Raw genomic sequence first — 208384 nt, 5'->3', positions numbered from 1 at the left:
GATGTTCGGGGCAAATGCGCGGATCTGGGCTGCGTCGTAGCCCGACACGTCAGAGGTCATTGCAGAAGCAGCACCGGTCAGGGCGATCAGGGCGGCGGCGGATGCAGTTACGATTCCGTGCATATTGTTAACTCCTAAGTCAGGTTTGTGTGGCGCGATGGGGAGGAGGGTGCCTTTGGGAAGGGGCGAGGCCGTTGTGGCCTCTCAGCCCCCAAGAGATTTATTTTGTCAGAACGTGGCGAACGCTGTTCTGGATCTGGGCGAAGGACGCGTCGTCGTCTCCCAGGTTCTCGATGACCGAAGCGGCCTTCTTGACGGCGTCGGCGTCAACCAGGCTCAGGTCGATGTTCGGTGCGAACTGGCGGATCTGTGCGGCGTCGTAGCCCGATACGTCAGAGGTCATTGCGGAAGCAGCACCGGTCAGGGCGATCAGGGCGGCGGCGGATGCGGTTACGATACGGTTCATGTTTTTAACTCCTAAGTCAGTTTGCGGGGTCGATCGGGGAGGTGATCGTTGGTGTGTGTCAGTGTGTTGGACTGTGTGTTTGTCCGTCTGACACCAAACAAACTGGGGGCGGATCAGGGGGATTAAAACCCAACGAAATCGTCACGGAAAATCACGCCGATGTGTGTTGAAAAGAGGCCCGTGCACAACGGTCCCTGCGCAGCCTTGCACAGGGTCTGTGCGGGTCATGTTTTGCAGGGCTTTGCCCGGACCCGACAGGTTACACCCCACGCCACAGCGCGTGAGGAAAAGGGCTGATTTGGGCGAAAGTACATTTGTCACATAAACGTGTTGAGCAACTTTTTATCGCTTTGTTTCAACACCCTCACAGACCCGCGCGTGATCCTCTCAGGCAGGTGTGCGGAATGGGGGAGGTTGTAACAAATTGCGCTAACCCCACAGGTGCAAGAAGAACATTAGGCCATCGAAATTGGATACGGCACAAACAAAAACCACGCCTGCGACCAGACACAGTCCCCAACTGCGCAGCAAGGCGCCGTGTTGCGGCAGCCTGCCCCTTCCCTCAGCGGGGGAGTTGCGCCATACTCTGACAAAATCAGGCCGACAGATGTGGGGCACAGACCTACATAAAAGAATGCGGCCCAAAAATCAGGCCGACCATCAGGCCACGAGCATGAGGCGAACATATGAAACCTATTCTCAGCGCCGCGCTGCTGGCGGCTATGACGTTTACCGTCGCGGGGCCTGCTCCAGCCAGCCCGATTGAGCGCGCCTGTCTTAGTTCACCACGCGACGGGGCAAGCCGCCGCTTGTGCAGCTGTATCGGTCGGGTGGCTGAACAAACACTCAGCAGCTCGGATCAGCGCAAGGCTGCCAAATTTTTCAAAGATCCTCACAGCGCCCAGGTAGTGCGCCAGTCGGATCGCCGCTCGGACGAACGGTTCTGGGAACGCTATGTTGATTTTGGCGCCACCGCTGCCGCCGTTTGCAGCTAGAACGTAGAAACCGCAGCACGCTTGCCAGCCATGCGAAGCTGCGCCATGATCCTGAGCGCGACGGGATGCGGATCTGCGAGAGGTGAAAAATGCGTAAGTTTCTGGTGATTTTGGATGACAGCCGCGAATGCCTGAACGCTATGCGCTTTGCCGCGATGCGCGCTGCCAAAACGGGTGGCGGGGTGGAGATCCTGTCGGTCATTGAGCCGGAAGAGTTCAATCATTGGATCGGCGTGGGTGACATTATGCGCGAAGAAGCGCGCGAGCGGATCGAAGTACATTATGAGGTCTTTGCAAAATGGATGCGCGACCGTCAGGGCATTGATCCTGAGCTGGTGATCCGTGAGGGGGAACCGGTGACTGAGATTCTGGCGCAAATCAATGACGACCCCGAAATTGGCGTGCTGGTTCTGGGCGCGGGCACGGACAAGAAGGGGCCGGGCCCCTTGGTCACACAGCTCAGCAGGTCGGCAGGAACATTGTCGGTCCCCATCACCATCGTTCCGGGCGATCTGTCCAAGGAACGGCTGGAATCAATCACCTGATCTGCGTCAAGGCTGCGGCTGAGCATACATCTTACGCTACGAAGGGTTCACATCCCCTTTGGACAGCATCCTATGCCCGCCGCAACTTGCAAATCAGACCTGCTGACAACGACCCAAGCTGAATTTGCGGCGCTCGCGTCCCTTCTGGACACGATTGATACGACGATGCAAACCGCGCAAGATCCTGATGCGGATAGCTGTACCCCCAAAGACATCGTCGCACATCGCGCCCATTGGATCGGGTTATTTCTGGGCTGGTATGCCGATGGTCAAGCTGGCAAACAGCCAGCCATCCCCGCGCCGGGGTATAAGTGGAACATGCTTAAACAGTATAACGCAGATCTGCGGATCAAACAGCATAGTATGACATGGAACCAAGCCCGCCGTCTGTTATCGGAAAATCATGTACGCTTGGTTGCCTTGATTGAGGACTTAAACGACAGCCAGCTTTACGATGCGCCAATGGACGGCGGCAACAGCAAGTGGACCACCGGACGCTGGGCCGAAGCTGCCGGTGCGACACACTATAGATCTGCCCGAAAATACCTACGGCGACGTCTAAATCAGTTGAAAGCACACTAAATCACTCACTTTAGAATAATTCTAAACCTTGACTCTGAGAAGCGCGGGGCGCATATCTCTGCCAAGCCATAAGGATTGTACGACATGTTCATTCAGACCGAATCCACCCCGAACCCCGCCACTCTGAAATTCCTGCCCGGTCAGGCTGTACTGGGCACCGGCACTGCCGATTTTCCTAGTGCCGATGCTGCAGACGCCTCGCCGCTGGCGAAACGCATTTTTGCGGTCTCCGGGATCACTGGTGTTTTCTTCGGCGCGGATTTTGTCACCGTGACCAAAGCAGACGGCGTAGAGTGGGATCACATCAAACCCGGCATTCTGGGCGCGATCATGGAACACTTCCAATCCGGCGATCCTGTTCTGGCTGGTGAAGCGACCGCCGCCTCTGGGCATGCCGAACACACTGGCGAAGACGGTGAGATCGTGGATCAGATCAAAGAGCTGCTGGACACCCGCGTGCGCCCCGCTGTGGCACAAGATGGTGGCGACATCACGTTCCACGGTTTTGACCGTGGTGTGGTTTACCTGCACATGCAAGGCGCCTGCGCGGGCTGCCCCTCTTCGACCCTGACGTTGAAAATGGGGATCGAGAACCTGCTGCGCCACTACATCCCCGAAGTGACAGAGGTACGTCCCGTTGCCGTCTGACGCAGTGATACTGGGATTTGACACATCGGCCGCGCATTGCGCGGCCGCTTTGCTGTCGGGGGATCACGTGTTGGCCACCGCCCACGTAGAGATGTCACGCGGGCAGGCAGAACATCTGATGCCGCTGCTCGAACAGGTGCTGGCAGAGGCCGGCAAGACATGGGCTGACCTCAATGCCATTGCTGTGGGCGTTGGTCCGGGCAATTTCACCGGCATTCGCATTTCCGTCTCTGCCGCGCGTGGTCTGGCATTGGGGCTGGGCATTCCGGCGATTGGCGTGAACAGCTTTGAGGCGCTGACGCAGGATCCGGCGCCGGGCATCAACGCTGTGCCCGGCCCACGCGGGCAGGCGTATCTATCGCCCGAAGGTGGCGCGCCCTATTTGGCCTCTGCCGATGAAATGCTGGAGATCATGCAGGACGCCCCGCTGAAGACACCGCAAGCGGCCACAATCGCCCTACAGATTGCTCAGGCTGCCGCGCAGAAGTTGCGCGATAATCCCGACGCACAGTTTGATGCCCCTGCCCCCCTCTACATCAAAGCCGCAGATGCTGCGCCGCCCCGTGATCCGGCACCCACAATCCTACCTGATGATCCGGCCTGATGAATGCTGATGCCCACCCTGACGCGCTGGCACAGACACACGCACGCGCTTTCACTGATCAGCGCCCTTGGTCGCCGACAGAATTTGCCGACCTATTGACGTCGCCACATGTATTTCTGGTCGGAGATGCCACCAGTTTTGCCCTTGGCCGTGTGATTGCTGGCGAAGCGGAACTGCTGACACTCGCCACAGATCCAGATGCTCAAGGACGCGGGTTAGGGCGGGCCGCACTCGCCGCGTACCATACCGCGGCGCAGGCGCATGACGCCGACACCTCCTTTCTAGAGGTGGCCGAAACAAATACCACAGCGATTCGACTATATGAAACCGCTGGTTATGCGCGAACCGCACAGCGACCGGATTACTACCGGATGCGCGATGGGCAAAGGGTTGCCGCGATCATCATGAACCGCGCTCTTTGAGGGCGAATCCCGTTGCACACCCCCCTTTTGACCGAGTAGTCAAAGGAGAGTTCTCAGTTTCCTGTTGACCCCCACGTCAGGCTACGGCCTAAATCTGGGTTGGACAGACCTGATCTGCTCATTTGCCGGAGGGCACCCAAAAGCCCCCGCATTCAACATTATGGGAGAGTATTATGACTCTGATGCAGAAGTTCCTCGGCGCTGCCGCCACCGTTGCCCTGACTGCCGGTGCTGTGGCCGCTGAGCCCGCCCTGATTTTCGATCTGGGCGGCAAGTTCGACAAATCCTTCAACGAAGCGGCCTTCAACGGCGCATCCCGTTGGGCCGAAGAAACCGGCGGCAAGTTCTTTGAGATCGAACTGCAGTCCGAAGCACAGCGTGAACAGGCCCTGCGTCGTTTCGCCGAAGCGGGTGCAAACCCGGTGATCACCACTGGTTTCGCATTTGCCACCCCGGTTGAAGCTGTGGCTGGCGACTACCCCGACACCAAATTCGTCAACATCGACGGTTGGCTGCCCGAGGTTCCCTCGAACGTGCAGCTGGTAGGTTTCCAAGAGCACGAAGGTTCGTATCTGGTCGGCATGATGGCCGCGATGGCGTCGAAATCCGGCACCGTTGGTTTCATCGGCGGCATGGACATTCCGCTGATCCGTCACTTCGGCTGCGGCTACGCACAGGGCGCGAAGGCTGTGAACCCCGATATCACCGTGATCACCAATATGACCGGCACCACCCCCGCCGCATGGAACGATCCGGTAAAAGGGTCCGAGCTGACCAAAGCACAGATCAGCCAAGGTGCTGACGTTGTTTATGCAGCGGCAGGCGGCACCGGCGTTGGTGTTCTGCAGACCGCAGCGGATGAAAACATCCTGTCGATCGGCGTGGACAGCAACCAGAACCACCTGCACTCGGGCAAGGTTTTGACCTCGATGATGAAACGTGTAGACGTTGCCGTTTATAACGCGATGAAAGACGGCGAAGCGCTGGAAACCGGTGGCTTCACCATTCTGGGCCTGGCCGAAGAGGGCGTAGGCGTTGCAATGGATGAACATAACGCCGCACTGATCACCGACGAAATGAAAGCCGCCGTGGAAGAAGCACGCGCCAAAATCATTTCCGGCGATCTGACGGTCGAAGCCTACTACACCAACGACAGCTGCCCGGTTCACAAGTTCTAATTGAACCTGTTGCAGTAGATCATTGGGGGCCGCGCCAGACCGGCGCGGCCCTCTTTTATAGGGAATTCAGATGCCACATCCCCTAGATCAGTTTTTTGCCGCTTGGGGTCGCGACGATGCCGATGCGCAGGGTGCCGCCCAACGGGCCGCCCTGTCCGCCGTCCTGTCCCCCAGCTGCACCTATGTCGATCCCAACACCCCTGCCCCGCTGGCGGGTGCAGAGGCGGTGATTGACTATGTTTCGATGTTTTCCACCCAGATGCCCGGCGCGGCGGCCCGTGTTGTCACAATTGACGAACATCATGGATTTGCCCGTGCCACGGTGGAATTCATCAATAATGGGGCCGTGATGATGCGCGGTCAGTATTTTGCCGAACTGGAGGGGGGGACAGTATCCCGACTGGTCGGTTTTACCGGAATGGGGGACAATCTGTGACGTCAGCACCGGCTATTGAACTCAAAGGCATTTCCAAGGCCTTTGGCCCTGTCCAGGCGAACAAGGACATCTCAATCTCGGTCCAACCGGGAACGATCCACGGCATTATCGGGGAAAACGGCGCGGGGAAATCGACCCTGATGTCGATCCTCTACGGCTTCTACAAGGCCGATGCGGGTGAGATTTACATTAAGGGTCAAAAGGCCCATATCACCGACAGTCAGGCGGCGATTGCGGCGGGCATCGGCATGGTGTTCCAGCACTTCAAGCTGGTGGAAAACTTCACCGTCTTGGAAAACATCGTACTGGGTGCCGAAGACGGCGCGCTGCTGCGTCCCTCGCTGCGCAAAGCCCGTAAAGAGCTGCGCCATCTGGCGGATGAATATGAGCTGAACGTTGATCCCGACACGCTGATCGAAAACCTGTCGGTCGGGCACCAGCAGCGGGTGGAGATCCTGAAAGCGCTCTACCGCAAGGCGGATATCCTGATCCTGGATGAGCCCACCGGCGTTCTGACCCCGGCAGAAGCAGACCAGCTGTTCCGCATCCTCGACCGCCTGCGCGAGGAAGGTAAGACGATCATCCTGATCACCCACAAACTGCGCGAAATTATGGACACCACCGACACCGTCAGCGTGATGCGTCGGGGTCAGATGACCGCCACGGTGAAAACTGCTGAAACAGACCCTGAGCAGCTGGCTGAACTGATGGTCGGCCGCAAGGTTCTGTTGCAGGTGGAAAAGGCACCGGCCCAGCCCGCGCAAACCATTCTAGAGGTCGAAAACCTCTCCGTCACCGATGACAAGGGCGTTGAGCGTCTGAAAAACGTATCGCTCAACATTCGTGCTGGTGAAATCCTTGGCATTGCAGGTGTTGCGGGTAATGGTCAGTCAGAACTGATGGAGGTTCTGGGCGGCATGATTTCCGGTCAGGGCACCGTGCGCCTCAACGGTGATGCGCTGGATCTGACAGGCAAGCATTCAGATGGCCGTTCGCGCCGTGCCCGTGGCATTGCCCACGTGCCCGAGGATCGTCAGAGCGAAGGCCTGATCATGGATTTCCACGCGTGGGAAAACGTCGCCTTTGGCTATCACCACGATGCGAAATATCAGAAAAACGCCCTGTTCATGGACAACGCAGCCCTGCGTGCCGACACGCAGGCCAAGATGGACAAGTTCGACGTACGCCCGCCGCTGCCTTGGCTGGCGGCCAAGAACTTCTCGGGTGGCAACCAGCAGAAAATCGTTGTTGCGCGTGAGATTGAGCGTAACCCCGATCTCTTGCTGATTGGTCAGCCGACCCGTGGCGTCGATATTGGCGCGATCGAGTTCATCCACAAACAGATCATCGAGTTGCGCGATCAGGGCAAGGCGATCCTGCTGGTATCGGTCGAACTGGATGAGATTATGTCGCTGTCCGACCGCATTGCGGTGATGTTTGACGGCGAGATTATGGGCGAACGCCTGCCCCAAGACACCAACGCACAAGAACTGGGCCTGCTGATGGCTGGCGTGACCGCAAGTGAAGGAGCGGCCTGATGGAAAAGATGCCTAAATGGGCCGATGTGGTCCTGATCCCGCTGATCTCTCTTATTCTGGCGGCGGCCATTTCGGCGCTGGTGATCCTCGGCATTGGTGAGGATCCGATTGAAGCGGTGAAACTGATGGTGCAGGGCGCGCTGGGGTCCAGCAACGGCTGGGGCTACACGCTCTATTACGCCACCAACTTCATGTTCACCGGCCTTGCCGTGGCCGTGGCCTTCCATGCCAGCCTATTCAACATCGGCGGCGAAGGTCAGGCGATGCTGGGTGGCCTTGGCGTGGCGCTGGTCTGTCTGTTCATCCCATGGCCGCATTGGTCCATTGCCCTCATCGCAGCCTCCGGTGCGGCAGCACTGTTTGGGGCCGCATGGGCACTGATCCCTGCCTACCTACAGGTGCGGCGCGGCAGCCATGTGGTGATCACCACCATCATGTTCAACTTCATCGCCTTTTCGCTGCTGAACTATGTACTGGTGAACCAGCTGCGCCCCCCGCGCGCGATGGATCCGGCATCCGCCAAATTCCCAGAGGCGACGCATCTGCCCAGCCTGCATGACATTCTGGGCACCGTCGGGATCGAATTTTCCAAACACGCCCCCGCCAACATCAGCCTGCTGATCGCCATTGCCGCCTGTGTCGGCGTCTGGGCCCTGATCTGGCGCACCCGTTTCGGGTTTGAACTGCGCGCCTTCGGCAAATCCGAAAGCGGTGCCCGCTACGCAGGCATTTCGCCGTTCAAAATCACCATTGTAACCATGCTGATTTCCGGCGGTCTGGCAGGGATGATGGCGATCAACAACGTGATGGGCGAAAGCGAACGACTGGTGCTGAACGCGGTCGAAGGCGCGGGTTTCATCGGCATCGCCGTGTCCCTGATGGGCCGAAATCACCCGTTCGGGGTGTTTCTGGCGGCGATCCTCTTTGGCTTCCTCTATCAGGGTGGTGCAGAACTGGCACTGTGGACCAACATCCCGCGTGAACTGATCGTCGTCATTCAGGCGCTAGTCATCCTGTTCACCGGCGCGCTGGACAATATGGTGCGGATGCCGCTGGAACGCATCTTCCTTGCCCTCAACACCAAGAAGGAGGGCTAAGAGCATGGCATTCCTTGATCTGATCCAACTCTTCGACACCACCATCCGTCTGGCCACGCCGCTGCTTCTGGCTTGTCTGGCAGGTCTTTACTCTGAACGTGCGGGCATTTTCGACATCGGGCTAGAGGGCAAGATGCTGGCCGCCGCCTTCTTCTCGGCAGCGATTGCCTACAGCATGGGGTCTGTCTGGATGGGGCTTCTGGCAGGGATCGGCATTTCGCTGGCGCTGTCGGCGATCCACGGCCTTGCCTCGATCACCTTCCGTGGCAATCAGCTGATCTCTGGCCTGGCGATCACTATGCTGGCGGGCGGTATGACGGTTCTGGTGGCCCAAAGCTGGTTTGCCCAAGGTGGGCGCACGCCGTCCCTGACTGACGACAGCCGCTTCACCGGGATTGAACTGCCCTTCGCCATCGGCCCGAGTGAGGCAGAGGCAGCAGGTCGCCCCCTGTCGCAGCTGATCGCAGAGGCAGGGCCACTGCAGCAGATCTATTCTGAACTGATCTCTGGCCACTCGATCCTTGTCTATATCGCCTTTGCGCTGGTGCCACTGACATGGTGGGTTCTTTACGCCACCCGTTTCGGCCTGCGTCTGCGCGCCGTTGGCGAAAACCCCGCGTCTGTTGATACAGCTGGTGTTTCGGTCGTTGGCCTGCGCTATGCGGCGGTGATGATCTGCGGCGTCCTCTGCGGGATCGCTGGCGCCTATCTGGCCACCGCACTACAGGCCGGCTTCGTCAAGGATATGACCGCAGGGCGGGGCTATATCGCACTGGCGGCGCTGATCTTTGCCAAATGGCGGCCTTGGTACGCGCTGTCCGCGACCCTGCTGTTCGGCCTGTTCCAAGCGCTGGAACTGCGCCCGGACATGATCGAAAACGTCACCGGCGTAGCGGTACAGGCACAGTTGCTGGGCGCCCTGCCCTATATCCTGACCGTGGTGATCCTGGCCGGTTTCGTCGGCAAGGCGATCCCACCCCGCGCCGGTGGGCAACCCTATGTGAAGGAACGCTAAGCCGTCGCTTCCCAAAACATCAGCCCGGACGGTTCCCACCGCCCGGGCTTTTCTTTTCCCGTTGATCGCTGACACCGATCAAGCAACAGGCACCGCTGCACAAGGCCACAGCGCCCCAGCAGCAACAGCTGCGTCAAATTTCCACAGCTTTCCCTTGCGAGACCCATCGCCATCACGCTAGGAAAACATATGCAGTTCTACCTCCCCATCGCCGAGGTTTCGGTAAACATTTTCCTGTTATTCGGACTTGGTGGGCTTGTGGGGGTCTTATCCGGCATTTTCGGCGTTGGTGGCGGATTTCTGATCACGCCTTTGCTGTTCTTTGTCGGCATCCCGCCTGCGGTCGCGGTGGCAACATCGGCCAATCAGATCGTTGCCTCCTCCGTCTCTGGCCTCTTTGCGCACCTAAAACGCAAGACGGTCGATCTGAAAATGGGCAGCTACCTACTGGCAGGTGGCCTTGTGGGATCCGGTTTCGGTATCTTGCTGTTCAACTACCTGAAATCACTGGGCCAAGTCGATCTGCTGGTGCAGCTGTGCTATGTTGTCTTCCTCGGCATCATTGGCGGGCTGATGTTTATCGAAAGCCTGCGCGCTATCCGCCGCGCGCGCAAGGCAGGCGGCGCGCGCCGTAAACGCAGCCAGCACAACTGGGTGCATGGCCTGCCGTTCAAGATCCGCTTTCGCGCCTCTGGTCTCTATATCTCGGTGATCCCTGTGCTGCTGGTCGGCGCAGCGGTTGGGGTATTGTCGGCGGTGATGGGTGTTGGCGGTGGGTTCATCATGGTGCCTGCGATGATCTATATCCTTGGCATGCCGACCAAGGTGGTTGTCGGAACCTCGCTGTTTCAGATCATCTTTGTCGCTGGTTTCAACACGCTGCTGCACGCAATTACCAACAAAACCGTGGACCTGCCGCTGGCGCTGTTCCTGCTAATCGGTGGCGTCATTGGCGCACAGTTTGGCAGTTCCATCGGCGTGAAGCTGAAGGCCGAGACGTTGCGCATTCTGCTCGCCATTCTTGTCCTGTCGGTCTGCGGCAAGATCGCGCTGGATCTGCTGCTGGAACCGCGCGAGCTCTATTCAATCAGCCGCGTTGCGGCAGGGGGGCAATGATGCGCTGGCTCCTCTCCCTCCTCACCCTGCTGACCCTCACCTTTGCCGCACAGGCGGAGGAAGAGATTGTTCTGGGCCTTAGCCAGGATCAGGTGGCGATCACCGCGCAGTTTGATGGATCCGATATCCTGATCTTCGGCGCGGTGAAGCGTGAAATTGCGATCCCTGACAGTGATCTAAACGTCATCATCGCCATCGAAGGCCCCACCGGCCCCGTCGAAGTGCGCCGCAAGGAACGCCGGTTTGGCATCTGGATGAACGGCGCCACACTGGAGGTGGAGCGCGCGCCGGCCTTCTACGCGGTTGCCGCCTCTGCCCCCCTCGATGACATTCTGCGCCGGATTGAGAATGAGCGTTATTCCATCACCGTGGACAAGGCGATCCAGTCGGTCAGCGCCACCGTCGCCTTTGGCAACACGCAGGCCTTCACCGATGCATTGATGCGTATTCAAGCAGCAAACGGATCCTATCAGCTGCTAGAAGACGCAGTGAAGGTGGATCAACAAACACTGTTCCGCGCCTCTATCGCGCTACCGTCCAACCTGACCGAAGGCGATTATAGCGCGCGGATTTTCCTGCTGCGCGACGGCAACGTGGTTGCGGACATGGCAACCACCATTGACGTGCGCAAAGTTGGGTTGGAACGGTTTCTGTTCAATCTGGCACAGGATCAGGCGCCAGTTTACGGCGTCTTGTCGATCCTGATCGCGGCGCTGTTTGGCTGGGCGGCATCGGCCCTGTTCAGATTGATCAAGGACGGCTAAGCCCTTCAGAACCAGCCCTTAGCCACGCCCGATATAGGGCATGGTGGTCGCCATCAGTGTCATGAATTGCACGTTCGCCTCTGCTGGCAGACCCGCCATATGCAGCACCGCATCGCTGACATGGCGAACATCCATCGTCGGCGGCGCGTTGTCAGGATCGCGATCAATAATGCCCTGCAACAACTCTGTCCGTGCATTGCCAATATCAATCTGACTACAGGCAATGCCAAAGGGCCGCCCGTCCAGCGACAGAGATTTGGTCATGCCGGTGATCGCGTGTTTCGTCGTCGTGTAACAGATCGATCCCTCACGCGGGGTATGCGCCGAAATAGAGCCGTTGTTAATAATCCGCCCGCCCTGCGGATCCTGCCGACGCATCTGGGCAAAGGCCGCCTGCGCGCAGTAGATCATGCCGTCTAGGTTCACCGCCCGAACACGATCCCAATCCTCGGGCGTGATCTCATCCGCCGTGCCTGCGGTGCCGAACATGCCCGCGTTGTTGAACAACACATCAAGCCGCCCTGCCTGCGCCACAAACGTATCAAACGCCGCGCGAACCGCTGACGCATCAGTCACGTCGCAGGGCAGGATCACCGCGTTGTCATGCCCCTCTGCCACCTCTGCCAGTGCATCGGCACGGCGCGCCAGCAGGCCCACATGCCAACCGGCCTCTAGGAACGCACGCGCACAGGCCGCGCCGATGCCAGCGCTGGCGCCGGTGATCAGGATGGTTTTCATGATGCGCTCTCCTCTTGGGTCAGGGTCAGGGTCGGGGTCGCCTTGGCCTTCAGGTCATCAATGCGCAGCGGCTCTGACGGTTTGGACAGACGCGGGCGCACCACCCAATACAGGCGCTCTTCGGCCCGGGTGATCGCCACATAAGCCAGTCGTTTCCACAGAGGCTGGCCCGCCTCCACCCGTCCCATACGCGCGGCTGCATAGAGGTCAGGGGCAAAGACCTGAACATTCTGCCATTGCGACCCCTGCGCCTTGTGGATCGTCACCGCGGCGCCGTGCAGGAACACCGCGCCCATACGGGCGGCAAAGGGGATGAACGGCTCTTCCTCATCAGGTTTTTCGATTTTCACGATCGACGCGGCAGACACCTGCGGATCCTCCGCCCCCATCACATGCAGACGGGAAAAACCGGGCTTGCGCCCCTTGCCCAGAAACACCACCTGCGCGCCCTTGATCAGCCCGCGCGCCTCAAGGTCCAGACGTTTCTTGCGGTGCTTCAACGGCAGTTCGATTCCGTCACAAATCAGCGGTTCACCGGACAACAGCTCATCCTCCGGCGCGCCGTAGACAGAGCGGAAAGCGTTGATCAGCCGGATTCGCGTTGCATTGCGCCAAACCAGAACCGGCGAACGCGCCATTAGGTCAACCTCAACCCGTTGGCCCCAGACCACGCGGTCGTCACGTTTGGCGCTGTCCTCAACCATACGTTCAAAATCCTCAAACCCGATCTGCGGATCGGCCAAGGCATGGGCCAGATCAAGGATCGGGTTGTCCGCCTGCTGCCGGTGAATACGGCTGAGGTTCATCACCGCCTGCGGCGGCATAGTGTCAAACACCATCTGCCCCGATTGCCCCACCGGCGCCAGCTGCGCGGGGTCACCAAACAGCACAAGCGTGGGAAAGATCTCTTTCAGATCCTCGACCTGTTTGTCGTCCAACATCGAACTTTCATCGATGAAGCCGATGTCCAACGGCTCGTCCCGCCGTTTCCAGCCGGTGATGAAATCCGATCCGCGCAGCCCCGCGGCAGCCAAGGCACCGGGGATGGATTTGTGCAGTTCATAGAAGGCTTTGGCGCGTTCCAGCGCCTCATCCGTCAGCTCTTCGATATCGGGTTTATCACCGTTACCGGCCAGCCATTCCGCGATCTTTTCATATTCGGGATCATAAACTGGGGTGTAGAGGATGCGGTGAATGGTCGTCGCAGGCACGCCGCGCATACGCAGCACGCTGGCCGCCTTGTTCGTGGGCGCAAGGATGGCCAAGGTCCGGCGTTCTTTACGCTTCTTGCCCTCATAATCGCCGGAAACAACCTCAACCCCTGCCGCTTCCAGCGCTTTGTAGAGTTGTGAGAGCAAGAGCGTTTTACCCGATCCCGCCTTGCCGGTGACCGCAACAACGCGGCGGCGACCATCCTCAGGCGGGCGCAAAAGGTCACCGTCTTCCTCCTGCAAATCCACACCCGCAGCGCGCAGGATGTCGGAAATACGGTCGTAGGCAGCGGCCTGATCATCGGAAAATTGCAGCGCGGGAACAGTCATGGCGCGACCCTACATGGGGGGCGGTGGAAGGGCCAGAGGCATTGCGCTGCCGTAGCGGCGGGCACTCCAGCCATCGCCGGATTTGCAGCGGGGAGCAGCGCGAAACGCGGACCAATGCAGGCACGCCCAGCGCCTGTAGCTGGCGGATTTTGGGCGCGGGTCCATGCGCGGATAATAGATGCGCCGCCAGCGCCAATGCCGCAGCCGCCTGTGGATCACAGACGGGGCCAAGGTGCAGATCGCCGTCGATCTGCCATGTGCCACGCTGTCGATAAAGCGTTAACCACCCCTGCGCATGCAGCGCCGCATCCTCCCAGATCAGGCATAGCCCAACCCCATGATATATCTCCCATCGCAGCATGGGACACAGGTTTAGAGCCGCACGATCACCAAACCGAAAACGCAGCGCACGCAGGTCGGCAAACAAAAAAACCGCACCCCTTTGCAGGGATGCGGTCGAGGGAAATGAAGGGGAAAGGCGCTTAGGCCTTGCCTGCCTCCAGCACATCTTCCAGCGTGCGCAGGCCGGTTTTCGGGGCCTGAACCAGCACCGACATGTTGCCGGGCTTGTGCTCGTTTTTGTACATCTTCATGTGCGCATCAGGGATTTCGGCCCATGGGAACACTTCCGACATGTAAGGATCGATGCGACGCTCGATCATCAGTTTGTTCGCCGCTGCCGCCTGTTTCAGGTGGGCAAAGTGCGAACCCTGCAGACGCTTCTGGTGCATCCAGGTGTAACGAACGTCGAAGGTACAGTTGAAACCGGTGGTGCCGGCGCAGATCACAACCATGCCGCCTTTTTTACAAACCAAGTTCGAGACCGGGAAGGTCGATTCACCGGGGTGTTCGAACACGATGTCTACGTTGTTGCCCTTGCCGGTGATGTCCCAGATCGCCTTGCCGAAGCGACGCGCTTCTTTGAACCATGCGTCATATTCGGGGGTGTTCACGGTCGGCAGCTGGCCCCAGCAATCGAAATCCTTGCGATTGATCACGCCCTTGGCGCCCAGACCCATGACAAACTCACGCTTGTCTTCGCCCGAAATCACGCCGATTGCGTTTGCACCAGCAGCGTTCGCCAGCTGGATCGCGTAGGAACCCAGACCGCCCGACGCGCCCCAAACCAGAACGTTCTGGCCCGGCTTCAGTTCGTGCGGGTGGTGACCGAACAGCATGCGGTATGCGGTTGCCAGTGTAAGGGTGTAGCAGGCGCTCTCTTCCCAGGTCAGGTGCTTGGGACGGGGCAGCAGCTGTTGTGCCTGAACGCGGGTGAACTGCGCGAACGATCCATCGGGGGTTTCATAGCCCCAGATACGCTGGCTGGGCGAATACATCGGGTCGCCGCCGTTACACTCTTCGTCGTCGCCGTCGTCCTGGTTACAGTGGATGACAACCTCATCGCCCACTTTCCAGTTCTTTACCTTGTCACCAACGGCCCACACGATGCCCGAGGCGTCGGAACCTGCGATGTGGTAAGGCTGCTTGTGCACGTCGAACATGCTGATCGGAACACCCAGGCCCGCCCAGATGCCGTTGTAGTTCACACCTGCGGCCATAACCAGAACCAGCACTTCGTGGCTGTCCAGCTTGGGGGTGTCTACGACTTCGACCTGCATGGCCTGATTGGGTTCACCCTGACGCTCGCGGCGGATCGCCCATGCGTACATCTTTTCGGGAACATAGCCCATCGGGGGCATTTCACCGATTTCGTAGAGATCTTTTTCTGGCGCATCGTAGGATGCGGTGCCGGTGTTGGTATCCAGAGCCATCTGAGCCTCCATGTAGTCCGTTTATGCCGCGATGCAGAATCGCGTCTCTGACTTGAGAGATAAAGATGGCCACGCAACAAAGCAATGCCGATTATGCGTGTTTTGAAATTTTATAACCCAGCAGTCGCAGCATTTACCTATAACTCCGCGCTGCACTCGCGAAATAGATGGTCGATCGAGTTCGCATAAAACACCAAAATATTACGCTTTTCCTCAACGATTTGGACTTTTTCGTCCTGCACAATGACGACGCCGCGGCCCTCGAGCAGCGCGATAGATTGTTGCACGGCCAAGCTGGTGCGACGTCGCGGCAAGTAAATGTTACGCTCTGGCAAATTCGCCATGGCACGATCCAAACGCGCCTCTAACGTCGGCAAATCAACACCATCCCCTTGGGTTTGCAGCAGGTAAGCGATCAGTGGCACCGGCAGCACAGGCATATCCCTAGATATTTGCCCCATTAGCCCATCCGCCAAGGCCTGCACATCGCCACCGAAGTCATTCAGCGAAATCGGGTCACCAAACCGCACGGCCGCATTGCCATAGCGACTGCGCCGTTCGCGGCGCCCAACCCACCAAACTTTTAGTGCCCCCCAGAAGACCCGCCGGAACTTAACACGGAAACTCCCTCGCCCGGCCGTTTGCGCAGCGATCAGCACCTCATCTTCCAACAAGCGATCATAGTTCATCGCCACCGGCACAAAGATCACGTCACGGTCGCCATCAACGTGGGCATCATAGATATATTTCAGAATCCCCAGCCGTGCCTTGGCCAGACGGGCATCCAATGTCAGACGGCCTTCGGGGAATACGGCCTGCGTCACCCCAGCATGGGTGGCCTGCTCCACGTATTTTTCCAGCACCTGCCGATAGAGATCATTACCATCGCGACGACGAATAAAATAAGCACCCATCGCACGCACGAGCGGTCCCAGCGGCCAGCCCCGCGCCCATTCCCCGACCGCGTAGGACAATGCCCCGTTGCGCGATGCTAGGAACGTGAGCAGCACATAATCCATGTTGGACCTGTGGTTTGACACCAGCACAACGGTGGCATTCGGATCCAGCTCATCAATCTTTTGCAGATCACGGTTCAGCACCCGCACGCGATAGAAACTGCGACTAACCAGTTCCGCAATGCGCGACCCCAAACGGAAATAAGTCCATGCGCTGAAGGCGGGCACGATCTCACGCGCGTAGCTACGCGCCTTTTCAAAGGCCACGGCCTCTGGCACCCCGTTCTTTTTGGCATAGGTCGATACAGCCTGCGACACCTCAGGGTCATAGATCAGACGTTCGATCATGTCATAGCGTCGCGCCAGCTTGAACGGTTGGATCGGTCGGCTCAGGCGCGTGTTTAACTGCGCAACCAAACGCTCCATCCGCTTGCGGAAAAACCAGCGAACCGAGGGAAACAGAAAGTGGGAGGCAAAAGTCACCGCCGCAAATCCAAGGAGCAAAACCAGCGCCCAGAGCGGCATTTCAACGCTACGTGTCATGGCGGCACAATGCCGCGAAACCTCGTCGGGGTAAATGGCCGTCATGCAGGCTTGGCAATTGCAGCGCAGCAATTTGTGACGCTGCGATGCGGCGAATTGACAAGGTTGTATTATTCCACGTATCTATTTCACGACGAAATATTATTGCCGATGTGATTCATCCCATCCAGCGAGTGAGGAGAGGCCCATGACCGAGACCACCCAAGAGCGCCAGAAAGACCGCCCCTGGCTGATCCGTACCTACGCAGGTCACTCCACCGCCAAGGCATCAAACGCGCTTTATCGCTCCAACCTGCAAAAGGGTCAGACCGGCCTGTCCGTCGCCTTCGACCTGCCGACGCAGACCGGTTATGACAGCGACCACGTTCTGTCGCGCGGTGAGGTGGGCAAGGTGGGCGTGCCCGTATGTCACTTGGGCGACATGCGCACCCTGTTTGACCAGATCCCGCTGGAACAGATGAACACCTCGATGACGATCAACGCGACCGCGCCTTGGCTGTTGTCGCTATATATCGCAGTGGCCGAGGAACAGGGCGCCGATGTCTCGAAACTGCAGGGCACCGTTCAAAACGACCTGATCAAGGAATACCTGAGCCGCGGCACTTATATTTGCCCGCCCAAACCCTCGCTCAAGATGATCGCGGATGTGGCCGAATACTGCTACACCAACGTGCCCAAATGGAACCCGATGAACGTCTGTTCCTACCACCTGCAAGAGGCGGGTGCGACACCGGAACAGGAACTGTCCTTTGCACTGGCGACCGCGATTGCGGTTCTGGACGCGCTGAAACCGCGCGTCGCGCCTGAGGATTTCCCTGCGCTTTGCGGCCGTATCTCCTTCTTTGTGAACGCGGGCATCCGGTTTGTGACCGAGATGTGTAAAATGCGCGCGTTTGTTGATCTGTGGGACGAAATTCTGGTGGAACGCTATGGCGTGACCGACGCGAAATCCCGCCGCTTCCGCTATGGGGTTCAGGTGAACTCCCTCGGGCTGACGGAACAGCAGCCAGAAAACAACGTTTACCGTATCCTGATCGAAATGCTGGCCGTGACCCTGTCGAAAAAGGCCCGCGCCCGCGCCGTCCAGCTGCCCGCATGGAACGAAGCACTGGGTCTGCCGCGTCCCTGGGATCAGCAGTGGTCGATGCGGATGCAGCAAATCATGGCCTATGAAACCGACCTGTTGGAATATGATGACCTGTTCGACAACAACCCTGCCGTTGACCGCAAGGTTGAAGAGCTGAAAGCAGGCGCGCGTGCTGAACTGGCCAACCTTGATTCCATGGGCGGCGCGATTAGTGCGATCGACTACATGAAAGGCCGTCTGGTGGAATCCAACGCCGACCGTCTGAACCGGATTGAGGCAGGCGAAACCGTCGTTGTAGGTGTGAACAAATGGACCCAAGGCGAGCCCTCGCCGTTGATGACCGGCGATGGCGGCATCATGGTTGTGGATCCAGCGGTTGAGGCGGAACAGATCGAACGTCTCACCGAATGGAAAGAGGAGCGTGATCAGGACGCGGTAGAACAAGCGCTGAAAGCGCTGCGCGCAGCCGCCGAAGCGGGCGACAACATCATGCCTGCGTCGATCGCTGCGGCCAAGGTTGGTGTAACCACCGGCGAATGGGCCGCCCAGATGCGCAAGGTGCATGGCGAATACCGTGGCCCGACCGGCGTGTCGAAGTCGGTCAGCAACAAAACCGCAGGCCTCGACGATATCCGCGAAGCGGTGGACTTGGTCAGCGACAAGCTGGGTCGCCGTCTGAAATTCCTGGTGGGCAAACCCGGCCTCGACGGGCATTCCAACGGTGCCGAACAAATCGCCTTCCGTGCCCGCGACTGCGGCATGGATATCGACTATGAAGGCATCCGCCTGACGCCCGAAGAACTGGTCACCGCCGCACAAGAGAAGCAGGCGCACGTCGTGGGCCTGTCCATCCTGTCCGGGTCCCACATGCCGCTGGTCGAGGATCTGCTGGAGCGCATGAAAGCCGCAGGCCTTGGCCATATTCCGGTGATTGTCGGCGGCATCATCCCCGACGCAGATGCCGAACGCCTGCTGGCGCAGGGTGTTGCACGGGTCTACACGCCCAAGGACTTTGAACTGAACGCCATCATGCGCGATGTAGTCGCGCTGGTTGATCCAACCGCAGTTGCGGCTGAGTAAGCCCCTTCAAACCCACAGTATCAAAACGCCCCCACGGGGGCGTTTTTTATGGCGGAACGGTCTGCAAACAGCGCGCGCGTCTTGACCAACCCGCCGCATTCTCGGCAGGCTGCGCAGCAATCAACACTGTGAAAGCTGCGCCATGACACTGACCATTCGCCCCCTCACCGCTGCCGATCAGGCCGACTGGCGCCGCCTATGGACCGCCTATCTGGATTTTTACGAAAGCACCGTGCCCGAAGAGGTCTATGAAACCACCTTCTCCCGCCTGATTGATCCCGAACGTACACAGCAACACGGATTGATCGCGCTGCTGGATGGCACGCCTGTAGGGCTGGTTCATTACATCTATCACGCGCACAATTGGCAGATCGAAGACAGCTGTTACCTACAGGACCTCTACGCTGATCCAAGCGTGCGGGGTCAGGGCATTGGCCGCGCGCTGATCGAAGCGGTCTATAAAGCAGCGGATGACAACGGCACGCCAAAGGTCTACTGGATGACGCAGGAGTTTAACCAAACAGCGCGTCAGCTCTATGACCGTATCGCGCAGCTGACGCCCTTTATAAAATACAGCCGATAGGAGCTGAGAGAGACATGACAGTACATATTGGTGCAAAACCTGGCGAGATTGCAGAAACCGTTCTGATGCCGGGCGACCCCTACCGTGCCCGCTGGGCGGCAGAGACGTTTCTGGACGACGCCGTTTTGGTGAACGAAGTGCGCGGCATGCTGGGCTTCACCGGCACCTACAAGGGCAACCGCGTCACCATCCAAGGGTCGGGCATGGGCATGCCATCCTTTTCGATCTACGCCAATGAGCTGATCCGCAACTACGGCGCCAAGACGCTGATCCGCATCGGGTCCTGCGGCGGCATGCAGGACAAGGTGAAAGTGCGCGACGTGATCATCGCGATGACCGCCAGCACACTCAACAGCCCCTCGAGCGGCATGTTCAAAGAGCTGAACTTCGCCCCCTGCGCCGACTGGTCGCTGCTGAAGGCAGCCGTTGAAGCGGCAGAGGCGAAAGAGGTCGGCACCCACGTCGGCGGCATCTATTCGTCCGATGTGTTCTATTCCGAACGCCCTGATCTGGACAAGGAAATGACCCGCCACGGCATTCTGGGCGTCGAGATGGAAGCGGCTGAACTTTACAACCTCGCCGCCCGCTACGGCGTGCGCGGTCTGGCGGTTCTGACCGTATCGGACCACCTACTGACCGGCGAAGCCCTGCCGTCTGAGGATCGCGAAAAGACCTTCGGCGATATGGTCGAGATCGCGCTGGAAGCGGCGTTTGCCTAAGATAAGCGCTAGGACAAAATAGCGGAACGCCAGCCGCAGGGCTGGCGTTTTGCGTTGAGGGTCGGTCACGAACCGGCTCAATTCGTGAACCGGAAAGATTGGCGGTTACCGCCCGTGGCTACGATCATACCCGTTGACCGGCGGGCTGGCCCAATCACCAAGCGCGCCCTCAGCGGGGGCAAACACCTCAACCAGTAGCGGGTAACACGCCGCCTGATCCGACGAATGCACTGTGGAACAATCCCCGCCCGGACAGGCCGACAAAACGCCCAGCACATCAATTTCGGCAAACATCTCCAGATAATCACCGGGGCGTACGGGGCTGGCCTTCATAAAATACTGGCCGGTGTCGCGGGTGAAGCCAGTACACATGAACACGTTCAGCACATCATGCACCGCCCGCTCCGCCTCATCCAGTGACAGGTCTGCATGATCCGCCAAAGCACGGGTCAAGTTCGAGTGACAGCAATAATGATACTGCCCGCCACTCAGCAGATTGTTGGTGTAGGGATCACAGCGCGTGCCGATCACATCATGAACGGAACCACCAAACTCATCCATGCCGTACCAGCCCAGCGTATCCTCGATAATCGTTGCCATAGGGCGCAGATACGGGTGGCAGGACCACATGCGATCACCCGTGGTGATATGGGTGCGATGTAGGGCGCGTGTCTTGCCGGAATAGAACCGCTCTGTCAGATCATTGGCGTTAAACAGGTTCAGATCCCCCACCTGCGGCCCCTCAATCGACGAGATGCGGAAAAACTGCCCCGCCTTCGCAGTAAAACTGGCCGCATCGCGGGGCTGCACCACCACCTCATCCACCTTCACAGCCGTAGCGCGGGCCGCGCGGTAGAGCGACAAGTCCGGCGCAGGCAGGGTTTCCACCGGATAGCAAATCACCGGCTGCACGGCGCGGCGCGCCTCTGCATCATTGGGGGGAGTGGTCATGAAACACCTCTTTGTTGGCAGTGCTCACAGACTGGGCGGCGGCACCTTCTTTGCGCAGAGTTTTGGCGGCTTCCCATCATTTGTAAAGCGGATCTCGCCACAGACAGCACAGCGATAAAACCGTTGCCCGTTCTGATCCCGTGCGCGATCCATCCGCCACTTGCACTGACGCGTCTGGCGGTTGCCAAACAGCAGCATCAAAACAAAGGCGAGGATGAGGCCAACGATGATAATCATAGGCCATGATCTGCCAGAGCAGCCGCCGTCGCGAAAGCCCTAAACCGCGCGTCCTGCTGCCCGGCCCGAAAAGATGCAGCCGCCAAGGAATGTCCCCTCCAGCGCGTTATAGCCGTGATAGCCACCACCACCAAAACCGGCCACCTCACCTGCTGCGAACAATCCGTCAAACACGCTGCCATCCGGGCGCAACACGCGGGATTGCAAATCGGTGTGCAATCCGCCCAGCGACTTGCGCGTCAGAATGTTCAGCCGCACCGCGATCAACGGGCCCGCGGCGGGGTCAAGAATGCGGTGTGGTTTCGCAGTACGCACCAGCCGGTCGCCGCGATACTGACGCGCCTGCCGGATGGCATTGATCTGCGCATCCTTGGCAAAGGGATTGTCGATCTGCGCGTCCCGCGCGGTAATCTGATCCCGCAAACCCGCCAGATCCAGCGGCGCCTCTGGCGTGATCCGGTTCATGCCTGCGACCAGCTCTTCCAGCGTGTCAGCAACAACGAAGTCCTCGCCATGAGATTTGAACGCCTCCACCTCCGGCGTGGCCTTTTTGTTCAGCACCCGCGCTTTGATCACCTCGGCCCATTTGCCAGAGGTGAAATCATGGTTTTGCTCACTGCCCGACAGGGCGAACTCTTTCTTGATGATCTTCTGCGTCAGGATGAACCAGCTGTGTTCATGCCCTGTGGACAGGATCCGTTTCAACGTCGATAGCGTGTCGAACCCTGGCAGCGCGGGCGCCTGCATCCGTTGGCCCAACGCATCAAACCATAGTGAGGATGGGCCTGGCAGCACGCGAATGCCATGATTGGGCCAGATCGGATCCCAGTTGGCCAGACCTTCGGTATAATGCCACATGCGATCCTCATTGATCGCGGCTGCACCGGCGGCCTTGGCGATCTGCTGCATCTGGCCGTCCACATAATCAGGCACACCGGCCACCATGCGTTTGGGCGCAGGCCCCAATCTGTCCACCGGCCAGTTCTGGCGCACCTGATCATGATTGCCGCCAATCCCGCCAGAGGTCACGATAACCGCCCCCGCGCGCTGTTCAAATTGGCGGATCACCTCACAATTGGTCGACCGACCACGATCGGCGCGATCCTCTGCCAGCACATCCCCGTGCACACCAACACAAGCGCCGTTTTCAACGATCAAGCCGCTGACGCGGTGGCGAAAGCCCAAGGTAATCCGCCCCTCTGCCACCGCTTGCTGCACCAGTCGGACAAAGGGCGCCAAAACACCCGGCCCCGTGCCCCATGTGATGTGGAAACGCGGCACCGAATTGCCATGCCCCGATGCCAGCGCCCCACCGCGTTCAGCCCAGCCCACAACAGGAAACCAGCACATCCCGAGGGAGGTGAGCCAAGGCCGCATCTCACCTGCAGCAAACTCCAGATAGGCTTTGGCGACCTGACGGGGATTGTCATCCTCTGGCCGGTCAAACTGCGCACTGCCCATCCAATCGCTCAGCGCCAGATCGGCACTGTCACGAATACCCATGCGCCGTTGTTCGGGGGTATCGACCATGAACAGGCCGCCCAGCGACCAAAAGGCCTGTCCGCCTAGGCTTTGCTCGCCTTCCTGATCCAACAGCAAGACCTGCCGCCCACGCGCTGCCGCTTCGCTGGCCGCGACCAATCCTGCCAAACCGGCGCCTACAACGATGACATCAACCATCCGCTTTCCTCCCTTTTCTGAGGCTAAGCGGCGAGGGCGCCAGCCCCCAAGGGCGACCTTACGTAAGCCACAAATGCAAAAAGCGCCCCAAAGGGGACGCTTTCAGCAGGAACCATATCGTCGGATAGGTTTATGCAGCTGCGGCGTATTCGTAATATTCGACCGGCTCGTCCTCGGCTTTCACCAGAACGGGGGTGGGTGTGTAATATTCGAACGCCTGATCCAGCGCCTCAAGCGCCAATTCGGCTGCGGTCTTTTCAGTGCTTACTGCAATGCGTGCATCGGTCATCGGAGGCCCAATCATCTTATCGTTTCTGCGTCGCAGCATAGCTGAGTCGCAGTCCCAAGACGCCCCCCAATGCCCGAATGCCGCCATGCAGAAATTGCATATTTACCACGCGGCAAGAGAGCCCATCGCGATCACTTACCTTCCTCATAATGCGCTAGGAACATCGCAATACAGTCATCCAACACATCCTTTGGCGTTGGGTTTTGACCCAGAAAAAACTCCGGCCAGAAAAAGAAGTTTTTTACCAAAGCCAGCAACTGCCCTGTCGCCAGATCAGCATCACCTTGCCGCAGGACACCGGCAGTCATTGCTTCGCGGATCAGTTGGGTCACGGGGTAGTCATGTGCCGCGATTTCTGTAAAAAACTGCCGCGACCGGTCCAGATCACGGATCAATTCGGACATCACCATACGGTTCAGTCCAATTGTGGTCTCTTCGGTGATCACCTCAACGTAGCGCCAAAGCGCGTCTTTCAACTGTTCGGGAAACGCGCGCGTGGGATCGTAGGATACCGGTTCCATTCTGCCGTTTCGCTCGATCATGATTTCAGAAATTGCGGCAAACAATGCGTCTTTGCTGTCGAAATGATTGTAAAGCGTGCGACTCGAAACGTTGGCACGTTTGGCAATAGCCGTCGTTTTCGCCCCCAGAAATCCCTGTTCGCGGAACTCTTCGATCGCTGCGTCGATAATATCTTTTCTTTTCTTTTCAGTGCGTTTCACGACTAGCCCCGTCAAAAGTAAAATTTATTGTTTACATCAGGACGCCACCCGACATAAGTAAACCATACACTTTACTTTTCCTGAGTAAAACTCCTCCCGCCCCGAAAGGACCAAAAAGATGACATTCCAAACCCTGACCGCAGGAAAAAACTCGGTAACCTTCAAATCCTTTGGTGTTGATTTGGCCGCCGACCTCTATCTGCCCGAAGGTTTCGACCCGACACAAACCTACAAGGCCATCGTCGGCGCCAGCCCGTTCCCCCAGGTCAAAGATCAGATCCCAGCAACCTATGGCCCCGAAATGGCGGCACGTGGGTTCATCTACCTGGGCTTTGACTATCTCGGCATGGGCGACTCCCCTGCCCTGCCCGGTGAATTCAAGCAGTCCCGCTACATGTTCCGCCTGATCGAAAACACCTGGGATGCCGTGTCCTACCTTGGCACACTGCCGTTCGTTTCTGACATCTACGGCCTAGGCGTCTGTCAGGGGGGATCGATCATCGCGTCAGCCGCAGTGACCGATCACCGGATCAAGAAGATTGCGATGGTCTCTGGCATGATGGCGGCAGATGCGTTCCAATGGACGGACCGTGACATTGCCAATCAGGTGATTGCAGCCGCGAACGCCTCCATGCAGAAGCAATATGAGACCGGCGCCCCCGACTATGTCGCCCCCTTTGGCCTGAACGACGAAATGTCCCGCGAAGAGTTTGTTGGCGCGGCGGCTTATCCAGAAATGGCAGGCGAAACCTACGACTACTACGGTCGCGATGGCGCAAAAGGGCCGGTTGCTGTTGAAAACTTCACCAATATGCATATCGGCGACCAACCGATGCAGTCGCTCATTTCCATTGGTGAGGCATACGCGGACAAGATCACCCAGCCATCCCTGACCATCTATGGCACGAACGCATCGACCGCGCCTTGTTCGACCCAGTTTGTCGCCAAGCTGACCAACGAACACGAAGAACTGACTTTCGATGATTTCAGCCACGTCGATTTCTACTACAAGCCAGAGGCTGTCAAAGCATCAACCGATGCAGTTGCCGCGTTCTTTGCAGCCTAAGGTCAAAATGCTTACCGCAAACAAAAAGGCCCGCCAAACGGCGGGCCTTTCGTTTAATGCGTAGCGCAATTACACGGCGCGGTTCAGCTGCATCCGCTTGATTTCCGCAATTGCCTGTGCCGGGTTCAGACCCTTCGGGCAGGTTTTGGCACAGTTCATGATGGTGTGACAGCGGTACAGTTTGAACGGATCTTCAAGGTGATCCAGACGTTCGCCAGTGGCTTCGTCGCGGCTGTCAATGATCCAGCGGTAGGCGTGCAAGAGCGCTGCCGGGCCGAGATATTTGTCGCCGTTCCACCAGTAGCTGGGGCACGAGGTGGAGCAGCTTGCGCACATCACACACTCGTAGAGGCCGTCCAGTTTCTTGCGGTCCTCAATGGACTGCTTCCACTCTTTCGCAGGGCGGTTGGTTTTGGTTTCCAGCCACGGCATGATCGAGGCATGCTGCGCGTAGAAATGGGTCAGATCGGGGATCAGGTCCTTGACCACCGGCATGTGCGGCAGCGGGTAGATCTTGACCACGTCGGATTTCACCTCATCCATACCGTAGATACAGGCAAGGGTGTTGATGCCGTCGATGTTCATTGCGCAGGACCCACAGATCCCTTCACGACAAGAACGGCGGAAGGTCAGGGTGGGATCAATCTCGTTCTTGATCTTGATCAGCGCGTCCAAAATCATCGGACCGCACTTGTCCATATCGAGGAAGTAAGTGTCGACCCGGGGGTTTTCACCATCATCGGGGTTCCAGCGGTAGATCTGGAACTTGCGGATGTTGCTGGCACCGGTCGGCTTCGGCCAGGTTTTACCAACCTTAACCTTAGAGTTCTTGGGGAGCGTCAGCTGGACCATATTCGCTTCTCCTACTTAGTTGGTGCGGGGCACGCCCTGCACGGTTCTCATGTGTCGGGCGCATCGCCCTTGTTCAAATTGGCCCCGCCGCGCACGGGCGGAACCGAAATCTTTGCCACTACTTCAAGCAGTAAGCGGAACCGCCCTGCATGACCGAAGAGTTAACTGAGCAACCTGCCTGTGGCCGATACCCCCGGTTTTCCACCTTCGCGCTTTCGGGCGTGGTGTAAGCCGGTTCAACCGTAACCGCAGTCGCGTCACCGCCAACACGCGCCAGACAGGCCCGCAATTGCGACTCTCTGATGCCCCGGCTCAGGGCACGGGATGCGCTGGCGTATTGTTGACCTGCGGTCGTAACACGGCTCAGCTGGGCGGCTTTGCGTTCCTCGTAATGACATTCCTCAGGTGTTTGGGCCTGTGTCCAGGGATCTGCCATATCGGCACACCCCATCAGGCCAACACCTGCAACGCCAAGGATCGCAAAGCCAAACCGCATCAGAAGGTACGGGCCTTCGGCGCGATGGTCTTCAGGCTGATACCGCCTTCTGCCTCGGTGGTCAGCGGATCGGTGATCACCGGACGGAAGCTGAGGTCAACCTTGTCACCCTCAACATGTGCCACGGTGTGCACGCGCCAGTTTTCATCGTCACGCTCTGCGTAATCCTCATGAGCATGAGCACCGCGGCTTTCCTTACGCGCCTCTGCGCCAACGATCGTCGCCAGAGCGTTGGGCATCAGGTTGTCCAGTTCCAGCGTTTCCATCAGATCCGAGTTCCATACCAGCGAACGATCGGTGACCTTCAGGTCGCCCATCTTGCCGGCAATAGCGGTCATCTTCTCAACGCCCTCTTTCAAGGTTTTGTCGGTACGGAACACGGCTGCATCAGCCTGCATGGTGCGCTGCATTTCCAGACGCAGTTCAGCAGTCGGGATGCCACCTTTGGCGTTGCGCAGGTTGTCGAAGCGTTCAAATGCCTTGTCTACCGACGCCTGGTTCAGGGTCGGGTTCGGGGCATCTTTGTCAACAACCTGACCGGCACGGATCGACGCCGCGCGGCCAAAGACCACGAGGTCGATCAGCGAGTTGGAGCCCAAACGGTTTGCACCGTGAACCGAAGCACACCCCGCTTCACCCGCGGCCATCAGGCCAGGAACGATCGCAGTTGGGTCGTCCTTGGTTGGGTTCAGCACCTCACCCCAGTAGTTGGTGGGGATGCCGCCCATGTTGTAGTGAACCGTCGGCAGAACCGGGATCGGTTCTTTGGTCACATCAACACCAGCGAAGATCTTGGCCGATTCTGAGATACCCGGCAGACGCTCGGCCAGTGCCTCAGGCGGCAGGTGGCTGAGGTTCAGGTGGATGTGGTCGCCATGTTCGCCCACACCGCGACCTTCGCGGATTTCCATGGTCATCGAACGCGATACGTAGTCGCGCGGCGCCAGGTCTTTATAGTTAGGTGCGTAACGCTCCATGAAGCGTTCGCCTTCGGAGTTGGTCAGATAACCACCTTCACCACGGGCACCTTCGGTGATCAGACAGCCCGAACCATAGATGCCGGTCGGGTGGAACTGAACGAATTCCATATCCTGAAGAGCCAGACCCGCGCGGGCCACCATACCGCCACCGTCACCGGTGCAGGTGTGCGCCGAAGTGGCGGAGAAATAGGCACGGCCATAACCACCCGTCGCCAGCACAACCATTTTGGCGTTGAAGACGTGCATGGTGCCGTCGTCCAGCTTCCAGCAGACAACGCCCTGACACTGGCCGTCTTCGGACATGATCAGATCGATGGCGAAATATTCGATGTAGAACTCTGCGTTGTTCTTCAGCGACTGACCGTAAAGGGTGTGCAGGATCGCGTGACCGGTACGGTCTGCCGCGGCACAGGTCCGCTGTACGGGCGGGCCTTCACCAAATTCGGTGGTGTGGCCACCGAACGGACGCTGGTAGATCTTGCCTTCTTCAGTACGCGAAAAGGGCACGCCGTAGTGTTCCAGCTCATAAACCGCTTTGGGCGCTTCACGGGCGAGGTATTCCATCGCGTCGGTATCGCCCAACCAGTCAGACCCTTTGACGGTGTCATACATGTGCCACTGCCAGCTGTCCGGGCCCATGTTGCCCAGCGATGCGGCGATGCCGCCCTGTGCTGCAACAGTGTGGCTACGGGTCGGGAAAACCTTGGTCACACATGCGGTGCGCAGGCCCTGTTCGGCCATGCCCAGCGTCGCACGCAGACCGGCGCCACCGGCGCCAACGACCACGACGTCATATTCGTGGGTTTCGTATTCGTATGCTGCCATTGTTTTTTTCCTTACAGCGCGATCTTGGCCAGCGCGAACAGACCAAATGCGGTCAGCGCGTAGGACAGGCCGATTGCGAACATGATTGCGACCTTACGGGCGGTACCCTGCAGGTAGTCCTCGATCATCATCTGCGCACCTTTGGCAAAGTGACGCAGGCCGACCAGCAGGACCAAAGCGGTCAGAACTGCCGGAACCGGACGCGAGAATGTTGCAATCACTTCTTCATGCGTGCTGCCCAGTGCAGAGCCAAAGATCAGCATGAAAATGGGCATCATAACAGCCAGGCCAACAGCGCTGACGGTCATGTACCAATGATGTTCGGTCCCAGTGTGGGAGGCGCCTTTGCCTTCGGCGCGCTTACGGGCGGTTAGGTAACGCATCGTTTTGCTCCGTTAGACAAGGATGATGGTGATGATAGTCAGGACAACAGACCCGATCAGACAGGCCCAGCCCAGCTTCTCGGCGGTCGGAATATCCAGACCTTTACCCGCATCGAAATACAGGTGACGCAGACCGGCCAGGTAGTGATACCACATGCCCAGCGCCGACAGGCTGAACACCAGATCGCCAAACCAGGAGGTCAGAACAGCGTTTGCGGTTGCGTAATACTCTTCGCCCGTTGCCGCCGCCAGCAGCCACCAGACAACCAAGAAAGCGGTGATCACCAGCGCGTTGCCGGTGATGCGTGTCAGGATGGACGTGATGGAGGTCAGCTGGGGACGATAGATTTGAATGTGCGGGGAAAGAGGGCGTTCAACCCGTTTCACATCAGCCATATCAGATCCTTTCAGGGTTCCCTTGCTTGGCTACTTTCATAGCGGATTTTACATATATGTCACGACGTAGGGACGTCGCAGCCGTGCGAATAGTTTAACAAATTTGCGATTTTCTGCATTTTGTGATCACACACCCGCAAAGAGTGATCACAAAGTCTTTCCTAATAATTTCTGTCGGGATTTTTGTTTGATTCTGCGCGCCACAACGCAACCTGCAGCCGTTATCGCAATCATTTTGCTCCGAAAAAATGCAAACGCCCCGCTCGAAAACGGGGCGCTTGCGACCATTCATCGATCATTTCCGATCTGCCTGTTTGCGTGATCACAACAAACAGGGTGACAGTCATCACTGCGGGATCAGCGCCCAGTAGTCCAGATCCAGCAGAACCTCAGGCTTGTACTTGCCGTCTTCGCCTTTCAGATCAAAGGGTTCGCCGCCTTTGGTTGCCACCAGACGTAAACGGATCGCACCAACACCGGGTGCAGGCGTATCCGCCTTATCCAAAACCTCGGTCCAGGCTTTCACTGTGTCGCCCGAGAAGCAGGGGTTCGCGTGCGCGCCGCCGTTCAGGCCGACGATCATCTGCGCGTTGGCCAGACCGTTGAAGGACAGGGTGCGCGCCATCGAGATGATGTGACCACCGTAGATCAGACGCTGACCATTGGGGCGGAAGGTGGCGTCGAAGTGTACCTTGGCGGTGTTCTGCCACAGGCGGGTGGCCATCATATGCTCCGCCTCTTCAATGGTGACGCCATCAACGTGGTCGATCTTCTCGCCCACCTCATAGTCGCCCCAGCGATGCGGTTCACCGGCCTGATCGAAATCGTAGTTGCTGAAATCCAGACCTTCGGGAACCACCAGATCTTCGGCAGGGATGACCTGTTTTAGATCGGGGATCACAGTTTCGGGTGCGGGCAGATCCTGATCCTTTTTGCGCACCATAACCCAGCGCACATATTCCATGACCACTTCGCCCATCTGGTTGAAGCCGCGGGTTTTCACCCACACCACACCGGATTTCCCGTTGGAGTTCTGCTTAAGGCCGATCACCTCGGACACCGATCGCAGGGTATCACCGGGAAACACCGGCTTCAGCCAGCGCCCTTCGGCATAGCCGAGGTTCGCAACAGCGTTCAGCGATACATCCGGCACGGTTTTGCCAAAGACCACGTGGAAGGCCGCCAGATCGTCCAGCGGACTGCCTTCCAACCCGCAGTCACGCGCAAATTCATCCGAGGAGTAGAGCGCATGCCGCGCCGGATAAAGCGCGTGATACAGCGCGCGCTCCCCCTCTGCGACGGTGCGCGGCACCGCGTGGACGAGGATATCGCCCAGTTTGTAATCCTCAAAAAAGCGGCCTGCGTTGGTCTTTGCCATTGTGCTTACTGAGCTCCCAGTTTGATGTCAGGTGTGTAGGTGCCGTCGACCTCTTTCACCACGGCCTGCCCGCACCGCATCACCCCGTTTGCCGCGTCAAAGGCATAGGTGGGGGAACCGTGTAGTTCCCAGCCTTTGTTCAGCGCGTCGGTGACTTTGTGGCAGAAGGCCGATGTGTCGTCTTCGGTCAGCATCCGATAAAGTTTCATGTGTCTTTCCTCATCCAAACCAGCTTAGCCAAACGGGTTATAGCCCAGCAGAATATGCACAGTCGCCATAACACCAAACACGATCACGGTGCCAACCAGCGCGCGGATCTCTTTGGCGACAGGGTAGCTATCCTCCGGCGCGGGACGCGGTTCGGCGCGGTTGATCACGATCACCTCAACCACCGCCCAGGCCAGCAGACCGCCGAACAGGATGAACGAGGGCGTATCGCCATTCACAATCAGGTGCCCCAGCGCCCAGACCTTCACTGCGGTCAGCTGCGGGTGGCGGATCACCTTGGTGATGCGGGTTTTCAGACCCGACGCGGCGAACAGATAAACCGCAAACAGCACCAGCAGGTTGTTGATGCCCGCCAGCATCGGGCTACGGCCCCAGAAAAACGCGCCATCCGCCGCGCGATAACCGATGACCATCAAAACGATGGATAGGATGAGCAATAGAGCGATCGGACCTTTGCCCTTTTCGCCCAGTTTTGCACGCGCCTCAGGCGCCAGCCGTTTGAAGAGGTGTGTACCGCTCCAGAGGAGCACGCCCAGAATAAGCCAAATCATAAGTTGCCTCCGTATATACGTGGGTCTTGGGTGTCATTCTGGGCGCAGCTAACGCCGATTAGGTGCGCTCTGCAATAGCGGCCGCTTTGGCCAACAGTTTTGTCGCAGTTTCAACGTGCAGATTTTCAACAATTTTTCCGTCGACAACGGCCACGCCTTCGCCAGCAGCCTCGCATTCCTCGAACGCAGCAATCTGACGCTTGGCCAGTTCAATCTCTGCCTCAGAGGGTGCGAAAGCCACGTTGGTCACATCGACCTGCGCAGGGTGGATCAGGGTTTTGCCGTCAAAGCCCAGATCGCGGCCCTGATCGCATTCGGCCTTCAGGCCTTCGTCGTCTTTGAACTGGTTGTAAACGCCGTCAACAACGACAACGCCGTGGGCGCGTGCGGCCAGCAGCATGGTCTGCAGCGCCATCTGCATCGGCAGACGATCGGCGCGGAAACGGCAGTTCAATTCCTTCGCCAGATCGTTGGTGCCGGCCACGAAACCCTGCAACTGCGGGTGCGCAGCAATTTCCAGCGCGTTCAGCACGCCCAGCGGCGTTTCGATCATCGCCCAGATCGGGGTGTCATTGCCCAACCGATCGGCCAGCGCCTGCACATCAGCGGCAGAGTTCACCTTGGGCAGCAGGAAGGCATCGGCGTCCGCATCGCGCAGCGCTTCAACGTCGCCTCGGCCCCATTCGGTGTCCAGACCGTTGATACGGATGATCTTGGCACGGTTGCCATAGCCACCTTCTGCCAGCGCGGCCTTCAGGGTGTCGCGGGCACCGACTTTGGCGTCGGGCGCCACCGCATCTTCAAGGTCGAAGATGATCGCATCAACGGCCAGACCACGGGCCTTTTCCAGCGCACGGTCCTTGGACCCGGGAATATAAAGTACAGAGCGGTAAGGGCGGGCGGCCATATCCATTTCAGATCTCCTCGCAAGAATGTTGCGCAGTAAAGACCAAAATCGCCAAAAAAGTTCAAGGCAAATCTCGCCGCATCGCAGAAAACGCGGCGTCCGGCCGATCCGGACACGCGATCGAAGGGCCGCTCGGCCCGTTAACCGGATCTTCAGCCCGAAGCGTCAGCCTGTCCCCACCTCTTCGTTTCCCGAAAGGACATCTGATATGCCACGCCCCCTCGTCCAACCCGCAGCGCTATGCTGCGTCGCCCTCCTTCTTAGTGCGCAATCCGCACAGGCCACCGCGCCCAACATCTGCGCCCCGCGCGACAAAGTGGTCGATAAACTGGCCACAGATTACGGTGAAAGCCGACAATCCATCGGCCTTGGTCGTGACAATGCAGTGGTTGAGGTGTTTGCCTCCACCTCTTCTGGCACCTGGACAATCACCGTCACGCGCGCCGACGGGATGACCTGCCTTGTTGCCAGCGGTCAGGCCTTTGAAACTCTGGCGGAGGCCGCGCCAGCCGGTGGATCGGCTCTTTAGCGCAGTCCGATGCACACCATTCCAACCCACACCCTGACCGCGAATCTGCACACTGCATTATTCGCATGAAGGGGCACGGCCAACGCAGACAGAGCAAAAACGCAGTCTGATCACAAAAATGCGACAAACAGCCCGTTAGCGCCACCAGCCAATAGATACAGGGTTTTTCGGTATAAAAACCCAACGAAACCCCGCCCGCTGCATCGCAGCACCCTTGCGCGAAAGGCCGGAAACGACTACCCCATCCCCGATTTCAAAACGGACCGGAGAGAATTTCCATGGCCAGACCCAAGATTGCCCTCATCGGCGCAGGCAACATCGGTGGCACCCTTGCCCACCTCGCAGCTCTGAAAGAACTGGGCGACGTTGTCCTGTTCGACATCGCAGAAGGCCTGCCCGAAGGCAAAGCCCTCGACATCGCGGAATCGGGCCCCTCGGAAGGCTTCGACGCAGCAATGTCCGGCACCCAGTCCTACGAGGACATCGCTGGCGCCGACGTCTGCATCGTGACCGCAGGTGTGGCACGTAAACCGGGCATGTCGCGTGACGACCTGCTGGGCATCAACCTGAAAGTGATGAAGTCGGTTGGCGAAGGCATCGCAGCCCACGCGCCCGACGCATTCGTGATCTGCATCACCAACCCGCTGGACGCGATGGTTTGGGCGCTGCAGAAATTCTCGGGCCTGCCCGCGAACAAAGTATGCGGCATGGCTGGCGTTCTGGACTCCGCGCGCTTCCGTCACTTCCTGGCCGAAGAGTTCAACGTGTCCATGCGTGACGTCACCGCCTTCGTTCTGGGCGGCCACGGCGACACTATGGTTCCTTCGGTTCGCTACTCGACCGTTGCCGGTATCCCGCTGCCCGACCTGATCGAAATGGGTTGGACCACTCAGGAAAAACTGGACGCCATGGTTCAGCGCACCCGTGACGGTGGCGCCGAAATCGTTGGCCTGCTGAAAACCGGTTCCGCCTACTACGCACCGGCCACCAGCGCCATCGAAATGGCCGAAGCCTACCTGAAAGACCAAAAGCGCGTTCTGCCTTGCGCCGCCTACTGCGACGGTGAGATCGGCGTGAAAGACATGTACGTGGGTGTGCCCACCGTGATCGGCGCCGGCGGCATCGAGAAGGTTGTCGACATCAAGCTGAACAAAGAAGAGCAAGTGATGTTCGACAAATCCGTTGACGCCGTAAAAGGTCTGGTCGACGCATGTAAAGAGATCGACCCTTCGCTGGCATAAGCCATCGACGCCACTAGATCAGAGGGCTCGCCAACTGGCGGGCCCTTTTCAATTTGGGCAGCGGCCCCACCTCGGGACTACTCAGTGATTAGTACAAAGCATCTGTCAATATGGTCGTTTGTTAGCGCCCGACAGTCGCTTCGCGCACCTCATAGGCAATGAGTCGCAGACGCCACAACCAACCCGAGAACACGCTGCAACACCGTTACCTCAGTGTTACTTAGGTCCATATTTTGTGATCACACCCTCAAAAAGCGTGATCACAAAAATCGGAAAAACGGCGCAAAACCGCCCCTACGCACAAAAATTACTTAAAGAACCGTCTTCCCTGTGCGTATATCTGCGTAATCGTAGCAAGACGGGACAGTTTCATGAACATTCATGAGTATCAGGCGAAGGCTCTGCTTCGCGAATACGGCGCACCGGTTTCTGATGGACGTGTCGTCCTGAAGGCCGAAGATGCAAAAACCGCAGCTGGTGAGCTGGACGGCCCTCTGTGGGTTGTCAAAGCTCAGATCCACGCAGGTGGTCGCGGCAAAGGCTCCTTCAAGGAAGCAGACGCAGGCGAAAAAGGCGGTGTCCGCCTGGCCAAGTCGGTAGAAGAAGCCGCCGAAGAAGCCAAGAAAATGCTGGGTCGCACCCTGGTCACGCACCAGACCGGTCCGGTTGGCAAGCAGGTTAACCGCATCTACATCGAAGCAGGTTCGGACATCGAGCGTGAGCTGTATCTGGCTCTGCTGGTAGACCGCCAGACCTCGCGCATCTCCTTCGTGTGCTCCACCGAAGGCGGCATGGACATCGAAGAGGTTGCCGAAAGCACCCCTGAGAAAATCCTGTCCTTCTCCGTTGATCCGGCCACCGGCTACCAAGCGTACCACGGCCGTCGCATCGCGTTCGCCCTGGGCCTGGAAGGCACCGCGGTCAAGCAGTGCGTGAAACTGATGGGTCAGCTCTACAAAGCCTTCGTTGAGAAGGACATGGAGATGCTGGAAATCAACCCGCTGATCGTCATGCCCGGCAACGAGCTGAAGGTTCTGGACGCGAAACTGGGTTTCGACGGCAACGCGGTTTACCGCCACGCCGACGTTGCAGCCCTGCGCGACGAAACCGAAGAAGATCCCAAAGAGCTGGAAGCGTCGAAATACGACCTGAACTACATCGCTCTGGACGGTGAAATCGGCTGCATGGTGAACGGTGCTGGTCTGGCAATGGCCACCATGGACATCATCAAACTGTACGGCGCAGAGCCTGCAAACTTCCTCGACGTTGGCGGCGGCGCCACCAAAGAGAAAGTGACCGAAGCGTTCAAGATCATTACCTCGGACGAAAACGTCAAAGGCATCCTGGTCAACATCTTCGGCGGCATCATGCGTTGTGACGTGATTGCAGAAGGCGTTGTTGCGGCTGTGAAAGAAGTGGGCCTTGAGGTTCCGCTGGTCGTACGTCTGGAAGGCACCAATGTCGAGCAGGGTAAAGAGATCATCAACACCTCTGGCCTGAACGTCATCGCAGCCGACAACCTGTCGGACGGCGCCGAAAAGATCGTTAAAGCGGTTAAAGGCTAAGCCACAGAGATGAACACTGCGGTCACTCATAAAACTGCTGCCAAGCACGGAGACGTGCTGGTGTCGGTCGTTAGCCTAGAGCGCGCGACCGATCGGCGGTCCCTCGTGGCGGAGCAATTCGCCCATGCAGGGATCGACGCGCAGTTTTTTGATGCGACAGACGGCGTTAAAACACCCGAACTCTTGTCCGCATTTCACGATTTCGGCCCTTGGGGCGAAATGGAAATGCACGCGAAGGCATGCACGCACAGCCATATCGAGGCCTTGCGTGCATTCCTAAACTCCGACCAACGCTACTGCCTGATGCTGGAAGACGATGTGTTTCTGTCTCGGGATCTTGGTGCTTGGCTGGCGGACATGTCGTGGTGGCCAGAAGACGCTGATGTGGTCAAAATTGAACGCTGGCTGGACGACCGGATGGTTGTTTTGCTGGACCAGTCGGGAAAAACCCATCTGGGTCGGGACATCAAACGTCTGCGCTCGCGGCACTCTGGGACGGCAGGTTATCTGGTATCCCGTGCGGGTGCGCAGAAAATTGTCGCTCATGACAATCGTAACGTCCCAATCGACCACAACCTGTTCAACCGTGCGGTATCGCCGTTGGCACGCAAGCTGACGACATACCAAGTCAACCCGGCACTGTCGGTACAGGGCAACCTGCCCCCGCAGACAGAAACACTGAGCCAGCCTGATGGCGCAGCCAAGGCCAAGAACCCAGACCTGAAGTGGGCCAAACAGCGCAAAGCGTTGTTGCACGGCTGGCACGAAATCAAAGTGCTGCCGAAATACCTGCTTCTTTGGGCCCTAGGTAAGGTGAAACCGGTCAAGATCGCATGGCAAGACGTAGCAGACATCTCTTTTCGAAACACAACGCAAGATGCTGGGGCCGCACTTAACGCCTCCGCTTCTTCAAACTGAATTCAGAAAACAGGAGAACGCCAAATGGCAATCCTCGTAGACGAAAACACCAAAGTCATCTGTCAGGGCTTCACTGGCTCGCAGGGTACCTTCCACTCGGAGCAGGCGATTGCTTACGGCACCAAAATGGTTGGTGGTGTAACCCCCGGCAAAGGTGGCAACGAACATCTGGGCCTGCCCGTGTTCAACTCGGTTCACGAAGCCAAAGCCAAAACCGAAGCAAACGCATCGGTGATCTATGTTCCTCCGCCCTTCGCGGCTGACTCGATCCTCGAAGCGATCGACGCGGAAATGGAACTGATCGTCTGCATCACCGAAGGCATTCCGGTGCTGGACATGATGCGCGTGAAGCGTGCGCTGGAAGATAGCACCAGCCGTCTGATCGGCCCGAACTGCCCCGGCCTGATCACCCCCGGCGCCTGTAAAATCGGCATCATGCCCGGCCACATCCACAACCGTGGTTCGGTTGGCGTTGTGTCCCGTTCCGGCACCCTGACCTATGAAGCTGTGAAACAGACTTCGGACATCGGTCTGGGTCAGTCGACCGCCGTTGGTATCGGTGGCGACCCGATCAAAGGCACCGAGCACATCGACGTGCTGGACATGTTCCTGGACGATGATGAAACCACCTCGATCATCATGATCGGTGAAATCGGTGGTTCTGCCGAAGAAGAAGCAGCCGAGTTCCTGAAGGAACAGAAGAAAAAAGGCCGCTGGAAACCGACCGCAGGCTTCATCGCTGGCCGCACGGCGCCTCCGGGCCGCCGCATGGGCCACGCAGGCGCAATCGTCGCCGGCGGCAAAGGTGGTGCTGAGGACAAGATCGAAGCCATGAAATCGGCTGGCATCGTTGTTGCAGATAGCCCTGCAACCCTGGGTGAAGCCGTGCAGAAAGCAATCGAGCTCGGCTGATAAAAAGTTGAATTGGGGCGGGGTTGTTAACACCCCGCCCTTATTGCCACTTTACGATAACCGCCTGCGAAGCATCGCGGCAGGGACCGGAAACCGTATCACTCGGGTCTCTCTCCTGTTGCTTCAGGTCGGACACAAGGAACGCAAAAATGAACGATCAAAGCCCGAACGACCTCTTCCATGCTTCCAGCTTCATGCAGGGGCATAATGCTGAGTATCTGGAACAAATGTACGCCCGTTACGCCGCGGACCCCAATGCGGTGGACGAGGTCTGGCAGGAGTTCTTCCGCCAGCTGGGCGATGCAGAAATGGACGTCAAGGCGGAGGCCGCTGGCCCCTCCTGGGCGCGCAATGACTGGCCCCCGGTGCCCAACGATGATCTGACCGCCGCACTGGATGGTCAATGGCCTGCCCCCGCGCCCGAAGAGGCGAAAGGCGCAGGCAAGAAGATCAAAGAAAAGGCCGCCGAAAAAGGTGTTGAGGTTACGGACGAGGCGATCAAACGCGCCGTGCTGGATTCGATCCGCGCGCTGATGATCATCCGCGCCTATCGTATCCGCGGTCACTTGATCGCCGACATCGATCCGCTGAAAATGCGCGACCAGACCCCGCATCCGGAACTGGATTACAAATCCTATGGTTTCACCGATGCCGATCTGGACCGCCCGATCTTCATCGACAACGTGCTGGGCCTGCAGATTGCATCCCTGCGTCAGATCATGGAAATCGTGAAGCGCACCTACTGCGGCACCTTCGCGCTGCAGTATATGCACATCTCGAACCCCGAAGAGGCGTCCTGGCTGAAAGAGCGCATCGAGGGTTACAACAAAGAGATCACCTTTACCCGTGAGGGCCGCAAAGCGATCCTGAACAAACTGGTTGAGGCCGAGGGCTTTGAGAAGTTCCTGCATGTGAAATACATGGGCACCAAGCGTTTTGGTCTGGACGGCGGCGAAGCGCTGATCCCCGCGATGGAACAGATCATCAAGCGTGGCGGCAACCTGGGCGTCAAAGAGGTTGTGATCGGCATGCCGCACCGCGGCCGTCTGAACATCCTTGCCAACGTGATGAGCAAACCCTACCGCGCCATCTTCAACGAATTCCAGGGCGGCAGCTTCAAGCCCGAGGATGTTGATGGCTCCGGTGACGTGAAATACCACCTCGGTGCATCCTCGGACCGTGAATTTGACGGCAACAGCGTTCACTTGTCGCTGACCGCGAACCCCTCTCACCTTGAGGCGGTGAACCCCGTTGTTCTGGGCAAGGCACGCGCTAAGACCGATCAGATGAACGATGCGGAACGCACCTCGGTTATTCCGATCCTGCTGCACGGCGACGCGGCCTTTGCAGGTCAGGGTGTTGTGGCGGAATGTTTTGCCCTGTCGGGCCTGCGCGGTCACAAAACCGGCGGCACCATCCACATCGTGGTGAACAACCAGATCGGTTTCACCACTGCACCGCACTTCTCGCGTTCTTCGCCCTACCCCACCGACAACGCACTGGTGGTTGAGGCGCCGATCTTCCACGTGAACGGCGACGATCCCGAGGCCGTGGTCCACGCCGCCAAGGTTGCAACGGAATTCCGTCAGAAGTTCCGCAAAGACGTGGTTATCGACATCTTCTGCTACCGCCGGTTTGGTCACAACGAAGGCGATGAGCCGATGTTCACCAACCCGTTGATGTACAAAACCATCAAGAAGCATAAGACCACGCTGCAGCTTTACACCGATCGTCTGGTCAAGGACGGCCTGATCCCCGAGGGTGAGATCGAGGACATGAAGGCTTCGTTCCAGGCGCACCTGAACGAAGAGTTCGAGATCGGCAAAGAGTATAAGCCCAACAAAGCCGACTGGCTGGATGGCCGCTGGTCCCATCTGGACAAAAAGGATGCCGATTACGACCGTGGTCAGACCGCGATCAAACCGGAAACCCTGAAAGAAGTGGGCACTGCACTGAGCCGTCTGCCCGAAGGCTTCCCGTCGCACAAAACCGTTGCCCGTATTCTGGATGCCAAATCCAAAATGGTCGAAACCGGCAAAGGTTTCGACTGGGCGACTGCAGAAGCACTGGCGTTCGGCTCGCTCTTGACCGAAGGCTACCCTGTCCGTCTGGCCGGTCAGGACGCGACTCGCGGCACCTTCTCGCAGCGCCATTCCGGCATTGTGAACCAGGACACCGAAGAACGCTTCTACCCGCTGAACCACATCCGTGACGGTCAGGCGCGCTACGAAGTAATCGACTCGGCCCTGTCCGAATACGCGGTTTTGGGTTTTGAATACGGCTACTCGCTGGCAGAACCCAACGCGCTGACCATGTGGGAAGCACAGTTCGGTGACTTCGCCAACGGTGCGCAGATCATGTTCGACCAGTTCATCTCTTCGGGTGAATCGAAATGGCTGCGTATGTCGGGCCTCGTCTGCATGTTGCCGCACGGGTTTGAGGGTCAAGGCCCTGAACACTCGTCCGGTCGTCTGGAACGCTTCCTGCAGATGTGCGGTGGCGACAACTGGATCGTGGCAAACTGTACAACGCCTGCGAACTACTTCCACATTCTGCGCCGTCAGCTGCACCGGACCTTCCGTAAGCCTCTGATCCTGATGACACCCAAGTCGCTCTTGCGTCACAAACTGTGCATCTCGGAAGCCGAGGATTTCACCACCGGTTCCTCTTTCCACCGCGTGCTGTGGGATGATGCACAAAAAGGCAACTCCGACACCAATCTGGTCGCGGATGACAAGATCAAGCGCGTCGTGATGTGTTCGGGCAAGGTCTACTTCGACCTGCTGGAAGAGCGTGACGCCCGTGGCATCGACGATGTCTACCTGCTGCGTGTGGAACAGTATTACCCGTTCCCTGCCATGTCGCTGACCAAGGAGCTGGAACGCTTCAAGGACGCGGAAATGGTCTGGTGTCAGGAAGAGCCCAAGAACCAGGGCGCATGGTCGTTCATTGAACCCAACATCGAATGGTGTCTGACCCGCATCAAAGCAAAACACACCCGCCCGACCTACGCCGGTCGCGCCGCTTCGGCGTCGCCCGCAACCGGTCTGGCCAGCCAGCACAAAGCACAACAAGCCGCGCTTATTAACGAAGCGCTGACCATCGAAGGGAAATAACCCATGACGACTGAAGTTCGCGTCCCCACCCTGGGCGAATCCGTGACCGAAGCCACCGTCGCCACCTGGTTCAAACAGCCGGGTGATGCCGTGGCTGCCGACGAAATGCTCTGCGAGCTGGAAACCGACAAAGTCACCGTTGAGGTGCCCAGCCCCGCCGCTGGCACCCTGGCTGAAATTGTCGCCGCCGAAGGCGAAACCGTAGGTGTTGACGCCCTGTTGGCCAACATCACCGAAGGTGGCGCTGCTGCCGCTCCGGCCCCTGCCGCAGCAGCCGCACCTGCCGCCGCGCCCGCAGGCGATGCCCAATCCATCGACGTGATGGTGCCGTCCTTGGGTGAATCGGTGTCCGAGGCGACCGTGTCCACTTGGTTCAAACAGGTTGGTGACACTGTTGCAGCGGATGAAATGCTGTGTGAACTGGAAACCGACAAAGTGTCGGTTGAGGTGCCCGCACCTGCCGCTGGCGTTCTGGCCGAAATCGTTGCGCCCGAAGGCACCACTGTGGACGCCACCGCCAAACTGGCCGTGATCTCCTCCGGTGCTGGCGCCGCTGTTGCTGCAGCCCCCGCTGCTGCCCCCGCCCCCGCCGCAGCCCCCGCTGCCGGTGGTAAGGACATCAAAGATGGCCCCGCCGCTGAAAAAGCAATGGCAGAGGCAGGCATTGCCCGTGACGCCGTGACCGGCACCGGCCGTGACGGTCGCGCCACCAAGGCAGACGTGGCCCGCGCCGCAGCGGCCGCCGCAGCAGCCCCTGCCGCATCGCCCGCACCAGCCGCCATGCCGCGCGGTCCGGTCAGCGCCGACGACGCATCGCGTGAAGAGCGCGTGAAAATGACCAAGATGCGTCAGACCATCGCCCGCCGTCTCAAAGACAGCCAGAACACCGCCGCCATGCTGACCACCTACAACGAGGTGGACATGACCGAGGTGATGGCGCTGCGCAATCAGTACAAAGGCGACTTCGAGAAGAAGCACGGCGTGCGTCTGGGCTTCATGTCCTTCTTCACCAAAGCCTGTGTGCATGCGCTGAAAGAAGTGCCTGAGGTGAACGCAGAAATCGACGGCACCGACATCGTTTACAAAAACTACGTCCACATGGGCGTGGCTGCCGGCACCCCGCAGGGTCTGGTTGTTCCGGTGATCCGTGACGCCGACGCGATGTCCTTTGCAGAGATTGAGAAAGCAATCTCGGAAAAAGGCCGCCGCGCCCGTGACGGCAAACTGTCGATGGCAGAGATGCAGGGCGGCACCTTCACCATCTCCAACGGTGGTGTTTACGGCTCGCTGATGTCCTCGCCGATCCTGAACCCCCCGCAGTCCGGTATTCTGGGCATGCACAAAATCCAGGACCGTCCGATGGCAATCAACGGTCAGGTTGTGATCCGTCCGATGATGTATCTGGCCCTGTCCTACGACCACCGTATCGTTGACGGCAAAGGCGCCGTGACCTTCCTGGTACGCGTCAAAGAAGCGCTGGAAGATCCCCGCCGCCTGCTGATGGATCTGTAATACTAGCATCACAAAGGCGTGCCGGGACTATCTCGGCGCGCCTTTTTACTTTGGAGATGGCGATGTTGGGCGAAAACTCAGAGATTTCACGTCTTGAGCAAGCAAATACGCTAGGCCTCGCTTATCTACGCACCATGGTGACCTTGAACGGCGGGGCTATACTAGCCCTACTCACGTTCATAGGAAACGCTCAAGCACAAACAGCATTTTTCGTACCACTGCACACACTACGGCTTTCTCTGGCTTGTTTTCTTGTAGCGCTGGTCAGTCTTCTCGTTGCGTTGGTCGTTTCTTACTCCTTCACGGCAACTGCACCCGAAAGTCGATATTCGATTTTTTGGAACCGATGGATCGTAGCACTTAACTCAATCTTGGCCTTGATGTCGTTGGTGACATTTGCCCTTGGTGTGTTGTTTCTTCTGCTGGGGACTTCTTCCAAGTGAATAAAACGACGGCCATAACCTCCTGCATGCGCAATGAGGGGCTCTTTGTGCTGGAATGGATCGCGTACCATCAAACCCTTGGGTTTGATGAGGTGGTGATCGTGACCAATGATTGCACCGATGGATCCGACACCCTGCTGGACCTGCTCGCCGACCACGGCGTTGTGACCCACATCCGCCAGACGCTTACTGACGGCGACAATCCGCAGGATCGCGGCATGGACCTCGCCCTCGCCCATCTGCGCGAAACCAACACCACATGGTGCCTGCACATCGACAGCGATGAGTTTCTGCTGATCGAGGCGGGCGATGGCCACCTGCCCGACCTGATGCAGAACGTTTCAGACGCCGACTGCGTGCCGATCATCTGGCGCAACTTCGGCGACAGCGGCCTGACCAACTGGGCCGCGGGTGACAGCGTCCTCAACACCTTCACCCAAGCCGAAGCAACACCAGAGCCGGGCCAAAGCAAATCCAAATGCCTGTTCCGCACCGCCAGCTTCAATGCTGCCACGGACCACAACCCGCTGGCCCCCACCGTGGAGCAGCCCAAAGTGGTGAACGCCGACGGCGTAGAACTGTCCAACACGACGCTGACACAACGCAAATCCTCGCGCTTTCGCCCCCATGACATCGCCTGCGCGGCCAAAACCGCCCGCCTCAATCATTACGCGGTCAAATCGCAGGACCTGTTCCTGATGAAAAACGACCGTGGCGATGGGCAGGGCAAACGCGGCGACAGAAAATACCACCTCGGCTCTCGCTGGCACCGCCGCGCCAACCGCAATGACGTCACTGACCGCGCCATCCTGCGCCATTGGCCCGCGACCGCAGCGCGCCTAGCCGACCTGCGCGCCCTGCCCGGCGTCGCAGCCGCCGAACAGCACTGCCAGAACTGGTTCACCACCCGCCGCGCCGCCATCCTCACCGATGCACAACGCCAAAACTGGACCAAGGGAGCCATGACCGCATGACTTCACTGTTCCAAAAATATCCTCGGGGGACGGCCCGCATGGACCGGGGGGCAGACAGCCCCCGCCCCGCCCGCCAAACGAACATACATCTAGAACAAGAGACCTGACGGAGACACCTCATGGCACAATATGACGTCATCGTAATCGGCGCCGGCCCCGGCGGCTATGTAGCAGCAATCCGCTGCGCCCAGCTGGGCCTGAAAACCGCCTGTGTAGAAGGCCGCGACACTTTGGGCGGCACCTGCCTGAACGTGGGCTGCATCCCCTCGAAGGCGCTGCTGCACGCCAGCCACAACCTGCATGAAGCAGAGCACAACTTTGCCAAAATGGGCCTGAAAGGCGCGGCGCCGAAGGTCGATTGGGACCAGATGAAGTCCTACAAAAGCGAAGTTGTCGAAGGCAACACCAAGGGCATCGAGTTTCTGTTCAAAAAGAACAAGATCGACTGGCTGAAAGGCTGGGGCTCGATCCCCGAAGCGGGCAAAGTGAAGGTTGGCGATGAGGTCCATGAGGCCAAGAACATCATCGTTGCCTCTGGCTCGGAACCCTCCTCGATCCCGGGTGTTGAGATTGACGAAAACCTCGTCGTGTCCTCCACCGGTGCGCTGGATCTGCCGAAGATCCCGAAAAAGATGGTTGTCATCGGCGCCGGTGTGATCGGTCTGGAACTGGGGTCTGTTTATCAGCGTCTGGGCACTGAGGTGACGGTTGTTGAATTCCTCGACAAAATCACCCCCGGCATGGACGGCGACATCCAGAAGAACTTCCAGAAGATGCTGAAAAAGCAGGGTCTGAACTTCATCATGGGTGCGGCTGTGCAGAAGGTGGAAACCACCAAGTCCAAAGCCAAGGTCACCTATCAGCTGCGCAAGGATCAGTCCGAGGCAACGCTGGACGCCGATGTGGTTCTGGTGGCAACGGGCCGCAAACCCTACACCGACGGTCTGGGTCTGGAAGCACTGGGCGTTGAAATGTCGCCGCGCGGTCAGATCAAAACCAACAGCCATTGGGAAACCAACGTCAAAGGCATCTACGCCATCGGTGACGCCATCGACGGGCCGATGCTGGCGCACAAAGCCGAAGACGAAGGCATGGCCGCCGCTGAATGCATCGCTGGCAAACATGGCCACGTGAACTATGACGTGATCCCCGGAGTGATCTACACCACGCCCGAAGTGGCCAGCGTCGGCAAAACCGAAGAGCAGCTGAAAGAAGAGGGCCGCGCCTACAAGGTTGGCAAGTTTCCCTTCATGGGCAACGCCCGCGCCAAGGCCGTGCATCAGGGTGACGGCTTCGTCAAACTGCTGGTCGATGCGGAATCCGACCGCATTCTGGGCTGCCACATCATTGGCCCGGCTGCAGGTGACCTGATCCACGAGATCTGCGTTGGCATGGAATTCGGCGCCTCTGCCGAAGACATCGCCCTGACCTGCCATGCACACCCCACCTTCTCCGAGGCGGTTCGTGAGGCAGCACTGGCCTGCGGCGACGGCGCGATCCACGCTTAACTCCCCCTTCCCCTCCCGATCACAAGAGTCGGGAGGGGATCATTTACCAATGACGTTTTCCCCAAAAATCCTTATCCGCTTTGCCGCCGTGATCTGCATCGGATTGGCAACCGGCTACCTATTGAGGGGCCAGTTCGGCCCTTCTGCGTTGGACCGTCACGCCCACCGCGTCTTCGATCGTTTCGCATCCATCTGCCTATCCGCCATAGAAACGTCCCCACCCGCTGCCTTTCTAACCGGTGACGATTTGGGCCTGACAGCGGTTGCCACCGGCGCGGATACAGTCAGTTGGATTGACACCGACAGCAACGGCATCCTGTCCGTCACCAACCGCCGCTGCGGGTTGGAGTTCTATCAAGACACCGCCAGCCACTTGATTGACGCAGCCGATATCCTGCAATCCCGCACGGCAGACTTTCTGGCCGACCATGTGCCACACCTCACAATCGATCCAAAGGCAAAACTGAACCCCAACGACCGCTTTGTCGCTTGGACCAATTGGGCCGACACGCGGACTGGTGACGAGCGCCGCTGGGGGCTCACGTTACTGGCAGGGCGGCACACAGTTGGCGAACCCTATGTTTCGTTGTCCGTTACTTTGCCATGGGATCAATAGCCGCAAGAAAATGCTGCGACCTCGAGTTGTTTTGGCTACACATTGGGATAACCGTTGGCGATCCGTCATCAGCACCCAGACAATGGCAGCATAACACCAGGCATCTTGAACAAATGCGATGACAGCGAAACAGCTTTTTTATCGACACAAACTCCGCCAGCGCATTTTGGCCAAGCTGCGTCCTCTGGGACGCCTGCCGAAATTGCGCATCGCCCTCAGCACGGATCAACTGGGGAGCCATGACCTGCGCATCATCCGCCAAGGTGAGGCACTGCGTCTGGAGGTTCATCCCTTCGCCTTCAAAAGACCAGCGCGCGCGCCCATGCAACGCTATGCGGCTACATGGGTTCATTGGTTTTTGCAGGCCCCCTCCAGCGTGAACAGCATTGTCGGCGAGGTTTCGGATGGACAATTTCCCACCTGCGCAGACTTCAGCTTTTCCAGTTTCACCGACGGGATCGCACTGGTGCCTGACGCCCATTTCTTTGAAGAGCGCGGATATGAGGCCACACGGCAGTTCATGGCGTCCCAGAATACCGCATGGCACGACCGCAGCGACGATCTGGTATGGCGCGGGCGGTTGAACAACACAGGCGTTGCCTCCGATGATCCGTCTGCATTGAACGCGCCATGGGCACAGCAACGGCTGCGCATGGTGCTAGCGTGTCAGGATCTGGATGTTGATTTTAAGTTTGTCGCTGGCAACCCCACAGAATACGAGCCGTGGCTCCACGCGCGCGGTTACATTGCCGATCCGATCGCGCAGAACAGCTGGGCGCAACGCAAATTCGCCATCGTGATTGATGGCTTTTCAAATGCCTGGAGTGCCTATTTCAAAGCGATGCTGATGGGCTGCTGCGTGCTGCGCGTCGACAGTCCGCATGGGTACAAACAATGGTACTACGACCAACTGCGTCCTTACGAACACTACGTCCCCATCCGTGCGGACCTTTCGGATCTGGACACACAAATTAACTGGATCCGTCAAAACGATGATCAAGCCCGCGCAATTGCTGCAGCGGGGCAAAGGGTCGTAAACGCGATGACATGGGACAGCGAATGTAAACGGGTTGGCCATATCATCGCTGCCAAGGCAGGTGCTGCATGAATGACTTAGCAAACAAACGTGTTCTGGTTGCTGGCGGGGCGGGGTTCATCGGATCGCATCTGGTGGATGCGTTGACCGCAGCCGGGGCTGTGCCTGTTGTGATAGACAATTTCCACACCGGCGATGCGACCTTGGTGGACCATCTCGATGACCTCGAGGTGCTGGAACATGACATCATCCGCCCTATCCCCGATAGCCTGGGGGCTGTGGACCTGATCTACAACCTCGCCTGCCCAGCCGCGCCGTTGCATTATCAGGCGGACCCGCTGCGTACATGGCGCACTTCGGTCTACGGGACTGACAATCTGGTCGAATATGCCCGCAAACACGGTGCGCGATTTGTGCAATCCTCGACCAGCGAGGTCTACGGCGATCCCCTGATTTCGCCACAACGCGAAGATTACACCGGCAACGTCTCCATGCATGGCATTCGCGCCTGTTATGACGAGGGCAAGCGCGCTGCAGAAACCCTGCTGATGGACATGATCCGCACCTATGATCTGGATATTCGCATCGCGCGCCTGTTTAACACCTATGGCCCGCGGATGGCCCTGAATGACGGGCGAGTGGTGCCGAACTTTGTGCGTCAGGCGCTGGCTGGTGAGCCACTGACCGTATACGGCCACGGCCAGCAAACCCGCTGTTTCTGCTACGTCGCTGATACGGTCGAGGCGCTGATGCGCCTAGGCGGGCGCGATGGGCTACAGGGGTTGGTGGTCAACATCGGCAGCGACGTGGAACAAACGGTCTATAGCCTGGCCGAGGCGGTGGCAGAATTGTTGGAGGTTCCACTTCGGACCGAGGAATGCCCGATGCCGCAGGATGATCCGCAACTGCGCCGGCCAGATCTGACCCGCGCCCGTGAAAGGCTGGATTGGCGGGCGACCACACCACTGCGCACCGGACTTGCGCGGGTTGTGGAACATTTCCGCGGCAACGCCGCAATCCAAACGCGTCAACCAGCATGACAAAACGGGGCACTCAGGAGCGCCCCGTTTCTTTGGGCTGCTGCGGGATCACCCCTGAAACCAGCCAAGGCGTTGGAACAACAAACGGTCAAGGATCAGCGCGACAATCAGGCTGGCGCCCATCAGCGGCAGCAGGACCGACAGCACCGTAATCAGCGCGATCATCCCCCAGCCCATAGAGGCGTCAGGCGCCGCAGGCACGCCGAGGCCCCCCGCAGGGCGGCGTTTCCACCACGCCACAAAGCCGCTCAGCGCCAGCGCAAAGGCCAGCAGTGCCGCCAATGTGTTCTGGGCAAGGTTCAACCAACCGTACATCTCGCCCTGATGGAACGAGATACCCCAGCTGACCGCGCGCGCCACCACCGGGTTGTCACCAAAGTCATGCCGTTTCAGCACTGCACCGCTGTATTGATCGATGATCAGCTCTGTCTGTTCGCTGCGATCTATATGGGCGGATCGGATCCAGAAGGCGGCGCTGTCATTTTTCGGCGGGCGCATTTCATAGGGCGCAGCCAGCCCCTCTGCAGCGGCGATGGCGAAAACCTGATCATAGGGCAGCGTCACGCCCTCGCTAGCGGTGGATTTCGGCACCGAACGGCTGAAGCGAAGGCTACCGCTTTTCTGACCTGTCTGTTCCTGCACATACTTCAGGCTTCCGCCCCAAACATCCGTCCACGGCAGGCCGGTCACGAGGATCGGCACCACCAATATGGTCGCCAGAAAACCGGTGAACAGGTGCGTTTCACGCCACCAGCTGCGACCTCGTTTGGGGCTGCCCTTCGGCGGGCTGACAGCGCGGCGCAGGCTGCGTGATCCGCGCGGCCACCACAGGTAGATACCAGTGATGAACATCACGATGGCCCAATGCGCGGATAGTTCGACAAACTTGGTGCCGGTCTTGCCCAGCAGCAGCTCGCCGTGGAACTTCTTCAGCATCCGCATCGGGGTGTCATCACGCGCCACATGGCCCAGCAGCTCGCCCGTATAGGGGTTGATCCACGCATAAGATCGCACGTTGGCGGCGGTGTTAAACTCCACCAAAGTGGAGCGCGTGGGATCGTCATACTGCGTGATACCGCGCAGGCGTTTCACCCCCGGCGCGTCGGGGGTATTAGCGGTGAGGGAGGCAAGCTGATCCTCCACACTCAACCGCGCCTCACCTTCGGTGACGAACATCTGATCGGCGTACAGCCACGCCTCAATCTGCGGTTTATAGAGATAGACGCCACCCGTGAGGGCCAGCATTGCCATGAAGGGCAAAACATAAAGCGATGCGAGGAAGTGCCATTTCCACACAAGGCGATAGAGCACGCCGCCCGATGCAACATCGGGGCGTGCCGACAGGGTCATGTCGGTCATTTTGGATAGTCCTGTTAGATCTGAATTTCGATTGAATTGGGGGAAATCAGATCAAAACAGGGGGCGCGCGACTGGGCTCCTGCAGGCGCAGGCGGTCCACCTGATCGGCAGGGTTCGGGCAGGCGATGAAGGGGCAGCGGTAGCTGCGGGCCAGTGCCACCCATTTGGGCGCGTGGGTCAGATCATGTGTGGTCACATCGCCCATGACGCAGTGTTCGACCGCTGGCTCCACCTCTTCGACAGGTTCACCTTCGGCGTCGAGGGTCATGGTGATCATTTCCGATCCGGTACAGATGGTCACGACCATCACACCGGGCACAAGGGTAGCGATCACTGCCGACATCTTCGGCAGCAGCAGGCCCACAACTGTGACCAAGATCAGAAGTGTTTGAAAACACGCGCGGATCATGGCGGCGTAGAAATCACATCACGGGGATGTGAGGCAAGGGCAAATCGCGCCCTTGCTGCCGTCGTCTTACCACATCGACTGCACCGCGCGGTCGGGCCAGTCGCGGTCATAGGCGTCGCCGTCAATGTCGCCTTGGGTCATTTCGGTCAGGATGGTGCCGATTGTGGGCACCTCACCGCTTTCGTCACCAGCGGTCCATAGGCGCGACCGCATGACGGCACGAGCGCATTGCACATAGACCTCTTCGATCCGGATCACGGTGACGGAACGGGGCAGCTTGCCGTTCTTTTCAAACCGCGCGCGCAGGCCGTCATCAAAGGTCACACGGGCCTGCCCGTTGACTCGCACCACATTGGCCGACCCCGGCACCATGAACATCAGCGCAATACGCGGGTCACGTACAATGTTGCGCAGGGTGTCGATGCGGTTGTTGCCGTGCCAGTCGGGCAGCGCCAGCGTGCGCTCATCCAGTTCCAGCACCACCGGCCCCTCATCCCCACGCGGGCTGCCATCGGCGCCTTCGGGGCCAACGGTGGACACCACGCAGAACCGCGATGCCATGATCCAGCGGCGATATTCCGGCGTCAGCCGCTTGGCGACCTTGGTGATCGGCGCGCCTTTGGCGGTGCCATAGACCGCCTCTAGCTCTGCAACGTCGGTGACCCATTCCATTGGTCTATCCCCTATGTGGTAGATGTCAGTCGACGGGTATCACACCTCATAGCCCGCTTCACGCATAAGAGCATTGGACCGTGTTTCTACCACATCTTCGAGCTGCGCCATGAAATCGGATTTCTCCAGCTCTGGCGACAGGCGCGGCAGAAATTCCACGACGGCCAGGCCGGGTTTGCGCACCACACCGCGTTTCGGCCACAGCACACCGATGTTGGTGGCCACGGGCACCACATCCTGCCCCGTTTCGCGGGCCAAAACATAGGTGCCGACCTTGTAGGGCAGATTTTCCCCCGGTGCGACGCGTGTGCCTTGGGAATAGATCACCAACTGCCCCGGTTCCTGTGCACCGCTGGCGACATCTTCGACCATCTTCTTGATCGCCGCACCACGTTTGCCACGGGCTACGGGAACGCAGCCGATACGCGCACCGTATTGACCGATAATCGGCATAAAGAGGATTTCACGTTTCATAATGAACTTGCCCGCCGGAATGGCGCTAAAGATCAGCAAGACGTCAAAGAACGACATATGCTTGGCCGCGATGATCACCTCATCCGTGGGCGGCTCGCCACGAACCTCACTTTTCAGGCCCAGCATCCAGCCTGCGGTCCAGATGATCCAGTTTGCGTAGAACGTGCAGCCAGCAAATGCACCGCGACGGCTGATCAGCGCCCATGGAAAGAACACGATCCCGACAATGACCATCATCACATACATGTGGATGTTGAACAAAAGGCTGCGCAGCCAGCGCCAAGCATAGGCCATTACGGCATCTCCCTCAGTTTACGGTGCGCCGCAGCGCGGGTGGCGGCCAAAGCAACCGCGCCGCCCAGAACAGGAATGCACAGTGGCCACAGCCAATGCGTCCCCTGAAAGCCAAGACCCGTTAAAAACCCACTGCTGGTTTCCGCCTCTGGCAGCAGCCAGATCGCTGCGGTGCCTGCCAGCGCACCAATGGCCGCACCGACGAAGCCCCGATAGGTAAAGCGGCGTACAAAGGCCCCCGCGATATAGCTGTCTTGCGCGCCAACCAGCCGCAGCACCTTGATCACCTGTGTGTTGGCCGACAACGCCGCCGAGGCCGCCAGCGTGATCATCGCCGCCATCGCGCCCCCGATCAGCAAAAACGCAGTCCACCCCAACAACCGGATACGGCTGGCAGCCGCCACCAACGGTTTGCGCCAGCGGGTATGATCATCCAGCACTGCGCCGGGCACCTCTGCCGCCAGTCGCAGCCGCAGGCCCGTGCTGTCATATCCAGTGGAGGTTTCGTTTACTTCAATCAGCTGCGGGATCGGCAAATCCTCGACCGGCAGGTCGGGACCAAAGAACGGCTCTAGCAGCGCCTTTTGTTCCTCAGCCGTCAGCGCGCGGGCACTGGCGACACCGGGGGTGGTTTCCAGCACCTTCAGCGCGGCGGCGATTTGAACCTGCATCTGGTCCTCTGGCGCTGAAATGCGCAGGGTGGAGGAGCGCGCCAGTTCATTCGACCAGCGATCTGCCAAACGCCCCGACGCCAGCGTCAGCGCCATTGCAAAGACCGCCAAAAACGCCATCGCAGCGGCGCTAAATGTGGTCAGTGTGGCGGTAAATCCGGTGGGTGGCACCACGCGGTCGGCTTGCGCGTCGGGAATGAACAACGCCGTGAGGGTTTTCAACAGCTTCATAGATCTGCCCCCGCCAGTTGCACACGACGGTTGGCGATCCGCAGCACGCGGGCCTGAATCTGTCCCTTGGCAGCGCGGATCAGGTTCATATCGTGGGTGGCCACCATCACGGTTTTGCCCATGCGGTTCAATTCCACCAACAGGCGCAGCAGGCGTTGGGACATTTCCCAGTCAATGTTGCCGGTGGGTTCATCCGCAAGGATCACATCGGGCGACATGATCACCGCGCGGGCCAGCGCGGCCCGTTGGCGTTCCCCGCCTGACAGCTCAGGCGGCAGAGCATCCGCGCGGGATTTCAACCCGACCCAAGCCATCAACTCCTTGAGGTTGGCCAGTTCATCAATGTTGTCACGGCCTGATACATTCAGCGGCAACGCAATATTTTCTGAAATCGGCAGGTGGTCCAGAAACTGGCAATCCTGATGCACCACACCGATCCGGCGCCGCATCATCGCCATTTCGTCGCGGTCCAGCGACCGCACATCGCGATCAAACAGCCGCGCCTGACCTGCGGTGGGCTGCAGCGCCCCGTAGCACAGCTTCATAAAGGTGGTTTTTCCGGCACCCGATGGCCCCGTTAGGAAGTGAAACGAACCCGGCGACAGTTGCAGGCTGATTTCACTCAGCAATTCACCCCCGCCATAGCTGTAGGCCACATTGTCTAGCTCAATCACGGGGGGTCCTCGTTCTGCCTACGCATTGCTTTTATTCTTGGTGTCTTTTTCTGCACGAGCAGCCGCCCAGATGCAATGCGCCAAAATAAGTGGCAGCTGCACGCGGGGCGCGCATCAGCCGGTTTTTGCCCCGCTTTGCCCGTGACAGCGGCGCCACGGCCCTGAAAAGGCATTGGCTTTGGCCTTTTCCAAATCGGCTTTCCCTCATATAGTCGTCGGCAAGATACTGCGTTAACGATTGTTAACAGCACCACAAGAATACAGCCGAGCAGCGGTAAGAGGCACAGGGAATGCGGTTAATCTGCCCCAATTGCGGCGCACAATACGAAGTGCCCGATGATGTGATCCCGGATGAGGGACGCGATGTGCAGTGTTCGAACTGCGGCGACACTTGGTTTCAGCACCATCCAGACAACGACCCAGACCTGCGCGATGAATTGATCGCCAGCGGCTATGTCGAACAGACTGCGGCCGAAGAGGTCGCGGATCCTGACATGCCCGCTGACGACCTGTCATCACAGGCGACCGAGGCGTCAGATGGGGCTGACACCGACGAACACCCCAAGCGTCGCAGTCTTGACCCTTCAATCGCCGAAGTGCTGCGCGAAGAAGCAGAGCGAGAGGCGCGCGCCCGCGCCGCTGAAGCCGCCCCGCTAGAGAGCCAGCCGGACCTGGGCCTGACAGAACCCGAGGACGAAGAGGCACGCCGCGCCCGTCAGGTGCGCGAACGCATGGCGCGTATGAAGGGCGTGTCCAAAGAAGAGTTAGAAGCACAATCGCGCCCCACGCCTACGCCGATCGCCGAAGATGAGGACCTGATCGAAGACACCCCAACCTCGCGCCGCGATCTGCTGCCCGATATTGACGAAGTGAACTCTTCGCTGCGTCCAGCATCCGACCGGCGACCGGCAGAGGCGGCTGATCATGAACTGGCCGGCGACGGCGACCGCGATCTGTTGCAGTCCCGCTCCGGCAGCGGGTTCCGCCGTGGTTTTGCACTGGCCTTGATGCTGGCAGCGGTTCTATGGGCGATCTACAGTTTTGCGCCACGGATCAACGCCGCCGTTCCGGCACTCGCCCCCGCGATCACGCAGTACACAAACGCGGTAGACAATGCGCGCGCGGCGCTTGACGAGCAGGTGCGCCAACTGCTGCTCGATGCGCAGGCGCAGAACGGCAGCTAAGCCACCAGGATAAAGGGATCAGAGCGCGTTAAACAACGCGCTCAACCGCTGCGCCTCATCCTCGGTGCCAAACGGCGTGTTCACGATGAACATGCCCGATCCCACCATCCGATGCCCTTTGCGCGCGGGGCCAAAGCTGACCTCATGGCGCAGCACCTTGGGCAGATCCAGTGCCTCCAACGCCTTCACCATCCCCAGATGCGCGCCGGTGGTCAGCACCGGATACCAGATGGCAATAACGCCGACGTTCCATTTACGGTGCAGCTTGGACACAAAGGCAGGGATCGCATCGTATTCTGATTTCACCTCATAGGCGGGGTCAATCAACAGGATGCCACGACGCGGCTCTGGCGGGGTACGTTCCATCACCATCTGATAGCCGTCCTGTTTCACGCAGTTTGCAGCGCGACGTGGGAACAGATCATCCAGCGCGGCAAATTCCTGCGGGTGCAGCTCGGCCAGTGACATGCGGTCCTGATCGCGCAACAGCTGACGCGCCAACAGGGGCGATCCGGGGTAGCTGCGCGCGCCGTGCTGTTCCCGCACCGCATTCAGCGCCTGCATGTAAGGATGATCCGCATCGAACCATCTACGTGCCTCTACCGCGTCGATACCTGCCGCCGCCTCGCCTGTTTTCACCGCCTCTGCCGCGTCTAGACCATAGAGGCCACGGCCCGAATGCGTTTCAAAATAGCTAAGCGGTTTGTCCTTCACCGTCAGATAGGCCAACATCTGACACAGCAACGCGTGTTTTTGCACATCCGCCAGATTTCCGGCGTGGTAGATATGTTGGTAGGACAGCATAATGGCACCTCTTGGCGGCAATGATCCTGCGCTGATACGGGGTTAGGTGGGGCGCTGGCAATGGCTGTTTTTGACGATAGGCCGCCGCCGATCGCCCCGAGGCACCATAACCGCTGCCGTGAATTTGACCAGCCTTGGCAAAAAGGCGCTGATCGCCCCCCCTTGTCCCCTTTCCCAACTGGACACAGCCGCCTATAAGCGATGTTGCGCCGACGCCTGTTGGCGATTTGTGCAAGACTATTCACCACGGGGCACCATCCACTATGGGTATTATCGACAATCTGGCTGGCCTGTTTTCGTCCGATATGGCGATCGACCTGGGCACGGCAAACACGCTGGTTTACGTCAAAGGCAAAGGCGTCATTCTGAGCGAACCGTCGGTTGTTGCCTACCACGTCAAAGACGGCGTGAAGAAAGTGCTGGCCGTGGGTGAAGACGCCAAGCTGATGCTGGGCCGGACCCCCGGTTCGATCGAAGCGATCCGCCCGATGCGCGATGGTGTCATTGCCGATTTCGACGTGGCCGAAGAGATGATCAAACACTTCATCCGCAAGGTTCACAAACGCTCCACCTTTTCCAAGCCGAAGATCATCGTCTGTGTACCCCACGGTGCCACGCCGGTGGAAAAACGTGCCATTCGTCAATCCGTTCTCTCTGCCGGTGCCCGTCGCGCTGGTCTGATCGCAGAACCGATTGCTGCGGCCATTGGTGCTGGCATGCCGATCACCGATCCCACCGGCAACATGGTGGTTGATATCGGTGGTGGTACGACCGAGGTGGCAGTACTGTCGCTGGGTGACATCGTCTACGCCCGTTCCGTGCGCGTCGGTGGTGACCGCATGGACGAGGCGATCATCAACTACCTGCGCCGCAACCAGAACCTCTTGGTCGGTGAAAGCACCGCAGAGCGTATCAAAACCACCATCGGCACCGCGCGGATGCCCGACGATGGCCGTGGTGCCTCGATGCAGATCCGTGGTCGTGACCTGCTGAACGGTGTGCCGAAGGAAACCGAAGTCAGCCAAGCCCAAGTGGCCGAGGCACTGGCCGAACCCGTCCAGCAGATCTGCGAAGCGGTGATGACCGCGCTGGAAGTGACCCCGCCTGATCTGGCCGCAGACATCGTGGATCGCGGTGTGATGCTGACCGGTGGCGGCGCGCTGCTGGGTGATCTGGATCTGGCGCTGCGCGAACAGACTGGCCTGTCCGTTTCCATCGCGGATGAGAGCCTGAACTGCGTTGCCATGGGCACCGGCAAGGCGCTGGAATACGAAAAACAGCTGCGTCACGCGATTGACTACGACAGCTGATCTCCCCACCTTTGGGTAAAGGGGGCATCGTGGCCAAAGACCGTTCACAGAGCGAAGATTATCTGGGACCGCTGAAGCGTTTGCTGACAGCGGTTCTGGTGCTGTTGCTGATCGCCATCTTCATCGTCTGGCGGATCGACAATCCGCGTGTTGAACGCCTGCGCGCGCAGGTGGTGGATCGGGTTGTGCCCTCGTTCGACTGGGCGATGGCGCCGGTCACGGGCGCGGTGAATCTGGTGCGCGATTTCCAAAGCTACAGCCGCATCGTGGAACAAAACCAAGAACTGCGCCGTGAATTGCAGCAGATGAAAGCGTGGAAAGAGGCAGCCCAACAGCTGCGCGATGAAAACGCCCGCCTGCTGGACCTGAACAACGTGCGCCTTGATCCGCGCCTAACCTATGTGACCGGCGTGGTACTGGCCGATAGCGGATCGCCCTTCCGCCAGTCGGTGCTGCTGAATGTTGGCGCGCGCGACGGCATTCTGGATGGCTGGGCCACGATGGACGGGATCGGTCTGGTGGGCCGCATTTCCGGCGTTGGCGAACGCACGGCGCGAGTGATCCTTTTGACCGACACCTCCAGTCAGTTGCCCATCACCATTCAACCCGCAGGTCAACAGGCGATCCTTAGCGGGGATAACACAGCCGCGCCGCTGGTGACCTTCCTTGAAAATCCCGATCTGGTTCGAGCGGGCGACCGCGTCGTGACCTCTGGCGACGGTGGGGTGTTCCCCGCAGGCGTGCTGGTTGGACATCTGGCACAGGATCCATCGGGACGTCTGCGAGTGCGTCTGTCCGCCGATTACGAACGACTGAAGTTCCTGCGCGTATTGCGCAACCAAGGAACCGAAATCATCAAGGACCCCGGCGCCTTGGTCGCCCCCGAAGGCATCGAAACCGCCCCTTTGGCAGAGGTGCGCGATGAGTGATACCGCACCTGCGCAGCCTTGGGTCAAACAACTGGTGTTTGCGGGCCTGTGCCTGGCGGTGATCTTCTTTCAGCTGTTGCCGCTGGAAACCACCCCGCGGCGCTGGACCGGCCCCGATCTGGTGCTGTTGATCTGCCTGACTTGGTCAATGCGGCGACCGGATTTTGCGCCTGTCTATCTGATCGCGCTGGTCGCGCTGATGGCAGATCTAATGCTGCAGCGTCCGCCGGGACTACTAGCGGCCCTGACAGTGGTGGCCAGCCAAACCCTCACAAAGCGGGCGCGCCAGATGCGCGATCAGGGGTTTGCCGTGGAATGGCTGACCATCGCGGGTGCGCTTCTGGTCGTGATGTTGGGTAACCGTCTGGTGCTGTCGCTGGCCGCCGTGCCGCAGGCGCCGCTGGGCCTGACGATCATCCAGTTGATGATGTCCGTTCTGTGCTATCCTGCCGTCGTCGCGGCTGCGCATTTCCTGTTCGGGGTGCGCAAGGTGGCACCGGGTGAAGTGGACGCATGGGGGCAGAAACTATGAAACGATCCGCCCGCGAAGATGCGGCCAGCACACGCCGTCTGACCCGCCGCGCCCTGTTGATTGGCGGCGCGCAGGTCGCCTTTGGCGGCATGCTGGCGCTGCGTATGCGCTATATGCAGGTCGATCAGGCGGATGAGTTCCGCCTGCTGGCCGAGGAAAACCGCGTTAAGGTCCGGTTGTTCCCGCCCGCCCGTGGCGCGCTGTTTGACCGCAACGGCGCGGTGATTGCCAAGAACGAGCCAAGCTACCGCATCATCATCACCCCCGAAGATGCGGGTGATGTGGAAATGGTCATCCGCCGACTGTCCCATCTGATCGACCTTGACCCCGAAGACTTGGCCAAAGCGCGCAAGGAAATCGCCCAGAACGCGCCCTTCCGCCCTGTGACCCTGGCCGACCGTGTCAGCTGGGAGGCGATCAGCCGCGTCGCCGTAAACGCCCCCGCCCTACCCGGCATCACGCCAGAGGTGGGCCTGTCGCGCCAGTATCCCCTTGGGCCCGATCTGGCCCATGTGGCGGGCTATGTGGGACCTGTGTCGGACTACGATCTGTCCAAAATCGATGCGCCGGACCAGCTGCTGCTGATCCCGCGGTTCCAGATCGGCAAGGTTGGCGTTGAGGCCAAGCTGGAAGACGATCTGCGGGGCAAGGCTGGTAACAAACAGGTTGAAGTGAACTCCGCCGGGCGCGAAATGCGCGAGTTGAACCGCCGCGAAGGCCAACCCGGTGCCAACCTGCAACTGACCATTGACCACCGCCTGCAAAACTACGTGCAGGCCCGTCTGGGTCGTGAAAGCGCGGCGGCGGTCATCATCGACTGCGACAGCGGCGATATCCTCTGCGCGGCCTCGGCCCCCAGTTTTGATCCGAACCTCTTTGTGCGCGGCATTTCGGTGCGCGATTATCGCGAGCTGACGGAAAACAAATACCGCCCGCTGGCAAACAAGGCGGTGCAGGGTCTCTACCCGCCGGGATCGACCTTCAAGATGGTAACCGTTCTAGCCGCCCTTGAGGCGGGAGAGGTCACGCCAGAGGAAACCGTCTATTGCCCCGGCCATATGGAGGTGGCGAACCGCCGCTTCCACTGCTGGAAGCGGGCGGGTCATGGTCAGGTAGACCTGATGGCCTCACTGCGGGAAAGCTGTGACGTCTACTACTACGAGCTGGCGCTGCGCGTCGGCATCGAGAAGATTTCAGCCATGGCGGAAAAGCTGGGGCTGGGTCAACGCTATGACCTGCCGATGTCCGCGATTGCCCGTGGTCGCGCGCCGACGAAAGACTGGAAAAAACAAAACTTCGATCAGGATTGGGTCGTCGGTGACACGGTCAACGCCTCTATCGGGCAGGGATTTGTGCTGGCCTCGCCGCTACAGTTGGCAGTGATGACCGCCCGCATGGCCAGTGGCAATCATGTGGCCCCGCGTCTGATCAAATCAGTCGACGGTGTCGAACAGCCGATTGAGGCCGCAACGCCGTTGGACATCAATCCCAACCATCTGCGCATGGTGCGTCGCGCGATGTATTCGGTGACCAACCATCGCAAAGGCACCGCCTATAAATCCCGCATCATCGCTGATGCCATGCATATGGCGGGCAAGACCGGCACCAGTCAGGTCCGCAACATCACCGCCGAGGAACGCCGCCGTGGCGTGACCCGCAACGAGGATCTGCCCTGGGAACGTCGCGACCACGCGCTGTTTGTGAACTTCGCCCCCTATAACAACCCGAAATATGCGGTGGCTGTGGTGGTGGAACATGGTGGCGGCGGATCAACCGCAGCGGCCCCGATTGCGCGCGACATCACCCTTCAGGCGCTCTATGATGGGGAGCCCCCGCTGGAGGCCTACCCGAAAGCCGCGCGGTCCAAGGTTAAGGCCCAGCAAGAACGCCTGCGCCGCGAACGACGCGATTTCCTCAACCGCGAAAGTGATCGCGCATGAGCTATCTTGAGTATGCCGTCAAAACCGTCCCTTCGGGTCTGCGCAAGGTTCTGTATCTGAACTGGCCGCTGGTGTTGTTGCTGACGGCGGTGTGTTCGGTTGGCTTCATGATGCTTTACTCAGTAGCGGGCGGTTCCTTCGACCCCTGGGCCGAGGCACAGATGAAACGCTTCGGTCTTGGTATGGTGGTGATGTTCGTTGTTGCCATGGTGCCGATCTGGTTCTGGCGCAATCTGGCGGGGGTGGCCTATCTGGCGTCACTGGCGCTGCTGCTGTTTGTGGAATTTTTCGGCGCCGTCGGCATGGGGGCGCAGCGCTGGATTGATCTGGGCTTCATGCGGTTGCAACCCTCCGAGATGGCGAAAATCACGGTCGTTATGCTGCTGGCGGCCTATTACGACTGGCTGCCAACCAAGAAGGTGTCGAACCCGATCTGGGTCGCGATCCCTGTGTTCCTGATCCTGTTGCCCACCGCACTGGTGCTGAAACAGCCTGACCTTGGCACCTCGCTCCTCTTGGTGTTCGGCGGGGCGGCGATCATGTTCTTTGCCGGTGTGCATTGGGGCTATTTCGCCGCCGTTATCGGCATTGGCGTGGGCTTGATCACGGCGGTGTTTCAATCCCGCGAGACCCCTTGGCAATTGCTGAAGGACTATCAGTACCGGCGGATCGATACCTTTCTGGATCCCGCCAGTGATCCCCTTGGTGCCGGATATCATATCACCCAGTCCAAGATCGCATTGGGGTCCGGCGGCTGGACCGGACGTGGGTTCATGCAGGGCACGCAGTCGCGGCTGAACTTCTTGCCGGAAAAACACACCGACTTCATCTTTACCACTTTGGCAGAGGAGTTCGGCTTTGTTGGCGGATTTTCTCTGCTGTCTCTGTATTTGCTGATTATCCTATTTTGTGTGGCGTCTGCCATCGCCAACCGTGACCGGTTTGCGTCCCTGCTGACGCTGGGGATTGCGGTCACGTTCTTCCTGTTCTTTGCGGTGAACATGTCGATGGTGATGGGGCTGGCCCCTGTGGTGGGCGTGCCGCTGCCACTGGTCAGCTATGGTGGGTCGTCGATGCTGGTACTGCTTGGCGCCTTTGGTCTGGTGCAGAGCGCCCATGTTCATAGACCTAGATAGCGGGCCAATTTAGCGGACTAGACGCCTAACACCTGTCGCAGCATCCGCTGCACCGGACGCCGCGCATCCCTGTGCCATGTCAACAGGCCCAACTGCCGTTGCTCTGCCCCCAGCGGCGTAAAACGCACCGCTTCGTGGCGACGCAGCAGCCCATGCCACTGCGGCAGCACCGCCTGCCCCACCCCGTCCTCAACCAATTGGGCGATGGTTTCCAGCGCGTCCATCTCACACAGGATACGTGGACGGCCAAAGTGCTGTTCCAACACGCGGTAGCACGCCGCCCCGCCCCAAGCAGATCGCGCATAGATCAGAAACGGCAGATCGCGCGCCGCTTTCTTGGGCGTCAGCAATCCGATCGGCTGCACGGTCAAAACATCAAAGCGCATGGTTTTCGGCAGCGTAAAGGGCGGCGCCACAATCAGCGCCGCGTCCAGTCGGCCCTGCACGAAGGCCTCATACAATTCTGCCGATGCGCCGGGTGTCAGCGTCAGTTCCACCTCTGGCGCGGCGTGTTTCAATCCCTGCACCAGATCCGCCGCATGATCCGCCAGCGCGGTTGAGATCGCCCCAAGGCGCAACGGCCCCTTCAGCTGATCGCGTACCAACACCTGCGGTAACCCCGCATGAATCGCCACCATACGCTGCAAATCTGGCAACAGCGCCTCACATTCCGGCGTCGCCGCCATGCCGCGACCAGATCGGACTAACAGCGGCACCTGCAATTGTGCCTCCAACACCTCAACCCGCTGCGACACTGCCGCTGGCGTCACCCCCAGCCGCCGCGCGGCCCCGGCAAGTGAGGCCTCTTCGACCGCTGCGATCAATGTTTCGACAAAACGCAAATCCATAGTATTTCTTATCTTTGAAAATACAAAAATAAGCTACCCTTTCGGTCCGTATCCTCGCTATGCCTAAGGCAACCAAGACCTGACGGAGCCCTCACATGACCCAACCCATCAGCTATTTCCACCTTGCCTACCATGTGGATGACCTAGACCAAGCGCGCGCCTTTTACGGCGGCCTGCTGGGCTGCGAAGAGGGACGCAGCACCGATACATGGGTTGATTTCAACTTCTTCGGCCACCAGATCAGCCTGCACCTTGGCCCCGTGTTTGCCACGGCCAACACAGGCAAGGTGGGCGATCACATGGTGCCGATGCCCCATCTTGGGGTGATCCTACAGGCGGATGTGTGGCACGCGCTGGCAGAGAAGCTGACCGCCGCAGATGTTGAGTTCACCATCGCCCCCACCACACGGTTCAAGGGTGAGCCGGGCGAGCAGCACACGATGTTCTTCCACGATCCTGCGGGCAACCCGATCGAGATCAAGGGCTTTGCCGATATGGCAGGAGTATTTGCCACATGATCAACGTCCTCTTTGCCGCCCGCGACGACCGTTGGCCCACATACGCACCCGAATTGATACGCGCCTTCGACGCCGCAGGGCTGAAGGTCAACATGCAGCAAGATTTGGCACCAGAAGTGGTGGATTATATCATCTATGCACCAAACTCTGACCTACAGGACTTCACCCCCTATACGCGCTGCAAGGCGGTGCTGAACCTCTGGGCTGGGGTCGAGGCGATTGTCACCAATCCGACACTGACGCAACCATTGGCCCGTATGGTAGATTTCGGTCTGACACAGGGCATGGTGGAATGGGTCACAGCCCATGTGATGCGCTATCACATCGGGATTGATCACAATCTTGAGCACCAGCAAGGCAAATGGGTGCGCGCACTACCGCCACTGTCGCGGGATCGGCCCGTCACCATCCTTGGCATGGGTGAGCTGGGCAGTGCCTGTGCAACGATGCTGACACAACTTGGATTTCCAGTCACCGGCTGGAGTAGATCCCCCAAGGAAATCCCCGGTGTCACATGCCTATCTGGCGACGCAGGACTTAAACAAGCCTTGGAAAGCGCGCAGATCCTCGTCACCCTGTTGCCATTGACCGCTGGCACTGAAAACCTGATGAACGCCGAACGACTGTCGTGGTTGCCCAAGGGCGCATTTCTGATCAATCCCGGTCGCGGGCCGCTGATTGATGATGACGCGCTGCTGGCGGCACTGAACAGCGGTCAGATTGCACGCGCCACGCTAGATGTCTTCCGGGTCGAACCACTGCCCGAAGCGCATCCTTATTGGTCCCATCCGCAGGTGACCGTTACCCCGCATATCGCCGCTGACACCCGTGCGGAAACAGCCGCCGAAGTCATCGCCGACAACGTCGCCAGATCGCAACGCGGCGAAGAACTACGATATTTGGTAGATCGCACACTGGGGTATTGATCGCATCCGCTGGGACTATTTGAAAAGGGGGCAGAAATCTGCCCCCTTTCTGTTTGATCGTGTGTCTGTGCGGGATCAGCCCAGAACAGAATGACCTTTGTTCTGCAGGCAACGCAGCATGACGGCACGACGATCTTCGTTGATCTCTGCCTCACCTTCAGCGCGACCGATCAGGCCACCGATGGCGGCACCGGCAATGGCACTGCCCAGATCTTCTTCTTCGATGGCGCCTGCAACTGCGCCGACACCTGCCCCAACCAGCATTCCCTGACGGGCACGTTCGTCGGTGTAGTTTTGGGCCACCATGCGGCATTGTTCCTGATCAGCGGCAAAATTTGCACCTGCTGGCCCAGCCAGCTGAACCTGACGATCCAAAGGATCGGCACATGCGGCAACAGTCACCAGAGCGGATAGGGCAAGGATGTGGTGATGGAATTTCAGTTTCATGATGTATCGCTTTCGTTTTGAACCAAGTGCCCTTTCGACGCCTGTGTCGCGGGCTATGGCGAAGGGATACAGCGACTGTGTTCCATACAAAATTTACGAGTTTGCATCTGGCTTATGCAAAAATGTTGCGCGCAAAAGAAAGCCCCGCTGCCGCAACTGTGAACGGCAACGGGGCTGAATCTGATGCGGTTAGGTTGGATCAGATCGTCTGATCGTATTCACCCACCAGCTCTTCGGTTTTGATAACGGCATCAATCTCGGCAAAGATGGCGCGCATCTCTTCCTCGCTCTCGCTGCTTTCGCACACGACGACGAGGTTCGGGGTGTTCGACGACGCACGCACCAGACCCCAGGACCCGTTTTCAAGGATCACGCGGGCGCCGTTCACGGTCACCACCTCTTTGATCGCTTTACCGGCGAAGGTGTCGCCTGCATCGGCCTTGGCCACCAGTTTTTCGACCAGTCGATCCAACACGGCGTATTTCTCGGTGTCGGCGCAATAGGGCGACATGGTGGGGGTGGACCATGTTTTCGGCAGCGCCTTGCGCAGGTCCGACATCTTCATATCAGGGTTGCGGTCCATCAGTTTGCAGATCTCAACCGCGACGCGCATGCCGTCGTCATAACCACGGCCAATATCACCGGCGAGGAAGTAGTGACCGGATTTCTCAAAGCCCGCCAGTGCGCCAATAGCATGCACGCGGCGTTTCATGTGGCTGTGGCCGGTTTTCCAGTAATCCGCCTTGATGTCGTATTTCTGCAGCTCTGGGTCAGCGGCAAACAGACCCGTAGATTTCACATCCGCCACGAAGGTCGAACCGGGGTAGAGCTTCGCCAAATCACGGGCCATGATAACGCCCACCTTGTCGGCAAAGATCTCTTCGCCTTCATCATCTACCACGCCGCAGCGGTCGCCGTCGCCATCAAAGCCAAGGGCGAAATCTGCGCCCGATGCCTTCACGCTGTCTGACATGTCGTGCAGCATTTCCATCGCTTCGGGGTTGGGGTTGTAGTTGGGGAAGGTGTAGTCCAGCTGATTGTGGCTATCGACCATTTCCACGCCCAGACGTTCAAACAGCGCAGGACCGAATGCCGCCGCCGTGCCGTTGCCAGAGGCGCAGACAACCTTCAGCTTGCGGGTCATTTTGAAATCGCCCACGAGGTCGTCCATATAGGCATCCCAAACGCCATCAACGAATTCATAAGCACCACCCGCGTGCGGCTGGCCCTTGCCGTTCAGAACGATGTCTTTCAGTTCGGCCATTTCATCAGGGCCGTGGGTCAGCGGACGCTGGAAGCCCATTTTCACGCCGGTCCAGCCGTTCGGGTTGTGCGATGCTGTGACCATCGCCACCGCTGGTGCGTTCAGATGGAACTGGCTGAAATAGGCCATCGGGGTGATGCAGGGGCCGATATCTTTCACCGTAATGCCAGCCTGCATCAGGCCGACGATCAGAGCGTTTTTGATCGACAGCGAATAGTCGCGATAGTCGTTGCCGACCGCGATCACCGGCTCCAGCCCGTGCAGGCGCATCTGGGTGCCGATACCAAGGCCAAGGGCAGTCATGCCAGGCAGGTTAATCTCATCCGGGAATTTCCAACGCGCGTCATATTCACGGAAACCCGTGGGCTTGATCATCGGCAGTTTCAGGAAATCCCAGGTGTTGGGGGTGACGTCGGCAATCGGTTTCGTCATGAAATCGCTCTCTTCGCGTAAGATAGAATAAGGATATTCTATGCCCAGCTGACTGTATCAATTCAACTAAACATAAGAAGTTTTTGGCCCACCCAGACGCATAGGCGAAAAGGTGGGCAACTGGTCACCACAGTATCAGGTCGACACCTGTTCCCGCAGGATGGACGCGGTCAACGAAATCATCAGATAGGCGCCCGACAGCACGAGGAAGGCGAGGATCGAGTTTTCGAACACACGCGGATAGCTGGGCGCATCTGGTGCGATGGGACTGACCGCTGTGGTCAGATAGCGAACCTGCCGCGCTGCCGCCTGCGCGGTCTGTTTTTCGTTCTGCAATGCAGATTGCAAGAACAGGTCGGCCGTCGCCAAATCCGCCTGTGCCATTTGGATTTGTACTGCCTTGGCTGCCAGCGAACTGTCACCATTGCCAGCTTCGTTCAGACGGGACTGCTGTCGACCCAACTCTTCGCGGAGAAGGCGGATTTCCGTTTCCAGTGCCTGCACCTTGGGGCGGTTTGGACGCGGGTTGTTCAACTGCGCGCTTAGCTGCAATTCCTTATCCTGCAGCTGCACTTCAACGTTGTTGATCAACGCACGGATACTGGCGATTTCGCCCTGCGGATCCAAAAGTGTGCCTTCTTGCAGTTCAACCAGCTGGCGCTGCGCATTCTCGCGTTCTTGTTTGGCTTCAGCCAAAGTTGCCCGTGCTTCGCGCATCTGGTCATCGCGCTTGCGCAGGGACAATTCGTCAACCTTTTCTTCTGCATAGGAAATCAAAGCATTAGAAAACTCGACCGAGATCTGCGGGTCGGCAGCGATCACCTCCATGTGGATCACACCTTCGGTCGGATCATAGCCAATTTTCACATATCGTTTGTAAAGCTTGTATGCGTCTTCGTTGGTCGCATCTTCCGGCAGGCGTTTGATCGGATCCAGCGCCTCTTGGCTAAAGTGTGCTTTAAAACCGTGATCTTCATCCAGCCGGATCATCGCAGGCCGCGAGATCAAGAATTTCTGCACAGCGATAGCGTCCTGGTTGGTGGCAAACTGGGTGCCTGCCAACAAACCGCCAATGCCACCAGATCCACCGCCTGCAGCATCAGCCTGCAGTACAAGGAATTCCGATTTTGTCGCATACAAAGGCGATGCCAGAACCGCAAAATACCATGCTACCAACAGCGTCGGCAGAAACACAAAGAAGCCAAGGCGCGTGCCCAACAACACCATCTTGCGACGGCGGCGGCGGGCGATATCACGTTGAATCTCTCCGATTTCCTGCATTCGGCGATCCGCAGGCGCCATTTCGGTCGATGGCAGGTTACTGCCTTCGGGCGCAACGGTTTGGGGCAGCTGCACGTCATCCTCGCGCGGATTTTTCACGATCGACGGCACGGCCAGTTCCAAAGGGCTGGTCCGCTTGAAAGGCTCAATCCCACTCGCGCGCAACAAACGCACCGCATCAAAATCAGAGGTCGGCGCCAGCCCGTGTTTTTGCGCCACGCGGCGCGCCATGCGCAACTGGCGACCTGTCAGACCTTCGCGACGGATGGCATCAATTTCCTGATCGGCTGTAACCTCTTGTGCGGATGACACCATGCCTTCTTGGGCAGGTGCCTCACGGGGGGGCGTTGCTTGTGCCGCTGCTGGGTTCTGTGGTGCACCTGCTTCAGCCGCCGGTTGGCGGCGCGGACGCTGCCCGGCAGGTTGCTGGGGCTGTGGCGGTTGGGCAGGCTGCTGACGCATCTGTTGTGCGTATTCGCGTGCGCCCTGTTCTGGACGCGCCGGACGGGCCTGTTGAGGTTGAACAGGCTGAGGCGCGGCAGCACCAGTCTGCGCCGCAGCTTGTGGGCGTGGTTTGGTCTGGCGCGGTGCGACCTGTGGGGCCGCTTGGCGTGCAGCAGGATTAACTGCCTGCTGCGGCTGTTCCGGTGACGGTTTTGCGCGCAATACATTCTGAACCGGTTCCGCCGGAGCTACAGGGCGTTTTGCCTGCGGGGTCGGCTGCGCCGCGGGCTGTGGCGCCTCACCGGATTGAACGGGGCTGTCTGCGGTTCCGCCACGGCGGATGCGGAACTTCTTAGCCTTGGGTTTCGTAGTCATAGAGCTGTTTCGCTTCTTCCAAGGTGTCAAACATATGCAATTTGCCATTCATAAGAACGGCTGCGGAACGGGCAAACTGTTCCAGAGTTTTTGGCTGGTGCGACACGATAATCACCGTGGTTCGTTCCAGCCGCTCGCGCAGCAGGTCACCTGCCTTGCGGTTAAATTCCACATCAGTGGACCCCGGCATACCTTCGTCGATCAGGTAAATGTCGAAATCCAGCGCCAGCAAAAGCGCAAAAGAAAAGCGCGCGCGCATCCCCGAACTGTAGGTGCCCAGTGGTTGATCGAAATATTCCCCCAGACCACAAAGCCAGCGACAGAAGGCTTCGACATAGTCGGGATCAAGACCGTAAAGGCGCGCAATATAACGGCTGTTTTCCACCGCAGTGTGTTTTGACACGACACCGCCCATGAACCCCAGTGGGAACGACACCCGCGACGTCCGGCGAATGATGCCTTCGTCCGGTTTTTCGAGACCGGCCATCATGTTGATCAGGGTGGTTTTGCCAGTACCGTTTGGTGCCAGAATACCAAGCGACTGCCCCAAATCCACGCGGAACGATCCTTTTTCAAGGATCACCTTGCGCTGGGTGCCGGTCCAAAAGGACTTGCTGACATTTTCGAATTCAAGCATGGGCGGCCTGTAAATTCCTGCTCTTTCAAGGCGGAAAAACGGGTCTGATTAAAACAGACGGTTCTTTGACTAACGGCTAATCCGCGATTTTGATTAGATTATGGCACGGTCAAAGGGGCAAAATTAAGGCCTAATGTTGAAAAACCGACACCAAAGGCATCGGTTTTCCGTGATTGTTTCGCGATTAGCACGATTTAGAGTTCGTGTTTTTCGACTCTTAGCACCTTGCCAGCCACCCAAGACATGATCGCCGCAGCAAAGCTGAACAATGCACCCATCTTGGCTGCATCCTGCACCTCACCAGGGGGGAACGCGACCGCCGCAATAAAGAGCGATACGGTAAAGCCGATGGCGGAAATGCAGCCGATGACAAACAGATCAGGCGTACGCATTCCCTGTGGCAATCCCAATTTCAGCACGTGTGCGCCGATGGCACCAAACAGCAAAACCCCGATGGGTTTACCCACCATAAGGCCCGCCAATACTAGCCAAGTTGGTTCGCCAATGGCTGAAAACTCAACCCCTGCATTCAGCAGACCAAAGAAGAACAAAACCACCTCGACGGGATGTTTCAGCGCATGTTCGATCTGGTTCAACAAGTCGGTCAGGTAGCTTTCGGCCTCGCTAAAGATACCAAAGGCGCGTTCTGCATGGGGGATTGTCGGGACAATCGGCAACAGGCCCAGCGCGGGGTGAATGCCCGCCTTCATGAAGCCATACCAGCTGGCGCAGGCTGCGATCAGATACGGCCAGAAGCCCAGATTTTTACGCATCCAAGTGGAGTTTGGGCGATCCTGATTACCACGGTCCATGCGACGCGGCAGCCAGTTGGCCAACACATAGACCGCAACCGCAGCGCCGACCGACAACAACAGCCACTGCGGCAACAGCTCACCCGACGGGTAGAACACCGCCAGAATAATCAGCCCCGCTGCATCATCGGCAATCGCCAGCAGCAGGAGGAAACGTACCGCGGGATGGCCGCCACCAAAGACCATGCGGCCTACCAGGTAGGAAAACGCGATGTCGGTTGCCGTGGGAATCGCCCAGCCGTTCTTCACCGCCTCATAGGTGTCAGAGCCAAAGATCAGCGCCAGACCCAGATAAACCGAAATCGGACCGACCATGCCGCCAACGGTGGCAAACAGCGGCGTCGCGGCCTTCTTTCCGCGCAGCGATCCGTTTTTTAGCGCCACAGCCTCCCAGACTTCTTTGGCGGCGATGGCAAAGAAGAACGCCATCAGCATATCATTAACCAAATAATGCAGCGTCAGCGTTCGATAACCATGGTGATAGTGCCCTATGGGGGCGTGATCCCAGATCTTGAATTCAACAAAGGCGTGATAGCTGTGTGGGTCGATATTGGCCCAGATCAGGGCAATCACCGCCCCAAAAATCAACAACAGGGAATAGTTGGTGATGAAATTCCAAACGCGGTACATGGTGTCTCCTGCCCTTCGTGCCCGTCAGGCAATACTTTTGTCCTAACGAGATGACAAAGGAGTAGGCCATTCGAATATGCTGAGCAAGTTTTCCCAGATCACCAGATGGTGAATGCAGCGTTTCTCAGGCTAAACCTGTGCGACGGCATTGTGGTCAATTTTGGGCTGCAGAACCTTCGCCACCTGTGCCCGCAACTGAGGGAGCAACTCTTCCTCAAACCACGGATTTTTGCGTATCCAGCCAGTATTACGCCAACTTGGATGCGGCAGAACAAAGACACTCGGCGCATGATCGCGCCAGTTGCGCACCGTCTCTGTCACGCCTGCACGTAGCCCCAGATGCCCCTTGTGCGCATAGCCGCCCACCAGCACAGTCAGCTGCACAGATTGCAATTCCCCCATCACCCTGTCCTGCCAAGTTTGCGCGCAAATCTTGGGGGGCGGCAGATCTGATCCCTTGGCGTCATAACCTGGAAAACAGAATGCCGCCGGAACACAGGCCACCTGTGCCTGATCATAAAATAAATCCCGTCCGATACCCAACCAATCGCGCAGGCGATCACCGGATCGGTCGTCAAAGGGGCGCCCGCTTTCGTGTACGCGCATCCCGGGCGCCTGTCCTGCAATCAGCAGCCGGGCCGTCGGGCGAAACCACGGCACGGGACGGGGGCGATGGGCGGTTTTGGTCAGCGCAAACCGTTCACCGCATAGGCGGCACGCACTGATTTCTTGTTGCAGCGTCTGGGACATTTCCTGCCATCCTCTCTTGCCCTAAGCTGGCGCTCGGGCTACCGCAGAGCAAATCACATTTGCCGGAAGTTCCCAATGACCGACCTGACTGCACTGGATCAAGCCCACGCCGCCATGACTGCCAACGACAGCGATGACGCTGCTCGACTGCGGTTTTATGAGCGCCTAGCCGATAGTGAAATGTTTCTGCTGCTGGCAGCAGAGGCAGAAGGTGATCAGGTCACGCCCGAATTGTTCAACGTGGCCGACAATCAGTTCGTCCTGATTTTTGACCGAGAAGACCGGCTGGCGCAGTTTGTCGGCGGCGAAGCGCCCTACGCGGCACTCTCAGGGCGGATGATTGCCAGTCTGCTAGCAGGGCAAGGTATCGGATTGGGCGTTAATCTGGATGTGGCCCCATCCTCCATCCTGATCCCCGCAGAGGCCGTTGACTGGCTGCACGCCACCTTGGGACAATCGCCTGAGGAGGCAGAGGCACGCATCGAAGAAGTGGGCCGCCCTCTCGGCCTGCCAGAGGCGCTGCTAACTGCGCTGGATGCAAAACTGGCAACAGCCACCGGGTTGGCGCATTCCGCCTATCTGGCCGGCGCGACCTATGAAGGTGGCGCGCGCAATCACCTCTTGGCCTTCATCGACGCGGTGCCGGGATCCGAAGATGCGCTGGCGCAGGCCGTGTCCGAGGCACTGACCTTTTCCGGGATCGAGGCGGGGGCGCTGGACGTCAGCTTCCTACGTGCCTCTGACCCGCTGGCGGCGAAGCTGGCGCAATGGGGTCTGCGCTTTGACCTGCCCCAACCCGAAGAGGTGCAGGAGGTTGGCCTGACTGCCCCCGGCATGGATCCCGAAAAACCGCCGCGTCTGCGGTAACACCGGCAAAACGAAACAGGGCGCCACTGGGGCGCCCTTTTCTTTGGCCATGCTCAGGCGACGATCACACCAGCCCGCGCCCTTTCAACAAGGCCTCAACACCGGGCAGGCGACCGCGGAAGGCAACGTAGAGATCTTCTGCCTCCTGCGAGCCACCGGTGGACAGGATATGCTCCTCCAGCGCCTTGGCACGGTCTGGATCAAAGGCACCGCCAGCCTCTTCAAAGGCGGCGAAGGCATCGGCATCCATCACCTCGGACCACATGTAGCTATAGTAGGCCGAGGAATAGCCGTCACCGGCAAAGACATGGGCAAAATGCGGTGTCGCGTGGCGCATGGCGATCTGTTTCGGCATGCCCAAATCGGCCAGAACCTCTGCCTGCTTGGCCATCGGATCCGCCGCAGCCGCGCCACGGTGGAACGCCAGATCGACAAGGGCAGAGGCGACGTATTCCACCGTCTGGAACCCCTGATCAAAGTTGGCTGCGCCCAGTACCTTTTCCAGCATCGCGGCTGGCATCGCCTCGCCCGTTTCAGCATGGGTGGCAAATTCGGCCAATACCTCAGGCACCTCCAGCCAGTGTTCATAAAGTTGGCTGGGCAGTTCGACGAAATCGCGCGCCACGGATGTGCCGGAAATGCTCTCATAGGTCACGTTGGACAACATCTGATGCAGGGCATGACCGAACTCATGGAACAGCGTGCGCGCGTCGTCATAAGACAGTAGCGCCGGATCACCTTTGGCAAAGTTGCACACGTTGATCACCACCGGTGCCTGCACCTTGGGGAACCGCGCCTGCGCCCGCATTGCCGAACACCACGCGCCGGATCGTTTCGATCCACGGGCGAAGTAATCGCCAATGAAAACCGCCACATGTTCACCGTCACGGGTCACTTCCCACGCGCGGCAATCCTCATGATAGAGCGGCACGTCAAGCGGGGTAAACTCCAACCCGAACAAGCGGGTGGCACAGGCAAATGCCCCCTCGATCATCCGATCCAGTTGCAGATAGGGCTTCAGCTCTGCCTCATCCAGATCATGGTCTGCCTTGCGGCGTTTGGCGGCGTAATAGTGCCAATCCCATGCCTCCAGATCGCCGTTCAGACCGTCGGCGTGCAGCATGTCCTGCAGTACCTTAGCGTCCTCTTCCGCACGCGCTTTGGCAGGGGTCCAGACCGCCTGCAACAGCTCCTCCACCCGCTCCGGGGTTTTGGCCATTTCGGTTTCCAGTTTGTAGCTGGCAAAATCCGCATAACCCAACAGCTGCGCACGCTCCTCACGCAGTTTCAGGATCTCTGCCGCGATGGCGCGGTTGTCGTTGTCATTGCCGTTTGCACCGCGCGAGGTAAAGGCTTGATAAGCCTTTTGGCGCAGATCGCGGCGGGTGGAGAATTGCAAAAACGGCGTGATGATTGACCGGCCGGTGGTGACGACGGGACCGCTTGCGCCCTTCTCCACGCCAGCCGCGCGCATGGCGTTGATGGCGAAATCGGGCAGGCCGTCCAGATCATCCTCGGTCAGTTCCATGAACCAATCGCGTTCATCCGCCAGTAGGTTCTGGGTAAACTGCGTGCCCAACACGGCCAGCCGCGCCTTGATCTCACCCATGCGGGTATCCTCAGTGCCGGTCAGCGCGGCGCCTGCACGCACGAAGCCACGGTGGGTCAGCATCAACACCCGCGCCTGTTCGGGCGTCAGGCCCAGCGTATCACGACGGTCCCAAAGATCGGCAAGGCGGTTAAACAACGCCTTGTTCGACGAGATGGCGGCAAAATGTGCGGCCATTTTGGGGGAGAAGTCACGCTGCAGCGCCTCACGCTCTGGGTTGCTGTCGGCACCTGCGACGGTGAAGAAGACGGACAACACCTTGTCCAGCACCCCGCCCGCGGCCTCCAGCGCCTCAACCGTGTTGGCGAATGTGGGCGCATCAGTGTTGTCAGCAATCGCCTGCACCTCGGCGCTGTGTTCATCAAGCGCCTGCTCAAACGCGGGCGCAAAATCGGCGTCTTTGATGGCGGCGAAAGGGGCGATTTCAAACGGGGTGTCCCAGGTGGACAGCAACGGGTTGGTCATAGAGATCTCCTTTGGCGATCAAGCTATGCCTGCGGTTTGTGATCGTCCAGAGGAGGCGGGGTAAAAAGGATGGGATCGGGGGAAAACCGGACCGCTACGCGATCCGGTCGGGGTAACTCAACCGACGTCTTTACGCCGCAAATGCCGTTCAATGCGGCGCAGGATCAGGGACAGGCCGATGGTCATAGTCAGGTAGATCAGCGCCACAACGTTATAGGTCTCAAAATAGCGGAAATTGCTCGCCGCCGTGACCTTGCCCAGCTGTGTCACATCCAAAACACCCAGCACCGACACCAGCGATGAATCCTTCACCAATGCCACAAAATCATTGCCCAATGGCGGCAGGATCGTGCGGATCGCCTGCGGGAACACCACCAGCCGGAACCGCTGCCAGCGATTGAGCCCCAGCGCCTTCGCCGCCTCGATCTGACCGGTATCAACCGATTGCAGCCCCGCGCGAAACACCTCTGAGATGAAGGCGCTATAGGCGATCATCAGCGCAATAATCGCCCGCCACAGCAGCGGAAAATGCCGCGTGCGGATCCGGTCCAACCCGATGAAATCACCAAGGTAATTGTAAAGTTCCACCAGCGCAGGGGCGAGGGCGAAGGCCACATAAAGGAGCAGCACAATGATTGGAACCCCGCGCACCACCTCCACATAAAACCGGCAGAGCTGGCGGATCACCAACCACTTGGACCCCGCGCCCACAGCCAGCAACAACCCAAGGCCAGAGGCCAGCACAAAGCTGACCAGCGTCACAAACACCGTCAGCTTCACCCCTTTGCTAAGCGTGCCGAGGATCTGCACATAGAGGTCATCACTGACCACCTGCCAGCCGAGGTACGCCCCGATGGCAACAACAGCGACCAGCCACCAGGGGAAGTCTTCTTTGGTCTCGCGGATGGGGCCCATTGCCACCTCACTCAGCAAAAATCCCCGGCGCTGTAACGCACCGGGGATCTGATGTCATGTTACGTCTGGGATTATTGGCCCAGTTTGTATTCGAGGAACCATTTGGTGTTCAGCCCCTCCAGCGTGCCGTCCGCCTCCATCGACGCGATGGCGGCGTTGATCGGCGCCACAAGGTCGGATCCCTTGGGGAAGATGAAGCCAAAATCCTCGGTGCCCAGCGGTTCGCCCACGATCTTCAGCTTGCCTTCCGATGCGGCGACATAGCCATTGGCGGCGGTGCTGTCCGACAGGGCCAGATCCACGTCACCAACGCGCAGCGCCTGAATGGCCGCGCCGAAGGTTTCAAACAGCTTGATACGCGGGTTGGCCTCATCCCCATCCAGAATGTCATAGACGGTGACATAAAACGGCGTGGTGCCCGGCTGCGCGCCTGCCAGCAGATCCGCATCGGCAGCAAAGCCCGCCGCATTGTCAAAGCGATCCTCATCCCCTGCCACAATCATACGCATCTGCGAGGTCAGGTATTTGTCGGAGAAGTCCACCTTTTCCTTGCGATCTTCGCGGATGGTGATGCCGGTCATGCCCAGATCATACTGACCCTCGGAAACCGCAGGGATCATCGCGTCCCAGCTGGTGTTTTCGTAGACAACGGTGATGTTGATGCGCTTGGCGATCTCGGCCATGGCGTCATATTCCCAACCGATCGCCTCGCCGGTTTTGGGGTCGACAAATTGCAGCGGCGGATAGGCGTTTTCGGTCACGACCACCACTTCCTTGCCGCCCAGATCGGGCAGATCGGCGGCCGTCGCGGCGGTGCCGAGGCTAATGGCGGCCATCATCGACAGAGCAAATTTCATGTTACATATCCTTCCTGTTGGGCACCCTACGGCCCATTGATTTGCCAATGGTTCTACCCGACAAATCAGCAGCCTCAAGCACCGGAGTTGCCGCAAACGGGGCAATCGTCGCGTTGCTTCAGCGTAAACTTGCGGGTTTCGCCCCAAAGTGCGTCATAAATCATCATTTCCCCACGCAGCACAGCGCCTGCGCCAGTGATCAGTTTCATCGCCTCAACCGCCATCATGGTGCCGATCACACCCGGCAACGGGGAAATCACCCCCGCCTCGGCGCAGCTGGGCGCCAGACCTTCTGCAGGTGCTTCGGGGAAGATGCACTGATAACACGGACCGCCCTTTTTGGGGTGGAAGACGCTGATCTGCCCCTCCCACTGTGACAGCGCGCCAGAGATCAGCGGTTTACCCTGTTCAACACAAATCCGGTTCGCCAAATAGCGGGTGTCGAAGTTATCGGTGCCATCCAGAACGATGTCATAATCCGCGATCAGATCCGCCGCTGTGTCAGCGTCCAGTCGCCGTTGATAAGGGCGTACAGTCACGAACGGGTTCTGCGCCAGCATGGCGCGTTCGGCGGAAAACACCTTGGGCGTGCCGATGTCAGCGTCGCGGTGGATCACCTGCCGCTGCAGGTTGGAATTGTCGACCACATCATCGTCAATCACCCCTATGGTGCCCACACCTGCCGCCGCCAGATACATCAGCGCGGGCGATCCTAGACCGCCTGCGCCGATCACCAGAACCTTGGCGTTTTTCAGGCGCTTCTGGCCGATGCCGCCGACCTCGCGCATAACGATGTGGCGGGCGTAGCGGTTCAGCTCTGTTTCGGAAAACGTCGGTTTGGGTTTGGCCTCTGCCTCCGGCTCCACCCGCACACGGGCGCGCAGCCAGTTGAGGCCAAGGCGGTACAGCACAATCAGCGCCACGCCGCCCGCCACCAGCAACCACAGCGCCGCCGACCCGCCGGTGGCGATCCGTAGCGGATGGCCCATAGGCAAGGTCAGGTTCAACAGCACAACAGCGGCCCACAACAGGATCGTCAGCATCCAGCGCATCGCCTTTGGCGCGCCCATCAGATGCCCGATCCCCCAGATCACCGCCACCAGTGCCAGAACCAACAACATCGCGTTTACCCCTTACCGGTAGATCCGAACCCGCCCGCGCCGCGCGCGGTGTCGTCCAGATCCTCAACCACGGTGAAATTCGCCATCAGCACAGGGGCCACAATCATCTGCGCAATACGGTCGCCGTGGGCAATGTGGAACGGTTCAGACCCCGCGTTCATCACGATCACGCCCAAGGGGCCGCGATAATCGCTATCAATCGTGCCGGGGCTGTTGGGAAGGGTGATCCCGTGTTTCAGCGCCAAACCGGAGCGGGGACGCAGCTGCACCTCATAACCCGCCGGAATTGCCATGCGCAGCCCCGTCGGCACCAAAGCACGCGCACCGGGCGCAATCTCAATCCCCGCGTTACGCACATCCGGCGCAAGGTTCGCGCGCAGATCCGCACCTGCTGCACCTGCGGTGGCGTAAACCGGCAGGCCCAGATCCTGATCCGCCTCTGGCAGCCAGCTAAATTCGATGGTCACCATAGCGGCCACTCCTTTCAATGTTCTTGAAATACTCAATCAGCCGCGCAATTCATCCGCGATCCGGTCGGCCAGTTGCGCAGCGACCTCATCCTTACCCATGCGCGGCCAATCCTCAGCCCCCGCGTCGGAAATCAGCGTCACCGCGTTTTCGCTGCCGCCCATGATGCCGGTTTCGGGGCTGACGTCATTGGCGACGATCCAATCACAGCCCTTGCGCGCGCGTTTGGCGGTGGCGTGGGCGATCACATCATCGGTTTCAGCGGCAAAGCCGACAACCAACCCCGGACGCCCCTGCCCCATCTGGCTGATGGTTGCCAGAATGTCGGGGTTTTCGGCAAATTCCAGCACCGGCAGCGCGCCGTCCGCCTGTTTCTTAATCTTCGACCCAGACGCGGAGGCAACACGCCAATCCGCCACGGCAGCGGCAAAGACTGCCGCATCCACCGGCAGGGCCGATGCAACGGCGGCCAGCATATCCTTGGCACTCTCAACCTTATGCAGTTCAACACCTTTCGGTGGGTCCACATCCGCCGGACCAGTGACAAAAATCACATCCGCCCCCAGTGCGACCAACGCCTGCGCGATGGCTGTGCCCTGCGCGCCAGAGGATCGGTTGGCGATGTAGCGCACCGGATCAATCGGTTCATGCGTTGGACCAGAGGTGACAAGGATGCGTTTGCCGCTGAGCGGGCCATCCTTCAGGGCGACACCAATCGCCTCCAGAATGTCGGCAGGTTCCACCATGCGACCGGGGCCATATTCACCGCAGGCCATGTCACCCTCATCCGGCCCCAGTACGGTGATACCGTCCTGCTGCAACAGCGCCAGATTGCGTTGCGTCGCGGGGTGTTCCCACATCCGCACATTCATCGCGGGCGCAATCATCACCGGCGTATCGGTCGCCAGCAGCAAGGTCGAGGCCAGATCGTTTGCCATGCCCTGCGCCATCTTCGCCATCAGGTCCGCCGTTGCCGGTGCAACCACCACCAGATCCGCGACGCGGGACAGTTGGATATGGCCCATCTCTGCCTCATCGGTCAGATCAAAGAGGTCAGTGTAAACCTTTTCTCCCGCCAGCGAACCGATGGTCAGCGGGGTCACGAACTGTTCTGCCGCTTTGGTCAGAACGGGCGTCACGCTGGCGCCCTGTTCGCGCAGACGGCGGATCAGCTCCGGAATTTTGAAGGCCGCGATGCCGCCACCGATGATCAAGAGAATACGTTTACCCTGCAGCATCCAAGCCCCCGCAAAAATCTGGCCCAGATCGCGGCCAAAACTGTGGCGGACAGTAAGCCGCCCCGCCTGCGAGGACAAGGGCGGCGGCTGTCAGGCCAGCAGTTACCGAAAGACGTCACAAGGATCGCCCCGTTCCACGCCCGCACTGTCTAGGATCAGATCAAAGACGCCGTCCGGCGCCCGCCCATCCTCTGACTGGCCCAGCGCCAGCACAGTGACCGCAGGGTCCGCCGCGCGGATCAGTGCGGTTGCGCCCCAATCCGCACGCGCGTGCCCGTTGCCGGTGATCACGGCAACCGGCCCGCCAGTGTCCACCAGCGCCTGCAACGCAGCGCGCGCCAGATGGGCATCGCGCAGCCGCTGTATCGCCACCATCGGTGCCAACTGATCACGCGGCACCGCCTGACAATGGGCTGCGAACTGCAGATCAAGACGCGCCTGCATCTGATCTTCTGGCACGTCACGGTCCAGACCATAGGCTGGTGCCAGCGGGCCAAAACTATCGGCAATTCCATTTGCAAAAGCGGCCCGCGCCACATCGCGCGACACACCTGCACCGTAAAGCACCGCATCGGGCGCGGCGGCAAAGATCGGTGCATAGATCGCAAAATCCGGCCAGCCGCTATTGGCCCAATCCAGCGCCGCCGCCAATGTCTGCGCATTACGGGCCTCCACACCCTCTGCCGCCGTAACCTGCTCTGGTGTCAGCATCTCAAACACCAGCGCAGCAGGCTCCATCGCGGCAACCACGCGGGCCTGTTGCAGATGGTGGGCGGGGTTATCATGCACCTCTCCCAGCACGGCAATATCGGTATCGTTAAAAATGGAAATCGCCGCGCCCTCGGCAGAGAGGGGCGGCGCGATGAACAAGCTGGCGGCTAGGCTGGCAAACAGGGGGCGCAGCGCCCCCCAAGGTCGGGTTGTGATGAGCTTCTTCATACCAGAAGCTCATGCACCTCTTGGCTTTCTGCTTCAAGCTGGCGACGCATTTTTTTCAGCGCCGCCGCTTCCAACTGACGCACGCGCTCTTTGGATAGGCCCAGTTCGGTCCCCAGAGATTCCAGCGTACGCGCGGGTTCGCGGAGTTTGCGTTCGCGGATGATGAACTGTTCACGATCATTCAAACGCGACACCGCATCGGTCAACCAAGCCCGCAGTGCCTTGCGGTCATGATCTTCCTCAACCAGCTCAGCCGCCTGCGTGCTGTCATCTTCCAGCGTGTCGATCCATTCGCGCCCCTCATCCTCCACGCTTTGCGTCGCGTTGAGGGAGAAGTCGCTGCCCGACAGACGGCCTTCCATCATTTCCACATCATGCAGCGGGACGCCGATTTCCATCGAAATCGCCTGACGCATCTGGTGACGGTCCAGCTCTTCGCCGCGCGACAATGCCTCCCGCTCCAGCCGTGCCTGAACGCGGCGCATATTGAAGAACAAGGATTTTTGCGACGAGGTGGAGCCGGTGCGCACCATCGACCAGTTGCGCATCACGTAGTCCTGAATGGACGCTTTGATCCACCAGACCGCATAGGTCGAAAAGCGCACCCCACGGTCGGGGTCAAATTTATCCGCGGCCTTCATCAGGCCCAGACCCGCCTCTTGGATCAGGTCATTCATCGGCGCGCCGTAGCGTTTGAATTTCGAAGCCATGGAAATGGCCAGCCGCATGTAGGCATTGATCAGACGATGCAGCGCCTCTTCGTCACGTTCGTCACGCCATGCGTAGGCCAATTGGCGTTCTGTTTCGGCGTCCAGCAGTTCGGCTTTCATAGCCCTGCGCGACAGTGACATGTCTTTGGGTGAGTCTAGTGCCATAGCATTACCCCCAAGGTTTGCTGCGCACATCAATTGCCGTGCGCCTTGTTATGTTAGCTTCAAGAATGCTACGCAGCGCAAACCACGTTGGATCACAAAGAGGTGTCGGTAAATGAGTGCAGGGGTAACTTTGGTTCTAGGCGGCGCCGCATCCGGAAAATCGGTTTTTGCGGAAAACCTCGTAATCTCAAGTGGATATGATCGCATCTATCTGGCCACCTCGCAGGCCTGGGATGATGAGATGAAAGCGAAAATCAAAAAACACATCGCCCAGCGCGGCAAGGGCTGGACCACGGTTGAGGCCCCGCTGGATCTGGCCCCGGTGCTGGAAAACGTGAAGAAAAAACAGATTGTGCTGTTGGATTGCGCCACCATGTGGCTGACCAATCACCTGCTGGCCGATCACGATCTGGCAGAGCAGAGCGCGCAGTTGATCAAAGCAATCAAGGCCTGCAAAGGCAAGGTGGTCATCGTCAGCAATGAGGTGGGCCTGTCCGTGGTACCGGAAAACGCATTGGCACGCCGGTTTCGAGAGGCGCAGGGCACCTTGAACCAGCAGATCGCGGCAGAGGCGGACACTGTTGTGGCCGTCATGGCCGGTCTGCCGATGGTGCTGAAGGGATCGCTGGAGGAGGCGAAGGCATGAGCCGTTTTTTCTGGGTACGTCACGGGCCAACGCATGCGAAATCGATGGTTGGCTGGTCAGATCTGCCCGCGGACCTTTCGGACAGCGCGCTGGTTGGGCGGGTGGCGGATCATCTGCCAGAGGGTGCGCTGGTCATCTCCTCCGACCTGGTCCGTGCGCGCGATACGGCGACGGCGGTTCAGGGCGGACGCACGCGGCTCGACCACGATCAGGGCCTGCGCGAAATACACTTTGGCGACTGGGAATTGCAGCGCTTTGATGAGGTGGCGGATCAGGGCCATATCCGACAATTCTGGGAACAGCCCGGCGATATCGCCCCCCCCAATGGCGAAAGCTGGAACCAGCTGACCGCACGGGTGAACGGAGTGGTGGATCGCCTGATCGCCGAACATCCGGGACGCGATATCGTGGCCGTGGCCCATTTCGGCGCGATCCTTACACAGGTACAACGCGCCCTGCAGGTCGATGCCTACACCGCCTTTGGGCATAAGATCGACAATTTATCCGTGACCGAATTGCACTGGGACGGGGCGCGCTGGCATGCGGCGGGTATCAACCAACTGCCCTGAGCGCCCCTACAGGAGTCAGTTTGTCGGCGCAGCAGCCACAAAGGTGCTGCCTGCCCCCAACGCCACCTGCAAAGCCACGTAGTTCAAGGCACGCTGGCGACGATTTTGCGCCAGGTTCGCCTCGGCGTCCAGTTTGTTACGTTGCAAACGCACGAAATCCAGAACCGACAGTTCCTGCACCCGCAGCAAATCACGCGATAATGTGACTGCCTCGCTGTTCAGCTTGACCGCCTGAGACGCGGACCCGACCGCATTTTGCAGCTTTCGCTGCGCAACCAACAACGTTTCAACCTCTTCCATTGCAACCAGCACCCGCGATTTCCATTCAAGGAATGCCGCCTCAACACGCTTGTGTCGCGCTGCCACGCGCGCTTTGTTTGCGCCTTGATTAAAAATTGGCAGGGTCAGCCCCAGAATAGAGATCCCGCTGCTATTCGGGCTGACACCGCGACGCCCAAGGATCGTGCCGGTCAGATCCAGCGATGGGTAACGATCCGCTTCTGCGACATTCAGTTCTGCCACAGCCAAACGATAGCCGCTTTGGGCACTCCGGACGTCCGGGCGATTGATCAACAGATCTGCCGGAACACCGGATGCGGCACGAAAACGCGGATAAGGTTGACCGCGATAGTTCAGGTTCACCTCGTCGACACCCGCCACCTTGCCCAACAAGGTGGCAATGCGGTTTTTCTGGCGTTCCACCTCAACCAAAAGGACAGAGATTTCAGCACGGGTTTCTGAAATTTCAGCACTGGGCTGAAGGGTTTCAAGCCGCGTGACCGCGCCTTCGCGCTCTAATCGTTCCAGATCGGTCGCGGTTTGCTGCCAGGATTTCAGTTCCTGATATTTGAGATTCAGGCGCTTTTGCACAAACCGCAGATCGATATAGGCCGAAGTGAGATTGGACAGCAGCAACAGCTGCGCCGCATTGCGTTCGTCCTGCGCAATTTGCGCCCGCGCGCGCGCCGCCTCTGTGCGATAGCGTTGCGATCCGATCAAAGTTGCGCGCCCCGTCAATGTTCCGGTGCGACGATCCCCACCCAGCGCACTGTCAGCAACCTGCGTTTCCAGACGCCCAGTGATGTCTATCGCTGGTCCCGCAGTCAGGATCAGTTCATCTGCTTCTTCAACCCGCAGACGCGCCTGCGCCAATTGTAAATTGTCCCGCAACGCCATCGTCACCAGCCGATCCAGCGTCGGGTCGCGGAAATTGCGCCACCAGCTGGTCTGCGTCGAGACCTTTTTAACGGCCTTCTTCGCCTCCGGCGCAGAAAACGTCTCAGGTAGGGGCGTTTTAGGTTCGCTGTATTGCGTTACCTCTCCGCACCCCGTCAAAGCCAATCCAAACACGGCACTTAGCCAAAAATTGCGGTCATAGATGATCCCCATTTTAAATCTCCTTCCCTCACCAGATGCTTGTGTGTTGTCTGACCCCACGACCAAGCCGTACCCGAAGGCACCGCAATAGCGCGGGGCGGGCACAACTGCGCCCGATCTATCGTTGCTGGATTCAGTCGGTTGAGTGTGCGTCAGGCCATGCGGCCTGCATCACACGGGGAAATCGTGTCGACGCACGAGATCCCAAATGTCGATATTCAATTGCTGCAATCGTGCGATGCTTTCATCAATGTTCGCCGCCTGCCCTTCGGTGAGGGGTTCTGTTTTGCCCACCCGGATGTCTTTGCGGCGATCTTGAATGCGCATCATAATCGTTTGCAGCCGCCCTTCTTCGGGATCAAACGAATAAATGCAGTGGTTATATTTGTTGCGCAGCGCCCCCTCGCGGGTCAGCCGCCCCGTCAATGCCAGGATATCGTCGCGCACATCTTCGGCGGTACCTGCCATCTTGGCCAGACGCTGCACCAGATCCACACGGGCGCGGGTTGTGCTGAGGGTCAAGAAAATCACCACAGCCACATCTTTTTCAACCCGGGCAAGCCCCGCGATCAAGTGGATCAGCAGACTTTCTGTATTGGTCCACGTGTAGTTCAACCGCCCAACACGCTGCAGGACATCATCCAACACATCCTGTTGTGCCATTGCAGCGGTATCAGGCGACGCGGCGTTCATCCCCTCAGGCCTTGCCGGGAGGATGGGTTTCAACGAACTTCATCGCCGCTGCGGTGCGGTTACTAACCTTTAACTTGGTGATGATGTGATGAATGTGCAGTTTGACCGTGTGTTCAGACACCTTCAACTTGGCGGCGATCTGTTTGTTTTGCAGCCCATTCACCACCTCGTGCATCACCGCGATTTCGCGCGATGTCAGTAGCTCTTTGCAGTCTTCTTCCCCGACAGGGGTAGGTTCCACAGCCGCATCAGTCGCTGTGTCAACGACAGTCGCCTGCACCGCACGGGGGTAATGTGTTCCCCCACTTAGAAACAAGCGCAACACCGCCAGCCAAATATCGATGCTTTGGTTCATTGGCAAAAAACCCTGAACCTCGGGCACGTCTTTGATCTGTGCTGCGACGGCCTGAGCTTCGGCTGCACTCCAATACGCGATCACCAGACTGGGGGCCTGTTGGCCTGGGAATTCGGCAGCGTCTATAGCCGCCAGGCGCCGCACCTCATCAGGCATGGCTTCGCACACCCCGGCGTCCAAAACGACGACACGCACCGGCATGTTCATCTGCCCCAAGGCGTTTAAAAAATCCCCTATGCTGTTGTGTCGCAAGGGCAGCGTGCCCTCGATTTCGTCTTCAAGAATGCGCAAAACGGTTTGGGTAAAACTTTTTTGCGGTCCGATAAAAATGGCAAAGTCGCTAGCCGTTTCGGATGCCTGAAATTTACTGGCATCCAAAGCCAACGGTGCCACAGCTTCAATGCTAGGCATTCGTCCCTCCACTTTGGATGTAGCGCCAAGTTTCTTCCCACTCCCATTACGAAAGAAAACGCTACGCCGCTCTTTGTCAGAGCGATCCCTAAACCCCTCAGTGCTCGAAATACAAAAGACGCCTCGCGGCCAATAAAACGATGACCGTTTATTTTTAAATAACCGTCAAATGGTATTGCGCGTGTTGTTCAAGCGTCAATAAACCGAACGGTTAGGATTTTATCCACAGATTATCCCCTTCGCGTCATAGTATTATGTCAATTAAATTAGATTCTGACAATATGACTAATGCAGACTTGCCGCCTTTGACACATGCGAGAGGCGCACAAAATCAATTAATTCGTTGTTTATAAAATATATTTTTTGCCTAAATTTTAGCCAAAAAGATTAACACCCAATGTTCAGCTTACCCGAGCGCCACAAATTACGCAGGCTTTTGAGGGTCTGACGCAGCAGACACTGCACGGGCATTGACGTTGTCTCTCGAGGGAATTCAGCCGCCATCGAACGCACAACAGCCCCCTGCTGCATCAGATCAGACCGCCACACGAAACGGAGGAGTTGGCGCGGTCTGCACCCCCTGGTCACGTGTCGCTTTTTTGGATTCAGTCATGCGACGGCGGGTCAGGATTTTTCATCACAACAGCGGTTCGGCAATGGTCACTTTGGAATGAATGGTGATCGACCGTACCTATTAAAGGGAGAAATATTATGCCTGGTAATCGTCATCACCATCTGTTCGGCCTTCAGGGCCAGCTGCAAGGTCAGGGCCAAATGCAAGGTCAGGGTCAACACCAGGGTCAAGGCCAGCATCAAGGTCAGGGCCAAGGTCAACATCAGGGCCAGCACAGCGAAAACCTGAACCTGAACGGCAATGGCAACATGAACGGCAACGGGAACCTGAATGGTAACGGAAACCATAACGGGAACGAAAACGGAAACGGCAACGAAAACCACAACACCAACCACAACACCACCAGTTCCGACGCAATCAGTGCCGGTCTGGGTATGGGCGTTGGTGCGGGGCTGGGCCACGCTCATGCCGGTGCCAACTCTGACTCTGGCTCCCACTCCGGTTCCGAGGCGTCATCATCCGCATCCACCAGCAACCACACCGACGTCGGTGTCAGCGTTGCGGTTGACCTGACCGACTGGGAACCCACCGACGACGACTTTGCCGACTTTGATCTGCACAACTCGGCCGTGGGCGACATCACAATGGCCGACGGGGACATGAACACCGACATCGGTGGCAACATGTCGCTGGACGGCGCCCTGAACAACGCGCTGGACGGCGCAGGTAACGACACTGGCGTTATCAACGCAATGTCCAACTCGCTGCAGGATAACGACAACCTGGAAGGTGCGTCGGTCAGCAATGGCGGGTCGTACACAGCCACGATGACCGCACATGGCGGATCCGCTGATTCCGAAGAAGGGATCGACAACGAAGCCGACGGCGGATCGGCCGGCAGCGCCTATTCCGATGGCGGCAAAGGCTCCACCGGAAACGCAAACGGCGGCCATTCCATCGCGCTGGGTGGCAAACACTACGGCAATGATGGCGGCAAGTCCGAAGGCGACGACGGCGGCGACAGCGGCAACGCAGGCGCTATTGCAGTTGGCCTTGGCGGTCTGGGCCTTGGCCTTGGCGGATCGGCTGACGGCGGCACAACGGGTGCTGGTGGCGCAGGCGGTGCCGGTGGCACAGGCGGCGCTGGTGGCAGCGGCGGAAACGGCGGAAATGCTGGTAGCGCAGGCGGCATCGGTGCAGCGCAAGGTGGCGACTCTGGCGCCCTTGGTGCTGGTGCCGGTGGAGACGCAGGTGCGATTGGTGCAGGCGCTGGCGGTGACGCAGGCGCAGTAGGCGCCGGCCTCGGCGGCGGTCTGGGTCTCCTCCCGATTGGTACTGGTATGGGCGTTGGTGATGCAGATGCCGGCAACGGCAATGGCACCGCTGGCGCAACCGCAGGTGCTGGTACAGGCACCGCAGGTGCCAACGCCGGTAACGCTGGCGGCTACGGTCTGGGCAACAGCCAGTCCGGTGGCAATGACGCCGACGGTGCAGCCGGTGGCGCAGGTGCCGCAGGTGGTGCGGGTGCCGGATCTGGCACCGCAGACGGAGGTATGGCCGGCGGCATGGGCATGGGTATGGGCATGGGCGGTGGTACCGCTGGTGCAGCAACCGGTGCCGGTGGCGCAGGTGGTGCTGGCGGTGACGCAGGCGCCTCGGGCGGCGTTGCAGGCGGTGCAGTTGGCTACGGCGGACATGCAACCATCTGGGGCGGCAACGGCGGCGCAAGCGGCGGCTCTTCGGCCGACGGCGGTGCTGGTGGCCAAACCGGTGGATCGTGGGGTTCGTATAACGGCGACGATGGCTTCGTGAACGGCTATTCGACCTCGTCTGCGGATGCCGCGCTGGATAACGCAGCCTTCAACCAGAACATCGTGCAAGGCGCGAATGTGCTGGGCAACACGGTCGACATGACCGTTGTGGGCGGCGGCTACTCTTCCACCCTGATTGGCGACGACGACCTATCGTAACCCTTGCGATAAACCTGATCTGCCCGGCCCCATAGGTCGGGCAGATCCAACAAGAAACGAACCCGAGCAGCCTGACGCACTGAACACAGGTATCCGAGGGTCATTCTCATGCTAGACGACAAGACAGACATTATCGCCCATTTCATTGGCATTTTTGAACTGAACACCGAAGTAGCCCGCCTGAAGATCCAATATCAGGAAGTGGCAGCCCGCATTGCGGCGGAAACAGATCTGGGTCAGCTCCTCAATGTTACGGTCAACATGACCAGCAACTACGGCCTGAACGGATTTCTGGCCGATCTAAAATGGCCGCTGTCCCTTATTTCTGTGCCGGTCAGCAACTTTTCCATTCTTGTGCCCAGCGCTGTGGGATTTGCCAATTTTGCGGCGCCCGGTTTTTTCACCAATGACTATTTCGCCAGCCCGCTGAACAATCCGGGGTCACCACTCACGCAGACAACTTTCATCATTCCAACACCGTCTCAACTGGCCAGTGTCACCGTTCAACACAACACGCTAGAAGACATGGATATCCTCTCGACCTTCGAGGGCGAGGCCCAGTTCGTGGATGCACTGACCTACAATGGGGGGCTCGGCTATCTGCAAACCGTTGCAGGTGCGCTGCAACCACTAACCGCCCCCGCACCTGCCACATCAGAAGAGGCGATGATCGACGACGCGCAGGCCCTATCAACAGGCGTGCGTGCCCTACACGAAGGTGGTGAAACGACTGCCCCTACTGGGGCCACCCTGCATGTTGCGTTCAGCGCAGACACCGATGGCATCACCCTAAACGGCAACACTGCGGACGAGATGCCGGAGATTTCCGCCCTGAGCCACCGTTTTGCGGCTGAGGACGAAGATACCGCAGACGTCCCCCCGCCCACTGATGAAGAGAACAACGCCGCCAAAACGGCAGAGGGCGACAGTATTGATGAAACGACGCTAGATCCTGATATTCATGAGGTCGCAACTGGCGGCAATGTGTTGCTAAACGAAGGCTACATCGGCACCGATATGCTGGACGCGCCTGTCATCGTTGCCATGGGCCAGGCCATTGATCTGGACATCATCAGCCAGGTGAACGTCTGGAGTGACGCTGACATGATCAATGGCGCCGCCGCTGCAAATGCCGCAACGGGGACGCAGGCGTTTAACGCCGCCCATTTTGACGCTGTCGCCAATCCGGCCTTTGACCCACTTGCAGAAGGTGAAGAGCCCGGCGACGGCCCGCAGAACGTGGCGATTGTCACGCTCGAAGGGAATTTCGTAAACTACAACTACGTTCAACAGTTCAACTTTGCCAATGACGGTGACGTTCTGAGCGTCGGCTTTTCTGCGCAGGGCAGCGTCATTCAGACCGGCGACAACACCCTAGTCAATTCCACCTCAATTCTGGGTTTAGGCTTTCACTACGACCTGATCATCGCCGATGGAGACATAGTCGACGTATCGTTCCTATCGCAAACCAATGTTTTGCTGGACAGCGACACGGTCCATTATGGCGCGGGTTACCAAGGTGGGATCAGCACCGCTGACAATTTGATGCTGAACTGGGCGACAATTCGCGATGTCGGCATTGACCAACATCACGATATGCACGCCGGATATGGCGCCATCGGACAATCATTCGCGAATGGTGACACCGAATTGGCGGCAGCGCTAGAGGATCCGGTTTTTGGCGACGTGGGCCTGCTACGGGTGCTGCATATTCAGGGCAGCCTGATCAACATGCAGGTTCTGCAGCAAACCAATGTTCTAGGCGACGGGGATCAAGTGGAGTTCGCCACCCAAACATTGCAATCCGCCACAGGTGCCAATGTGTCTGTGACCACCGGACAGAACGAATTGCTTAATATGGCTGTCATCACCGATGCCGGCCTTGATTCAACCATTTACACCAGCGAAGGCGCCTACACCGACGCCTTCCTGCATCAAGCGGAATTTGTCACCGACGAAGATCCGCTTGCTCTGGCAGCGACGGACACGCTGACCGGAGAAGCCTTCCTGTTTCTGGCAGATGGTCTGCTGGATCAGGACACAGGTGAGGACGCAGGCATTCCTGCCCCAGCCCCGTCAGAGGTTGCTGTGGACGTGATGGAGACCGTTCTCGCCTGATCATTTTAGGGGGGAAGTACTTTGAAGGATTATTCTACAAACTCAACTGGCGCGCCTGAGGGCGCATCACAATCCAACACGCGATCTGGCGGCACCGGCAAACGCCCACGCAAGACGCAGCCCACACTGGATGCCGAAACGATTGAATCACGGCCCTTTCAGCGTGAGGTAAACAAACGGCTAGGCAATGGCGGCAAAGGGGGATCTGCCACGCCGATGAAACCTGCGCGCGGCAATGGCGGCGGCGGCAATAGTGGCTTTCACACCCGCCTTGGTCCCAATGATTTCTCACAAGGGTTGGATCGCGGACTGAAAGCAATCCGCAAGAACCTGTTGCTGGTGATCACCTTTACCTGCGCCACCAACCTCTTGATCCTCGCTATTCCGGTCTATCTGTTCCAGATTTCGGACCGCGTGCTGACCAGCCGGTCGCTGGACACGCTGATCATGCTGACAGCTGTGATCATTGGTGCCGTGCTGTTACAGGCGGTGCTGGACGCGATCCGGCGTTTCGTTTTGATGCGCACGGCGGTCGAGGTGGCGGCGCAACTGGGCAACCCGATCCTTAGCGCGGCAGCGCGGGCATCGCTCAACAGCAACGGACGGGAATATCAAACGCTGGGTGACTTGCAGCAGTTACGCTCGTTCCTTGTATCCGGCACATTGCTGTCGTTTCTGGATGTGCCCTTCACCCCGTTTTTCCTGCTGGCGATCTATCTGGTGCACCCGCAACTGGGGATGATCGTGATCATCACCGCGCTACTCTTGTTTGTCATCGCGATGATCAACCAGCGTCTGACCTCGCGCAGTTTCGCCGAGGCAAACCAGCACCAATCCCGCGCCAACCTACATCTGGATTCCATGTCCCGTAACAGCCAGATCATCAACGCGCTGGCCATGATCCCCGAGGCCGTGAACATCTGGGGCCAAGACACCGCGCGGTCGCTGAAATCACAAGTGAAGGCGCAGGACCGCAACATCATCACCGCCGCCTGTTCCCGCGCCGTGCGCCTGCTGACGCAGATCGCCATTCTGGGCTGGGGCGCGTCGCTGGCCATCAATGGCGAAATTACTGGCGGTATGGTCATTGCGGCGTCGATCATCGCGGGCCGTGCTTTGGCCCCGGTGGAAGGCGCGATTGAGGGCTGGAATCACTTCCTGCTATCGCGCGCGGCCTATGGTCGGATCGCCACGCTGCTGCGCAGCTCGCCCTTGAACAAAGACCGGCTGATCCTGCCTAATCCTGAGGGCCGGCTGGACGTCGAACGTCTGCTTTACGTGCCGCAGGGCACCAAACGGGTGGTACTGAACGGGCTAAACTTCACCCTCGCCCCCGGTGAATCCCTTGCGGTGATCGGCAATTCCGGCGCGGGCAAGACCACGCTGGGCAAGATGCTGGTAGGGTCGATCCTGCCGACATCTGGCGCGGTGCGGTTGGACCTGATGGACCTGCGTAATTGGGATCAGCGTCAGCTGGGCACCAATGTCGGCTATCTGCCACAGGACGTGCAACTGTTCCCCGGCACCATCAAACAGAACATCGCCCGCATGCGTGCCGATGCCACCGACGATCAGATCCACACCGCCGCCGTTCTGGCCAATGTGCATGAAATGATTGCCAGTTTCCCACAGGGCTATGAAACCATGGTCGCCGCAGATGGTGCGCCGCTGTCGGGCGGTCAAAAACAACGCATCGCGCTGGCGCGTGCCTTCTTTGGGGAACCGCGGTTGGTGGTTCTGGATGAACCGAACTCCAACCTCGACACCGCAGGGGACGCGGCCTTGGCCCGCGCGCTGGCCCATGCCAAGGCCCATGACATGACCATCGTGGTGATCACCCAGAAACCATCGCTTCTGGGATCGGTGGACAAGATCATGCTGATGGCCGAGGGCAACATCGCCCTCTTCGGCACCCGCGATCGGGTGATGGCACAGCTGGAACAGCGCCGTCGTAGCGCCCAGCAACAACACCCGCAGGCACCTGCCCCGCAGCAGAACCCCAACCTCAACGGCCCAGCGCCAGCATAAGGAGCGGTAGATCATGACACTTATCCATCCCCCGATTGACGAACCGCAGGCACAGGAATGGTATTCAGAATTGCCCCGTCAGGTCTGGCGCATTGGACTGGTTGACCTGTTGCTGATGTTTGGTTGTCTGGGCGGTTTTGGCTACTGGGCCTTTACCGCGCCACTGGCCGCCGCTGTCGTGTCGCAGGGCAGCTTTGTCGCCACCGGCCGCAACAAGATCGTGCAGCATTTTGAAGGCGGCATCATCGACGAAATCATCGTAACCGAGGGTGATCGTGTGAACGCGGGCGACCGCCTGATCACGCTGGACACCACCGCATCAGAAACCAAGCTGAAAGAGCTGGAACTGCGCGCCGCGCGCCTGCAGGCCATGGTCGCACGGTTTCATGCAGAATATTCCGGCGCCGAAGAGCTGCAGTTTTCACCAGTCCTACTGACGAAGGCTGTGCAAAACACAGATCTGTCGCAGATCTTGGACAGCCAATGGCAGAGCTTTGCCCTGTCGCGCGACAAGGTGCGTAACGAATTGAGCCTGCTAGAGGCCAATATCACCGCCCAAGAGCTGCGCCAGCTTGGCTATTCGGAGCAAAGGAACTCGGTCCAGTCACAGATCGCCCTGCTGGAAGAGGATTTTGAGGCCAAGACGCGCCTGTTTGAAAACGGGCTGACCCGCAAAACCGAAATCAACTCCCTGCGCCGGTCGATTGTCGACGCCACCGGCCAGATCGCCCGCCTATCGGCCGAAATCGGTGAAAGCGATGCCATGATGGAGAAGTACCGCCGTCAGGTGGTGCAGACCGAACACGCCTATAAAGAGGCCGCATTGGATGAGTTGAACGCCGCTCAGGCTGAACTGGACAGTATCAACGAACAGATCCTACAGGCCCAAGACGTGCTGCGGCGGACAGAAATTGTGGCGCCGGTTTCTGGCACCGTGGTGCGGATGCATTACCACACGCCGGGCGGCGTCATCAAAGGCGGCAAAGAGATTGCCGAAATTATTCCGCAGGACGCACCGCTGATTATCGAAACCCTGATCCCGCGCAATGACATCGACAGTGTTCAGCTGGGCCAACACGCATTCATCCGCCTTTCGGCCCTAAACCAACGCACGACGCCAGTGCTGGATGGGGAGGTGATCTATGTCTCGGCCGATTCAATCCACAACACAAGCGATGCCAACAACCCCGAGGTTTACATCGCCCGCGTTAACCTAACCACCGACAGCCTGACTCAGTTTCCCGGCTTTGCCCCGACACCAGGCATGCCTGCAGAGATCCTGATCGCAACGCAAGAAAGGACGTTCTTTCAATATCTGACCAAACCGATTGTAGATTCCATGTCGCGCGCCTTCCGCGAGGACTGATCGATCAGTGCGTCCCCCCGCACCGATCAGCCGCATCAATCAGCCGCTGTGATCTCTCCCGATCACAAATGATCATTTCACATGCTGCCCCGTCGGCCTTAGCCTGTCTCCAAGACGACAACAGGGAACGCATATGACCTATAACCTGATCATTGGGGACCGTAGCTTTTCCAGCTGGTCCCTGCGCGGCTGGCTGATGCTGGAAAAATTCGGCCTCGATTTCCGCACCACCGACCTCAGCCTTTATGATGGCAGCTACCGCGCGGTTTTGGCACCGATGGCGCCTGCGAAACTGCTGCCCGTTCTGGTTTGCCCAGATGGCACCGTTATGGGCGAAACCATGGCCATCGCCGAAGAGTTGAACAGCCGTCACCCTGAGGCAGGCATGTGGCCCAGCGATCCGCAGGCCCGCGCCTTTGCACGTTGGATTTCGGCCGAGATGTGCGCAGGTTTCATGGGGCTACGCAGTGCCTGCCCGATGCAGCTATTGCATCAATACGTGGATTTCCCCGTCAGCGACGACTTCAAGGATGATCTGGACCGCGTGCAGGATCTGTGGACCCGCGCGCGCAAGCGGTTCGGCGCGGATGGCCCGTGGCTGTTTGGGCAGTACAGTCTGGCAGATGCGTTTTTCGCCCCTGTCGCCGCACGGATTGCAGGTCATGGTCTGCCAGTGGGTGAAGTTGCTACAGACTATGTAGCAACCGTACTGGCAGACCCCAGTTTCCGCCGCTGGCGCGCACTAGGGCTGACCAAATCCTACGATCCCGTGCCCTATGCGATGGATCACCCGACACGGGCATGGCCCGGCCCGAAACCGCTGGCGGCACAGGCGGTAGAAGGCACTGATGCGGTGAACAAAGCCTGCCCCTATTCTGGTGACGCAATCACCCATTGCCTGACACTGAACGGCGTCACCTATGGGTTCTGCAATGAGACCTGCCGCGACAAAACTGTTGCCGACCCAGAAGCTTGGCCCGCCTTTATGGCGTTGGTGGCAAAGCACAGTTAACGCCGTTACCGAGGCGTTAACGCCTCGGTAACCCCTTCTGCGCTATCCTGCGGCAAAGCAAACCGCAGAAGGGGTCGCCATGGTCGCGCGCGCCTATACTGTGGCCTTTGAGGGGGTCACTGCCAGACAGGTCGAGGTGCAATGCGCCCTGTCACCGGGCCTACCGGGGTTTTCCATCGTTGGTCTGCCAGACAAGGCTGTATCAGAGGCACGCGATCGCCTGCGGGCCGCCTTTTCGGCGCTAGCCATCGCGCTGCCGTCCAAGAAAATCACCATCAACCTATCGCCTGCAGATCTGCCCAAAGAGGGCAGTCATTTCGACCTGCCAATCGCAGTCGCCTTGCTGGCAGCACTGGACATCATTCCACCTGATGCGGCGGAAGCGGTGACCGCCTTGGGCGAATTGTCACTTGATGGCAAATTGATGCCTGTCATCGGCGCCCTGCCCGCTGCCATGGGCGCCGCCGAAGAAGACCGCGCCCTACTTTGCCCCGCCGCATCAGGGGCGGAGGCCGCTTGGGTTGGCGCTTGTCAGGTGATCGCCGCACCAACGCTGGCAGATGTCGTGCGCCACTTCACCGGCCAGTCGCCGCTGCCGCCTGCCACACCGGGGGAGGTGACAGCGCCCGCGCATCACCGATGTCTACGCGATGTGAAGGGACAAGAACGCGCCAAACGCGCGCTGGAAATCGCCGCAGCGGGCCGTCATCATCTGCTGATGACAGGTCCGCCCGGATCGGGAAAGTCTATGTTGGCCGCCCGCCTACCCGGCATCCTCCCCCCCTTGGAACCGGCAGAGGCGCTACAAACCTCGATGATACATTCCCTTTCTGGGCTACTAAGCGAGGGCGGCATTTCCCGTGAACGCCCGTTCCGTGAACCGCATCACACCGCTTCAATGGCCGCCATCGTCGGCGGCGGTCGCAACGCCAAACCCGGTGAGATCTCGCTGGCCCACAACGGGGTGTTGTTTCTGGACGAACTGCCCGAGTTCAACCGTTCGGTGCTGGAAACCCTGCGCCAACCGATTGAAACAGGCGAAGTGATGATCAGCCGCGCCAACGCACATGTCAGCTATCCCTGCCGTTTCATGCTGGTGGCAGCAGCCAACCCCTGCCGCTGCGGGCATTTGACCGACCCTGCCCGTGCCTGCAATCGTGCCCCCGCCTGTGGCGCCGACTATATGGGCCGGATCAGTGGTCCACTGCTGGACCGTTTCGATCTGCGCCTTGAGGTGCCGCCTGTGGCCTACACCGATCTGGATCTGCCCGCCTCCGGCGATCCCTCAGCCGCGGTGCGGGGGCGCGTCATCGATGCCCGCGCCCGGCAGGCAGAACGCTTTTCAAACCTAACTGGCATCGAGACACCACGCCAGAACGCCGATTTGTCAGGGGACCTGTTGGAAAACGTCACCCGTCCTGACGATGCAGGCAGGCAGTTGTTGGCTCAGGTAGCGGATAAATTCGGCCTGACCGCGCGCGGTTATCATCGCCTGTTGCGGGTTGCCCGCACGATTGCCGATCTGGAGGGCAGCGATCACCTGCTGCGCGACCATGTGGCCGAGGCAATAAGCTATCGCCTGATCACCCCAGTCATGGCCTAGCGTTGTCTAACGATGAACTCTGCCACGTGTCGCAGGGCCTGTCGCGCCTCCGGCAGCCAGCCATCAAAAATCTGCCAGACATGCGGCGCCTCTGGCCATTCCTGCACGGTCACATCGGCACCCGCTGCGCGCAGCGCCTGTGCCATACGGCGGCTATCATCGCGCAATATCTCACTTTCGCTGACCTGCAGCAGAACCGGCGGACATTGAGGAAAATCACCAAACAGTGGCGAGATACGCGGATCCAACGGTGACAACGCCCCTAGCACCAATTTAGCCAGAAACGGGCCGCGATCGCCGGGGAACAAATGGTCCCGCTGAGCATTGTCCTGCACAGACGCACCGCTAAAAGTCAGATCACAAAAAGGGGCCAGCGCAAACGCAGCTTGGGGCCGCAATCCCGCCTGACATAGCTGCGCCAGCAGAGCCAGCGCTAATCCCCCCCCCGCGCTGTCCCCGCCGATTATAATCTGATCCGCGCGATACCCCTTGGCGAGCAAGTGCTCAAACGCTGCCCGCGCATCCTGCAATGCTGCAGGCGCAGGATGTTCAGGCGCCAGACGATAGCTGGGCACAAAGGCCCGCATGCCTGCCATCCGTGCCAGTCGCGCCACCATTTTCATATGAGTTTGTGGGCTACCAGCGATATAGCCGCCCCCGTGCAGGTAAAAAATCACCCGATCTTCATGCACCGCACCGGCCCCAACCCAGAGTGCCTGACGTTCTCCCTCCGAGCTCTCAAACCTGGTGCGCAAGACGTGCATGTGGGGTACACTGCGAAAGTTGAATCGCGCCGCCAGCTCCAGATGGCGGCGCAACGGACGTGGATCTGTCGCATGTTTCAGTCGGGCCCGCACCGTGCGACGCAGCAGTGCGCCCAACAGGCGCAACTGCCAGCTTACCCTAGGCCGTGAACCAGAACCCGCCGCCATGCAATCAGGCGCGTTTATCGGCGCGCTTTGCTTCGATTGCGTCCCAGATCTTGGCAGCAGTGTTGGTGCCATCAAAACGCTCCAACTCCTGAATACCGGTGGGGGAGGTCACGTTGATTTCCGTCAGGTAGTCACCAATCACGTCGATCCCGACAAAGATTTGGCCTTTTTCACGCAACAGCGGCCCGATGCGCTCACAAATTTCACGATCCCGCGCCGTCAGGCCCACCTTTTCGGGGCGGCCACCAGCGTGCATGTTGGACCGGGTTTCCCCCGCCAGCGGTACACGGTTGATCGCCCCCACGGGTTCACCGTTCACCAGAATGACACGTTTGTCACCATTAGACACATCCGGCAGGAATTTCTGCACAATCAACGGTTCGCGGCTGACGCTGGTAAACAGTTCATGCAACGAGGTGAGGTTGCGATCCTCTGCGGTCAAACGGAATACGCCCGCCCCGCCGTTGCCATAAAGCGGCTTTAGGATGATATCGCCATGTTTTTCCTTGAACGCACGGATGGTTTCCAGATCGCGTGCAATCGCGGTGGGCGGCGTTAGATCAGGGAAGTCCAGAACCAAAAGTTTTTCGGGATAGTTGCGCACCCAGAACGGATCGTTCACCACCAGCGTGTCTGGGTGGATGCGATCCAGAAGGTGCGTGGTGGTGATGTAGAACATATCAAACGGCGGATCCTGGCGCAGCCAAACCACGTCAAATGTGGACAGGTCCACCTCTTGTTCATCGCCCAGCGCGTAATGATCGCCCTCAACCCGTTGCACGATCAGCGGCCAGCCCCGCGCCATGACCCGACCTTCTTGGTAAGAGAGCTGCTCAGGCGTGTAATAGAACAGTTCATGCCCCCGCGCCTGCGCCTCTAGCGCGATGCGAAAGGTGCTGTCTGCGTTGATATCAATGGGACCAATAGGGTCCATCTGAAAGGCGATTTTCATCGTTGCCACCTGTGCTGGTCTACCATCTGATCAGGGCCACAAAATCCGCGACCCGAAAAAGCCGCGTCAAAAATCGGCCCTTCCCCGATACATGACCCAAGCGTTGCGCAGTGGCAAACCCGAAATCACATCGCCCACGCACAGGTGATCTGCACCCACACGATCCAACGAGCACATTCAGGCGTCAAAAAACACACCTTCAAGGATAGAGATGTCGCCAATCCCATCGACCAATGCCACGTCAAACCGCATATCGGCCAGCTGCCCCGCACTGCAGGCGCCCAGATATTCCTGCGCCGCATGCAACAAACGGCGTTGTTGACGATGCCCTAAATGCTGCAGTGCCCGATCGAAGGTTTTGGACTGCTTCACTTCAACGAAAACAAACCCCGACAGTGAAGGATGACGCAATATCAGGTCAATTTCGCCCGCCCTGCCACGCCAGCGCGCCTCGCAGGTTTCATAACCACGCTGTCGATAGTGTGTGACAACCTGATCCTCTGCCGCCAAGCCCGCCAAATAGGCCATTTGCCCACGGTGCTGACGCGGTGTGGGCACGACCGCAGCTTCTGCCTGAAAATCGAAACATAACTGCGTCATGATCCACCTATCTGATTGCGTTCAAGAATCCTGCGACAGCGCCAAGGCCATCTGATAAATTTTGCGGCGTTTGACGCCGGTGCGTTCTGCCAGCATGTCCGACGCGTCACGCACAGACATATCATCCAACAGCGTTTTCAGCTCTGCTTCTAAATCAACTTCGTTAATATTGGGTGAACGCGCCCGATCAATCACCACAACAATTTCGCCTTTAAGCGTCCGTTCCGCGCAGGTTGTCGCCAGATCCGCCAACGTCCCCCGCAGCACCTCTTCGAACTTCTTGGTCAATTCGCGGCACACAGCCGCATCGCGGTCTGCGCCCATCACTTCGACCGCGTCAGCCAACATCGCCGCGATCCGCTTCGGGCTTTCGTAGAAGGCCAGCGTCGCAGGAACATCGCGCAGTTCCTCTAACATTTTACGGCGTGCACCTTTGGCATTGGGCAAAAAACCCGCAAACATAAAACGGTCTGTCGGCAATCCGGCAAGTGTCAATGCAGTGACCACCGCAGAGGGCCCCGGCGCCGAGACGACCTCATGTCCGGCATCACGCGCGGCGCGGGCCAGATCAAACCCCGGATCCGCCACCATCGGTGTCCCTGCCTCCGAGGCGTAGGCCAACGACTTTCCCTCTGCCAAGAACCCAAGCAAACGAGGGCGCATCTGCGCGCCGTTGTGGTCATGATACGACAGCAGCGGACGTTCGCCGAGCGCGATGCCGTGAATGTCCATCAACTTGCGCAGACTACGGGTGTCCTCAGCCACGAGTACATCGGCGCTGGCCAGAATGTCCAATGCACGCAAGGTGATATCCCGTGCCGTGCCAATCGGTGTGGCCAGAAGGTAGACACCGGGGGATAGTTTCTTGGCTTGCAGATTCAGCACTAGACCCGCCTTTTCCTGTGATTATTATTGCGCGCAAAGACCTTTTGCGCATTTCGCCGGTCCCGAAGGAGCCGTATTCCCAATGTTCGCTGTTTTCCGTAACGCCCGCAAGACCGCCCGCCGTACCTTGCCACCACTTTTCGCAGCTCTGTCGCTGTCCGCTCTTGCCGCTTGTGTCCCCGGCCCATCCGGCGGCCCATCGATCAACACCAGCCGTCCGGTTCCCGTGGCTCTTCTGGTGCCCGGTGGCGGCGAAAACGCAGGCGACATCATTCTGGCCCAAAGCCTACAGAATGCTGCACGACTGGCCATTGCTGATCTGGAAGGCGTGAACATCGAACTGCGCGTTTACAACACAGCCGGTGACGCGACTCAAGCAGCCAACCAAGCTGTCGAAGCCGTGAACGATGGTGCCAAAATCATTCTGGGTCCGGTCTATTCTGCCTCGGCCAATGCGGCAGCGGTTGCTGTTGCACCGCGTGGGGTCAATGTCCTGTCCTTCTCCAACAATACTCAGGTCGCTGGCGGCAACCTGTTCATTCTGGGCACCACCTTCCAGAACACTGCCGAGCGCCTTATTGGTCACGCCGCTGCGCAGGGCAAAGGCGACGTCGTGATTGCTCATGACACCTCGGTCGCGGGCAATCTGGCGCGTGATGCAATCCAGAACGCCATCCTGCGCACACCAGGCGCCAACCTAACAGCGGCTGTTCCTTATGAACGTTCCCAGCAGGGCGTCATTCAGGCCATTCCGCAGGTACGTTCCGCCGTCGCTGGCGGTGCGTCCTCGGTCTTTATGACTGCCAACACCGAAGGGGCGTTGCCACTGCTGACACAGCTGCTGGACGAAGCTGGGGTTGAGCCAACAGAAACCCAATACATCGGTCTGACCCGTTGGGACGTCCCGCCACAAACGCTGGAACTGCCCAGCGTGCAAGGTGGATGGTTTGCCAAACCGGATCCTGCCCTGACACAAGCTTTCAGCAGCCGTTACAGCGCCGCCTATGGTGCCACACCGCACCCAATTGGCGGGCTGGCCTATGATGGTATCGCGGCAATTGGTGCCTTGGTGCAGGCTGGAAATTCTGACGCACTGACCGCAGGTGCACTGACCCAAGGCGCAGGGTTCCAAGGGGTCACCGGAATTTTCCGACTGCGCGCTGATGGCACCAACGAACGTGGCCTTGCCGTCGCCCAGATCCAGGATAAGCAAGTGGTCATCGTGGACCCTGCCCCGCGCAGCTTTGCTGGCAACGGATTTTAAGACATAACGGGGGCCAACGCGCCCCCGTTTCACTTTTGCCTGACCGCAACAAACCAAGCGCCAGACCAAAACAAAGGCCCCCTCCTCATGCTGAACCTGCCCCAAGCGCCGCAGAAACTGATCTGCCCGGCTGACACGATCTTTGATGGCACAACTGTCGGCACCGCAATCAAATCCGCTGCCGCCGAGGCAGCCGATGCCAACGCCCTGCGCAGCGCTGTTGTGCCCGTCCTGATCGACGCCCGCAAAGCAGGAATGGAGGCTATTGCCAAGGCCTTTACCGCCTCGCCATTTGAGGCGCGTGCAACCACCCGAGCATACACATATCTGACGGACTGTTTGGTTGTGACAGCCAAACATGTTGCCACGCAACATATGGTGCCGAACCCGAACCCAACCGAAGAGGATCGCCTAAGCCTGTTGGCCGTCGGCGGCTACGGGCGCGGGGAAATGGCGCCGCAATCAGATGTGGATCTGCTGTTCCTGACACCGAAACAGATCACCCCCTGGGCTGAACAGGTGATTGAGGCGATGCTGTATATCCTGTGGGATCTGCGGCTCAAGGTTGGCCATGCCTCCCGCACCGTGCGGGACTGCCTGAAGCTGGGGCGCGAAGATTACACCATCCGCACCGCCCTGCTGGAACATCGCTTTCTCACCGGGGACGCGGACTTGGCCGCGGAACTGGCCCAGCGGCTGGAAAGCGAGTTGTTCAAAGGATCGGCAGCTGAGTTTATTGAGGCCAAGCTGGCCGAACGCGACAGCCGCCATGAACGTCAGGGCGGCCAGCGCTATGTGGTCGAACCCAACGTGAAAGAAGGCAAAGGCTGCCTACGCGATCTGCAATCGCTGTTCTGGATCGCCAAATACATCCACAATGTGCGCAACGTGAAAGAACTGGTGGCGCTGGATGTTTTCACCGACGAAGAATTCCAGACCTTTAAACAGGCCGAAGATTTCCTGTGGGCTGTGCGCTGCCATCTGCATCTGATCACCAAGCGCCCTGCCGATCAGCTAACCTTTGACCTGCAGGTCGAGGTTGCCGACCGCATGGGCTACGCCGACGGAAACGGGCGGCGCGCGGTGGAACACTTCATGCAGGACTATTTCCGCCACGCCACATCCACCGGCGATCTGACTCGCATCTTCCTGACCAAACTGGAAGCGATGCACATGAAGAATGAGCCGCTGTTGCAGCGCATCTTCCGCCGTTCGCGCAAGGTCAAGAAGGGCTACAAGGTCATTCACAACCGTCTGGCCGTAGACAACGAAGAGGCGTTTCTAAGCGACAAGCTGAACCTCCTGCGCCTGTTCGAAGAGGGGCTGCGCACCGGCATGCTGATCCACCCCGATGCGATGCGTCTGGTGGTGGCCAATCTGGACCTCATCGACGACGGCATGCGCAATGACAAAGAGGCCCAGCGCCTGTTTCTGGGGCTGATGCTGAAACACGGCAACCCCGAACGCGCCCTACGGCGGATGAATGAGCTGGGGGTTCTGTCGGCCTTTATTCCTGAGTTTGAGCCGATTGTCGCGATGATGCAGTTCAACATGTATCACCACTACACCGTGGACGAACACACTATTCAGTGCATCCGCAACCTCAGTGAAATTGAACATGGCGATCAGGTGGAAAACCTGCCGCTGGTGTCCGGCATCCTGAAAGAAGGCATCAACCGCAAAGTGATCTATGTCGCGCTATTGCTGCATGACATCGGCAAGGGTCGGGACGAGGACCACTCGGTCCTCGGGGCAAAAATCGCCCGCAAGGTGGCGCCGCGTCTGGGCCTGTCGAAATCGGATGTGGAAACGGTGGAATGGCTGGTCCGTTATCACCTGCTGATGTCGGACATGGCGCAGAAACGCGATATTTCCGATCCCCGCACCATCCGCGCCTTTGCCAAGGCGGTGAAAAACCGCAAACGGCTGGATCTGCTGACGGTGCTGACCGTCTGTGACATTCGCGGCGTTGGCCCTGACACATGGAACAACTGGAAGGCCGTGCTAATCCGCCAACTGCACCGTGACACTGCGATTGCACTGGAACATGGGCTGGAAGAGGTAAACCGCGAAAACCGTGGCGCTGAGGCGCGCAAGCGTCTGCGCGCGCAGCTGTCGGATTGGGGCAGCACCGCGCTGCGCACCGAAACCGGTCGTCATTATCCGCCCTATTGGCAGGGTCTGGACAGTAAAACCCATGTGGTTTTTGCCCAGATGCTGCGCGACATTCCTGATGATGAGGTGCGCATCGACCTGCACCCGGATGAGGACCGCGATGCCACCCGCGCCTGTTTTGCGCTGGTCGATCACCCCGGCATCTTCTCCCGCCTCAGCGGTGCCTTGGCACTGGTTGGTGCCAACGTGGTGGACGCGCGCACCTATACCTCCAAGGACGGCTATGCCACCGCCGTGTTCTGGGTGCAGGACGCTGATGGTCACCCCTATGAAGAAGAACGCCTGCCGCGTCTGCGCCAGATGATCCACAAAATCCTGCTGGGTGAGGTGAAGGCCAGCGAAGCGATGAAATCGCGCGACAAGATCAAGAAACGCGAACGCGCCTTCCGCGTGCCGACCTCGATCACCTTCGATAACGAAGGATCAGATATCTACACCATCATCGAGGTGGACACCCGCGACCGCCCCGGCCTGCTGTTTGACCTGACCCGCACATTGGCGAACAACAACGTCTATATCGCCTCTGCGGTGATCGCGACCTATGGCGAGCAGGTGGTCGATAGTTTCTATGTCAAAGACATGTTCGGACTGAAGTTCCACTCCGACCCGCGCCAAAAGGCGCTTGAGGCGAAACTGCGCGAAGCGATCACCAAAGGCGCGGAAAGGGCCAATTCATGAAACCAATCCGCCTGATGGGCGGCTTCCTGACGGTCGGCGCCTGGACCATGATGAGCCGTGTGCTGGGATTTGTGCGCGATGCGATGATCCTGGCCTACCTTGGCACGGGTCCCGCCTATGAGGCCTTTGTCGTGGCCTTTCGCCTGCCCAATATGTTCCGCCGCTTCTTTGCCGAAGGGGCGTTCAACATGGCCTTCATCCCGCAATATTCCAAGCGGCTGGAGGGGGACGAGGATGCAGATGGCTTTGCGTCGCAGGCGTTTAGCGGATTAGCCACGGTGCTGATCCTGCTGACGCTGCTGGCGCAATTGGTGATGCCGTGGCTGATCTATGGCCTTGCCTCTGGCTTTGCCGGTCAGGATCAGTTCGACCTGTCGGTTTTCTTTGGCCGTATTGCCTTTCCCTATATCCTGTTCATCTCTCTCGCCGCGCTGCTGTCAGGAGTGCTGAACGCCAACGGACGCTTTGCCGCTGCTGCGGCGGCGCCTGTGTTGCTGAACGTGCTGTTGGTCAGTGCGATGGTTCTGGCCGTGGTGATGGGCTGGGACGTGGCAGCTGCGCTGGTCTGGATGATCCCTGTCGCCGGTGTGGCGCAAATGGTGCTGGTATGGATCGCCGCCAAACGTGCGGGCGTGCGGATCCGCATCCAACGCCCCCGCTTCACGCCAGAGATGAAGCAATTGGTCATCGTCGCCGTCCCTGCCGCGTTGGCGGGTGGTGTGGTGCAGATCAACCTGTTGGTCGGCCAACAGGTCGCCAGCTACTTTGACCGCGCGGTAGGTTGGCTCTATGCCGCAGATCGCCTGTACCAACTGCCGCTGGGTGTGGTGGGTATTGCCATTGGTGTGGTGCTGCTGCCCGATCTATCCCGTCGGCTGAAGGCTGGGGATGAGGCCGGATCGCGTAACGCGCTCAGCCGTGCCGCCGAAATCTCACTCGCCCTGACCATCCCTGCCGCTGTGGCGCTGGTGGTAATCCCGCTGCCGCTGGTGTCGGTGCTGTTTGAACGCGGCGCGATGACGGCGGATGACAGTGCGTCTATCGCGGTGGCCGTGGCGATCTACGGCCTCGGCCTGCCGGCGTTTGTGCTGCAAAAAATCCTGCAACCGCTGTTTTTCGCCCGCGAGGACACCAAAACCCCCTTCCACTACGCGATCTGGGCAATGGTGGTGAATGCGGTGCTGGCGGTAGGCTTGGCACCGGTGATTGGCTGGACCGCCAGCGCGATCGCCACCACAGTGGCCGCTTGGGCCATGGTCGCGCAGCTGTCACGCGGCGCGCGCACGTTTGGCGATATGGCGCGGTTTGATCAGCGGTTCAAAACCCGCATCTGGCGCATCACCGCTGCGGCGCTGGCGATGGGCGGTATCCTGTGGTGGACACACGTTGCGCTGACGCCCTTCCTTGGCATGGCGGGGGTGCGGTATGGCGCATTGGCTGTTCTGGTGAGCGTGGGGATCATCAGCTACTTTGCCATCGGCCAGCTGATCGGTGCGTTCAGATTGGCCGAATTCAAAGGTGCAATGCGGCGGGGGGGCTAACCCCCGTCCCAATAACCGCTGGCCCGCTTACCGCTGGCGCAGCCGCGCCAGCAAACGGCCAAGACTGCCAGGAATCAAGAACACCGCCAGAACCAACCCGGTGACAAAGCCCCCCACATCCGCCAGCCAATCAGGTGTGCTGCCAAACAGCAGGCCGAACAACAACTGAATCCCCAATAGGAACCCGATCAGGGAAAACGCCCGCACCTGTTGTTCACCCAGCATGCCCAGCCGCAACCACATCAGATAAGTGTAGGCGCCGATCATCGCGTAAGCGCCGGGATACGCCCCGACAAGCGGCGTCTGACTATCCAGCACCAGCGCATAGACCAGCGCACCGTTGGCGGTACCCAGCACAAAGAATAGCAACAGAGCAAACTGGTTATAAACCTCGCCCGCCATCTTGCCCAAGGCCAGAAAGATCACACAGCCAAACAGCGCCTGCGTGAAGCTAAGGTGGACGAACCCATAGGTGACAAAGCGCATCACATGTTCAAAAGGCCACTGGCCACTGCTGCGCATCCATTCGAATATCTCATCCGAAAACGCATATTTCTGCAGCGCTGCCAGACGCCAGCCCACCGCCTCTGGCCCGCCGATGATGCCGCGCGCGCCAAGGTTAAACACAACCTCGATGCCAAGGATGAACAGGAACAGAGCCACAATCACCGGCGGCAGCGGGTTCACCGGATTGTTGTCTTCCTGCATGTTTTGATCGCTCATGTCCTGCTCCTTAGCCCTCATTGACGGGGCCTGCCTTGACGGGGGTATGGGGCATGGGTAAGCCACCAGAGCATAGAAATCCAGACGGAGAACCACCATGTCGGATGCGGTCCAAACGCAATCCACCCAGAACGCCGGTTTTACCCCCCGCGTGTTCTCGGGCATCCAGCCCTCTGGCGGGCTGACCCTTGGCAACTATCTTGGCGCGATCAAACGCTTTGTGGAAAAACAGGCAGACGGGATCGAAACGATCTTCTGCGTTGTGGACCTGCACGCCATCACCGTCTGGCAAGACCCCGAAGCGCTGCGCAAACAGACCCGCGAGTTGACCGCAGGCTATCTGGCCGCGGGCATTGATCCGGCGAAATCCATCCTGTTCAACCAAAGTCAGGTGAAAGAGCACGCCGAACTGGGCTGGTTGTTCAACTGCGTGGCGCGTATGGGCTGGATGCAGCGCATGACCCAGTGGAAGGACAAGGCGGGTAAGAATTCGCAGAACGCGTCGCTTGGCCTGTTTGCCTACCCGTCGCTGATGGCGGCGGACATTCTGCTGTATCACGCAACAGAGGTGCCGGTAGGTGAAGACCAGAAACAACACGTCGAACTGACCCGCGACATCGCGGCCAAGTTCAACCATGACTACGGTGTTGATTTCTTCCCCATGCCGGAACCCAAGATCGAAGGCGCGGCCACCCGTGTCATGTCCCTGCGCGACGGGTCGAAAAAGATGTCAAAGTCTGATCCCTCAGACGCCAGCCGCATCAATATGACCGATGACGCTGACACCATCGCCAAAAAGATCCGCAAGGCCAAGACCGACCCCGAGGCGCTGCCGTCCGAGGCCAAAGGCCTGGAAGACCGCCCCGAGGCGCGCAATCTGGTGAACATCTACGCCGCCCTGTCGGAAATGAGTGTGGATCAGGTGCTGGCAGATGTGGGCGGCAAACAGTTTTCCGAATTTAAGCCGATGCTGTCGGAACTGGCGGTGGCAAAACTGGCGCCGATTTCGACCGAAATGTCCCGCCTGATGCAGGACCCGGCCGAAATTGACCGGATGCTGGGCCAAGGATCTGACCGCGCCCGCGACATCGCCGCGCCGATCCTCAGCCGCACCAAAGAGATCATTGGCATGGTGGGCTAAGCCCGCAGCCATATCGCATAGAAAAGGCCCCTGCGTGGGGCCTTTTTCATGTCTGCGTTGCAGATGTTCACACCACCCGAATGTAGCCTGACAGCCCGCTTTTTTGGTGTTCGATCACATGGCAGTGAAACGCCCAGTCGCCGGGGTTATCGGCTAGCAGGGCGACCTCGACCACCTCATCCTTCAACAGTAAAATCGTGTCGGTGTAATTCGCAGGTAGGGTGCGCAGGTTAGATCGCAGCGGTTTGAACACCAGCCCGTGCAGGTGGATCGGGTGCAGGTTCGGTGACTCGTTCCGCATGCGCAGGATATAGCTGCGGCCCTGTTTCAACTCTGCCACCGGGGCAATGCCAGACACCACATCACCGGGCCATGGGCTGCGGTTGATGGACCAGAAGGTATAATCGAAGGTCCCGCAAAGGCCGTTGTTGGACCCTTCGCCCTCTGGCGACCAGCCAAAGACGATATCGCGCACCTCGGCCTCTTTGACGTTGGGATGGGCGAAGGGGTTGCGTGGCAATGGCTTCACATCGGCAATGTCACGCTTCAGATCGGCACCGACACTGCGCAGGCGCAGCACGTTGAAGGGGGAATTGCGCCCCTTGAGGCTGCGGAAGGTCAGCTCTTCGCCCTCAACCGCAGGCGCCTTGATCACCACGTCCACCCGTTGCCCCGGTGCCAACCACAACGGTGCCTCGGCGGTGGGCCATGGAATGTCCTCATCCACGGGCTGGCCATCCCACGCGATGATCCGCCCCGCCACATCAGGGAAAATCATGCGATGCACCCGTGTGATATCCGTCACCGCAAAGCGCAGGCGGATCAGCCCTCCCGCTGGCACGTCCATCACCGGATCCTGCTGCCAATTGGTGGTGCGCACATTGCCATGCGTGCCTGCCCGCGCCGCGCCACGAGCGGTGAAATAGGGCAACATCTGACCATCACTGCCGATGCGAAAATCCTTAAGGGTCAGAGGAATATCCGCGTCAAAGCCCTGATCCCCGCGCTCCTCAACAATCAGCATCCCCGTCAGCCCATGCGCCATCTGTGACATGGTGCGGCAATGCGGATGATACCAGTAGGTGCCCGCATCGGGCGGGGTGAATTCGTAGCGGTAGGTTTCATCCTGCCCGATCGGCATCTGGGTCAGGTAGGGCACACCATCCATCGCATTGGGCAGTCGGATGCCGTGCCAGTGCATGGATGTGTAATCCTCCAGCCCGTTGGTGTAATCGAAAACCGCACGCTCCCCCTGCCGGACCCGCAACACCGGCGACGGGGCATTGTCTGTCAGGCTGATCAAGCCCTTGGTCACATGATCGCCAAACTGAAACGAGGTCTGCCGTGATCTGAGGGCGAAATGCTGCGCTGCACCGGCCTGCGCATCCCAACCGCCAAGGCCAGCCATCGCCCCCCCAGCCACTGCCGTGCCCGCACCTGCGGCCATAATAAACTGCCTACGGGACATGTTTTGCATCTGGTGATCTCCACTTTCGTGATCGTGCGCGTCCTCTTGGCTTTGTGCCATGCACAGCGACGACAGGACATCCCTCAGACGCAGGGCCAATTGTCGCCCCTGCTGCGCAGGACAGATATTAAAGCGTTGCCAGCAATCCGTCAGACGCCGCCTCGATCAGCTCTAACACCGCATCGAATTCGCCCGTGTAATAGGGATCAGGCACATCGCCCACATCACGCCCCGCGAAGGGCGCGAAGCGTTTGACCGGTGTCAGGTTGCCCGGTGGGCGCTGTGCCTCGACATCTGCCAGATTGCGGCCATCCATCACCAAGATCATATCAAACCGGTTGAAATCCACCGGATGAAAGGGCCGCGCCACCTGTTCGGTGATGTTATAGCCACGCCTGAGCGCCGCGTGTTGCATCGGGACATAGGGCGGCTCCCCCGCGTGCCAGTCGGAGGTACCTGCCGAATCGATCTGCAAATGCGGCGCTTTGTGGCGCAGTACGCCTTCGGCCGCCGGTGAACGGCAGATATTTCCAAGGCAAACAAACAGGATACGGCTGGTCATCGGGCTCTCCTTCAGCGCAGAGTGTAGTGGGTTCATGCCCAGCGGCAAGACCCTAACAGCAGCCAAACGAGCGGAGGCCAAGACAATGAGCGCAGACAATATCGTGATCCTGACCGGTGCGGGCATCTCCGCCGAAAGCGGGCTTGGCACCTTTCGAGATGAGGGCGGGTTGTGGGCACAGCACCGGATCGAGGATGTGGCGACACCCGAAGGCTTCGCCGCCAATCCGCAGCTGGTGCATGATTTCTACAACGCCCGCCGCGCCCAATCGCTGGAGGCCACGCCAAACGCGGCGCATGTTGCGCTGGCACGGCTGGAGGCAGAGCATAAAGGCCGCGTGTCGATCGTGACGCAGAACGTGGATGGGTTGCATGAGGCGGCGGGATCGAAGGCGGTGATGCATATGCACGGGGCACTCGACGGGGCGCTGTGTGCTGCATGCGATCACCGTTGGTCTGCGCCGCTGGTGATGCAGCCCGCTGATCTATGCCCCAACTGCGGCCAGCCCACGACACGGCCTGATATCGTGTGGTTTGGTGAAATGCCCTATCAGATGGACCAGATCTGGCAGCACCTGCGCGATGCGGATCTGTTTGTGGCGATCGGTACCTCCGGCAATGTCTACCCAGCGGCTGCCTTTGTGCAGGATGCGGATCGCTATGGGGCGCATACAGTGGAGCTGAACCTAGAAGCATCCGCCACCATCAGCGATTTCGCTGAAGCGCGGTTTGGCAAGGCGAGTGAGATTGTGCCTGCGTGGGTGGATGAGGTTTTGGGTGGATAAACGCAACCCATGGCGCGGGCGTCAGCCCGGGCCGCGCCCGCCCCTCCCCACGGGAGGGCGCATTTGCCGCCTCGTCGCAGGTTATGAGCGCGTCGCCTGCTGCAAGCTAATGCCATTTTCAAATGTCATGATGCGCCCACCCAGGGTCAGGCGCGTCCCTAACGCAAAAAGGCGGCACCTCTGCGCCGCCTTTCATTCTTTGGTAACGGTCGCCCTTAGTTCGACTTCTTCATCATCTTATCATGATCGCCGTGCTTGTGGCCGTGATCGCCGTGACCATGCCCATGACCGCCCTTACGGTTCAGATCCACGGGGATCTCCACAACCACCTCACCAGCTTTTTCAAACACCAGCGTCACAGGCACCATCTTGTCCTGCGTAAACGGTTCGGTCAGGCCCATGAACATCACGTGATGGCCACCACGCTCCAGCGACAGCATTTCACCGTCAGCAATGGCAAAGCCTTCTTTGACGTGCAGCATCTGCATCACGCCTTCGCCGTTGTCTTTGTGGGTGTGCAGCTCAACCCGTTTGGCCACATCGGCGCGGGCATCAATCAAGCGATCGTCAGAACCGCTGTGGTTCATGATCATCATAAATGCCGCGCCGGTTTTCGCCATTGGCGTCGCGGAGCGCGCATAAGCGTCTTTGACCGTGATACCATCGGCAAAGGCAGGCAGGGCAACAAAGGCGGTGACAACCGCCGCAAGAAGGGTAGATTTGAACGACATAATTCTAGTTCCTGTAGTCTGTCTGAAGAATAGACCGGCGCAGCAATGCCACCGGCCAGTGGGTATCAGGACAAAACAGGGGGAGAGCGCGCGCTGGCTGGAATGATCCGCGTGACTGTGACGCCCTTGCCGCGCTCAACGCGCAGCGCCACACCTTTCCCCAAGGGACGCAAGTTTGGGGCAAAGCCGGGCTGCACCAGCGCAACGATAGAGGCGCTACAGTCAGGACAATAATGTGGCGGATCAACGGGCTGGCCGTCTTCGTCGTAATATACCGTGATCGCTTCGGATCCGATACACAGCACCATTTCACCAACCGGCATCGCGGCATGGCGTGCATTGCCCATGGTCTGTGTGGTCAGAACCATGACAAGCGCCAGCATCACTGCCAGATATGTACGAACAAGTGCCATATCGCCGATATAATCCCTTCGCGCAGGAAGGGAAAGCGACAAAAGGAAACAGCCCCATTCCGGCGGAATGAGGCTGCGAAATCCTTGAAGGATCCGGAAGAGATTAGGCGGAGGCTTGTGCCTTCGCGATCTGCTTCTTGATCTTCAGCGCGTTGGCGGACAGCTCAACGTCTTTGGCTTTTGCCAGGAACGCGTCCAGACCACCACGGTGGTCAACCGAACGCAGTGCAGCAGCCGAAATGCGCAGTTTGAAGCCGCGGCCCAGGGCCTCGGACTGCAGGGTGACGTCGTTCAGGTTCGGCAGGAAACGACGTTTGGTTTTGTTGTTGGCGTGGCTGACATTGTTGCCAGACATCGGGCCTTTTCCGGTCAGTTCGCAACGGCGCGACATGGGTGTATCCTCGTCTCTTCGCGGGGCGCTAGAGACCCCTTCAACATAACAGGCGCCCGCCAGAGGCAGCGCCCAGAATTCCGTTCGGCGTCATTAGGCGGAATCAGGGGGGAGGTCAAGAGCCTGATCCGCAATGATCAGGGATTCCGCTGTTTACACAGCATCCTCCCCCAGAAAACCACCCGATTGCCGCGCCCAAAGCCCCGCATAGACACCGCCGCGCGCCAATAGGGCCTCATGTGTACCCTCTTCGATCACGCGACCTTGATCCATAACCACAATCCGGTCCATCTGCGCAATGGTGGACAGGCGGTGGGCGATGGCAATCACCGTCTTACCCTGCATCAGACCAAACAACGTGTCCTGAATCGCGGCCTCCACCTCGCTATCCAGCGCCGATGTCGCCTCATCCAACACCAAAATTGGCGCATCCTTCAGAATCACCCGCGCAATCGCGATCCGCTGCCGCTGACCGCCGGACAGTTTCACCCCACGTTCGCCCACATGGGCGTTGTAACCTGTGCGGCCTTTGGGATCCTGCAACGTGGTGATAAAGTCATGCGCCTCTGCCCGTTCTGCCGCCGCCATCATCTCTTGCTCACTGGCCGACTGACGCCCAAACAGGATGTTGGCGCGGATCGACCGGTGCAGCAGGGAATTGTCCTGCGACACCATCCCGATCTGTTGACGCAGTGAGGTTTGATTGACCGTCGCAACATCCTGCCCGTCGATCAGGATCTGCCCCGCCTCTGCATCGCGGAACCGTAGCAGCAGATTGACAAGCGACGATTTACCAGCACCCGACCGACCCACCAGACCAACCTTCTCCCCCGGTTTGATCGACAGATTCACATGATCCAGACCACCACGCCCTTTACCGTAGTGATGGCTGACATCGCGAAACTCAATCCCAGCCTGCGCGACCTGCAAGGCCGGCGCATCAGGCACATCGGTCACATCATGAGGTTTCGCAATAGACTCCAGCCCCTCACGGATCACACCCGCATGCTCAAACAGCCGCACCGTCACCCACATGATCCAGCCCGACATGCCGTTGAGCCGGATGGTAAGCGCCGAAGCCGCCGCCACCTCACCCACAGAAATCACCCCGCGCGACCACAGCCAGATCGCCGGGCTAAGCATGCCGAGGATCAGAACACTATTAATGACGTTCAGACCAAAGCTCAGCTCCGTCATCAACCGCAGAAACCGTTGAAAGCGCAGGCGCAGACGGCGCATGGCGGATAGGACATAGCGTTCCTCCGTTCCCTCATCGGCAAACAGTTTGATCGTTTCGATATTGGAATAGGCATCGACCACCCGCGCCGTGACCATCGACCGCGCGCCGGACCACTTTTCCGACGCGACCGCCACACGGCGCGCAATATAGCGCACATAGACCACATAGATCGCCACCCAAATGACCAGCGGCACCGCCAACAACGGATGCACGCCTGACAGGATCAGCGCGGCAGAGATGACGTAGGTCAGCGCATACCAGATCCCCTCAAACGCCATATACGTGGCATCCTCAACCGCGCCGCCCATCTGCATCACGCGGTTGGATAAACGCCCGGCGAAGTCATTCTGAAAGAAGCTGGTCGATTGCCCCAACAAATGCCGATGCGCCCGCCAGCGCACCTGTTCCTGCATATTCCCCGCCAAGAGCTGTTCCAAAAACAGGTGATTCAGCCCGATGAACAGCGGACGGATCGTCAGGATAAACAGCGCCGCCAGCATCAATTCGGTGCCATGATTATCAAACAGCTGCGCAGGCGTGTTGGCGCCCAGCAGATCAATCAACCGGCCCGAATAAAAGATCAGCCCAGTTTCCACCATGGCAACAAGCACCCCGGTGATCGCCATAAAGACCATCCATTTGCGAAACGGTCCCAGCTGGGTTTTCAGATAGGCCCACAGCGTCGCGGGCGGGGTTGTGGCCTCAAAACGGGCGAAGGGATCAACAAGGTTTTCAAAAAAGCGAAACATGGCTGGACCTCAAAGCGCGGAAAGCATGCGCGAAATATTCGATTATGAAGAAGGGTCAGTCTGGAAACTGGGGGGCAACTGCGGCAGTGATGTGCGGCGGTGGGCTATCTATAGGCCAGCCGAACAGGGGCGATGACCTTAGATAAAGGTGGATCGAATTCCCTGATACATCTACGTGCCTCCGTCAGTTACAGGCACTTGATAGCGCAATCATATCGCGCTGTCATTTGTTTTATATCTGTTACAGTCGAACTGGGCGCGCGCAATCTGGCGTCAGATTGCGCCTGCGTTACCCTTTGGTCAGCGTATCCAGCATCTGCTGCGCGGCAGCCGTCGGGCTGGTCGCGCCCTGAGCCACCTCTTGGCCCAGCTGGTCCATCGCAGCACGCGCGCTTGGCGCTTGCAACTGTGCCAGCAGCGCCTGCTTTACCTCTTCCTCAAACCAGAACCGAGCCTGCGCGGCGCGGCGACCGGCGAAATGCCCAGCCTCACGGCGCCAAGTGGTCAGCGCCTGCATCTCTTCCCACGCTTTGGCCAGCCCATCCTCTTCCAGCGCCGAAACGGTCATCGCTTTGGGGAAGCCTTCGGGGTCTTGCGGGCGTTTGCGCAGCAGGCGCAGGGCACCGGAATAATCGGCGCAGGTACGGGTGGCTGTCGCCTTCAGGTCGCCATCCGCTTTGTTGACCAGAATGATATCGGCCATTTCCATGATACCGCGTTTCACGCCCTGCAACTCATCCCCACCCGCTGGCGCCAGCAGCAGGATGAACAGATCCGACATCTCTGCCACCACGGTTTCTGACTGACCGACGCCCACGGTTTCAATCAGGATCACGTCAAACCCCGCGCCTTCACACAGCGCCACCGCCTCACGGGTGCGCCGCGCCACACCGCCCAGATGCGACTGACTGGGGGAGGGGCGGATAAAGGCGTTGGGATTGCGGCTGAGCCGTTCCATCCGTGTCTTGTCGCCCAAAATCGATCCGCCAGAACGGGCCGAACTGGGATCAACCGCCAGAACCGCCACCCGCAGACCCTGTTCGGTCAAAAAGGTGCCGAAGCTTTCGATGAAAGTGGATTTCCCCACCCCCGGCGTGCCGGACAGGCCGATGCGCAGCGCCTGATGGGGGGATTTGCGGCGGATATCCTCGATCAGGGCGGCGGCGGTTTCGCGGTGATCGGCGCGGCTGCTTTCGACCAGGGTGATCGCCCGCGCCAATGCGCGCCGATCCTGCGCCACAACCTTTTCACTCAACACCTGCGTATCCATGCCCTGCCCCTCTCTTTCACTTGACCGCGTTTCTGCCAATCTGTCGCCCGCCTGTCTACAGTAACGTGCCGCGCCGCCGGGTTTCACGGCAACCACCGCTTTACCCATCCCGATGGTTGCGGGATAAGCGTGCCATGACCACACAAATGCCCCAGCTGCCCATCCATGACGCCCTGCCCGACCTAATCACCGCGCTGTCGGATCAGGGCCGCGCCGTGCTGCAGGCGCCCCCCGGCGCCGGTAAGACCACCGTTGTGCCGTTGGCGATGATGGAGGCGGGCCTGACAGAAGGCCGCATTCTGATGCTGGAACCCCGCCGTCTGGCAGCGCGTGCGGCGGCAGAACGGATGGCGGATACGCTGGGGGAACCACTGGGCCAAACCGTCGGTTACCGCATTCGCGGCGAAAGCAAACGATCCAGCGCAACCCGTATCGAGGTGGTGACTGAGGGCGTCCTGACCCGGATGATCCAATCCGACCCCGAGTTAAGCGGCATTGGCGCAGTGATCTTTGATGAATTTCACGAACGCTCCCTCACCGCGGATCTTGGCCTTGCGCTGTGTCTGGAAATATCTGAGGCGCTGCGCGACGACCTGATCCTCTTGGCCATGTCGGCCACGCTGGATGCGGCGCCTGTGGCGGCATTGATGGGCGATGTGCCGGTGATCACATCCGAGGGGCGCGCCTATCCCGTGGACCTGAAATGGCTGGACCGCCCATTGCCGCCGAAACACCGCCTGCCAGAAGAATGCGCAAAACTGGTCGCGCAGGCCGTCGCTGAAACCGAGGGCGGCGTTCTGGTCTTCCTCCCCGGTGAGGGAGAAATCCGCCGGACCGAAGCCCTCTTGCGCGACCGCCTACCTGCGGAATGCTCGCTACATATGTTGTTTGGCGCGATGGAGTTTGCCAAACAACGCGCGGCGATCGAACCAGCAAAACAGGGTCGCAAGGTGGTGCTGGCGACCTCCATCGCGGAAACATCGCTGACCATTCAGGATGTGCGTGTCGTCGTAGATGCAGGCCGCGCCAGACGCGCCCGTTTTGACCCCGGATCAGGCATGTCGCGATTGGTAACTGAAAAGGTAACGAAGGCCGAGGCCACCCAGCGTGCAGGCCGTGCGGGCCGTGTGGCGGAAGGCACCTGTTATCGCCTGTGGACCAAGGGCGAAGAGGGTGGATTGCAGCCCTTCCCCCCTGCCGAGATCGACACCGCCGACCTATCCGGTCTGGCGCTGGAACTGGCACTTTGGGGTGCGGGACCAGACGATCTGTCATTCCTCACCCCACCCAATGCGGGCACGTTTGCCGAAGCGCAGGCGTTGCTGCGAATGCTAGGGGCACTGGATGCGCAGGGGCGGATCACTGATCACGGCCGCCAGATCGCCGCCCTGCCGCTGCACCCACGTCTGGCCCATATGCTAACCATCGCTGGCCCAGACGCCGCACCTATCGCTGCCCTGCTGGCCGATCGTGATCCGCTGGCCCGTTCTGCGCCGGTCGATCTGTCCCTGCGCATCGCCGCGATCCGCGATTTCCGCGCCTATAGTGACCGCCACCCGCACACCGCCAATCGCGGTGCGGTGGAACGGATCAAACAAGAGGCCAAACGGCTGGCGCGCCAGGCTGGCAAAACCACTGCACAATATACAGATGCCGAAATGGCCGCCCTTGCCTACCCCGACCGCATCGGGTTGCGGCGCAAGGGCGATGCGGCACGCTTTGTCCTCTCTGGCGGCAAGGGCGCGGTGATGGAGGATCACGATCCGCTGGCTGGCAGCCGCTTGATCGTCGCCACCGACCTTGACGGCAACCCGCGTGAGGCGAAGGTGCGTCAAGCGATCCAAGTGTCCGAGGCAGAGCTACGCAATCTCTTCGCGGATCAAATATCGTGGGTCGATACCTGTGAGTGGTCCAAACGCGAACGCCGTGTGATTGCACGACGGCAGGAACGGCTCGGCACCGTCGCGCTGGATGACCGCATCTGGAAAGACGCACCAGCGGACGCGGTGGCCTTGGCCATGCTGGACGGTGTGCGCGATCTGGGACTGCGGCCCTCAGATGCGGCCAAACGGTTCATCGCACGGGTGATGCTGGTGCGCGACACCCTGCCCGATCTGCCGGACATGTCCGAAGATGCTCTGATCACCACCATCGACGACTGGCTGCTGCCACATCTGGGCGGCGTCAAAACCGCTGATCAGTGGAAAAAGTTTGATATCCTCAACGCCTTGCGCGCCATGCTGGATTGGAACCAGATGCAGGCGCTAGACCGCGCCGCGCCTGCGCATTTCACCACCCCGCTGGGGCGCCAGATCCCGATAGATTATTCCGGCGACGTGCCCGAAATTAGCCTGCGCCTGCAGGAAATGTTCGGCCAGAAGGCCCACCCGATGGTGGGCCGCACCCCCTTGCGCGTGACCCTTCTCTCCCCCGCGCTGCGTCCCGTTCAAACCACGATGGACATCCCCGGTTTCTGGGCCAGTTCTTATGCAGACGTGCGCAAAGACATGCGCGGACGCTATCCCAAACACCCCTGGCCCGAAGATCCAACCGAAGCAGACCCAACACTGCGCGCAAAACGTCGCAGCTGACAAAATTCTTCCCGCCAAAGGCGATTTTTTGGCCTACCTTTTACTAACTGTCATAAAACCTATATATCCAAGCATCACACACGCGAGCAGACCACCAAACGCCGAGAAAATGCAAAAAACAGTGCGCAAAGCCTGGAACGAATACGTCCAACCCCTTCTTTACCGTCCCCCGCAAGTGCAGGTGGCGGCTCTTCCCGTGCGCGGAAAAGGCAAGGACAAAGAGGTTTTACTCATCACGTCACGCGGGACCGGACGCTGGATCATTCCCAAAGGCTGGCCTATGGCGGGCAAATCCGATGCAGAAGCCGCAGCGCAAGAAGCATGGGAAGAGGCAGGTATCAAGCCGCAGAAAGTTTCGCCGAAACCGATTGGCAGCTACCGCTATGCCAAAACCGGATCGCAGGGCATTGTCACCCCGATTGAAGCCCATGTCTTCCTGCTGAAGGTCGACAGCCTGGCCAAAACCTACCCCGAACTAGGCCAGCGCAAACGCAAGTGGTTCCCCCCCGAAGAAGCCGCCGAACGGGTGGACGAAATGGGGCTGAAAGATCTGCTGCGACGTTTGTAACGTTTTTTTGTAACTTTTGTGACGAATCCCTTGCTTAAAAGGGCCGTGGCCACTAGGCCGCTGGCAACTTTTGCAAGGTGACTGTCATGAGCGACCAACCAACCGGAAAAAACTGGCCCACCCTCGACAAAGATCTGGGCCGCATTTCGCAATTTGAACGGGCTGCGGGCTATATTGCGCGCCCCTATATCGCCCCGGGGATCGCACTGATCTTCATCCTGCTGGCCGGTCTGGCCGCCAGCCTCTTCTTTGGTGGCGCGTCTGGCTCGATCATCGTTGTGGTCGCTGCAGCCTTCGGTGCCTACATGGCACTGAACATCGGCGCCAACGACGTAGCCAACAACATGGGCCCTGCGGTGGGCGCCAACGCACTGACCATGGGTGGTGCAATCATCATCGCCGCCATCTTTGAAAGCGCCGGTGCGCTGCTGGCCGGTGGTGACGTGGTATCCACTATTTCCAAGGGCATTATTGACCCCGCAGGCATTCAGGACAGCGACGTCTTTGTCTGGGCGATGATGGCAGCGCTGGTGTCCTCCGCATTGTGGGTGAACCTTGCCACTTGGGTTGGCGCACCTGTTTCCACCACCCACTCCGTCGTGGGCGGCGTGATGGGTGCAGGCATCGCGGCGGCTGGCATGGCGGCTGTGAACTGGCCCACAATGGGCAAAATCGCCGCCAGCTGGGTGATCTCGCCCGTACTGGGTGGTGTGATTGCCGCGGCTTTCCTTGCCTTCATCAAGGCCCGCATCGTTTATCAAGAAGACAAGATCGCCGCCGCCCGTCGCTGGGTGCCCGTACTGATCGCGATCATGGCCGCCGCCTTTGCCGCCTACCTGTCGCTGAAGGGTCTGAAAAAGATCATCAAGATCGACATCACCACCGCCCTGCTGATTGGCCTGGGCATCGGTGTGCTGAGCTACGTGGTCTCCAAACCGCTGATCCGTCGTCAGTCCGAAGGTCTGGAAAACCGCAACAAGTCGCTGAAGGTGGTCTTTGCCATGCCGCTGGTCTTCTCTGCGGCGATGCTGTCCTTTGCCCATGGTGCGAACGATGTGGCAAACGCGGTTGGCCCGCTGGCCGCGATTGTGCACGCGATTGAATTTGGTGATTTTGCAGCCAAAGTATCGATCCCCAGCTGGGTGATGATCATCGGTGCCTTCGGTATTTCGTTTGGTCTGTTCCTGTTTGGCCCGAAACTGATCCGCATGGTCGGCAACCAGATCACCAAACTGAACCCGATGCGCGCCTACTGTGTGGCGCTGTCGGCGGCGATCACCGTGATTGTCGCCAGCTGGCTGGGCCTGCCCGTATCCTCGACCCACATTGCAGTGGGCGGTGTGTTTGGCGTTGGTTTTTACCGCGAATGGCATATGGAACGTCGTCGTCGCCAGAACCTCGCCGCGAAGGCAGTGAAGCCCGTGACCGCTGAGGAACGCCGCCGCCGCAAGCTGGTGCGCCGCTCGCACTTCATGACCATTGTGGCCGCATGGGTGATCACCGTGCCTGCCGCTGCGGCTATGTCGGCCGTGATCTTTACCCTGCTGTATTCCATCGCAGGCTAAGACAGCGTTACTTAAATGCGAAAGGGCGGCCGTTTGTGCCGCCCTTTTTTATGCGCACCTGCGCCTTTCAATGTTCTGAAAATACTCAAACCCAAGACGCAAAAACGCCCCACACCATCGGGTGCAGGGCGCCAAATTCTCAATCTTGGTGGCAGCTATCAGCGGCGGCGATCGCGGCGCGAGGACATCGGCTGGAACGCCACGCCAACATGCGCTTCGCAGTAAGGCTTACCTGCCTGAACAGGCAGACCGCAGAACCAGAAATCTTCGGTCGCGGGATCCCCTACGGGCCATTTACAGGTCCGCTCGGTCAGCTCCAGCAGGCCCAGCTTCTTCGATTTCTTCTCAACCTCATTCACCTTGGCCAAGGCTTCGGGGCTGATTTCGTTGGCCGAAGGCTGCGGTGGCAGCGGCTGACCGGCAGGAATGATCGCCTTGCGCGCAGAGCTGACCGCCGGACGCGGGGCCGGTGCAGGCGCGGCTGCGGCGGGTTCAGGCGCGGGCGCTGCGGCCTCTTTCGGCTTGGGCTTCGGCGCGGCCTCTTTCTTGGGCGCAGCTTTTGCCTTGGCCTCGGTCTTGCTGGCGTCAGCGGCACTGGCGCTGGTGGCACGGTTCGACAGGCCAAGGCGATGCACCTTGCCGATCACCGCGTTACGGGTCACGCCGCCCAGTTCTTTGGCGATCTGACTTGCCGATTGGCCTTCGCCCCACATTTTCTTAAGCAGTTCGACGCGTTCGTCGGTCCAGGACATGCCGGTTCCCTTCGGTAAAAGACGGCCCGTAGGAATCGAGCCGCCCTGAAATTTTGATCAGCCCCTATTCTAGCCAACAGGGCCTGAGTTACAAGGCGTCGAATCAGACCACGCGGCGGCGTGGCCATGACAGCACAAAGGACATCGCCTGATGCAAAGCCCAGACACACCTGATCACGCCCCAGATCACACCAATGACAGTGCTTTTGCCAGCCAAATGGGCGACCGTCGTTTTGGGCGTTTCAACTGGCTAGGCCTGATCACGCTGGGGCAGCGCGAGATCATGCGGTTTCTGGCCATCTGGACGCAGACATTGATCGCGCCCCTCACCACTGCGGCATTGTTTTTGATGATCTTCTCGGTCGCTATCGGCCCTGGTCGGGGCGAGGTGATGGGCCTGCCGTTTACCCATTTCATCGCGCCCGGCATTCTGATGATGACTGTGATCCAGAACGCCTTTGCCAATACGTCCTCCTCCATCGTGGTGGCCAAGGTGCAGGGCAATATCGTGGATACCCTGATGCCACCGCTGTCGCCGTTTGAGCTGGTCGTGGGGCATCTGATCGGCGCCGTGGCGCGTGGTGTGATTGTCGCGCTGCTGCTGTGTTTGGGCTTGATGCTGTTTCTGGGGATCATCCCCGCGCATCCCGCAATGGCGTTGACCTTTGTCGTGCTGGGGGCGGCGTTAATGGGTGCTGTCGGGATGGTTGCAGGGATCTATGCGAACAAATTTGACCAGATGGCCGCAATCACCAATTTCATCGTAACGCCTTTGGCCTTCCTGTCCGGCACGTTCTATTCGGTCGAAGCGCTGCCGCCCGTGATCGCGAAATTGACCCATTTCAACCCCATCTTCTACCTGATCGACGGGGTGCGTTACGGTGTTGTCGGCGTGTCTGACAGCGCACCGATTCTGGCGCTGACGGTGGCGGCAGGCAGCACATTGGTGGTTTCTGCGTTAGCATGGCTGCTCTTCCGCACCGGATACCGTTTGAAAAGCTGATAGGGCGCGTCTTAGGTCCGGCCCTTGGCCAGTGCTTCGCGCCAAGCCAAGAGCGCCGCACCCGAAATGATGATCCCTGCACCAATGTAGGAAATCATGTCCGGCACCTGTGCAAAAACCGCCCAGTCATAGAGGCTGGCAAACACCAGCGTCGCATAGGTGAAGGGCACGACAAAGCTGGCTTCGGCCCGTGCGACCGCATTGATGAAACAGGCCTGCGCTGTTGCCATGCACAGACCTAGTGCTGCCAAAACCGCCCATTGCGCACCTGTGGGAACCTGCCAGACCGCCACAACCGCAACGGTCGCGATACACACCCCCAGCCCGTTGTTGATCAACAGGATCTGAAAGGGACGTTCGCGGCCAGCCAGTTTCTTGATGAAGATGACCTCCATCCCCATCAAAACCGCCGCCCCCAGTGCTAAGAGGGCGGCGGGCTGGAAACTATCGGGCGTGGGGCGCAACAGCACCAAGGCGCCAATCAGCGCAATCGCCGCCGCTGCCCAACGCCACGGGCCCACCCGTTCGCCCAGCAGCGGGATGGCCAGCATCATCGCAAACACCGGATTAAGGAAACTGATCGCAGTCGCGTCGCTGAGCGGGATAAAAGCCGCCGCCGCAAACATGCAGCTGACCCCACCCCACCCAAACAGTGTGCGCCCCAAATGCAGGCCCCAGGCAGGCCTTGCGACCTGCAACCGCATGATCCCTGCCGCAGAGGCATAGAACATAAACGCAAAGATAAACCGTCCGTGGCTGATCTGTAACGGATGCAGCGGATCGCCCAGTGTTTCGGTGCCCAGCGCCTTGGCCATCAAGGTGGTCGCCGCAATAAACGCCGTCGCCGACAGCATCAACATCATGGCAAGGCGGGGATTCGCCGCCGTATTGGTGGCGGGATTAGGGGCGGTGCGCGTCATGCCCCATGCTATCTGCGCAATCGCCATGTCAAACAAGTCAAAAAGTTATGCCAAATTGACCAACTATTGCATCAATATGATCAAAATGAGCAGAAATCAAAAACAGCCTTTGCATTATGGCAATTTCGCCGTATGCAGGCGCCATGTTCAAACGACGCCATATCCTGACCGACCGACGCCGACGCATTCGCGCCTGACGTCTGCCGCCGCGTGACTGCCCGTAAATCTACCGCAGGCCCGCTGTTTGAACCGCCGAATCCCGGCTTTCCAACCTGAAATTGTTGACACCTACGCCCCTGTAATGCTTGTTCGGGGCTTCTGACAGAATAAGGATGCTCCGATCATGATCGCTTCCGTCTTGCCGACCTATTCCCGTGCCCCTTTGACCTTCGTTAAAGGCGAAGGCAGCTGGCTGATCGAGGCAGACGGGCGACGTTTTCTGGATCTGGGCGCGGGCATCGCGGTGAACGCATTGGGCCATGCCCATCCGGCACTGGTTGAGGTCTTGAGCACACAGGCGCAAAACCTCTGGCATGTGTCGAACCTCTACCAAATTCCGCAACAGCAGACGCTGGCCGATCAACTGGTCGATAACAGCTTTGCCGATACAGTGTTTTTCACCAACTCCGGTACTGAGAGCTGCGAGCTGGCCGTCAAAATGGCGCGCAAATACTGGTATGAGAAGGGGCATCCCGAAAAGGTTGAGATCCTGACATTCGAGGGATCGTTTCACGGCCGCTCCTCCGCAGGTATCGCGGCAGCAGGGTCAGAGAAGATGACCAAAGGCTTCGGCCCGCTGCTGGGCGGTTTCAAATCCCTGCCTTGGGGGGATCTAGAGGCGGTGAAAGCCGCGATCAGCGATGAAACCTGCGCCATCCTTGTTGAGCCTGTGCAGGGCGAAGGCGGCATTCGCCCGATGGCGGATGCAGACCTGCAAGCGCTGCGGGCCATCGCGGATGAACACAACCTGCTCTTGATCCTCGATGAGGTGCAGTGCGGCGTTGGCCGGACCGGCAAACTGTTCGCCCATGAATGGGCCGGTATCACACCGGACATCATGATGGTCGCCAAGGGCATCGGGGGCGGCTTCCCGCTGGGCGCGGTTCTGGCCACCGAAGAGGCCGCCAGCGGCATGACCGCAGGCACCCACGGGTCCACCTACGGCGGCAACCCGCTGGCCTGCGCAGTGGGCGGCAAGGTGATGGAGATCGTTGCGGCCCCCGCATTCCTCGACAGTGTGCGTGCCAAGGCAGGCCTGCTGCGCCAGCGCCTCGAAGGGCTGGTGGCCGATAACCCCGAGGTGTTCGAAGAAGTGCGCGGCACCGGCCTGATGCTGGGCCTGAAGTGCAAGGCCGTGAACATCGACGTGGTGAACGCCGGTTACGCCAATGAGGTGATCACCGTCCCCGCCGCCGACAATGTGATCCGCCTGCTGCCGCCGCTGACCCTCAGCGAAGATGAAATTGGCGAGGCGATCACCCGCCTTGACGCGGCGGCCAAGAGCCTCGGTTAAGCCAAGAGATTGATAGATATGCGGGGGCCGAGAGATCGCGCCCCGCCTCAAGAAAGACGATGATATGAACCACTTCCTTGATATTCACAAAACCGATCCCGCCGACCTACGGACCATGATCGACAACGCGCGTTCTGCCAAAGAGGCGCGCAAGGGTCTGCCCAAGGGCACACCGGACGCGGACCAGCCGCTAAAGGATCACATGGTTGCGCTGATCTTTGAGAAACCTTCGACCCGTACACGCGTTAGCTTTGATGTGGGCGTGCGACAGATGGGTGGTCAGACCATGGTTCTGTCCGGCACCGATATGCAGCTGGGCCACGGTGAAACCATCGCGGATACCGCGCGCGTTCTTAGCCGCTATGTAGATCTGATCATGATCCGCACGTTTGAGGAGCAGACGCTGCTGGAAATGGCCGAATACGCCACCGTGCCGGTGATCAACGGCCTAACCGACCGCACCCACCCCTGCCAGATCATGGCCGACATCCTGACCTACGAGGAACACCGCGGCCCGATCAAAGGCAAGAAGGTCGTCTGGTGCGGCGACGGCAACAACGTCTTTGCCTCTTTCGCCCATGCCGCGGGCCAATTCGGGTTTGACCTGACTTTTGCCGGCCCTCAAACGCTGGATCCTGAAATGGTCTTCGTCGAAGAGGCGCGCGCCAAAGGGTCAAAGGTCGAAATCGTGCGCGATCCCATCGCCGCCGTCGAAGGTGCTGATCTGGTGGTCACCGACACCTGGGTCAGCATGCACGATCCGCAATCCGCCAAGGAACGCCGCCACAACCAGCTGCGCCCCTATCAGGTGAATGAGGCGCTGATGTCTCATGCCAAACCGGATGCGCTGTTCATGCACTGTCTGCCTGCCCACCGCGATGATGAGGCAACCAGCGCCGTGATGGACGGCCCGCATTCGGTGATCTTTGACGAGGCCGAAAACCGCCTGCACGCACAGAAGGCTGTTATGCGCTGGTGCCTCGGTAAATAAGGCGACCAGCCACCTAGCAGACAGACGAACGACGCCCTCGGCAATTTATGGCCGGGGGCGTTTTACGTTCTGGGATGGGCAGGGCTGTAGGATTAGGATCACGAATATTGGAGGTGCCCGTTTATGCGTTATTCCCGCCGTTTTCTGATTTTTTCTGCACTCGCCTTGGCCGCCTGTGGCCGCGCCACGCCGGAACCTGACCGCCAGGAACCGCCGCTTTACCCCAATGAGACGCCCGAAATTCGCGCGTTGATCAACCGCTACGCAGATGAATACGAGGTGCCACGCACGCTGGTGCATCGTGTGGTGCAACGCGAAAGCATGTATCGCCCCGCCGCGCGCAATGGCCCCTATTGGGGCATGATGCAGATCCTACCGGAAACGGCCCGCACTATGGGGTTTCGCGGTCAACCCAGTGACCTGCTGGATGCAGAAACCAACCTGAAATACGCGGTCAAATATCTGCGCGGGGCTTGGCTGGTATCCGACGGAGATGAGGCCACGGCCGTCATGTGGTACGCCCGTGGATACTATTACGAGGCCAAGCGTCGCGGCCTGCTTTACGAAACCGGACTACGGTCCTGACTACAGGCTTGGCGGGTTATTTGAACAACCCGCCCAGCCCTTTCAGAATTTCATCCTCCAGCTTTTGCTTGGCCGCATCCTCTAGGCTCTGCCCCTCTTCCTGGGTGATACCTAGCTCTTTCTTGACCTTATCTTCCAGCTTGGCCTTGGCTTTGGCTTCGGCCTTTTTCTTTTCTTCCTGCAGGTTCAGATCCACCGCACGTTCCAGATCGGGCCAAACCTTGGGGCTGGACCACGGGCCTTTGATGCGCACCGGAATGGCAAGGCCGCCCTGATCTTCTAGGCTGCCCAACTGCGGTGTGAACAGATAGTCGATATCCCGTTTGCCCAAACCGACACGCCCTTCACCGCGCGCGGTGATCAGCGGCAGTTCCAGCAGCAGATCAGGGTTATTGAGGTCCCCGTCCTTCATTGTGAAACTGGCGCTGAGGCGGTCAAACACAGTGGTTCCCCCCGTCGCCAGCCCCTGACGCATCAGACTGTCCAGATCGACACCTTCGATGGTGCCGCGCCCCATATTGATTGCCCCCTCGCCAGAGAGGGAGTTCATGATCTGATGTACGCTCTGCCCGACGCCAAGGTAGGACAAACGCGCATCAGCCGCCCCCGTAAACCGGGTGACGCCAACCAAATCGCCCAGCAGAGACTGCATTTCGACACCAGATACTGACAGGTCACCGCCAACACTCAGACCGTTGCGGTTGTTCGCAACAACCTGACCAGCAAAATTGCCCCCGTATCCCTGCAGCGCATTCAACGTAACCACCGCACGGGACCGATCAATTCCCGCCCTCAGGTCCAAGGCCTGAAACGACAGGTTCGGCAGGGCGATCGACGGCGCCTTTAACGTCAAATCTGCATTCACCAGCCCTAGGGCTGAGGCATCAATCGCAGCTTTGGACCATCCGTCGCTCGACGCAGCGCTCTTGTCGTCACCTGATCCGGTGCCGTCGGCCAGTCCAGTCAGGTCCAGCGGCCCGCCTTGCAGACGCGCGGTCACAAATGGGCGTGTCTGCGCCAGATCTACATCCAGCGCACCATTGATGCGGTTCTGATCCAGCTGCAGCACCATATCGCGCAGGCTAAGCTGCATCGCCTGTGTCAGCGTCACATTCCCCGCCAAGGTAACCTGACGCCCTACCCCACGGGGCAGAACCACACCGTTCACCCCAAGCGCCGCCAATGTTGCGGATGTGTCTTCCGTTTTCAGAGCAATGCTACCCTGCGCCTGCGCGGGCACCCCAAGAACACCATCAAAAGCGGCCGTTGCCCCAGACAGCTCGGCGGTGGCATTCAGATTTGTAACGCCTCCCTCAATCAGGGCAGCGAGATCAGCAATATCACCACTGACACTAATGACCTGCATGCCTGCAGGGCGCGCGGTCAGCGCAAAACCCGCCGCACCACGATACACTGGCCAACTCAGATCCAACGACAGATCACTAATGGTCAAATCGCTGCCCGTGGCGTGGTCGAGATAGCGCAGCTGACCATCATTAACCAAGGCACGGTCCAACGACAAAGCCAGTGCATTGTCACTGGTCTGCGCCGGTGTCCCCTGCCCTGAGGCGCTGACCCCATCCACCCCGATTTCCCAATTCGCGCGGCCATCGGCGTGGCGTTCCATCAATACAGTTGGCGACAGCACCTCTAGGCCCGTGATCTTGATATCGCCTGCAATCAATGCGGCAAGATCAACGCCGATTTTCAATGCCTCAGCCCGCAGCAAAGGGCCATTGTCGGACCAGTCGGCATTGGCGATTTCCACAGCTCCGGTGCGGGCACCAAGGATCGGGTAATAGCTGAGTTGCACTTCGCCACTCAACGTGACCTTGCGCCCTGTCTGCACCTCGATCTGATCAAGGGCGACACGCGCGATCCTTTCGCCTGGCAACAACAGCAGGCTGGCCAAAGCGACCACCACCAGCAGCGCCAACACCACAACAACCCGAACCAACCAACGCATCTGTCATTCCCCAATGCCGCCTCACTTGCCCCAAAACCTAAGGCAGCCGTCCGGCAAGAACAATAAACCAAGGGCGTAACCCGCCGTTTTCCGCGCAAAAGCCTTTGCCAGCGCGCCCTCCCTCCACTATATGCCCGCCATGACCAGCAATCCGCCAGACCTCCGCCCCGACCTCGCCCCGCGCGCGCAGTTTTCCGACAAACCCCGTGCGGGCCAGCCGACCATCGGCATGGTGTCCCTCGGCTGCCCGAAGGCATTGGTGGACAGTGAACGCATCCTGACCCGCCTGCGCGCCGAAGGCTACGGCATCTCGCCGCAATACGCGGGCGCCGACGCGGTGATCGTGAACACCTGCGGATTTCTGGATAGCGCCAAAGCCGAAAGCCTTGAGGCAATCGGTGAGGCGCTGCACGAAAACGGCAAGGTGATCGTGACCGGCTGTCTGGGCGCGGATCCCGAATATATCACTGGCGTCCACCCCAAGGTGCTGGCCGTCACAGGCCCGCATCAATACGAACAGGTGCTGGATGCCGTGCATGGCGCTGTGCCGCCCAGCCCCGATCCCTTTGTTGATCTGCTGCCAGCCTCAGGCGTCAGCCTGACACCGCGCCATTACAGCTACCTGAAAATCTCCGAAGGGTGTAACCACGCCTGCAAATTCTGCATCATCCCCGATATGCGCGGCAAGCTGGCGTCGCGCCCCGCCTTCGCGGTGATGCGCGAGGCCGAGAAGCTGGTCGAAAACGGCGTGAAGGAACTGCTGGTCATTTCGCAGGACACCTCTGCCTATGGTCTGGACCGCAAGCATGAGACGGAGCGCGGACACCGCAGCCACATCACTGATCTGGCGCGTGATCTGGGATCACTCGGCGCTTGGGTAAGGCTGCATTACATCTACCCCTACCCCCATGTGCGTGAGCTGATCCCGCTAATGGCCGATGGTCTGGTGCTGCCCTATATGGACATCCCCTTCCAGCACGCCCACCCCGACACGCTGAAACGCATGGCGCGTCCGGCAGCCGCCGAACGCACGCTGGACCGCATCGCCGAATGGCGCGGCATCTGCCCGGATATCACCCTGCGCTCCACCTTCATCGTCGGCTATCCGGGTGAGACGGAAGAGGAATTCCAAACCCTGCTGGATTGGATGGATGAGGCGCAACTGGATCGCGTTGGCTGTTTTCAGTACGAAAACGTCGAAGGCGCACGCTCTGCCGCGCTGCCCAACCATGTGCCGGATGAGGTGAAGCAAGAGCGCTGGGAACGTTTCATGGAAAAGGCGCAAGCCATTTCCGAAGCCAAGCTGGCCGCGAAGGTCGGCCAGGTGATGGACGTGATCGTTGATGAGATCGACGAAGACGGCATCGCCACCTGCCGCACCAAAGCCGACGCGCCTGAAATTGATGGCAACCTATTTATCGATGAAGGCACCGAAGGGCTGTCTGTCGGCGATATCGTGAGTGTTGAGGTGGATGAGGCTGGGGAGTATGATTTGTGGGGCCAGCTGAAACGCTAAAGTCATTCCCCGGGGCGCCAGCCCCGGTCGCGCCCGACCCCGCCTATGCAATTACGAAAGTGGTTCTTGGTCCAAGTCCGTCTCCTCCTCCCTGATGCGCGGGGCTGGACGGCGCCAAGCTGTAAGGTTTTGGCCTATGTCGCGATAGAAGCTTGGCACGTATTTCTCTAAATCAACAATGAAATTGACCTGCTGAGTGAAGCGCGCGCCAAGCCTCTTGGCCGAAAAGATGCGGAAACTCACCACCTGCAACCCCGCCTTTCCCTCCTCACAAAGGGCCGGGTCATTCCTGAGGTCTTGCAAGCTGTGTTGCGTCGTTTCACTACGCCCTGGCCAGCGACATTGAACAAAAACGTCAGCCACATCTTCGGCCTTAATCTGGCGCAGCAACCAATTCATCCGCGCCTTGGAAGATTTCTTGTCCTCTGGTGCCCGCAGTGTCATCCCAATTTCAAGCGTGCGACGGTTTAAGTCCGCTTTAACTTCCAGTGGTGCCGCAGCATCGATAATGTCGAACAGCGCAGCAAGACAATGTGTTTCCCTAAGATCGAAAAGTTCTTCTTTTACGCGAAGGGCCGGATCCGACATGAGTTTGCGGCTCAGCTTCTGATGAACGCTCGTTTCTGTTTGACGTGAAAGAATAAGTGACAGATCCCGTGTTTCTTGATGCCATGCCTCAATTGACGCAATGGCCTCAGCAGATTTAGCAGGGATGCGGCCACCGGCTGAGACAAGCTTATTCAGATCTGCCCATTCAGCCGGCATACGCTCAAAACCTTTAATGCCTGCGCTTTCATGTGTCAGAAAACGGCATAGCTCTTCCAGCAGAATTTCTTGATCCTTATCTTCAACCTCATCATTGCTCAGCAACAAATCAGCGGCGGTGAAAATCGACATCCAAGACCAATGAAATACGGGTATTTTGGAACGGCTCTTGCGTATCTCTTCCAATGGATGATGCTGAGCAGATGTTGCGAACTGGTTAGAAATCGTAATCACACAATCAACACCATTCTCTTTAGCGATTTTACGATAGCTTTCGACCTGATCAACTGACAGAGCAGCACTTCCAACTTTGGCTTCTACCAAAGCTCTCCACTCTTTTGGTCCCGAACGCAAAACGATCAATCCGTCTGGCCGCTCCTTCAACGCCGCATCATTCGCAAATACAACTTCGGTAAAGCAAGATACTTTTGATCGCACACCAACCCGCTGCCCAACAGTCGCAAGCAACGCCCTGCCCAACTCGTCAACTTTACTAAGACACGCCAAAACAATTGAAGTGGTGCGCCCCTCCTTCGAGGTATTGGAAAGCACAGGAAAAAGCCGCGCACATTCGCCTTGGGTAAGATAATCAGGTCGATCCATGAAATACTCCTCAATCCAATTGAGAAGAGGCTGGCGTAAGATCGAGGCAGATGTCAACTTAGGATTGATTTTATATCACTACATGCCCCCCACCAGCGCCTGACCCTGGGTGGGTGCGAAGCGCGCTCCCGTGGGGAGGGTCGGGCGCTACCAAATCTTTGATTTGGTATTAGAGCCTCAGCCCCAGAGCACCACAACCCAAGCAACACCCGTCGCAATCGCCACCACGGCAACAGCGGCGGAGCCTGCGTCTTTGGCTTGTTTCGCCAGCTCATGCTGATCCAACGAAATGTAGTCCACCACCCGTTCGATGGCGGAATTCATCAGCTCCATCGCCAACACCAAAATGCCCAGCGACAGGATCAGCGCCCGCTCGCCCGCGCTGAGCGGCAGGGTAAAGGCCAGCGCGGCAGAGGCCAGATTGGCCCAGACCCAGCTGCGGAAAGAATGTTCCGTGCGCCAGCTGTCCAGCCAGCCGGCCCAGCTCCAGATGCAGCGGTGTTTCAAACGGGAAAGAAAGTCAGTCATGATGCCTCCGCCCCGATGTATGCTGTCGCGGGGCAGAGTGGGTCAAGATGGAAAGCATTGCGCGCTAGTCCTGCGGTTCCGCTGTGGTTTTCGCAGCCTCTGCCCGCGTTTCATCACGCAGTCGCAGCAAAAGCGCATGGTTGGCACAATAGTCCGGCGGTGCGTCGGCTGTGTGCACTTGTTCAATCCAACGCCGACAGGCGCCGTCATTTGAACACTGTGCACAACGCATCAAGGCGTCGCGATATTCTGCGGCACCATAAGGGTCACGATCAATTCGGTTTTGCCAGTTGATGCCAAGGCGTTGCGCAAGGCGCGGCATTAGGTCCACGGTTCGGACCAGTCGGTCAAAGAAGCTCATCTTGGGGGTCCTGAGTATCTGTGAGTTTCTGAGAGAGAGCGAAAAGCTGGGGGCGGTATGTTTGGAGATCAGTGTTTCAGGCGCGCCATCTCCTTAGCGTTCAAACAATGTTCAGGCGGTGCCTCTTGGCTGGACGCCTGCGACAGCCAGTGCTGGCATTGGGTAACCTGCGTACACTGACGGCAACGTGTGACCATTTCTGCATATCCTTGAGCGGTCAGTTCGCCATCGGCCATTGCTTCGCTCAGGTTCACACCCATCGCACGGGCGACGGACCGGTTCAGCCAGAAATGCAATTCCGGGCAACCTAGTGCTATACGGTGTCCCATTGTCGGCGTTCCGTTCAATCTTGACCACACAAGGTGGTGGTTTCTGGTTTCAGCGACTGCAGCCGCGCGCGGTTCTCACAATAAGACGGCTGGGATTCGGCCCCGCCGCTAAGTTCCGATTTATCCAACCAGTTTGAGCAAGCCTCCGGTGCGGTGCAGCTGCGACATCGGGCAACCATGCCTGCCCAGTCTTTTTGCGACAAAGCACCGTCTGCGCGGGCTTGTTCCAGATCAACACCAGTGGTCTTGGCCATTCTCTTGGCCAGCCAAAAATGACGCTTCAAACTTCCTAGTGGCTTCATCAGAAATCCTCCTTGGTTGCCCCATGGTAAAGACACAAATCAGGTGCGTCTTTGACTCGGATCAATCAGGAGATGTCTGAACTTTCGCCACTCACTCTTGAGGGAGGTGGCTCATCACCCGTTGAATTTGCAACATCTCAGAGTTGCGACAATAGCTGGGTGTTGAAGCTTCCAAACCGGGACGGGCGTGGTCCAGCCAGGCACGACACGCACCCGGGCCGGCGCATTGTTTACAACGCTCGATAGAGGTCGTCAGATCCCCCAATTTCATTCGGCCGGAAAGGATTTCTTTTTCCAGATCAACGCCTAACGCTTCTGCCATATGATGGAACAATTCCATATGACGCCGATTGGGTGTGTCGTTCTGCATGGGCTGCCTCGTGGTCAGTGAGAGGCCTAGCCGTTAGCGCGATCAGCAAATCGCGCACTTTGACACAGATCAACTAAAACGAGATTACATACTTATGGGAGTGCATCGATATAGGCATTCACACAGGTTTGCACATGGCGAAACCTGTCCCCACCCAGATGTTTGCCGCCATACCAGCGTGTCACCACCACAATATGATCGCGTAGATCCTCACGCTCCAGCATCCGTAGAATCACGTTGCCTGCACCACTTTCACCATCGTCGCCTTTGCGCTGGGTGCCATCCGATTGCAGCATCGCCCAGGTGTTGTGGGTTGCCTTCGCATATTTTTTGGCGCGCTTGAGCTGTTTCAGGAACGCAGCCACCTCTGCCTCATCTGCGGCAGCGCCACCGGACACAGCGTAGCGCGACCCACGATCGCTGACGACGTTTTCAATTTGTAGCATTTATCTTGTTCGACTTTTCCGAATGATTAAAGCGCGGCTGCCGTTTTGCGCACCGTGGCCAAACGATCCGCGTTGGGCGGGTGTGTCCCTAAAAACTGATTTCCAGGGTCAGGCAAGCGGTCAAAGAAAGCTGCGCCGCGCACCGGATCAAACCCCGCCTTTAACGAAATGACTGTTCCTAGCGCATCCGCCTCGAGTTCAAAATCCTTGGAATACCGGCGCGACCCGATCAGGGCGCCAATTTGCTGGGCTTCTTCGATCTGCTGTGCGTTGCCACCACGCAAACTGACCAGCCCCCCCAAAATGGTTGCCCCCTCCAGTGCGCTGGCGGCCTGACGATCAAGGTGGCCGGCAATATGGTGCGCAGCCTCATGCCCCATAACAAACGCCAATTCATCTGCGTTGCGTACGGTTTCCAACAACGAATAGGTAAATGCGATCACTGGCTGACCGCTATCCGTCACAAATTGATGCGCGTTAGGGGGCTGATCAGGGCGATCGTCTACCACGATCAGGAAATCACAGTTTTCACCGCGCGTGCGGCGGCGGCACTCGCGTTCCGCCACAGGTTCAACGGTTTCAACAACCTGGATGAACTGTTCCGCAACCTGACGCTCAACAGCCTGCCCGCCGTTGCCAAACCCCGGCTGATACCCCGGTCCAACTGTCGGAATGCTGCATCCCGCCAGCACAAAGGCCAAGACCACAACAGCGACACCTGCGCGTATCACGGACATGGCGGGCAACGGTGGGAACAGCGCCAAGGTGCCTAAAAACTGCATTGCAAACCTCCTTCGCGGGACAATGTAGCACCGTTTCATCACGGCACCAGCCTACAGCGCATCACGCCAAATCCCTTTGCATCCCAAGCCTAAGCGCCTATCGTTAAGGTATGTTTACCATCGAACACGACTTCGACGCCACTGTTGTCACGCTGATGGATGAAGGCGAAACGCCTCTGCAAGAGGATGTTAGCATCCATGCCTTTCAGGAATGTGTGACGATAGAGCAATACGATCCCCGTACGGATGAGGTCAGCAAGATCACTCTGTCCCTGCATCAACTACAGGAATTGGCTGCAGCGCTGGATCTGCCAGAAGGCGTCTACAAGCTGCGCGCTGATCCGCCCAAGTAAGGGCCTCTTACCCGTCGATGCGAAACAGCTTGTCACGGCTGGTGTCGCCGCGGATCAACACCACACGAGATTTGGCGAGGCCTAGCGCCTTGGCCAACAGTTTTTGCACGGCACCATTCGCCTTGCCGCCCTCGGGCACCGCCGTGACATAGACACGCACGCCGTCCGCAGTCACAGAAATTCGATTGCGCGATGCTTTGGGCGTGACTTTGACTGACAAAACGCCTTGGGCGATATGTGCGGACAGGTCAGCCTCAGTGGTGTTCTTGGTGGTCATATATGCGGCCTTCACTGCGGCCCGAGCGTCTGAAATCCGGTGGACAAGGTGCTGAGGGCGCTGGATAGTGCGCAGCAGAATTAACATCCCCCCGCCACCTTGACCACAGGGCAGCTACCCCCGACATAAGCGCTACCTGCCAAAGAAAGAGACGCGATGCCCGAAATCCGCCCCCTGTCCCCCAACCCTGCTGCGCTTGAGTTTCTGCTGACCCGCCGTTCGCGCCCTGCCAAAACGCTGACCACACCGATTCCCAGCCGCGAAGAGTTGCGGCCGATCCTGACCGCCGCTGCGCGCAGCCCCGATCATGGCAAGCTGGAGCCGTGGCGGTTCATCGTGCTGGAAAAACCCGCACTGACCCGTCTGGCCGCGCTAGCAGGCGAACGTGGACAGGTGCTGGGACTGGATGAGGTGCAGGTGCAAAAAGGCGTTGATCAGTTTGCCAACGGCAATCTGGCCATCGCCGTGGTGGAGATCGTCAAACCGAATGAGAAAGTCCCCGCCGTCGAAATCACCTATTCCGCCGGTGCCGCCTGCCTGCAGCTGCTGAATGCGGCGCTGGCATCGGGCTGGGGGGCGAACTGGCTGTCCGGCTGGGCCAGTCATGACCGTGAATTTGTCACGCGGGGTCTAGGTCTGGCCGATAACGAACGCATCGCGGGCCTGATCCATATCGGCACGGAAAAGACCGTGCCGCCTGAACGCCCCCGTCCGGATCTAGAGGCTGTGACAACATGGGTGTCGGAATGATTTTTGCCGCCTTTGCCAAAACACTGGGCCAACTCGGCGATCCAAGGTTCCGCCGCGTTCTGTGGCTGGGTATCGGGCTGACAATCGTACTGCTGGCGATGGCCTATGTCGGCTTCCTTTGGTTCCTGCAGTGGATTTTGGGGCCATCCAGCACCCTGCCTGTGGTGGGTGAAGTGACTTGGGTTAACGATCTGGCCACTTGGGCCAGCCTGTTGTTCATGATCGTCCTATCGGTATTTTTGATGGTCCCCGTGGCCTCTGCCATCACCTCAATGTTCCTCGACGATGTCGCGCACGCGGTAGAGGACAAGCACTACCCCCATCTGCCAGCCGCAACATCAGTCCCGTTTGGCGAGGCGGTGAAAGATACCGTGAACTTTCTAGGGATCATTATCGCTGCGAACCTCTTGGCCTTGGTTGTCTACGCGATCTTCAGCCCGTTTGCGCTGTTCATCTTCTGGGCGCTGAACGGGTTTCTTCTGGGCCGTGAATACTTCACGCTTGCGGCGATCCGCCGTGTCGGGCGCGCAGGCGCCAAACAGTTGCGGCGTAAACACATGGGAACCATCTGGCTGGCGGGCACACTGATGGCAATCCCGCTATCGGTGCCGCTGATGAACCTGGCAATCCCGATTTTGGGCGCGGCGACCTTTACCCACATTTTCCACGCGGTCGCGGCCAAACAGCAATAGAACGCACCACAGGACCAACAAAAAACGGCGCCCCGCAAGGCGCCGTTTTCTTTTCCAAGCGACCGATCAGCTCAGATCGGGCTGGCTCATCCGGTTGAACCAGTCCAGATCACGCACCGTAATCGTACCGGTCAGAATGATCCCTGCAATGATCGCCCACAGAACCGCCGCAATCACCGTAGTGATCAGGGTCTTTTTCTTTAGGTTGGTCACTGCCGGCGCGCCGGCGTGGGTGCCGGGCACCACTTCCCCGACATCGCCCTGTGTTTTCAGGCGGATCGGCAGGACGATAAACAGCGTCAAAAACCAAATGACCGCATATAGGACAATTGCCGAGGTAGGGCCCATCAAACTTGCTCCAGTTCTACGAGGCAGCCGTTAAAGTCCTTGGGATGCAGGAACAGAACAGGCTTGCCGTGGGCGCCGATCTTGGGCTCGCCAGAGCCAAGCACACGTGCGCCGGTTTCTTTCAGGTGATCGCGGGCGGCAATGATGTCTTCGACTTCGTAGCAAACGTGGTGGATGCCGCCAGCGGGGTTCTTGGCAAGGAAGCCATTGATCGGGCTGTCTTCGCCAAGGGGATAGAGTAGTTCGATCTTGGTGTTCGGCAACTCGATAAACACGACGGTCACACCGTGATCGGGTTCGTCCTGCGGTTCACCCACTGTGGCACCCAGCGCGTTGCGGTATTGCGCGGACGCGGCTTCTAGGTCGGGGACGGCGATGGCGACGTGGTTCAGACGTCCAATCATGGTGGGCTCTCCTCTGGCTACCGAATTTAAGTGCCCCCCTTATGCGCAGCCACCCAGCCCCGTGCAAGCGCCGAGGTGCCGCAGCCCGTGACGTTAACCCTGCCTTAGGCTGTTCGCCCTCATCCTGTCCCAACACCCTGACGCACACTGACCGCACAGGAGGACGCGATGAACGATACCGACCTGCCCCGCGCACTGCGCTACCCTACGCCCGAACTGCCCTTGTTGGGGCGTACTGTCCTGATCGTCGAAGATAGCCGTTTAACCTGCGAAGCCGTGCGGATGTTGTGCCAACGTAGCGGCGCGCGAATTCGTCGGGCGGATAGTTTGGCGGCTGCCGACCGCCACCTTCGGGTCTATCGCCCCACGGTATTGCTGGTGGATCTGGGCCTACCGGATGGCAGCGGGCTGGATCTTATTCGACGGATCACCCGCTCTCCGCGTTTGATTGACGTCGTGGTTGCCATCAGCGGGGATGACAGTCAGGAACAGGCCGCAACCCATGCAGGGGCAGACGGGTTCATGGCAAAGCCACTCACATCGCTGGCCTCATTTCAGGAAATGATCCTGCAGCAACTGCCCGGCGATCAACGCCCTCTGGAACCTCGCGCAGTCAATGACACCCGTATTCGCCCCGACCCGATGATTTATGCCGAGGATCTGCGCCATGCGGCGAAACTGCTGGAACAGGGAATGGATGCGGATACGTTGGACTATGTGGTGCAGTTCCTCTTGTCCCTTAGTCACAGTGCGCAGGATCATGCCCTACACACAGCCTGCCTGCGGCTGGATGCGGTTGCATCAACCTGCGCGCCACGTCCCCCCCGGCCAATCGCGATGCAAACAGTTCAGGCGCTACTGCACAAACGCCTCGCCGCCGTTGCCGAAGCCTGAGCATCCGCGCAAGTCACACCATGCCGTCAGAGGTGAAGTGCAGGCGCCTGCGCCAGATCTACACCCGGGAAAACCTGTGTTTCGATGACACTGCGATCCAAACCAAACAATCCGCGCATAATCTGCCCCGCATAGGCCCGCACATCGCCCAACGGCATCACATCGCGTCGATCATAAAGCGCGGCCTCTGACAGGCCAGGCCAATCGCCATAGACACGCCCACCACGCAGCGCACCGCCCGCAAACATCATCGTGCCACCAGTGCCGTGATCGGTCCCGTCCGTCCCATTTGCGCGCGCTGTCCGGCCAAATTCGGTCATCGCGACCACCGCCGTTTTCTGCCAAACATCGCCCAGATCTGTGCGCAGCGCCTCAATCGCCTGCACCAATGAACCTAGGGCCTGATCCATACCACGGACTTGCCTGCGGTGTGTGTCCCACCCGCCAATAGAGAAAGCAGCAATGCGCGTTTCCTCGCGTAGGCGTTCGGCGGTGAAGTGGGCGATCGCTTCGATCCCTGCCGGACGACCATCGGTCTGACTGGTGACCGCCATCCCGCCCTGTTCCATCATCATATCCGCAGCGGCCGCATCCATCGCCAACCCATCTGAAGTGGCCCTTGCCAACATCAACTGCTGCGCCTCCAGAAATGCGTCATGAAAGGCTGGATCATCATGCATGACCAATTCCGCCAATCGCGCACCTTGTGGGCTGAGAGACAGCGCCACATCCGGCGACCAATGCGCGACGTCCGCTGCCCCGCGCAGCAGCAGCATATTGTCATGCCCTACAGAAAAAGCCGTCTGCCCTGACAAACCCGGAACAGTCTGCAACATCCGGTTCAGCCAGCCATCCCGCCCCGCTGCGGTCAGATCGGCAGTCCCCGCTTCGAGTAGATCCTGCCCGTCAAAATGGCTGCGTTTGTCGCGATATGGTGTCGAAACCGCCTGCACAAAGCCCAATTCACCACGCCGCCATAGTGGCAACAATGGCGCCAGAGCAGGATGCATCTGATGAAAACCGGTCAGATCAAGCCCCGCCGCGCCAGAGGACAACAAAGGCGCGCGCAAGGTCGCGAAATCAGGGTCACCAACAGGGCGCAACACATCAAGACCATCCATACCCCCCCGCAAAATGATCACGACCAATCGGTGATCCCACGGTCCAGCGGCCCAGGTCACAGGCGTCAACAACGGGCTTGCCGCAGCCGAACAGCCCAGAAGAGCACCTTGCGACAGGCTGTTGCGCAGGAAATCCCGCCGATTCAGGGTTCTGCCGTTCGCGTTCGCAGGCTGTGTCATCATGTATCCTCCCTTATCGGCGCTGGAATGCAGGCGATGCCAAAACCAGCGCGATCCCCTCGCGGCGGTTCTCAGCGGCGCGCGCAGCAAAACGCACAGTCTCTGGTGCATTCGGACCCAATGCGCTTTCTACAAACACCCGCGGATCCGGTAGATCGGGACGCAATCGCACTGGCGCCTCCAGCGCCCAGTGCAGACGCCCGGCAATCCCTTGTGGCGTCAGCCAGCTGGCATCGGCCTCTTCCCAGCCATCTGGCCCCAGCGGTTCCTGCCAAGGTTGCCCCATGACCGCCAGTGGCCGCTGAAAGAGTTGCACGATAAACTGTTCGCGTTGGCGACCACGGCCAAATTGGTGGTAGACCTCGGGCGCCACTGCCAATGCCCGCATAGACGCGGCCATATACTCGGCCGGTAGGCGCAGGTTTTGTTGCTGCGGGGTCATCGCGGCGGGATGGGTCAGCAACACCTGATAAAGCGCGGACAGATCCCCTTCGGTATCGCGGTAGGCGTCGACCAAGGCAGCCACCAGATCAGCGGGTGGCGTTTCAGCGATAAAATGCACTGCAAGTTTTCGAGCAATGTGCTGTGCGGTTGTCGGATGACGCGCCAGATCACGCAAAACAGCCCGAATGTCCGCCATCCGTGCAGGCCCGCCACCATAGGACTGGCCCAGCACCTCCTCGGCACCGGGTTCGGCAAATCGATTGCGGAATTTGCGCCCGTCTTCGACCGTGTAGCTCAGCCCTGTCAGGAGTTCCGCCAATTGCCGCACGTCACGCTGGCTATAGCCACCGCCAACGCCCAACGTGTGCAGTTCCAGCACCTCACGGGCGAGGTTTTCGTTCAGCCCGACGCCCCCCTCTTTGCGGCGCGCACGGATGCTGTTTGGACCTACTGATTGCGCCTGATCCAGATAGTGCAGCATCAACGGATGGGTCACGGCAGAGGCCAAGAGGTCCTCGAACCGGCCCAAGATATGAGGACGAATGGCGTCTTCGATATAGGGAACACTGGCGCGTTTCAGCACGCCCACCTTGCCGCGGGCGGTGAAATGATCCCCCCAGAACGCGGTCAGCCGTTCGCGAAATCCATCACGCGTCCAGACGCGGCGCATCATGACCTGCCACAACCATGCACGTTCGCCTTGGCGCGCCGCGCGTTGCAGCGCCTTTTGCTGGCGGTCTGCCTCTGCCTTGGCCACCTGCGTTCCTGCACGGCGCGCACGGCGCTGCACCGCTTGTGCGGTTTTCAGACGTTCACGAAAGGTGGAAAACCCCTCAACGGGAAACCGCACCGCCATGTCATCTGGCCCGCGCACACGCGCCAGCACCTCTGCCGCGCTGGTCGCAGGGGCCAGTTCCGCAATGGGCGATAGCCCGTAGCCAAACCGTTTTTCCGCCAGTATGGGATCAAACGTCATGCGCCGCCTCCGGTTAGATCAGAACCAGTTATACGCACGGCGTCGCAGTATCTGTCGCAAAAACTGCCCCGTAACCCAATTAGACGTTTCAGCGAAACCTCTGCAGGGCCCTTTTTAGGTTGCGACGCAGCTGTCGCGGTGTATCCGGCGCTAGAAAATAAAGAAAGTCATCTCGGCCTGAATTCAGCGTCACATCAACCGTGCCGTCAGCAGCCAGGAACATAGAACGTGGCACGTAATTTCCATCTGGTGCCAAAGTGCTCGCGGCATCAGCCTCTGCATCCTTGTCGATCAGAATGAACACAAACGACTGACTTAACCGCACAATTTCTGGGTCAAAGAAAACGGATTTATACTCGCCACAAACTGGGCACCAGGTCGCATGCACGAGAACGAAAACAGGTTTGCCTTGCTGTTCGGCGCGCTCGCGGCCCTGCTTTAGATTATGCCAGACAATCTGTTCGTCGTTAAAGCCAGCAGGGATTGCGTCAGCCAAAACAAACGGCGCGCCCCAAAGGAGCGCGCCGACAAAAAGGGATAAAACACCCTTCATGATCAGTCCTGCGGGATCACGCGCAGGCCCAGTTCCATCAGCTGGTCGCTGGTCGGATCAGACGGCGCGTTCATCATCAGGTCTTCGGCGCGCTGGTTCATCGGGAACATCACCACTTCGCGGATGTTCTGTTGATCGGCCAGCAGCATCACGATGCGGTCCACACCTGCGGCACAGCCACCGTGCGGTGGGGCGCCGTATTGGAACGCCTTGTAGAGCGCGCCAAAGCGACTCTTCACCTCTTCCTCACCATAGCCGGCGATTTCAAAGGCTTTCAGCATCACCTCAGGCTTGTGGTTACGGATCGCGCCCGACACCAGTTCGTAGCCGTTACAGGCCAGATCGTATTGATAGCCCAGCACCTGCAGCGGATCGCCGTTCAGTGCGTCCAGACCACCCTGCGGCATCGAGAAGGGGTTGTGTTCAAAGTCGATCTTGCCCGATTCTTCGTCCTGTTCGTAAATCGGGAAGTCCACGATCCATGCAAAGGCAAAGCGGTCTTTGTCGATCAGGCCCAGCTCTTCGCCGATGACGTTGCGGGCACGACCGGCCACCGCTTCAAACGCCTTGGGCTTGCCACCCAGGAAGAAGGCCGCATCGCCCACACCCAGACCCAGCTGTTGACGGATCGCTTCGGTACGCTCGGGGCCGATGTTTTTGGCCAGCGGACCAGCCGCTTCCATACCGTCCGCGCCTTCGCGCCAGAAGATGTAGCCCATGCCCGGCAGGCCTTCGCCTTGGGCGAACTTGTTCATGCGGTCACAGAACTTGCGGCTGCCACCGGTCGGGGCCGGGATTGCACGAATCTCAGTGCCTTCCTGCTCCAGCAGTTTGGCAAAGATGGCAAAGCCGGACCCGGCGAAATGCTCGGACACGATCTGCATCTTGATCGGGTTACGCAGGTCGGGCTTGTCGCTTCCATACCACAGGGCGGCATCGCGGTAGCTGATCTGCGGCCAGTCCTGCGGCGCGTCAACCTTGCGGCCACCACCAAACTCTTCGAACACACCGGCCAGAACGGGCGCGATGGTGTCGAACACGTCCTGCTGTTCGACAAACGACATTTCCAGGTCCAGCTGGTAGAAGTCGGTCGGCGAACGGTCAGCGCGCGGGTCTTCGTCACGGAAGCAGGGCGCGATCTGGAAGTATTTGTCGTAGCCTGCAACCATCATCAGCTGTTTGAACTGCTGCGGCGCCTGCGGCAGGGCGTAGAACTTGCCTGGGTGCAGACGCGACGGCACGAGGAAGTCGCGCGCACCTTCGGGGCTGGACGCGGTGATGATCGGCGTCTGGTATTCGCGGAAGTTCAGATCCCACATACGCTTGCGCATGGACATCACAACATCGGAACGCATCTTCATGTTTTCCTGCATCGCCTCACGGCGCAGGTCGAGGAAGCGGTATTTCAGACGGGTTTCTTCAGGGTATTCCTGATCACCAAAGACCATCAGCGGCAGCTCTTCGGCTTTGCCCAGCACGTCGAGGTCACGAATGAACACTTCGATCTCACCGGTGGGGATCGCGGGGTTCACCAGGCTTTCGTCACGGGCCATGACGTTGCCTTCGATCTTGATGCACCACTCGGAACGGACCTTTTCCAGCTCACTGAAAACGGGGCTGTCGGGGTCTGCCATCACCTGAGTGATGCCATAGTGGTCGCGCAGGTCGATAAACAGCAGGCCGCCGTGGTCGCGGACGCGGTGGACCCAGCCCGACAGGCGGACGGTTTCGCCCACGTTGGATTTGTTCAGCTCAGCGCAGGTGTGGCTGCGATATGCGTGCATGGTGTGACCTTTCGTGATCGGGTCGTCTTTTCGGACAATCTTAGTATGTGCGTCGTGGCGTATAGGGTGCGCCCACGGGCACACGGAATTCATCTAGGCCGATACACTAGGTTGCGACCGCGTTGTCAAGCGATGTGGGGGAATTGCCGCTATTGTTGAGGGAAATGCGCACACTCAGGCGCCCAGATCGCTTGTGTTGAGCCACGGAGTGAGTTGATCAGGTTGATCGACGTGGCCTCTGCCAGATCAGTGAGGGTCAGCGTCGCCTCTTGCAACAGCCCCCTGTTCAGGCGGCTTTGCCGATACACACCCGCCAGCAGACCGGATGATAGCGGCGGCGTCAGACGGTCGCCGTCTGGGGTGGTGATGGAAATATTGGTGATCGTGCCCTCGCACACCTCGCCTCGTTCGTTCAGCATCACCGCCTCTTGCACACCCTCAGGCAATGCAGCGCGGGCCTGATCGTAGAGGTCGCGGCGGGTGGTCTTGTGGCGCAGCAGCGGATCGTCCGAGGGCAGGCGGATGTCCGATATGATGAATGTTGCGACGCGCCACGGATCCGGCAACGGCGCGGTTGTCAGATCAAGCGTGCCATCCTGCGCCAGGGTGAGGCGGCAGCGGAGGGGGGCATCGCTGGCAAGCGCATCCAGTTTCGCGATGAGCGCGGCCTCATCGAAGTGAAACCCCAATGCCTGTGCCGAGGCGGCAAGCCGCGCGATGTGCAACGCACGCCGCGCGATACCCTGACCAGGTCGGAACCCGAAGGTTTCAATCAGGCGACATTCGGGATCGAAGGCTGCACCATGTCCTGCGTCTGGGCGAAGCGGCTTTTCCATAGGGCTTCCTCATATTCCGATGCGGCGGTGCTGTCCCATACAAGGCCACCACCAACGTTCAGCCGTGCTTTGTCACCGTCCAGCATCACGGTGCGGATCGCCACGTTAAATTCGGACCGCCCATCCGGTGCCGCCCAGCCGATAGAGCCGCAGTAAATATCACGCGCCCAGGGTTCCAGATCCCGCAGGATCTGCATCGAACGCAGTTTGGGTGCGCCGGTGATCGACCCACAGGGAAACAGCGCCTCAAAAATCTGCGACAGGGTGGCGTCGGGGCGCAGATCAGCGATCACATGGGATACCATCTGATGCACGGTTGCGTAGCTTTCGACCTTGAACAGTTCGGGCACCTTGACGCTGCCCGCCTGTGCGACACGGGAAATGTCGTTGCGCAACAGATCGACGATCATCAGGTTTTCGGCACGGTTCTTTTCATCCGAGCTTAGGAACGCCTTGCGCCGCTGATCCTCTACCGGATCGGAACTGCGCGGTTGGGTGCCCTTCATCGGACGGGTTTCAATCCGGCCTTCTGCCGAGGTACGGAAAAACAGTTCCGGCGACCGCGACAGAATCGCCGGTCCACGTTCCGGCAGCACCAAGGCGCCGTAGCCCACAGGCTGCTGCGCCGCCAGCGTGCCATAAATCGCCTCAGCGGATCCGGTTGCAACTGCATCAATCGGGAAGGTCAGGTTGGCCTGATAAATGTCGCCTGCGCCGATGTAGTCATGCACCGTATGAAACGCCTGCGCGTAGCGGTCTGCATCCCAACGAGGTGTCAGTTCCGTCAGCTGCCCGCCAGTGGCCAAGGGTCCAGCCACCTGAGGGCCGTCATAGACACCGAAGCTAAGCAGCGGGAGTTCCCGGACGTCGGGCATCATTGGTGCCAGCCGATCCTCAAGCGCGCAGCCCAGTTCATAGGAGGCATAGCCCGCAACCCATTTGCCTGCAGCCAGCGCAGAATCAACAGCTGCAAGGGCGGTAGGCACATCATCTGCGTTCAGCGCGGTAATCACCGCGCTGGGGTTTTGAAACCAAACCGGCGTTGCATCCGGCCCTTTGTCCATTCTGATCTGCATTTTGCGTCTCGGTTTTGTGCCTTGGTCACGCCCAAGGTGCCCTCTGTGGCCTCCCCCTACAGGTATAGGGCAAGCACTGCAATTTGACAGGGCGCGTATGCGGCACATTACACTAGTTTTCCGAACCCTCTTGCGCCTTGGCCCGCGATGTCTATAACCCACGACAATTTGCGCGTTGGCGAGTCACCGCCAGCGTCCCCAGCTGCCCGCGACTTTGCCCCGCGAAACAATGAGGTCCGCCATGCCCAAAAGAACTGACATCTCCTCCATCATGATTATCGGCGCAGGTCCGATTGTGATCGGTCAGGCGTGTGAATTCGACTATTCCGGCGCACAAGCCTGTAAGGCACTGCGCGAAGAAGGCTACCGCGTGATCCTCGTCAATTCCAACCCGGCAACGATCATGACCGATCCGGGTCTGGCAGACGCAACCTACATCGAACCGATCACCCCAGAAGTGGTCGCCAAGATCATCGAAAAAGAACGCCCCGATGCGCTGCTGCCGACCATGGGCGGACAGACCGGCCTGAACACCTCGCTGGCGCTGGAAGAAATGGGCGTGCTAGAGAAATTCAACGTCGAAATGATCGGCGCGACCCGTGATGCCATTGAAATGGCAGAAGATCGCAAACTGTTCCGCGAAGCGATGGATCGTCTGGGCATCGAAAACCCCAAAGCCACCATCGTCACCGCCCCCAAGAAAGAAGACGGCAGCGCCGATCTGGACGCCGGTGTACAGATTGCACTGGATGAGCTGGATGAAATCGGCCTGCCCGCCATTATCCGCCCCGCCTTCACCATGGGCGGCACCGGCGGTGGCGTGGCCTACAACAAAGAGGATTACATCCACTTCTGCCGCACCGGCATGGATGCCTCGCCCGTGAACCAGATTCTGGTGGATGAGAGCCTGCTGGGCTGGAAAGAATACGAGATGGAAGTTGTGCGCGACAAAGCGGACAACGCGATCATCGTCTGTTCCATCGAAAACGTCGATCCGATGGGTGTGCACACCGGTGATTCGATCACCGTCGCCCCCGCGCTGACGCTGACCGACAAAGAATTCCAGATCATGCGGACCCACTCGATCAACGTTCTGCGTGAGATCGGCGTGGAAACCGGCGGCTCCAACGTGCAGTGGGCGGTGAACCCTGCCGATGGCCGTATGGTGGTGATCGAAATGAACCCGCGTGTATCGCGTTCGTCCGCACTGGCGTCCAAAGCCACCGGTTTCCCAATCGCAAAAATCGCGGCCAAGCTGGCGATCGGCTACACGCTGGACGAGCTGGACAACGACATCACCAAAGTGACCCCCGCGTCGTTTGAGCCGACCATCGACTACGTTGTCACCAAGATCCCGAAATTCGCGTTTGAGAAATTCCCCGGTTCCGAACCCTATCTGACCACCGCAATGAAATCGGTGGGTGAGGCAATGGCCATTGGCCGCACCATCCACGAATCGCTGCAAAAGGCGCTGGCGTCGATGGAATCGGGCCTGACCGGCTTTGATGAGGTGGAAATCCCGGGACTATCTAGCAAAGACTATCCAGTCATTCGTGGCGAGCAAGATATCTTGGAAATTTCGGCCCAGGATCGAGCTGCGATCATCAAGGCCATCGGCAAACAGACTCCTGACCGTATGCGCACCATCGCGCAGGCGATGCGTCACGGTCTGACCAACGCTGAAATTCAGAACGTCACCTCGTTCGATCCGTGGTTCCTCGACCGCATTCGCGAGATTGTGGATGCCGAAGAGGTTGTGCGCAAGGACGGCCTGCCGGTGACCGAGGCAGGTCTGCGCAAGCTGAAGATGATGGGCTTCACCGATGCCCGTCTGGCGATCCTGACCGGCCGGACCGAGGCAAACGTGCGCCGCGCCCGTCAGAACCTCGGCGTCAACGCCGTGTTCAAACGCATCGACACCTGCGCCGCAGAGTTCGAGGCGCAGACGCCCTACATGTATTCGACCTACGAAGCGCCCGCGATGGGCGACGTCGAATGCGAAGCACGCCCCTCTGACCGCAAGAAAGTGGTTATTCTGGGTGGTGGCCCGAACCGGATCGGTCAGGGGATCGAGTTTGATTACTGCTGCTGTCACGCCTGCTACGCGCTGACGGATGCCGGTTATGAAACCATCATGATCAACTGTAACCCCGAAACCGTGTCCACCGACTATGACACCTCGGACCGTCTGTATTTTGAACCGCTGACCTTTGAAAACGTGATGGAAATCCTGCGCGTTGAACAGGAAAACGGCACCCTGCACGGCGTTATCGTTCAGTTCGGCGGCCAGACCCCGCTGAAACTGGCCAACGCCCTGTTCGAAGAGGGCATTCCGATCCTCGGCACCTCGCCCGACGCGATCGACCTTGCCGAAGACCGTGAACGTTTCCAGGCGCTGGTCAACAAGCTGGAGCTGAAGCAGCCGAAAAACGGCATCGCCTCCACCGACGCGCAGGCGCTGGCCATTGCCGAAGAAATCGGTTTCCCGCTGGTAATCCGTCCCTCCTACGTTCTGGGTGGCCGCGCGATGGAAATCGTGCGCGATATGGCGCAGCTGGAACGCTACATCGCAGAGGCGGTTGTTGTGTCCGGTGACAGCCCCGTTCTGCTGGACAGCTACCTGTCCGGTGCCATCGAATGTGACGTGGACGCGCTGTCTGACGGCAAAACCGTACACGTGACCGGCATCATGCAGCACATCGAAGAGGCCGGCGTGCACTCGGGCGACAGTGCCTGTTCGCTGCCCCCCTACTCGCTGCCCGCGGATATTATTGCCGAGATCAAGCGTCAGACCGTTGAACTGGCCCTGTCGCTGAACGTGGTTGGCCTGATGAACGTGCAGTTCGCAGTCAAAGATGGCGAGATCTTCCTGATCGAGGTAAACCCGCGCGCCAGCCGAACCGTGCCGTTTGTTGCCAAGGCAACCGACAGCGCCATCGCCTCTATCGCGGCCCGTCTGATGGCTGGTGAGCCGATGGAAAACTTCCCCTTCCGTGGCGCCTATCCGGCGGATGCAAAACCCGGAACCCTGCCGATGGCGGATCCGATGACCCTGGCCGATCCCGACATGCCGTGGTTCAGCGTGAAAGAGGCCGTGCTGCCCTTCGCCCGTTTCCCCGGCGTCGACACCATTCTGGGTCCGGAAATGCGTTCGACTGGTGAGGTCATGGGCTGGGATACGTCGTTCCCGCTGGCCTTCCTCAAGGCGCAGATGGGGGCAGGCACCGAACTGCCAAGCGAAGGCCGCGTCTTCTTCTCGATCAAGGATGCGGACAAAACCGCTGCCTCGGCTCAGGCGGCACGCACGCTGGTTGAACAGGGCTTCTCCCTCGTGGCGACTCTGGGCACCAAATCGTGGCTGACCGAGCAGGGCATCGAATGTGAACAGGTGAACAAAGTCTACGAAGGCCGCCCCAACATTGTGGACGTGCTGAAAGACGGCGGCATCGCGCTGGTGATCAACACCACCGAAGGCGCGCAGGCGGTCAAAGACAGCTCCGCCATCCGCTCCGTCGCGCTTTATGACAAGATCCCCTACTTCACCACCGCCGCCGGCGCCCAAGCCGCTGCTGAAGCGATCAAGGCCCGTGCCGAAGGCGACTTCGCCGTGATGCCGCTGCAAGGCTGATCGGCCCTAAGGGCTAAAACAACAAAGCCCCCGCCAAATCGGCGGGGGCTTTTGCGTTCAAGGCGCGGCACTGTAGGAAACAGACGCTGCCGTATGGCCTGCTGCGCGTCAGTTCAGACGCTCTCTTCTTCCAGATGCAGCTTCATCTTGATCAGCACCTGCTGCAAGGCCAGCGTTTCGCGCAGCATGCGCTTGGCCTCGTTGATGCTGATCACCCCGTCCTCAATCGATTGATTGTATTCCGCCATCAGCATCGCAAAACGCTGGCTCAGCAGGATCACATCGGAATTGATCCCACCGGAACCTTCGGAATTACGCCGCTCTTCGTTCAGTGACAGGGTGATGCCATTCAACTCAGCCAAGGCACTGGTCACATGAGGGAAGGACGCAGCCTCTTCCAATGCGGCAACTGCATCCACCGGCATGAAGCGATCCGCGTGTTCAGCATGGTCGGAATAGTAGCGGCCCAGCGTGGCCTTGGATTTGCCCGTCAGTTGGCAAGCGGCCTCGATCCCGACGTCCTTAACCAAGGCTTCGGTGTGTTTCTTCAGATACCCGGAAACGACTGACATGACTGCCCCTTTTACTGCCCGTCATACATGTACCCATGCATATCGGGGAAAACCCACGTTCCTTTCCCATTAAACCGCCCACCGGATTTTGTCATTTATTAATGCACGCAAGGCGGCCCTGCCGGAACGTTACGCCTCTCCCTCGCTTGGGTCGTAACCAACGCTGTGTCGGTTTGTGCGTAACCAGTGGTGGCTGATTTTTTGTTTCATGTGCTGCCGGAGTAACCAGTATGCGCTCTTTCGTCCACGAGAGCGGCAAAGCGTGTTGGCAATCGACCGGGGATCATCCCCAATGCGGCCACGTTCCGCGCCCCGGTCGGGCAGACCCGAATTATCGAAATTTCTCTGCGATATGGGTCTGTCTTGCCACGGTTGCGCGGGCACGATCAAAAGCCGCTTGAAACCGCAGCGACGGACGGCGATAGAACCTGTCATGGCCAAGCTGTATTTCAACTATTCCACCATGAATGCGGGCAAGTCGACGGTGCTACTGCAAGCGTCGCACAACTACCGCGAACGCGGCATGCAGACCTATCTGATGACCGCACAATTCGACAATCGTGCTGGCGAAGGCTGCATCGCCAGCCGCATCGGCATCAGCGACAAAGCGGACACATTCGCTCCGGGCGAAGACCTTTACGCCAAGCTGTCGGCGCGTCTGGCGGAGCAGAAAGTCGCCTGCATCTTCATTGATGAGGCACAGTTTCTGGAAAAGGACCAGGTCTGGCAATTGGCCCGCGTGGTCGACGACCTGAAAGTGCCGGTGATGTGCTACGGTCTGCGCGTCGATTTCCGCGGCGAGCTGTTCCCCGGCTCCGCCGCGCTGCTGGCGCTGGCAGATGAAATGCGCGAGGTGCGCACCATCTGTCATTGCGGCAAGAAGGCCACGATGGTGGTCCGCATGGGGTCTGACGGCAAAGCGCTGCACGAGGGCGCACAGGTACAGATCGGCGGCAATGAAACCTATGTCAGCCTGTGCCGTCGCCATTGGCGATCGGCGATGGATGGCGAACCGATTGTCGGCTGAGGCGTTTTCTAGCCCAGAAAACGCAGCCACACATTGGCACCAATGTGTCCTGCCACAAACGAAAACGGCGCCCCAAGGGCGCCGTTTCTGCGTTCAAATCAGATTGATCAGGCTTTCTCGACGATCACCGAACCGACCGAATAGCCTGCGCCAAAGGAACAGATCAGGCCGATATCGCCCTTTTCCATATCGTCGGAGTATTTCGAAAACGCGATGATCGAGCCAGCCGAAGAGGTGTTGGCGTAATCCTGCAGAATGTTGGGCTGTTCACCCTCTTCCGGCACGCGGCCCAGCACCTTGCGACCAATGAAATCATTCATGCCCTTGTTCGCCTGATGCAGCCACATACGGCGCAGATCCTCAGGCTTGCGGCCTTCCTCGCTCATGTGTTGCAGGATGTGGGCGGATACCATCGGCACCACCTCTTTGAACACTTTGCGGCCGTTCTGCATGAACTGCATATCGCGGCGATCAGCAACACCATCAGGGCGGGTGCGACGCAGGAAGCCGTTGTTGTTGCGGATGTTGTTGGAAAATTCGGTCGCACAACGGGTCGAATGCACGATGAAATGATCACCCTGCGCATCCTCGGCCCGCTCAATCACCACGGCGGTCGCCACATCACCAAAGATGAAATGGCAGTCGCGGTCGCGCCATTCCAAGTGGCCCGAGGTAATCTCGGGGTTCACAACAATCGCGCATTTCACCGAGCCAGAGCGCACCATGTCCGCCGCCGCCTGAATGCCAAAGGTGGCCGAGGAACACGCAACGTTCATGTCAAAGCCAAAGCCGCCCGCGCCCAGCGCCTGCTGAATCTCAACCGCAATCGCGGGATAGGCGCGTTCCATGTTGGAACAGGCACAGATCACCAGATCCACATCCGCCCCCGTACGGCCCGCAGCCGCCAGCGCCTTGTTGCAGGCGTCCATGGCAATCTCGGTCATGATGCCCGGTTCATCATCGCTACGCTGACGGAACTTCGGGTACATGCGGGTGGGATCCAGCACGCCCTCTTTGTCCAGTACGTAACGTTGTTCGATGCCGGATGCCTTAACGATAAACTCGCTCGAGGAATGCGCCTTGGCCTCCAGCTCACCCGCTGCAATCGCCTCTGCGTTTTCGGCATTGTAAAGGTCAACGTAGGCGTTGAAGCTCTCGACAAGTTCGTCATTGGTGATGACGTTGGACGGGGTGAAAACCCCGCTTCCGGTAATGGCTGGCGTATACATGGGATCCCCCGAAAAAACTGGGTTATAGATCACCCCAACGGCACCAAATGGTCAAGAGTTGCCGCTGGGGAACTTCGGCTCTATTCGGCCTGTCTAAACAGCATTTGCGGGGGTTTCTCCGGCAAAAAACGCCTGCAGATTGTTCAATGCCATCAGCCCCATATCAGACCGCACCTCTTCGGCAGCGGTGCCCAGATGCGGCAGCAGGGTGACGTTTTCCAATTGGCGCAATGCCTCTGGCACCTTGGGTTCAAATTCATAGACATCCAGGCCTGCACCAGCGATCTGCCCCTGTTGCAGTGCCACAATCAATGCCGCCTCATCCACCACATCACCACGGGCGATATTGATGAAATGTGCGTGCGGCTGCATCGCGCCAAAGACATCTGCACCGATCATATGATGTGTATCTGGCCCGCCCGGAACCGCGACGATAACCACATCGGCCTGCGCCGCGAGTTCATGCAACGGAAGCTGTTGAGCGGGGAAATCCACCGTTTTGGCGGATCTGTTGGCGTAGAGCACATTCATGCCAAATCCGTAGTGACACCGCCGCGCAATCGCCTGACCGATGCGGCCCATGCCGATGATGCCAACGGTTTTGCCACTGACATGCAGGCCCAGCATCTGGGTGGGATGCCAGCCAGTCCACAGGCCCGCGCGCACCAACCGTTCACCTTCGCCAGCGCGGCGGGCGGACATCAGCATCAGGGTCATCGCCACATCCGCAGTGGCGTCCGTCACAGCCCCCGGCGTGTTGGTGACCGTCACCCCATGCCCGCGGGCAGCCTCCACGTCGATATGATTATATCCAACGCCGAAGTTTGCCAGAATGCGGCAGCGCGGACGGCCAAATTCGGCAAAAATCTCGGCACTGAACCGATCACCGAGGGTGGGCATGATCCCATCATAAAGCGCAAGTGCGGAGCGCATTTCCGCATCTGACATTGGCGCATTGCTGTCGCGCCATTCCACGTCAAACAATTCCTCTGCCCGCGCACGCACAGCGGCGGGCATTGGGCGGGCGATCAATACACGGGGCGGATTGGCGCGGGCGCGGGTTGTGGCAGTCATCAGTGCATCCTCCCGCCCAGCGGCACTTCCTGATCGGGCGACAACAGCACAATCCCGCCCTCAGCATCTGAAACACCCAGAACCAACACCTCGGACATGAACCGCCCGATCTGACGCGGTGGGAAGTTTACCACCGCCATCACCTGTTTGCCGACCAACGCCTCTGGCGTGTAGTGCGCCGTGACCTGTGCCGATGTCTTCTTCTCGCCAATTTCGGGGCCGAAATCGATCCACATCTTGATCGCGGGCTTGCGCGCCTCTGGGTACGGCTCAGCGCGGGTCACACGACCGGCGCGGATATCCACCTTGAGGAAGTCGTCGAACGTGATGTCATCAGCCACGGGCCAGCTCCTTTGATCGTTTGACCGCGGCATCGACCGCACGGGCCAGCAGATTAGGGAAGCCGTTACCTTCGTCCATCAACACCTCCAGCGCGGCCTGCGTGGTGCCATTGGGGCTGGTCACGTTGATGCGCAGTTGCGTCGGATCTTCCTCCGCCACCTCGGCCAGTGCACCTGCGCCGCCGACGGTGGCCTTGGCCAACTGCATTGCCAGATCGGCAGGCAGGCCCTGTGCCTGCCCCGCCTGTGCCAGCGTTTCAATCAGGTGGAACACATAGGCGGGGCCAGAGCCGGAAACGCCGGTCACTGCATCAATCTGATCCTCGGTTTCCAGACGTACCACCTGACCGATGGCGGCCAGCAGTTGATCCGCCAAGTCAAGCGCGGAGGCGCTGACATGGGGGTTTCCGATGATCGCGGTGATGCCACGGCCAATCGCAGCGGGTGTGTTGGGCATCGCGCGCACGATCGGTGTTTGTTCGCCCAACACCGCTTCAAACTGCGCAATCGGTGTGCCTGCCGCAACCGAGACAAAGACCGTATTGCCATTGCCCATCGCCGCCAGTGTCGGCAGTGCCTCGCCCATCATTTGAGGTTTCACGGCCACCAGAACGATGGCGGGATCTGCAGGCAGGTCAGTGTTGATGTGAACGCCCGTGCCTTGCAGCCAGTCCGACGGGTAAGGGTCCAGCACATGAACTGAGGTGGCGGGCAGCCCATCCTTCAGCCAACCGGCCAGCATCGCCGACCCCATCTTGCCACAGCCCAAGAGTACGAGGCCCTTATCGGCCAGATGCTGCATATCCATGATTGCCCCTTTGATCAGATGTCTTGGGGCGAAGTGTTACGCGCGACCAAAGGCCTCTGCAATGGCGACTTGGATCGCGTCCTGTGGCGTCCGCCCGCCCCAGACCAACAACTGCATAGCCGGGTAATAGCGCTCGGCGTTCGCCACGGCGGCGCCGATCATCATATCTACCTGTTCCGCGCTGGCATCCTGACCACCGGCCAACAGCAGACCATAGCGGAACACCATCAGGTTCTGCTCTTCCCAGAAAGTAAAGCTGCCGGACCAGATCTGATCATTGATCGCATTCAGCATTTCGTAGATCGCGGGCAATTTGTCCTTGGGCGGTTCCATCTCGAACGTGCAGATAAGGCGCAGCGCCTCTTCTTGTTCAGACCACGCAAGGGTCAATGTGTAGGTGCGCCATTGCCCTTCGACCGCCATAGCGATCTGATCTTCGGCAATGCGGTCAAAATCCCACTGGTGATGTTCCGCGATATATTCGACGAGGTCGATCGGGTGCATATCTTCACCGATGAACTGCTCTGTCAAAGCCATCTTTTCACCTCACGCAACTGCTCGACATACAAACCAGCTACTTCGCTGCGGGCCTGACGGCGCACGGTTGTTTGATGCCTGTTCTAAATGGTCGGTGAATAGCCCCCGACATTACCAGATATGGTGCCTGTGATGGTGAATCCTGTAAACCCCCACCCTTGGGGATAACCGCAATAAGTTGTGGATGAATTGAATCTAAGCGCGATAAGCTGTGGGTATTTGGGCAAAGACCCGCCAATGCACAAAGTAAAGGCGCCCCCGAAAGGTCGGGCGCGCCCTATATTCTTAACACCGAAACAGGCGGCGTTTATTTCTGAGCCGCTTCCAGCGCATCCAGACGCGCCTTCAGCGCCTCGTTTTCCTCACGGGCTTTCTGCGCCATGGCGCGCACGGCGTCGAACTCTTCGCGGGTGACGAAATCGCGGTCTGCCAGCCAGCGATCCATCATGCTTTTCATCGCGTTTTCCGCTTCGTCCTTCGCGCCTTGGGCCACGCCCATCGCGTTGGTCATCAGCTGCGACATATCATCAAGAAACTTGTTGCGGGTCTGCATCTGGCTCTCCACCGTTACCAATTGTCCCTTGGGTTATGGGACGTGTAGAATTTCCCCCTATATGGGACGGAACGCGGCGGTTCACAAGGTTGACTTCACCCACCCCCCAGAGGCACAGAGACGCACATGCAGGCAATGATCCATTTCCCGAACCTCTCGCCCGAGATTTTTTCAATCTCCCTCTTTGGCATCACCTTCGCGCTGCGCTGGTATGCACTGGCCTATATCGCGGGCATTCTGGTCGGCTGGCGGCTGATCAACATGGCGGTGTCGCGTCCACATCTGTGGCCGGGTGACGCCGCGCCGATGACCAAATCGCAGGTCGAGGATTTGCTGACGTGGATCATCCTTGGCGTCATTTTGGGCGGACGTCTGGGCTATGTGCTGTTTTACCGACCCGCCTATTACATCGACAATCCCAGCGAGATCCTGATGGTCTGGCAGGGCGGCATGGCGTTTCATGGTGGTTTCCTAGGCGTTGTGGTCGCTGCGTGGATTTGGGCCGGACGCCAGGGGGTCAATCGCCTCAGCCTTGGGGACAGTCTGGCGCTGGCGGTGCCAACGGGGTTGCTGCTGGGCCGTGTGGCCAACTTCATCAATGGTGAATTGTGGGGCCGCCCGACGGATGTGCCGTGGGGCGTCGCCTTCCCCGGACCATCAGCACAAACCTGCGAAGGGGTGGTTGGGCTATGTGCACGCCACCCGTCGCAACTATACGAGGCGGCGCTGGAGGGTTTGATCCTTGGCACGCTGCTACTGGTCCTTGCCTTCCGCCGTGGCGCGCTGAAGGTGCCGGGTCAGTTGATGGGGCTGTTTGTGGCAGGCTATGGGCTGTCGCGGTTCATCGTTGAATTTTTCCGTCAGGCCGATGATCAGTTCATCACGTTGGATAATCCGATGGGCTATGTGATCCAGATGGGGCCTGCGGGCGTCACCATGGGGCAGCTCTTTTCGCTGCCGATGTTGCTGGGCGGAATCGCGATCATGATCTGGGCCCGCAAGCGTGCCCGCACAGGGGCAATCGCATGAGTGCAATGCTGGGTCATCTGCTGGAACGGATCAACGACACCGGTCCGCTAACCGTCGCTGATTTCATGGCGGACTGCCTGCTGCACCCGACCCTTGGCTATTACACCACCCGCGATCCCTTGGGCGTCACCGGCGATTTCACCACCGCGCCAGAGATTAGCCAGATGTTTGGCGAGTTGGTCGGTCTGGCGCTGGCACAAAGCTGGCTGGATCAAGGCGCACCCAATCAGATTGTTCTGGCCGAGGCCGGACCGGGGCGCGGCACCTTGATGGCCGATATACTGCGCGCCACCCGCGCAGTGCCGGGGTTTCATGCCGCGCTGAGCGTACATCTGGTAGAAGCGTCACCCATTCTGCGCGCCAAGCAGCAAGAGATGCTGGCAGGCCACAGCGTCACATGGCACGACAGTATCGCTGACCTACCCGAAGCACCGCTGTGGTTCGTTGCAAACGAGTTTTTTGACGCCCTACCGATCCGCCAGTTCATCCGTGATGGTGAGGGTTGGCGCGAAAAGCGAGTGATCGCGCAGGATGGCGATCTGGGCTTTGCCCTTGGCGGCATCGCACCGGTTGCAGCGCTGGAACACCGTCTGGACGACACAGAAACCGGCGACATGGTCGAGGTCTGTACCCCCGCCGCGCCACTGGCCGCCGAACTGGGTCGTCGAATCGCAGACCACGGCGGCGCGGCGCTGATTTTCGATTATGGCGGCTGGCGCAGCCAGGGCGACACGCTACAGGCGGTGAAAGCACACCAAAAGGTGAACCCGCTTGCTGGCCCCGGTGAGGCGGACCTGACCGCTCATGTGGATTTTGAAACACTGGCCAAGGCGGCAGCGCCTGCCGCCCATACAGGCCTGACCACACAGGGCGTTTTTCTGGAACGCCTTGGCATCACTGGGCGGGCGCAGGCACTGGCGGCACGCGCAACAGACGCTGCGCTGGATGATCTGGTGGCGGCACATCGCCGCTTGACGCACCCTGATGAAATGGGGACGCTCTTTAAGGTGCTGGGCCTGTATCCAGCGACGAAGACACCCCTACCGGGATTTGACGTATGACACTGGACATTCTGACCTCTGACCTGCTGGCGCCGATGCAGCATGGCTTCTTCACCCGTCGCGGCGGCGCATCCTCCGGCGTGTTTGAAGGGCTAAACTGCGGCCAAGGATCCAGCGATCAGACCGAAATTGTCGAAATCAACCGCGCCCGTGTGGCCGAGGCGATGGATGTCCCGTTGAGCCATCTGGTGACAGTGCATCAGGTGCATTCGGCAGATGTTGCCATTGTCGAAGGTCCGCAGGACGAAAAGCCCAAGGCAGACGCCATCGTCACCGCCACCCCCGGTCTGGCGCTGGGGATTCTGACCGCGGATTGCCAGCCGGTCCTGTTCAGCGATGCCCATGCTGGCGTCATTGGGGCAGCGCATGCAGGGTGGCGCGGTGCGGTCGAGGGGGTGCTGGAAAACACCGTAGCCGCGATGGAGAGCCTTGGCGCGAAACGCGAAAACATCCATGCGGTTGTCGGCCCCTGCATCAGCCAGCGTGCCTATGAGGTCGGGCCAGAACTGCGCGATCAATTCATCGCACAGGACGCAGCAAACGCCCGCTTCTTCGCCCCCGGTCGTGGTGATCGTCACCAGTTTGACCTGCCTGCCCTGGGTTTAGCCAAGCTGCGCGCTGCTGGCGTGGGGCAGGCCCAATGGTCCGGCCACTGTACATATAGCGACCCGATGCGATTCTATTCCTACCGACTCGCCACGCACCGCGAGCAGGCTGATTACGGCCGGCTGATTTCCTGCATCCGCCTTTGAGGGCGGAAAAGTGAAACATCCAACCACATTTTAGCCATGCAACGTGCTGCAACCTTAGGCAGCACGCTAAATTTTCACATACTTCCCAGTGCAATAGCAGAAACGCACCAACAAATTTCGCAATCACAAAATTGCCCCATTTGCCCCGACACCTGCCCCATCTTGGCCCCAATGGATCGCCATATTGGGCTCAACCAAGGCGCGGAACAAACCCGCACCGCCCACAAATTCGAGTGAGCAGGAGTAACCAAGATGAAACGTCAGAAACGCTGGATGAAATCCGTAATCGCCACGTCGCAAACCGACCTGCCCACGCTGCCTTGGGCCGCGCGCAAGGCAACTTCAGCGGCGCCCAAAACGGTGACCAAGAAAGCCGCCTAAGTGCCCCCTTGAGCCCTGCTCATGTACTTAGCTGACCCCCATCTCTCCTGTCACAAGCTTTTGTAACGAGTGATGTAAGTACCCAAGTAAAGGGCCGCCCCAACTGGGGCGGTCTCTTCCCTTCACGGATCGGCACCCCTCTGTTGTTTCGGGGCCCCATCCACCTGGCGTTCGCACCAAGGGAACGTTGGTTCTATGTAAAGAGTTGTCGTTTTGAACAGTATCACACCAGCGGACATGATCCGCGCGCCCTATCCCCCAACAACTACCAAATCTCGCATTCTGAAACCACAGGCTGCAGCGAAACGCCCACCGCTGATGCGCCGATACGAATGCCTGACAGCACGCTCTACCAACCCCCTAATCGCCCCCGCGCTGCCCCTGCTTGAGGCAGCTTTTTCCGCATTCGCCCGTGGCACTGTATTCAAAACCAGCAACGGTCCCTGCCCAGTCGAAGATCTGATGCCGGGCATGATGCTGGACACGGTTGATCACGGGCTGCAGCCGTTAGTGTGGCGCGGGATGATGAACATCGTGCCGAACACCCCCACCGATCACCCCGAAAGCCAGCAATTGACCCGAGTGATGCAAGGTTCCTTCGGGTTTGCCCGACCAGAGTCGGACCTGATGCTGGGCCCCGCAGCTGAAATCGTGCGCCCTGCATCACCCGACAACACACCGAACCTCAGCCCTGCGGCGGATCTGGTCGATGATCACTCGGTGTTCCGCACATCGCCGCCATCAAGCGTGCAGGTGTTCCACCTGATGTTGCCGCGCCAATGTGGGTTGATCGCCAACGGGGTGCAGTTGGCCAGCTATCATCCGCCGCTGGAACGGGTGCGCCTGCTGGGACCGAATATGAAACAACTGTTCATGTCCTTCTTCCCACATATCAAACGGCCGGAGGATTTCGGTCCTGCCCTACGCAACGAAAAATCCTCGTCACGGGACGCGGATCTAAACTGGGCTTAAATATTTAGGAAATGTGGGACGCCTTAGGCCATACGGCTCAGGCGCTCCTCTAGTACCTCGAAGGGCACACCGGGTTCATCCTTGGCGCTGCGGATCACCAGCGAGGTTTTGACCGACGCCACGTTTGGTGCTTTCAGCAGATCACCAGTGAGGAAGGTTTGGAACGTGCTGAGGTCAGGCGCCACGCATTTCAGGATGAAATCCACCTCGCCGTTCAGCATGTTGCATTCACGAACCAGCGGCCAATCGCGACAACGCGCTTCAAACTCGCTCAGATCGCTTTCGGCCTGCGACTGCAGACCCACCATCGCGTAGACCTGAACCTCAAAGCCCAGTTCGCGCGAATCCACCTCTGCATGGTAACCTTTGATATAGCCCGCCTCTTCCAGCGTGCGCACACGGCGCAGGCAAGGCGGAGCAGAAATGCCGACGCGCTTGGCCAACTCTACGTTGGTCATGCGGCCATCCGCCTGCAATTCAGCCAGGATTTTACGGTCGATCGGGTCCAGCCGCGCAGCAGACATAAAGCACTCTCCTTTGATGGCATTCTTATAGCACCCGCCAAATCACGCGCAACATTATTTCGCGCACCGGAATGCACCTTTGCGAATCTTTGAAATTTCCTGCGCTAACATCGTGCATTCTGGTGCTTTCAGGGATTTGATCGCCCTGCAGCCGACATTCCGTGACAGGGGGCTTTTCTGGTGCGGGTGCCTTGTCTATATGCGTTTGGGACTGAATTACTGATACGAGAGGGCCCAGATATGGCCGAAACACGTCACACCAAGGTACTGATCATTGGGTCGGGTCCGGCGGGCTATACCGCTGGCGTTTACGCCGCGCGCGCCATGCTGTCGCCGATCCTCGTCCAAGGGATCGAACCGGGCGGTCAGCTGACCACCACGACCGAGGTGGAAAACTACCCCTCCTTCGTTGAGGTTCAGGGCCCCGAGCTGATGATGAAGATGGAAGAGCATGCCCGCGCCATGGGCACCGAGGTGATCGGCGACATCATCACCGATTTGGACACCACCACCCGCCCCTTCACCGCCAAGGGCGACAGCGGCACCGTCTACACCGCCGATGCGGTTATTCTGGCCACCGGCGCGCGCGCCAAATGGCTGGGTCTGGAAAGCGAAGAGGCCTTCAAAGGTTTCGGCGTTTCGGCCTGTGCGACCTGTGACGGCTTCTTCTACCGTGGTCAGGAAATCGTCGTGGTCGGCGGCGGCAACACCGCTGTCGAAGAGGCGCTGTTCCTGACGAACTTTGCCTCCAAGGTGACGCTGATCCACCGCCGCGATGAACTGCGCGCGGAAAAGATCCTGCAAGATCGCCTGATGAAGAACGAAAAGATTGAAACCCTTTGGTTCCACGAGCTGGAAGAGGTTGTCGGCGACGACAACCCCAAAGGCGTGACCGGCGTGAAGGTGAAACACACCCAGACCGGCGAGATTTCCGAGGTGCCATGTAAAGGCGTCTTCATCGCCATCGGCCACGCACCGGCGAACGAACTGGTGAAGGATGTCCTGGAACTGCACAACGGCGGCTACGTTCAGGTAACCCCCGGCACCACCGAAACCTCCATCCCCGGTATCTTTGCGGCGGGCGATCTGACGGATCACAAATACCGTCAGGCTGTAACCTCGGCCGGTATGGGCTGTATGGCGGCGCTGGATGCGGAACGCTTCCTCGCCGAGCAGGAGTAAGCACCGTGGCGCATGATTACGCCCAGCAGAAGGCCGAAACACTTTCGGCCTTCGCGGATCTACAGGCGGCCAACACCCTGCCCGATGTGGCGGATCTGGAACTGTTTTTTCTGCCCGCGAAACCTGCGCAAGACTGGCAACTGCTGGCCAATGCGTTAGCCGATCTGGGCTTTGCCTGCGAATGGATCGACGCCGATGGCGATGATCCGGCCACATTACTCGCCGTGATGGAGGATCAGCCTCTCTCTGCCTCATCTATTTGGATGGTCGAAGAGCTGGCAACGCGCGCTGCGATTGAAAACGGTTTCACCCCCGACGGCTGGGGTTTTGCCGCAGACTGATTTGTCGGAACAGTGTCCCACACCTGCCAAAAGGTGTGGGAAACCTGCCTTAACTGGCCTTTTTCCCCAAAAATTGCACATTTTACTCTTTGTTGCGCCGCAGGTCTGTGCGATGCGTTCATTCGTGAACACAAATTGAGTCGTGAGTAGAGTCGCCCGTATGACCGCCCTGCAATCCCAACCCACCGCCGCCGAGGAGGACATGCTGTTCCGCCTGCTGCGCCAGCTGGACATCGCCCCAGATGCCACCCAGCGCGCCACGGCAGAGGCTTTGGGAATTTCGCTGGGCCGGTTGAACACCCTACTGCGCACCACCGCCGAACAGGGGCTGATCCAAATCTCTGCCCGTGACGGCCCTGACAAAAGACAACGCTTCGCCTACGCAATCACCGCACGCGGCGCAGCAACCAAGAACAGGCTGACGGATCAATTCCTAAAGCGGAAATTTGCAGAGTACGAAGCTCTGCATGCAGAACTAACAGGCACCACCAGCGGCCTGGTCCCATTCAAGAGTAGGATGCAAATCATGCAAAACAATCTGGCCCCCATCCCAGAGCTCTACGTTTCATACGACAGCGCCCAGAAACTGAAAATCGAAGCAGCTGATCTGGTCAGCTGGGATCTGACCCCGCGCCAGATCTGCGATCTGGAACTGCTGATGAACGGCGGCTTCAACCCGCTGAAGGGTTTCTTGACCGAAGAAGACTACAACGGCGTGGTCGAAAATATGCGTCTGGCCGACGGCAGCCTGTGGCCGATGCCGATCAACCTCGACGTAAGCGAAGAGTTTGCCAGCTCTCTGAAAGAAGGTCAGGACATCGCCCTGCGCGACCAAGAGGGCGTGATCCTCGCCACCATGACCGTCACCGACAACTGGGTCCCGAACAAAGCACGCGAAGCTGAAAAAGTCTTCGGCGCCGATGACGATGCGCACCCCGCGGTGAACTACCTGCACAACACCGCAGGCAAGGTTTATCTGGGCGGCCCCGTGACCGGCATCCAACAGCCCGTTCACTACGACTTCCGCGCCCGTCGCGACACCCCGAACGAGCTGCGCGCCTACTTCCGTAAAATGGGCTGGCGCAAAGTGGTTGCGTTCCAAACCCGCAACCCGCTGCACCGCGCCCACCAGGAACTGACCTTCCGCGCCGCACGTGAAGCACAGGCAAACCTGCTGATCCACCCCGTTGTGGGCATGACCAAACCGGGCGACGTTGACCACTTCACCCGCGTGCGCTGTTACGAGGCGGTTCTGGACAAATACCCGCAGGCCACCACCTCGATGAGCCTCTTGAACCTCGCTATGCGTATGGCTGGCCCGCGCGAAGCGGTATGGCACGGCCTGATCCGCGCCAACCACGGCTGCACCCACTTCATCGTTGGCCGCGACCACGCTGGCCCCGGCAAAAACTCTGCCGGTGAAGACTTCTATGGTCCTTATGACGCGCAGGATCTGTTCCGCGAGTATCAGGATGAAATCGGCATCGAAATGGTCGATTTCAAACACATGGTCTACGTGCAGGAACGCGCCCAGTACGAACCAGCTGATGAGATCGTCGATAAGGATGACGTCACCATCCTGAACATTTCCGGCACCGAACTGCGCCGCCGTTTGGCCGAAGGTCTGGAAATCCCTGAATGGTTCTCCTTCCCCGAAGTTGTGCGTGAACTGCGCCGCACCAAGCCGCCGCGGTCCAAGCAGGGCTTCACCGTGTTCTTCACCGGCTTCTCCGGCTCCGGCAAATCCACCATCGCCAACGCACTGATGGTGAAGCTGATGGAAATGGGCGGTCGTCCCGTGACCCTGCTGGATGGTGACATCGTGCGTAAAAACCTGTCGAGCGAGCTGGGCTTCTCCAAAGAGCACCGCGACCTCAACATCAAACGCATCGGTTATGTGGCATCCGAGATCACCAAAAACGGTGGCATCGCGATCTGCGCCCCCATCGCCCCCTATGCGACCACCCGCCGTCACGTACGCGAAGAGATCGAGCAGTTCGGTGCCTTTGTTGAGGTACACGTTGCCACCTCGATCGAGGAATGCGAACGCCGTGACCGCAAAGGCCTCTACAAGCTGGCGCGCGAAGGCAAGATCAAGGAATTCACCGGCATTTCGGATCCCTATGACGTGCCTGCCAACCCCGAACTGTCGGTCGAAACTGAAAACGTCGAGGTGGACAACTGCGCCCATCAGGTTCTGCTGAAGCTGGAATCCATGGGCCTGATCTCCGGCACTTGGGGCTAATTCGCCTGATATAGACACTAAAAAGCCCCGCCATTTTGGCGGGGCTTTTTTGTTGCGCTAGGCCATGACCTCCCGCCGCTCGGCCAAGGCCTGCCGGATGATCTGCACTGACGAGGATAGGAACAGCGCAGCCATTACGCCCGCGACGATCACATCCGGCCAGCCGGTGCCGCTGCCCCAAACGCCAAGGGCTGCAAACATCACCGCCACATTGCCAATCGCATCATTGCGCGAACACAGCCAGACCGACCGCACGTTGGCATCGCCATCCTTGTAGCGCATCAACAACAAGACCGATGCAAGGTTCACCGCAAGCGCCATCAGGCCAACAACCCCCATAATCTCGGCCTCTGGCACACCCAGATACAGCACGCGGTAAGCCGTCGATCCAAAGACCCAGGCGCCCATCACCATCAGGCTGATGCCCTTACCCAGTGCCGCCAGTGTACGCACCCGTATGGACGCCCCGATCACGGCCAGCGAAATCCCATAGGTCAGCGCATCGCCAAAGAAATCCAGCGCATCCGCCTGCAGGGCCTGCGATTTAGCCATGTGACCGGCGGTCATCTCCACCGCAAACATCGCCGCGTTGAGGAGGATCACAATCCACAAACGCCGCTTATACGCCAACGACATGCCATCAAACTTGGCCCCTTGCCCACAACACCCTGCCATCTCTGCCTCCTTGAAACTCTCACCGTCTCAACATAATTTCTCTAGTAGCTAGAGGTTCAAGAGGTTTCTCAAGATGTTTTCTATTGGTGCCCTCAGCCGTGAAACCGGCGTCAAAGTGCCCACGATTCGCTACTACGAAGAGCGCGGCCTGATCGACGCGCCCCTGCGCACAGCAGGCAACCAACGCCGCTATGGGCATGCGGAGTTGGAGCGACTGGGCTTTATCAAACATGCCCGCGATCTGGGGTTTTCGATTGAAGCGATTGAGGCGCTGATTGACCTACAGGATCACCCCGACCGGTCCTGCACCTCCGCCAATGAAATCGCCGCCAAACAACTGGTCGCCGTGCAGGAAAAAATCGCCCGCCTCAAACGGCTGGAGGAAGAACTGCAGCGCATCACCCACGGCCCCTGCGGCGATGGATCCAGCGCGGATTGCTATGTTCTGGCCTCCCTCGCCAGCCATAAACACTGCAAAGGCGAGCACTAGGCCCGCCTCCTCACAAAGTCTGCTTTCTCAAAGACAGGGGCAATGCCCCAAAATCTGTCACGCTGGTCACTGCTAGTGCAGCGTCACCGGATCCAGATCGTTTTTGCGCGCCAGATCAAAGGCCAGCTCACGATCCCCGACCAAGGCCAGCTGTTCACCGGTTGGGCGCGACACCTCATATAGGACATCGCGCGAACCGGCCTGATCCTGCACCTCTGGGGGCAGGTCGGCCACACGGACGGCACGCACATAGACCAGTTGCGCTGCACGGTCGCCCGCGACTGTTTCTGGCAGATACTTGCTATCCATATGTTACCCTTTCCGAATGTTAATCGTCTGCACCACTGTTTCCGGCTGAATGCGGGACAGATCCACATGCAGCAGGCCATTTTCCATCACCGCCTCGCCCACTTCGACGCCATCGGCCAGAACGAAGGAGCGCTGGAACTGACGCGCCGCAATCCCACGATGCAGGAACACGCGCCCTTCGCTGTCGTCCGACTGACGGCCGCGGATGACCAGCTGCTGATCCTCGACGGTGATAGCAAGATCATCTTCGCCAAAACCGGCCACGGCAAGCGTGATGCGATAAGAATTCTGTGAAGTTTGTTCGATATTGAAGGGCGGATAGCCTTCGTTTCCGGATTTCGCATTGCGTTCCAGCAGGCGTTCCAGCTGGTCAAATCCCAGAAGATAGGGGTGCGTCCCCAAGGTGAGCTTTGTCATCGACACGTCCTTACGATCAAGCGACTGTGAGCGGGTTGCACGCATAGTGCCAACCACCTGAATCAGGCCCCATTTCGGCGACCTTTCTACGAATATGGGGAGGCAAGTGAGCCTGCGCAAGGCCTTTGCCTAGCAGCAGATTTCCGGTATCATTGCATTCCAACCCCGATTGCGAGGCCCGGCCATGAATATCACCGCCGACATTTCCATGAAAACCGACGATGTTCTGCGCGTAGAGCTAGAGGTTTTTCGTCAGGAACACCGCGATCTGGACGTGGCTATCAAGGCCTTGCAAGAGGTGGGCACCGCCGATCAGCTGACAATCCAGCGGCTGAAGAAGAAGAAACTGCGCCTCAAGGACATGATTGCCATAATTGAGGACCGTTTGACCCCGGATATCATTGCATAATTCACCAAACCCTCTATGGTGCGCGCTTCCTTCATCTGGGGACGCTAAATGACACAGATCCAAGTAGGCATCATCATGGGCAGCCAATCTGACTGGCCCACCATGAAAGAAGCCGCTGATATTCTCGACGAATTGAACATTCCTTACGAGGCGAAGATCGTCTCGGCCCACCGGACGCCTGACCGGCTGTGGGACTACGGCAAGAAAGCCGTGGACCGTGGCCTGCACGTGATCATCGCGGGCGCAGGCGGTGCGGCGCACCTGCCAGGCATGATGGCCAGCAAAACCCGCGTGCCGGTGATCGGCGTGCCGGTTCAGACCAAAGCGCTGTCTGGTGTGGATAGCCTCTACTCCATCCTGCAAATGCCGCGTGGTTTTCCTGTTGCCACCATGGCCATCGGGGCTGCAGGTGCAAAGAACGCAGGCCTGATGGCCGCTGGCATTCTGGCCAATAACAACGCCGATATCGCTGCACGGCTGGACGCCTGGCGCGATGCGCTGTCGGCCTCGATCCCGGATGAACCTGTCGATGAGTGATATGCTGAAAACTGGTGCCACCATTGGCATTCTGGGCGGTGGGCAACTGGGTCGGATGCTGTCTGTAGCCGCCTCTCGCCTAGGGCTGCGCACCCATGTGTATGAACCCAGCGCCAACCCACCTGCGGCGGATGTGGCCCACCAGCTGACCACCGCCAGCTATGAGGATGAGGCCGCCCTGCGTGCCTTTGCCGAGACTGTGGATGTGATCACTTACGAGTTTGAGAACATTCCCACCTCGGCCCTTGATATGTTGGAATCGCTGCGCCCGATCCGTCCGGGCCGCGAGGCGCTGCGCGTCAGTCAGGATCGCCTAACGGAAAAGACCTATCTGGCCGCATTGGGCCTGAAAACCGCACCTTTCGCCAATGTCGAAAGTGCGGAGGATCTGGAACAGGCGCTCAGCACGATAGGTGCGCCGTCGATCCTGAAAACCCGTCGCTTTGGCTATGACGGCAAGGGCCAGTCGCGCCTGAAATCGGCTGAGGATGCGGCGCAAGCGCTGGCTGATATGGCTGGTGCGCCTGCGGTGCTGGAGGGGTTCGTGAACTTCAGCCATGAGGTGTCTGTCATTGGCACCCGCAGCGCGGATGGGCAGGTCGCCTGTTTTGATCCCGGCGAAAACGTGCACCGTGATGGCATCCTGCACACCACCACTGTGCCTGCACGCCTGAACGCATCGCAGCGGATGGATGCGGTTTTGCTGACTGCCAACATCCTCAACGCGCTGGATTATGTCGGCACTATGGGGGTGGAGCTGTTCGTGACGCCCGAAGGGCTGATCGTGAACGAGATCGCGCCGCGCGTGCACAACTCCGGTCACTGGACGCAGAACGGCTGCGCGGTGGATCAGTTTGAACAGCACATCCGTGCGGTTGCAGGCTGGCCGCTGGGCGATGGCAAGCGTCACAGCGATGTGGTGATGGAAAACCTGATCGGTGACGATATGGACCGTGTGGGTGACATCGCACTGGAACCCAACGCCGCACTGCACCTTTACGGCAAGGCCGAGGTGAAAGCAGGCCGCAAGATGGGCCACGTGAACCGCGTGCAAGGCGCGGTGAAGGGTTAAAGCTCTTAAACATAAACGTATCGCCCGACCGTTAGGTCGGGCTGCGCCTGCCTGCCCCATTGGCAGGCGCATTCGCGCCTACCCAGGCAGTCGCTGCCCTTTCGCAAAGCTGCGTGCTTCAGCGCATAAACGCTTCAGCTACAGCGCCACTTAGGTAAGTGATCCGCCCCGCCGCTATCGTTGCACCAATGCGGCCCTGCTCATCCAGCACCACCAGATCGGCTCGTTTACCAACGTTCAACTCCCCCCGATCCTGCAGGCCAAGTAGAGCAGCCGGACCGGACGACACCAGCGCCCAAGCCCGTTGCAACCCGATCTCTTCCGCCAACATCAATGCCGCCTGTCGCGGCGCGGGGTAGTGGTAATCCGACGCTAGTGCATCGCCCAGCCCTGCGCGGATCAGGTCCGCTGCGCTGACGTTGCCGGAATGGCTGCCGCCACGCACCACATTCGGTGCACCCAGCACAGCGCCATCCGTTGCCGCCTCTGCCGCTTCGCGCGTTTCAGGAAACTCGCTGATCGTCACCCCACGCGATTGCCACAACGCGCGACCCTCAATCGTGTTGTCGTCATGACTGCCCAAGATAACGCCCTTTGCTGCCAGCCGGGCAGCAAGACCTGCAACCGCCTCCTCCGCCTGTGCCATTGCATCGTGCAGCCCCTGCATCAATGCCAAATGCGCCTCGGGGCTGCGTCCACCTTTCAGGGCTTGCCCTGTCAGGCGCGGCGGCTTTTTCCCCTTGGCCAAAGCCTTGTGCGGCAGGTGATCATTGAACACGACATAGGGCACTGCATGATCGACCACGGCCTGTTCAAAATCCGCGTAATCGGCCAGCATCGAATATTCAAACCGCAGTTGAACCCGCAGATCAGTGCCAACACCCTGATATGCCTGCAACGCCTCCAGAAACCGCAGGGCGAAGTCGCGCCCGCGCATGCCGCCTTCCCATGACCAGAACTGCGCCAGCGTTGCGGTGGTGATGCCGTTTGCGGCCAGCTCTGCCTCGGCACTCGCCAGACCCTGTGACAGATCCTTCATCGCGCCACGACGGGGGGCAAGGTGGCGTTCAAACCCGTCGCCGTGCATGTCCACGATGCCGGGCAAAATGCGATACCCGCTCAGATCAACATGACGCCCGACCGGATCCGCCACGAGCAATCCATCGTGCATCGCCAGCGGCGAGACCTGCAATCCTTCAGGGCGCAACACCTCGGCCCCAGTCAATGTCAGCTGCATCTCTGCCCCCTTTACGCGTCGCGTTCGCGGGGCTTAGCCTTTCTCAGGCAGACGGCCCACCGCCTCGGACCACGTCATCGCCCGATCGAACGCCCCGTTTTCGATGAATTCCAGCGTCTGGGCAAGGACCATCGGGTTGTTCATCATAAAGGTATGGGTCACCGGCAGCACCATATGGTCGCTCATCCCCGCGATACGGGTCGATTCGACAGACACCTTTCCGTCATCTTCACCATCAATCAGGGCTGAAAAGACAGGGTTGATCGACTGGTTGCCGGCGATAACGCCCAGCTCAAACTCCACCGGTGGCAGGTGCGAAGGCAAACCGCGTTCGCCAGTTCGCAATTGCAGGCCCGCAGGACCATTGAACCACTCGAACGCGTCCAACTCGCCCAGCACGTCCACCAGTTCCGTCCCCTTGTTCGGTGGGGACAGCATAACCACGCGACCCAGATCGGGTTGCGGATGCGCCGCCAGCCAAACTTGCACCAAAATGCCGCCCATAGAATGGGTCACCACATGCACCCGCTCGCCGGGGGCCTTGGCCTCACAGGCCGCCATAGCCTGCGGCAGAGTATTGGTCGCGAGATTGGCAATCGTTTCCTCGGTCGACGGGTAGCCGGGGTTCACCACCTGATACCCATGGCGGTCCAGCACAGCCTCCATCACGATGAAGGACGCATCAGTGCGCGCCAAACCGTGCAGCAGCACCACGCAATCGGCGCGGGCGGGCAGTGTCGTCATCAGCACCACAGTAGGTGCCAGCATCCAGCGGAGTATCCTGTTCAACATGTCTGTCAGATAAGAGGTCCCCGACATCTATTGAAGGGGCAATGCTAGAAACGGAACGGAATGCGCACAAGTTGGCCGAAATCCACACACGTCTGCCATGCGCACCCTTAATTCAACCGGGCGTCTGCAAGCACTGATGGCAACCATTGCGCCAACGCATCAGCGACCTTTTGATGATATGCGCCTGAAATCACTGTAATCTGCCCCTCTGGGCGGATGAACATCGGGCGCTGACCCAGCAGATCCGGCTGCACCTGCAACAGTGGCACATCTGTCAGATCCAGCTCTGCCAGACGGTGCTGGGTCAGACCTGCCACTGCCTCTCCCAGACCGGGGTCCATGCCATGATCGACCCACAGGAAAGCGATCGGTGTCCGATAGAGTCGCGCCAAACCAGCGATGTGCTGTCGCCACGCCTGTTGCAATCCGCGCTGCAAACGCCGATGCGCATACACATCCTGCTGCTGGAGACTGCGCATCAAATGGCCAACAAACGAAAAACGGGTGAAATCGACCTGTGGGAACAGCTGCCGAAGCGGTGCATAGGGTGCCACAAATCGGTCATTGCGGCGCGGGTGTACCTGAAAATAGGGGTTCGTACGATATTGCGGGCCCATCAGCTGCAACACGATTAACCCCGCCGTACGTGCGTATTTCAGCACCACCGGATCACGGCCCAATGCCTCCCATCCTGCGCAAAAGGCACCGAGATTACCCGTTTCCAGACCTGATTGATGTGCAAATCTCTGGACAAACGGGCGCGCGACATAGCCGCCGAATGTCTCACTGCCGCCAATAAACAAAACCGATCCTCTGGCGCCTTGTGCCAAAGGGCCGGGACTGGCTTCAACACCGCCCAATGGCCCACGAAACCGCAGCGCGCTGCCCCGTAGAGAAAGCCCGGCCTCCCGCGGAGGAGAAACCCGTTGGGGAAAAACAGACATAATGACCCACCTCAATCCACACATCTCATTTATGGGTTTTCACGCGATTCCCTTGCCAAATCCCTAACCTTGCCACCTGCTTTCGCCTACTGGTTAAAAATGCCTTTCCCTGCGACGGCTCTACCCTTGCAGGTCAAGGTGCATCGCGCCTATGGTTTGGCCAACAGATACAAAAGGGTGGATCTATGGAGATTCAGAAAATCGGCGTGATTGGCGCCGGTCAGATGGGCAACGGGATTGCACATGTGATGGCGGTTGCGGGCTACGATGTTCTGCTGAACGACATCAACCAGGACGCATTGGACAAAGCCGTCGCAACAATTTCGCGCAATCTGGATCGTCAGGTCAGCAAGGATCAACTAAGCGCTGAGGCCAAGGATGCGGCGATGGCCCGTATCAAGACCACGCTGCAATTGCCCGATCTGGGCCAAACCGATCTGGTGATCGAGGCGGCCACCGAACGCGAAACGGTGAAGCAGGCGATCTTTGATCAACTGGGGCCGCATTTGCAGCCGCATACGATCCTGACCTCGAACACCTCTTCGATTTCGATCACCCGTCTGGCCAGCCGCACCGACCGACCGGAGAAGTTCATGGGCTTCCACTTCATGAACCCGGTGCCACTGATGAAACTGGTAGAGTTGATTCGCGGTATCGCTACAGATGAACCGACCTACAAAGCCTGTTTGGGCATCGTTGAGCGTCTGGGCAAAACCGCCGCCAGCGCCGAAGATTTCCCTGCCTTTATCGTGAACCGCATCCTGATCCCGATGATCAACGAAGCGTGCTATACCCTTTACGAAGGGGTGGGCAACGTGGCCTCCATCGACAGCGCAATGAAGCTGGGCGCCAACCATCCAATGGGTCCGCTGCAGCTGGCGGACTTCATCGGACTGGATACCTGTCTGGCGATTATGAACGTGCTTCACGATGGTCTGGCAGATACTAAATATCGCCCCTGCCCGCTGTTGGTGAAGTATGTCGAAGCAGGCTGGCTAGGTCGCAAATCAGGCCGTGGGTTCTATGACTATCGCGGTGAAACCCCCGTGCCGACGCGCTGATCTACGCGTTACTAGACACAACAACGCCCCGACCATCCGGTTCGGGGCGTTTGTGTTTTCTGGGGCCGGCAGTCAGCCCTTCAACGACAGTGTATGCTCCCTAAGCCACGCAATAAAACCGCGCGGATCGGATGCCAGACGTTCCATCTGTTGGTCATCCAGCACTTCGCCCACAATGGGACGCTGCGGTTTATTGCAGCTGTGCACGATCTCATGCAGCAGCAGGCCCTGACGCAAGGTGGCCGACAAACGGTTGGCAATCTGATACCAGCGCGAGTTTTGGCCCTGAAACCGGATTGGCACCACCTTGGCCCCAGACCGGCGGATCAACTGCGCGGTAAAGACGTTCCATTCACGTTCATGCACCGTGCCGAACATCGTATCTGACGAGGCAACAACACCCGAAGGGAATACCGTCACAACGCCGCCCGCCTTTAGGTAGGCCATTGCAGCGGCACGCATTTCCACGCTTTTGCGCTGCGCATCTTCCTCATGCGGGAAGGGCACGGGGATCAAGTAGGACGATGCGACCTCATCAATGCCGGTCAGCAGCGCGCGGGTCAGAATGCGGTAGTCAGGGCGACGACGACCAATCAATTCCGCCAGAACCATACCGTCAACCAGACCATGCGGATGGTTCGCCACCACCACAACAGGACCCGTTTCAGGGATGCGGTTAATCTCTTCTTGCGGGGTTTGCAGCGGGATGCCCATCACATCCAGCGCCGCCTTCCAGAACGCCTGCCCTTCAGGCGCGCCCGCTTTTTCGAAACGACGCACCATGCGCAGAATAGTTAGCTTGCCAGTGAACCATTCAATCGTCTTGATCGCCAAGGTCTGAAAACCGCTGTCAAAAGAGTTGGCATAGGTCAGTGAACGGCGGTCATAGGTGATCGGCGCCTCATCCGACGCTGCAGTTGTGATCCCGTTATTTTGAGAGCTGTCGACCAAAATAGGCCTCTTACGTCTTTTGCGGACGCAGTGTGGCGTCCTTACATATCTTCGCCAAAACGATCCGCCACCAAGGCCTCGATCGCATCCGCCAGCGCATCCGCATCCGCGCCAGAGGTCTGGACCTCAATAGTGGTTCCCTTAGAAGCTGCCAACATCAAAAGGCCCATGATGCTGTCACCTGATGCAGACATGCCATCCTTTGACACCTCTGCCGTGGCGTCAAACCCTTCGACCACCTCAACCAATTTGGCCGAGGCACGGGCATGCAACCCTTTTACATTGATAATCTCATGCTGCCGCATGTGCTTCGCCTCCCCTGCTCAGCAATCGCTTAGTGGTCTTTTCTGACAATTTGGCTGTCTATGTACTTGCGCCCTGCTTCTGTAGCGGTGCGCACTGCGTCAGCAACAGGCAGATGGCGCGTTTTGGCCAGCTTGATCAGCATCGGTAGATTGGCGCCATACATGATCCGACGATTGTCCGGCTGACAGGCCCGAAGCGACAGGTTCGAGGGCGACCCACCGAACATATCGGTCACGACCACCACACCGTGACCTGTATCCACGCTATCAGCCGCAGAACAGATTTCACCCTGTTTACCCGCGCGGTCGTGGTCTGCTTCGATGGAAATGGCCACAATACCCGGCTGGTGGCCTACAACATGTTCAATGGCCGCCAGATATTCCCTGGCCAATCCCCCATGCGCAACGATGACGATACCGATCACCTTGGCGTCCTTATCCTTTATCCCCGGTCGCACGAGTGCCCTGCGACGAGGCGCGTTCCAACTCGCGGTGTCTAGTTGACACCTGCCAGCCCCGGTCTGCAAGAGCTTGCGCCATCTTTTCCGCAATTGCAACCGAACGGTGCTGACCGCCCGTGCAGCCAAACCCTATCGCGAAATGCGCCTTACCCTCTTCGCGGTAGGCTGGCAGTAGCAGCTCTGCCATGCTGAGTGTTTGCTCAAAAAATGGCAAAAATCGCGAATCTGCCCCAACATATTCAGCCACCTTGGCACTGGTTCCGTTCAGGCTTCGCAGGGCTGGCTCCCAATAAGGGTTACGCAAAAAACGGCAATCCAACACCATATCCACGCCACGGGGCAGACCACGTTTATAGCTGAAGCTATTCACTGACACGGCCAAACGCGCACCCACCTGCGGGGTGATTAAGCGTTCAACTTCTGTTTTCAGGTCATGCGGGGTCAATTCCGAGCTATCAATTAAGATATCAGCACGGGCGCGAATCGGCACCAACAGGTCCAGTTCCAGCCCCACACCCTGATCCGGGCTTTCGGCCGGGGCCAATGGATGGCGACGGCGGGTTTCCGAAAACCGCCGCAACAAAACATCAGCACGACAGTCGATATACAGCAGTTCTGGCCGCACCCCCGGATGTGCCTGCAGACTATCCAGCGTTTCGATCAGCGCATTTGCCGAAAAATCCCGGTTGCGCACATCCAAGCCCAACACCAAATCCCGCCCAATCGGCGGCCCATCCAGCAAGCGTGGCAGCAGGCTGAGGGGCAAGTTATCAATCGCCTCGAACCCTAAATCCTCCATCGCGCGGATGGCGGTGGAACGACCTGCTCCAGAGGGGCCAGTCAGCAAAATGATACGTTGATGTTGATCTGTCATGCGTCAGGCCCACCTACCCGCCTTTAGAAACTGAAACAACGCAGCCGCAAAATGCGGCGCATCCACACCGTGTATCAACGGCATTGTGACGCCCAGTACTGTACACATACGCATGGGCGGCAGGCGCTGATCTTCGGGCGTGCCTAAATCCACATAAGCCGCGACCCGTGCAGGCCCAACGGCATCAGCGTTCAAAATTCCGAGAGAGCGCGCCTCGATCCGTCCGCGGATCGTTTCCGGGGCATCTGTCATCAAATGCCCCCCTGCCACCCAAAGGCAACAGCGGTCATCCGCGACCAGACCGGCCCCCATAGCCATCAGTTGCAGGCACAGCGCAGACTTGCCGCTACCCGATGGCCCCGTGATAACCAGTGCCCTGTCCGCCAGCGCCACCGCGCTGGCGTGTTCTATAAGACATTCTGTGTCCGCAGGCCGCACAGGCGTTAGATCGGCAGGCCGACCACGAAACGGGCGCCCAGAGGTTCAGACATCGGATCAGCATCGGTCGGACGAATGTTTTCCGCCCAGATCACGCCGCCATGAGCCTCAACAATCTGTTTAGAGATCGCCAGTCCAAGACCAGAGTTGTTGCCAAACTGGTTTTCGGGCCGTTCCGAGTAGAAACGTTTGAACACCTTGGTCAGCGCCTGTTCGGGGATGCCGGGGCCGGTATCTTCGACCACGATCAACACCCGACTGTCACGCTGACGGGCCCAGACACGAATTGCGTCACCCTCTTCGCAGAACGAAATCGCATTGGTGATCAGGTTCACAAACACCTGCGCCAGTCGCGCTTCTAGCCCCATCATTTCGATCGGCTCTTTCGGCAGATCGGTAATGAAGTCGATGCCATCCTCACCAGCCTGCTGGCCCAGATATTCGCTGAGGTTGCCCATCATCTTCATCAGATCAAAGGCTTCCTGTTCTTCCTTGACCAGTTCGCTATCCAGACGCGAGGCGTTAGAGATGTCGCTGACCAGACGGTCCAGACGGCGCACATCATGGTCAATCACGTCGAGCAGTTTTTCGCGATGCTCTTCCTTCTTGACCATACGCAGGCTGCCCACGGCAGACCGGAGAGAGGCCAGCGGGTTCTTAATCTCATGCGCAACGTCAGCGGCGAACTGTTCGTTACTATCGATCCGGTCATACAGCGCAGACACCATGCCGCGCAGGGCGCCAGACAGGCGGCTGATTTCATCAGGACGCGCGGTTAGATCGGGAATGCGGATGCGACCGCCAGCAGCCTTTTTGTCATCACGCGCACGGCCCAGTTCGGCAGCGGCGGCCAGATCGGACAGCGGGTTCGCGATGGTTGAGGCCAGCACAAGACTGAGGCCGATAGACATCAGCGTGGCGATCAGAAACATCTGCAGCACGCGCTCCAGCTCTTCGCGTTGCTGCTGGTCAACTTCACCCGCTGCAGAACTCAACGCGACGACACCCAGAACGCGGCCATTTTGTTCAATAGGTGTGGCAACCGTGAACACCGTCCCGCCATCCGTGGTTCCACCGCCAGATACAACTGTGCTGCCTGTCAGAGCGTTATCGCCAAGCGCAACCGCTCGTTCAGCAACGCTGGGCAATGCGGCCGGTTCTGGTTGGAATGGTGCCGCCAATTTACCCCAGACCCAGGACAGGCTGTCGACAATAACCGTTGATCCCGGTTCGGCTAGCGGCGCAGTTTGCGACAGGCCGGCGCCTTGAGTGGTGGCAATCACCTGCGCATCCACATCCAAGACAAATAGCGCCACGCCCGAGCGCAAATCCAGACCGTCCAGCGTGCGGGTCACATCGGGCGCGCCGCCACGCTGCAGCGGGGACGCAACATCTGGCAGCTGCGCCTCAACCACATCCGCGATCAGTTCTGCCTCGGCCACCAGCGCGTTGCGACGTTCCACCAACAGGTTGTCCTGCGACGTGGAAAGCATCAGCACGCCAACAACAAGGAAGTTGAGAGCGATCAGATTGAAAAAGATGATCTTGCGCGTCAACGGTGAGCGGTTCAATGACAGCAATCCGCGGCGATTGCGCCGCGCCTGCATTTCCTTTTCCACAATTGCCTCTGGGGCGACGAAATCGTCCCCCAGAACAAGATCTCCGTCCTGACGCGCCGCTCGGTGGGGCAAGCTCATTCCTTCAACCAGTGCCATTACTCTTCGTTATACCGGTAACCAATACCATAAAGTGTTTCGATCGCGGCAAAGTCACTGTCGACCGTGCGCATCTTTTTGCGCAAACGCTTGATGTGGCTGTCGATGGTACGGTCATCCACATAGACCTGATCGTCATAGGCCACATCCATCAACTGATCGCGCGATTTCACGAAACCGGGGCGCTGTGCCAGCGCCTGCAGCAGCAAAAATTCGGTCACGGTCAGGGTGACATCCTGTCCTTTCCAGCTGACCGAATGGCGCAGCGGATCCATCCGCAATTCGCCACGTTCCATCACCTTGGTCTCTTCGGTTTCGGCAACCACATTGCCGCTGACCGCATCCTGACGGCGCAGCAGCGCGCGGATACGCTCTACGAGAAGGCGCTGAGAAAAGGGTTTTTTTACATAGTCATCTGCGCCCATGCGCAGACCCAGCACCTCGTCAATTTCGTCATCTTTGGAGGTGAGGAAAATCACCGGCATGCTGGTTTTCTGGCGCAGACGCTGCAACAGATCCATACCATCCATGCGCGGCATTTTGATATCGAGAACAGCCATATCGGGGAGCTTTTTGTTAAAAGCGTCCAGCGCCGATTGGCCGTCGTTATAGGTTTCTACCTCAAACCCTTCTGCTTCGAGGGTCATGGCGACGGATGTCAGAATATTCCTGTCATCGTCCACAAGGGCGATCTTGGACATCGGAGTTATCCTCTACTGCTTTTCTTGCCTGTTTTTTGACACATTATGCCCAAACTTGGCCGAGGCAATCAATCGAAATCGGCGAATCACGCCGTCAGGGGATTCGATTTCACGGTGTTTTCCTCAATAGATGGCTAATTTGTCTCACATTCAGGTTTGCGCCTGGTTAACGGACCGCGCAGATAGGAAACTTTCCGCAACGCTCAGAAGCGCTGATTGCGCTAAACTGGACATGGTTGCGCTAACTGGACAAAAGCAACCTGTTCCTTCACATAAACGACATGTTAAAGGACGCCTCATCGGGTGTGTGTCGCCCGGTCTGGCACGAAAGTGGAGTTTCGTGCCCGGTGGCAAAAAATTCCACGCCCTACGCGCGGATACAGGAGCTTAGCAACATGACATTTGGACGGGTAAACCCGCAGTTCCAGCTAGAAGATCAGGGGATCACTGGGCTGGGCGATGTCTATTACAACCTGATGGAGCCGGCCCTTATCGAGGCAGCCCTGAAGAATGGCGAAGGCAAACTGGGACAAGGCGGGGCGTTTCTGGTCACCACCGGTAAGTTCACCGGTCGTTCGCCCAAAGACAAACACGTCGTTAAGACCGCCGATGTCGCAGACAAAATCTGGTGGGAAAACAACAAAGCGATGTCGCCCGAAGGCTTTGACGCGCTGCACGCCGATATGCTGGAGCATATGAAAGGCAAAGACTACTACGTACAGGATCTGGTTGGTGGTGCAGACCCCGAGCATTCGATCAACGTGCGTATGGTCACCGAACTGGCCTGGCACAACCTTTTCATCCGTCACCTGCTGCGCCGCCCCGAGCGTGAGGCGCTGGACAGCTTTGTGTCGGACTTCACCGTCATCAACTGCCCCAGCTTCAGCGCGAATCCTGAGCGTCACAACTGCCGTTCGGAAACCGTGATCGCGATGAACTTCGAAAAGAAACTGATCCTGATCGGTGGCACCCAGTATGCTGGTGAAAACAAGAAATCGGTCTTCACCCTGCTGAACTACCTGCTGCCCGAAAAAGGCATCATGCCGATGCACTGTTCGGCCAACCACGCGATCGGCAACCCTGTCGACACCGCGATCTTCTTTGGTCTGTCCGGCACCGGCAAAACCACCCTGTCCGCCGATCCGTCGCGCACCCTGATCGGTGACGACGAACATGGCTGGTCGGATCGTGGCACCTTCAACTTCGAAGGCGGCTGCTACGCCAAGACCATCGGTCTGAACCCCGAGGCGGAGCCAGAGATCTACGCCACCACCTCGAAGTTTGGTACCGTGATCGAAAACATGGTCTACGACGAAGAGACCTTCGAACTGGACTTCGAAGATTCCAGCCTGACGCAGAACATGCGTTGTGCCTACCCGCTGGAGTACATCTCGAACTCGTCCGAATCGGCACTGGGTGGTCACCCGAAAAACGTGATCCTGCTGACCTGTGATGCGTATGGCGTTCTGCCTCCGATCGCGCGTCTGACCCCGGCACAGGCCATGTACCACTTCCTGTCCGGCTTCACCTCGAAGACCCCCGGCACCGAACGTGGTGTGGTTGAGCCTGAACCGACCTTCTCGACCTGCTTCGGCGCGCCCTTCATGCCCCGTCGTCCGGAAGAGTACGGCAACCTGCTGCGTGAAAAGATCGCCAAGCACGGCGCGACCTGCTGGCTGGTGAACACCGGCTGGACCGGCGGCGCCTTCGGCACTGGTTCGCGTATGCCGATCAAGGCAACCCGTGGCCTGCTGACCGCTGCACTGGAAGGCACCCTGAACGAAGTTGAATTCCGCAAGGACGAAAACTTTGGCTTTGATGTGCCTGTGTCCGTACCCGGCGTAGAAACTGCCCTGCTGGACCCACGCCAGACCTGGGCAGATCAGGCAGCCTATGACGCGCAAGCCGCGAAGCTGGTTGGCATGTTTGCCGATAACTTTGAACAGTATCTGCCCCACATCGACGATGATGTGAAAGCAGCAGCCATCGGCTGATACAGCATCAACTGCTCACAGATAGAAACGCCCCGGATCTAGGTCCGGGGCGTTTTTTATGTGCCACACTAAGCGGACAGACGATCCACAAGCGGGACATGCATGATGTGGCACATATCCCGCAGGGCCATCCAGACCATGTTACAATCAATTGGCGCGCCTTTTTCTGCAACAGCCCAGCTCAGACAGTAGGGATCACTGTGCATATAGCCTTCGCGTTCGGCCAAACCGCGGCGCGCAATGCTGCGAACAATAAAACCGAACAGAAAGTCGGGCTGCCAGTGCAACGCTGCGGTCAGGAAAGCAAAGCGCGCCAAGGCGTCAATCAACCCCGAACCACGATAAGCTGGATCATCCGCCAGCCACATTTCGCCATGATAGACTGAGCGACCTGTGATCTGCTCTGCGCCAGGCCCTGCACGAAACCAGGACGCTGCGGCATCAATCGTCACCCCCGGTGGCGGAAAATCCACGTAACGATGCGCCAAATACTGCGCCAGTGACTGATCACATAAATCAATCATGCGCATTGCCTGAGTATGAACAACCGCACCTTCGGCGTTGCGCCCCACAATCCAGATCGCATTGGCCCCTGTCAGCACTGTATGCGTCGGATCGAAAGGCCGCCCCAGTGGTTGTGTCGGGCGGTACTGAGCGACCAGATCGGAATAAACGGAAAAGTCGTCACCGACAGTCATAGTTAGCTTATGTGCATACGTTTTCTGAACAACATCAGACAGATAGATAGCGCCATCAAAGACATCTTGGATTTTCATCTGTTTCTCCTTTTGGAATAGAAAGGAGAACAATAAAAACCTTAGGTTGAGTCGCCTGCCCCCAAGATCACATCGGGGGTCAAATGATCCATAATCAGATCACTGGGCATACGCTCAATATGAGACTGAGAGACACCATGAATGGTCAATCCGTGACTGCGCACCACCAAAGACGCCAGTGCAAAACTACCGTCTGGATAACGGCACCCCATCAGCAGGCGCTTAAAGCTAATCGGTTCCGGGCCACCATTTTCACCGCGATCCATCCGCGTATGAATATGATCAAAACGCACACCACCCGAGGCACGAACCTCTTCGAACGGCTGGTGCAACTGCGCTGCATGAGATTGCCCACCGGGCAGCAATGGCACCTCTCGGCCGATGGCGCTGTATTCCCAGCGCTGCCCATACCAGCTGGCGTAAGAGCTTTTGCTGCCGACCCCTGAACAGACCCAACCGACCGAAGCGCGTCGAAACACCATCAGATAGTCCCGCACCGGAGCAAACGCATCATGCGTAATTTCACCACAGGCCGCAGCCCACGCCTGAATGCCCGCGCGCAGCAGCTTCGACTGATCCGCCCAAAGCTTTTCCAGCGAATGCTGCTGTAGATGAAAGTACCAATCGTTCTTCTCTGACTTGGCGATATGATAAAGGCCATCCATATGGCCCGCCTCATTGTTCAGCCAAGCCAGCCCGCGTTCTTGCAGGTCCTGTGCTTCTTGCAGGGCGTGGCGCCCCGCCTCTGTCAGATGGTATTGGCGATCATCGACGATAAAAAGGCGTTCGTTCTTAATCTCTTCCAGTGTAGAAATATGGCGGCGCACGGTTTGCCGCGTTGAGCCCAGTTGCTCCACCGCCCGTGACAGATTCAAGGTGGCTGCAAGGGTTGTAAAAGAACGCAACATTTCAAACAGCAATGGGTGATTCTTCAGCTCAGCCATAGCAAACCTTTTAGTTGCAGTTCCGTTCGGGCATTCCCGAATATCGTTAACAGGCGATCCGAGGCACGCCCCCTACAGGCCAAAACACCTGTTTTTTATGCCGTTAGGTTAGGGGTAAATAAATCATACATCAAGGGGTGATTTTCATAACCTATCCGAGTATTTCTAATCAATTGATTGAAATTCCATGGAATGAATACTTCTTACGGTAGTCCACTCACAGGAATATAGAAATGTCACACCCAGTAGATATCCACGTTGGCAAAAAGCTGAAGAACCTGCGTGTTCTCCGCGGTCAGACCCAGACCGACGTTGCCAAAGGCCTGAACATATCCTTCCAACAAGTGCAGAAGTACGAGTTGGGTCGCAACCGTATTTCGGCCAGCAAACTGTATGAAATCGCAAACATCCTGAATGTCCCCCCGGCGTATTTCTTTGAAGGTCTGGATCAGACCGCTGATGCAGCGGGTCCAGTCATCGACGAAGAAACAGCGCGCATTGCAGCTGTGTTCGGTAAGATTCAGGACGACCGCCTGAAGGCACAGATCCGCTCGTTCATCGACGCGGTTGCTGGCTACGTTCCCGCAGAGAACGCGACGAACAGCTAAATCGCAAACAGCCGAGGCTGTTTATGCCGGACAGACGGTGGGGCGTCTGTCCGGTTTTTTGTTACCCTAACAGCGCCCGACGCATCAGGTTAAGCGCCGCGATCAGCAGGACCACCAGCGTCACCTTTTTGAACGCCGCCTGATCAATCCGTTCGTGCAGTTGGAACCCAACCCAGGTGCCGAGCAGCGCAGGCACCAACAGGCTAGCGGAAAACACCACCGTATCTGCACGCACCACGCCTGATTTGATGTGCGCCAGAAACAGAACCAACGCCCCCAGACCGTAGATCACCCCCTGAATGCGCAGCTGTTCCCCTTTGGGGGTTTCCAGCGCGGTCAGGTACATCACCGTCGGCGGTCCCCAGACGCCCGAGACACCACCGATCGCACCCGCGACCAGCGCAATCAGTGCCTCAATCAGCGTGCGCCCCTTGGCAGGCAGCCGCAATTGCACGCCTGCCAGTTGGATCACCGCAAAGGCGGTGACCGGCACCGCAATTAGCAGCAGCAGCGTGTCAGGATCCACCAAGCTGACCAACTGCGCACTCAGCACAATCGCGACACCCCCGACCAACATGAAGATACGGAATCGTTTCATCGACTCCCACGCCGCCGCACGCCCCTGACGTAGCGCCTGCCAACCGTTCGTGGCCAGCGTCGGCAGCATCAGACCGGCCAGCGCCAATTCAGGTGATATCACGCTGCTGAGGCCGGAAATTAGGATCATCGGCATGGCAAACCCCACCATGCCCTTAATCACCCCTGCACCCAGTGCGATCACAAAGGCCAGAAGGTAAGTTTCAAAACTGAGAAGAGAAAAAAGGCTGTCCATGCCGCCTGATAACATGTTGTTAGCGTGATCGCAGAGAAAATCGAGAGGGTAACTTTAGGAAAGTTGCAAAATGACGTTCGGTATTTTTGTTGCGCTGCAACTGCGAAATAGATATGCACAGTGCAGCAAAATAAGGATTTGATTCATGGCTCATGATGGACAGGACCTGACGATGACGCAATCTGCCCTCCTCCCCGATCTGTTGAAACTGACCGGCGCGGCAGTAGCCCCGGTTGAAAACCTGCTGGAAACCGCGACCGCCCGTGTGCGCGAAACCGTTTCCAAGGATGGCCGCGTCTCTGGTGCGCTGCTGGAGGAAAACCAGACAGCCGCGCATGGTCTGGCGTGGCTGGCGACCTACGCATTCTCGCTGAAACAGATGCAGGCTTGGGCTGAAAAACTGTCCGACGAGGGCAAGTTCGGCAAGATGGAACAGCTGATCCACCAGATCGCCTTTGGGGAATACCTGTGGCAGGTCTACGGCGGCATCCCGATGAGCCAGAACGAAATCATCCGCCTGCAGGATCTAGGTCTGACCCAAGACGAAATGCGCGGGTTGATGACGCCCGAGGTGATGACACTGTGCGACGGCGGCAACTCGCAAGCGGCGCGTGTGGCGCTGGTTGACCTAATGCAGGAAAACGCCGGTTTCGCCACCTTCGGCGCCACCGGTCTGGACGAAGATCTGGAAATGATCCGCGACCAGTTCCGTCGCTACGCCGACGAACGTGTGGCGCCCAATGCCCACGAATGGCACCTGAATGACGAGCTGATCCCGATGGAGGTCATCGAAGAACTGGCCGAAATGGGCGTCTTTGGTCTGACCATCCCCGAAGAGTTCGGCGGCCTGGGCATGTCCAAAGCGTCGATGGTGGTTGTGTCCGAAGAACTGTCGCGCGGCTATATCGGTGTTGGCTCCCTCGGCACCCGGTCCGAGATCGCGGCTGAACTGATCCTGGCCGGCGGCACGGATGAGCAGAAGGCGCAGTGGCTGCCGAAACTGTCCAGCGGTGAAACCCTGCCAACCGCCGTGTTCACCGAGCCGAACACCGGCTCTGACCTCGGTTCCCTGCGCACCCGCGCGGTGAAGGGCGAAGATGGCGATTACACTATCACCGGCAACAAAACATGGATCACCCACGCGGCGCGGACGCATGTGATGACCCTGCTGGCCCGTACCAACCCTGAAACCGACGATCACAAGGGTCTGTCGATGTTCCTGGCGGAAAAGACCCCGGGCACCGACGAAAACCCCTTCCCCACCGAAGGCATGACCGGCGGTGAGATCGAAGTGCTGGGGTATCGCGGCATGAAGGAATACGAACTGGGCTTTGACGGCTTCAAGGTGAAGGGTGAAAACCTGCTGGGTGGCGTCGAAGGTCAGGGTTTCAAGCAGCTGATGAAAACCTTTGAAGCGGCCCGCATCCAAACCGCCGCCCGCGCCATCGGTGTGGCCCAGAACGCGCTAGAGGTCGGCATGCAATACGCCAACGACCGTAAGCAGTTCGGTAAATCGCTGATCAACTTCCCCCGTGTGTCGGGCAAACTGGCGATGATGGCGGTTGAGATCATGGTTGCGCGTCAGCTGACCTACTTCTCCGCTTGGGAAAAGGATCACGATCAGCGCTGCGACCTAGAGGCCGGCATGGCGAAACTGTTGGGCGCCCGTGTGGCCTGGGCATCGGCAGACAACGCGCTGCAGATCCACGGCGGCAACGGCTTTGCGCTGGAATATCAGATCAGCCGCATCCTGTGTGACGCGCGTATCCTCAACATCTTTGAAGGTGCCGCGGAGATTCAGGCGCAGGTGATCGCCCGCCGCCTGCTGGGCTAAACAGCCCGACTTGCACTAGAATTGGAAACGGCGCCCTCTGTGGCGCCGTTTTTATTTTGAGTATTTTTGGAACATTGAAAGGGGCGCGGTTAGTCCGGCACGCAAATCTGTCCCTTAAGCGCAGCCTGTGTGGTGCGTATCAGCAGTCCTGCGATGATGACGCACAGGATCGCCAACAGGGCGGTGCCAAAAACCGCATGCGCCATGCTGCCGGTTCCAGAGGCAAAGGCGAAGCTGGCGAGTGTCACAGCGGCAAACGGAAAGCTCAGCGCCCAGAAGCTGAGCACAAAGGGCAGCCGCAGGATGCGTGGCAATTGCAGTGCCACCAGTAAGGTGAAGAAATAGGCCGCATTGATCAGGAAGCGTGCAACCGCGTCCACCTCACCCGACAGGCGCAGCCATGCAAGGAAAGCAACCGCCGGCGGGGCGATCAGGATGACCAACGTGGGCTGCAAACGCCCTGGCAACGGGTCGTGAAAGATCAGGCGGTTCATCACCAGCGCCAGCAGCACGATCCAGAACAGCACGCCGACGGACCAGAAATACCAGCTGATCTCAACATACCCCAGCGACACGCCCGCAATGGGGACAAAGACATTGCCAACCGCCGGAATAAACCACGCGGGGCTCAGCTGCCCCGCCTGAAACGAGCGCGCCGATATCCAGCCAGAGATCACCGCCAGCGTCGCGCCGCCCTGCAGCACCATACCAATGCGCCACAGCCATTCCGCCAGCACAATATTGCGGGTCATGCTGGCAACGCCCAGCAACAACAGCGAAATGGGGATCGCCGAGAAGAAGGCCATTTTCACCGGATGGCACCATTCGGCCTGCACCGCGCGGGGATATTGCAGCAGCTTCGCCAGATAGCCCATGAGCAACAAGAAGAAGGCAAAACAGGTCAGGTAGTACAGCGTGTTCGCCGCGCCCAGCCCCAGACCGTAGTGATAAGATCCAGCCTGCACTGCCAGCGTCAGGCCAGACATACCCATGATGGTCGCAAAAATGGTAATCGGAAAATGTTCCAGATTGCTGTGCTGCAACTCTGCTCTTTGGTCCGTCATGTCAGCCCTTCCTTTGATCTGCAGGTGACATTCCGCAAATCGAATATTTCTAGTCCGCTTTGTGCCGCAAGACCTGTGCCAGATCAAGGCACGCAGATTGCGACAAAAGCAACCTTTGCTGTCCTCTCATCTCTTCACAATCTGCTGGTTAGTCACCGCATCACGAAAAAGGGCCGGTCAAACGACCGGCCCTTGAGGCAGCTTTACGGAGGCCCAGCGCGTTCTGTCGCGCTTATTTCAGCGCCTTATCAGTGATCGCGTGGGTCCACGCGCCCGTCGGTGCCGCTGTGATGACCGGATCAGACCCACCCGACATCAGACTGGCCACGGTGCGTTCATAGTCCGCCGGATCCAGTGCGCCGTTGCTGCCTGCGGTCAGCTTGGCCACCTCACCCATCATGCGGATCTGGTGCTCTTCGGTCTGGGCGCCGGAAGCATCGTTATCCAGCACGATCAACGCCGCCTCTTCGGCGTTTTCTTCCGCCCATTTCCATCCTTTCATCGAGGCGCGGACAAAGCGAACCATCTTATCCTCAAACGCGGGATCTTTCAGGTTCTCTTCCAGCACATACATGCCATCTTCCAGCGTGGCGACGCCCTGATCCTCATACTTGAAGACCACCAGATCATCCGGCGTCAGGCCCGCATCAATGATCTGCCAGTATTCGTTATAGGTCATGGTCGACACACAAGCTGCCTGACCCTGCAGGATCGGATCCACGTTGAAGCCCTGTTTCAACACAGTCACACCCGCATCACCACCATCGGTGCCAAGGCCCAGTTTGTTCATCCAGCTGAGGAAGGGATATTCGTTGCCGAAAAACCAGACGCCCAGTGTTTTGCCGGCAAAATCTTCGGGGCTGGAAACACCCGCATCCTTGCGGCAGGTCAGCATCATGCCGGACGATTTGAACGGCTGCGCGATGTTGACCAACGGCAGACCCTTTTCACGGCTGGCGAGGGCAGAGGGCATCCAGTCCAGCACAACGTCAGCACCGCCACCGGCGATCACCTGCGCGGGTGCGATATCGGGGCCACCGGGTTTGATGGTGACGTTCAGGCCTTCTTCTTCGTAGACCCTTTATCCTGTGCCACATAGTAGCCCGCGAACTGCGCCTGCGTGACCCACTTCAGCTGCAGCGTCACATCGTCAGCCGCCTGAGCCATACCGGCCCAAACACCCATGGCTGCAACGCTTAGGGATTTGATCATGGTTTTCATCTCATACACTCCTTGTTGTTTCCCTTGTTGGTTATGGCTTTGGTTTTTTGTTGATTTAGCCACGTTGGGAGGGATGCCAGAAGGTCAGCGCCTTCTCTAACTTGGCGACCCCGCCATAAAAGGCCGAGCCGACGATTGCGGCGACCACAATCTCTGCCCAGACCAGATCCAATGCCAGTTGCCCGACACTGGTTGAAATCCGGAACCCCATGCCCTTGATGGGAGATCCGAAAAATTCGGCCACAATGGCACCGATCAGCGCCAGCGTGGTGGTGATTTTCAGCCCGTTGAAAATGAACGGCATCGCGGCGGGCAGGCGCAGTTTGAGCAGTGTCTGCATGTAGCTGGACGCATAGGTCCGCATCAGATCGCGCTGCATCTTGTCGGTCGCTTGCAGCCCTTCCACCGTGTTCACCAACATGGGGAAGAAGACCATGACAACCACAACCGCCGCCTTCGACTGCCAATCAAAGCCGAACCACATCACCAAAATGGGCGCCATGCCCACAATCGGCAGCGCGGCGACGAAGTTGCCCACCGGCAACAGCCCACGTTGCAGAAACGGAAAGCGGTCGATTACAATCGCAATCAAGAAGGCCGAGCCGCAGCCGAGGATATAGCCCGACAGCGCGCCCTTGATGACCGTCTGCACAAAATCCTGCCACAGGATGTCCAGCGACTGCACAAAAGTCACCGCAATGACCGAAGGCGCGGGCAAAAGAACGGGCGAAATTTCGAAGCCGCGCACCGCAGCCTCCCATATCATAACCAATGTCAGGCCAAAGATCACCGGCACCATCAACGTCGTGAAACGGCTGGTTGGCTGCGCCGCCAGCCAGACATTTGCCCGCCAGCCGATAAGCCAGCTGATCACACCAATCGCAATCCACATCATTGCGCCATCCCCATTCTTTTCAGCGTCATGCGCTGGATCATCCCGATCATCGCCACCAGACAGGCCGCCAAAGCCGCCGCCATAATCAGCGCACTCCAGATCTGGATAGTCTGGCCATAATAGCTGCCCGCCAGCAGACGCGCGCCGAGGCCCGCCACCGCACCCGTCGGCAATTCGCCCACAATGGCCCCGACAAGCGACGCCGCCATCGCCACCTTGAGCGAGGCAAAGAGGAACGGCATCGACGACGGCAAACGCAGGCGCCAGAACTGTTGTCCCGCCGTGGCATTCCACGTGCGCATTTGGTCAAGCTGCATTTGATCGGGGCTACGCAGCCCCTTCACCATGCCCACCACCACAGGGAAGAAAGACAGATACATCGAAATCATCGCCTTCGGCAGCAGCCCAGAAATGCCCACTGCATTCAGAACCACAATAATCATCGGCGCGATGGCAAGAATGGGAATGGTCTGACTGGCAATGACCCACGGCATCACCGACATATCCATCACCCGATTATAGACAATCCCGATCGCGAGCAGGATGCCAAAGCCCGTTCCCATGACAAACCCCAGCATCGTCGCCGACAGAGTGATCCAGCTGTGATAGATCAGGCTGCGTTTCGAAAAGGCGCGGCCTTTGGCGACCATTTCGCCAGTGGTTTTCCAGATCTCTGCGGTCACCTGATGCGGCGCGGGCAGCTTCGGTTTCTTCTGGCTCCACGTATCCGCAACCAGTTCTGAGAACGTCAGTTCAACACCGGCGCGTTTGGCCTGATCCTTGGCCCAGGGCGCATTCAGCGCCACCGCAGCCCCGTACCAGATCACAAATATCGCCGCGACGACGGTAAGGATGGGAAAGAGGTTTCTCATGACGCCCACTCCATCCTGATTTCTTCGACGGTCTCCGGCGGCTCTGGCGTGTGACGGCTGACCTCAACAAACCCTTCGCGGCGGTAGAACTCTTGGGCGCGCAGATTCGGGGCGTGGGTGTGCAGCCACAGCGCGCTGCGCCCCTCTTTCACTTTGTCCATCAACGCCTTGCCCAATCCGCTGCCACGGCGCGCGCAGTACAGCCCGCCGATGCGCCCCTGCGCCGGATCAAAAGACAGATATCCCTGCACGGCCCTTGTTGCGGGCTCTTCAGCAACCCAGATCTCACGCTCTGACAGGGCGTCGCGGATGAAACCGGCGATCTTTTCCGCCCCGTAGAGGGTTGGCATCCACTCCGTTTCCGCCTCCCAGCTGCAGACGATGTCCGCCATGGCGGGCACGTCACTGCTGGTGGCGCGTCTGATCAACACCTCAGTCATAGGCATGCCCCGCGCGCAGGCCCTCGCGGACGCGATGGGCGATGTCCAAAAACTCGGGTGTGTCGCGAATGTCCAAGGGACGTTCCTTGGGCAGAGTGCTTTCGATCACATCGGTGATCCGGCCCGGCCGCGGGCTCATCACCACGATTCTGGTCGACAGGTAAACCGCTTCGGGGATCGAGTGGGTGACAAACCCAATCGTCTTTTCGGTCCGCGCCCAGAGGTGCAGCAATTGTTCATTCAGGTGGTCGCGCACAATCTCATCCAGCGCGCCGAAAGGTTCATCCATCAACAGAATGTCCGCATCAAAGGCCAGCGCGCGGGCAATTGACGCCCGCTGCTGCATCCCACCGGACAGCTGCCATGGAAACTTCTTCTCAAACCCTTCCAGCTCAACCAGCTCCAGCACCCGTTTGATCCGGTCCTGTTGGTCGGCCTTGTCGTAGCCCATAATCTCCAGCGGGAGGGAGATGTTGCCGCCGATCGTGCGCCACGGGTAAAGGCCTGCGTGCTGGAACACATAGCCATAGGCGCGGGCCTTGCGTGCCTCGGCGGCGCTGACGCCGTTTACTGTGATGCTGCCAGCTGTTGGATGTTCCAGATCCGCCATACAGCGCAGAAAGGTGGTTTTGCCGCAGCCCGACGGGCCGATGAAGCTGACAAAGTCCCCCTTCTGAATGTCGAGGTTCACATCCTTCAAGGCATGCACGGGACCATCATTGGTCTGAAAGGTCAGCGACAGATCTTTGGCGCTGATCACGGTATTATTGGTCACGTCCCCGTGCTCCATTCAAGTATCTCCATTCATGTGCTCAGCACACGTTTTCTTAGCCGTAAGGGTCAACGATAAACGCCCCGAACAGGGTTCGGGGCGTGGTCAATTTTAGATCCCTGCGGGAATATTCATCGGATCGCGGTTGATCTGCTTGGGCGCGGTTGTCTCTTTCCACTTGGACAGCGCAACCGAGGCCGAGTTGAAGGCAGGGCGCGGCACAAAACGGCCACGACCGGGCTGCGGCTGGCTGTTTTGGCCCCAGGCCCAGATCACCTCACCACGGCTGAGGGTATAGCGCGCCTGCGCCTTGACCTGGAAATCCTCGAACACGTTGTAATCAAGGACAGAATGGTGGTTCGATGCCGAAATGGTTTTGCTGATTTTCGGATCCCACACCACGATATCGGCATCCGCCCCTTCAACGATCGCACCCTTCTTGGGGTAGATGTTGAGGATCTTCGCAACATTGGTGGAGGTCGCGGCAACAAATTCGTTCGGCGTCAAACGGCCGGTTTCCACCCCTTCGGTCCACAGCACGGCCAACCGTTCCTCCAGCCCGTTTGATCCGTTGGGGATCAGGCAGAAGTTGTCCTTGCCCATCAGTTTTTGCTCCGAGGTAAAGGCGGCATGATCCGTCGCCACCACCTGCAGGCTGCCCGATTGCAGACCGGCCCACAGGCTGTCCTGATGATCCTTGGACCGGAACGGCGGCGACATCACGCGGCGCGCGGAATGCATCCAGTCACCTTTGAAATACTCGCTCTCATCCAATGTCAGGAATTGGATCAGCGGTTCCCCATAGACGCGCATCCCCTTCTGACGGGCGCGCCGGATCGCCTCATGCGCCTGTTCGCAGCTGACATGCACAATGTAGAGGGGGGTTCCGGCGGCATCGGCAATTGTGATCGCGCGGTTCGCGGCCTCGCCCTCAAACTCCGGCGGGCGGGAATAGGCGTGGCCTTCGGGGCCGGTGATCCCCTTGGCCAGCATTTCCTGCTGCAGATCGGCCACCAGATCGCCGTTTTCCGCATGCACCATCGGCAGCGCGCCCAGCTCCTTACAGCGCTTGAAGGAGGCGTACATTTCGTCATCCTCGATCATCAGCGCGCCTTTGTAGGCCATGAAGTGCTTGAACGAGTTGACGCCCATATCGACCGCATCTTTCATCTCGTTAAAGATGGTCTCGTTCCAGCCGGTGATCGCCATGTGGTAGCCAATGTCGGCACAAATCTGTGGCGCGGATTTGCGGTGCCATTCGTTGATCGCGTTCTTGATCGATCCGTCTTCACCCGGCAGGCAGAAATCGACCAGCATGGTGGTGCCGCCCGTCGCTGCCGCCCATGTGCCACTCTCGAACGTCTCAGCAGCAGTGGTGCCCATGAAGGGCATCTCAAGGTGGGTGTGCGGATCAATCCCGCCGGGGATCACATAGGCACCTTCGGCGTCGATATATTCATCGCCCTTCAGATCCTCACCGATCTGTTTGATCACTTCACCCTCGATCAGCACATCGGCTTTCCAAGTGCGGTCTGCGGTACAGACTGTGCCGCCTTTGATCACTTTGGTTGTCATTTGTCTTTCTCCCTGAAACTGCCCCGGTTTCATCGTTCTTAAATATCCCGGGGGTCCGGGGGCAGCGCCCCCGGCCTTTTCAACTGATCACTGCGTACTGATCACTCAACCACCTGCGCGGTTTCCAGAACCGCGTGCAACATCACATCAGTGCCCGCTGCCGCCCATGGCTTGCTGATCTCTTCGGCCTCATTGTGGCTGAGGCCATCCACACAGGGGCACATGATCATCGCGGTGGGTGCCACATCATTGATCCAGCAGGCGTCATGGCCCGCGCCGGATACGATATCCATGTGCGAATAGCCCAACCGCTCCGCCGCGTCGCGCACGGCACTTACACAGCCCTCATCGAACGCGGGCGGATCGAACTGGCCGACAATCTCCCACTCCAGACCGACCTCGATCTCTTCACAGAGCTTCGGCGCCTTCTCAGAAAACTCGGCCAGCATCGCGTCAATCACCTCTTGCAGGTGAGAGCGGAAGTCGATGGTGAAAACCACCTTGCCCGGAATGATGTTGCGCGAGTTCGGGTAGACATCCACATGACCGATCGCGCCCACCGCATTGGGCTGATGTTTCATCGCGATCTCATGCACCAGTTCGGTGATGCGGGCCAAACCGCGCCCGGCGTTCTTGCGCATTGGCATCGGGGTGGACCCGGTGTGGCTCTCCTTGCCGGTCACGGTGCATTCGATCCACCGCAGGCCCTGACCGTGGGTGACGACACCGATATCCTTACCCTCGGCCTCCAGGATCGGGCCCTGTTCGATATGCAGCTCAAACATCGCGTGCATCTTGCGCGCGCCGACCTCTTCGTCACCAACCCAACCGATGCGCTGCAACTCATCCCCAAAGCGTTTACCCTCTGCGTCCACGCGGTCATAGGCCCAATCCTGCGTGTGGCGGCCTGTAAACACGCCCGATGCCAGCATCGCTGGGGCAAAACGTGTGCCTTCTTCGTTGGTCCAGTTGGTGACCACGATGGGGTGTTTCGTCTTGATATCCAGATCGTTCAGGGTGCGGATCACCTCCAACCCACCAAGGACGCCCAGAACACCGTCGTATTTTCCGCCTGTCGGCTGGGTGTCCAGATGGCTGCCCATATAGACCGGCAAGGCGTCGGGATCAGTGCCGGCGCGGGTGGCAAACATGTTGCCCATCGTATCCACACCCATGGTCATACCCGCCGCCTCGCACCAGCTTTGGAACAGGACGCGACCTGCGGCATCTTCATCGGTCAGGGTCTGGCGATTGTTGCCACCGGCGATACCGGGGCCGATTTTGGCCATCTCCATCAGACTGTCCCACAGACGGTCGCCATTAATTTTTAGATTTTCACCCGGCGCAGACATGCCGTTCTCCCTCTCCATTGGTGGGTGAAGAGGGACGCCGCTAGTCTATGCAACCTCTGACGGGCTTTGATCATAGACCTTGTTTCTCGGCCTTTTCTGGCTGGAGAGCGGCGCCCTCTTGCTGAATTTTTACCACTTGGTAAATTGACGATTGCCAACGTAAGGGCACCTGTCAAGAAAACTCTTCCATCGACTGTGCCAAGATGACCAACTAATCAGCGCAAGATCATTTTGTTGGCACAGCAATCCGAGGTCCCGATGACGCAGAGCGAAACACCCATTGCCGCCCCCGCAGAACAGAGCGGCGAAAAGAAGCTGAGCCGCATTCAACAGCGCAATCGCACCCGCATTATGGAGGCAGCGCTGGACGTGTTTTCCGCCCACGGATTTCGCGGCGCAACACTGGATCAGATCGCCAAAGCGGCGGGGCTGTCAAAGCCGAACCTGCTTTATTATTTCGACGGCAAGGAAGCGATCCATGTGATGTTGCTGAACCGTCTGATGGAGACATGGCTGAACCCGCTGCAAGAGTTGGATCCAAACGGCGACCCGCTGGAAGAGGTGATGGGCTACATCCATCGCAAAGTGCAGATGAGCCGCGAGTTTCCCCGCGAATCCCGCCTGTTTGCGAATGAGATCCTGCAAGGCGCCCCACGGATGAAACCGCATCTGGAAAGCGGGCTGAAACCTTTGGTCGATGAAAAAACCGCCCTGCTGCGTCAATGGATGGACGAGGGTAAGCTGGCTGCCGTGGACCCGCGTCACCTGCTCTATTCAATCTGGGCGACCACGCAGCATTATGCGGATTTCGAGGTGCAGATTGATGTCCTTAGCCCTAGTGACGAAGACCCATTCGAGGGTGCTGATGCCTATCTGGACACGTTGTTCCGAAAATTGCTGACGCCCTGATTTACCAAAGGATCCGCCCAATGAAAGCCGTGCTGTTTGAAAAGTTCGCTGAAGCGCCCAAACTAACCACCCTGCCCGATCCAACACCCGAATCGCATGGTGTCGTGATCAAGGTAGAGGCAACTGGCGTGTGTAGGTCTGACTGGCACGGCTGGATGGGGCATGACAGCGACATCGACCTGCCTCATGTCCCCGGTCACGAACTGGCTGGCACAGTGGCAGCCGTTGGGAATGATGTGCGCAATTGGCGGGTTGGGGACCGCGTCACCGTGCCCTTTATCGCAGGCTGCGGCAGTTGTTCGGAATGTCACGCAGGTCATCAGCAGGTTTGCCACAATCAAGAACAGCCTGGGTTCACCCATTGGGGGTCTTTCGCAGAGTATGTGGCCATCCATCAGGCAGACCTCAATCTAGTTGCACTGCCAGAAGAGATGGAATTCGCAACGGCAGCCAGCCTAGGCTGTCGGTTCGCAACGTCCTTCCGCGCGGTGGTCGATCAGGGGCAAACACGCGCAGGTCAGTGGGTCGCGGTCCATGGCTGTGGCGGCGTGGGACTATCGGCGATCATGATTGCCAATGCACTGGGCGCGAACGTCATTGCCGTGGATATCGATGAGGCAAAACTGGCGCTGGCGCGTGACCTCGGCGCGGTGGCCTGTGTGAACGGGGCAACGGTTGCCGATGTGCCGGAGGCCGTAATGGAACTGACCCGTGGCGGTGCGCATGTGTCACTTGATGCACTGGGACACCCGACGACATGCTACAATTCTATCCTTAACCTACGTCCGCGCGGCAAACACGTGCAAGTCGGTCTGATGTTGGGCGAGCATACGTCACCACAAGTGCCCATGGCCAAGGTGATCGGGCAAGAGCTGGAAATCCTCGGTTCTCATGGTATGCAGGCGCATAGATATGACGCGATTCTAGCAATGATCCAGTCCGGCAAATTGGCCCCCGAACGGCTGGTTGGTGACCGGATTTCCTTGGCGATGGCGCCCAATGCCCTCATGGCGATGGACAAATTCCAATCCGTCGGCGCGACGGTGATTACAGAATTCTAAGATCCCATCCCTAAACGCAAAAGCCCCCACCGATGACAGGCGGGGGCTTTGATCTTTCTATCACTCAGCGATCACTCAGCCGCTGTCACATTCGAGGGGTTGTTGGGATGCTGGGTCCAGTTGCCGTATTCCTCAGGCACTGTTTCACCGGTACGCTCGTCCAATTGACCGGCGGCGACCTGTTCCATGGTGATACAGTTTTCGATCGGACAGACGTTAACACAGAGGTTACAGGCCACGCATTCGTCGTCTTTGACGGTGAATGTGCGATCCTCTGACATGTCGATCGCCTGGTGGCTGGTATCCTCGCAGGCAGCGTAGCAGCGGCCGCATTTGATGCAGGCGTCCTGATCGATTTTGGCCTTGGTCACGTAGTTCAGGTTCAAATACTGCCAGTCGGTCACATTCGGCACCGCACGGCCCACCAATTCGCTGGTGGAGGTCATGCCCTTGCGATCCATGTAGTCGCTAAGACCCGAGATCATTTCCTCAACCACTTTGAACCCGTAGGTCATCGCCGCCGTACAGACTTGCACGTTGCCTGCGCCCAGCGCCATGAACTCTGCCGCGTCGCGCCAAGTGGTCACACCCCCGATGCCAGAGATCGGCAGGTTCGCGGTTTCAGGGCTGCGGGCGATTTCGGCCACCATGTTCAGCGCAATGGGTTTCACCGCTGGGCCGCAATAGCCGCCGTGGGTGCCCTTGCCGTCAATGGTGGGTTCGGGCGCGAAATCATCCAGATCGACCGAGGTGATGGAGTTAATGGTGTTGATCAGGCTAACCGCGTCCGCCCCACCGCGCAGCGCGGCCTCGGCGGGTTTGCGCACGTCGGTGATGTTTGGCGTCAACTTCACGATGCAGGGCATTTTGGAATACTGTTTTACCCAAGATGTCACCATCTCGATATATTCCGGCACCTGCCCCACGGCAGATCCCATGCCGCGTTCCGCCATCCCGTGCGGACAGCCGAAGTTCAGCTCTACCCCGTCAGCGCCGGTGTCTTCGATGCGGTGCAGGATGTCTTTCCAGCTTTCCTCATCACAGGGCACCATGAGAGAGATGATGACCGCGCGATCCGGGTAGTCGCGTTTCACCGACTTGATCTCTCGCAGGTTGGTTTCCAGCGGGCGGTCGGTGATCAGTTCGATGTTGTTGAGGCCCAGCAGGCGACGATCCGCGCCCCAGATCGCGCCGTAGCGCGGACCGTTTACGTTGACGACAGGCGGCCCTTCGGCGCCAAGGGTTTTCCAGACCACACCGCCCCAGCCAGCCTCAAAGGCGCGGCGAACGTTGTATTCCTTGTCAGTCGGCGGCGCAGAGGCCAGCCAGAACGGATTGGGGGATTTGATCCCGATGAATTCACTGGTGAGATCGGCCATTGTGCTATCTCCTTCCTCGGTTACGCCGACAGGGCGGCGTGAATGTCTTCGGCTGCATCGCGGCCCTCGGCCACGGCGGTCACGGTCAGGTCATCCCCGCCCGAGGCACAATCGCCCCCGGCCCAGACACCTTTGAGGCTGGTGCGCCCGCCATCGGTGACGGTGATTTTGCCACGTTCGACCGCAGGCAGATCATCGCCGCCCAACTGCTGACCGATTGCCTTGAACACCTGATCGGCAGCAAGGCGCACGGTTTCGCCGGTGGGCTGCAGGCTGTCGTCGGTGTAGTCGAATTCGATCTCTTGCACCGCACCATTGCCGATCACCGCTTTGGGTGAGGCATTGGTGATGATGCGCACGCCTTTGGTCGCCGCCAACTCTTGTTCAAACGCGGATGCGTTCATCCGGTCCTTACCACGGCGATAGACCAGACTGACGTTCAGCGCGCCCAACAGTTTGGCCTGCACGGCTGCATCCACAGCGGTCATGCCGCCGCCGATCACCACAACGTCGCGGCCAATGGCGACCTCTGCCAGATCGTCCGCCTGACGCAGTTCAGCGATGAAGTCGACCGCGTCCAGAACGCCATCCTTATCCTCACCATCAACGCCCAATGCGTTCACGCCTGCCAGACCGATGCCGAGGAAAACAGCGTCATGATCCGCCTTGAGCTTATCCAGCGACAGGCCAGTGCCCAGCCCTTTGCCATGCTGCACGGTGATACCACCGATCTGCATCAGCCAAGCGACCTCTTTTTCCGCGAACCCATCGACGGATTTGTAAGCGGCGATGCCAAACTCGTTCAGACCACCTGCTTTGGCGCGGGCGTCGTAAATGGTGACGTCATGTCCCTTCATTGCCAGACGGTGAGCGCAGGACAGACCCGCCGGGCCAGCGCCAACAACAGCGATGTGTTTGCCAGTGGGCTCCGCGCGGGTGAAGGGATGCACGCCCGCTGCCATCAGCGTATCGGTGGCGTAGCGTTGCAGGTTACCGATCTCCACCGGTTTGCCTTCGGCGGTTTCACGCACGCAGACCTGTTCACACAGGGTTTCGGTCGGACAAACACGGGCACACATGCCGCCCAGAATGTTCTGTTCCAAAATCGTTTTCGCCGCCGCTTCGGGCGTGCCAGTAGCGATCTGGCGAATAAACAGGGGAATGTCGATATCGGTTGGACAGGCCGTCATGCACGGCGCGTCGTGGCAAAAATAGCAACGATCCGCAGCGACCAGCGCCTCGTGATCGTCAAGAGGGGGATGAAGATCGGAAAAATTATCCGCCAGATCCCCCGAAGGAAGCCGCCCTGCAACAATGCCTGGCGTCAGCGCGTTCGAAGTCATGTGTACCTCCACTGAGCTTGGTTTTGTCTCTATTTTTGCGACTCAGCTTGCACTCATTTTGTTTTTTTCCAAATGGTAAAATTTAGGCATTTTGGAAAAACAAATAATATCAGAACATTAGATTATTTCAGCCATCTCAAACACGGGCCAAGACCTCCTCATTGATGAGGATTTTATCACCTTGCCGCAGTCGCTACTGCCTGTCCCAGACAGCCATTCCGCCCCCACAACAACTGTCGCGTAGCGGCACACCATTTGGGGCCGGATCACGCCATTTGACCCCGAAGGAGGCCCACGATGGGACTGCGCTTTTTCTCTGGCAAGGATCGTCCAGTTCACCTTGGTCCCTACCCTTTGGAACGACTGAAGCGGTTGGAAAAAGTCGACCTGTCGAAGGTACCCACATGGCAGCCGGTCAGCTTTCGCCGCACCGATGCGCCGGAAAGCATCGTCAACGCAATGGGTGAATACCAGGCGATGCTGGATGCGATCCGCGATGGTGGGGTGAACCGGCTTCAATCCGACATTCCCAGCGACCCACAGGAACGTGCCAACCATCTGAAGGCTTTTGGTTATTTCAACGACGCCAGCATGGTTGGTATCTGCCGCCTGCCAGACAGCGCGCGCCTGCCTGCGCCTGTGCTGAACCCCGACATCGCCCGGCTGGCCGAGGCGCTGCAGACACGCCAGACCAAAACGCTGGCCTCCGGCATCGACATGATCATGGCAGAGCTGAAAGAGGCGATGGCCGCCCCGCCCTCATCCATCAGCGATCACGAATTTGCGCTGGTCTTTCTATATGAATATCCCCGCGATCCTGATGGAGATGAGGCGGGCACCGATTGGATACAGGACGCGCAAGCGCAACGCGCCTGCCTGCGCGCCAATGAAACGGCGGCGGTTCTGGCAAACTACATCCGGCTTTTGGGATGGGGGGCCAAGGCGCATTCGGGGGGATCATCGGATGTGGATCTGAACCAAATGGCCGTCGCCGCCGGTCTGGCCACGGTCGAAAATGGCCAACTGATCGCGCCATGGCTGGGTGGGCGCTTTGGTCTGGCCGCCGTGACCTGCACATTGCCAGTCGCGACCGATCAACCACTGGCCCCGATGGTGCAACAGCCATGGCGCGCCACGTCCGGTCCCGCTTGGATGCTGGGGATGGGCAGTGAAAAATCGGCGCTGAACCGTGATCCTTTTGCCAAACGGCGCTTTGCCGATGGGGGCCATCCGTTTGAACGGCTGAAACGGGTGGAGGATCCGACCACCTATATTGACGAACCCAATGTGGCCCGCGTGCCCAAACGTACCGATATGTTTGCCCGCGCCCTCTTTGGTGACATGGGCAAGCATGTGCAGGAGGCCACGAAAAATGGCCATTACGTGCGCAAATCCGCGCCCAGTTTTGCGCAACGCCGTGCCCTTGGTGCCTTTGTTGTCATCCAGAACGGCGATCCGAATCCAGACGGCTCACGCCCCACAGATGCCGAACGCAATGCGCTCAACATCAAGGCGACCAGCTACTTCCTGGGCGCCGATGCGGTGGGGCTGAGCCGCTGTCCCGATTTTGCGTGGTACAGCCATGATGCTGCGGGCGAAGAGATCACCCCGCGCCACGGCAACGCCATTTCGATGATCATTGATCAGGGCCGTGAAACGATGGAGGGATCATCGGGCGATGACTGGATCGCGGTGGCGCAGTCGATGCGGGCCTACCTGCGCTTTTCGCTCTTGGGTGGGGTGATCGCACAGCAGATCCGCAACCTTGGCTATTCGGCCAAGGCCCACACGGTGATGGATGGTGAGGTGCTGCAGCCGCCACTATTGCTGCTGAGCGGCTTGGGGGAGGTCAGCCGCATTGGCGAGGTGATCCTGAACCCCTACCTAGGCCCGCGCCTGAAATCCGGCGTGGTGACCACCGACATGCCGATGGCGCATGACAAGCCGATTGATTTCGGCCTGCAAAAGTTCTGCGAAAGCTGCAACAAATGCGCCCGCGAATGTCCATCCGGCGCAATCACCGCTGGACCCAAGCTGATGTTCAACGGCTATGAGATCTGGAAATCAGACAGCCAGAAATGTGCAACCTACCGGATCACCACACCGGGCGGGGCGATGTGTGGGCGCTGCATGAAAACCTGCCCGTGGAACCTAGAGGGGCTGTTTTCAGAGGCGCCGTTCCGCTGGGCCGCCTCCAACATCCCCGCTGCCGCGCCGGTATTGGCGAAGCTGGATGATCGCCTTGGCAATGGCGGCCTCAACGATGTGAAGAAGTGGTGGTGGGATTTGGAGCTGTCTGAGGATGGCGCCTATTATCCTAGCAAACACCCCCTGAACCGCCGTGGCCTGCAAACCGATCTGGACCTGCGCTATGAGGATCAGACGCTGGCGGTTTACCCCGCCCATCTGGCCCCGCCGCCGTGGCCCTACCCCTTTCCCATGGATCGCGAGGCCGGGATTGCCGCGTATCAGGCGATGATACCGGCAGAGGAATACCGTAAGCGATTGGCGGCAGGCGATTTCACCATGCTGCACCGTTATCAGGTGGACACTGCCGACGCACCCGTGATCCGCGTCGCGGTCAGCAAGGTGGAGGCGATGACCGCTGATGTGACCAAGTATGAGTTCACCACCCTAGACGGCGCGCCGCTGCCGGATTGGACCGCTGGTGCCCATCTGGATGTCTTGGTCGCGCCAGAGTTTTTGCGTCAGTATTCCATGTCCGGCGATCCGTCGATCACTGCCAGCTATCAGATCGGTGTATTGCGAGAGGATGAGGGGCGCGGTGGCTCTGCCCTGTTGCACCGGATCTTTGAAGAAGGGCGCAAGGTCTTCATCTCCAAACCCATCAATCACTTCCCACTGGTGGAGGAAGCGACAAAGACTTTCCTCATGGGCGGCGGGATCGGCATCACGCCGATGATTGCCTTTGCCCATCGCCTGCACGCTTTGGGGCGTGATTTTGCGCTACATTATTCCTGCTCCAGCCGCGACAGTGCGGGCTATCTGGCGGATCTGACCGCAATGCCATGGGCGGACAAAGTGCATTATCACTTCTCCGCTGAAGGCACCCGCGCTGATCTGGACGCGATCTTGTCCGGTTACAGCGATGGATGGCATGTCTACACCTGCGGGCCGGATCGCTACATGGCGGGCGTGATGGAAGCGGCAGAGCGTCAGGGTTTTCCTGAGGATGCCCGCCATCTGGAATATTTCAACGTTCCTGATCAACCAGATTATGAAAACCACCCCTTCACCCTAAAACTGCGCGATGGCCGTCGTCTGGACGTACCTGCATACAAAACCGCCAGCGATGTGTTGATTGAAAACGGCGTGCATGTGGATGTGAAATGCGCCGACGGCATCTGCGGCGTGTGCAAATGTGGCTTGGTTTCAGGCGCGGTAGAGCATCGCGACTATGTCCTGTCCAACGCCCAACGTGAAAACAGCATTATCCTGTGCCAATCCCGCGCAGCTGAGGCGGGCGGCGAGGTAGAAATTGATCTGTGAGCCCCAAAACAGTGACGCCCGCGTGACAATTTCGCGCGGGCTTCATTCTGCAGTTGCAAAATATTATGCTGCACCGTAGCATTTCGGTATGACCAGCAAAACACGCCTTTCCAAAGCTGACTGGTTAAAAGCCGGTTTTACCGCCCTCACAGAAGGCGGTCCCAGTGCGTTGAAGGCAGAACCGCTGGCGCGACGGCTGGGCACCTCCAAGGGATCTTTTTATTGGCATTTCGCTGATGTCGCCGCCTTTCAGTCCGCCATGCTCGATGTGTGGGAAGCTGAGGCGCTGACCGCCCTCACCACAGTCATTGAGGAAGAGCCGAACGCAGGCGCCCGACTACGTAGGCTAGCTGCAGGCATTACCGACTACAGCAGCACAGTCACCGCAGATACCAACCCCGAGCGCCTCATTCGTGCGTGGGCCAAAGATGCGCCAACAGTTGCAGAACGGCTGACCAAGGTCGACGGCCTGCGACTGGATCTATTGAATGGCCTATTGCAGGAAAGCGGGATCTCCAACCCTGATTGGGCGCAGCTGATTCTGGCCGCCTCTGTCGGACTGAAAGAGCTACCGCAGACAGACAACGCACCAATGGGTTCGTTGATTGACCTGGTCATGTCCCTGCGCTGAACGCGCGCTACCGCAGCAATCGATCAATAAACCGCTGACGCGCCTCTGGCAGTGGACGACCCCGGGTGCCCGACGCCAGCGATTTTTGCAAAAAATGCCCCGTGGTGCGCAGGCCCAGTGCCACCTCACGCGGGTCAGGATCCAACCCACCCTTGAGCGCAAAGGGCAAGGGCAGCAACCGGTCCGCCCATTCGCCCGCCCCCTCGCGCGATACGGCGCGGCCCGTTTTGGGCGACACGTAGGCCAGATCCTGCGTCTTGCCCGTCACCGCACATTGGCTAAGGTCTAAGCCATAGCCCAACTCCTCCAGCAGTGCCTCTTCCCAGCGCAGGTAGGCCAGCGGCCACAGCTCATGTTCGTCCAGAATATCAAATAGCGCTTTGGTGCGTTCGTAGAATTCGGGATGCGCCTCACGCTCTGGCAAAGAATGCACCAACAGCGCACAAACCGCATTCAGCCCCGCCAGTGCCTGACGGTCTTGCATCACCATCGCCGCGCGGCTGCGCAGCGGCTCCACAGTGTAGCTGCCAATGTGATCCTCAAGCCGTGCGCGCCATTGCACATCCAGCTGCGCGCCCGGTTGTAGGTGTGGGGCGATCTTGCGGCTGGTGGCACCGCGCATAATGCCTGCATGAATGCCGCGCGTGGGGGTAAAAACCTCTAATATCGCAGAGGTTTCGCCATGCTTGCGCACCGCCAGCAATATGCCCTGATCACGCCATTCCATGATGCACTGTTGCCTCTCAGGCCCCGCTCTGCAAGGCCGGATGCGCAAGCCGGATCAATCTGCCAAACCCGGCTCATCCAGCAGATGCCGACCAGCACGATCCTCTACCTCGACCACCCAGAGATCAGGGTCAAAACTGCGCTGTTTGGCGATTGAGGCGTCCACGTCACGCTCTTCGCCTGCAGACAGTTCCATCCACATCCGCTGCCCCGTCATCAGGTCAAACGAACGCTGGTAGCATGCCGCCTGCCCGTCCAGTGTGTTCAACTTTACCAGCACCGCCCCAGCGGTGTCGTCCCCATGCGCCACCACGAAAGCAGGGATGTCATATAGGCGCAAACGGGTAAGGTAGGCATCAACCCAAATACGGGCGGTCAAACGCATGGATTAAACATCCCCGATTTCACGACGTAAGTTTTAGCAACGTAACAAGTATAATCGCCATTTTTGAGGTGAGCATGTCCAATTTCCGAAAACGCACAATCATGCCGCGTTTCCTTATCACAATCGGTGTTGCCCTATTGGGCGCGGCCTATGCGCATATCGAACTGCTGCCAGATCCCTATCAGGCGATGCTGGGTGGTTTGCTAAGCTTCTTCGGTGCATTCTGGTATCTGCACGCGATTGGTCTATTCAGGCACCATCTTTGAAATCGAGACCCATCTCGGAGTAGCGCTCTTTCTCTTCCAGCCAGTTGCTGCGCACTTTGATCTGCAAAAAGAGGTGCACCTTGCGGCCAAGGAAAGTGCTCAGCTCTTCGCGTGCGGACTTGGAAATTGCTTTGATGGTTTCCCCACGATGGCCAAGGATGATGCCCTTGTGGCCGTCACGGGCCACGTAGATCACCTGTTCCACACGGGCGGAGCCGTCTTTGCGTTCTTCCCAGCTCTCGGTTTCGACGGTCAGCTGATAGGGCAGTTCCTGATGCATGCGCAGGGTCAGCTTTTCGCGGGTCATTTCCGCCGCGATCATCCGCATCGGCAGATCAGCAATCTGATCTTCGGGGTAGAGCCACGGGCTTTCGGGCAACTCCTTCGCCAGCCAGTGGCGCAGATCCTTCACACCACGGCCCTTTTCAGCCGAAATCATGAAGGTATGCACGAAGTCATAGCGTTCGTTCAGATCGGCGCTGAGGGCCAGTAGAACCTCGGGCTTCACACGGTCGATCTTGTTGATCGCCAGCGCGACCTTACGGCCTGTGCCGATCTCACCCAGACCATCAAGGATGCGTTCAACCCCTTCGGTCACGCCACGGTGCGCCTCAACCATCAGAACGATAATATCCGCGTCCGCAGCACCGCCCCAAGCGGCGGCAACCATCGCGCGGTCCAGACGGCGGCGCGGTTTGAACAGGCCGGGGGTGTCCACAAAGACCAGCTGCGCATCGCCTTCCATCGCCACGCCACGAATACGGGCACGAGTGGTCTGCACCTTGTGGGTCACGATGGACACCTTGGCGCCAACCATGGCGTTGGTGAGGGTGGATTTGCCTGCGTTAGGCTCTCCGATCAGAGCGATAAATCCGGCGCGTGTGGTCATATGTGTTGCTTTCTCAGGTAGTCAGTATCCGCGACAGACCTCAGTGTCTGTCCGGCAAGGAATGCAGATCTAGCCGATCCTGTAGGATTCGGCCAGAACCACGTTTTTCTTAGGTCAAACGGTCCAGCAGCGCCTTGGCGGCGGCCTGCTGCGCCTGCCGTTTCGATGCGGCGGTGGCCTGTTCGCTTTCCCCGCTTTGCAGGGTGACGGCAATGGTAAAGACCGGCGCGTGGTCGGGGCCGGAACGGGCCAGTTCAACATAGCTGGGCGGGGTCTGTTTGCGCGCCTGCGCCCATTCCTGCAGCGCGGTTTTGGGGTCGCGGGCATCGGATTCGACGGTATCAATCCGGTCGCCCCACAGCCGAAGCACCAGCGCTTTGGCGGTTTCGAAATCCGCATCCAGATAGACGGCGGCAATCACCGCCTCCATCGCGTCGCCGAGCAGCGCCTGCTTGCGCCGACCACCCGACATCTGTTCAGACCGGCCCAATTTCAGCACCGCACCCAGATCAATCGCCTTGGCCACATCGGCGCAGGCCTCTTTGCGCACCAAGGCGTTGAAACGCGGGGCCAGCTGGCCTTCGCTTGCGCCTTTGTCACGGGCCAACAACGCCTCGGACATCACCAGACCCAGCACGCGGTCGCCTAGGAATTCCAGCCGCTGGTTATCCTCACGCGTGGGCGAAGACTTGGACGAATGGGTAACAGCCCGAACCAGAAGTTCGGGCTGTTTAAACTGATAGCCGATGCGCCCCTGAAAGGCGTCTAGTTCTGCTGATATCTTCATTCCACAGCCTTAAAGAAACGATCCCCGCGCCAGGTCCAGAAGGCAAACATCGACGTCCCACCAGAAGAGAACATGATGCGATCCGCGCGCCCGATCAGATTTTCATAAGGCACCATGCCAACGCCGCCAGCCAGTTTCGGCACTCGGCTGTCGGTGGAATTGTCGCGATTGTCGCCCATAAAGAAGTATTCACCTTCACCCACGGTGAAAACGGTGGTGTTATCAGCACCACGATTGCCAATGTTCAGCACCGTGTAGCTACGACCATCGGGCATGGTTTCAATCGCCGCTTCCTTGTGGCAATCGCCGCCGGCACCAACTGGCTTGTTGCAACGCGGGCTCAAACGGTGCGGCCCCTGCAGTTCGGCGACCTCAACGAAATCTTCAGTCGGCTCCTGCGGCAGAGCTTCACCATTCAGATAGACGATACCGTTTTGGACCTGCACGGTATCCCCTGGCAGACCGATCACACGCTTAATGTAATCCTGCCCAGACACCGGATGGCGGAATACGATGACATCACCGCGCTCGGGCTCTGCGCCCCAGACACGGGTATTTTCATTATCCAGAAACCCACAGATGTTCTTCGCATCTAGGCCCAGCGGGCGGATGTTCGGGCAAGACGCATAGGAATAGCCATAGGCCATTTTGTTCACGAACAAGAAGTCACCGATCAGCAGCGTCGATTTCATCGAACCCGATGGGATCCAGAATGGCTGAAAGAACAGTGTGCGGAACACACCGGCGATGACCAGCGCCCAGACCACCGTTTTGATGGTCTCAACCACCGCGTTGCCCTTTTTGGCCTCTGATGCCATCTGTGCTCACTCCTGCAAAACAACTGAATAGATTAGCTGTTTGGTAGATGAGCGGTTGCGCCAGTGCTGTCAAGGCAACAGGCGGTGAACCGCCCGCTTTCAACCCTCTGACGGAACGATTGGCCGCGCTTCGATCACCACAAAGGCCTGCGCCCAAGGATGATCATCGGTCAGGGTGACATGAATAATCGCCTCATGCCCCGGCGGAGTCATTTCATCCAGCCGCTCGCGCGCCCAGCCCGTCACCTCCATCACCGGCTGCCCGGTGGAAAGGTTTTTAACCGACATATCCTTCCACGCGATGCCCATCGCCAGACCTGTTCCAAGCGCCTTGGAACAGGCCTCTTTCGCGGCCCAGCGTTTAGCATAGGTGCCCGCCACATCGCGGCGGCGTTCGGCCTTGGCCTGTTCCAGATCGGTAAAAACGCGGTTGCGGAATCGATCGCCAAACCGTTCCAGCGTGCCAGCGATCCGGTCAATGTTCGCAAGGTCGGTGCCGATACCAAGGATCATGGGTCAGCTCGCGAACCGTGCGGTCAGGATTTTGTAACCCGCAAAACCGAAGAAGCCAGCAAAAGCCAAATCAAACCAGCGGCTGGCACGGCGATAGCCCCGCACCACGCGGTCGGATGAGAACAGGAGAGCGTAGCCTGGGAAAATGATAAACGACCCCGCATAAAGCAGGCCGAAATAGCCAAACAGCGTTGCAGGCGTCGCATCCGCAGGCGCCACCAGTGCGTAGATCGACCCCCAGCTGAGGATCGCTTTGGGGTTGGTTAGGTGAACTGCCATGCCTTTGGCAAACAGGGTGCGGGCACTGCCGGAAAACGGTGTGCCAGCGGCGGCGGCCCCGTTGGGCTGCAACGCGCGGCGCAGTGCCTTTAGCGCCAGCCAGCCCAAGTAAGCGGCACCGACATAGCGCAGCACCTCAAACAGCCAGACATTGGCCAGCATCACTGCCGACAATCCCAGCGCTGCCGCAATGCCCCAACTGGCCGATCCCGCCAAAATACCAGCCGCAAAGGCCAGCGCAGAGGTCCGACCCGCTGACATTGCGGTGCCTGCAATCCCCATGGTCGCTGGCCCGGGCGACGCCCCGGCCAACATCCATGCAATCCAGATCGCCGCAAATTCAGCTGTGATCATGCCCGCGCCTCATCCATCAGGCGGCGCATTTCAGCAATCGCGGGGGTCATGCCGCGGAAAATCGCCTCACCAATGAGGAAGTGGCCGATGTTCAACTCCATCACCTCAGGGAAGGCAGCGACGGGTTTCACGGTGTCATAGGTCAGACCGTGGCCGGCATGCACCTCTAGGCCCAGCGAATGGGCATAGGCCGACATATCACGCAGTGCCTTCAGCTCTTCCTGTGCTTTGTCGTGGTTGCCCTCGGCGGAATAGTCGCAGTAGGCACCGGTGTGCAGCTCGATCACCTCTGCCCCGATGCGCGCAGCCGCTTCGATCTGTTTGCGATCGGCGGCGATAAAGATCGACACACGGCAGCCTGCTTCACGCAGGGGCGCGATGAAATGGGCCAGCTTGTTTTCCTCACGCGCCACTTCCAGGCCGCCCTCGGTCGTGCGCTCTTCGCGCTTTTCGGGGACGATGCAGACGGCGTGGGGTTTGTGACGCAGGGCAATCGCCTGCATTTCATCGGTCGCCGCCATCTCAAAGTTCAACGGGACCGACAGCACCTCCATCAGGCCATCGATATCAGCGTCCGAGATGTGGCGGCGATCTTCGCGCAGGTGCGCAGTGATACCGTCGGCGCCCGCCTCTTCGGCCAGCTTTGCGGCCCGCAGTGGGTCAGGATAGGCACCGCCGCGTGCGTTGCGCACAGTGGCCACATGGTCGATATTCACGCCAAGGCGCAGTTTTCCCAAAGGCTCCATCGCCTTCTTCTCCTTCGTTAGAGAGATCCCCGTCTTCGCACAACCTAGTGCGGGTCAGTCCGGTTTGGAACTACCGTCGCCCTTCAGATGCGCTTTTTTCTTCAGCGCGTCCAACTTCGCCTTCAACACGCCTTTTCGGCGATTTTGATAGGCGCGGATCAGCGGGACAGAGATGAAATAGGAAATCGCACCGGCGATAATCCCGGGCGCGATGCCACCGATCATAAAGGGATAAAAGACCTGATCGTAGAACACCGACAGATCCGTCCAATCCGTTGGCGCACCAGTGAACGGGGCCTTCAGATTATGCCAAATGGCGTTTCCCGCATCAAAAAACTGCTCACCAATCGTCGCGGCGCCGTCCTCGGGATCACCATCCATCCCCAAGAGCCAATAGCCCGTGCGCATAGAGGTCATCACAATCGGCACATAGGTCAGAGGGTTGCCGAAAAACGTCGCCAGAAGCGCCGCCAGAACGTTTCCGCGCATCAAAGTCGCCAACAGCGCGGCAACCACAAAATGTAACCCGTAAAACGGACTAAAAGTCGTGAAAACACCTGCAAAAATGCCACGCGCAATCTTTTCCGGAGATCCAGGCAGACGGTGCAAACGGTGTTTTACGTAACGCGCGGCCCGCCCCCAGCCGCCACGCGGCCAGAAGAACTCAAACACGATCCTCCAGATCGGTCGTCTGTCGCGGCGTTTAAAAACCAAGGCGTTACGCCCTCCTACTCACCACTTGCCTGTTCTTGGCCACCGGGGGTGCTGGCCTGATTGGCACGCGACGGATCCCTGAACCGCGCAATTTCGGCAACGTCACTTTCCGCTTCGACGGCGGACATGACAGTGTGCAGATGTTCGGCATCGCGCAATTCGATATCGACCCTGATCCGGAAGAAATCCGGCTTGCGATCAATGAACTCGAGATCCGAGATATTGGCCTTGCACTGACCAATCAATGTGCAAATTCGTCCCAATACGCCGGCGTCATTGCCAATGGTCAATTCTAGCGTGGAATGGTGGATGGCCGGGTGCTTGCCCGCATGCCAGTGCAGATCCAGCCAGCGGTTCATCTGGTGTTCATAGGCCTGCAACGATTCGCAGTCGATTGCGTGGACCATCACGCCCTTGCCCCGACTGCCGATGCCAACGATCCGTTCGCCAGGCAACGGCTGGCAGCACTTAGCGATGTCAAAGCTTTGATCCGGCGACAGGCCGACGACCGCACGGCGCGGCTCAATATTGTCGACTTCGGTCTCTTTCAGTTCGGGGTAAACCGAATGCAACACGTCCGACGCAGTGATTTCAGCGCTGCCCAGACGGGCCAGAAGGGTTTCAACATCTTCAACCCGTAGATTACGGGCTGCAGTTTCCAAAACCTTATCCGTGGCCTTTTTATCGGCATGCTCAAAGACCGAACGCACCAATTCACGACCCAACTTGCCGTAGCGCTCTTTGTCGATCTCACGCAGCGCGCGGCGAATGGCCGTTTTGGCCTTGCCGGTGATGGCAATATCCAGCCAAGTAGCCTGCGGGATTTGGCCTTCGGCGGTGATGATTGTGATCGACTGGCCGTTCTTCACCCGTGTCCACAGGGGTACGCGCATGCCGTCCACCTTGGCACCAACACAGGCGTTGCCGATACGGGTGTGGATCGCATAGGCGAAATCCAGTGGCGTCGCGCCTTTGGGCAGCTTCACGACTTCACCTTTCGGGGTGAAGCAGAACACCTTATCGGAATACATCTCCAGCTTGACCGCTTCGAGGAAGGCATCGTGGTCCTCCTCCGCATCGAACTGTTCCGTCAGACCCGCCAGCCATTTTGCCGGATCCACCGCAAAGGGGTTCATTGACCGCACACCGTCACGGTAGGACCAATGCGCGGCAACACCGGTTTCCGCCACATCGTGCATCTGGCGGGTGCGAATCTGCACCTCTACCCGTTTGCCGTCACGGCCCGACACAGTGGTGTGGATCGAACGGTACCCGTTTGATTTCGGCTGGCTGATATAATCCTTGAACCGGCCCGGCACGGCGCGCCAGCGCTGGTGGATTTGACCGAGGGCGCGGTAACAATCATCCTCGCTATCCGTGATTACACGGAAGCCGTAGACGTCCGACAGGCGTGAGAAGCCGACGTCCTTTTCCGACATCTTGCGCCAGATCGAATAGGGCTTTTTGGCGCGGCCAAAAACCTGCGCCTCTAGTCCTGCGTTTTCAAATTCAGACCGCATATCGCCGGTAATGCGGTGGATCACATCCCCGGTTTCTTTCTGCAGCATCACAAACCGCCGCATGATCGACGCGCGCGCATCCGGGTTCAGCACCTTGAACGCCAGATCTTCCAGCTCTTCGCGCATCCACTGCATACCCATGCGGCCCGCCAGCGGGGCAAAGATATCCATGGTTTCACGGGCCTTCTGCGCCTGCTTTTCAGGGCGCATCGCCTTGATCGTACGCATGTTGTGCAGACGGTCGGCCAGCTTCACCAAGATCACCCGCAGGTCCTTGGACATGGCCATAAACAGCTTGCGGAAGTTTTCCGCCTGTTTCGTCTCGGAACTGGACAGCTGCAGGTTGGTCAGCTTGGTCACACCATCGACCAGATCAGCTACATCGGTGCCGAAGCGTTCAGCCACCTCGGAATACGAGGCTTTGGTATCCTCGATCGTGTCGTGCAGCAGGGCGGTGATGATGGTGGCGTCGTCCAGCCGCTGCTCAGTCAGAATGGCAGCGACGGCGATAGGGTGGGTGAAATACGGCTCACCCGAGTGACGAAATTGTCCCTCATGCATCGCAAGGCCATAATCATAGGCCTCGCGCAGCAATTTTTCATTGGTTTTGGGGTTATAGTTGCGAACCAGTGCGATCAGATCGTCAACCGCAATCATACCTTCCGCGTCCTTAACCTATAGCTGGGGTCTTAGCCCTGGCCTTGTGCTTCCATCAGCTGACGCAGCAGCATTTCTTCGGACATGTCGTCCTCTGCTGGTTTGTCAGCTTCACCGCCACCCATCAGCAGGGCCATCGAATCTTCTTCGGGCTCATCCACTTCGATCTGGGTCTGGTTGTTTTCGATCAGACGCTCGCGCAGGCCGTCGGCAGACTGGGTTTCATCCGCAATCTCGCGCAGGGCCACAACGGCGTTTTTGTCGTTGTCGCGATCGACGGTCAGCGGCGCACCGGAAGCGATTTCACGGGCGCGATGCGATGCCAGCATCACCAGTTCAAAACGGTTCGGAACCTTGTCTACGCAATCTTCAACGGTAACGCGGGCCATTACGACACTCCGATCATGGAAAGGGCTAGAAAGGCGGCTTTTACTGCGGACACGCAGGATTGACAAGGGATAATCAAAGGCAAATCACCTCTGAAACGGCGTCTTCCGGCAACTCGGCGCACATTTCTGCGACCGTCTTACCCAACAGCGGATGCATCCAATCTGGAGCCACCTCTCGCAGCGGCACGAGGACGAAAGCCCGATCCTGAATCCGCGGATGCGGGAGAATCAGTTGTTCAGGTGCTCGTTGTTTTTGCACCTCCAACGGCAGCTCAACCCAGCTTCGGACCGTTTTTTCGTCTGGGCATAGGGTTTGGTCAACCGCCAACAAATCAAGGTCCAAAGTGCGCCCTGCCCAACGTGACGTACGGGCGCGACCGAACTCCTCTTCTACCTGATGTAGAATTTCAAGAACTGCATCGGGCGTTAGGTCTGCCTGACAAGCCAAAGCGCCATTCACGTAGTCAGGACCGGCCCCTGCAGGAAAACAAGGAGTCTGATACAAGGGGCTGCAAACCTGCCCCTGCAAGCCCAGCTCTGCAAGGCGGGTCAGCGCGCGGGGAATAAAGGCAAGCGGACTTTCGCCTTCAAGAGGTATATTGCCGCCAAAAGCGATCAAAATTTGATGATTTTTAACCATTTATACCCTATCCTTTTGAACATGAGGCATCCCTTGCGTCCGTTTGGACGACAACTTATTTTTGATCAATAGCTGTGTGGCACACATTTTTACTCACTCACGGATCGCTACGCGCTAGTTAATCGGAAGGAAATTTTATGTTCTACAAAGACGAACGGCTGGCGCTGTTCATCGATGGATCGAACTTGTACGCTGCAGCCAAGGCATTAGGCTTTGATATTGATTACAAACTGCTGCGTCAGGAATTCATGCGCCGGGGAAAACTGCTGCGTGCGTTTTACTACACCGCACTGCTGGAAAACGTTGAATATTCGCCGATTCGGCCTCTCGTTGATTGGCTGAATTACAACGGCTTCACGATGGTGACTAAACCCGCCAAAGAATACACCGACAGCCAAGGCCGCCGTAAGGTTAAGGGCAACATGGACATCGAACTGACCGTCGATGCCATGGAACTGGCACCGCGTGTGGATCACATTGTTCTGTTCTCCGGCGACGGCGATTTCCGTCCGCTGGTTGAGAGCCTGCAGCGTCAAGGCGTGCGCGTCTCGGTCGTTTCGACCATCCGCAGCGAACCGCCGATGATCGCAGACGAACTGCGCCGCCAGGCTGACAACTTCATCGAGCTGGATGAACTGAAAGAAGTGATCGGTCGCCCACCTCGAGAAACCCCGGCCGAACGCGATCTGGCCTACACTGCGCCATAACATTCGCATCCCACCCCAATCGGAGGGGATGCCGACACTGGGTGGTTTATGAAAAACAAAAACCGGAGTCTCTGCAGGCTCCGGTTTTTTTCATTTTCTCTTGCGGCGACGACGACAAGATCAATTTGTCAGTGCAGCAACGGCATTCCGTTTATTGTGCGCCTCAATGATCTGTTTGGGCCAAGTGCTTTTGATGAAGGCCAACACTTCGGCAATCTGAGCATCCGTTAACATATCCTGATACCCTGCCATCCGGCTGCGATACCCGTTGCCCACAATCGCTTCGGTCCCGAATTTAGTAATCATGAACAATTGGGCGTCGGGATGGTGCCAAGTGTGCCCGCTGGCATCATGCGGCGGGGCGGGCAGATAACCATCCGCATCCCGGTCGCGCCAGTTCGCCTGTCCTTCCAGATTGGCACCATGACAACTGGCACAATAGTCCGCATACAACTGCCCCCCGCGCGCAACAGCGGCTGTATCTGTGTAGGGTAAAAAACCGTCGACACGGTTCTGCACATCCTGCCCATATCCAAGGGCCATGACGATCGCGACGCCACACAGGGCGCCTGCAGCCAATATCACCCTCTTTGTTTTTCTGTGCATAGAGCATCCTCCTATCAATAAAGGGTGCCACCTTCCAGCATAGGAAGGTCAAGCCCCCTTTACCCGCGCGGCAATGCGCCTTACCTCTGCCCCAAGCGACAGAGGAAACCAGCCATGACCAAACCGCCCCTTGACCTCTACCTCGCCGCACCCCGCGGCTTTTGCGCCGGTGTCGATCGGGCCATCAAAATCGTGGAAATGGCGATCCAGAAATGGGGCGCACCGGTCTATGTGCGGCACGAGATTGTGCACAA

General features: G+C 58.9%; 210 protein-coding genes and 1 pseudogene (1 of these 211 cut by a window edge). 88 read left to right on the top strand and 123 right to left on the bottom strand.

The features are described 5' to 3' along the window. Positions 1–220: 220 nt before the first annotated feature. The gene (locus TM5383_RS01335; protein ID WP_058317244.1) at positions 221–466 is read right to left on the bottom strand and encodes a hypothetical protein; all 246 of its coding nucleotides are present in this window, start codon (positions 464–466) and stop codon (positions 221–223) included. 686 nt (positions 467–1152) lie between these two features. Here TM5383_RS01335 and TM5383_RS01330 point away from each other — a divergent pair. The 13 genes from TM5383_RS01330 to TM5383_RS01270 all read left to right on the top strand — a co-directional run bounded on the left by TM5383_RS01330 (position 1153) and on the right by TM5383_RS01270 (position 11406). Further along, on the top strand, positions 1153–1461 hold the full coding sequence (locus TM5383_RS01330; protein WP_058317243.1) for a hypothetical protein: 309 nt from the start codon (positions 1153–1155) through the stop codon (positions 1459–1461). An 89-nt stretch (positions 1462–1550) separates the two neighbouring features. After that, positions 1551–2006, top strand: coding sequence for a universal stress protein (locus TM5383_RS01325; RefSeq protein ID WP_058317242.1), 456 nt, complete (start codon positions 1551–1553; stop codon positions 2004–2006). A gap of 72 nt (positions 2007–2078) precedes the next feature. Then, positions 2079–2588: a ClbS/DfsB family four-helix bundle protein gene (locus TM5383_RS01320; RefSeq protein ID WP_058317241.1), complete on the top strand. Its 510-nt coding sequence runs from the start codon at positions 2079–2081 to the stop codon at positions 2586–2588. 84 nt (positions 2589–2672) lie between these two features. Beyond that, positions 2673–3236, top strand: coding sequence for a NifU family protein (locus TM5383_RS01315; RefSeq protein ID WP_058317240.1), 564 nt, complete (start codon positions 2673–2675; stop codon positions 3234–3236). 4 nt (positions 3237–3240) lie between these two features. After that, positions 3241–3840 carry a tRNA (adenosine(37)-N6)-threonylcarbamoyltransferase complex dimerization subunit type 1 TsaB gene (tsaB, locus tag TM5383_RS01310; RefSeq protein ID WP_370695948.1) on the top strand — a complete coding sequence of 200 codons (600 nt, stop codon included), beginning with the start codon at positions 3241–3243 and terminating at the stop codon, positions 3838–3840. Beyond that, positions 3840–4262 (top strand): GNAT family N-acetyltransferase, encoded by a 423-nt coding sequence (locus TM5383_RS01305; protein ID WP_058317238.1) that lies wholly within the window; start codon positions 3840–3842, stop codon positions 4260–4262. The genes tsaB and TM5383_RS01305 overlap by 1 nt, the downstream gene beginning before the upstream one ends. A 173-nt stretch (positions 4263–4435) precedes the next feature. Continuing rightward, on the top strand, positions 4436–5440 hold the full coding sequence (locus TM5383_RS01300) for a BMP family lipoprotein (protein WP_058317237.1): 1005 nt from the start codon (positions 4436–4438) through the stop codon (positions 5438–5440). Between the two features lie 70 nt (positions 5441–5510). Next, positions 5511–5876 (top strand): nuclear transport factor 2 family protein, encoded by a 366-nt coding sequence (locus TM5383_RS01295; protein ID WP_076400094.1) that lies wholly within the window; start codon positions 5511–5513, stop codon positions 5874–5876. Further along, positions 5873–7414, top strand: coding sequence for an ABC transporter ATP-binding protein (locus TM5383_RS01290; protein WP_058317236.1), 1542 nt, complete (start codon positions 5873–5875; stop codon positions 7412–7414). Before TM5383_RS01295 ends, TM5383_RS01290 begins: the two co-directional genes overlap by 4 nt. After that, entirely contained in the window at positions 7414–8511 is a 1098-nt protein-coding gene (locus tag TM5383_RS01285; protein ID WP_058317235.1) for an ABC transporter permease, read from the top strand. Before TM5383_RS01290 ends, TM5383_RS01285 begins: the two co-directional genes overlap by 1 nt. 4 nt (positions 8512–8515) lie before the next feature. Next, complete coding sequence (locus tag TM5383_RS01280; RefSeq protein ID WP_058317234.1) at positions 8516–9526, top strand: ABC transporter permease; 1011 nt, start codon at positions 8516–8518, stop codon at positions 9524–9526. A 189-nt stretch (positions 9527–9715) separates the two neighbouring features. Further along, positions 9716–10642, top strand: coding sequence for a sulfite exporter TauE/SafE family protein (locus TM5383_RS01275; RefSeq protein ID WP_058317233.1), 927 nt, complete (start codon positions 9716–9718; stop codon positions 10640–10642). After that, complete coding sequence (locus tag TM5383_RS01270) at positions 10639–11406, top strand: TIGR02186 family protein (protein WP_058317232.1); 768 nt, start codon at positions 10639–10641, stop codon at positions 11404–11406. Before TM5383_RS01275 ends, TM5383_RS01270 begins: the two co-directional genes overlap by 4 nt. Before the next feature lie 18 nt (positions 11407–11424). Here TM5383_RS01270 and TM5383_RS01265 read toward each other — a convergent pair whose 3' ends face one another. From TM5383_RS01265 to TM5383_RS01245, 5 genes are all read right to left on the bottom strand, one after another. Further along, the gene (locus TM5383_RS01265) at positions 11425–12144 is read right to left on the bottom strand and encodes an SDR family oxidoreductase (RefSeq protein ID WP_058317231.1); all 720 of its coding nucleotides are present in this window, start codon (positions 12142–12144) and stop codon (positions 11425–11427) included. Next, on the bottom strand, positions 12141–13685 hold the full coding sequence (locus TM5383_RS01260; RefSeq protein ID WP_058317230.1) for an ATP-dependent DNA helicase: 1545 nt from the start codon (positions 13683–13685) through the stop codon (positions 12141–12143). The genes TM5383_RS01265 and TM5383_RS01260 overlap by 4 nt, the downstream gene beginning before the upstream one ends. After that, positions 13654–14046 (bottom strand): hypothetical protein, encoded by a 393-nt coding sequence (locus TM5383_RS01255; protein WP_143570249.1) that lies wholly within the window; start codon positions 14044–14046, stop codon positions 13654–13656. The genes TM5383_RS01260 and TM5383_RS01255 overlap by 32 nt, the downstream gene beginning before the upstream one ends. 121 nt (positions 14047–14167) lie before the next feature. Continuing rightward, positions 14168–15457 carry a crotonyl-CoA carboxylase/reductase gene (ccrA, locus tag TM5383_RS01250; RefSeq protein ID WP_058317258.1) on the bottom strand — a complete coding sequence of 430 codons (1290 nt, stop codon included), beginning with the start codon at positions 15455–15457 and terminating at the stop codon, positions 14168–14170. 137 nt (positions 15458–15594) lie between these two features. Continuing rightward, entirely contained in the window at positions 15595–17001 is a 1407-nt protein-coding gene (locus TM5383_RS01245; RefSeq protein ID WP_231724982.1) for a 1-acyl-sn-glycerol-3-phosphate acyltransferase, read from the bottom strand. Positions 17002–17143: 142 nt separating this feature from the next. Between TM5383_RS01245 and TM5383_RS01240 the strand changes: the two genes are divergently transcribed. From TM5383_RS01240 to deoD, 3 genes are all read left to right on the top strand, one after another. Next, positions 17144–19123, top strand: coding sequence for an ethylmalonyl-CoA mutase (locus TM5383_RS01240; protein WP_058317228.1), 1980 nt, complete (start codon positions 17144–17146; stop codon positions 19121–19123). A gap of 142 nt (positions 19124–19265) precedes the next feature. Then, positions 19266–19706: a GNAT family N-acetyltransferase gene (locus tag TM5383_RS01235; protein WP_058317227.1), complete on the top strand. Its 441-nt coding sequence runs from the start codon at positions 19266–19268 to the stop codon at positions 19704–19706. Between the two features lie 14 nt (positions 19707–19720). Next, entirely contained in the window at positions 19721–20425 is a 705-nt protein-coding gene (gene deoD, locus TM5383_RS01230) for a purine-nucleoside phosphorylase (protein WP_058317226.1), read from the top strand. A gap of 105 nt (positions 20426–20530) precedes the next feature. Here deoD and TM5383_RS01225 read toward each other — a convergent pair whose 3' ends face one another. The 4 genes from TM5383_RS01225 to TM5383_RS01210 form a co-directional block, all read right to left on the bottom strand. Then, on the bottom strand, positions 20531–21376 hold the full coding sequence (locus TM5383_RS01225) for an urea carboxylase-associated family protein (RefSeq protein ID WP_058317225.1): 846 nt from the start codon (positions 21374–21376) through the stop codon (positions 20531–20533). Between the two features lie 276 nt (positions 21377–21652). Next, the gene (locus TM5383_RS01215) at positions 21653–23293 is read right to left on the bottom strand and encodes an FAD-binding dehydrogenase (protein ID WP_058317223.1); all 1641 of its coding nucleotides are present in this window, start codon (positions 23291–23293) and stop codon (positions 21653–21655) included. A 130-nt stretch (positions 23294–23423) separates the two neighbouring features. Continuing rightward, positions 23424–23582 carry a hypothetical protein gene (locus tag TM5383_RS16665; RefSeq protein WP_156415718.1) on the bottom strand — a complete coding sequence of 53 codons (159 nt, stop codon included), beginning with the start codon at positions 23580–23582 and terminating at the stop codon, positions 23424–23426. Positions 23583–23713: 131 nt separating this feature from the next. Then, positions 23714–24304, bottom strand: a complete 591-nt coding sequence (locus tag TM5383_RS01210) for a TetR/AcrR family transcriptional regulator (RefSeq protein ID WP_058317222.1) — start codon at positions 24302–24304, stop codon at positions 23714–23716. A gap of 118 nt (positions 24305–24422) precedes the next feature. On the opposite strand from TM5383_RS01210, the gene TM5383_RS01205 reads away from it, so the two are divergent. Then, positions 24423–25370 (top strand): alpha/beta hydrolase, encoded by a 948-nt coding sequence (locus tag TM5383_RS01205; protein WP_058317221.1) that lies wholly within the window; start codon positions 24423–24425, stop codon positions 25368–25370. A 69-nt stretch (positions 25371–25439) separates the two neighbouring features. Here the strand turns inward: TM5383_RS01205 and TM5383_RS01200 are convergent, their stop codons facing one another. From TM5383_RS01200 to TM5383_RS01160, 9 genes are all read right to left on the bottom strand, one after another. After that, positions 25440–26222: a succinate dehydrogenase iron-sulfur subunit gene (locus tag TM5383_RS01200; protein ID WP_058317220.1), complete on the bottom strand. Its 783-nt coding sequence runs from the start codon at positions 26220–26222 to the stop codon at positions 25440–25442. A 118-nt stretch (positions 26223–26340) separates the two neighbouring features. After that, positions 26341–26718, bottom strand: a complete 378-nt coding sequence (locus TM5383_RS01195) for a hypothetical protein (RefSeq protein ID WP_058317219.1) — start codon at positions 26716–26718, stop codon at positions 26341–26343. Further along, positions 26718–28523, bottom strand: coding sequence for a succinate dehydrogenase flavoprotein subunit (gene sdhA / locus TM5383_RS01190; protein WP_058317218.1), 1806 nt, complete (start codon positions 28521–28523; stop codon positions 26718–26720). The genes TM5383_RS01195 and sdhA overlap by 1 nt, the downstream gene beginning before the upstream one ends. Positions 28524–28534: 11 nt before the next feature. Further along, positions 28535–28906, bottom strand: coding sequence for a succinate dehydrogenase, hydrophobic membrane anchor protein (sdhD, locus tag TM5383_RS01185; protein ID WP_058317217.1), 372 nt, complete (start codon positions 28904–28906; stop codon positions 28535–28537). 12 nt (positions 28907–28918) lie between these two features. Continuing rightward, on the bottom strand, positions 28919–29302 hold the full coding sequence (sdhC, locus tag TM5383_RS01180) for a succinate dehydrogenase, cytochrome b556 subunit (protein WP_058317216.1): 384 nt from the start codon (positions 29300–29302) through the stop codon (positions 28919–28921). Positions 29303–29648: 346 nt separating this feature from the next. Continuing rightward, positions 29649–30680, bottom strand: a complete 1032-nt coding sequence (locus tag TM5383_RS01175; RefSeq protein WP_058317215.1) for a MaoC family dehydratase — start codon at positions 30678–30680, stop codon at positions 29649–29651. A gap of 5 nt (positions 30681–30685) precedes the next feature. Further along, a complete protein-coding gene (locus tag TM5383_RS01170; protein ID WP_058317214.1) occupies positions 30686–30889 on the bottom strand; it encodes a DUF1737 domain-containing protein in 204 nt (67 codons plus the stop codon). A gap of 24 nt (positions 30890–30913) precedes the next feature. Then, on the bottom strand, positions 30914–31459 hold the full coding sequence (locus TM5383_RS01165; protein WP_058317213.1) for an NnrU family protein: 546 nt from the start codon (positions 31457–31459) through the stop codon (positions 30914–30916). 58 nt (positions 31460–31517) lie between these two features. Continuing rightward, a complete protein-coding gene (locus TM5383_RS01160) occupies positions 31518–32372 on the bottom strand; it encodes an HpcH/HpaI aldolase/citrate lyase family protein (RefSeq protein WP_058317212.1) in 855 nt (284 codons plus the stop codon). Between the two features lie 202 nt (positions 32373–32574). Between TM5383_RS01160 and TM5383_RS01155 the strand changes: the two genes are divergently transcribed. From TM5383_RS01155 to TM5383_RS01095, 12 genes are all read left to right on the top strand, one after another. Continuing rightward, positions 32575–32895, top strand: coding sequence for a hypothetical protein (locus TM5383_RS01155; RefSeq protein WP_058317211.1), 321 nt, complete (start codon positions 32575–32577; stop codon positions 32893–32895). Positions 32896–33173: 278 nt separating this feature from the next. After that, entirely contained in the window at positions 33174–34136 is a 963-nt protein-coding gene (gene mdh, locus TM5383_RS01150; protein WP_058317210.1) for a malate dehydrogenase, read from the top strand. A gap of 371 nt (positions 34137–34507) precedes the next feature. Next, positions 34508–35701: an ADP-forming succinate--CoA ligase subunit beta gene (gene sucC / locus TM5383_RS01145; RefSeq protein ID WP_058317209.1), complete on the top strand. Its 1194-nt coding sequence runs from the start codon at positions 34508–34510 to the stop codon at positions 35699–35701. A 9-nt stretch (positions 35702–35710) separates the two neighbouring features. Next, on the top strand, positions 35711–36619 hold the full coding sequence (locus TM5383_RS01140) for a glycosyltransferase family 25 protein (protein WP_058317208.1): 909 nt from the start codon (positions 35711–35713) through the stop codon (positions 36617–36619). A gap of 24 nt (positions 36620–36643) precedes the next feature. Continuing rightward, positions 36644–37531 (top strand): succinate--CoA ligase subunit alpha, encoded by an 888-nt coding sequence (gene sucD / locus TM5383_RS01135; protein ID WP_058317207.1) that lies wholly within the window; start codon positions 36644–36646, stop codon positions 37529–37531. Positions 37532–37680: 149 nt separating this feature from the next. Beyond that, positions 37681–40647, top strand: a complete 2967-nt coding sequence (locus TM5383_RS01130; RefSeq protein WP_058317206.1) for a 2-oxoglutarate dehydrogenase E1 component — start codon at positions 37681–37683, stop codon at positions 40645–40647. Between the two features lie 3 nt (positions 40648–40650). Next, positions 40651–42159, top strand: coding sequence for a 2-oxoglutarate dehydrogenase complex dihydrolipoyllysine-residue succinyltransferase (gene odhB, locus TM5383_RS01125; RefSeq protein WP_058317205.1), 1509 nt, complete (start codon positions 40651–40653; stop codon positions 42157–42159). A 439-nt stretch (positions 42160–42598) separates the two neighbouring features. Further along, positions 42599–43576 carry a glycosyltransferase family 2 protein gene (locus TM5383_RS01115; protein WP_159438569.1) on the top strand — a complete coding sequence of 326 codons (978 nt, stop codon included), beginning with the start codon at positions 42599–42601 and terminating at the stop codon, positions 43574–43576. 119 nt (positions 43577–43695) lie between these two features. Beyond that, positions 43696–45084: a dihydrolipoyl dehydrogenase gene (gene lpdA / locus TM5383_RS01110; RefSeq protein ID WP_058317202.1), complete on the top strand. Its 1389-nt coding sequence runs from the start codon at positions 43696–43698 to the stop codon at positions 45082–45084. A 49-nt stretch (positions 45085–45133) separates the two neighbouring features. Then, entirely contained in the window at positions 45134–45700 is a 567-nt protein-coding gene (locus TM5383_RS01105) for a hypothetical protein (RefSeq protein WP_058317201.1), read from the top strand. Between the two features lie 118 nt (positions 45701–45818). Further along, entirely contained in the window at positions 45819–46808 is a 990-nt protein-coding gene (locus tag TM5383_RS01100; RefSeq protein ID WP_058317200.1) for a glycosyl transferase family 90, read from the top strand. After that, positions 46805–47776, top strand: coding sequence for an NAD-dependent epimerase/dehydratase family protein (locus TM5383_RS01095; protein WP_058317199.1), 972 nt, complete (start codon positions 46805–46807; stop codon positions 47774–47776). The genes TM5383_RS01100 and TM5383_RS01095 overlap by 4 nt, the downstream gene beginning before the upstream one ends. Before the next feature lie 48 nt (positions 47777–47824). Here the strand turns inward: TM5383_RS01095 and TM5383_RS01090 are convergent, their stop codons facing one another. From TM5383_RS01090 to TM5383_RS01065, 6 genes are all read right to left on the bottom strand, one after another. Next, entirely contained in the window at positions 47825–49135 is a 1311-nt protein-coding gene (locus TM5383_RS01090) for a PepSY-associated TM helix domain-containing protein (protein ID WP_058317198.1), read from the bottom strand. Between the two features lie 46 nt (positions 49136–49181). Beyond that, a complete protein-coding gene (locus TM5383_RS01085; RefSeq protein ID WP_058317197.1) occupies positions 49182–49544 on the bottom strand; it encodes a hypothetical protein in 363 nt (120 codons plus the stop codon). Between the two features lie 66 nt (positions 49545–49610). After that, complete coding sequence (locus tag TM5383_RS01080) at positions 49611–50216, bottom strand: pyridoxamine 5'-phosphate oxidase family protein (protein ID WP_058317196.1); 606 nt, start codon at positions 50214–50216, stop codon at positions 49611–49613. A gap of 39 nt (positions 50217–50255) precedes the next feature. Next, positions 50256–50984 carry a lysophospholipid acyltransferase family protein gene (locus TM5383_RS01075; protein ID WP_058317195.1) on the bottom strand — a complete coding sequence of 243 codons (729 nt, stop codon included), beginning with the start codon at positions 50982–50984 and terminating at the stop codon, positions 50256–50258. Continuing rightward, the gene (locus tag TM5383_RS01070; protein ID WP_058317194.1) at positions 50984–51886 is read right to left on the bottom strand and encodes a cell division protein FtsX; all 903 of its coding nucleotides are present in this window, start codon (positions 51884–51886) and stop codon (positions 50984–50986) included. Before TM5383_RS01070 ends, TM5383_RS01075 begins: the two co-directional genes overlap by 1 nt. Next, positions 51883–52560 carry a cell division ATP-binding protein FtsE gene (locus tag TM5383_RS01065; RefSeq protein ID WP_058317193.1) on the bottom strand — a complete coding sequence of 226 codons (678 nt, stop codon included), beginning with the start codon at positions 52558–52560 and terminating at the stop codon, positions 51883–51885. Before TM5383_RS01065 ends, TM5383_RS01070 begins: the two co-directional genes overlap by 4 nt. A gap of 290 nt (positions 52561–52850) precedes the next feature. On the opposite strand from TM5383_RS01065, the gene TM5383_RS01060 reads away from it, so the two are divergent. Beyond that, entirely contained in the window at positions 52851–53744 is an 894-nt protein-coding gene (locus tag TM5383_RS01060) for a zinc-ribbon domain-containing protein (protein ID WP_058317192.1), read from the top strand. 18 nt (positions 53745–53762) lie between these two features. Here TM5383_RS01060 and TM5383_RS01055 read toward each other — a convergent pair whose 3' ends face one another. After that, on the bottom strand, positions 53763–54548 hold the full coding sequence (locus TM5383_RS01055) for a 23S rRNA (adenine(2030)-N(6))-methyltransferase RlmJ (RefSeq protein ID WP_058317191.1): 786 nt from the start codon (positions 54546–54548) through the stop codon (positions 53763–53765). 263 nt (positions 54549–54811) lie between these two features. Between TM5383_RS01055 and TM5383_RS01050 the strand changes: the two genes are divergently transcribed. The 5 genes from TM5383_RS01050 to rodA are packed head-to-tail and all read left to right on the top strand — an operon-like array spanning position 54812 to position 60395. Then, on the top strand, positions 54812–55858 hold the full coding sequence (locus TM5383_RS01050; protein ID WP_058317190.1) for a rod shape-determining protein: 1047 nt from the start codon (positions 54812–54814) through the stop codon (positions 55856–55858). A 29-nt stretch (positions 55859–55887) separates the two neighbouring features. After that, positions 55888–56787, top strand: a complete 900-nt coding sequence (mreC, locus tag TM5383_RS01045; RefSeq protein ID WP_058317189.1) for a rod shape-determining protein MreC — start codon at positions 55888–55890, stop codon at positions 56785–56787. After that, a complete protein-coding gene (locus TM5383_RS01040; RefSeq protein WP_058317188.1) occupies positions 56780–57319 on the top strand; it encodes a hypothetical protein in 540 nt (179 codons plus the stop codon). Before mreC ends, TM5383_RS01040 begins: the two co-directional genes overlap by 8 nt. Next, on the top strand, positions 57316–59259 hold the full coding sequence (gene mrdA, locus TM5383_RS01035; protein ID WP_058317187.1) for a penicillin-binding protein 2: 1944 nt from the start codon (positions 57316–57318) through the stop codon (positions 59257–59259). Before TM5383_RS01040 ends, mrdA begins: the two co-directional genes overlap by 4 nt. After that, the gene (gene rodA / locus TM5383_RS01030) at positions 59256–60395 is read left to right on the top strand and encodes a rod shape-determining protein RodA (protein ID WP_058317186.1); all 1140 of its coding nucleotides are present in this window, start codon (positions 59256–59258) and stop codon (positions 60393–60395) included. Before mrdA ends, rodA begins: the two co-directional genes overlap by 4 nt. A gap of 17 nt (positions 60396–60412) precedes the next feature. Here the strand turns inward: rodA and TM5383_RS01025 are convergent, their stop codons facing one another. Next, the gene (locus TM5383_RS01025) at positions 60413–61243 is read right to left on the bottom strand and encodes a LysR family transcriptional regulator (RefSeq protein WP_058317185.1); all 831 of its coding nucleotides are present in this window, start codon (positions 61241–61243) and stop codon (positions 60413–60415) included. Between the two features lie 107 nt (positions 61244–61350). Between TM5383_RS01025 and TM5383_RS01020 the strand changes: the two genes are divergently transcribed. Continuing rightward, on the top strand, positions 61351–61761 hold the full coding sequence (locus TM5383_RS01020; protein ID WP_058317256.1) for a VOC family protein: 411 nt from the start codon (positions 61351–61353) through the stop codon (positions 61759–61761). Continuing rightward, the gene (locus TM5383_RS01015; protein WP_058317184.1) at positions 61758–62687 is read left to right on the top strand and encodes a 2-hydroxyacid dehydrogenase; all 930 of its coding nucleotides are present in this window, start codon (positions 61758–61760) and stop codon (positions 62685–62687) included. The genes TM5383_RS01020 and TM5383_RS01015 overlap by 4 nt, the downstream gene beginning before the upstream one ends. A 75-nt stretch (positions 62688–62762) precedes the next feature. On the opposite strand, the gene TM5383_RS01010 is transcribed toward TM5383_RS01015, so the two are convergent. The 6 genes from TM5383_RS01010 to TM5383_RS00980 all read right to left on the bottom strand — a co-directional run bounded on the left by TM5383_RS01010 (position 62763) and on the right by TM5383_RS00980 (position 69759). After that, entirely contained in the window at positions 62763–63134 is a 372-nt protein-coding gene (locus tag TM5383_RS01010) for a YMGG-like glycine zipper-containing protein (protein WP_058317183.1), read from the bottom strand. 199 nt (positions 63135–63333) lie between these two features. Then, the gene (locus TM5383_RS01005) at positions 63334–64830 is read right to left on the bottom strand and encodes a phosphomannomutase/phosphoglucomutase (RefSeq protein WP_058317182.1); all 1497 of its coding nucleotides are present in this window, start codon (positions 64828–64830) and stop codon (positions 63334–63336) included. 135 nt (positions 64831–64965) lie between these two features. After that, on the bottom strand, positions 64966–66930 hold the full coding sequence (locus tag TM5383_RS01000) for a KpsE/RkpR family capsule polysaccharide export protein (RefSeq protein ID WP_076400098.1): 1965 nt from the start codon (positions 66928–66930) through the stop codon (positions 64966–64968). Then, on the bottom strand, positions 66908–67567 hold the full coding sequence (locus tag TM5383_RS00990) for an ABC transporter ATP-binding protein (RefSeq protein ID WP_058317179.1): 660 nt from the start codon (positions 67565–67567) through the stop codon (positions 66908–66910). The genes TM5383_RS01000 and TM5383_RS00990 overlap by 23 nt, the downstream gene beginning before the upstream one ends. Positions 67568–67761: 194 nt before the next feature. Further along, positions 67762–69009 carry a Na+/H+ antiporter NhaA gene (locus TM5383_RS00985; RefSeq protein WP_058317178.1) on the bottom strand — a complete coding sequence of 416 codons (1248 nt, stop codon included), beginning with the start codon at positions 69007–69009 and terminating at the stop codon, positions 67762–67764. 129 nt (positions 69010–69138) lie between these two features. Continuing rightward, positions 69139–69759 carry a uracil-DNA glycosylase family protein gene (locus tag TM5383_RS00980; RefSeq protein WP_058317177.1) on the bottom strand — a complete coding sequence of 207 codons (621 nt, stop codon included), beginning with the start codon at positions 69757–69759 and terminating at the stop codon, positions 69139–69141. 75 nt (positions 69760–69834) lie between these two features. On the opposite strand from TM5383_RS00980, the gene TM5383_RS00975 reads away from it, so the two are divergent. Continuing rightward, positions 69835–70626 (top strand): SseB family protein, encoded by a 792-nt coding sequence (locus TM5383_RS00975; protein ID WP_058317176.1) that lies wholly within the window; start codon positions 69835–69837, stop codon positions 70624–70626. 64 nt (positions 70627–70690) lie between these two features. Here TM5383_RS00975 and TM5383_RS00970 read toward each other — a convergent pair whose 3' ends face one another. The 8 genes from TM5383_RS00970 to TM5383_RS00935 all read right to left on the bottom strand — a co-directional run bounded on the left by TM5383_RS00970 (position 70691) and on the right by TM5383_RS00935 (position 79113). After that, a complete protein-coding gene (locus tag TM5383_RS00970; protein ID WP_058317175.1) occupies positions 70691–72700 on the bottom strand; it encodes a M3 family metallopeptidase in 2010 nt (669 codons plus the stop codon). A 117-nt stretch (positions 72701–72817) separates the two neighbouring features. Further along, positions 72818–73615 (bottom strand): amino acid ABC transporter permease, encoded by a 798-nt coding sequence (locus tag TM5383_RS00965; protein ID WP_058317174.1) that lies wholly within the window; start codon positions 73613–73615, stop codon positions 72818–72820. Between the two features lie 71 nt (positions 73616–73686). Continuing rightward, positions 73687–74472, bottom strand: a complete 786-nt coding sequence (locus tag TM5383_RS00960; protein ID WP_058317173.1) for a transporter substrate-binding domain-containing protein — start codon at positions 74470–74472, stop codon at positions 73687–73689. A 74-nt stretch (positions 74473–74546) separates the two neighbouring features. Next, a complete protein-coding gene (locus tag TM5383_RS00955; protein WP_058317172.1) occupies positions 74547–75593 on the bottom strand; it encodes a HesA/MoeB/ThiF family protein in 1047 nt (348 codons plus the stop codon). 5 nt (positions 75594–75598) lie between these two features. After that, on the bottom strand, positions 75599–76063 hold the full coding sequence (gene dut, locus TM5383_RS00950) for a dUTP diphosphatase (protein WP_058317171.1): 465 nt from the start codon (positions 76061–76063) through the stop codon (positions 75599–75601). Positions 76064–76099: 36 nt separating this feature from the next. Then, positions 76100–77299, bottom strand: coding sequence for a bifunctional phosphopantothenoylcysteine decarboxylase/phosphopantothenate--cysteine ligase CoaBC (coaBC, locus tag TM5383_RS00945; RefSeq protein WP_058317170.1), 1200 nt, complete (start codon positions 77297–77299; stop codon positions 76100–76102). Positions 77300–77401: 102 nt separating this feature from the next. After that, a complete protein-coding gene (locus TM5383_RS00940) occupies positions 77402–78238 on the bottom strand; it encodes a ChaN family lipoprotein (RefSeq protein WP_082645352.1) in 837 nt (278 codons plus the stop codon). Next, the gene (locus TM5383_RS00935) at positions 78235–79113 is read right to left on the bottom strand and encodes an RNA polymerase factor sigma-32 (protein WP_058317169.1); all 879 of its coding nucleotides are present in this window, start codon (positions 79111–79113) and stop codon (positions 78235–78237) included. The genes TM5383_RS00940 and TM5383_RS00935 overlap by 4 nt, the downstream gene beginning before the upstream one ends. Before the next feature lie 112 nt (positions 79114–79225). Between TM5383_RS00935 and cobU the strand changes: the two genes are divergently transcribed. Together cobU and TM5383_RS00925 are read left to right on the top strand one after the other, a co-directional pair. Continuing rightward, positions 79226–79759, top strand: coding sequence for a bifunctional adenosylcobinamide kinase/adenosylcobinamide-phosphate guanylyltransferase (gene cobU / locus TM5383_RS00930; protein WP_058317168.1), 534 nt, complete (start codon positions 79226–79228; stop codon positions 79757–79759). Next, complete coding sequence (locus tag TM5383_RS00925; RefSeq protein WP_058317167.1) at positions 79756–80328, top strand: histidine phosphatase family protein; 573 nt, start codon at positions 79756–79758, stop codon at positions 80326–80328. Before cobU ends, TM5383_RS00925 begins: the two co-directional genes overlap by 4 nt. A 15-nt stretch (positions 80329–80343) precedes the next feature. Here the strand turns inward: TM5383_RS00925 and TM5383_RS00920 are convergent, their stop codons facing one another. The 3 genes from TM5383_RS00920 to TM5383_RS00910 form a co-directional block, all read right to left on the bottom strand. Further along, positions 80344–81717 carry an efflux transporter outer membrane subunit gene (locus TM5383_RS00920; protein ID WP_058317166.1) on the bottom strand — a complete coding sequence of 458 codons (1374 nt, stop codon included), beginning with the start codon at positions 81715–81717 and terminating at the stop codon, positions 80344–80346. Positions 81718–81876: 159 nt separating this feature from the next. Then, positions 81877–82398 carry a hypothetical protein gene (locus TM5383_RS00915; protein WP_231724980.1) on the bottom strand — a complete coding sequence of 174 codons (522 nt, stop codon included), beginning with the start codon at positions 82396–82398 and terminating at the stop codon, positions 81877–81879. A 4-nt stretch (positions 82399–82402) separates the two neighbouring features. Continuing rightward, on the bottom strand, positions 82403–83137 hold the full coding sequence (locus TM5383_RS00910) for a helix-turn-helix transcriptional regulator (protein ID WP_159438570.1): 735 nt from the start codon (positions 83135–83137) through the stop codon (positions 82403–82405). 738 nt (positions 83138–83875) lie between these two features. On the opposite strand from TM5383_RS00910, the gene TM5383_RS16660 reads away from it, so the two are divergent. The 6 genes from TM5383_RS16660 (at position 83876) to TM5383_RS00880 (ending at position 93835) form a co-directional block, all read left to right on the top strand. Continuing rightward, positions 83876–85708 carry a hypothetical protein gene (locus TM5383_RS16660; protein ID WP_058317164.1) on the top strand — a complete coding sequence of 611 codons (1833 nt, stop codon included), beginning with the start codon at positions 83876–83878 and terminating at the stop codon, positions 85706–85708. A gap of 108 nt (positions 85709–85816) precedes the next feature. Beyond that, on the top strand, positions 85817–87826 hold the full coding sequence (locus tag TM5383_RS00900; RefSeq protein ID WP_058317163.1) for a hypothetical protein: 2010 nt from the start codon (positions 85817–85819) through the stop codon (positions 87824–87826). 21 nt (positions 87827–87847) lie between these two features. Next, entirely contained in the window at positions 87848–89854 is a 2007-nt protein-coding gene (locus TM5383_RS00895) for a type I secretion system permease/ATPase (protein ID WP_082645351.1), read from the top strand. Between the two features lie 13 nt (positions 89855–89867). Further along, positions 89868–91220 carry an HlyD family type I secretion periplasmic adaptor subunit gene (locus TM5383_RS00890; RefSeq protein WP_058317162.1) on the top strand — a complete coding sequence of 451 codons (1353 nt, stop codon included), beginning with the start codon at positions 89868–89870 and terminating at the stop codon, positions 91218–91220. A gap of 133 nt (positions 91221–91353) precedes the next feature. After that, entirely contained in the window at positions 91354–92232 is an 879-nt protein-coding gene (locus TM5383_RS00885) for a glutathione S-transferase (protein WP_058317161.1), read from the top strand. A 79-nt stretch (positions 92233–92311) separates the two neighbouring features. Next, positions 92312–93835: a YifB family Mg chelatase-like AAA ATPase gene (locus TM5383_RS00880; RefSeq protein WP_058317160.1), complete on the top strand. Its 1524-nt coding sequence runs from the start codon at positions 92312–92314 to the stop codon at positions 93833–93835. Here the strand turns inward: TM5383_RS00880 and TM5383_RS00875 are convergent. The 4 genes from TM5383_RS00875 to rsmI form a co-directional block, all read right to left on the bottom strand. Then, complete coding sequence (locus tag TM5383_RS00875; protein WP_076400099.1) at positions 93832–94767, bottom strand: alpha/beta hydrolase; 936 nt, start codon at positions 94765–94767, stop codon at positions 93832–93834. The two genes, TM5383_RS00880 and TM5383_RS00875, sit on opposite strands and share 4 nt — an antisense overlap. Positions 94768–94771: 4 nt before the next feature. After that, a complete protein-coding gene (gshB, locus tag TM5383_RS00870; RefSeq protein ID WP_058317158.1) occupies positions 94772–95719 on the bottom strand; it encodes a glutathione synthase in 948 nt (315 codons plus the stop codon). Positions 95720–95896: 177 nt separating this feature from the next. Next, positions 95897–96319, bottom strand: a complete 423-nt coding sequence (locus TM5383_RS00865) for a YraN family protein (RefSeq protein WP_058317157.1) — start codon at positions 96317–96319, stop codon at positions 95897–95899. Positions 96320–96340: 21 nt separating this feature from the next. Next, positions 96341–97201, bottom strand: a complete 861-nt coding sequence (gene rsmI / locus TM5383_RS00860) for a 16S rRNA (cytidine(1402)-2'-O)-methyltransferase (RefSeq protein WP_058317253.1) — start codon at positions 97199–97201, stop codon at positions 96341–96343. 85 nt (positions 97202–97286) lie between these two features. Between rsmI and TM5383_RS00855 the strand changes: the two genes are divergently transcribed. The 3 genes from TM5383_RS00855 to murJ all read left to right on the top strand — a co-directional run bounded on the left by TM5383_RS00855 (position 97287) and on the right by murJ (position 102862). Beyond that, the gene (locus tag TM5383_RS00855) at positions 97287–98468 is read left to right on the top strand and encodes a penicillin-binding protein activator (protein ID WP_058317156.1); all 1182 of its coding nucleotides are present in this window, start codon (positions 97287–97289) and stop codon (positions 98466–98468) included. 87 nt (positions 98469–98555) lie between these two features. Further along, a complete protein-coding gene (locus TM5383_RS00850; RefSeq protein WP_058317155.1) occupies positions 98556–101321 on the top strand; it encodes a [protein-PII] uridylyltransferase in 2766 nt (921 codons plus the stop codon). After that, positions 101318–102862, top strand: coding sequence for a murein biosynthesis integral membrane protein MurJ (gene murJ / locus TM5383_RS00845; RefSeq protein ID WP_058317154.1), 1545 nt, complete (start codon positions 101318–101320; stop codon positions 102860–102862). Before TM5383_RS00850 ends, murJ begins: the two co-directional genes overlap by 4 nt. A gap of 27 nt (positions 102863–102889) precedes the next feature. On the opposite strand, the gene TM5383_RS00840 is transcribed toward murJ, so the two are convergent. Then, on the bottom strand, positions 102890–103585 hold the full coding sequence (locus TM5383_RS00840; RefSeq protein ID WP_058317153.1) for a rhomboid family intramembrane serine protease: 696 nt from the start codon (positions 103583–103585) through the stop codon (positions 102890–102892). A 97-nt stretch (positions 103586–103682) separates the two neighbouring features. Here TM5383_RS00840 and trpS point away from each other — a divergent pair, with 97 nt between their 5' ends. Continuing rightward, on the top strand, positions 103683–104726 hold the full coding sequence (gene trpS / locus TM5383_RS00835) for a tryptophan--tRNA ligase (RefSeq protein ID WP_058317152.1): 1044 nt from the start codon (positions 103683–103685) through the stop codon (positions 104724–104726). Positions 104727–104793: 67 nt separating this feature from the next. Here trpS and TM5383_RS00830 read toward each other — a convergent pair whose 3' ends face one another. Continuing rightward, a complete protein-coding gene (locus TM5383_RS00830) occupies positions 104794–106194 on the bottom strand; it encodes a multicopper oxidase family protein (RefSeq protein WP_058317252.1) in 1401 nt (466 codons plus the stop codon). 127 nt (positions 106195–106321) lie between these two features. Beyond that, positions 106322–106756 (bottom strand): low molecular weight protein-tyrosine-phosphatase, encoded by a 435-nt coding sequence (locus TM5383_RS00825; RefSeq protein WP_058317151.1) that lies wholly within the window; start codon positions 106754–106756, stop codon positions 106322–106324. Between the two features lie 85 nt (positions 106757–106841). Here TM5383_RS00825 and TM5383_RS00820 point away from each other — a divergent pair, with 85 nt between their 5' ends. Continuing rightward, on the top strand, positions 106842–107540 hold the full coding sequence (locus tag TM5383_RS00820) for an NAD-dependent deacylase (protein ID WP_058317150.1): 699 nt from the start codon (positions 106842–106844) through the stop codon (positions 107538–107540). A 215-nt stretch (positions 107541–107755) separates the two neighbouring features. Here TM5383_RS00820 and TM5383_RS00815 read toward each other — a convergent pair whose 3' ends face one another. The 5 genes from TM5383_RS00815 to meaB form a co-directional block, all read right to left on the bottom strand. After that, the gene (locus tag TM5383_RS00815; protein WP_058317149.1) at positions 107756–108271 is read right to left on the bottom strand and encodes a copper chaperone PCu(A)C; all 516 of its coding nucleotides are present in this window, start codon (positions 108269–108271) and stop codon (positions 107756–107758) included. A gap of 65 nt (positions 108272–108336) precedes the next feature. Continuing rightward, the gene (locus TM5383_RS00810) at positions 108337–108684 is read right to left on the bottom strand and encodes a hypothetical protein (RefSeq protein ID WP_058317148.1); all 348 of its coding nucleotides are present in this window, start codon (positions 108682–108684) and stop codon (positions 108337–108339) included. Between the two features lie 103 nt (positions 108685–108787). Then, positions 108788–109075, bottom strand: coding sequence for a 50S ribosomal protein L28 (gene rpmB / locus TM5383_RS00805; RefSeq protein WP_058243349.1), 288 nt, complete (start codon positions 109073–109075; stop codon positions 108788–108790). A 153-nt stretch (positions 109076–109228) separates the two neighbouring features. Next, the gene (locus TM5383_RS00800; RefSeq protein ID WP_058317147.1) at positions 109229–111064 is read right to left on the bottom strand and encodes an ABC transporter ATP-binding protein; all 1836 of its coding nucleotides are present in this window, start codon (positions 111062–111064) and stop codon (positions 109229–109231) included. A 289-nt stretch (positions 111065–111353) separates the two neighbouring features. Continuing rightward, positions 111354–112334, bottom strand: a complete 981-nt coding sequence (gene meaB / locus TM5383_RS00795) for a methylmalonyl Co-A mutase-associated GTPase MeaB (protein WP_058317146.1) — start codon at positions 112332–112334, stop codon at positions 111354–111356. Between the two features lie 146 nt (positions 112335–112480). On the opposite strand from meaB, the gene hrpB reads away from it, so the two are divergent. The 3 genes from hrpB to TM5383_RS00780 all read left to right on the top strand — a co-directional run bounded on the left by hrpB (position 112481) and on the right by TM5383_RS00780 (position 117058). Next, positions 112481–114925: an ATP-dependent helicase HrpB gene (hrpB, locus tag TM5383_RS00790; RefSeq protein ID WP_058317251.1), complete on the top strand. Its 2445-nt coding sequence runs from the start codon at positions 112481–112483 to the stop codon at positions 114923–114925. Positions 114926–115046: 121 nt separating this feature from the next. Further along, positions 115047–115493: an NUDIX hydrolase gene (locus tag TM5383_RS00785; protein ID WP_306345442.1), complete on the top strand. Its 447-nt coding sequence runs from the start codon at positions 115047–115049 to the stop codon at positions 115491–115493. An 86-nt stretch (positions 115494–115579) separates the two neighbouring features. After that, on the top strand, positions 115580–117058 hold the full coding sequence (locus TM5383_RS00780) for an inorganic phosphate transporter (RefSeq protein ID WP_058317144.1): 1479 nt from the start codon (positions 115580–115582) through the stop codon (positions 117056–117058). Positions 117059–117216: 158 nt separating this feature from the next. Here the strand turns inward: TM5383_RS00780 and TM5383_RS00775 are convergent, their stop codons facing one another. Next, entirely contained in the window at positions 117217–117810 is a 594-nt protein-coding gene (locus TM5383_RS00775; protein ID WP_058317143.1) for a GcrA family cell cycle regulator, read from the bottom strand. Positions 117811–118027: 217 nt separating this feature from the next. Between TM5383_RS00775 and TM5383_RS00770 the strand changes: the two genes are divergently transcribed. Then, positions 118028–118813: an ABC transporter permease gene (locus TM5383_RS00770; RefSeq protein WP_082645355.1), complete on the top strand. Its 786-nt coding sequence runs from the start codon at positions 118028–118030 to the stop codon at positions 118811–118813. An 11-nt stretch (positions 118814–118824) separates the two neighbouring features. Here the strand turns inward: TM5383_RS00770 and TM5383_RS00765 are convergent, their stop codons facing one another. After that, entirely contained in the window at positions 118825–119733 is a 909-nt protein-coding gene (locus TM5383_RS00765) for a DMT family transporter (protein ID WP_058317141.1), read from the bottom strand. Positions 119734–120076: 343 nt separating this feature from the next. On the opposite strand from TM5383_RS00765, the gene TM5383_RS00760 reads away from it, so the two are divergent. The 3 genes from TM5383_RS00760 (at position 120077) to TM5383_RS00750 (ending at position 122822) form a co-directional block, all read left to right on the top strand. Further along, the gene (locus TM5383_RS00760; RefSeq protein WP_058317140.1) at positions 120077–121246 is read left to right on the top strand and encodes an aspartate aminotransferase family protein; all 1170 of its coding nucleotides are present in this window, start codon (positions 120077–120079) and stop codon (positions 121244–121246) included. A gap of 64 nt (positions 121247–121310) precedes the next feature. Next, positions 121311–122237, top strand: a complete 927-nt coding sequence (gene argF, locus TM5383_RS00755) for an ornithine carbamoyltransferase (RefSeq protein WP_058317139.1) — start codon at positions 121311–121313, stop codon at positions 122235–122237. A gap of 123 nt (positions 122238–122360) precedes the next feature. Further along, the gene (locus TM5383_RS00750; RefSeq protein WP_058317138.1) at positions 122361–122822 is read left to right on the top strand and encodes a lytic transglycosylase domain-containing protein; all 462 of its coding nucleotides are present in this window, start codon (positions 122361–122363) and stop codon (positions 122820–122822) included. Between the two features lie 16 nt (positions 122823–122838). On the opposite strand, the gene TM5383_RS00745 is transcribed toward TM5383_RS00750, so the two are convergent. Next, positions 122839–124788: an AsmA family protein gene (locus TM5383_RS00745; RefSeq protein WP_058317137.1), complete on the bottom strand. Its 1950-nt coding sequence runs from the start codon at positions 124786–124788 to the stop codon at positions 122839–122841. A gap of 139 nt (positions 124789–124927) precedes the next feature. On the opposite strand from TM5383_RS00745, the gene rimO reads away from it, so the two are divergent. Then, on the top strand, positions 124928–126304 hold the full coding sequence (rimO, locus tag TM5383_RS00740) for a 30S ribosomal protein S12 methylthiotransferase RimO (RefSeq protein WP_058317250.1): 1377 nt from the start codon (positions 124928–124930) through the stop codon (positions 126302–126304). Between the two features lie 51 nt (positions 126305–126355). On the opposite strand, the gene TM5383_RS00735 is transcribed toward rimO, so the two are convergent. From TM5383_RS00735 to TM5383_RS00705, 8 genes are all read right to left on the bottom strand, one after another. Next, positions 126356–127672, bottom strand: coding sequence for a hypothetical protein (locus TM5383_RS00735; protein WP_058317136.1), 1317 nt, complete (start codon positions 127670–127672; stop codon positions 126356–126358). Between the two features lie 177 nt (positions 127673–127849). After that, positions 127850–128200, bottom strand: coding sequence for a diacylglycerol kinase (locus TM5383_RS00730; protein WP_058317135.1), 351 nt, complete (start codon positions 128198–128200; stop codon positions 127850–127852). A gap of 64 nt (positions 128201–128264) precedes the next feature. Then, positions 128265–128561 (bottom strand): DUF6455 family protein, encoded by a 297-nt coding sequence (locus TM5383_RS00725; protein ID WP_058317134.1) that lies wholly within the window; start codon positions 128559–128561, stop codon positions 128265–128267. Positions 128562–128629: 68 nt separating this feature from the next. Then, positions 128630–128890 (bottom strand): DUF6455 family protein, encoded by a 261-nt coding sequence (locus TM5383_RS00720; RefSeq protein ID WP_058317133.1) that lies wholly within the window; start codon positions 128888–128890, stop codon positions 128630–128632. Between the two features lie 14 nt (positions 128891–128904). After that, complete coding sequence (locus TM5383_RS00715) at positions 128905–129192, bottom strand: DUF6455 family protein (RefSeq protein ID WP_058317132.1); 288 nt, start codon at positions 129190–129192, stop codon at positions 128905–128907. Between the two features lie 91 nt (positions 129193–129283). Continuing rightward, entirely contained in the window at positions 129284–129562 is a 279-nt protein-coding gene (locus TM5383_RS16655) for a DUF6455 family protein (RefSeq protein ID WP_076400101.1), read from the bottom strand. A gap of 92 nt (positions 129563–129654) precedes the next feature. Beyond that, positions 129655–130008 (bottom strand): YigZ family protein, encoded by a 354-nt coding sequence (locus TM5383_RS00710; protein ID WP_058317131.1) that lies wholly within the window; start codon positions 130006–130008, stop codon positions 129655–129657. Between the two features lie 26 nt (positions 130009–130034). Further along, positions 130035–130790, bottom strand: a complete 756-nt coding sequence (locus TM5383_RS00705) for a M48 family metallopeptidase (protein ID WP_231724978.1) — start codon at positions 130788–130790, stop codon at positions 130035–130037. A 110-nt stretch (positions 130791–130900) separates the two neighbouring features. On the opposite strand from TM5383_RS00705, the gene TM5383_RS00700 reads away from it, so the two are divergent. After that, positions 130901–131143, top strand: coding sequence for a DUF8831 family protein (locus TM5383_RS00700; RefSeq protein WP_058317130.1), 243 nt, complete (start codon positions 130901–130903; stop codon positions 131141–131143). A gap of 7 nt (positions 131144–131150) precedes the next feature. On the opposite strand, the gene TM5383_RS00695 is transcribed toward TM5383_RS00700, so the two are convergent. Beyond that, positions 131151–131420, bottom strand: a complete 270-nt coding sequence (locus TM5383_RS00695) for a DUF167 domain-containing protein (RefSeq protein WP_058317129.1) — start codon at positions 131418–131420, stop codon at positions 131151–131153. Positions 131421–131576: 156 nt separating this feature from the next. On the opposite strand from TM5383_RS00695, the gene TM5383_RS00690 reads away from it, so the two are divergent. Both TM5383_RS00690 and TM5383_RS00685 read left to right on the top strand, forming a co-directional pair. Next, on the top strand, positions 131577–132170 hold the full coding sequence (locus TM5383_RS00690; RefSeq protein ID WP_058317128.1) for a nitroreductase family protein: 594 nt from the start codon (positions 131577–131579) through the stop codon (positions 132168–132170). Then, entirely contained in the window at positions 132155–132862 is a 708-nt protein-coding gene (locus tag TM5383_RS00685) for an EI24 domain-containing protein (protein WP_058317127.1), read from the top strand. The genes TM5383_RS00690 and TM5383_RS00685 overlap by 16 nt, the downstream gene beginning before the upstream one ends. A 66-nt stretch (positions 132863–132928) precedes the next feature. Here TM5383_RS00685 and TM5383_RS00680 read toward each other — a convergent pair whose 3' ends face one another. Both TM5383_RS00680 and mce read right to left on the bottom strand, forming a co-directional pair. Next, the gene (locus TM5383_RS00680) at positions 132929–133210 is read right to left on the bottom strand and encodes a DUF1467 family protein (protein ID WP_058317126.1); all 282 of its coding nucleotides are present in this window, start codon (positions 133208–133210) and stop codon (positions 132929–132931) included. Then, entirely contained in the window at positions 133210–133614 is a 405-nt protein-coding gene (gene mce / locus TM5383_RS00675; RefSeq protein WP_058317125.1) for a methylmalonyl-CoA epimerase, read from the bottom strand. Before mce ends, TM5383_RS00680 begins: the two co-directional genes overlap by 1 nt. Before the next feature lie 168 nt (positions 133615–133782). On the opposite strand from mce, the gene TM5383_RS00670 reads away from it, so the two are divergent. After that, a complete protein-coding gene (locus TM5383_RS00670; protein WP_058317124.1) occupies positions 133783–134508 on the top strand; it encodes a response regulator in 726 nt (241 codons plus the stop codon). Between the two features lie 26 nt (positions 134509–134534). Here TM5383_RS00670 and TM5383_RS00665 read toward each other — a convergent pair whose 3' ends face one another. The 6 genes from TM5383_RS00665 to TM5383_RS00640 all read right to left on the bottom strand — a co-directional run bounded on the left by TM5383_RS00665 (position 134535) and on the right by TM5383_RS00640 (position 141478). Continuing rightward, the gene (locus TM5383_RS00665) at positions 134535–135812 is read right to left on the bottom strand and encodes a DUF1501 domain-containing protein (RefSeq protein ID WP_231724975.1); all 1278 of its coding nucleotides are present in this window, start codon (positions 135810–135812) and stop codon (positions 134535–134537) included. 10 nt (positions 135813–135822) lie between these two features. Continuing rightward, positions 135823–137229, bottom strand: coding sequence for a DUF1800 domain-containing protein (locus TM5383_RS00660; protein WP_058317123.1), 1407 nt, complete (start codon positions 137227–137229; stop codon positions 135823–135825). A gap of 88 nt (positions 137230–137317) precedes the next feature. Further along, positions 137318–137782, bottom strand: coding sequence for a thioredoxin family protein (locus TM5383_RS00655; RefSeq protein ID WP_058317122.1), 465 nt, complete (start codon positions 137780–137782; stop codon positions 137318–137320). Positions 137783–137784: 2 nt separating this feature from the next. Beyond that, the gene (gene aspS, locus TM5383_RS00650) at positions 137785–139566 is read right to left on the bottom strand and encodes an aspartate--tRNA ligase (RefSeq protein ID WP_058317121.1); all 1782 of its coding nucleotides are present in this window, start codon (positions 139564–139566) and stop codon (positions 137785–137787) included. 149 nt (positions 139567–139715) lie between these two features. Beyond that, the gene (locus TM5383_RS00645) at positions 139716–140402 is read right to left on the bottom strand and encodes an aminotransferase class IV family protein (RefSeq protein WP_058317120.1); all 687 of its coding nucleotides are present in this window, start codon (positions 140400–140402) and stop codon (positions 139716–139718) included. Further along, complete coding sequence (locus TM5383_RS00640) at positions 140339–141478, bottom strand: aminodeoxychorismate synthase component I (protein WP_058317119.1); 1140 nt, start codon at positions 141476–141478, stop codon at positions 140339–140341. The genes TM5383_RS00645 and TM5383_RS00640 overlap by 64 nt, the downstream gene beginning before the upstream one ends. Before the next feature lie 241 nt (positions 141479–141719). Between TM5383_RS00640 and carB the strand changes: the two genes are divergently transcribed. Continuing rightward, positions 141720–145106, top strand: a complete 3387-nt coding sequence (gene carB / locus TM5383_RS00635) for a carbamoyl-phosphate synthase large subunit (protein ID WP_058317118.1) — start codon at positions 141720–141722, stop codon at positions 145104–145106. 113 nt (positions 145107–145219) lie between these two features. Here carB and TM5383_RS00630 read toward each other — a convergent pair whose 3' ends face one another. Beyond that, the gene (locus TM5383_RS00630; protein WP_058317117.1) at positions 145220–145678 is read right to left on the bottom strand and encodes a hypothetical protein; all 459 of its coding nucleotides are present in this window, start codon (positions 145676–145678) and stop codon (positions 145220–145222) included. Between the two features lie 433 nt (positions 145679–146111). Here TM5383_RS00630 and TM5383_RS00625 point away from each other — a divergent pair, with 433 nt between their 5' ends. Further along, entirely contained in the window at positions 146112–146705 is a 594-nt protein-coding gene (locus TM5383_RS00625) for a thymidine kinase (protein WP_058317116.1), read from the top strand. A gap of 107 nt (positions 146706–146812) precedes the next feature. Here TM5383_RS00625 and TM5383_RS00620 read toward each other — a convergent pair whose 3' ends face one another. The 6 genes from TM5383_RS00620 to TM5383_RS00595 form a co-directional block, all read right to left on the bottom strand. Beyond that, a complete protein-coding gene (locus TM5383_RS00620) occupies positions 146813–147934 on the bottom strand; it encodes a beta-ketoacyl-ACP synthase III (protein WP_058317115.1) in 1122 nt (373 codons plus the stop codon). A gap of 93 nt (positions 147935–148027) precedes the next feature. Continuing rightward, positions 148028–149008, bottom strand: a complete 981-nt coding sequence (locus TM5383_RS00615) for a 2-hydroxyacid dehydrogenase (protein WP_058317114.1) — start codon at positions 149006–149008, stop codon at positions 148028–148030. Beyond that, positions 149008–149382, bottom strand: a complete 375-nt coding sequence (locus TM5383_RS00610) for a tRNA-binding protein (protein ID WP_058317113.1) — start codon at positions 149380–149382, stop codon at positions 149008–149010. Before TM5383_RS00610 ends, TM5383_RS00615 begins: the two co-directional genes overlap by 1 nt. Then, positions 149342–150157, bottom strand: a complete 816-nt coding sequence (gene proC, locus TM5383_RS00605; RefSeq protein WP_058317112.1) for a pyrroline-5-carboxylate reductase — start codon at positions 150155–150157, stop codon at positions 149342–149344. Before proC ends, TM5383_RS00610 begins: the two co-directional genes overlap by 41 nt. Positions 150158–150193: 36 nt before the next feature. Continuing rightward, the gene (locus TM5383_RS00600) at positions 150194–150694 is read right to left on the bottom strand and encodes a type III secretion system chaperone family protein (protein WP_058317111.1); all 501 of its coding nucleotides are present in this window, start codon (positions 150692–150694) and stop codon (positions 150194–150196) included. 307 nt (positions 150695–151001) lie between these two features. Then, positions 151002–151247 carry an accessory factor UbiK family protein gene (locus TM5383_RS00595; RefSeq protein ID WP_058317110.1) on the bottom strand — a complete coding sequence of 82 codons (246 nt, stop codon included), beginning with the start codon at positions 151245–151247 and terminating at the stop codon, positions 151002–151004. Between the two features lie 126 nt (positions 151248–151373). On the opposite strand from TM5383_RS00595, the gene lgt reads away from it, so the two are divergent. From lgt to TM5383_RS00575, 5 genes are all read left to right on the top strand, one after another. Then, positions 151374–152276 (top strand): prolipoprotein diacylglyceryl transferase, encoded by a 903-nt coding sequence (gene lgt, locus TM5383_RS00590; protein ID WP_058317109.1) that lies wholly within the window; start codon positions 151374–151376, stop codon positions 152274–152276. Beyond that, the gene (locus TM5383_RS00585; protein ID WP_058317108.1) at positions 152273–153337 is read left to right on the top strand and encodes a class I SAM-dependent methyltransferase; all 1065 of its coding nucleotides are present in this window, start codon (positions 152273–152275) and stop codon (positions 153335–153337) included. Before lgt ends, TM5383_RS00585 begins: the two co-directional genes overlap by 4 nt. Continuing rightward, on the top strand, positions 153334–154089 hold the full coding sequence (pgeF, locus tag TM5383_RS00580; protein WP_058317107.1) for a peptidoglycan editing factor PgeF: 756 nt from the start codon (positions 153334–153336) through the stop codon (positions 154087–154089). Before TM5383_RS00585 ends, pgeF begins: the two co-directional genes overlap by 4 nt. A gap of 252 nt (positions 154090–154341) precedes the next feature. Then, positions 154342–154470, top strand: coding sequence for a hypothetical protein (locus tag TM5383_RS17060; RefSeq protein ID WP_268807767.1), 129 nt, complete (start codon positions 154342–154344; stop codon positions 154468–154470). A gap of 318 nt (positions 154471–154788) precedes the next feature. After that, positions 154789–155442: a Hint domain-containing protein gene (locus TM5383_RS00575; protein WP_159438571.1), complete on the top strand. Its 654-nt coding sequence runs from the start codon at positions 154789–154791 to the stop codon at positions 155440–155442. Positions 155443–155465: 23 nt separating this feature from the next. On the opposite strand, the gene TM5383_RS00570 is transcribed toward TM5383_RS00575, so the two are convergent. Beyond that, positions 155466–155966, bottom strand: a complete 501-nt coding sequence (locus tag TM5383_RS00570) for an Lrp/AsnC family transcriptional regulator (RefSeq protein ID WP_058317105.1) — start codon at positions 155964–155966, stop codon at positions 155466–155468. A gap of 240 nt (positions 155967–156206) precedes the next feature. On the opposite strand from TM5383_RS00570, the gene trxB reads away from it, so the two are divergent. From trxB to TM5383_RS00555, 3 genes are all read left to right on the top strand, one after another. After that, positions 156207–157148, top strand: coding sequence for a thioredoxin-disulfide reductase (trxB, locus tag TM5383_RS00565; protein WP_058317104.1), 942 nt, complete (start codon positions 156207–156209; stop codon positions 157146–157148). A gap of 5 nt (positions 157149–157153) precedes the next feature. Continuing rightward, positions 157154–157489 carry a ribonuclease E inhibitor RraB gene (locus TM5383_RS00560; protein ID WP_058317103.1) on the top strand — a complete coding sequence of 112 codons (336 nt, stop codon included), beginning with the start codon at positions 157154–157156 and terminating at the stop codon, positions 157487–157489. Positions 157490–157649: 160 nt separating this feature from the next. Next, positions 157650–159734, top strand: coding sequence for a bifunctional sulfate adenylyltransferase/adenylylsulfate kinase (locus TM5383_RS00555; RefSeq protein WP_058317102.1), 2085 nt, complete (start codon positions 157650–157652; stop codon positions 159732–159734). 57 nt (positions 159735–159791) lie between these two features. Here the strand turns inward: TM5383_RS00555 and TM5383_RS00550 are convergent, their stop codons facing one another. After that, positions 159792–160409: a cation efflux transmembrane domain-containing protein gene (locus TM5383_RS00550; RefSeq protein WP_058317101.1), complete on the bottom strand. Its 618-nt coding sequence runs from the start codon at positions 160407–160409 to the stop codon at positions 159792–159794. Between the two features lie 73 nt (positions 160410–160482). Between TM5383_RS00550 and TM5383_RS00545 the strand changes: the two genes are divergently transcribed. Beyond that, positions 160483–160899: a MerR family transcriptional regulator gene (locus TM5383_RS00545; protein WP_058317100.1), complete on the top strand. Its 417-nt coding sequence runs from the start codon at positions 160483–160485 to the stop codon at positions 160897–160899. 72 nt (positions 160900–160971) lie between these two features. Here TM5383_RS00545 and TM5383_RS00540 read toward each other — a convergent pair whose 3' ends face one another. Together TM5383_RS00540 and TM5383_RS00535 are read right to left on the bottom strand one after the other, a co-directional pair. Next, positions 160972–161208 carry a DUF1150 family protein gene (locus TM5383_RS00540; RefSeq protein ID WP_058317099.1) on the bottom strand — a complete coding sequence of 79 codons (237 nt, stop codon included), beginning with the start codon at positions 161206–161208 and terminating at the stop codon, positions 160972–160974. A 3-nt stretch (positions 161209–161211) separates the two neighbouring features. Next, positions 161212–161625, bottom strand: a complete 414-nt coding sequence (locus TM5383_RS00535; RefSeq protein WP_058317098.1) for an Hsp20 family protein — start codon at positions 161623–161625, stop codon at positions 161212–161214. Positions 161626–161809: 184 nt separating this feature from the next. Between TM5383_RS00535 and TM5383_RS00530 the strand changes: the two genes are divergently transcribed. Genes TM5383_RS00530 through TM5383_RS00520 form a run of 3 tightly spaced genes read left to right on the top strand, consistent with a single transcriptional unit; the run spans position 161810 to position 163643 of the window. Next, complete coding sequence (locus TM5383_RS00530) at positions 161810–162034, top strand: YdcH family protein (protein WP_058317097.1); 225 nt, start codon at positions 161810–161812, stop codon at positions 162032–162034. A 48-nt stretch (positions 162035–162082) separates the two neighbouring features. After that, the gene (gene purE / locus TM5383_RS00525) at positions 162083–162571 is read left to right on the top strand and encodes a 5-(carboxyamino)imidazole ribonucleotide mutase (RefSeq protein ID WP_058317096.1); all 489 of its coding nucleotides are present in this window, start codon (positions 162083–162085) and stop codon (positions 162569–162571) included. Continuing rightward, a complete protein-coding gene (locus tag TM5383_RS00520; RefSeq protein WP_058317095.1) occupies positions 162564–163643 on the top strand; it encodes a 5-(carboxyamino)imidazole ribonucleotide synthase in 1080 nt (359 codons plus the stop codon). The genes purE and TM5383_RS00520 overlap by 8 nt, the downstream gene beginning before the upstream one ends. 118 nt (positions 163644–163761) lie before the next feature. Here the strand turns inward: TM5383_RS00520 and TM5383_RS00515 are convergent, their stop codons facing one another. The 3 genes from TM5383_RS00515 to TM5383_RS00505 all read right to left on the bottom strand — a co-directional run bounded on the left by TM5383_RS00515 (position 163762) and on the right by TM5383_RS00505 (position 166616). Continuing rightward, entirely contained in the window at positions 163762–164880 is a 1119-nt protein-coding gene (locus TM5383_RS00515; RefSeq protein WP_058317094.1) for an alpha-D-ribose 1-methylphosphonate 5-triphosphate diphosphatase, read from the bottom strand. A gap of 33 nt (positions 164881–164913) precedes the next feature. Further along, the gene (locus tag TM5383_RS00510; RefSeq protein ID WP_082645349.1) at positions 164914–165648 is read right to left on the bottom strand and encodes an alpha/beta hydrolase; all 735 of its coding nucleotides are present in this window, start codon (positions 165646–165648) and stop codon (positions 164914–164916) included. A 131-nt stretch (positions 165649–165779) separates the two neighbouring features. After that, positions 165780–166616 (bottom strand): DUF6473 family protein, encoded by an 837-nt coding sequence (locus TM5383_RS00505; RefSeq protein ID WP_197407346.1) that lies wholly within the window; start codon positions 166614–166616, stop codon positions 165780–165782. A 185-nt stretch (positions 166617–166801) separates the two neighbouring features. On the opposite strand from TM5383_RS00505, the gene TM5383_RS00500 reads away from it, so the two are divergent. Continuing rightward, entirely contained in the window at positions 166802–167677 is an 876-nt protein-coding gene (locus TM5383_RS00500; RefSeq protein ID WP_058317091.1) for a 3-hydroxybutyryl-CoA dehydrogenase, read from the top strand. Positions 167678–167749: 72 nt separating this feature from the next. Here TM5383_RS00500 and TM5383_RS00495 read toward each other — a convergent pair whose 3' ends face one another. The 7 genes from TM5383_RS00495 to TM5383_RS00465 all read right to left on the bottom strand — a co-directional run bounded on the left by TM5383_RS00495 (position 167750) and on the right by TM5383_RS00465 (position 173122). After that, positions 167750–168601, bottom strand: coding sequence for a lysophospholipid acyltransferase family protein (locus TM5383_RS00495; RefSeq protein ID WP_231724986.1), 852 nt, complete (start codon positions 168599–168601; stop codon positions 167750–167752). 68 nt (positions 168602–168669) lie between these two features. Then, positions 168670–168933, bottom strand: coding sequence for an HPr family phosphocarrier protein (locus tag TM5383_RS00490; RefSeq protein WP_058317089.1), 264 nt, complete (start codon positions 168931–168933; stop codon positions 168670–168672). A 29-nt stretch (positions 168934–168962) separates the two neighbouring features. Beyond that, positions 168963–169358: a PTS sugar transporter subunit IIA gene (locus tag TM5383_RS00485; protein WP_058317088.1), complete on the bottom strand. Its 396-nt coding sequence runs from the start codon at positions 169356–169358 to the stop codon at positions 168963–168965. A 10-nt stretch (positions 169359–169368) separates the two neighbouring features. Further along, positions 169369–170268, bottom strand: coding sequence for an RNase adapter RapZ (gene rapZ / locus TM5383_RS00480; RefSeq protein ID WP_058317087.1), 900 nt, complete (start codon positions 170266–170268; stop codon positions 169369–169371). Between the two features lie 3 nt (positions 170269–170271). Beyond that, the gene (locus tag TM5383_RS00475) at positions 170272–170661 is read right to left on the bottom strand and encodes an HPr kinase/phosphorylase (RefSeq protein ID WP_306345441.1); all 390 of its coding nucleotides are present in this window, start codon (positions 170659–170661) and stop codon (positions 170272–170274) included. Positions 170662–170711: 50 nt separating this feature from the next. Next, entirely contained in the window at positions 170712–172403 is a 1692-nt protein-coding gene (locus TM5383_RS00470) for a sensor histidine kinase (protein WP_231724973.1), read from the bottom strand. Between the two features lie 17 nt (positions 172404–172420). After that, entirely contained in the window at positions 172421–173122 is a 702-nt protein-coding gene (locus TM5383_RS00465; protein ID WP_058317084.1) for a response regulator transcription factor, read from the bottom strand. A gap of 395 nt (positions 173123–173517) precedes the next feature. Here TM5383_RS00465 and TM5383_RS00460 point away from each other — a divergent pair, with 395 nt between their 5' ends. Then, the gene (locus TM5383_RS00460) at positions 173518–175116 is read left to right on the top strand and encodes a phosphoenolpyruvate carboxykinase (protein ID WP_058317083.1); all 1599 of its coding nucleotides are present in this window, start codon (positions 173518–173520) and stop codon (positions 175114–175116) included. A 68-nt stretch (positions 175117–175184) separates the two neighbouring features. On the opposite strand, the gene TM5383_RS00455 is transcribed toward TM5383_RS00460, so the two are convergent. Both TM5383_RS00455 and TM5383_RS00450 read right to left on the bottom strand, forming a co-directional pair. Next, positions 175185–175892 carry a hypothetical protein gene (locus TM5383_RS00455; protein ID WP_058317082.1) on the bottom strand — a complete coding sequence of 236 codons (708 nt, stop codon included), beginning with the start codon at positions 175890–175892 and terminating at the stop codon, positions 175185–175187. 41 nt (positions 175893–175933) lie between these two features. Continuing rightward, positions 175934–176836, bottom strand: coding sequence for a helix-turn-helix domain-containing protein (locus tag TM5383_RS00450; RefSeq protein WP_058317081.1), 903 nt, complete (start codon positions 176834–176836; stop codon positions 175934–175936). A 233-nt stretch (positions 176837–177069) separates the two neighbouring features. Here TM5383_RS00450 and TM5383_RS00445 point away from each other — a divergent pair, with 233 nt between their 5' ends. Continuing rightward, complete coding sequence (locus TM5383_RS00445) at positions 177070–177444, top strand: helix-turn-helix domain-containing protein (RefSeq protein WP_058317080.1); 375 nt, start codon at positions 177070–177072, stop codon at positions 177442–177444. A gap of 61 nt (positions 177445–177505) precedes the next feature. Here the strand turns inward: TM5383_RS00445 and TM5383_RS00440 are convergent, their stop codons facing one another. Further along, positions 177506–178276, bottom strand: coding sequence for a sulfite exporter TauE/SafE family protein (locus TM5383_RS00440; protein ID WP_058317079.1), 771 nt, complete (start codon positions 178274–178276; stop codon positions 177506–177508). 145 nt (positions 178277–178421) lie between these two features. On the opposite strand from TM5383_RS00440, the gene TM5383_RS00435 reads away from it, so the two are divergent. Then, entirely contained in the window at positions 178422–180110 is a 1689-nt protein-coding gene (locus TM5383_RS00435) for an acyl-CoA dehydrogenase family protein (protein ID WP_058317078.1), read from the top strand. 89 nt (positions 180111–180199) lie between these two features. Here TM5383_RS00435 and TM5383_RS00430 read toward each other — a convergent pair whose 3' ends face one another. The 8 genes and pseudogenes from TM5383_RS00430 to TM5383_RS00395 all read right to left on the bottom strand — a co-directional run bounded on the left by TM5383_RS00430 (position 180200) and on the right by TM5383_RS00395 (position 188301). Continuing rightward, entirely contained in the window at positions 180200–181174 is a 975-nt protein-coding gene (locus TM5383_RS00430) for an SLAC1 anion channel family protein (RefSeq protein WP_058317077.1), read from the bottom strand. A gap of 232 nt (positions 181175–181406) precedes the next feature. Continuing rightward, positions 181407–182386 (bottom strand): annotated as a pseudogene (locus TM5383_RS00425) (ABC transporter substrate-binding protein). A gap of 64 nt (positions 182387–182450) precedes the next feature. After that, positions 182451–183290 carry an ABC transporter permease gene (locus tag TM5383_RS00420; RefSeq protein ID WP_058317076.1) on the bottom strand — a complete coding sequence of 280 codons (840 nt, stop codon included), beginning with the start codon at positions 183288–183290 and terminating at the stop codon, positions 182451–182453. Next, positions 183287–184162 carry an ABC transporter permease gene (locus tag TM5383_RS00415; protein ID WP_058317075.1) on the bottom strand — a complete coding sequence of 292 codons (876 nt, stop codon included), beginning with the start codon at positions 184160–184162 and terminating at the stop codon, positions 183287–183289. Before TM5383_RS00415 ends, TM5383_RS00420 begins: the two co-directional genes overlap by 4 nt. Then, positions 184159–184602 carry a GNAT family N-acetyltransferase gene (locus tag TM5383_RS00410; protein ID WP_058317074.1) on the bottom strand — a complete coding sequence of 148 codons (444 nt, stop codon included), beginning with the start codon at positions 184600–184602 and terminating at the stop codon, positions 184159–184161. The genes TM5383_RS00415 and TM5383_RS00410 overlap by 4 nt, the downstream gene beginning before the upstream one ends. Further along, entirely contained in the window at positions 184595–185377 is a 783-nt protein-coding gene (locus TM5383_RS00405) for an ABC transporter ATP-binding protein (RefSeq protein ID WP_058317247.1), read from the bottom strand. The genes TM5383_RS00410 and TM5383_RS00405 overlap by 8 nt, the downstream gene beginning before the upstream one ends. A 108-nt stretch (positions 185378–185485) precedes the next feature. Beyond that, a complete protein-coding gene (hydA, locus tag TM5383_RS00400; RefSeq protein ID WP_058317073.1) occupies positions 185486–186949 on the bottom strand; it encodes a dihydropyrimidinase in 1464 nt (487 codons plus the stop codon). A 101-nt stretch (positions 186950–187050) separates the two neighbouring features. Then, positions 187051–188301 carry a Zn-dependent hydrolase gene (locus tag TM5383_RS00395; RefSeq protein WP_058317072.1) on the bottom strand — a complete coding sequence of 417 codons (1251 nt, stop codon included), beginning with the start codon at positions 188299–188301 and terminating at the stop codon, positions 187051–187053. 258 nt (positions 188302–188559) lie between these two features. Here TM5383_RS00395 and TM5383_RS00390 point away from each other — a divergent pair, with 258 nt between their 5' ends. Continuing rightward, positions 188560–189210 carry a TetR family transcriptional regulator C-terminal domain-containing protein gene (locus tag TM5383_RS00390; RefSeq protein ID WP_058317071.1) on the top strand — a complete coding sequence of 217 codons (651 nt, stop codon included), beginning with the start codon at positions 188560–188562 and terminating at the stop codon, positions 189208–189210. A 20-nt stretch (positions 189211–189230) separates the two neighbouring features. Continuing rightward, the gene (locus TM5383_RS00385; protein WP_058317070.1) at positions 189231–190271 is read left to right on the top strand and encodes a zinc-dependent alcohol dehydrogenase family protein; all 1041 of its coding nucleotides are present in this window, start codon (positions 189231–189233) and stop codon (positions 190269–190271) included. Positions 190272–190342: 71 nt separating this feature from the next. On the opposite strand, the gene preA is transcribed toward TM5383_RS00385, so the two are convergent. Both preA and TM5383_RS00375 read right to left on the bottom strand, forming a co-directional pair. Beyond that, positions 190343–191650: an NAD-dependent dihydropyrimidine dehydrogenase subunit PreA gene (gene preA / locus TM5383_RS00380; RefSeq protein ID WP_058317069.1), complete on the bottom strand. Its 1308-nt coding sequence runs from the start codon at positions 191648–191650 to the stop codon at positions 190343–190345. A 20-nt stretch (positions 191651–191670) separates the two neighbouring features. Then, positions 191671–192993 carry an NAD(P)-dependent oxidoreductase gene (locus TM5383_RS00375; RefSeq protein WP_058317068.1) on the bottom strand — a complete coding sequence of 441 codons (1323 nt, stop codon included), beginning with the start codon at positions 192991–192993 and terminating at the stop codon, positions 191671–191673. A gap of 297 nt (positions 192994–193290) precedes the next feature. Between TM5383_RS00375 and TM5383_RS00370 the strand changes: the two genes are divergently transcribed. Together TM5383_RS00370 and TM5383_RS00365 are read left to right on the top strand one after the other, a co-directional pair. Beyond that, a complete protein-coding gene (locus TM5383_RS00370; RefSeq protein ID WP_058317067.1) occupies positions 193291–196503 on the top strand; it encodes a reductive dehalogenase in 3213 nt (1070 codons plus the stop codon). A gap of 88 nt (positions 196504–196591) precedes the next feature. Next, positions 196592–197134: a TetR/AcrR family transcriptional regulator gene (locus tag TM5383_RS00365; RefSeq protein ID WP_058317066.1), complete on the top strand. Its 543-nt coding sequence runs from the start codon at positions 196592–196594 to the stop codon at positions 197132–197134. A 7-nt stretch (positions 197135–197141) separates the two neighbouring features. Here TM5383_RS00365 and recO read toward each other — a convergent pair whose 3' ends face one another. Beyond that, on the bottom strand, positions 197142–197861 hold the full coding sequence (recO, locus tag TM5383_RS00360) for a DNA repair protein RecO (RefSeq protein ID WP_058317065.1): 720 nt from the start codon (positions 197859–197861) through the stop codon (positions 197142–197144). 54 nt (positions 197862–197915) lie between these two features. Then, positions 197916–198245 carry a DUF1491 family protein gene (locus TM5383_RS00355; protein WP_058317064.1) on the bottom strand — a complete coding sequence of 110 codons (330 nt, stop codon included), beginning with the start codon at positions 198243–198245 and terminating at the stop codon, positions 197916–197918. Positions 198246–198346: 101 nt separating this feature from the next. Between TM5383_RS00355 and TM5383_RS16650 the strand changes: the two genes are divergently transcribed. Then, positions 198347–198511 carry a hypothetical protein gene (locus tag TM5383_RS16650; protein WP_156415717.1) on the top strand — a complete coding sequence of 55 codons (165 nt, stop codon included), beginning with the start codon at positions 198347–198349 and terminating at the stop codon, positions 198509–198511. Here the strand turns inward: TM5383_RS16650 and era are convergent. From era to folK, 10 genes are all read right to left on the bottom strand, one after another. Beyond that, positions 198495–199400, bottom strand: a complete 906-nt coding sequence (gene era / locus TM5383_RS00350) for a GTPase Era (protein ID WP_058317063.1) — start codon at positions 199398–199400, stop codon at positions 198495–198497. The genes TM5383_RS16650 and era overlap by 17 nt on opposite strands. A gap of 109 nt (positions 199401–199509) precedes the next feature. After that, positions 199510–200187, bottom strand: a complete 678-nt coding sequence (rnc, locus tag TM5383_RS00345) for a ribonuclease III (protein WP_058317062.1) — start codon at positions 200185–200187, stop codon at positions 199510–199512. Continuing rightward, positions 200184–201005, bottom strand: a complete 822-nt coding sequence (lepB, locus tag TM5383_RS00340) for a signal peptidase I (protein ID WP_058317061.1) — start codon at positions 201003–201005, stop codon at positions 200184–200186. Before lepB ends, rnc begins: the two co-directional genes overlap by 4 nt. 99 nt (positions 201006–201104) lie before the next feature. After that, positions 201105–201518, bottom strand: a complete 414-nt coding sequence (gene acpS / locus TM5383_RS00335; protein ID WP_058317060.1) for a holo-ACP synthase — start codon at positions 201516–201518, stop codon at positions 201105–201107. A gap of 3 nt (positions 201519–201521) precedes the next feature. Continuing rightward, complete coding sequence (locus TM5383_RS00330; RefSeq protein ID WP_058317059.1) at positions 201522–202151, bottom strand: LysE family translocator; 630 nt, start codon at positions 202149–202151, stop codon at positions 201522–201524. After that, the gene (locus TM5383_RS00325; RefSeq protein ID WP_058317058.1) at positions 202148–202897 is read right to left on the bottom strand and encodes a pyridoxine 5'-phosphate synthase; all 750 of its coding nucleotides are present in this window, start codon (positions 202895–202897) and stop codon (positions 202148–202150) included. The genes TM5383_RS00330 and TM5383_RS00325 overlap by 4 nt, the downstream gene beginning before the upstream one ends. 54 nt (positions 202898–202951) lie before the next feature. Further along, complete coding sequence (locus TM5383_RS00320; RefSeq protein ID WP_058317057.1) at positions 202952–203611, bottom strand: DUF2062 domain-containing protein; 660 nt, start codon at positions 203609–203611, stop codon at positions 202952–202954. 14 nt (positions 203612–203625) lie between these two features. Continuing rightward, the gene (locus TM5383_RS00315; RefSeq protein ID WP_058317056.1) at positions 203626–205788 is read right to left on the bottom strand and encodes a RelA/SpoT family protein; all 2163 of its coding nucleotides are present in this window, start codon (positions 205786–205788) and stop codon (positions 203626–203628) included. 32 nt (positions 205789–205820) lie between these two features. Further along, positions 205821–206177: a DNA-directed RNA polymerase subunit omega gene (gene rpoZ, locus TM5383_RS00310; RefSeq protein ID WP_058317055.1), complete on the bottom strand. Its 357-nt coding sequence runs from the start codon at positions 206175–206177 to the stop codon at positions 205821–205823. Between the two features lie 73 nt (positions 206178–206250). Further along, positions 206251–206817 carry a 2-amino-4-hydroxy-6-hydroxymethyldihydropteridine diphosphokinase gene (folK, locus tag TM5383_RS00305; RefSeq protein WP_058317054.1) on the bottom strand — a complete coding sequence of 189 codons (567 nt, stop codon included), beginning with the start codon at positions 206815–206817 and terminating at the stop codon, positions 206251–206253. Positions 206818–206954: 137 nt separating this feature from the next. Here folK and TM5383_RS00300 point away from each other — a divergent pair, with 137 nt between their 5' ends. Next, entirely contained in the window at positions 206955–207524 is a 570-nt protein-coding gene (locus TM5383_RS00300; protein ID WP_058317053.1) for a LabA-like NYN domain-containing protein, read from the top strand. A 120-nt stretch (positions 207525–207644) separates the two neighbouring features. Here the strand turns inward: TM5383_RS00300 and TM5383_RS00295 are convergent, their stop codons facing one another. Beyond that, positions 207645–208067: a c-type cytochrome gene (locus TM5383_RS00295; RefSeq protein ID WP_143570256.1), complete on the bottom strand. Its 423-nt coding sequence runs from the start codon at positions 208065–208067 to the stop codon at positions 207645–207647. A gap of 177 nt (positions 208068–208244) precedes the next feature. On the opposite strand from TM5383_RS00295, the gene ispH reads away from it, so the two are divergent. Beyond that, a protein-coding gene (ispH, locus tag TM5383_RS00290; RefSeq protein WP_058317051.1) for a 4-hydroxy-3-methylbut-2-enyl diphosphate reductase crosses the window boundary here: on the top strand, positions 208245–208384 show its start. It continues 811 nt past the right edge of the window; the window shows 140 of its 951 coding nt (coding positions 1–140); the start codon lies at positions 208245–208247; its stop codon lies beyond the right edge, outside the window.

This window comes from Thalassovita mediterranea (assembly GCF_001458435.1).
Classification (GTDB): Bacteria; Pseudomonadota; Alphaproteobacteria; order Rhodobacterales; family Rhodobacteraceae; genus Thalassobius; species Thalassobius mediterraneus.
The sequence above is the reverse complement of the archived record's forward strand: the minus strand, read 5'-3'. Positions and strand labels throughout refer to the sequence as shown.

Coding starts and splice junctions, on each gene's coding strand:
- TM5383_RS01335 (WP_058317244.1), bottom strand. CDS start 466: ATGAACCGTATCGTAACCGCATCCGCCGCCGCCCTGATCGCCCTGACC.
- TM5383_RS01330 (WP_058317243.1), top strand. CDS start 1,153: ATGAAACCTATTCTCAGCGCCGCGCTGCTGGCGGCTATGACGTTTACC.
- TM5383_RS01325 (WP_058317242.1), top strand. CDS start 1,551: ATGCGTAAGTTTCTGGTGATTTTGGATGACAGCCGCGAATGCCTGAAC.
- TM5383_RS01320 (WP_058317241.1), top strand. CDS start 2,079: ATGCCCGCCGCAACTTGCAAATCAGACCTGCTGACAACGACCCAAGCT.
- TM5383_RS01315 (WP_058317240.1), top strand. CDS start 2,673: ATGTTCATTCAGACCGAATCCACCCCGAACCCCGCCACTCTGAAATTC.
- TM5383_RS01305 (WP_058317238.1), top strand. CDS start 3,840: ATGAATGCTGATGCCCACCCTGACGCGCTGGCACAGACACACGCACGC.
- TM5383_RS01300 (WP_058317237.1), top strand. CDS start 4,436: ATGACTCTGATGCAGAAGTTCCTCGGCGCTGCCGCCACCGTTGCCCTG.
- TM5383_RS01295 (WP_076400094.1), top strand. CDS start 5,511: ATGCCACATCCCCTAGATCAGTTTTTTGCCGCTTGGGGTCGCGACGAT.
- TM5383_RS01285 (WP_058317235.1), top strand. CDS start 7,414: ATGGAAAAGATGCCTAAATGGGCCGATGTGGTCCTGATCCCGCTGATC.
- TM5383_RS01280 (WP_058317234.1), top strand. CDS start 8,516: ATGGCATTCCTTGATCTGATCCAACTCTTCGACACCACCATCCGTCTG.
- TM5383_RS01275 (WP_058317233.1), top strand. CDS start 9,716: ATGCAGTTCTACCTCCCCATCGCCGAGGTTTCGGTAAACATTTTCCTG.
- TM5383_RS01270 (WP_058317232.1), top strand. CDS start 10,639: ATGATGCGCTGGCTCCTCTCCCTCCTCACCCTGCTGACCCTCACCTTT.
- TM5383_RS01265 (WP_058317231.1), bottom strand. CDS start 12,144: ATGAAAACCATCCTGATCACCGGCGCCAGCGCTGGCATCGGCGCGGCC.
- TM5383_RS01260 (WP_058317230.1), bottom strand. CDS start 13,685: ATGACTGTTCCCGCGCTGCAATTTTCCGATGATCAGGCCGCTGCCTAC.
- TM5383_RS01255 (WP_143570249.1), bottom strand. CDS start 14,046: ATGCTGCGATGGGAGATATATCATGGGGTTGGGCTATGCCTGATCTGG.
- ccrA (WP_058317258.1), bottom strand. CDS start 15,457: ATGGCTCTGGATACCAACACCGGCACCGCATCCTACGATGCGCCAGAA.
- TM5383_RS01245 (WP_231724982.1), bottom strand. CDS start 17,001: ATGACGGCCATTTACCCCGACGAGGTTTCGCGGCATTGTGCCGCCATG.
- TM5383_RS01240 (WP_058317228.1), top strand. CDS start 17,144: ATGACCGAGACCACCCAAGAGCGCCAGAAAGACCGCCCCTGGCTGATC.
- TM5383_RS01235 (WP_058317227.1), top strand. CDS start 19,266: ATGACACTGACCATTCGCCCCCTCACCGCTGCCGATCAGGCCGACTGG.
- deoD (WP_058317226.1), top strand. CDS start 19,721: ATGACAGTACATATTGGTGCAAAACCTGGCGAGATTGCAGAAACCGTT.
- TM5383_RS01225 (WP_058317225.1), bottom strand. CDS start 21,376: ATGACCACTCCCCCCAATGATGCAGAGGCGCGCCGCGCCGTGCAGCCG.
- TM5383_RS01215 (WP_058317223.1), bottom strand. CDS start 23,293: ATGGTTGATGTCATCGTTGTAGGCGCCGGTTTGGCAGGATTGGTCGCG.
- TM5383_RS16665 (WP_156415718.1), bottom strand. CDS start 23,582: ATGACCGATGCACGCATTGCAGTAAGCACTGAAAAGACCGCAGCCGAA.
- TM5383_RS01205 (WP_058317221.1), top strand. CDS start 24,423: ATGACATTCCAAACCCTGACCGCAGGAAAAAACTCGGTAACCTTCAAA.
- TM5383_RS01200 (WP_058317220.1), bottom strand. CDS start 26,222: ATGGTCCAGCTGACGCTCCCCAAGAACTCTAAGGTTAAGGTTGGTAAA.
- TM5383_RS01195 (WP_058317219.1), bottom strand. CDS start 26,718: ATGCGGTTTGGCTTTGCGATCCTTGGCGTTGCAGGTGTTGGCCTGATG.
- sdhA (WP_058317218.1), bottom strand. CDS start 28,523: ATGGCAGCATACGAATACGAAACCCACGAATATGACGTCGTGGTCGTT.
- sdhD (WP_058317217.1), bottom strand. CDS start 28,906: ATGCGTTACCTAACCGCCCGTAAGCGCGCCGAAGGCAAAGGCGCCTCC.
- sdhC (WP_058317216.1), bottom strand. CDS start 29,302: ATGGCTGATGTGAAACGGGTTGAACGCCCTCTTTCCCCGCACATTCAA.
- TM5383_RS01175 (WP_058317215.1), bottom strand. CDS start 30,680: ATGGCAAAGACCAACGCAGGCCGCTTTTTTGAGGATTACAAACTGGGC.
- TM5383_RS01170 (WP_058317214.1), bottom strand. CDS start 30,889: ATGAAACTTTATCGGATGCTGACCGAAGACGACACATCGGCCTTCTGC.
- TM5383_RS01165 (WP_058317213.1), bottom strand. CDS start 31,459: ATGATTTGGCTTATTCTGGGCGTGCTCCTCTGGAGCGGTACACACCTC.
- TM5383_RS01160 (WP_058317212.1), bottom strand. CDS start 32,372: ATGGATATGGCCGCCCGCCCTTACCGCTCTGTACTTTATATTCCCGGG.
- TM5383_RS01155 (WP_058317211.1), top strand. CDS start 32,575: ATGCCACGCCCCCTCGTCCAACCCGCAGCGCTATGCTGCGTCGCCCTC.
- mdh (WP_058317210.1), top strand. CDS start 33,174: ATGGCCAGACCCAAGATTGCCCTCATCGGCGCAGGCAACATCGGTGGC.
- sucC (WP_058317209.1), top strand. CDS start 34,508: ATGAACATTCATGAGTATCAGGCGAAGGCTCTGCTTCGCGAATACGGC.
- TM5383_RS01140 (WP_058317208.1), top strand. CDS start 35,711: ATGAACACTGCGGTCACTCATAAAACTGCTGCCAAGCACGGAGACGTG.
- sucD (WP_058317207.1), top strand. CDS start 36,644: ATGGCAATCCTCGTAGACGAAAACACCAAAGTCATCTGTCAGGGCTTC.
- TM5383_RS01130 (WP_058317206.1), top strand. CDS start 37,681: ATGAACGATCAAAGCCCGAACGACCTCTTCCATGCTTCCAGCTTCATG.
- odhB (WP_058317205.1), top strand. CDS start 40,651: ATGACGACTGAAGTTCGCGTCCCCACCCTGGGCGAATCCGTGACCGAA.
- lpdA (WP_058317202.1), top strand. CDS start 43,696: ATGGCACAATATGACGTCATCGTAATCGGCGCCGGCCCCGGCGGCTAT.
- TM5383_RS01105 (WP_058317201.1), top strand. CDS start 45,134: ATGACGTTTTCCCCAAAAATCCTTATCCGCTTTGCCGCCGTGATCTGC.
- TM5383_RS01100 (WP_058317200.1), top strand. CDS start 45,819: ATGACAGCGAAACAGCTTTTTTATCGACACAAACTCCGCCAGCGCATT.
- TM5383_RS01095 (WP_058317199.1), top strand. CDS start 46,805: ATGAATGACTTAGCAAACAAACGTGTTCTGGTTGCTGGCGGGGCGGGG.
- TM5383_RS01090 (WP_058317198.1), bottom strand. CDS start 49,135: ATGACCGACATGACCCTGTCGGCACGCCCCGATGTTGCATCGGGCGGC.
- TM5383_RS01085 (WP_058317197.1), bottom strand. CDS start 49,544: ATGATCCGCGCGTGTTTTCAAACACTTCTGATCTTGGTCACAGTTGTG.
- TM5383_RS01080 (WP_058317196.1), bottom strand. CDS start 50,216: ATGGAATGGGTCACCGACGTTGCAGAGCTAGAGGCGGTCTATGGCACC.
- TM5383_RS01075 (WP_058317195.1), bottom strand. CDS start 50,984: ATGGCCTATGCTTGGCGCTGGCTGCGCAGCCTTTTGTTCAACATCCAC.
- TM5383_RS01070 (WP_058317194.1), bottom strand. CDS start 51,886: ATGAAGCTGTTGAAAACCCTCACGGCGTTGTTCATTCCCGACGCGCAA.
- TM5383_RS01060 (WP_058317192.1), top strand. CDS start 52,851: ATGCGGTTAATCTGCCCCAATTGCGGCGCACAATACGAAGTGCCCGAT.
- TM5383_RS01055 (WP_058317191.1), bottom strand. CDS start 54,548: ATGCTGTCCTACCAACATATCTACCACGCCGGAAATCTGGCGGATGTG.
- TM5383_RS01050 (WP_058317190.1), top strand. CDS start 54,812: ATGGGTATTATCGACAATCTGGCTGGCCTGTTTTCGTCCGATATGGCG.
- TM5383_RS01040 (WP_058317188.1), top strand. CDS start 56,780: ATGAGTGATACCGCACCTGCGCAGCCTTGGGTCAAACAACTGGTGTTT.
- mrdA (WP_058317187.1), top strand. CDS start 57,316: ATGAAACGATCCGCCCGCGAAGATGCGGCCAGCACACGCCGTCTGACC.
- rodA (WP_058317186.1), top strand. CDS start 59,256: ATGAGCTATCTTGAGTATGCCGTCAAAACCGTCCCTTCGGGTCTGCGC.
- TM5383_RS01025 (WP_058317185.1), bottom strand. CDS start 61,243: ATGGATTTGCGTTTTGTCGAAACATTGATCGCAGCGGTCGAAGAGGCC.
- TM5383_RS01015 (WP_058317184.1), top strand. CDS start 61,758: ATGATCAACGTCCTCTTTGCCGCCCGCGACGACCGTTGGCCCACATAC.
- TM5383_RS01010 (WP_058317183.1), bottom strand. CDS start 63,134: ATGAAACTGAAATTCCATCACCACATCCTTGCCCTATCCGCTCTGGTG.
- TM5383_RS01005 (WP_058317182.1), bottom strand. CDS start 64,830: ATGACGAAACCGATTGCCGACGTCACCCCCAACACCTGGGATTTCCTG.
- TM5383_RS01000 (WP_076400098.1), bottom strand. CDS start 66,930: ATGACTACGAAACCCAAGGCTAAGAAGTTCCGCATCCGCCGTGGCGGA.
- TM5383_RS00990 (WP_058317179.1), bottom strand. CDS start 67,567: ATGCTTGAATTCGAAAATGTCAGCAAGTCCTTTTGGACCGGCACCCAG.
- TM5383_RS00985 (WP_058317178.1), bottom strand. CDS start 69,009: ATGTACCGCGTTTGGAATTTCATCACCAACTATTCCCTGTTGTTGATT.
- TM5383_RS00980 (WP_058317177.1), bottom strand. CDS start 69,759: ATGTCCCAGACGCTGCAACAAGAAATCAGTGCGTGCCGCCTATGCGGT.
- TM5383_RS00975 (WP_058317176.1), top strand. CDS start 69,835: ATGACCGACCTGACTGCACTGGATCAAGCCCACGCCGCCATGACTGCC.
- TM5383_RS00970 (WP_058317175.1), bottom strand. CDS start 72,700: ATGACCAACCCGTTGCTGTCCACCTGGGACACCCCGTTTGAAATCGCC.
- TM5383_RS00965 (WP_058317174.1), bottom strand. CDS start 73,615: ATGGGCCCCATCCGCGAGACCAAAGAAGACTTCCCCTGGTGGCTGGTC.
- TM5383_RS00960 (WP_058317173.1), bottom strand. CDS start 74,472: ATGAAATTTGCTCTGTCGATGATGGCCGCCATTAGCCTCGGCACCGCC.
- TM5383_RS00955 (WP_058317172.1), bottom strand. CDS start 75,593: ATGTTGTTGGTTCTGGCACTGGTGGCGGTGATCTGGGGGATCGGGCAT.
- dut (WP_058317171.1), bottom strand. CDS start 76,063: ATGGTGACCATCGAATTTAGCTGGCTGCCAGAGGCGGATCAGGATCTG.
- coaBC (WP_058317170.1), bottom strand. CDS start 77,299: ATGCTGCAGGGTAAACGTATTCTCTTGATCATCGGTGGCGGCATCGCG.
- TM5383_RS00940 (WP_082645352.1), bottom strand. CDS start 78,238: ATGAAGAAGCTCATCACAACCCGACCTTGGGGGGCGCTGCGCCCCCTG.
- TM5383_RS00935 (WP_058317169.1), bottom strand. CDS start 79,113: ATGGCACTAGACTCACCCAAAGACATGTCACTGTCGCGCAGGGCTATG.
- cobU (WP_058317168.1), top strand. CDS start 79,226: ATGAGTGCAGGGGTAACTTTGGTTCTAGGCGGCGCCGCATCCGGAAAA.
- TM5383_RS00925 (WP_058317167.1), top strand. CDS start 79,756: ATGAGCCGTTTTTTCTGGGTACGTCACGGGCCAACGCATGCGAAATCG.
- TM5383_RS00920 (WP_058317166.1), bottom strand. CDS start 81,717: ATGGGGATCATCTATGACCGCAATTTTTGGCTAAGTGCCGTGTTTGGA.
- TM5383_RS00915 (WP_231724980.1), bottom strand. CDS start 82,398: ATGAACGCCGCGTCGCCTGATACCGCTGCAATGGCACAACAGGATGTG.
- TM5383_RS16660 (WP_058317164.1), top strand. CDS start 83,876: ATGCCTGGTAATCGTCATCACCATCTGTTCGGCCTTCAGGGCCAGCTG.
- TM5383_RS00900 (WP_058317163.1), top strand. CDS start 85,817: ATGCTAGACGACAAGACAGACATTATCGCCCATTTCATTGGCATTTTT.
- TM5383_RS00890 (WP_058317162.1), top strand. CDS start 89,868: ATGACACTTATCCATCCCCCGATTGACGAACCGCAGGCACAGGAATGG.
- TM5383_RS00885 (WP_058317161.1), top strand. CDS start 91,354: ATGACCTATAACCTGATCATTGGGGACCGTAGCTTTTCCAGCTGGTCC.
- TM5383_RS00880 (WP_058317160.1), top strand. CDS start 92,312: ATGGTCGCGCGCGCCTATACTGTGGCCTTTGAGGGGGTCACTGCCAGA.
- TM5383_RS00875 (WP_076400099.1), bottom strand. CDS start 94,767: ATGGCGGCGGGTTCTGGTTCACGGCCTAGGGTAAGCTGGCAGTTGCGC.
- gshB (WP_058317158.1), bottom strand. CDS start 95,719: ATGAAAATCGCCTTTCAGATGGACCCTATTGGTCCCATTGATATCAAC.
- TM5383_RS00865 (WP_058317157.1), bottom strand. CDS start 96,319: ATGACGCAGTTATGTTTCGATTTTCAGGCAGAAGCTGCGGTCGTGCCC.
- TM5383_RS00855 (WP_058317156.1), top strand. CDS start 97,287: ATGTTCGCTGTTTTCCGTAACGCCCGCAAGACCGCCCGCCGTACCTTG.
- TM5383_RS00850 (WP_058317155.1), top strand. CDS start 98,556: ATGCTGAACCTGCCCCAAGCGCCGCAGAAACTGATCTGCCCGGCTGAC.
- murJ (WP_058317154.1), top strand. CDS start 101,318: ATGAAACCAATCCGCCTGATGGGCGGCTTCCTGACGGTCGGCGCCTGG.
- TM5383_RS00840 (WP_058317153.1), bottom strand. CDS start 103,585: ATGAGCGATCAAAACATGCAGGAAGACAACAATCCGGTGAACCCGCTG.
- trpS (WP_058317152.1), top strand. CDS start 103,683: ATGTCGGATGCGGTCCAAACGCAATCCACCCAGAACGCCGGTTTTACC.
- TM5383_RS00830 (WP_058317252.1), bottom strand. CDS start 106,194: ATGTCCCGTAGGCAGTTTATTATGGCCGCAGGTGCGGGCACGGCAGTG.
- TM5383_RS00825 (WP_058317151.1), bottom strand. CDS start 106,756: ATGACCAGCCGTATCCTGTTTGTTTGCCTTGGAAATATCTGCCGTTCA.
- TM5383_RS00820 (WP_058317150.1), top strand. CDS start 106,842: ATGAGCGCAGACAATATCGTGATCCTGACCGGTGCGGGCATCTCCGCC.
- TM5383_RS00815 (WP_058317149.1), bottom strand. CDS start 108,271: ATGTCGTTCAAATCTACCCTTCTTGCGGCGGTTGTCACCGCCTTTGTT.
- TM5383_RS00810 (WP_058317148.1), bottom strand. CDS start 108,684: ATGGCACTTGTTCGTACATATCTGGCAGTGATGCTGGCGCTTGTCATG.
- rpmB (WP_058243349.1), bottom strand. CDS start 109,075: ATGTCGCGCCGTTGCGAACTGACCGGAAAAGGCCCGATGTCTGGCAAC.
- TM5383_RS00800 (WP_058317147.1), bottom strand. CDS start 111,064: ATGTTTCGCTTTTTTGAAAACCTTGTTGATCCCTTCGCCCGTTTTGAG.
- meaB (WP_058317146.1), bottom strand. CDS start 112,334: ATGGATACGCAGGTGTTGAGTGAAAAGGTTGTGGCGCAGGATCGGCGC.
- hrpB (WP_058317251.1), top strand. CDS start 112,481: ATGCCCCAGCTGCCCATCCATGACGCCCTGCCCGACCTAATCACCGCG.
- TM5383_RS00780 (WP_058317144.1), top strand. CDS start 115,580: ATGAGCGACCAACCAACCGGAAAAAACTGGCCCACCCTCGACAAAGAT.
- TM5383_RS00775 (WP_058317143.1), bottom strand. CDS start 117,810: ATGTCCTGGACCGACGAACGCGTCGAACTGCTTAAGAAAATGTGGGGC.
- TM5383_RS00770 (WP_082645355.1), top strand. CDS start 118,028: ATGGGCGACCGTCGTTTTGGGCGTTTCAACTGGCTAGGCCTGATCACG.
- TM5383_RS00765 (WP_058317141.1), bottom strand. CDS start 119,733: ATGACGCGCACCGCCCCTAATCCCGCCACCAATACGGCGGCGAATCCC.
- TM5383_RS00760 (WP_058317140.1), top strand. CDS start 120,077: ATGATCGCTTCCGTCTTGCCGACCTATTCCCGTGCCCCTTTGACCTTC.
- argF (WP_058317139.1), top strand. CDS start 121,311: ATGAACCACTTCCTTGATATTCACAAAACCGATCCCGCCGACCTACGG.
- TM5383_RS00750 (WP_058317138.1), top strand. CDS start 122,361: ATGCGTTATTCCCGCCGTTTTCTGATTTTTTCTGCACTCGCCTTGGCC.
- TM5383_RS00745 (WP_058317137.1), bottom strand. CDS start 124,788: ATGCGTTGGTTGGTTCGGGTTGTTGTGGTGTTGGCGCTGCTGGTGGTG.
- rimO (WP_058317250.1), top strand. CDS start 124,928: ATGACCAGCAATCCGCCAGACCTCCGCCCCGACCTCGCCCCGCGCGCG.
- TM5383_RS00735 (WP_058317136.1), bottom strand. CDS start 127,672: ATGGATCGACCTGATTATCTTACCCAAGGCGAATGTGCGCGGCTTTTT.
- TM5383_RS00730 (WP_058317135.1), bottom strand. CDS start 128,200: ATGACTGACTTTCTTTCCCGTTTGAAACACCGCTGCATCTGGAGCTGG.
- TM5383_RS00725 (WP_058317134.1), bottom strand. CDS start 128,561: ATGAGCTTCTTTGACCGACTGGTCCGAACCGTGGACCTAATGCCGCGC.
- TM5383_RS00720 (WP_058317133.1), bottom strand. CDS start 128,890: ATGGGACACCGTATAGCACTAGGTTGCCCGGAATTGCATTTCTGGCTG.
- TM5383_RS00715 (WP_058317132.1), bottom strand. CDS start 129,192: ATGAAGCCACTAGGAAGTTTGAAGCGTCATTTTTGGCTGGCCAAGAGA.
- TM5383_RS16655 (WP_076400101.1), bottom strand. CDS start 129,562: ATGCAGAACGACACACCCAATCGGCGTCATATGGAATTGTTCCATCAT.
- TM5383_RS00710 (WP_058317131.1), bottom strand. CDS start 130,008: ATGCTACAAATTGAAAACGTCGTCAGCGATCGTGGGTCGCGCTACGCT.
- TM5383_RS00705 (WP_231724978.1), bottom strand. CDS start 130,790: ATGCAGTTTTTAGGCACCTTGGCGCTGTTCCCACCGTTGCCCGCCATG.
- TM5383_RS00700 (WP_058317130.1), top strand. CDS start 130,901: ATGTTTACCATCGAACACGACTTCGACGCCACTGTTGTCACGCTGATG.
- TM5383_RS00695 (WP_058317129.1), bottom strand. CDS start 131,420: ATGACCACCAAGAACACCACTGAGGCTGACCTGTCCGCACATATCGCC.
- TM5383_RS00690 (WP_058317128.1), top strand. CDS start 131,577: ATGCCCGAAATCCGCCCCCTGTCCCCCAACCCTGCTGCGCTTGAGTTT.
- TM5383_RS00685 (WP_058317127.1), top strand. CDS start 132,155: ATGGGTGTCGGAATGATTTTTGCCGCCTTTGCCAAAACACTGGGCCAA.
- TM5383_RS00680 (WP_058317126.1), bottom strand. CDS start 133,210: ATGGGCCCTACCTCGGCAATTGTCCTATATGCGGTCATTTGGTTTTTG.
- mce (WP_058317125.1), bottom strand. CDS start 133,614: ATGATTGGACGTCTGAACCACGTCGCCATCGCCGTCCCCGACCTAGAA.
- TM5383_RS00670 (WP_058317124.1), top strand. CDS start 133,783: ATGAACGATACCGACCTGCCCCGCGCACTGCGCTACCCTACGCCCGAA.
- TM5383_RS00665 (WP_231724975.1), bottom strand. CDS start 135,812: ATGATGACACAGCCTGCGAACGCGAACGGCAGAACCCTGAATCGGCGG.
- TM5383_RS00660 (WP_058317123.1), bottom strand. CDS start 137,229: ATGACGTTTGATCCCATACTGGCGGAAAAACGGTTTGGCTACGGGCTA.
- TM5383_RS00655 (WP_058317122.1), bottom strand. CDS start 137,782: ATGAAGGGTGTTTTATCCCTTTTTGTCGGCGCGCTCCTTTGGGGCGCG.
- aspS (WP_058317121.1), bottom strand. CDS start 139,566: ATGCACGCATATCGCAGCCACACCTGCGCTGAGCTGAACAAATCCAAC.
- TM5383_RS00645 (WP_058317120.1), bottom strand. CDS start 140,402: ATGGAAAAGCCGCTTCGCCCAGACGCAGGACATGGTGCAGCCTTCGAT.
- TM5383_RS00640 (WP_058317119.1), bottom strand. CDS start 141,478: ATGCAGATCAGAATGGACAAAGGGCCGGATGCAACGCCGGTTTGGTTT.
- carB (WP_058317118.1), top strand. CDS start 141,720: ATGCCCAAAAGAACTGACATCTCCTCCATCATGATTATCGGCGCAGGT.
- TM5383_RS00630 (WP_058317117.1), bottom strand. CDS start 145,678: ATGTCAGTCGTTTCCGGGTATCTGAAGAAACACACCGAAGCCTTGGTT.
- TM5383_RS00625 (WP_058317116.1), top strand. CDS start 146,112: ATGGCCAAGCTGTATTTCAACTATTCCACCATGAATGCGGGCAAGTCG.
- TM5383_RS00620 (WP_058317115.1), bottom strand. CDS start 147,934: ATGTATACGCCAGCCATTACCGGAAGCGGGGTTTTCACCCCGTCCAAC.
- TM5383_RS00615 (WP_058317114.1), bottom strand. CDS start 149,008: ATGACTGCCACAACCCGCGCCCGCGCCAATCCGCCCCGTGTATTGATC.
- TM5383_RS00610 (WP_058317113.1), bottom strand. CDS start 149,382: ATGCCGCGGTCAAACGATCAAAGGAGCTGGCCCGTGGCTGATGACATC.
- proC (WP_058317112.1), bottom strand. CDS start 150,157: ATGGATATGCAGCATCTGGCCGATAAGGGCCTCGTACTCTTGGGCTGT.
- TM5383_RS00600 (WP_058317111.1), bottom strand. CDS start 150,694: ATGGCTTTGACAGAGCAGTTCATCGGTGAAGATATGCACCCGATCGAC.
- TM5383_RS00595 (WP_058317110.1), bottom strand. CDS start 151,247: ATGCAGACCCGCAACAAGTTTCTTGATGATATGTCGCAGCTGATGACC.
- lgt (WP_058317109.1), top strand. CDS start 151,374: ATGCAGGCAATGATCCATTTCCCGAACCTCTCGCCCGAGATTTTTTCA.
- TM5383_RS00585 (WP_058317108.1), top strand. CDS start 152,273: ATGAGTGCAATGCTGGGTCATCTGCTGGAACGGATCAACGACACCGGT.
- pgeF (WP_058317107.1), top strand. CDS start 153,334: ATGACACTGGACATTCTGACCTCTGACCTGCTGGCGCCGATGCAGCAT.
- TM5383_RS17060 (WP_268807767.1), top strand. CDS start 154,342: ATGAAACGTCAGAAACGCTGGATGAAATCCGTAATCGCCACGTCGCAA.
- TM5383_RS00575 (WP_159438571.1), top strand. CDS start 154,789: ATGCGCCGATACGAATGCCTGACAGCACGCTCTACCAACCCCCTAATC.
- TM5383_RS00570 (WP_058317105.1), bottom strand. CDS start 155,966: ATGTCTGCTGCGCGGCTGGACCCGATCGACCGTAAAATCCTGGCTGAA.
- trxB (WP_058317104.1), top strand. CDS start 156,207: ATGGCCGAAACACGTCACACCAAGGTACTGATCATTGGGTCGGGTCCG.
- TM5383_RS00555 (WP_058317102.1), top strand. CDS start 157,650: ATGACCGCCCTGCAATCCCAACCCACCGCCGCCGAGGAGGACATGCTG.
- TM5383_RS00550 (WP_058317101.1), bottom strand. CDS start 160,409: ATGGCAGGGTGTTGTGGGCAAGGGGCCAAGTTTGATGGCATGTCGTTG.
- TM5383_RS00545 (WP_058317100.1), top strand. CDS start 160,483: ATGTTTTCTATTGGTGCCCTCAGCCGTGAAACCGGCGTCAAAGTGCCC.
- TM5383_RS00540 (WP_058317099.1), bottom strand. CDS start 161,208: ATGGATAGCAAGTATCTGCCAGAAACAGTCGCGGGCGACCGTGCAGCG.
- TM5383_RS00535 (WP_058317098.1), bottom strand. CDS start 161,625: ATGACAAAGCTCACCTTGGGGACGCACCCCTATCTTCTGGGATTTGAC.
- TM5383_RS00530 (WP_058317097.1), top strand. CDS start 161,810: ATGAATATCACCGCCGACATTTCCATGAAAACCGACGATGTTCTGCGC.
- purE (WP_058317096.1), top strand. CDS start 162,083: ATGACACAGATCCAAGTAGGCATCATCATGGGCAGCCAATCTGACTGG.
- TM5383_RS00520 (WP_058317095.1), top strand. CDS start 162,564: ATGAGTGATATGCTGAAAACTGGTGCCACCATTGGCATTCTGGGCGGT.
- TM5383_RS00515 (WP_058317094.1), bottom strand. CDS start 164,880: ATGCAGCTGACATTGACTGGGGCCGAGGTGTTGCGCCCTGAAGGATTG.
- TM5383_RS00510 (WP_082645349.1), bottom strand. CDS start 165,648: ATGCTGGCACCTACTGTGGTGCTGATGACGACACTGCCCGCCCGCGCC.
- TM5383_RS00505 (WP_197407346.1), bottom strand. CDS start 166,616: ATGTCTGTTTTTCCCCAACGGGTTTCTCCTCCGCGGGAGGCCGGGCTT.
- TM5383_RS00500 (WP_058317091.1), top strand. CDS start 166,802: ATGGAGATTCAGAAAATCGGCGTGATTGGCGCCGGTCAGATGGGCAAC.
- TM5383_RS00490 (WP_058317089.1), bottom strand. CDS start 168,933: ATGCGGCAGCATGAGATTATCAATGTAAAAGGGTTGCATGCCCGTGCC.
- rapZ (WP_058317087.1), bottom strand. CDS start 170,268: ATGACAGATCAACATCAACGTATCATTTTGCTGACTGGCCCCTCTGGA.
- TM5383_RS00470 (WP_231724973.1), bottom strand. CDS start 172,403: ATGAGCTTGCCCCACCGAGCGGCGCGTCAGGACGGAGATCTTGTTCTG.
- TM5383_RS00465 (WP_058317084.1), bottom strand. CDS start 173,122: ATGTCCAAGATCGCCCTTGTGGACGATGACAGGAATATTCTGACATCC.
- TM5383_RS00460 (WP_058317083.1), top strand. CDS start 173,518: ATGACATTTGGACGGGTAAACCCGCAGTTCCAGCTAGAAGATCAGGGG.
- TM5383_RS00455 (WP_058317082.1), bottom strand. CDS start 175,892: ATGAAAATCCAAGATGTCTTTGATGGCGCTATCTATCTGTCTGATGTT.
- TM5383_RS00450 (WP_058317081.1), bottom strand. CDS start 176,836: ATGGCTGAGCTGAAGAATCACCCATTGCTGTTTGAAATGTTGCGTTCT.
- TM5383_RS00445 (WP_058317080.1), top strand. CDS start 177,070: ATGTCACACCCAGTAGATATCCACGTTGGCAAAAAGCTGAAGAACCTG.
- TM5383_RS00440 (WP_058317079.1), bottom strand. CDS start 178,276: ATGGACAGCCTTTTTTCTCTTCTCAGTTTTGAAACTTACCTTCTGGCC.
- TM5383_RS00435 (WP_058317078.1), top strand. CDS start 178,422: ATGGCTCATGATGGACAGGACCTGACGATGACGCAATCTGCCCTCCTC.
- TM5383_RS00430 (WP_058317077.1), bottom strand. CDS start 181,174: ATGACGGACCAAAGAGCAGAGTTGCAGCACAGCAATCTGGAACATTTT.
- TM5383_RS00420 (WP_058317076.1), bottom strand. CDS start 183,290: ATGATGTGGATTGCGATTGGTGTGATCAGCTGGCTTATCGGCTGGCGG.
- TM5383_RS00415 (WP_058317075.1), bottom strand. CDS start 184,162: ATGAGAAACCTCTTTCCCATCCTTACCGTCGTCGCGGCGATATTTGTG.
- TM5383_RS00410 (WP_058317074.1), bottom strand. CDS start 184,602: ATGACTGAGGTGTTGATCAGACGCGCCACCAGCAGTGACGTGCCCGCC.
- hydA (WP_058317073.1), bottom strand. CDS start 186,949: ATGACAACCAAAGTGATCAAAGGCGGCACAGTCTGTACCGCAGACCGC.
- TM5383_RS00395 (WP_058317072.1), bottom strand. CDS start 188,301: ATGTCTGCGCCGGGTGAAAATCTAAAAATTAATGGCGACCGTCTGTGG.
- TM5383_RS00390 (WP_058317071.1), top strand. CDS start 188,560: ATGACGCAGAGCGAAACACCCATTGCCGCCCCCGCAGAACAGAGCGGC.
- TM5383_RS00385 (WP_058317070.1), top strand. CDS start 189,231: ATGAAAGCCGTGCTGTTTGAAAAGTTCGCTGAAGCGCCCAAACTAACC.
- preA (WP_058317069.1), bottom strand. CDS start 191,650: ATGGCCGATCTCACCAGTGAATTCATCGGGATCAAATCCCCCAATCCG.
- TM5383_RS00375 (WP_058317068.1), bottom strand. CDS start 192,993: ATGACTTCGAACGCGCTGACGCCAGGCATTGTTGCAGGGCGGCTTCCT.
- TM5383_RS00370 (WP_058317067.1), top strand. CDS start 193,291: ATGGGACTGCGCTTTTTCTCTGGCAAGGATCGTCCAGTTCACCTTGGT.
- TM5383_RS00365 (WP_058317066.1), top strand. CDS start 196,592: ATGACCAGCAAAACACGCCTTTCCAAAGCTGACTGGTTAAAAGCCGGT.
- recO (WP_058317065.1), bottom strand. CDS start 197,861: ATGGAATGGCGTGATCAGGGCATATTGCTGGCGGTGCGCAAGCATGGC.
- TM5383_RS00355 (WP_058317064.1), bottom strand. CDS start 198,245: ATGCGTTTGACCGCCCGTATTTGGGTTGATGCCTACCTTACCCGTTTG.
- TM5383_RS16650 (WP_156415717.1), top strand. CDS start 198,347: ATGCCGCGTTTCCTTATCACAATCGGTGTTGCCCTATTGGGCGCGGCC.
- era (WP_058317063.1), bottom strand. CDS start 199,400: ATGACCACACGCGCCGGATTTATCGCTCTGATCGGAGAGCCTAACGCA.
- rnc (WP_058317062.1), bottom strand. CDS start 200,187: ATGAAGATATCAGCAGAACTAGACGCCTTTCAGGGGCGCATCGGCTAT.
- lepB (WP_058317061.1), bottom strand. CDS start 201,005: ATGGCATCAGAGGCCAAAAAGGGCAACGCGGTGGTTGAGACCATCAAA.
- acpS (WP_058317060.1), bottom strand. CDS start 201,518: ATGATCCTTGGTATCGGCACCGACCTTGCGAACATTGACCGGATCGCT.
- TM5383_RS00330 (WP_058317059.1), bottom strand. CDS start 202,151: ATGATCACAGCTGAATTTGCGGCGATCTGGATTGCATGGATGTTGGCC.
- TM5383_RS00325 (WP_058317058.1), bottom strand. CDS start 202,897: ATGGAGCCTTTGGGAAAACTGCGCCTTGGCGTGAATATCGACCATGTG.
- TM5383_RS00315 (WP_058317056.1), bottom strand. CDS start 205,788: ATGATTGCGGTTGACGATCTGATCGCACTGGTTCGCAACTATAACCCC.
- rpoZ (WP_058317055.1), bottom strand. CDS start 206,177: ATGGCCCGCGTTACCGTTGAAGATTGCGTAGACAAGGTTCCGAACCGT.
- folK (WP_058317054.1), bottom strand. CDS start 206,817: ATGGTTAAAAATCATCAAATTTTGATCGCTTTTGGCGGCAATATACCT.
- TM5383_RS00300 (WP_058317053.1), top strand. CDS start 206,955: ATGTTCTACAAAGACGAACGGCTGGCGCTGTTCATCGATGGATCGAAC.
- TM5383_RS00295 (WP_143570256.1), bottom strand. CDS start 208,067: ATGGCCCTTGGATATGGGCAGGATGTGCAGAACCGTGTCGACGGTTTT.